This is a genomic window from Paenibacillus sp. ov031, from assembly GCF_900143165.1.
GTDB lineage: Bacteria > Bacillota > Bacilli > Paenibacillales > Paenibacillaceae > Paenibacillus > Paenibacillus marchantiae.
In genome coordinates this window covers 79,569-310,254 of the sequence record NZ_FRDO01000007.1, presented here as the reverse complement: position 1 = coordinate 310,254, position 230,686 = coordinate 79,569, and the positions used below count along the sequence as shown (strand labels likewise).

The window sequence follows — 230,686 nt, the reverse complement described above, 5'->3', positions numbered from 1 at the left end:
AGCAGCAGAAGTAGCCGTCAAAGAGGCCATTGATCATTTTGTCACCATGTTTGATCTGCTCGAAGACGAGTATATGAAGGAGCGAGCCATCGACATCAAGGACGTGGGGAACCGTCTGTTAAAGCATCTGCTGGGCGCACCGGAAATTACGCTTCCATCGGATACCCAGCCTTATATACTCGTGGCCAAAGAGCTGTCTCCCTCTCAATTGGCGCATTTGAATCCAAGCCACGTGCTGGGTATTGTGACACTTATTGGAGGCAAAACGTCACATTCGGCAATTATGGCTCGTGCCCTTGGCATTCCTCTCGTTTCCGGTCTGGAAGCGAGTCTTGGCATGCCGGTGGAGACCGGAGATATGTTGGTTGTCGATGGAGATAATGGCCTCGTATTTACGGAGCCGGATCGCAAGACGATTGAACGTTACACGATGATTCGCAGCAAACAATTGAAGAAAAAAGAGCAGCTGCAGGTACTTGCAACAGTGGATGCCGTAACCAAAGACGGTTCCGTTCTGCATCTGGCTTCTAACATCAGTTCCGTCAAGGAACTGGATATGGCACTGAAACATGGGGCGAAGGGCGTGGGGTTGTTCCGGACAGAGTTCCTATACATGGACCGTGCTACGTTCCCGGGTGAGCAGGAACAGTATGAGGTTTATCGTCTTGTCGCTGAGAAAACTGCAGGACAGTCTGTCGTTATTCGTACGCTCGACATTGGTGGTGACAAGCAGCTAGACTACTTTGAACTGCCAGAAGAAGATAATCCATTTCTCGGATATCGTGCGATTCGGATCAGTCTGGACCGCAAAGATCTGTTCAAAACACAGCTCACAGCCATTCTGCGGGCCAGTGCTGCGGGCAATGTCAAAATTATGTACCCGATGATCTCTTCGGTAGAAGAACTTCAGGAGGCCAATGAAATCCTGCGTGAAGCGATGTCTGATCTGGACGAGCGCGAATTGCCGTACGATCCACATATACAGGTGGGCATCATGATTGAGGTTCCGGCAGCGGTGATGATAGCCGATTTGCTTGCCGAAGAAGCTGATTTCTTCAGTATCGGTACGAATGATCTCGTGCAATATGTACTGGCTGTAGACCGAATGAATGAGCAGATTGCACATATGTATCATCCGTATCACCCGGCTGTATTACGCATGCTTCGCGCAACAGTCGATGCGGCTCATACGGCAGGCATTGATGTCAGTGTATGCGGGGAGATGGCAGGAGACGAACGTTCGATTCCCCTATGGCTGGAGCTCGGGATCAGCAATCTGAGCATGTCTCCACAATCCTTGCTGCGTGTGAAGCACAGAGTATTGAATACGACGGCTGCTGCTGCCAAAGAGGCTGCCCATGATTGCTTCAGCCTGCGGACAAGTGCAGACATCGAAGAGCGTCTACAGGTCTTCAATGATTCGATGGGCAGTCCGGATGAACAGAGTGGATCGAATGCATCCTGAATGGGTTATTTTCAAATAAATACCTTTAAGTGAAAATATTAACTTTTGTACAATTTTGGAAAATAGTCTTATTTTAACGATAAAGCCCCACGCCATATGGCGCGGGGCTTTGTTTTATTTTTCAGCAAGTGCATCGCAAAATGCTTTGCCATACGGCGGAAGATCAGGTGGACGGCGAGCTGAAATGATGTGTCCATCCACAACAACGGCTTCATCTTTCCAGATGGCTCCGGCATTTTCCATGTCATCCCGGATACCCGGTGTAGAAGTTACCGTAACCCCGTCCAGTATTTTGGCGGATATCAGTACCCAACCTGCGTGACAGATCTGTCCAATCGGCTTACGATCCGCATGCATTTCCTTAACGAGCTCAAGTACTTTGGGATAGCGACGAAGCTTGTCCGGTGCCCAGCCCCCGGGTACAAGGATACCATCATAGTTTGAACTATCCAATTCATCAAAACTGTATTCCGCCTGAGCGGGAACACCATATTTACCAATGTAGGTTTTGCCTTTTTTCTCTCCGGCGAGATGCACCTCAGCGCCTTCTTCACGAACACGATGTACCGGATACCACAGTTCCAGATCTTCGAATTCTTCATCGACCAGGGCGATGACTTTTTTGCCTGTTAATCTCATCATCATCTCTCCTTTTGCGGTAATTAGCACATAGCGTCTTTATTGTAACAGATTCTCATGTTGACTTCATCGTCATGCAATCTCGCCATTGGGGAAGCGATTACATCTCAATGAACGCCTACATTCGACAACCTTCATCTGGAGACAGTGGTAATTTGTGCAACCTCTGGTTTATAGCAGGATTTGAGCGGAAATAGGTCGAATGGTATCTGTATAAGAGTATAGAACGAATGAGGTGATGACTGTGCGTAAGACGTGCAGATGCGGACATGTAATGGAACTGGAATTAAGAACGGTGGTATATGCCAAAAAGGTGGAGATTCGTAACGTACCTGTATTTGCTTGTACAGACTGTGTTTCCTACGAAGTTCTTCAGCCGGTCAAGCCGGATTTGAAAGAGTGCATCAGTACACTCGGTGAACAGCCAACGAAACAGGATGTATCGTTTGGAGAGCGAAATGAACTTGCGGATCTCTTCCATGAACAACTGCTGGCTTGGCCGGATGCTTCGGATCGTGAGATGGAGCATCGGATGCAACGTGCTGTGGAGGAGAGAATTAACCTGCTGCTGGATATTATGGGTTACGCCCAAAAGTCTAATGATGAAGAATGGATCGAGACAACACAGCGCAGATTAGGTCAATTATCCGGTTTTGTATGGCAGGCGCACTTCTCGAATGCTGTCTAATTTTGACGTGCAAAATGCTTGTTTTCATGAAAATTGGCTTTTTCGCCCGCTTTTTGTTAAGATATCGTAGAGTGAAAACGCTCAACATAGCGGTAATCCTGGTAAAGGGGGATGTATATCAAATGGCTGACATGACTAAAATGACAAGTATTGAACAGCTAAACTCCGCAGTGGAGGCTACCGAGGATCAACCCTTGCTTCTGTTTAAGCACAGTACACGCTGCCCGATCAGCGCGAACGCCTATCAGGAGATGAACGATTATTTGCAAAATAGTCCAAGTGAACAAGTGAAATACGGTATCATTTATGTAGTGGAAGATCGCCCTGTGTCCAATGAAGCAGCGGACAAGCTGGGTGTTAAGCACGAATCTCCGCAGGCGATTCTAGTCAAAAAGGGAATTCCTGTATGGCATACTTCCCACTCGAATATTACTTCAACCACAATCACGAAAGCACTGCGTGAGTCCTAAAGCCTATTTTAATTGATTAATGCATAAATTTGTCGTAATATAAATCTTAATGAAAATGGTATGAAAATTTACTGGTAATGGAGAGAAGTACTGTGACGGTAACCATTTATGATGTGGCACGTGAGGCCGGTGTCTCTATGGCAACGGTATCACGGGTTGTTAATAATAACCCTAATGTTAAGCCACAGACACGCAAAAAAGTATATGAAGCCATCGATCGGTTGGGATATCGTCCGAATGCGGTAGCCAGAGGCTTGGCGAGCAAGAAGACAACCACGGTCGGGGTCGTTATTCCGGACATTTCGAACTCAACCTTTGCAGAGATTGCCCGCGGGATTGAAGATATTGCGAATATGTATCACTACAACATTATTTTGTGTAACGCGGATAAGAAGAAAGAAAAAGAAATTCGTGTAATTAACACGTTGCTCGAGAAACAAGTGGACGGTCTGCTCTTCATGGGTGGAACTGTGACGGACGAGCATATTCAGGCGTTCCAATCAGCGGCTGTGCCGATTGTTCTCTGTGCAACAAGTGACGAGAAGGGCACGTACCCTTCTGTAGATATTGACCATGAAGCAGCGGCATTTGATGCTGTAAATACGTTAATCCGTCATGGACACAAGGAAATCGCAATGATCAGTGGTACACTGCAAGATCCTGCCAACGGTTATGCTCGTTTCCAAGGGTACAAGAAAGCGCTTGAAGCAGCAGGTATGGAATATCAGGAGGATCTCGTACGTATTGGTAACTATCGTTATGAGTCTGGTGTAGAAGCGATGAAGTATTTCCTCGGATTGAAGAAAAAACCATCGGCAATCTTCGCTGCAACAGATGAGATGGCAATTGGTGCTATTCATAGCATTCAGGATGAAGGCCTGAAAGTACCGGATGACTTCTCCATCATCAGTGTGGATAACATTCGTATGGCTTCCATGGTCCGTCCTCAGTTGACTACTGTAGCTCAACCGATGTATGACCTGGGCGCTGTAGCGATGCGTTTACTGACCAAGCTGATGAAGAAGGAAAATGTGGAGAACCCACGGGTTATTTTGCCGCATGAAACGATTCTTCGTCTGTCTGTAAGCCATGCAGACGTAGTTTAAATACAGGCTTTGATGGTTCATCGTCATTTCTGATTGAAATGGAAATGATTTAAGAAAGGGAGAAGGCATTCTCTCTACATAGTGGAATGACGGAAGCTCCGGAAACGGAGCTTTTGTGCTGAATGGAGTTCTGAACGTAACGAAAAAACACTTGGAGGGAAACGAGTCCAGGTTAACATGCAGAATGCTATATAGGAGGTCATAACATGCGTGAAACGATCGGTATCATTGGTGCAATGGATGAGGAAGTAGAACTTCTCTTGGCTGGTATGAAGCAACTAGAGACTGTAAAACAAACTGGTATTACCTATGTTGCAGGTGAATGGCTGGGTAAACAGATTGTGGTCTGCAAATCAGGCGTGGGTAAAGTGAATGCGGCTGTGACGACACAGATTTTGATTGATCGTTTTCAGGTTAATCGTATTATTTTCACAGGTGTTGCGGGTGCAGTTAATCCAGAGTTGAATATTGGAGATATGGTCATCTCTTCCGAATGTGTACAGCATGATATGGATGTGACCCCACTTGGATTTGAGCGCGGGGTTATTCCTTACCAGGAGACGTCCGCCTTCCCAGCGGAAGCATCCCTTATCGCATTAGCTGAAGAAGCCTGCAAAGCGCAGGGAGCGAACTATCTGATCGGTAAAGTGCTGTCAGGAGATCAATTCATTGCAAGCAAAGATACGGTGAAAATGCTGTATACCGAAATGAATGGGGCATGTGCGGAGATGGAGGGAGCTGCCGTAGCGCAAGTGAGCTTCATGAACCGCGTTCCGTTCGTTATACTTCGCGCAATGTCTGACAAAGCAGATGGATCAGCACATGTGAACTTTGCCGAGTTTACTGTGGAGTCTTCCCAGCGCTCTCACCGTATTGTGGAACATATGCTGGAACATATGTAACCCCATAAGCTATACGCATGTTGAGCATGATAAAGGCTTAAAAAGCAACAAAAAACCGCTTATTCGTAGCAGATCATCCATGATGAACCTGTTCGCGAAGAGGCGGTTTTTCTATGTATACGTATTATCCATGTGCATTCGTGATTAGTACATAAACCGATGGCGGAATCGCACCCGGTCGAATTGTTCTTCCGATTCCAGGGGTACTTGGCTGCCAATGCGGACCATGAGGCAGTTTGCCGGATGTGAACAAATCTCGGGATCATCGGTGGCGTACCAGGTCATGTCTACGGTTTGCATCAATTTTTCCATCATCTTGCGGTAATCCCATACGGAAAGGGCGCTGCCCTTCAAATCCCAATGCCAGTAATATTCCGTTGTGAATATGATATATTTCTCCATCTGTCCATTTTCAAACGCGGTGAGCAGCATTTCGCGTCCAATCCCGAGGGAGCGATAGGAATCCGCAACCTCAATGGCGCCCAGCTCAATTAGATCGGTCATATTGCCTTCCGACCAACGCTCGCAATCATCTGCATAATGGAAAGTCACATAACCGACAATGGTCTCATTTTCCCGCGCTATTATGATTCGACCTTCAGGCAATGCGGCAATTTCGGCCAATGCCTCCTGTTGTTCCGAAGGGCGCCGGAAAGCATCCAGATCGGAATGAAATTCAAGCTGCGTAATCGTCTCGGCCTGAACTGGTCCCTCAATGATGATTCGGTGGCCGGACTTGAAGATGGAACGCATATGATGCTCCTTAATATGCTCCATAGTTCATGCTCCTCTCTCCCCCTACTTATAGCAAAAAACCAAAAATTTGAAAAGCCATAGACGATGATTGAAAAGATTTGCTATAATTGCGTAGACAAAAAATGTTCACAAATCAACTGCAGTTTGGGTTCATCGGTTTGGCCTGGCAAGTACATGATGAGAAGTTCTCTCTACTAATGTAAGCGCTAACTGGAAGTTCAGTCAACACAAAGGCAATCAGAAGTGACCCATATTGGGAATCGAAATGTCGAGTTGAAGGAGGCTGGCAAGCATGAGTCAAGCACATGGTGAGATGCTGCAAACGGTTGTGTCTGAATCTAATCTGGGCGATTACACGGAGGCCCGAAGCCGGTTTGATTGGGAATCGGTCGAAAGGCACTTTACGTGGCACGCCAGCGGGAAAGTCAACATGGCGCATGAAGCGATTGATCGTCATGTGCTGGAAGGAAGAGGCGGGAGAACGGCGCTATTATACAGTGATGCTACGCGTGAAGAGGCATACACGTTTGCTGACTTGAGTGAGCAATCGAGTCGCTTCGGTAACGTTCTCCGCAAATATGGTATTGCTAAGAGTGATCGGGTATTTATTTTTATGCCTCGCAGTCCTGAGCTCTATTTCAGCCTGTTGGGCATATTGAAGGTTGGGGCTGTTGCAGGTCCTCTATTTGAGGCCTTTATGGAAACTGCGGTGAAGGACCGACTGGAGGATAGCGGAGCTGTCGCCCTGGTGACAACCCCTCAATTGCTGGGACGAATCAAACGTTCCGAATTGCCTGAACTGAAGCATATTTTTGTTGTGGGTGGCGGTCCGCAGACGGAAGAAGGACTCATCGACTTTGATGCAGAGATGTCCGCAGCTTCAGATGATATGGAAGTGGAGTGGCTGACACGCGAAGACGGACTGCTGATTCACTATACTTCCGGCTCTACAGGCAAACCGAAAGGTGTATATCATGTGCAGAATGCAATGATTCAGCATTATTACACCGGCAAGGTTGTACTCGATTTGCGCGAGGACGACGTATACTGGTGCACAGCCGATCCGGGGTGGGTAACAGGTACCTCCTATGGAATTTTTGCACCATGGTTGAATGGTGTGACCAACGTTATTCGTGGGGGACGTTTCAGTCCGAAAGACTGGTACAGCACCATTGAGAAAAACAAAGTCAGCGTATGGTACAGTGCACCGACGGCTTTCCGCATGTTGATGGGAGCGGGCGAAGAGACCATTGCCCAGCATGATTTGAGCAGTCTCCGTCACGTCATGTCTGTGGGTGAGCCACTTAATCCCGAAGTTGTCCGTTGGGGCTGGAAAGCCTATGGACAGCGAATTCATGATACCTGGTGGATGACGGAGACGGGTGGACAATTAATCTGTAACTACCCGGGCATGCCAATCAAACCAGGTTCCATGGGTCGTCCATTACCGGGAATTGAAGCAGCCATTATTGACGATCGAGGACAGGAACTGCCGCCATATAGTATGGGGAACCTGGCTATTCGTACTTCCTGGCCGTCCATGATGGCGAAGATCTGGAATAACCCGGCCAAATATGAGGAGTACTTCCGACTTTCTGGCTGGTATGTATCCGGTGATTCCGCTTATATGGACGAAGATGGCTACTTTTGGTTCCAGGGCCGGATTGATGATGTCATTAACTCTTCAGGAGAACGCATTGGCCCCTTTGAGGTGGAGAGCAAGCTCGTAGAGCACCCTGCGGTAGCAGAGGCAGGCGTTATCGGCAAACCGGATGTAACTCGCGGAGAGATCATTAAGGCCTTTGTGGCACTTCGTGAGGGGTATGAGCCGACACCGGAGCTGAAGGAAGAGATCTATCGATTTGTAAAAGAGGGCTTGTCGGCTCACGCCGCTCCGCGTGAGATTGAGTTCAAGGATAAACTGCCCAAGACCCGCTCCGGCAAGATTATGCGCCGTGTGTTGAAAGCTTGGGAGTTGGATCTGCCCACAGGCGATCTATCGACCATTGAAGACTAAAGCATAAACCAGCGGATACAACGTGTCTGCCTGTCCCATGATTCCAATACAAAGCCTGATCCGTGTCTCATTGCGGATCAGGCTTTTACTTTTGGATATCAATGAATAACAAAACCCCATCCTCATGATGCGAGAATGGGGTTGAGAGGGGAGTTATGATAACTCTGTATTACGGTTGGAAATGCACAGCTCCGGACGGCTCGGATTCGCCTATGCTGTTGCTGGCGGATACCTTGAACCATCCACTGGTGGATGCAGGTACTCCGTAGTCCATGGAGGTCCCTGAAGTTGTGCCAATTTTGGTGTAAGGGGCTGACCCTGTCTCACTAAAATATACAGCATAACTTTGAACACCATCTGATTCCGGATTGGAGGCCCACTGAATGCGCAGTCCTTGGGAGAGCGCCGACACGCTCACTTGGCCCGGTGTAGCCGGAGCCGTAGTTGCGGCGTTCTCATTCTGAGAGTCTTCCGGTGTAACGACTGTTCCCGGAACATTAATCGGTTCATTTATTTCTTCATCTGCAGGAGGCTCCACCGTTCCCGCACTGCTAACTGCTGCGCTAGGAGCAGACTCACGACCAGCTACATCCACTGCTGTCACGTAGAACGCAAAGTTTCCACCTTGTGCATATGCAGTAAATGATCTGGACTCACCTGTCAGGACAACCTGCCCCTGATTCTGGAATCCGGCGCCATTTACTGAGCGATACAGGCGATAGCCAACCACATCACTTTCCGGTGTTGCGTTAAATGTAATCACGGCGTTCCCGTTGGCAACGGAAATTCTCACATTGCCTGGTGCATCTGGTGCTTTGCCGTTATCCGTTCTTGGATCGATCTGTGTCGGCATGTCTGCATCGGCATCTTCCGGCAGGTAATATGCAAGTGATTCGTGACGACTCATGCGTGAGAATGCACTTTGCAGTTCCTTGATGAGATCAGAGATCGGTTTCTTGCGCTTGACGACGGTTTTCTCTTTCGTCATATCTCCAGGTGTTTCATCACGCGGAATGTAGTTGACACCATTGTAAGTGATATATTTGGCTTTGGCGACACCATCATCGCTGTCCTTCGGCACAAATTTGCTATTGAAAATATCAGTGACAAATCTGTCAGTCAGAGATGTTGGCAATTTGCCGCTATAAGCCGATACAGTTCGTGTCTCGATCCCGGATGGTTTCTTGAATGAATCGGTAACGAACATCTCTTTGTCTGTAGCGATGACTTGATTCATGATTTGCGTCCACAGCTGCTGTGCACGTTTCTTCTGTGATTTGGTCTCGAGCGTGTTTATCGGCTGTTTGTATCCAACCCATACACCCAATGTGACATCCGGCGTATAGCCTTCAAACCAGACATCCGCATAGTTTTGGGTTGAACCCGTTTTGCCTACGATAGGCACACTCTTGGAGTACTTGTAATTTTCACGAACTTTATCGGCTGTACCTTCTGTAATAACGGTACGTAGCATATCTGTCATCAGGTATGCCGTCTGTTCTGAGAAAGCTTGAACAGGCTCTGCATCGTGTTTATATACGATATTCCCTTTTGAGTCTACGATTTTGCTAATCATATAGGAATCATTGTACACACCATTGTTGGCAATGGCTCCATAGGCATTGGTAAGCTCTTCAACGGTAACACCGTACTGAAGTCCTCCAAGAACACCGGTCTGAGCTTGGTAATCTGCCGGCTGGATGGTGGTAATCCCCAGCTTCTTGGCAAAAGCCCATGATTTGTCGATACCAACTTCTTCGTTAAATAGCTTAAGCGCAGGCACATTTAGCGAGTAGTTGAGTGCTCTACGGGCAGTCACAAGTCCCTGGTAGCGATTGTTGGCATTTTTCGGAATATGGAATCCGGTCTGGCCGTCTTTCAGAATTATCGGTGAATCGTCAATAATGGAAGCCGGTTGAACAAGCCCTTCATCCAGTGCAGGCAGATAAGCGGCAATAGGTTTCATAGTTGAACCTGGCTGACGCACCATCTGAGTTGCATAGTTCATCTGCTCATCCTGGAAATTACGGCCTTCAATCATGCCGAGAATGGCTCCTGTTTTGTGATTGATCAACATGGCAGCAGTCTGTTCTTTTCCCTTCACGGGATCGTCAGCAGCGAAATTACTGTCATCTTCGGCAATGGTACGCATTGTTTTGTAGATACTTTTGTTGATCGTCGTGTAGATACGATATCCGCCTGTACGCAATTGCTGCTGAGCTTCTTCCAGCAGAGCACTGCTTTCTTTTTGCGGTGTATCGGTATCCGTATCCTTGGCTGTATCCGCATTGGCATCCGTGCCTTCAGCCTTATCCGAATTCAGTTGCTTCATTAAAATCTGTGCAGCTTGTCGCTCTGTTTCCATCATAAGGTATGGATAAGTATTGTAAGCTTTGATGGTTTTGGGTGCGAGTGAACTCTTGATGTCAAAAGCAAGAGCTTCGTCATACTCGGACTGATTAATTTTGCCCAGTTCCAGCATACGGCGCAAGACCAGATGCTGACGATTGATTGCACGCTCAAAATTGTCCTCAACAAAGTCGCCTTTTCCATTAAAGGCAGAGTAAGAGGAGGGGAGCTGAGGCAATCCGGCAAGATAAGCAGCCTGAGCTGTGTTTATTTTGCTCAAATCATTAATATTGAACAGTCCTTTGGCAGCTGCCTTGACTCCATATACATTATATCCACTGGAGCCGTTACCAAAAGGAACCTTGTTCAGATACGCTGTCATAATTTCGTCTTTGGTCAGGAAACGTTCGAGTCGGAGCGAAAGCAATATTTCTTTCACTTTCCGGTCTTCGGTTCGATCCAGATTGAGGAATACACGCCGGGCCAATTGTTGAGTCAGTGTGCTACCGCCTGTTTGAACAGATTCTTTCAGCACTTTCTGTTTCACGGCACGGAGCGTTCCGCTCATGTCTACACCTTTATGTTCGTAAAAATGATTGTCTTCAATCGAAATGACTGCATCAATAACGTTCTGTGGGATCTGGTCAAAGGTGACCGGACGCCTGTCTTCTTCTGTTCGTAATTGACCGATCGGGCTGCCGTCGGCAAAGTAAGCAAAGCCTGTGATGGAGTTTTCGCTGACTTTTTGTTCAATCAGCGCCCTTGAACGGACGGGTTCGTCTTTCACAATGGAACTGACGTATCCCATTAGAGCACCGCCTACAAATAGTACCCCCATGAATCCAAGGACAACCATCCATTTGACGAAACTACCAAGTCTGCGGGCAAAACTGCGCTTGCGGGCAGGCTGTTCCTCGGGCTTTTTCTTATTAACATCAACCATTCAGTGTCTTCCTCCTTTTAACAGCACTTATTATAGCATAAAAAGGCTGGTTTGCATGCCTGAGAAATACAAGCAATGGTCGAAAATTGCCATTCTTTCTTGGATTATGATATATATCATGCGGAATTGAATTACATATCATGAGAAGTCATGGAGAATTTCAATAAAACGTGGAAGTATTGAGCGTCCGAGTGTGGATGAAAATAGATGACTATGTATAGGAAAGAGGCCATATCCTTGTATTAGGTGCAGGTACGACCTCTTTTTTTTGCTTTTTGTTTCTCTCGAAATAAAAAAACAGCTGCCGAGAAAATCTCGGACAGCTGTTTGGTGTGAAGCTCAATGAAATTCCAATGATTAACGGTTGTAGAACTCGACGATTTGTTTTTCGTCGATGTCTTGGGACAATTCCGAACGCTCAGGCAAACGGATAAATTTACCTTCCAGAGCAGTATCGTTGAATTCTACGTATGCCGGAAGATGCGAACGGTTTTCCAAAGCTTCCTTAACGGAAGAAAGACCGCGGCTTCTTTCACGCAGGCTGATAACGTCGCCAGTGCTTACTTGGTAAGAAGCGATGTCAACTTTTTTGCCGTTTACAGTTACGTGACCGTGGGATACCAACTGACGCGAACCAGCGCGGGAGTTAGCGAATCCAAGGCGGTATACGAGGTTATCAAGGCGGCTCTCAAGCAAGAACATGAAGTTTTCACCTGCGATACCTTGCATTTTTTGCGCTTTAGCAAAGAGAGTGCGGAATTGCTTCTCGCCCAAACCGTACATGTGACGCAATTTTTGTTTTTCTTGCAATTGCATACCGTAGTTGCTGATTTTTCTCCGTTGGTTAGCTCCGTGCTGACCTGGAGGGAAAGGACGTTTCAATTCTTTGCCTGTTCCGCTCAGGGAAATGCCGAGGCGACGGCTCAATTTAAATTTAGGACCAGTGTAACGTGCCATGTTTAAAGTAGCTCCTTTTTAGTTAAAGTTCATATAGGGCTCTGTTTGCGCTCCAATTTGTTGATGCGGGCTAAGCCACGCATAGAACGATCAGGAAAGTTCAGCCGCTGTCCTGAAAGCAACAAAAAGAATGAGGGTGACACAACCGGTAATGCCCAAATTTAAAGACCCATTAGTAGTCTTCATCAACAATTTATTTTACAGTTTACTAGAACCAAAGTCAAGCCTGTGATAAAAGCAAAAAAACGTCTAAATTTGTCGATAGGTCCTTAGGCCCAAAATAATGGGACAATTTTCTGAAATATGGATGCAAAAATGCTTTAAAGAGAGTAAAATAGATTGTATCTTAACTTTAAATGATCTTGTACATTAAGGTTATCGCATAGAATTTGCAGGTTTGCGATAACGTCTGCAGATTAATGCATCCGAGTGGATGCAAAAACGGTGCAAAGGAGCGCCTGACATGTTAGAACATCTAAGAAGTAAACCAGCCAGCTTGAATTCGCGAAGTTCGGGCGATTCCGCATCTTCTGCCGCTCCTCACGAAGCGCATGTATTCTGGATGCAAAAAATGGACATCACACCTTTTGATTTTTCATATTTGGGAAGCCTGCTGCAACAAGCATACACCGACTGGCATATCCAACGGCGGCCGCACTCCGACAGATCATCGATAATATACAACGTATGGAATACAGAAGGGATCTGTATGGGGCAAGGAAATGAAGGGGCTCCATTGCTCGATTTACATTCGACTGTGATGCAATGCCTTGAAACGGGACAGGTACAGTCGTTACGTGGAACCACTGAAAGTGGAGAGTACCATCTAATGGCTGAACCTCTTTTCTCCAGAACAAATAAGGATATGTTTGCTGTCTTCACTGCTGTAACCTACGAGCAAAATCGAGATGACACGTCTGAAGCCGTTGTTCGATCGGAGGCATTGCATTATCGTACCTGCTTTTACCGAAGATTTGAATACATATTTATGACGGATCTATTACATGCTCATGAACAAACGGCTCGTGAAGAGCACCGAAGGTCAATTCTGTTCCAAATCGTTCAACGGATGCATGACAAAATGGATGTGGATGCCATATTGGATGAAGTCTTTGACAGCATTGACTACTTATATCCAACGACCCGTATGACATTGTATATGTCTCAGGATCAGAGCAGCCTCAACCCCCGCATTAAACCGTTGCTTGTTCATGAACGTGGAGAAGACATCTGTGTACAATCGTTTATGGAAGGCAAGCTCATTGTTGTTCGATCGGATGAAGGTGAACATCGCATACTGGAGGTTGGTCTTCCTCTAAAAGGTAAACAAGGGATCTATGGTGTATTTCATATTGAGATGAATGAGGAGTTAATGGAAGATTCCGATCTCCAACTCATTACGATGATGGCGGATACAGCAGGAACTGCCTTTGAAAATGCCAAACTGCACGAGCAATCGAATATGTTGATCCAGGAACTTCGTCTAATCAACGATCTGACACAACGTTTGAACAAAAGCCTGCAGCTCATGGAGATCTATCAATTCTCTGAACAGGAGTTAAAGGACATCTTTCAGGCTGAATCATGTTGTATTCTTCAACTGAATGACAGTACGGATCACTTCGAAGTGATGTCATCCAATGTGAATGAGTTAGGTCGCAAATCGTTTCCAATGGATTATGGAATCGCTGGTTTGCTGTATCAAACCGAAGAACCGCTCATCCTATCCAATTATGCGAAATACGATAGAGTGTCATCGGTCTTCATGGATCTTACCGGCTCAATGTCATTGATTGCTTCACCCGTTCGGGTGAATGGTGAAGTGAAGGGTGCCATTTTGCTGGGACATCCCAAAAAGCAGTATTTTTCGTACGACAATTACCGTCTGCTGCAGATGTTGTCCATTCATATCGGACTTGCTCTCTCCAATGCAACGCTTCACGCCGAGGTACGACGTTTGGCTAACCTGGATATGCTGACAGGACTGTATGTGAGGCATTACCTGGATAGTGTGATCCATGAACGTCAGGCTCATGAATTCTGTGGTTCACTGGTTGTTGTGGATATTGACCAGTTTAAGCAGGTGAATGACACGTTTGGGCACCAAACAGGTGATCAGGTATTGAAACAGGTAAGCGACATTGTAACAAGTTCCGTCCGGCCTGAGGACATCTGCGCCAGATGGGGCGGGGAAGAGCTGGCCATCTATATGCCTCAGATTGGTGCTCGTCAGGCACTGGAATATGCGGAAATCATTCGCACCAGGGTTGCTGAAGAAACAAGGCCTTCCGTGACCGTATCCAGCGGTATTGCCGAATGGAACTGGATGGATGAGAAGGTTAGTGTGGAATCGTTATTTTACCGGGCTGATATGGCATTGTACGATGCGAAGCATGGTGGTCGAAATCGGATCGTCATGGAAGAACAGGAAGTTACACGTTAAGAGAGGACTATTCCGATTGCGGAGTCGTCCTCTCTTTATTTTTTTGAAGAGGCGATGCCAAAGGAAGGAAGTATAAGCAAATAAGGGAGGGGCAGGCTATGGAGAAAGTTTGATGGAAAGGTGGAATAGAACATGTTGAACCGTCGGTATATACGTGGGCTATTGTTGATTCTGAGCATTGTTGTGTTGTGTGCTCCTGGTTGTGGATTGTTAGAGCGAGATCGAACTCCTGAGGAGTTATTTTCACTTGCTTTATCCGGAATAGCAGGTAAAGAAAAGCTGAGTTTTGATGGGGAAGCAGGATTACGACGCGAAAGCAACGGGCTGTTCGAAAATCAGTTTAAATTTGAGGGCAAGCTGGAGGATCATGACCGCTTGACCTTGCAAACGAGGCTGCCTGGAGCCGTGACTACTGCCGGAGCGGGAGTAAAAGGGGTAAATGCCGCCGCTGTTAACAATAATGGGCAACCGAGTGGATTCAGTGCATCTTTTGAACGCAAACAAGGACAGTGGATGGCTTTAACTGCCCAACATGAGCCCCTGCGCGGATCGCTGTCCCGTTTTAATCCCATCGCTCAAATGGAAAGTATCGATCGGTTGAACAAAACGATAAAGTCCGAGTACGGTTCAGGTCGTCGAACGAAAATACTGCGAATTGAACTCGCACCAAAAGACGCCAAAACGTGGGCACTCGCGCAGCTTAACGACGAGATGAATGCGATTCGGGCAGAGTATATGCACAAGGCAACTGCGGTTAAGGGAGGCAGTCAGGAGAAGCTTGAGAAGGATTTGAACAAAGTGTGGGAACAAGGGGAAACATCGATGCAAGAGATGATGAAGCAGGCCGAGGTACAGACGGTGTATCATCTAACCGTAGATCGGAAAACTAGCTTGCCCTTGCGACTTTCTTCGGAAAGCCAGGTGAGCTATAAGGACATGAACAGCAAAAGGAATAAAGAAGCTCTTGTCACAGATGTAAACTTCAGGGCTTATGAATAGATAAGTTGCGGGGCTGCCTGCTGACGAGATCGTTGTAGCGTGCTACAATAGTATCGTAATTTACCGTTGTTCAATTCAAGGAATGGCGGATGACAGGAGGAGTTTACACGATGAAGGATCCAAGAATTCAGAAGCTCGCAGCCAATCTGGTGGGCTACTCTGTAGATGTACAGCCCGGCGAGAATGTGCTGGTTGAGATGATCGGCACGGAACGTGATCTGATTAATGCAATTATTGAAGAAGTAGGCAAAAAAGGCGGTAACGTCTTTGTACAGCTGACTGACAAAACAGTACAGCGTGCCATGTTCAAAAATGCGACAGAAGAAATGATGAAAACCTGGGCAGAGATCGATCTGAACCGGATGAAACAAATGGATTGTTACATTGGTATCCGTGCAGGGGAGAATGTGAACGATTTGTCCGATGTGCCGGAAGAGAAAATGAAAATGTACAATTCACTTTATTCCCATCCGGTACATAGCGAGCAACGGGTAAAACATACAAAATGGGTTGTGCTTCGTTACCCGAATGCAAGTATGGCACAGCTGGCGAATACAAGCACAGAAGCGTTTGAAGATTTCTACTTCGACGTATGTAACCTGGATTACGCTAAAATGGACAAAGCACAGGATTCATTGGCTAATCTGATGAAACGCACGGACAAAGTGCGTATCACTGGACCGGGAACAGACCTGAGCTTCTCCATTAAAGATATCGGTGCAGAGAAATGTTCTGGCCAAAAAAATATTCCGGATGGCGAAGTGTACAGTGCCCCTGTACGTAATTCAGTGAACGGAACGATTAGTTATAACGCGCCAACGCTGTATAACGGCATTACTTTTGAAAATATTAAGTTCACCTTCAAAGACGGTAAAATCGTTGAAGCAACAAGCAACGATACAGACCGCATCAATGAAATTCTGAATTCAGATGACGGCGCTCGTCATATCGGAGAATTCGCAATTGGATTTAATCCACATATCCTGCACCCAATGAAGGACATTCTGTTTGATGAAAAAATTGCAGGCAGCTTGCACTTTACGCCAGGCCAGGCATATGAAGAAACAGATAACGGAAACCGTTCCTCCATTCACTGGGATCTGGTGTTGATCCAGCGTCCAGACTACGGTGGTGGCGAAATTTATTTTGATGATGTATTGATCCGTAAAGACGGGATTTTCGTTATTCCTGAGCTGGAATGCCTCAATCCGGATCGTCTGAAATAGGAACAGTATTTTGCTGTTGCTAGGAAAGCGGATTCACGGTATCATGTAGTGGTAATTAATAGATGATACCAAAAGTGAAAAGACGGAGGGATTCCTATGTCGAGTAATAACGCAGCGGTAGTGGAAATTGCTCAAACAGCGAGCAAGTTTACTTCTTCAATCGTGCTTCATTCAGAGAACAAGTATATCGATGTGAAAAGTATTCTCGGACTGTTTACAACGCTGATCAGCACGCACAGCTATGAACTGCACGTTCATGGCCCGGATGCAGCTGAAGCCAAAGCAGCTATGTCAGAAGTATTTGCCAAACATGGACTGAATGTAAGTATCGCATCCGAGTAATGGCACTAAGAAGCATCTCTGCCTATTATGGCAGAGGTGCTTTTTTTTGCATGAGATAATTCAGGTGTACGGCAAGACCTCCGTAAAATAGGGGGATTAGGCAGGAATAAAGCTCTCCATAATCTATGGTTATTTTGGTCAGGTTCTTGTATTAGCTCCTGATTTCGTCTAATATTAGAGGTAGAACGTCTTTACGCGATTTTTGGGACATAGGGGGGAAAAATGCATGACTTCATCTGATCTGCAGGACCAGTTGCACTTGAAAGCGATCAGTCTTCTTCAAGAAGATGCAGATAAAATACAGAAGCTTATTGAAGTACAGATGGAGAATCTGGCTACCCGCTACTGCCCTCTCTATGAGGAAGTATTGGATACACAGATGTATGGGTTCTCCAAGGAAGTCGATTTTGCTGTTCGTGCAGGGCTTCTTCCAGAAGGTGCTGGTAAGCAGCTGGTAAGCGCGCTTGAGCGGAATCTGGCGATTCTATATGAAGCTTTGAACAAGAAGAATGAGCAATAGCCTGCAATAGCGTGGGTCAGAATAGAAGGCATGCAGGTGTTTGCATGCTTTTTTTGTGCGCCTGAATTGAAACAGCTCGTCTGATGTGGTTTAGGCGAGGGAGAAAAGAAAAAACAGCCTGGAAATGCGATTTCCAGGCTGCCTTTTACGCGCTAATTTTTTGTCTATTATTTAGGATGATGGGAGTACTGTTATACCAGGAAGAACGATACACCCAAAATAACATACACAACCATTAGGAGTAGACCTTCGTACCAGTTCGTTGAACCGTCCTGGGTGATGGACTTGGCGATAAATACGGCTACGCCAATGGCGACCAGCTCAATCGTTGTAAACACAATGTCCATCGTTCTGCCTGTGAAGTAGCTGACAAAAACGAGCACAGGAGCTACAAAGAGTGCGATTTGTAAACTGCTGCCGACTGCGATCTCAACTGCGGCACCGATTTTGTTTTTCATGGCAAGCATAATGGCTGCACTATGTTCCGCGGCGTTACCGATAATGGCAACGAGGAACGCACCGACGAACAGTTCGCTGAGTCCAAATTGTTCAGTAAACACCTTAAGGGTGCCAACGAGCCATTCACTGACGAAGGCAACCATGACGGTTGCAAGAACAAGATAGAGAATTGATTTTTTCTTAGACCACTCGGGTGCATGTTCATGCGGCAACTCTTCATCTTCATCCACAGTGACATCTGCGAGATAGTTCTTGTGCGTAACCATGGAGAACACCAACCACGCTATGTAGGCAAGGATCAGCAAACCTGCGACAATGAGACTGAGTGTGTTCGTATCCTTCTGTGTGATGGAATGGGTATTCAGGAAGACGGCTGGAATAAACAGGGCAATGATGGCTACAATCATCAGGGAGCCGTTTAGACCGGCAAGGGATACGTTATAATTCTGAATTTTGAACTTGAGTCCTCCGGCAAAGATACTTAGACCAAGCACCAGCAGCAGGTTACCGATAATGGAGCCTGTCAAACTGGCCTTAACCATGTCGAACAATCCTTCTTTGACGAGGAAAATGGCGATAATCAATTCGGCGGCATTGCCGAATGTAGCATTCAAAAATCCGCCTAACCGCTGTCCGGCATAGTGGGCTACATTTTCGGTGGCTTTGCCTAAAAAACCGGCCACAAAAATAACCGAAATGGCTGAAATGACGAATTGCAGAATCGAATCCCATTTCAAGTAGTGGGCGACGGCGCTGAGTGCAAAGGTGGCAATCAGCAAAATGGATGAAATTCGGTTTCTCACAACAAACACCTCGGTAACATATTATTTTGTTTTAAACGATATGACTAAATACTTATGAGATTATTTTCATATTTCAATATAACCAAATCATGGTAGGTTGTAAACGCATCTTTTTGAGTTTAATTTGCTTTTTGGGGTCGAAAGGATTTAAAATACGAGTAACGAAGTGAAGGAGGATGTGGCATGGCAGAACAACTTCAACTAGAGGGCGGAAACATCCGGATTGCCGATGACGTAGTGGCGAAAATTGCCGGAATGGCTGCGATGGAGACACCCGGAATTGCCGCAATGTCTGGAGGATTGTCAGAGGGCTGGGCCAAGCGCCTGAGCGGTAAAAACGTACAGAAAGGCGTGGGCGTGGAGGTCGGCCAGCTGGAAGCAGCCATTGATCTGCGCATCATCGTCCTGTACGAGACACCGATTCATGAAGTTTCCCGCATGCTCCAGCAGAATGTAAGAGAAGCGGTAGAGACCATGACCGGGTTACGTGTTGTTGAAGTCAATGTAAAGGTAGAAGGCGTATCTTTCAGAGGCGACGATCTGTAAACTTGAGCAATCCGTGATGGAAGAACAACGGTATATTGACCTGGTTCTTCATCTAGATAAACAACACCAAAAAAACTTCGCATCGAATTCGATGCGAAGTCTTTTTCTGTTTTCAATACATTTTGTTCCAAAACCATTCGTATGACGTTTCCTTCCCATTACCGAATTCGGCGAATGGATTCACGTGAACGAAGTGCGGGAGAAGTACGTGATGTCTGAACCGTCACCGACTTCGTTTTCTCTTCCTTGATGACGTCCAAATTATTGGTACGTGAGATGCTGAGCAGGATACCCATAGCCACCATCATCACAAAGAGTGAGGTACCGCCATAACTGATGAACGGAAGGGTAACCCCTGTCACCGGAATGGTCTGGGTCACGCCCCCAATGTTGATAAAGGCCTGGATCGCAATTAATCCCATAATACCAATACCGACCAATGTCCCAAATGGATCGGGACAGCGAAGGGAGACGATAATGCCTCGCCAGATGAAGTAGAGGTAGACCAACAGAAATAGGGCAGTTCCAACAAAGCCGAGCTCTTCTCCAATTACAGAGAAAATAAAGTCGTTATAAGCATTGGGCAAATAATGCAGCTTCATCGTGCCTTGTCCGATCCCGGAGCCGGTGATGCCTCCATCCCCGATGGCAACAAGGGAGCGATAGAGGTTAAGGCTTCCGCCTGTTTTGTCGGATAAAGGATCAAGGAATGCCTGAATACGGCCGATTTTATAGTTCTGCGTAGCTTCCGTAGTTGTGGTGCTATCTGCAGTATCTGAAGAAGACATGGAAGAAAACAAGGCATTCGCTCCAAGCGCCAATGCTGCTCCCAACACTACCAGCAAAATAGAACCCATAATGTGTTTCATACTTGCTCCACCCGCATAAATGACCAGTCCGCACGTCGTAACCAGAATAAAGCAGGTACCAAAATCCGGTTGCAACATAATCAGTCCTGCAATGAATCCGACAATGACCAGCACGGGAATATATCCTGTCCTAAGATCCCTGAACCGTTCCCCTTTTTTGGTAATCAGTGCAGCGAGGTACAAAACAATGGCAATTTTGGCAAATTCCGCAGGTTGAATACTGAAGCCGATAATTTCAATCCAGCTTCGGGCACCGTTTACCTTTTTACCTGCAACCAATACAATTAGTAGCAATACCGTGGTGAGTAAGAAAAATGGTGCATAAAGTTTTTTGTATTTGTTAAATCGGATATTCATGGCGAAAAACATGCCCACTAAACCGATAACCGCCCACATAAGTTGTTTTTTCGTGAAGAACAGGGCATCATTGTTAAAATTTTTGTTTGCAATTGCAATGCTGGAACTGGAGCTGAACACCATCACCAGTCCGAAGCCCACCAACAATAAAGTGAGGATTAGCAGTTGAAAATCCGGCGTGCCTCTCTTCGTTTTCGTTTGGGCCGTTTGTTGTTTCATGGTTCGGCCCAGCCTATGCTTCCAGCAGTTCTTTAAGCTGCTGTAGTTTTTGGGCCGCCAGCTTCACGACTGGCTGCGGTATGGTAGAGTCATAATCCAGACCATGCGGAAAGGTTGCTTTTCCAAGATAAACAGCTTCAACTGCGAGAACCGTATCCGGTTTTTCGAGTTTGCCATCTATCGCACGGGTATTAATACGTACAAAGTATTCCGATTTGGTTTGTTCATCTTCAATTTTGTAGTCATATGTAGCACGATAATATTCCCATTGCCACCGGACAAATCCGACTTTCTCGGCGCTCTCATCCAGGTATGCCAAGTCGCTCTTCAAGCCATCCAAGCCTGTATTCTCAAAAATCATAAGCGTCTGATCCTCCTCATAAGCTTCCGAGAGTATAAATCTCGTTCTTTTCTCTAGTTTATGATAGTATGTTTCCCCTTCCCGTGCAAGCTTTCAAGCGGTCATTCGTATCGGTTTTCTTCCAATTCTGCTACAATATACAGCAATAGGTTTCAAGAGGAAGGTTCGGGCTTGATGAAAGTCCCGTATAGAGAGCGAAAGGATGGAGAGACATGACAAATAATATATGGTGGAATGACCTGCAAATCCACATGGTAGAATGGCGTCGTCATCTTCATCGGAATCCTGAGGTTTCCTTTCATGAGGAGAAGACATCCTCTTTTGTAGCGGGTATGCTGGAGAGCTTTGGTGTTGAAGTGAGACGACACGTTGGTGGACACGGGGTTATAGGTACCCTTCGTGGGGACAAGCCAGGGCCTGTCGTAATGCTTCGTGCAGATATGGATGCACTTCCGATTCAGGACGAGAAGGACGTTGAATATGCATCACAACAAGCAGGAGCTATGCATGCCTGTGGTCATGATGGTCACATATCCATTTTGCTAGGCACGGCACTGTATTTCAGTCGCCATAAACATGAGATCAAGGGTGAAATTCGCTTTTTGTTCCAACCTGCAGAAGAGTTGCTACCAGGTGGTGCGCTCAAAGTCATAGCAGACGGCGGACTGGAAGGGGTAGATGTCATCTATGGAATTCATCTGTGGACCCCGCTTCCTGTAGGCGTGGCAGCGAGTACTCCGGGGCCGATGATGGCAGCGGCAGATGACTTTTATATTGAGATCAAAGGAAAAGGTGGACATGGCGGCATGCCGCAATCCACGGTGGACAGCCTCGTGGCTGGTTCAGCCCTTGTGATGCAATTGCAGACGGTTGTCAGTCGCTCGGTGGATCCCTTGCGTCCCGCAGTATTGACAATTGGTACAATGCAGGCGGGCTCAGCGCAGAATATCATCGCCGAGTTATGTAAAATGACGGGTACAGTGAGAACCTTTGATGAAGAGACGCGCAGTATCATGAAGGAACGTGTGCATACGATCGTGGCTCAGACCGGAGAGATCTACGGTGCCGAGACGAAGTTGAACTATATTATGGGATATCCTCCTGTCGTGAATGATGAGCAGGAAACGGCACGTTTCTTCAAGGAAGCGGTAGATGTATTTGGTGCAGAACATGTACAGAAGTCACCGATGTTGATGCCAGCTGAAGATTTCGCTTATTACTTACAGCAGATTCCTGGCTGCTTTATGTTTGTTGGAGCAGGTAACCCGGAGAAGAATGCCATCTATCCGCATCATCATCCCAAGTTCGACTTTGATGAGGATGCCATGCAAAATGCTGTGAAACTATTTATAGCAATGGCTAAAGGATATACAGCCGAATGATTTGAGTATAGTTGGGCATCCTATTCATACCAAGGTATGAGCAGGGTGCTTTTTTTGTTAGGTCTTTATAAAGCTTAAATTAAGGTCGAACTGTTGTATTATACAGGTTCAATTTCGGAAGAAACCGGAACTGGACTTTTTGTGATGCCTGTTATTCGGAAAAATATATAACTCATTTTCTAATTAGGGAGGAAGCGGAATGGAGAAAACGGACGCCTGCATTGTCCAGCGTGATTTTACAGTATTGCTTGAAGTGGGTCATCCTGGATTTGATCAGGCCAGAGCTCAACTAGGGATGTATGCCGAACTGGTGAAGACACCTGCGGCTTTTCATACATATCGCATCACTGCATTATCACTGTGGAATGCCGCTGCACTCGGCTGGAGTGCTGATCAAGTGATAGAAAGTCTGGAATCAGTGTCTCGTTGGAATGTTCCTGCCGCCCTGATTCAAGATATCCAAAGAATTATCCATCAATATGGGAAGTTGCAATTGAAGCCACAGGCAAATCACGGGAGAATGCGTCTCGTGAGTGAAGATGAACGATTGCTGGATGAATTAAGCAGTATGAAGACCATCTCGGCTTTTCGGATGGAACGTGTCGATCCCCATGAGCTCATACTTGGCGGTGAGCAACGCGGATTGCTGAAGCGTGAACTAACTCGTTTGGGTTATCCGGTGCTGGATTATGCGGGATATCGAGAAGGAACAAGTCTGCCGTTTGAATGGCAAGCGAATACTCAAAGTGACAGTTCAGAAGGATTCAGGTTACGCCCTTACCAGCGAGATGCAGTGGATGCATTTGAAGGTAGCGAAGGCATGGGAGGCAGTGGTCTGCTTGTTCTTCCCTGCGGTGCAGGCAAAACGGTTATTGGGATGGCCGTGTTGGAACGTCTGCAATGTGAATGTCTTATCTTGACCTCGAACACCACATCCGTTCGGCAATGGATTCAGGAATTACAGGATAAAACAACGATAACGAATGAACAGATTGGTGAGTATTCCGGTCAGAAAAAACAGGTGAAACCTGTGACCGTGGCAACTTATCAGATTCTTACACATAGAAAATCGAAAGATGCTGATTTTACTCATATCAAATTGCTAAGTGAACGCCAGTGGGGACTCATCATTTATGATGAGGTCCATCTGCTTCCAGCACCTGTATTTCGAGCAACAGCAGATATTCAGGCTACAAGAAGACTGGGATTGACAGCAACATTGGTGCGTGAGGATGGCTGTGAACAGGATGTATTTTCGCTAATTGGTCCGAAACTATATGACATGCCGTGGAAAGAATTAGAGCAGCAAGGGTGGATTGCGAATGTACAGTGCCAGGAAATACGCATTCCGTTTACTCCTGAACTACGATCAAACTATTTGGAAGCAGAGGTGAAGCATCAATTTCGCCTTGCAGCCGAAAATCCGGCCAAATTAGCTGTGGTCAGACGGATATTGGACCATCATGAGGGGATGCCAGCGCTTGTCATCGGACAGTATTTGGATCAGCTTGAGAGCATTGCCCGGGAAATTGAAGCACCGCTCATATCGGGTACGATGTCCCAGCAAGAGCGAGTGAAATGGTTTGCAGCGTTCCGGCGTGGTGAGATCAAAACGATTGTCGTATCCAAGGTTGCCAATTTTGCCGTGGATCTTCCTGATGCTGCCGTTGCCCTTGAAATATCCGGCAGTTTCGGTTCAAGGCAGGAAGAAGCCCAGCGATTGGGTCGGATTCTAAGGCCGAAGTCCGGAGAAAATAAAGCTTATTTCTATGCCCTTGTATCGGAGGACAGTAAGGAACAGGAGTTTGCATTACGTCGTCAGATGTTTCTGGTCGAACAAGGTTATGAGTACAAAATCGTTCATGAATTGCAATGAAAATGCGGTTTACATCTCTACTTAAAAATAAGAGAAAGGCATGATTAGCAATGCGTACACAGGGTAATCTGGATGTGAATTCATTAAAAGAGCTTTCATACGTTGAAAGAACGGTACTTGGTGTGATTTTTTGCAAATATGCCGGACAACCCTTTTCCAACATGCTGACATCAGCAGAGTGGGCTGTGGATTGTCTTAGCAGAGCTGAAGCAGTGACGACGTTTACAGCTCTTCGGCATAAAGGCTGGATCAAAGCTGTGCGCAAGTCTTGGGGCGAACGCTTGTATTACATACCAGAATCACTACTTCCTTTGTTAACCATTGCCTACGCAGCACGAGTTGGACAGTTCGCTCAGCTGAAGACGAATGTAATACAGGATGAAATGACACAAGATAAGGCCATATCCAGTATTGAAGTCCAGAAAGTGACGATTGTTCGAGAGGGAAAACCGGATATTGCCGCAGAGCTTCTTCATGTACTGGCTTGGATGGTAAGAGAAGGTCAAGCCCAAGGAGGACTCCTATTAACAAGTAAGGGAACGATCCACAAGAAAATGGTGCAGCGATTAAGTCGGATGACGGTTCTGGGCCCTGAAGATTTTTCCGAACTAGGTATTCACTATGATCATGCGGATGTGTATCCAGTCCATGTGGCCCTTATTATTGATTTGCTGCTCAGTCTGGGTTTGATTGAAAAGGCGCATAACCGAATGCATGTGTCACCTGACCGTCTTTATCACTGGTTAACGTTGTCGTGGTCTTCAATGCACCGAGAAATCTATAGCGTATGTATGGACCGATATGGTGCAGCTGAGCCTAAACTTCAGCATTTTCGTTATCAATTAATGATGTTTGCTTCACGGGAAAATGAATGGTTGAGTATTTCAGCAGGGACTTTAGACAACGTTGAGCTGAAAGAAGCAATTGAAATTAGAGAGAGTGAAGGTTCTTCAGGATTATCCTTCTTAACACATATCTGGGGTTGGCTCGATGTTCTGACAGGTTTGGGATATGGTGAGGTTGGTGAGTCAGCTGCGGGAGAGCTTTTATATCGCTGGCAGATTGATCCGAGAATTTTATTGAACTTGGCGAATGACGAGTCAGAAAAACCGGAAAAGAATACGATTTTTGTTCAGCCTGACTTTGAAATTATGGTTCCTCCAGATGTAGCCCCACAGGTCCGCTGGAATCTGGACATTGGTGCAGAGCTTGTGAGTCGTGATCGAATGTCCATATATCGGATAACAAAGGAACGAATCATCGCAGCATCAGAGATCGGTCTTACAGCGGATGTAATGATAAACTTCCTTAGACTATATGCTGTCTCGGGAGTGCCTGAGCATGTGGAGCTAGCGATCCAGCAGTGGGGACAGGATGCAGACAGACTTTACATGGATGCTAGGCAGAACGTTGATCAGGATGAATCGGTGGATAAAGTTAAGAAAAAGGACACCTGGATATATGAATCGAGAAGTGAATTACTTGAAAAGTTGAACAGGCCAGAGGCGGAAGCCATTCTAGATGAGTCCATTGTCGGAGCAGATGAGTTCAAAGTCGGACTTGAGGTGCAGAAGGAACTCTTTTATATTCGTGGAAGAGTGGGGCTCATTCAATGTGACTCCAATCTGCACACGTATGAACACGATCATTCCATCACGGAGCAGTCAGGTCTGTTTCCCGGATACGGAGAGATCCCTGAGATGTGGCATAACGAGTGGCGAGGATATCATGTATCCACAGCTCGTCAGATTGCTGCGAAAGCCATTGAATGGCAGACAAAACTGGGTCTGAAGCTGGACAGCCATATCGTTTATGTTATCCCTGATCAGATTCAAGGTCATGAAGATTGGACACTAACGGGCTGGTCCATATCGGAGGATGGTACAGATCCCACAGAACGCCGTACTTTCTCACCTAACGAATGGAACCAGATACGCCTGATTATTCCGAACCATGCATAAACTTGATCGACTTTGCCAAAGCAGATCGCCTGTTCCCTTTATTTCTATTTGCAGGAAAAACTCTTCTTAACTTTTCGGGGATATGATATGATGAAGTAGTCTACGTTAAGTAGAACTTTATATATAGATAGGATGAATTTCATGAGCGTAGCGGAAATGAACACGGTCGATATGGCCCAAGTGTTAACGGGCGCATATGAACTGGGCGACATGATTAACCAATCAGCCGAAGTATCGGATTATTTATATTGGAAGCAGCAAGTGGAGACGAGCCCTGAAATTCAGGCGGGGATACGCAAGCTGGAAGCCAAAAAGGAACTATTCGAAGAAACCCAGCGTTTTGGGCATTTTCACCCGGACTATCACGCCGCAAAAGATCAGGTTCAGGCTCTAGAGCTTGAATTGGAACATTTCGAGGCGGTAGCCCGCTTCAAACAGGCGGAGAAAGCATTGGACGATATGTTGTTCCAGATGTCGGAGACGATTGCATTCGCCGTGTCAACGACGATCAAGGTACCGAGCAATGATCCGAATCCGAAGGGCGGCTGCGGTAGCGGAGGCAAGTGTGGTTGTAGCTAAGATTTGATAAGAACATAAATTTATGACAGACCGGACCTTTCCGAGGATCCGGTCTCCATTATAGAAAGGCGGGGAAAATGATGTTTGCGGAAAGGACAGGATTCATTATATGGGTCAGTGATTTGAAAGCGGCTCGTAATCTCGAAAAGTATGGTACCGTTCATTACATCTCCCGCCGTATGCATTATGTCGTCATGTATGTTAATGCAGAGCGGGCTGAAGATACGATGAAAAATGTGAACAGACTTTCCTATGTGCGCAAGGTTGAACGTTCCTACCGGAATGAGATTAAAACAGAGTATGCTAGCAAAACGATGGACAAAACGAGTTTTTACGGGATATAACAAAAATGGTTTGGAAATGTACAGTGAACTTATTGCCACTGTACATTTCGAAACGATTAACCAGAGGGGCCCTTCGGGGCCGCTCTTTTATTGAATTAGGCATAAACTGGATTTTGTGAAAAAATCTGAAGTTACGCCTTGAGGTTGCGGGACTTATGTTGTAATATATTGGGTAAATAAATAGATAGAAAGTCCTATCTGGTGGAGAGTGATTCCCATGCGTGATAAGGTGATGCAACGTTGGAGCACGTACGAGCCTTTTTTCGTGGCTCTTGGAGACAAAAAAGTGGCCGACATCGTCATTACCAATCATGCCAAGATGCGGTATGCAGACCGTATTGAGCCGGCACGTAATGATGATGACCATATTGCGGCATGGTTATGGGAGTGTCTGAAGCAGGACCGTATTACACCATACTACCGTAATGAGCAGGATGTTTACCTGATCGACGAAGATTTGGTCGTGGTTGCTGAATTTTCCGAACTTGAAGGGGAATATGACATTGCTGGCAATCCGCTTCATAAGATGATTGTTGTTACGTTTCTGGGGAAAATGTCCGAGACGATTGAACTGCGGGATTTAAAATCGTATTATTCTTGGCTAAGACATTCAAGACGAATGACTCTTGTCAAGAACAGTCGCAAGCATAAGTAAGTTTGGAATAATCCATATTTTCGAATTGATAGATTCAGGTTACATCGCATGCAGACAAGCTGCATGCTTTTTTTGTTGGAATTCACGAAATCGGCTACAATGGGGAAAGCGTACAGAAGAGGGGCGAAGATATGAATTTTCATCAATTGCATATTTTTTATACCGTAGCAGAGAAGGGAAGTTTTTCAGCGGCTGCGCAAGCACTACATATGACACAACCTGCGGTGACGATGCAGATTCAATCGCTTGAGGATTATTTTGGGACCAAGTTGTTGCATCGTTCTACCAAGAAAATAGAATTATCCGAGGCAGGTCGGACATTACTGCCTCACGCCAAACGCAGTGTAGAGTTGGTCAGACAGACAGATGAGGCGATGTCCGCGTTTACACAGATGCTGCAAGGCAGATTGCAGCTTGGGGCAAGTTTGACGATTGGTGAGTATGTGTTGCCACGAATGCTGGGCCCTTTTGCTCGCCAATACCCGGATATCTCGATCGTTATGAAAGTGATGAATACGACGCAAATTATGGACGATATCTTGAAACATCAGCTTAACTTTGGACTGATTGAAGCGCCAGTAAACCACCCGGATATGATTGTAGAGCCGGTCATGCAGGATGAATTGAAGCTGATTGTTCCGGCAGGGCATGCTCTGGCAGATCGTGGGGAAGTAGAGCTTGAAGATGTGCTGAACTACGCGTTTGTGTTGCGGGAAAAAGGCTCGGGTACCCGTCAGGTGATGGAAGATCAGTTGCAGAAGAGAAATATAGATCCACAGGACATGAATGTGGTGATGGAACTTGGCAGTACAGGTGCTGTGAAATCCGCCGTAGAAGCGGGTGTGGGTATCACCATGTTATCCCCGTCGTCCGTTCAGCATGAGCTGGCCCTTGGACTGGTTCATATCGTGGATATTCGTGGGCTTGAGTTCAAACGACAATTCTACGCTATACATCTGAAATCTTCATTGCTTCCCTTGTCAGCAGTAGCGTTCCTGAATTATTTGCGTCAGCATGAGCAGACAACATCAGAAGGACGAGCGGAATAAGAGGGCCATATTAATTTAAAATCCATTCTGTTACTCACTAGATATAAGAAGGAGCTGTTGTTCATGAATCAATTTAATGGACGTTGTGATCTTCATACGCATAGCCAAGCGTCGGACGGAATGCAGCCACCTGCCGAGAATGTGAAGCTCGCCAAACAAAGAGGACTGTCTGCGGTGGCGCTGACAGATCACGATACAGTAGCTGGTGTAGCCGAGGCACAGCGGGCTGGCCGTGAGTATGGAATTGACGTTGTGGCAGGGGTAGAGATCAGTACCCGCGCGGGCGGCAAGGATATTCATGTGCTGGGGTATTATGTGAATACAGAAGATGAGAAATTTCTGGAGCGACTGCGCGGGCTTCGGGAGGCGAGAGAAGAACGCAATCATCTGATCATTGCCAAACTGCAGGAGCTTGGACTCGAAATTAGCTGGCAGGAGGTCATTGATGGCCTTGGCCGACCGCTGGAGCCGGATGAAAGCATCGGTAGACCTCATATGGCCGATGTGTTGGTACGAAAAGGATATGCCGCTGATATGAGGGATGCATTCAATCGTTATCTGGCTGAAGGCCAACCGGGCTATGTATCGGTTCCCCGAGTTGCACCGGAAGATGCATGCCAGTGGATTAAAGATGCGGGTGGGGCTGCTGTTATTGCCCATCCTGGTTTATACAGAGACGACGAATTGGTTCGTCGCATTCTGGTGGACGCCCATCCTGACGGTATTGAAGTGGTTCATTCGGATCATGGACCAGAAGAGGAGCGCAGATATGCGGAGTTGGCACGGGAATTTGGGCTCATTCAAACAGGTGGTTCGGATTACCATGGTGTAAGACAAGGGGTAGTATTTCATGGGGATCTGGGAAGCAAAACCGTAACCATTGATGTGCTCGATAAACTCCGGGCTGCAGCCGGAAAGTCTTGATGGGGAAACTTTCTTCATATGTTGTATGAGACTGGGATATAAGGGATCGGTTGTCATCGTGCTAAAATTGAATATGAAAAAAAAGGACATAGAGATGGGGTGAGCGTTAATCGCTAGCCATGTCTCTATGTCCTTTTTGATTGCCTATAATTAAGCTAGGTGATGGAATAATTCACCCATGTGCCGCGAGCAGCTCCAAGGCGTTCAAATAACTGCTGTGCCCGCTCGTTGGTTGCTGCTGTGATCCAGGACATGTAAGCACATCCGTGTTCACGTGTATACTGCTGACAATGTTCAAACAGTTTGGCCTCGGCTTCGCCTTCTCTGCAAGCTTCCGTCACAAACAAGTCATTCATAATGGCAACGCGGTTTGCCTTCATCGTGCTGTAGGTAAAATAGAGTGTAGCGAATCCGATGAGTTCACCGTCCTGCTCTGCAACGAATTGAACACCTATCTGCTGATCAAGCAGGTTTTTGATTAAAAGCTCGATTGCCTGATCACCAGGCCAGGGGTTGTTATAAAAGCCGACGACATACTCGTGCATTAATGCACTCAGCGGTAGTACATCATTAGGGTGAGTTGGTCTGATATTTAGCGTCATGGGACACATCCTTAGAAGTTTATTTATAGATTTATTAATTGAATTATTATACATTAAACTGAATTTATACTCAAAATAAAACAATACACTGAATCACCAACTTAAGTCCATGGTAATTTGAGAAACAAAAAATCCCCCGAACAGTCTTTTGTTCCGGGGGATTTTACGTTGCCTAACCGGGTTGAAAAGCAAGCCTCTTATCCATTTTTGATCGTGGATGGCAAACTTTTAACCAGCTCTTCGTTTGGCGTCACAAATAAGGTCTTCTGGTGGTCATAAATGACAAAGCCTGGTTTGGAGCCACTCGGCTTGCGTACATGTCGGATAAAGGTGTAATCCACCGGCACGCTGCTGGATTCTTTGGCTTGACTGAAGTAAGCCGCGAGTTGTGCTGCTTCCTCCAAGGTTGCTTCGCCAAAGTCGGTGCTGCGAATGACGACATGTGAACCCGGGATGTCTTTGGTGTGCAACCAAGTGTCATTGGAAGAAGCCAAACGGTTGGTGACGTACTCATTTTGCAGGTTGTTTTTGCCTACGAGAAGTTCAATTCCCTCTGAAGAAGTAAACTGATGCACTGTAGGGCGGTCGTTTTTCTTTTTCTTTTTGCCTTTTTTGTTGCGGTCGCGAAGATAACCCTGTTGCACAAGCTCATCGCGAATTTCCTCGATGTCGTTCATGGATGCGATAGACAGTTGCTGGAGCAGATTGTCGAGATAGTCGATCTCGTCTTTCGTTTTTCCAAGCTGCTCATGAATAACAGCCAGACTGTTCTTATATTTGTTATATCGTTTGAAATAACGTTGTGCGTTGTCAGACGGTGTAAGCAATGGGTCAAGCTGAATGGTAATGTTCGCTTGATCTTCATCATAGAAGTTCACAAGCTCCACACTTTTGTCCCCTTTACTAACCTGATGCAGGGAGGCAAACAGCAGCTCACCCCATAATCTGAATTTATCCGCATCGTCGGCTTCCAGCAGATCCTTGTTCAGGTTGTCCAGCTTTTTGATGTTTTTGCTGCGCTCATTTTGCAGAAAACGTAGCAGATCGCTCACTCTTTGCTTGACCGTATCCCGCTCGGCCTTGTCTCCGTAATAATCTTCCATACACTTGCTCATCGTATCATAGGTTTTCTCTACGTCCTGAATGCTCTGAAGCTGAACGGCTGAGAAAATCATTTTGCCTTTGGCGTTCAGCCCGGTCACAGGCGTATAACTATTATCTCTTACTGGCCCCATGATGGACTCAAAAGCATTCCACAGCGCATCGGCTTCGATTCGAGCCTCACCTTCACTTGCAGCTTGATCGTCACCTTGATTAGCAGGTACCCGAGAGGTAATCTCTCCTGCGATCAGCGGACTAAGACCGCTGAATGAATTCACCAGCCAGCGAGAGGCCTCTTCTTCAGCAGCAGTATAGCTATTTTGGAATTCAGTGCTGCTCACTTCCAGCGGATTGCTTTTATGCTGCTCTGGTGGCTCGGTGTACGAAAATCCAGGCATAATGACCCGGTAACTACTGATGGACGGGGTTACGTGATGAATTCCATCCAGAATCGTTCCCGTGATCGGATCTACCAAAACAATATTACTGTGACGCCCCATCAGTTCAATAATGATCCGTTTGACCGAAACATCACCCAGTTCATCGCGCTGACGCACGTCGATATGAATAATCCGCTCCATACCAATCTGACGAATTTCCTCAATGATCGCACCCTCGCAGTGCTTACGCAGCAGCATGCAGAACATGGGAGCTTCAGTAGGGTTAAGAAACGTTTTTTCGGTAAAATGCACACGCGGATATGTCGGGCTTGCCGAAATAAGCAATTTGCTATTTCCACGCTGAGCACGGAGGGTCAGTACAACATCATGGCCGTTAGGTTGATGTATTTTGCTGATGCGTCCGCCCTTGCAGCCTTGCAGTTCATGTACGATAGCTCGTGTTACGATGCCGTCCAATGCCATTTTTTTCAACGTCCTCTCTATCTATAACTGAAATGAACACCGGGATATGTAAAAAAGAACCCGTTGCAGATTCGTATTCGTTTGTATAGCAATAAATCGGATTGCCACTGTGTATATAACCACAGACCTTTATTTTAGCTTATTCTGCCCATCAGGGAAAGGATTCGCCATCGGGTGCTAATTAGGGTCCTGTCCGAATACATATAGAGCAGGTAGTTTGTCCGGCATCGCGTACAACCTGTTGATTAGCATAGCCGGTGTAGTATGTGTGACGTTTTACAGAGGAAATACAGACTGGGAGGGAATTTTGAAGCATGGAACATACCAAGTGGCACCAACTTAGCGTTGAAGAGCTTCGTAACACTCTTGGCGTCAGTCTTGAGGAAGGATTAACCGAAGAGACTGCAACCGAAAAGAGGAAGGCCGCCGGTTCAAATGAGCTGAGCGAAGGAAAGCGCATATCTCCAATTACATTATTGCTTAATCAATTTAAGGATTTCATGGTTCTAGTGTTGATGGGTGCCACACTGGTGTCCGGATTGCTTGGAGAATACTTGGATGCTGTAACGATTGTTGCCATCATTGTGCTTAATGCCATTCTTGGTTTTGTACAGGAATTCCGGGCGGAGCGTTCCCTTCGTGCATTGAAACAATTGTCGGCCCCACTGGCCAAAGTGCTAAGGTCAGGTCAGGAATTACATCTTGAGGCCAAACTTTTGGTGCCAGGGGATATCGTGCTTGTGGAGAGCGGTGATCGCATACCTGCCGATGTACGCTGGCTGTCCACGAACAGCCTCGATGTGGAGGAATCTGCACTTACTGGGGAATCGGTTCCTGTAAGCAAACATTGCCATCCCATAGCTGCGGAGGATGTGCCGCTAGGAGATCAGAAGAACATTGGATTCATGGGAACGATGGTCACTCGCGGTACCGCCAAGGGCGTTGTGGTCCGGACGGGCATGGATACCGAGATGGGCAAAATCGCCGACCTGATCCAGAATACGGAGGAACAGGAAACACCGCTGCAACACAGGTTGGAACAGTTGGGTAAAATTTTGATTTTTGTGGCGCTCGGATTAACCGTCATGGTTGTTGTTGCAGGTATTTTGCATGGACAACCGGCAGTAGGCATGTTTCTGGCAGGCGTCAGCCTCGCAGTGGCCGCCATACCAGAAGGCTTGCCAGCGATTGTAACGATTGCGTTAGCCCTTGGCGTACAGCGTATGATCAAGCGAAAAGCGATTGTGCGCAAGCTTCCCTCCGTCGAAACCCTTGGTTGTGCCTCGGTCATCTGTTCGGATAAAACGGGTACGTTGACCCAGAACAAGATGACGGTTACGGACGTGTGGCTGGAGGGACGCAGCATCAAGGTCACCGGGGATGGTTATGCACCAGAAGGACAGATGCTGGAGAATGGTCGTACCTTGGAACTGAAGAGTGACCAGACATTGCGGAGAATGCTTCAGATCAGCGCACTATGTAATAATGCCAGTATTATCGAGAGTGTTGGAGATGAGATGCGGAATAAAAAGAAAGGCAAAGAGACAAATAAGGATAATAAGAAAGAAGCGAAGAAAGGTACAAAGAAAGATCATGTTAATGAAACGGTCAAGGAAAACAGCGTGGTATGGGAGCTGAAAGGCGACCCTACGGAAGGGGCGCTTGTAACACTGGCCTCCAAAATGGGACTTACCCCCGCTGGCCTCAAAGAGTTATATGCACGTGAGCAGGAGTTCCCGTTTGACTCTGACCGGAAGCGGATGTCTGTCTTGGTTCACCATCAGGGTGGGCGGATGGTCTACACCAAGGGTGCACCAGATGTACTGATTGGGCAATGCAGCTACATTTTGTGGGAAGGCAATGTTGTACCTTTCACAGGAACGCTGCGGCAGAAAGTCATGGCGGCGAACGAGAATATGGCGGGTTCTGCACTACGGGTTCTCGGGATGGCTTACCGCGATGTACGGCCGAATGAAAAAGTAGAGAATGAACATGCTGCCGAGAGCCAACTCGTCTTTGTCGGGCTTGCAGGCATGATTGATCCACCGCGGCGTGAGGCACGGGATGCAATTGCGACTTGTCGCAGAGCAGGCATACGTACCGTTATGATTACGGGCGATCATGGTACGACGGCAGAGGCTATCGCCCAACAGTTAGGTATTCTTCCACGGGGTGGGGCTTCACTTAGCGGACAGCAATTGGCGGGTATGACGGACGAGCAGCTGGATAAACAGGTAGAGGGCATTTACGTATTCTCACGAGTATCGCCTGAGCACAAACTACGGATTGTAAAATCATTGCAGCGCAAAGGACATGTCGTAGCGATGACTGGAGATGGCGTGAACGACGCACCAGCTATTAAAGCAGCAGATATCGGTATTGCGATGGGAATAACAGGCACGGATGTGACGAAGGAAGCATCGGCGTTAATCCTGAGTGATGATAATTTCTCTACTATAGTAGCTGCAATTGAAGAAGGGCGTAATATTTATGAGAACATCCGCAAGTTTATCCGGTATTTGCTAGCATCCAATGTTGGCGAGATTTTAACGATGTTTTTCGCGATGATGATGGGACTGCCTTTGCCACTCGTGCCGATCCAGATTCTGTGGGTCAACCTGGTGACGGATGGATTGCCAGCGATGGCACTTGGTGTGGATCAGCCGGAAAAAGATCTGATGGAACACAAGCCGCGTGGCGCCAAGGAAAATATTTTTGCCAGACGATTGGGTTGGAAAATTGTCAGTCGGGGTGTATTGATCGGGCTTTGTACACTCGGGGCGTTCTGGCTTACCCTACAGGCCGCGCCAGATGAACCGGGTCAGCTCATTAAAGCTCAATCTGTTGCCTTTGCTACTCTCGTTTTGGCACAGCTCATTCATGTATTTGACTGCCGTAGTTCACGCTCCATTTTCCACCGCAATCCATTGCAGAACAAGTACCTGGTATTTGCAGTTATTTCATCCATCGTGCTGATGCTGGCGGTCATGTATGTAGAGCCGTTGCAGCCTATCTTCAAAACAGTACCACTGGGTATGCGTGAATGGGCCATTTCCATCGTTGCCGCAGGTATTCCAACCTTCCTGATGGGAGTGGGCAGCGTGTGGGGAGGTCGTCGCAACCGTCGCCGCATGGGCCCAGGCCGCTTCGTACCGAAAAGTACAAAGTTTTCGGCATAAAATCAATAGCAATTGCTTATCGTTTTCGTTATGCTATCCTCAAAATGATTCGAGGCGAGATTCCTCGGCATTTTGCAGGATAGCTTTTTTTATTGGGAATGTTGGATATGAATATCCAGGGTATCCTGTAGAGAAGCAAGAATAACGCTTTGGCAGCAGACTGCCAAAAGGAGTGGGCAAGGTTATGGAATTTACAAAAATGCACGGACTCGGCAACGATTTTATTGTTGTGTTTGGAGAACAACAGCTTCCGGCTGATGCAGCAGAATTGGCTGTAAAATGGTGCAATCGTTTCTTCGGTATCGGTGCGGATGGCCTGGTTTATATACTGCCTTCAGAGAAGGCGGATTTTCAGATGCGCATCATGAACTCGGACGGCTCGGAAGCAGAGCAATGTGGCAATGCCATACGCTGTGTATCCAAATATGTATATGATCATGGTCATGTGACCCAAGAACAGATTACGATTGAAACCATTGGCGCGGGTGTACAACCAGTAAGCTTGAACATTCGTGATGGTAAAGTGCAAACCGTTCGTGTGGATATGGGAGAGCCTATCCTGAATGGACTTCAGGTTCCAACGACCGTGGATGCCAATCCGGTGGTGGATCATTCCATCGAAGTAAATGGACAGGATTTCAAATTTACGGCCGTCTCCATGGGTAATCCTCATGCAGTCATCTATGTGGATGATGCTGTGAATTTCGATCTATCGACATGGGGGCCACTACTTGAGGTTCATCCCATGTTCCCGAAAAAAATCAATGTAGAGTTCGCAACGGTTCGCGATCGCGGCTATGTGGACATGCGTGTGTGGGAACGCGGTGCTGGACCAACACTTGCCTGTGGAACCGGAGCTTGCGCAACACTGGTATCATCCGTTCTGAACGGACATACGGATCGCACAGCGGTGATCAGCCTCAAGGGTGGCGATCTTCATATTGAGTGGAACGAAGCCGACAACCACGTGTACATGACTGGACCTGCTGAAGTTGTTTTCAAGGGAGTCACTTCGTAAAGAATACGTTTAAATGAGGAGGCCTTAGGGCCTCTTTTTTTGCAGTTATATGAATTCCTACTAGTCCAGAGGGTTATAGAAACTGAATTTCACGAAAAACCTGTGTTTTTCTTCGTTTTCAGATGTTTTTTGTGTTACATTAGTATGAAATGATCAGTCAGGCGGGGGGAAAAGGGATGAAGGCGGATTTACGCAGTGTAATGCAGGAACGGGTCCTCATAGGGGATGGGGCGATGGGAACTTTCCTGTATCAGATGGGATTCCCGGTAGGGATTTCTTATGAAGAGTTGAACTTGATATCACCTGAAGTGGTGGCAGATGTGCATCGTCGTTACCGCGATGCAGGTACGGAAATTCATGAAACCAATACGTACTCTGCCAATTACGATAAGTTGTCCAAGTTTGGTCTGGAGTCCAAGGTCGAGGATGTCAACCGTGCCGGTGTACGTATCGCCAAAGAAGTAGCTGGCGCAAACGGTTATGTTCTGGGCGCGGTTGGCTCCATTCGTGGAGGAAAGCGGACCAACGTATCAACAAGTGAATTGAAGCGTTTCTATCAGCAACAGATTTTTGCACTGCTCGAAGAAGGAGTGGACGGCATTCTGCTCGAAACCTTCTATGATATCGAGGAAATGGATATCGCCCTTCTACAGGCGCGCAAGCTGAGTGATCTCCCGGTAATTGGACAGTTCGCTGTTGAGGATGTAGGGCATACACTGGATGGATATACGATGCCAGAAGCTTTCCGAATCATGCGTGAACAAGGGGCTGACGTCATTGGTTTCAACTGCCGTTCCGGTCCAAACGGAATTATGCGGGCGATGGAGACGGTGTCAGGCCGTATCGGTGTCCCAATGTCTGTTTACCCGAATGCGGGTGCAGCGGATTACGTCGATGGTCAGTTCCGTTATGGAGCGTCACCGGAATACTTCGGACAGACGGCAGTGCAATTCGCTGATCTGGGCGCACGTATCATCGGAGGCTGCTGTGGTACAACACCTGATCATATCGCCGCAATCGCCCAGGCTCTTGTTGAATACACACCTGTTCCAATACTGGAACCTGATCCATCCGAGTCGAAACCGCGTATTATCCTGCATGAAAATGTAGATGAACGGTCTGGACGGGGTGGGCAGCCTACGATTGTGGATCTAGTCAAACAACGTCATACGGTCATCGTCGAACTTGACCCACCACGTGATCTCGACATTGCGAAGTTTATGAAAGGTGCCGAGACATTGAAAGCAGCAGGTGCAGATGCGTTAACATTGGCTGATAATTCCCTAGCGGTTACCCGGATGAGTAATATGGCTCTCGGCCATCTTGTTCAGGACCGTACAGGATTGCGCCCACTGGTGCATATTGCATGTCGTGACCGGAATCTGATCGGGACACAATCGCACATGATGGGATTTGATGCTCTAGGCATTAATCATGTACTCGCTGTAACAGGTGACCCTGCACGATTTGGAGACTTGCCCGGATCAAGCTCGGTATACGATCTGACTTCTTTTGAAATTATACGTATGATCAAGCAGTTGAACGATGGAGTATCCTTCTCCGGTAAACCGCTCAAGCAGAAGGCAGGCTTTGTTATCGGTGCCGCATTCAACCCGAATGTGAAACATCTGGATAAGGCTGTACAGCGGCTTGAGAAAAAGATTGCTTCCGGAGCCGATTATATTATGACGCAGCCGATATACGATCCTGAACTAATCGTAGCCATGCATGAAGCGACCAAGCATCTGGATGTGCCGATCTTTGTAGGGGTAATGCCGTTAGCCAGCGGCCGAAATGCAGAATATCTGCATAATGAGGTTCCGGGTATTCAGCTGTCGGATGAAGTGCGTTCCCGGATGGCTGGTCTCGAAGGTGAAGAAGGTCGAGCAATGGGTGTGAAGATCGCCAAGGAGCTTCTGGATGTAGCAACAAAACATTTCAAAGGAATCTATTTAATGACTCCATTTATGTTCTATAGTATGACGGCCGAACTGACCCAATATGTGTGGGAGAAGTCGGAGCATCAATGTCCTACTTGTTTCAACCCTAATAATCAATTACAATAGTGTAACGGATGTGATGCCGATGTCATTCAGTATGACCGGATACGGTCAATCCGCCTTTCATTTTGGAGGCTATAAGGTACAATTGGAAATCAAGTCTGTCAACCATCGTTATTGCGAAGTGATGATGCGTCTCCCGAGAGAGTGGACGTGTTATGAAGACGGATTGAGGAAAAAGGTACAGAGCCGCTTAAAACGTGGGCGGATTGATGTTTATGTAATGAAAGAAAAAGATGAAGACCAGGCTCTTCCCGCTGTTCTGAATGAGCAGGCGGTCAGGGCCTATCTTCAGGCCGCAGAGCAATTGGAAAGCCGCTATGGTATGCAGGGCAAACCGAGTATTATGGATATGCTGGCACTTCCAGATGTCATGGTTCATTCGGATGGGACGAGTTCGCTTCCGGAAGAGCAGAAGGACGAATGGGAGCGTGTCCTGCAGCAGGGGTTGGAAGAGGCTTTATCCGGTCTGGAGCAGATGCGCGCCCGCGAGGGTCTTCATCTGGCCAGTGATCTGGAACGACGTGTCAGTCGTCTGGAATCACTGCATACCGAGATGCTTGCTCTTGCGCCGACTGTGGTGAGTGATCATCGCAACAAGTTAAGACAAAGGCTTACGGAAATGCAGGAAGAAGGCTCTTTCCCTTTTGACGAGCATAAATTAGGTATGGAAATTGCTATGTTTGCCGATCGTTCTAACATAGAGGAAGAGCTTACGCGTCTACAGAGTCACTTTGGACAGAGCAGGGAACTGCTGAAAAGTGATGAGCCAGTAGGCCGCAAGTTGGACTTTCTTATTCAGGAGATGAATAGGGAAGTCAATACGATTGGATCAAAAGCCAACCATTTGGCTCTGGTGAACCGTGTTGTCGAGATGAAGGCGGAACTGGAGAAAATTCGTGAGCAAGCGGCGAATATCGAATGAACGGTCATATTTCGGCAAAAGAGTCGCATGTATAGGGGGAAGAACCTGATTATGGCAATCAAACTCATTAACATTGGATTCGGTAACATCGTATCGGCGAACCGGATTATATCCATCGTGAGTCCGGAATCGGCGCCGATCAAGAGAATTATACAAGAGGCAAGAGACCGTCATATGCTGATAGACGCAACATACGGAAGACGTACTCGTGCCGTAATTATTACGGATAGCGATCATGTCATTCTGTCTGCGGTTCAGCCAGAAACGGTCGCCCATCGTCTTTCTTCGAAAGATGATGACAACGACGAATAAAATGGAGTGTAATATGTCTAAGGGATTACTGGTAGTGTTGTCCGGCCCATCTGGGGTCGGGAAGGGTACAGTATGCAGCGCTTTGCGCAAACGGGTGCCGGAATTGATTTATTCTGTATCGGCAACGACTCGTCAGCCACGTCTGGGTGAGGAACACGGCGTCAATTATTTCTTCAGAAGCCATGAAGAATTCCTGAACATGATTGCTGAAGATCAATTGTTGGAACACGCAGAATATGTAGGAAACTATTACGGAACACCGCGTGATTTTGTGGAGAAAACGATTAACGAAGGCCGGGACATCATTCTTGAGATTGAAGTTCAAGGCGCGTTGAAAGTGAAAGAAAAGTTCCCGGAAGGGATCTTTGTATTTCTGTTGCCTCCTTCATTGGACGAGCTTAAAGATCGCATTCAGGGCCGTGGTACGGAAAGTCAGGCGACGATTGATCACCGGATGTCCGTCGCGGTAGATGAGATCAGTCTGCTGGAGCAGTACGATTACGCTGTCGTTAATGATGAAATTGATTTGGCGTGTAAACGAATAGAAAGCATCATTATCGCCGAACATTGTAAGATCAATAAATAATCCATTTGCCGCCGCAAAATGCGATAATCAGTGGAGCTGCTGTCATAGGATATATGAGAGTAGCACCAGTCTGGTTAGCGTATCCAGCGGTGCACCATGATTCCGTCAGGCGGCGAATTGTGATTATACTAATGCAAAGAGGTGTTTTGTAAATATGCTGTATCCTTCTATTGATGAAATGATGAACAAAGTCGACAGCAAGTATTCCCTTGTTGTTGCCGCTTCCCGCCGGGCAAGACAGCTTCGTGAAGGTGAGAAAACGGATTTGAGAAATGCCAGATCCCATAAACAGGTTGGCGTTGCACTTGAAGAAATTTATGGTGATCTGCTCGTTGTCATCAAAGGACAGGACGAAGAGGAAGAAGAGTAAGCCGCCTGCGGCTGCTCTTCAACTGCATACGGCGCAAGCCGGATTTATTTGACAACCGCGAGGTTGTTATTTTTTTCTCTATTCATCCTTATAAAGGTCGTATATATCGGGGGGATAACCATGTTGAACGGTAAAAAAATCGTGCTTGGTGTGACTGGCGGCATAGCCGCATACAAGGCGGCTACATTATGCAGCAGGCTGGTGCAAAAAGGAGCGGACGTTCATGTCATTATGACGAATTCCGCGAAACAGTTTATTACCGAATTAACGCTGCAAACCTTGACCCGAAATGTAGTATATAGTGATACATTTGATGAACGGGAGCCTTCGGTCGTCTCGCATATTCATCTGGCTGATATGGCCGATCTTGTGTTGGTTGCTCCGGCAACAGCCAATGTGATTGCCAAAATGGCACATGGGATGGCAGATGATATGCTCTCAACAACCTTGCTTGCAACCACTGCTCCGGTGATGATTGCGCCAGCGATGAATGTACATATGTATGATCATCCGGCGGTACAGCATAATATGTGCCTGTTAACCGAGCGCGGAACCATGATGATTGAACCGGGTGAAGGTCAACTGGCATGTGGGTATGTGGGTAAAGGACGGTTGGAAGAACCAGAGACGATTGTCGATGTGGTGGAACGTTTTTTTGAACAGCAGGAATCTGTTAAACGGGAACGTAATGAACAGCTTTCTTTGTTGAGCGGGAAGAAGGTTGTGGTCACTGCAGGAGGTACCATAGAACGCATTGATCCTGTAAGGTACATTACCAATGATTCCTCAGGAAAAATGGGTTTTGCCATTGCAGCGGCAGCGCGTGATCTGGGGGCAGATGTGACTTTGGTTATGGGGAATACCCAGGTTCAGCCACCGGCGAATGTACAGGTGATCCCGGTGCAGTCAGCGCAGGATATGTATGATGCGGTAGCAAGCCAATGGGATAATGCAGATATCGTGGTTAAGGCCGCAGCTGTTGCGGATTATCGCCCCAAGGAAGTGTACACAGAGAAAATCAAGAAGAAAGGCGATACATTATCGCTTGAACTTATTAAAAATATAGATATTCTTGAAACGCTGGGTAAGCAGAAGAGCCATCAATTTTTGATTGGTTTTGCTGCGGAAACAAATTCATTAGAAATGTATGCACGTGAGAAACTGGAACGGAAAAACTGTGATCTGATCGTAGCCAATGATGTCACCCAGGCGGGTGCCGGATTTGGAACAGATACCAACGCGGTGCACATCTATGACCGTGAAGGTTTGGTGGAAGAGCTTCAGGTGGTGGCCAAGGAAGAGGTGGCTCGCCGGTTGCTTTCGATTGCGGCGGAGCGCATTGCCGGGAGGAATTAATATGGAGATCGCCAAGGTTATTGTCGATGTTCCTGTGAAGGAAACGGACCGGCCGTTTGATTATTTGGTGCCGGAATCCATGCGTGAATGGATTGAGATTGGCAGCAGGGTAGGTGTACCTTTTGGTCATCGGACGGTGCAGGGTTTCGTGATTGATCTGGTACCTCGCACGGGTACGGAGAAATTCAAACTCAAACCGATTCAGGAATTGCTGGATATCGTTCCGCCGTTGTCAGAAGATTTGGTTGAATTGGCCGAATGGATGAGTGAACGTTATGCCAGCAACCGCATTTTGTCTTTACAGGTGATGGTACCGACTGCGCTGAAAGGGAAAGCAGAACGGTATATCTCCCTTGGAGATGCGCTGGATGGACAAATGGCAGGTTCGGCGTCAGGCGAAGAAGTTCTTTTTGTGTGGGGAGAAGAGTCGACTTCAGAAAAGGTGCAGCAAGACATTATTCGTTTTGTGAAGAGTCGTGGGCAGGTTCCCTTACAACAACTGAGTCGTAAATACCCCAATCATGCTGTGCTGATCAAGAAGTTATTACTCAGTGGTGTCCTGCTGGAAAGCCAGGCAATTAAGGACAAGCTGAATAAAAAAACGATGAAATCCATTGACCTTGCTGTGGATGTAGCGGCTGCGGAAGAGGCATTGAATTCATTCCCGGCAAAGGCACAACGACAGAAGGAAGTTTTGGCTTTCTTGCTGGAAATGAAAGAACTGTTGCCGATGGCGATGAAAGAATTGCTGTCCACACTTCAGGTATCAGCGGCTACAGTCAAAGGTCTGGAGGAGAAAGGGCTGGTTGTAACGGAGGACGTCGAAGTCTTTCGTGACCCCTATCAAGGCCGTAAGTTCCGTGCGACCGAGCCATTGAATCTGACCGAAGAGCAGCAGCATGTCTATAACAATATTAATGGTCGATTGCAGGAAAGGCGCCATGGCGTCTTTTTGCTTCATGGTGTAACAGGCAGTGGTAAGACGGAAGTATACCTCCAGACCATTCAGCGCTGTATTGAACAGGATCGACAGGCAATTGTGCTTGTACCTGAGATTGCATTGACACCGCAGATGGTTGAGCGTTTTAAAGGACGTTTTGGTGATCAGGTTGCTGTGATGCATAGTCGTCTGTCTGGTGGAGAGCGTTATGATGAGTGGCGCAAAATTCGGGAAGGTCAGGTGAAAGTTGCCATTGGCGCCCGTTCAGCAGTCTTTGCTCCGTTTAGTCGTCTTGGTCTGATCATTATGGACGAGGAGCACGAGACTTCATATAAACAGGAAGAAACCCCGAAATATCATGCCCGTGATGTAGCGGTAAAAAGAGCACAGCAGCATCAGGCGGTCGTTGTCCTGGGTTCAGCGACACCTTCGCTGGAAAGTTACTATGCTGCCCGTTCACAGAGCAATGATGATTTTGCACCACTTTTGTTGGAGATGCCTACCCGCGCACTTGGTAATAAGCTGCCGGAGGTACGGATTGTTGATATGCGCGAAGAGTTGAAGGACGGAAATCGCTCGATGTTCAGCCGCGCCTTGCACAAAGGATTGGAAGAGCGGTTGGAACGCGGGGAACAGACCGTGCTTCTGCTGAATCGACGTGGCTATTCCACCTTTGTGATGTGTCGCAGTTGTGGATACGTTGCAGGCTGTCCCGAGTGTGATATTTCATTAACCTATCATCAGCGCTCCAATAATCTTCGTTGTCACTATTGTGGATATGCGGAAGCAGCACCAGAAGTGTGCCCGGATTGCGGAAGTGAGCATATTCGATATTTCGGTACAGGTACGCAGCGGGTAGAGGAAGAATTGGCGAAGCTGTTCCCGGGTATTCGCGTCATTCGGATGGACGTGGATACAACGAGCGAAAAAGGTTCGCATGAGAAGTTGTTGAAGCAGTTTCGTGAGAAAAAGGCAGACGTATTGTTGGGTACCCAGATGGTTGCCAAAGGGCTTGATTTTCCTGATGTCACCTTGGTTGGAGTCATCACAGCAGACTCGGCACTTAATTTGCCAGATTTTCGGGCTGCCGAAAAAACATTTCAGCTGCTCACCCAGGTGGCGGGCCGTGCAGGTCGACATCAACTGCCGGGCGAGGTGTTCGTTCAGTCCTATACACCAGAGCACTATTCGATTGGGCATGCGAGCCAGCATGACTATGTTTCGTTTGTCCGGGAGGAATTATTGCATCGGCGCAATTTGCAGTACCCGCCTTACTGTCGCCTGATTTTGGTGACCTTCTCACATGAGCAGCTTCCGGTACTGATCCGGCTGGCTGAGAACTACACACGAATACTGAAAGAAAAGGCAAATGCTGCTGGCTGGTTAGGCAGTTTGGATCGTTTCAGCAACGATGCCTTTGACGTGCTTGGCCCGGTAGCCTCACCAATTCCTCGGATCAAGAATAGATACAGATTCCAATGTATGATAAAATGGCGGGGGGATGTCGACGCCATTGGACTGGCGCTCGCGACGGCCCGGCGCATGGACGACGATGTTCAGGCGCAAAAACTGCAAATTAGTCTGGATGTAGACCCGCAAATGTTAATGTGAGCATTTGTATTAAAATGCGGATGTAAACAAGCGGTATAAACATAGATTAAAAACAACATGAATGATGGCTCGATCTTAAAATCAGTTTTTGATACCTGCTACATAGCAGAAAATCAGTACTATTTTTGAAATGAGCCTGATGTCCTGAAATTATGATGAGGATTAGGAAGGTGCTTACAACATGTCGATTCGTATTATCGTGAAAGAACCGGATGAGGTACTACACAAAAGAGCTAAAGAAGTAACTAAAGTTACACCTAATGTACAGAAACTGCTGGATGATATGGCAGATACAATGTATGACGCTGAAGGCGTAGGTCTGGCTGCACCACAGGTTGGTATTTTGAAACGGCTTATTGTGATCGATTGCGGAGATGAGCAGGGGCTGATCAAGATGATCAATCCGGAGATTATTTCGAGTGAGGGAGAGCAATTTGGACCCGAAGGCTGCTTGAGTATCCCTGGCATTAACGGTGATGTGCGTCGTTTTGAGACGGTTACAGTCAAAGGGCTGGACCGCGAAGGCAAGGAACTGATTATTACGGGCAGCGGGCTGTTGTCACGCGCATTCCAACATGAGATTGACCATTTGGATGGCGTGCTCTTTACGGATATTGCTGAAAAAGTGTACGAAATTGCAGCCGATCAAACTGGGCCGCGTCGTAACTAAGGAGTGATCGATTTGAATATTGTTTTTATGGGAACGCCTGAATTTGCAGTTCCATCTCTCGATATGCTTATTGCCGAGGGATATAACGTGGTTGGGGTAGTGACACAGCCGGATAAACCACAGGGACGTAAAAAGGTGCTTACACCAACACCAGTCAAGGCTGCGGCAGAACGCCACGGCCTGCCTGTATTTCAACCAGTGAAACTGCGTGCTCCAGAAGCTGTAGCCCGATTGGCTGAATGGAAACCGGATCTGATTGTGACTGCGGCTTTTGGGCAGATTCTGCCCAAGGCTGTGCTGGATATGCCTGTTCGTGGTTGTGTGAACGTGCATGGCTCTCTTTTGCCAAAATATCGCGGTGGTGCCCCGATTCAACGTTCCATTATTAATGGAGAGCCAGTGACGGGAGTTACGCTGATGTTTATGGCGGAAGGCTTGGATACGGGAGATATGATCTCACGTGTGGAAGTGGCGATTACGGATGAAGATACATCAGGATCCATGTTTGTAAAGCTCAGCGAAGCGGGTTCCAAATTGCTTCAGGAAGAAATGCCGCGGCTGGTTGCTGGCGAAACAACGGCTGTCCCACAGGATGAAGCCGAGGCTTCGTATGCACGTAATCTGACTCGGGATGACGAGAAGATGGACTGGAATCGCACGTCGCGTGAATTGTTCAATCAGATTCGCGGTCTTGTGCCGTTCTCGGGTGCATTTACGATGTGGGATGATCAGGTCTTCAAGGTCTGGGCAGCAGCAAATCCGAAGCAGGCGGATGTACTCTCGTCTTCGGATGCTGGACAAGCTGAGCCGGGAACGGTGTTACAATTGGGCAAAAACGGGATTGAAGTTCGCACAGGTGACGGTTCTCTCTGGCTTACTGAGGTTCAGCCCGCGGGCAAAAAAGTAATGCAAGCTGCTGACTTTGCCCGTGGTGGTACCCTGAAACCAGGAACGGTGCTGCAATGAGCGGAAATACACCGGGCCGTCCATCAGGAAATAGTCATAAAGTCGCAGGAGATGCATCCGGGCGCGGAGGAAACCAACGTCGTCCAAGCACAGGAAAACCGGGTCGTGCAGGAAATTCATCTGCATCCCCATCTTCGGCAAATGGTGCCTCGCGTTCCGAACGGCCCAAAACATCTGCTCGTGCACTCGCCGTAAAGGTACTGAGCGCCGTTGAGCAAGAAGGAGCTTACAGCAACCTTGAGCTGAACCGGCGTCTGAAAGAGGCCGAGCTAAGTCCGGCAGATGCCGGACTGGCTACAGAATTAGTCTATGGTACGATCGCGAGACGGAATACCCTTGATTATTATCTGGAACGCTATGTAGCCAAAGGTGTATCCAAGCTGCAACCTTGGGTTCGCAGCCTGCTGCGCATCAGCGTGTACCAGATGTTATATCTGGACCGTATTCCAGAACACGCGGTAGTGAGTGAAGCCGTCAATTTGGCTAAGAAATTGGGTCATCAGGGCATCTCCGGTATGGTGAATGGCGTTCTGCGGAACATGATTCGCAATCGTGATGAGCTGCGCATCCCTGAACATCTGCCCGCTGCTGAACGTATCTCACTGGAACATTCTCACCCGCTGTGGATGGTCGAACGCTGGATCAGTCAATATGGCGAAGAGACAGCGGAAGCGATCTGTCGTGCAAATAATGAACCGCCTGCGGTTAGTGTTCGTGTGAACACGACAATGACTACACGTGAGAAACTGATGCAAGAGATGGTGAGCACGGGTGCGATCGTGGAACCTTCCCGACTTAGTCCAGACGGTATTCTCGTTCGCAGTGGTGGCAACATGGCTCTTACGTCCTGGTATCGGGATGGCTTGCTGTCCGTTCAAGATGAAAGTTCCATGCTTGTAGCCGAGGCAGTTGGGCCTGAAGAAGGTCAGACTGTATTGGACTGTTGTGCAGCTCCCGGCGGAAAGACAGCCCATATGGCTGAGAAAATGCAGGACCGTGGACGGATTGTGGCCAATGATGTACATGCTCACAAACGTCAGTTGATCATGGATCAGGCAGATCGTCTGGGACTCAGCTGCATTGATGCTGTGACAGGTGATGCGCTTGATCTGGATGCGCGTTATCCGGAGGCATCATTTGACCGTATTCTGCTGGATGCGCCATGTTCCGGTCTAGGTGTTATTCGCCGCAAGCCGGATGTCAAATGGACCAAAACTGTGGAAGATATCCACGATATCTCCAATCTGCAACGTGAACTGTTGGATCGGGTTGCACCGCTATTAAAGCCAGGTGGTATTCTGGTGTATAGTACGTGTACAATCGAGCCTGCGGAGAACGAGCATAGAGTTGCTGACTTTTTGGACCGGCATCCGGAATACAAGGCGGCTGAAGAGTCTGCCTGGTCTGGTCTGGAAACAGCCGAGTGGAAGGTTGTGAACGGTGGCGTGCAGATCCTGCCACAGTACGCTCACAGTGACGGATTTTTCATTGCCAGGTTGACAAGGATAGCGGATTAACAGTTTAATAGAGCACTGAAGGATAGCCGCCGAGGGGAACTTCGGCGGATTTCTTTGTGATTAGCCTCAAGGTTTAACATCAGTAAAAAGTGATGATAGGGTGCGATGCAGGCACTGAGGTGTTATAATGCATGAAGTACAGGCATCAAGGGTATACATGGATGTAAAGTGGTCTTTGTGATAGAATAGGAAGAATGAAAAGAAAAGAAGGAATAGGTGTTGACAACAAAATGAAACCTTTTATATATGATTATTCCCTGGAGGAGCTGCAACAGTGGGCTGTTGAGAACGGGGAGCCGGCTTTTCGCGGTGGTCAGATCTTCGACTGGATTTATGTGAAACGTGTGAATGATTTCAGTGAAATGACGAACCTGTCCAAAGCGCTGCGTGAAAAGCTGACTGAACAATTTGAATTCGTTACACTTACTGAAATTACGAAATTTGAATCCAAGGATGGAACGGTGAAATTCCTGTTCGGTCTGCATGATGATCATGCGATCGAAACAGTTATCATGAAGCACAACTATGGTAACAGCATCTGTGTAACAACACAGGTTGGCTGCCGGATTGGCTGCACGTTCTGTGCATCCACGCTGGGCGGACTGAAACGTAACCTTACGGCTGGGGAAATTGTCGCTCAGGTTGTGCAAGCCCAGAAAATTTTGGACGAACGCGGTGAGCGGGTCAGCAGCATCGTAATCATGGGTTCAGGTGAACCTTTTGAGAACTATGAAGCAACAATGACGTTCCTGCGTATCATGATTCACGAAAAAGGGCTGAATATCGGTCAGCGCCATATCACGGTGTCCACAAGTGGAATCGTACCGAACATTTACAAGTTTGCAGATGAAGATACACAGATTAACCTGGCGATCTCCATCCATGCGCCTAATGATGCATTGCGTTCCAAATTGATGCCGGTAAACCGCCGTTTTCCTTTTGAGGATGTAATGGAGTCGTTGCGTTATTACTTGGCGAAAACGGGTCGCAGAATTACGTTTGAGTACGCACTTATCGGTGGTGTGAATGATCAGCCGGAACATGCGGCAGAACTGGCAAGCGTGCTTAAGAACATGCTGTGCCACGTGAACCTGATTCCGGTCAACCATGTACCTGAGCGCAAGTACGTAAGAACATCCAGAAGCGATATTTTTAATTTTCAGAAGATTCTCTCGGAGCAGGGTGTTAATGTAACCATTCGTCGTGAACAGGGACATGATATTGCTGCCGCTTGCGGTCAGCTTCGTGCAAAGCATATGGAGTTGAGGTGAGAACGTTTTGATCAAAACAGTTCATGTGAGCCATATCGGACGGGTGCGTTCGGTGAATGAAGATTCAGCCTGGATTCGAAATCTCGATACAGGTTATATTCTGGGTATTGTTGCCGATGGTATGGGCGGACATCTTGCAGGAGATACTGCGAGCCGCCTGGCGGTAGAGACGTTGGTGCAGGATCTGGGAACGCTTGAGCCGGGTCTTTCACATGCGTCTTTGTCAGCCGCATTGAGCGATGCTATTTTGCATGCCAACGAAGTGATCTTCCGTACTGCCTCCTCGGATGATAATTACCACAACATGGGGACTACCGTGGTTGCGGCATTATTGAATGATACGGAAGGTGTTATTGGTCACATCGGTGACAGCAGAGCATACAAAATTGCAAACAAGAATGTCATCCAGTTGACCGAGGACCATACACTGGTCAATGAATTGTTCAAAAATGGTCAGATCAGCAAAGAAGATGTCTCTCATCATCCGCGTCGCAATGTGCTGACACGTGCACTTGGGACAGACGCGGAAGTGAAGGTGGATCTGGATACCGTCAAATTGGAAGAAGGCGAAGTTCTTCTCCTGTGCAGTGACGGGCTTAGTAATCTGGTCAGCAATGAGCAGATCATTCAGGTCGCAGGTAATCTGGAACTGGCATTGGAAGATCGTGCGGATCGCTTGCTTCAGCTGGCTTTGCTTGCTGGAGGAGATGACAATATCACGGTGGCATTATTCGAACTGCAAAAGGAAGGTTCCGTGATATCGGAAACGGGGTGTGAGTCATGATTGGGCACCAGCTAGGCGGACGCTATGAAGTGATCGAGCGTGTCGGCGGTGGCGGCATGGCTCTTGTGTATAAGGCCCAGGACCTGTTGCTCAACCGGAACGTTGCCATCAAAGTGTTACGGCAGCAATTTGTTCATGACGAAGAGTTTATCCGCCGTTTCCGCAGAGAAGCACAATCAGCAGCTTCGCTGTCACATCCTAACGTAGTTAGTGTTTATGATGTAGGGCAGGAAGATGACGTTCATTATATTGTCATGGAATATGTTGAAGGCAAAAACCTGAATGAAATTATTAAAGAACGGGCGCCTCTGCAGGTGGACGAGGCCGTTCGAATCGCCTCCCAGATTGCAGATGCTCTCGATCATGCACATCATAATCAGATCATTCATCGGGATATCAAACCCCATAATATATTGATTGGTCGTAATGGCCGTGTGAAAGTAACGGATTTCGGGATTGCCCGTGCGGTTACGTCCACAACGATTACTCAGACCGGCTCAGTGGTCGGTTCCGTACATTACTTCTCACCTGAGCATGCCAAAGGCATCGTGACTGGCGAGAAGTCGGACTTATATTCTCTTGGTATAGTACTCTATCAAATGCTGACTGGGCAGCTTCCGTTCCTGGGAGAGAGTCCAATTAGCGTTGCTTTGAAGCATTTGCAGGAAGAGTTTGATGAACCGCGCAAATTCAATCCGCTTATCCCGCAAAGCGTGGAGAACGTTATTCTGAAATCCATGCGCAAAAATCCGCAGGAGCGTTACCAATCCGCTAAAGAAATGCAGACGGATCTGGAAACCTGCCTGATGCCGGAAAGACGTAATGAAACGAAGATTAATTTTCCGGATGAGGATGATATCGATCAGACCCGTGTTATGCCGGCGATCAAGCCGGAGCCGCGTGGAGTTACATCCACAGGTGCTATACCCGTGATGGAGTCTGACCAAGATAACAACAATGGCAAACCCAAAACAAAGAACTGGAAGAAGCCAGCGCTGCTGATCTCGTTGACCGTGCTTATTCTTATCGCGATGGTTGGAGTTGTGTGGTACGTGAAAGGCATGCTTGTTGTGCCAGATGTGAAGGTGCCCAATGTTGTGAGTCAGACCGAAGAAAAGGCACGTCAAATGTTGCAAGACAACGGGCTTGTTGTCAGTGATAATGTCATACGGGAGTACAAGGAAGGCGTTGATCCGGGTATTGTGTTCGATCAGAGCAGGAATGAAGGCGATATCGTCAAAGAAGGCTCTGAGGTCCAGCTGAGTGTTGGGGCGGAAAAAGAACTGACCAAAATGATCAGCGTCGAAGGCAATACCTATGATGAGGCTGTCAAGAAGTTGATCGCTCTTGGCATCAACGGGGATCAGATCAAACGCAAGGATGATTTCTCGAATGACATTGCATCCGGGAATGTGATCTCCCAGACCCCTGGATTCAATGAAGAATTTGATCCTGAAGCGACAGAAATTGTTCTAACCGTTAGCAAAGGCTCCGAAACGATAAAAATGCCGGATTTGAAAAACCATACTCGAAGTGAGGCGGAGAGTATGCTCAAATCCGCCGGCTTAATCCTTGCTCAAGTTCAGGAAGAGTCGAGCTACACTGTAGATAAAGGCAAAGTGACACAGCAATGGCCTGTGGAAGCCGGTGCAGACGTGAATCCTGGTGACAAAATTACCATTTTCATTAGTACTGGATATCCGCCAGAGGCATTGAACTACGCCTATAACATTAACGTTTCGCCAAAAGAAATAGGAAAGAGCAGCAAAATTCGAATTACTTTCGAAGATGCTCGTGGCAAAAGTCAAGAATGGGGGACCCGGACAATCAAGTCTGCTCAAACGCTGACAATTCCGCTTATTCTGGCACCAAACGTCGACGGTGTTGTCTCTGTCTACCGAGATGGCCAATTCTTGGATACGTATCTGGTGTCCTATAGTGATGCCAAAAACGGAACGGTAGTTATGCCTACCATTGAGCCTGAGAAGGGTGCAGACCCCCCTCCAACAACGGAGGAGCCTGAACAAGGCGGTGGTGGTGATGATGAAGGCACCGTGGATACGAATCAGGAAGGTGAACCGGATACACCTGTTGAGGGTGAAGGGGAAAATGGCGAGGCAGATACTTCTGCGATGAAGAACGGAAATGGTCTCGCCAAGGGAAAAGATAAGAAAAAGGAAGTCGTTAACGCATCAAGCCGTCCATAAGGGCGGCTTATTGCCGACGTTCAGGGTAAATGTACTGTAAATTAAAGGAGGGCGACGGAGCTATGCCAGAAGGTATCATCGTTAAAGCGCTAAGCGGTTACTATTATGTCATGCCACTGGAAGACAGCGGGGTGCCTTCGGTTGAAGGCTCCGCCGTTCAATGCCGGGCCAGAGGTATCTTCAGAAAACGGGGTACTTCACCACTTGTGGGTGACCGAGTCAGCTATATGCTGACAGAGAACGGAGAAGGAACAGTAGATGAGATTCGCAAACGTGAAACGGAGTTAATTCGTCCACCTGTTGCCAATGTAAGTCTGGCTGTTCTGTTATTTTCCGTTAAGGAACCGGACATGAATCTCAATCTGTTGGACAAATTCCTGGTACATATCGAACAAGCTGGACTGGATGCACTGATTGTGCTCACGAAGCAGGACCTGGCTGATCCAGAAAACGATGCCCGTGATACAGTGGCTGAAGTAAAAGCTATGTATGAGCGAATTGGATATGAAGTTATCTCTACCAGTTCACGAACCGGTGAAGGCAATGAACTGCTCAAGGAGCGCCTTGCCGGCAAGATTAGCGTATTCTCCGGGCAATCCGGTGTAGGTAAATCTTCGATGCTGAATGCCTTGATGCCAGGTCTAACTCTGGAGACCAGTGCAATCAGCATGCGCCTTGGCCGAGGGAAACACACCACCAGGCACGTGGAGCTCATACCGCTGGATAATGGTGGCTTTGTCGCCGATACGCCGGGATTCAGCCAACTGGACTTCCTGGAGATTGGTGTGGAGGAGTTATCCACTTGCTTCCGGGAGTTCGCTCAATATGCCGATCAGTGTAAGTTCCGAGGCTGCACCCATACGCACGAACCAGGTTGCCGGGTGCTTGCAGCCAAGGCGGAGGGAATGATTTCCGAAAGCCGTTATAAGCATTACGAACAATTCCTTACAGAAATGAAAGACAAAAAGCGGAGGTATTAATATGATTAAAATTGCCCCATCTATTTTATCTGCGGATTTTGCCCGTCTCGGCGCGGAAGTGGCGGAAGCCCAAGCTGCTGGCGGAGACTGGATTCATGTTGATGTCATGGACGGTCATTTCGTCCCTAATATTACGCTTGGACCTGCGATTGTAAAAGCGATCGCTCCACATACAAGCTTGCCGCTTGATGTGCATTTGATGATTGAGAACCCAGAGCGTTATGTTGAGGAATTTGCAAAAGCTGGCGCGGCGGTCATTACGGTTCATGCTGAGGCTTGTGTGCATCTGCACCGGGTTATTCATCTGATTAAGGAACAGGGAGTTAAAGCAGGGGTTGCCCTTAATCCGGGAACTCCGGCGAGTGCTATTCAGGAAGTGCTGGACGATGTGGATATGGTGCTTGTCATGACCGTAAATCCAGGTTTTGGTGGACAGGCTTTCATCTCTGGCACCATGAACAAAATCAAGCAAATTCGTAGCTGGTTGAACGAAAAAGGACGTCATGACGTGCATATTGAAGTGGATGGCGGTATTGCTGCCGACACGGCTCCGCTTGTAGTTGAAGCTGGAGCGGATGTGCTCGTTGCGGGAAGTGCTGTATTTGGACGTGAAGATCGCGCTGCCGCGATTGCCGAAATTCGCAGTAGTTACGGAGGCTGAGCATGAACCTCAAGGAGACGCTGTGGACAATGGCTGCGAGTCTCGTTACGGGACTGGTGCTTGCTATGTTTGCGGTTATTCAATCCCCATACAATGCGATTACGTCATTGATCGGGGTTGGTGTTGTCATTATGTACTTCCGCAAATTTGACCGTACAGGACTTCGGGTTACTTTTGTGATTTTCAGCATACTGTATTACTTATTGAGTGTATTCATGATCGCTGCTTATCAATATATCCCTACTCAAACCTAAATGACCTGATAACCAGGCTCGTCATTGTGGAATAGGGACAAAGGGTTCCGCATAAATATGGTTACATGAGCAGGTTTCTCATGTAGCCTTTTTTGTCGTGTTTAAGGCAAAGAAGGCCTGGAGCATAGGATACGGCGGATGCATGAGCATGATGGGGAGGGTGAAGTATGAAATTTTACACATTCAAACTGCCGAAGTTTTTGGGAGGGTTTGTAAAAGCGATTCTTAATACGTTTCAAAAGAACTGACATGATTAAAAGGTTCCATTGGCGAATACCGCCGCTTTGGCTTCAGGATCATCTGGAATTCGGACCTGCGAAGCGCCATGCGGCGGACATTCACATGCTGATGTGTGTATTCATGATTTTATTTCTGAATACCAAAAAAGCACCTGCAAGGAACAAGGTGCTTTTTGCTTACCCGATTTATAGTAGCTTTGCGTGATTATACGCGAGTCACTTTACCGGCTTTCAGTGCACGGGTGCTTACGTATACACGTTTTGGTTTACCGTTCACGAGAATGCGGACCTTCTGAACGTTTACGCCCCAAGAACGACGGTTACGGTTGTTAGCGTGGGATACGTGGTTACCGGTGCCCGGTTTCTTACCTGTCACATAACATTTGCGAGACATAGATTACACCTCCTATCCTAAAATAACCAGTTGCCCTAAGGAGACACGAATGCCATTCCAGACGGGCTAAATTGTTCTTCCTGACCACAATGGTCAGGTTCCAGTAGCTAATGGCGTTGTTCAAGCCGGCATAGCCGGATCATTTCCATTACTAAACCTGCATAAAACAATACTTGAATATAATATCATATTGAAAAAAGCTTCGTCAACTGATCCAAAAACTTTATTTATTTCTCCTGTCTAATATAGTACAATGTTGAATAGTCCATAATACAGCGTTGAACAGGCTGTTGCCGCGGGAAGCCGGAGAAAAAACCGGCCTTAAAGGGTCGGTGGTCTGCTTTTTTGGCAACGCTGTGAGCTGCGGCATTCCATCATTGGCACCAGTCTCCATGCGGCATTCATGCCGGCTCTTGATACCGGTGCATATCCGTATGCCCCGAATTAGGGGTAACAGAGCAATTGCAGGATATCGGTTGCCCGGCCGCCCAGACCGTTAATCCGGCTGACATTATGTATTATTATGCCTGTGCCGGACAAGGTATGGACGAAGAATAACGCGATAAGCGTTTGCGCATGAACAGACCAGATAACATCTTGGTGCAAGATGTTCGTGTATCAAGCTAGGAAGGGGAATTCTCACTTGAGTATACGTTCTTTAAATGGAACAGATTTCACCGCAATGGTACTTGCCGGAGCGGAACAACTTGGACAGCATGCAGAGCACGTCAATTCCCTGAATGTTTTCCCTGTGCCGGATGGTGACACGGGAACGAACATGAATTTGACAATGAGTGCAGGAGTCGCAGAGATTAAACGCAAGAGTTCTGCCTCCATCGGAGAAGCTGCCGGTATTTTATCAAAAGGCCTGCTTATGGGCGCACGGGGGAATTCCGGAGTAATATTATCGCAATTGTTCCGCGGATTCAGTCGTTCAGCTGCTCCTTATGAGGAACTGAATACACTCCAGTTCGCCGCAGCCCTGCAGAACGGTGTGGACGCAGCTTATAAAGCCGTAGTGAAACCCGTTGAAGGGACCATTCTTACCGTAGCCAAGGAAGCGGCGAAACATGCCAGCTACTACGCAAGACGGACGAATGATATAACTGAATTAATGAATGAAGTATTGTTAAAAGCAAAAGAAGCACTGGCAATGACTCCGGAATTGCTGCCTGTATTGAAACAGGTCGGTGTTGTGGATTCAGGAGGTCAGGGGCTTGTATATATTTACGAAGGCTTTATGGACGTTCTGTTGCAAACGGACGGAGCAAGTCGTACATCCTTCCAGAGAGACGTACAACCAACCGTAGCGGCATCTGCATTGAAACCGGCTGCACCGTCAGAATTGGTTTCTGCGAAGCCTGCACAGCAGGTAATCGTACCGGAGATGCCAATGTCTGCCCAAGCGCGACTGGAAACGGAAGATATTGAGTTCCTGTATGACATGGAGTTCTTTATTAACCGCGAGCTTGGAGAGAACGCAGGTGTTGCATTTGATGACGAAGCATTCCGGAAAGCGTTGTCAGTTAACGGGGATTCCATCATTATTATTGCTGACGATGAAGTGATTAAGGTTCACGTGCATTCCAAGACACCTGGGGATGTATTAAACCTGGCTCTCCGTTATGGCGAAATCACACAAATTCATATTCTCAATATGCGTGAGCAGCATCGTGATCTGCTGACAGCAGGCATGGACATTGCGCCTTCGCCTGAGCTGTTCGCAGAGATTCCGCCTGAAGCGGCGCGTAGCGTGGAAAAAGCCGTGCTCCCAGCAGATGAGATGGCACCATATGGTTTCATCGCGGTATCTTCCGGTGACGGCATTGCAGAGATTTTCCAGAGTCTTGGCGTGGATGTTGTTCTGTCTGGTGGACAGACGATGAATCCGAGCACTGAAGATTTTGTGAAAGCGGTGCGTTCGATCGCGGCAGAACAGGTATTTATTTTGCCGAACAACTCCAATATTGTACTTGCTGCCGAGCAGGCTAGGGAGTTGCTTGAAGATGAGCGTCGAATTATTGTGATTCCGAGCAAGACGATCCCTCAGGGTATGGCAGCGGCTTTTGCTTTCCAGGAGGATGAGTCTGCAGATACCAACCGTGACCATATGCTTGAGGCGATTAGCCGGGTACAGTCCGGTCAAGTGACTCATGCGGTCAGAGATACACAATATGATGAGCTTGATATCAAAGCGGGACACTACATCGGTATCCATAATTCCAAGATCGTTGCAACGGACGAAAGCATGCTGCACGCATGTGAAGGTCTGCTGCAACAGATGATGGAGAGCGGAGATGAAGTGGTGACCATCCTTGAAGGGGACGAGGCTACCCCTGAGATTACCGCTGCGCTTGTCACATGGCTTGAAGAACAATATCCTGATGCTGAGGTAGAGGTGCATCTTGGAGGACAGCCGGTTTATTATTATTTGTTCTCTGTAGAGTCCTGAAGCACTTAAGCAAAGAGGAGGGGATCTGATGAGCCACAAGGTTGCGATCGTAACCGATAGCACGGCAGATATACCGGAAGAACTGATCCGTAAATACGGGATTCATGTTGTTCCGCTGCGTGTTTTGTTCGGGGAAGAAGCTTATGCAGACGGCGTTGATCTGACTTCGGAACAGTTCTATGCAAAATTGGAGAAGGTATCTGTGCTGCCTACAACCTCACAGCCTTCTCCCACCGATTTTATGAATATCTATAACTCGCTGTTGGATGAGAACCCGGAACGGCCCATTGTATCGATTCATTTGTCTTCCGGCATGAGTGGTACCTATCAATCGGCACTGCTCGGCAAATCGTTGCTGGAACGTGAGGGCGATATAACGGTACTGGATTCGAAGTCTGCATCCTATGGATATGGTTTATTGGTCGTACAGGCTGCCGAGCTTGCCGAACAAGGCAAATCCGCTGCGGAGATCACTGCGGCTGTAGCAGCCATGCAGAAGAGCCGCAAGCTGTTCTTTCTCGTAGATACATTGGAGTATTTGCAGAAAGGCGGCCGGATTGGCAAAGCTGCGGCCATCTTGGGAACATTGCTGAATATTAAACCGATCTTGTCCATTGATGAGGAAGGCGTTATTTACGCAGTGGAGAAAGTCAGAGGTCACAAAAAAGCCATGGCACGCATTATTGAGCTGTTTCAGCAGGATCTGGCGGGTCAACGTGTTAATCTGGCGGTAGGTCATACCGCAGACCCCGGATCAGCGATCGCTTGTGCAGAGCAATTACGTGGACATTTTACACTGAATGAAGTGGTGTATACCAATATTGGAGCTGTCGTTGGCAGCCATGTTGGGCCTGGCGTAATTGCCATCTTTATGTGGCCTGTTCCGGAATGAGGGATTAGACATGAAATGGGAAGAAATATCGGTAAAACAAATTAGCGGCGTGAGTGCTCTCAAAGAGGGAGAGCTTCACGCCTTTGGCATCTCTACTGTAAAAGACTTGCTTGAATATTATCCGTTCCGTTATGAGGATTATCGGCTGCGTTCGCTCAGTGAGGTGAAGGACGGGGACAAAATTACGGTACAGGGTAAAGTGATGGGCATCCCGGTGTTGCAGCGTTATGGCAAAAAGTCACGCCTTACCTGTAAGGTGATGACGGAAGAATGGATGATTTCAGCCACCTGGTTCAATCGGCATTTTCTGAAAGAACAGCTTACGCCCAATCGCGAGATTGTTATTACGGGGAAATGGGAACAGAAGCGTATGCAGATGACCGTAACGGACTCGGAATTCCCGGATAAAGGGGAAGGACGATCGGGCACGCTGCAGCCTGTGTATTCGGTAACCGGCAAGCTAACGCAGTCATGGATGCGCAAAACGATTAATCAGGGGTTAGTCCAATTCGGGGAAATGATCCCCGAAATTCTGCCTCAATCACTCATGAACAAATATGGATTCATGCCTCGCAAACAGGCGATTGCCGGGATTCACCGTCCGCAGGATAACCGGGAAGGCCAGCAGGCCAGACAGCGGATGGTGTATGAGGAGCTATTTTTGTTTCAACTCAAGATGCAGGCGTATCGTGCATTGAACCGGGATCGTATGGATGGTGTAGTGCACACAACGGATAATACGACGATTCGGGAGTTTGTTCGCAGTTTGCCATTTGAACTGACGGATGCACAGAAGAAGGTAGAGCTTGAAATTCTGCATGATATGCGTTCACCGTATTCGATGAATCGATTGCTGCAGGGAGATGTAGGCTCAGGTAAAACGGTTATTGCGGCGATCGCGCTGTATACGACCGTTCGTTCCGGTTTTCAGGGGGCTCTGATGGTCCCTACGGAGATTCTGGCAGAACAGCATATGCGCTCACTGCAAAAGCTGTTTGAACCTTTTGGCGTAACTGTGGGGCTGTTAACGGGCAGCGTGAATGGACGGAAGCGCAAAGATCTGATTGCATCCTTGCAGATGGGTATGATCGATATCGTTGTGGGTACACACGCTTTGATTCAGGAGGATGTATTTTTCCGTGACTTGGGTCTTGTTGTTACAGATGAACAACATCGCTTCGGTGTGAACCAGCGCAGCATTTTGCGGCGTAAAGGCTATAACCCGGATGTGTTAACGATGACGGCGACGCCGATACCGCGAACGCTTGCCATTACAGCTTTTGGTGATATTGAAGTATCGACCATCTCGGAACGTCCAAAGGGGCGGATTCCTATCTCGACGTACTGGGTCAAGCATGACATGATGGACCGGGTTCTTGGTTTTATTTCGCGAGAAGTGGACCAGGGACGTCAGGCCTATCTGATCTGCCCGCTCATTGAAGAGTCGGAGAAGCTGGATGTACAGAATGCCATTGACCTGCATATCCAGATGCAACAGAACTTTCCGAAGTACCGTGTAGGTCTGCTGCATGGACGGATGACGGCTGGCGAGAAGGAAGAGATGATGCGTGACTTTTACAGCAACGAAATTCAGCTTCTGGTCTCCACAACAGTTGTGGAGGTCGGGGTCGATGTGCCTAACGCAACGCTGATGGTCATTATGGATGCGGACCGCTTCGGTCTGTCGCAGCTGCATCAGCTTCGTGGTCGGGTCGGTCGGGGCGCTCATGCATCCTATTGTGTACTCATTGCAGACCCCAAGACAGAGGTGGGGCAGGAGCGCATGAAGGTCATGACGGAAACCGAAGATGGATTCGAGGTATCCCGTCGAGATCTGGATATGCGGGGACCGGGCGATTTCTTTGGCACCAAGCAAAGTGGATTACCGGAGTTCCGTCTTGCCGACATGGTTGCAGATTTTGAGGTATTGGAGCAGGCGCGAGATGACGTCTCCAGCCTGATTGCGGATGCGAGCTTCTGGACGTCTGTTGACTACGCTCCTTTACGTGACTTTTTACAGCAGCAGCAAGTATTCCAGGGTGATCTGATCGATTGATCGGGCTATGAATGTGTGGTTTTCCACATTTTCCGTGGGAAAATGTCAAGTGTACAGGCCCTCCTGTCATATGAATAAGAAGTGAGTTCATTATTCAGGAGGTGCTGTTCGTTTTGGGTTACCAACAATATGGAATTAGTCCGCAGCTGGTGGAGCGGATCAAAACAAAGATGAAAAATCCCGCTGTCAAAGAGCGTATCAAAAAGTTGATAGATGGGGTCACCAAGTCCGATTTGCAGGATAAGGCCAAGGTAAGAAGGCTGGTCAAGTCGTCAGCGGTCATTTTGAACGAGAATTTTTCTGCGACTCAGGAGGAACAATTTGTTGCTTTTGTTCTTGCGCAGAAGATCGATCCGAACAATACGTTTCATTTGATTAAGTTGTGGGGCATGTTTAGGTAGGGATTCGATAGAATGTTGGGTGGTATAAAATGAAACAGTTTCATTTACACGGGGCCACTCCGAGTGCAGTACCATCTTCCGATCGCTGTTATCCCCGGATTTTTTTGAATTACCCTTTGAAAGGGTAAAATCCGGTGATAAAGGCGCAGCGTATGCTTCCGATGCAGCTTTCTTTCAGAAAGCTTTTAGCTTCGCTTCTCCAGATTGGTTCTGCACTCTCCGTTACAGTGTAACTGGAAGTTCATTTTATAAAAACCAAATTACATCGAATGTGTATGAAGTAATTTTAATGGATGGGGCGGTTCATAAGTCAGCAAGATGACTTATGAACCGCCCTTTTGATTTTTAAGCGAGTGCCAGTCCTATGAATAAAGAAGAATATATATGTAAATGAATCGAGCTGGATTTATGCAGAAATGGAGTGCTTGAACTCGTCCGTCAATCGTATATGAATATGGAGTACTGAGGCGTGTCGAAGTACTTAGAGGATAATTGACGATATAGAAATATATTCCAACATATGGTACCATGAGCATTGCTCCTTTAAAAATGGAATGTATTAAACAGGTGCTTACATAGCGAAGCGATGAATTGTTTTACAGGAGGTTTAATATGATAGATCCGCTTTTCCAAACTCAAACAGAATCACAATTAAATTTATTAAGTGAAATTAGTGCAATATCTGCAACAATGGAAATTGATTTTTGGTTACGTGGCGGATGGGCAATTGATTTTTTACTTGGAAAGGTTACCCGTCTACATGACGATATAGACTTGATAACATGGATACAATACCGAGATCAGTTAGAATCTGCTCTTATCGAAGCTCGATATGAACAGGTTCCCGTCAAAGAAGAATTTCGAGGTAGGCAATCTGATTTTCAGAAGGATGGCGTAGACATCACTTTTTGCTATATAACCAGAGCGGAGGATAGAAGCATTATTATGAACGGCTTACCTGAGTGGGTCTGGCGGTTTGATTCCTTGTTACCACAACGTTTTATGTTGAACGGAATATCAGCTTATGTCTTGAACCCTAGGCAGCTCTTGGAAGAGAAAGAGGTTTACGAACAGATTGGCAGGATCCCACGGCCAAAAGACGTAGAAAGCAAAAAGGTTTTACATCGTATCATAGCAGAGTTAAATTGACTGTTCGAACCAAAGGTTTAGTTCTAACTTTCAGAAAACCACTCCATTTTGTGAGGAGTGGTTTCTTCTTTATATTTGCCGGGGAAAAGTTGCTTATGAAACACCTATTTGCAGATTCTAAACGGATTTTATTTGAATTATCATCTAAATTGTTCTATGAGCTGTCGATAGGAGCTGCTTGATAAATAGTTCTCCATGAATTGTAGATCCAGATTTTTCAACTTAATGACCTCGCTGATTGCTTTGACGCGATCTGGATTCTTTTGTTTATAACTGGAATGCAGCTGCAATCCTAAGGGGACCACGGGAATCAGCATTCCAAAAAGCTCCTCATATCTTTTCAACTCCCACACTACAGGGCTTAATTCAAGGTATTCGTCCGACACGGTGTTGGCCATTTCAATAATGATTCCATGAATGTTCAGTCGGGCAAAAGCCCATAAGTTGACGATTTTATCAACATCACCGTTTTATTTGACCAAGATATCAATATCATTTGGCCGTATATCGTTACAACCTTGAATCAAGGAAGCTGTTGAACCAGCTATAGTCCAATCCAGATCTGTATAAACTGAAACCCGGTCAGAGAAGACTTTCAAAACCTGCTGGATTGTTGTCATCATTTTATCCTCCGTTGATTGCTAAACTAGCTATAAATTACTCTGTAACAAAATCTTATGCAGATCCGCTAGTGTCATCCCATCACTCTTTATTCTTAACAAAATAAGGGCTAGTGGCTATTAAAGATGCAATAAATACTAAAATTAAAATGGCATTAGAAGGTACTGTTTCGTATATGTAGTTTTCAACTATTAGTACGAGGATCGAAATACTTAAAATCACTCTCAGCACATGAGCAGACGAGCGATTAGGGTTTTGGGTACGTTTCGAGATAAAGTAAATGATGTACCACAAACCACTAAAAAGCAGGAGTGAGCCTATCAGTAGCATTACAAACATTTAAATACACCTTTCTTAAATAAATTACATTGAATCAATTAGCATAATGTTCCAATTAATTATAACACAGTGGATTTCTGGAAGTGGAGTTTTATGTGTAGGTAAGTGAAGCTTTGTTGGTAGGGAAGAGAATGGTTTGGAGCAAAATGAATTCCGTATCGTCTGTTCAATAGGTTAGCGACTTTCGACTACTTCCATTTTCACAGGATCGACTTTGCTTTCCTCCTATTGGAGCGGTAAACTGGTGCATACGAGCATACATGGATTTCAAAGTGAGGAAAACGCTGCTGCGATTAAGGGCGTTTATTTTTGACGGATGTGGAGGAAGTCAGATTGACGGAGATGTTTACGATGCTGCTGGGGCTGTTTGAACGGGCGGCACTGCTGATTATATTTTTATTCTTTCTGTCGAGGATACCGCGATTTAGACAGATTTTGCAAAAGGGAAAATTGAGATGGCAGGAGTACATTGCGGTTACGTTGTTATTCTGTGCATTTGCTATCTTCGGTACCTATACCGGTATTAATGTGGAAGGTTCGCTGGTGAATGTGCGCATTATTGCTGTTATGTCTGGCGGTATTCTGTTCGGGGGGCCTGTGGGCATCATTACCGGGATTGTGTCCGGGGTGCATCGATATTTAATCGATATGGATGGAGTTACGGCGATCCCGTGCCTGATCACGAGTATCCTTGCAGGTCTGGTCTCCGGGTATATACATAAGTATACGCCTAAGTCGAAGCGCTGGATGATCGGTATTGCGGCCGGAATGATCTGTGAGGCGCTTACGATGCTGCTCATCCTGCTGTATTCCTATCCCGATCCACTGGGGGCCGACATTGTCTCGAAGATTGCGCTGCCGATGATATTAGGTGAGGTGAATATTGGGCTAATCGTACTGCTGGTGCAGAGTGTGGAAGGGGAAAAGGAAATGATTGCAGCTCGTCAGGCCAAGCTGGCGCTGGAGATTGCGAACAAAACCTTGCCGTACTTCCGTTCCATTGATGAAGACTCCCTGCGTACGATCTGCCGGATTATTCAGGAGGATATTCAGGCTGATGCGGTTGCGATTACGGATACCCGAAATGTACTGGCTTATGTGGGATTTGGTGAGGAACGATATCACATCGGTAATGAAATTATTAGTGAGATGACGAAGAAGACGATCTCCAGCGGAGAGATTACGATCAGCAATGATGTCATTGACGAAAAAACGCCGGATATCCACTCCCTCCTCATCATTCCACTCAAAGAGCGGGGCGAAGTAACGGGTGCCTTGAAAATCTATTACCGCAAAGCTTACAAGATTACGTATCCGTTGCAAACGATGGCTGTGGGCCTGTCCCAGATTATTTCCACCCAGATGGAAGTATCACGTGTGGAGGAGATCAAGGCTGCGGCCAATAAAGCGGAGCTGCGTGCATTGCAGACCACAATTCATCCTCATTTTCTATTCAATGCGCTGAACGCCATTGCCTCATCCATTCGCACCAAGCCGGATCGGGCACGCGAATTGATTGTGAATCTGTCTGGATATATGCGCTATAACCTGGAGCTATCGGATGAGCTTATCGATATTCACAAGGAGTTGGAGCAGGTCCGCAATTATGTGGAGATCGAGAAGGCGCGCTTCGGCAGCAGGCTTAACGTCATCTATGATATTGATGAGGTGGCTGTGCATATTCCAAGTCTGGTCATCCAGCCACTTGTGGAAAATGCCATTATCCACGGTATTCTCAAGGTAAAAGGACCCGGGACCGTACGGATTCGGGTACAGGATTATCCTGACTTTGTGCGAATTGGGGTCAGTGACACAGGAGCAGGCATTGGAGCCGACATTATTGAGCGTGTTTACCATGACCGGATGCCAGCCAACCAGATCGGGTTGTACAACGTGCATCGTCGGGTGAAGCTCATTTATGGACAAGGGTTAACAATTACACGGCTGGAGCATGGAACCGATATTTTATTTGATGTACCCAAAGGAGATGTAGTAACAAGGTGATGAACTGTCGATGAGAGCCCTTATTGTTGAAGATGAAATTCCGGCAAGTGAGGAACTGAATTACTTGATACAGGAACATAGCCAAATTGAAGTGGTAGATTGTCTGGAAGATGGACTGGATGTGCTGAAGTTTCTGCAGGAGCAGGAAGTCGACGTTATTTTTCTTGATATAAATATCCCTTCGCTGGACGGCATGATGCTGGCACATCATATTGGAAAGTTTGCGAGCAAGCCATATATCGTATTCACAACGGCTTATAAGGAGCATGCGGCTGAAGCGTTTGAGCTGGAGGCGTTTGACTATATTCTGAAGCCCTATGATGAGAAACGAATTGCCGCGATGCTGCATAAACTCGAAACGGCGTTCAAACGGGATCATGAGCAGGAGAAACGTGAACATGGCAGTGTCGATGGGCAGGCTCACAATGCGGCTCAAGCCAACGATGAATGGTCTGCATCAAATATGCAGGCGCGTGAATCCAATACCCAGACGGAACGACGCATTAACCTGCTGCGCAATGACAATATTATTGTGACAGACACCGCCGATATTTATTATGCGGAAGCTCAAGAGAAAGTTACGAAGGTGTATACCAAAAACGGTGAGTTTACGATGCCGGTCAGTATTTCGGATTTTCACGGTCGATTACCGCTGGAAACCTTTTTCCGCTGCCATCGTTCTTACGTCGTGAATTTGTCTCAAATTCGTGAAATTGTGCCTTGGTTTAACAATACGTACCTGCTTCGTTTGCGTGATCTGGAGGCTGAAGTACCGGTTAGCCGGGGCAAAGTCAAAGAATTCAGGCAGCTCATGCGCATCTAGAGGCATTTCATTCCGCATCTGATGCAACTCATGCTCAAATCGGTGTAATGAATCCCCTTTCATGTATGATTAGCTTGTGAACGCATTCATATATATGACATCGGCAAAGGGGAGATCACGATGAAAGCAGCTATTTCATCCGCACCTAATTCAGCATCTACAACTATGAAAATGAACCGCTGGCTTATTGTACTGGGAACCATCATTGTACAAATGGGTCTCGGAACCATCTACACCTGGAGTTTATTTAATCAACCGTTGTCTGATCGTTTCGGATGGGACGTCAGCTCGGTCGCGATAACATTTTCGATTACCAGCTTTGCTTTGGCATTTGCCACACTATTTGCCGGCCGACTGCAAGAACGATGGGGGCTTCGTCGCCTGATTCGGGTAGCCGGAGTTGTGCTTGGTCTGGGACTCGTGCTCAGTTCTCAAGTGAGTTCGTTGACACTGCTCTACATCCTGGCCGGATTTGTGGTTGGATTCGCGGATGGTACGGCGTACATTACTTCCCTGTCCAACCTGATCAAGTGGTTTCCTGAGCGAAAAGGTCTGATCTCAGGTATTTCGGTCGGGGCCTTTGGTACAGGCAGTCTGTTGTTCAAATACGTGAACTCGGCATTAATTGGTGCTGTTGGTCCTGCTCAAGCTTTTATGTACTGGGGCATTATTGTATTGGTATTGATCGTGGGCGGCTCGTTCCTGATCCGTGAAGCGGTTGTTCGTGAACAAGCTCCAGCAAGTAGCACGGACGGTGCGAAGCAACCAGAAACACGTCATGATTATACGGTCAAAGAAATGCTGCGCACGAAAGAAGCGTATATGCTGTTCGTTATTTTCTTCACGGCCTGTATGAGTGGACTGTATCTGATCGGTATTGTGAAAGACATCGGTGTGCAGTTGGCAGGTCTTAATGTGGCTACGGCGGCCAATGCGGTGGCGATGGTTGCGATCTTTAACACTGCTGGACGTATCATTCTGGGGGCGTTGTCGGATAAAGTAGGACGGATGAAAGTTATTGCCGGAGCACTGCTGGTTACGGCTGTTGCCGTAATGACGCTGAGCCTGGTACCGCTGAGCTTTGGCATCTTCTTCGCCTGTGTAGCCGCTATCGCATTCTGTTTCGGTGGCAATATCACGGTCTTCCCGGCGATTGTGGCAGATTACTTTGGACTGAAAAATCAGAGCAAAAACTACGGCGTCATCTATCAGGGATTTGGATTTGGTGCCTTGGCTGGATCGTTTATCAGCGCCATGCTGGGCGGATTCCATCTTACCTTTATTGTGATCGCTGTACTGTGTGCCGTCTCGCTCTTGCTGGCGTTGATTATTACGCCTCCGGGTCAAGGACGTCGTACACGTCAACGTGAACAGCAGATGAATCTTAACCCTTCATCCCGGGCAAGCTGATCGTAGTGGGGACGAAGTTCTTATAAAAAGCAAGCTGGGCGGTCTCCTACGGAGGCCGCTTTTTTGGTACCTGCTGGACCTGATAGGAATGAGAATTCTGTACATGAAGTGGTTGTGTGCAATGCATACTTGGCTTCTGGTATACTCTAGGTGAAATAAAAAGAGCAAGTCCTTGTTAGCCATTTGGAGGAGGTATGTTCGTCATGAATTTCTTGAAATATGCACCATCTGATTTTGCTGATTATTATGCTCTTGTGTCCAATATTGAAGTCATGCAACAGATTACCGAACGTGCTCTGCCTGAGCATGAAGCTACGGCGGAATTTGAATCCATGCTGAATTATAATCTCGGCAACAATTGTGGCTATTATCGGATATCTGGTGAAGACGGGGTAGGAATGGCCTACGCCAAACTGATCCCGGATGAATCCGATCCGTCCCGGGCGGAAATGGGTTACATGATTCTGCCGGAGCATTGGGGGAGAGGACACGGGACTTCCATCGCAGCTCGGCTGATTATTCAGGCACAGGCGGCGGGAATTGGTGTACTTTATGCGGTTATCGATCCGTCCAATGCGGCATCGCGTCGAATATTGCTCAGACAGAACTTTGTATCCACATGGGTTGGAGATTATCATGGGTTACCCGGTGAGATTCTGGAGCTGAATCTTCAGGTGAAGCGGTAAGGGATCAGGCTTGCGGGTAATACATACTATATCGGGCATTTTGCATCACTTCGATGGGAACTCGTCATCCGGAGGCATGCGAAATGCTCATACAGAGATTTGGAGGAGATGGAGATGAGCAATGCTGCAATGGAACGTCTGAACCAGTTGTTGCCGGAATGGCTGGAGACCAGCCGTCTGCACACCGGACAGGGGAAAGTAGCCTCTTATATTCCCGAGTTATTCAAGGCCTCACAGGACGAACTGGGTATACATATCATGAACGCCGAAGGCAATCATGTGTCAGCCGGCGATTGTGGTGTCCCGTTTACGATGCAAAGTATCTCCAAGGTATTTACACTCATTCTGGCCCTGATGGATCATGGGGAGGAAGCGGTCTTTTTTAATGTAGGAAAAGAACCTACCGGCGATGATTATGATTCCATGATCAAGCTTGAACTGGTCGAACCGGGCATTCCGTTTAATCCATTGATCAATGCGGGCGCGATCACGGTATCGTCCCTCATTGCCGGGGATTGTAAAGAGGAGAAGTCACGGCGCATTTTGGAATTTTTCCGCAAGCTCGCGAATAATGATCGGCTGGACTATAACGAGGCGGTATATCGGTCCGAATCGGAGACAGGCCATCTGAACCGCTCGCTTGGTTATTTTCTGAAGCACAATGGTGTGCTCAAGGATGACGTCGAAGATGTGCTTGCCGTCTATTTCCGCCATTGCTCCATCGAGGTGACTTGTGCAGACCTGGCCCGTATGTCACTGGTGCTTGCTTATGACGGGACAGATCCGATCACCGGGATTGAGCTTATTCCTCGTCGTTATGTGCAGATCGCCAAAACGTTCATGACTACCTGCGGTATGTATAATGCATCAGGCGAATTCGCGATTCAGGTCGGGTTGCCTGCCAAGAGTGGAGTGTCGGGTGGAATTCTGACTCTGGTTCCAGGCCAGTTTGGCATCGGTCTTGTAGGTCCGGCTCTGAATCGGAAAGGAAACAGCATTGCAGGCGTGCATCTGCTTGAGCGTCTTTCCAGAGAATTTGACTGGAGTTTGTTCTAACGAAGTCATCCCCTTACCCTCCTGAGTAGCCGATGAATCACCAATTCGTCCTTTTGCTTCTTTGGAACGAAATAGTCCGATAGGAATGTGGCTTGTTGGTTGCTTCAGTCTTGGTTCAGATCCCGTAGGAAAAGGGTCCTGCACAGCAATGGCCATGCTGCATCTATTCCGGTACACCCGCAACGCTGGGGTGAATTCGGGATGCTCCCTATATATCAAGTTCATTCGCCTCGGGAGCGAAATATGGTGAACCCAAAAAAAGCTTCACTCCTTAAGATATGGTTCATATTGACGAGTCAAACACCCAGAAAAGTAAGGCTGTCTGACGTCTGGGTCTTTGGCGCGCATCATTCATTCGCGAGTACCACATCCGTAATAAGATTCATCTGAATGTCCCGAGTCCCACTCTCCATCAGCAGCTTAAGGGTACGGGCAGGGGAGTCCAATCGGAGCACCTGTCCGGTAAAGCGGATATCATCATGTTCATGGAACAGGGTGATGGTGACTGTATCCCCGAGCAGCATGGAGTTACTAAGCAAACGTGACATTTCTTCCGCTGCCTGGGCATCCAGAGATGGACGGGTACGGGGAGCAAGTTGTTCCTGATGAATGATGTAGGCTTCCCGGTGTTCGGGAAGCATCATGCGCGACGACTCAAAAATCCCGTTTTGCTGTAATTTTTTACTCATTTATAGTGACCTCCAATTTTATGAGAACGGTCCTGTGCCTGCGCAGACGAGCAGAGCGAGGAGGCCCGCATGATCGCGGTTTCTCCGAACTTGCGCTTGATGTCATCCGTGGCACGTTCCAGTTCTCTTTTGCGTTCACGGTCATCGAACCAGGACAGCTGTACTTCGGAATCGGGCACGAGTCCGGTCAATGACACGCTGATGCGGCGAATGGGTAATCCGTCCCAATGGCGCAGAAACAGAGCTGCCGCCGCATCGTATACTTCATCGGTGATGTTGGTAGGTTCATTCACCTTCATCTGGCGGGAGAAGCCGGTTGGACGATCGTAATCCTGCCCCCGACATCCTACAGAGACGACATTGCCCATGAGCGATTTGTCCCGGGAACGCCGGCTGACCAGCTCCGCCAGTTCGAGCAGCACCACTTTGATGTCTTCCCACGATTCATAGTCCCGAGGCAATGTCATCTGATGTCCAATGCCCTGCTGCTGGTGAGCATATGTCCCGGGTTTTACCGGAGAATCATCGATCCCGCGGGCAATACGCCACAGTACCTCACCATTTACACCCCAACGCTCTCTCAGCCGGGACAATGGAGTCTGCGCTAGATCCCCAATCGTATGAATCCCCATCTTATAGAGATGCTGTCCCATCCGGGAACCGACCATAAACATGTCTCGAACAGGCTTTTTCCACAATGTTGTCTGCACGTCCTTGCGGGGCAATGTATAGATGCCTCCGGGGACTTTTTTGGCATACAGGTCACAGGCCATCTTGCTGACAACCTTAGTGTCGCTGATGCCGACGCGGATATAGACGCCAGTCTCTTCCATTACCCTGTCCTGAATGCTGCGGGCAATCGTTTCAGGACTGCCGAACAGGTCTAAACTTCCGGTGACATCGAGGAACTGTTCGTCAATGCTATACGGTTCAACCAGATCGGTATAGGACTGAAGGATACGGGTAATGTGTAGGGAAACACGAATATATTCGGCCATCCGGGGACGAATAACGACAACATCGGGGCATTTGGCAAGAGCCTCACCCAGCCGTTCTGCTGTAGTAATCCCATAGGACTTAGCGAGTGGGCAGGCTGCCAGAATAATGCCTGAACGGCGTGCAGGATCTCCCGCAACAACAAGCGGACGGTCTCTGTATTCAGGATGTGCAGACTTCTCCACACTGGCATAAAATGACTGGCAATCGGCCAGCATAATGACACGTCCGTCTTTGCGGGGCATAGTATTTCTCTCCTTTTATTCATGATTCGGCTGCTTCTGTGCAGTGATGGGATTCATTCAGTCAACGTTATTTTACAGTTTATTTACAGTATGGAACAAGTGTTCCTGTTTTATAAGCATATCCGACAATGCCAGATGCGGCAACCGGAATTATTTTGCAAATTGGACACAATTATTGGATGGACCTATTAGAGTCAAAATTTAGGAAAAAAGATGTATTTTTTTACATTTCGTGTAAGAGATCCGTGACTTCCGGGTGATGACCGGGTGTTCATTGGGCTTTATGTAAAAGTAATATAAATGGGCACAGTCCTATAGGGGGGGACTGATGTCCTTTTTTCATTTTCTGCACTTTTCAGAAAACCTTGATAGGACGCGGGTTTTCAAGGATACGTTATCGGACTATAGTATCAATTTTGTAATCTTTATGGTTAATACTGTAAAAATGTCCGCAACTTTAAAATATCATTAGCGTTTAATGGGGTAAGCGTTCAAGCGGAAACAGATCTCGCAATCCGCGTTGCATATAACAATAACGGGTAGAGATGTGCAAGCCTGGAAGAACCTCAAACGGACGGTTAAAGTGGCATATATTCGTGTCCATGGGACATAAGAGCAAGAAGGGCTCATGGATGCTAGTTGATGGCGCATTTTACGAATTATGGGCAGAATGTTGCAGTTCACGTTTGCTTCCAACAGCCTAGTTACAAATGCAGAGTCTTAGAGCTATAGTGAGAACTACACCGCTGACATCTCTACCCAAAGCGGACATCCGATGCGGGATTTCCCGCAGACCTTCATGTCATTTAAGATCCGCAGATGAAGCAGGATGCATACTAGAGAGGTGAGCAATCAAGAGCCATGAGCAGACGAAGACGAAGACGCTGGTTGCTAACGATGCTGACAGGAGCGGCCGTAGTGACAGGCGGAATATTTGCCGGCTGGCACTATATGCAACCCCAGCTCGTTACGTACACAGCTGATAATGGCACGGAGATGAAATTCAAGACCGATGGAGACCGGTTCATGGAATATGGACCCGATGGCGCATGGCGGGAGATGTTCGTGAAAGGTGTGAACCTGGGTGCTACATCACCAGGACATTACCCGGGCGAATTTCCGTTGACCAAAGAGGATTACTTGAAGTGGTTCCAGCAGATTGAGGATCTGGGGGCCAATGTAATCCGGGTGTACACGGTACATGAGCCGATTTTTTACACCGCATTGGTTGAGTATAACCGTGGCCGGGAGCAACCGTTATATTTTATACAGGGCATATGGTCGCCGGAAGAAGAGTTGATCGAGAAGCAGGATGCCTATGCTGACCATATTGAGCAGACGTTCAAGCAGGAGATTGAAAAGGCGGTATCGGCTGTATATGGGGATGCGAACATTCCCGATAAACCGGGAGAGTCAAGCGGCAAATACAAGACGAATGCCGGGAAATATCTGATGGCTTGGCATGTGGGGACCGAGTGGGACCCTTCGATGGTGAACAACACGAATGAGAGCCATCCTGACGTGCCGCAGTACAAAGGCGTTCATTTTTCCGGGACGCAGGATGCATCACCGTTCGAGAATTGGCTCGCAGAGCTACTGGATTATACCGCCGTGTTGGAGAAGAAATACGGGTGGGAGCATCCAATGACCTTCACCAACTGGGTAACAACCGATGTGTTGGATCATCCGGGCGAGCCGCTGTTCGAAGAGGATTTGGTGAGTGTGGATGCGCGACATATTCAACCGGAAGAGTGGCAGGGCGGATATTTTGCAGCATACCATGTGTACCCTTATTACCCGGACTTGTTCCATACGGACCAGACACTCCAGACGATCAAGGATGAGAACGGCGAGTACAACACGTACAAAAGTTATCTGCGCGAGCTCAAAGCCGAGTTTTCCGATATGCCTGTAATGATTACAGAGTACGGTGTACCTTCTTCGCTTGGAATCTCCCATCTCGGTATGGGAGGTCGGGATCAGGGCGGACATAACGAGGTCGAGCAGGGCGAGATCGACGCATCGCTGACTCAGGATATTTATGATGAAGGCTATGCGGGAGCGATTTTGTTCATGTGGCAGGATGAGTGGTTCAAAAAAACTTGGAACACGATGCCGCTGGAAATTCCGGCTGATCGTCGGGCCTACTGGCTGAACGTGCTGACGAATGAGAAGATGTTCGGTCTGCTCGCCATGGACCCCGGTAAGCAGGAACAGCTGACCATCGACGGGAAACTGGATGACTGGAATACGCTGAAGAAGGAAGAGGTCACCGTCTGGCAAGGCAAGGTAGATGGCATCAAGGAAATGAAAATGACCCATGATGAAGCCTACCTGTACATTGGCATGACGCTGGATCAACCTTTTGACCCAGACCAGACCTTGCTGCGCATCGGAACGGATACGCTGGATGGCGGCAATCAGCCGGGTACGAGACTTCCGGATCGAACGCTGAGTGACGGACTCGAAACAGTGATTACATTGGGACAGAATGATGAATCACAAGTGGAGATCGCCAAGGACTATGACTTTAACCAGCGCCTCTATGGCAAGGACGGTTACGGGATGCTGCCCGAGGAGCAAGAGAATGCGGCAGATCCATTCCATCCATGGAACCTGGCGGTCAGCCTGCGGATGACCCCACCGGATACCCGTTCCGCCCAACCGTTCATGAATGAGAAGGTGGGTACATTGAAACGGGGAACGACAGCTCCAGATCAATCCGATACCGATTCGTTAACCGCCTGGCAATATAACGGTAATCAGGTCGAGATGCGTATTCCATGGATGCTGCTTGGATTCGGTGACCCAAGTTCACTGCAAGCGATCAAGTATGGAGCGCTGAAAGGTGCACGGCAATTCGAAACTGTCGCAGTCAAGGGTGTGACCCTGGTTCCGTGGCTAATGGATCGTTCTACTGGAAATATCTCTTGGCCTGGTGGTGACCAGAAGACACTGGATGTGAAGACATTGCCTATATACAGCTGGCAGCCCTGGGAGCAGGTACAGTACAGTGAACGACTGAAACTGAGCTACGAGGAAATGAAGAAACGGTATGAACAAATTCCAAGTTTTCAGACCGAATAAATGAGTATAAAGGAGGACCTTTTCACATGTTTCCGAATTTGGCTTTGGCTTATCTATTTCTATACATCTGTACGGCGCTCGTCGCTGTGGGTGTGATCCTGCTGTTTGCCATGAAAATGTCCCACAACGGCAAACGGCGCAAGATTGAGTTTTATAAATTAAAGCAGCGTGACTACTTTACGTATCTGCAGACGGCGCTGACAGAGGACAGTCCCCTGAGATTGCCACCTGGGAAGTTGGCCCCACTCGAGCGTCGGGTCATCCAGAGCAAACTTATTGAATGGATTGATCAGTTCAAGGGCGAGTATCGCAACAAATTAATTGTACTCTGCCGTGAAGCCGGATTTGTAGAGCATGATCTGAAGGAACTGAGTCGTATTCGTTACGGACGCCAGATTGATGCAGCTTATCGATTGGGCGGCATGCGTTGTCCAGAGGCCGTTCCAGGCTTGATGGAATTGCTTAAGGAAGAAAAACCTGGTCCGATGGCAATTATGATTGGTCGTTCGATCGCAAGATGTACCATCCGTCAGGGTGAACTGAAAGATATGCTCGCGTTGCTGTTAACCAAAGGAAAATCGATTCATCATCTGGCAGCAGATATTTTGCTCGAAACCAGTCTGGATACAAGCAGAATTCTGATTGAGTTGCTGGAAGATCGCAATCCTGACTTTGTCAAAGTGGGATTGGTTGCGATGTGGGGACAAGCTGTACCCGAAGTGATGCCTGCACTCGACAGACTTGTTGGCGCAGAACATCAGGATGTACGGGCAGAAGCGGTGAAGCTATATCTTAGCGCAAGTCCGGCACTTCAGGACGAGACCATTCTGAAGCTCATGCAGGATTCGGACCCAGAGGTGCGTGCCGAAGTGGTGCAGGCGCTCGGTTCGAAACATGCGGCAGGCAGCATTCCACTGCTGCGCAAAGCGCTGCGTGATGAAGATTGGGGAGTACGCTATAACAGTGCTGAGAGCCTTGGCAAGCTGGGTGAACCGGGATTTGAAGCCTTGTGTCAGGCCGCTGTGGAGGGCACAGGTGCTGAACGGGAAATTGCAATGCAGCAGATTGAGAGTACGATGCAGCACTCAGGAACAGACCACAAAGCCGTTGACCAGATGATTGCACATAACAAAAAAAGGCTGCTGTATGATCGGTACTTCGGTCCCGTACGTGGGAACCGGATAACAAGCAAGAAACGTACAGGTGTGGCTGCGGTAGGAGGGGATTACACTGCTTAGAGATCTACTATTAATCTACGGCATGGTCGCAATCTATTATGTCGTTGCCGTAAATACGCTTTACTTTTCCATTCTGGCCTTATCATTCCGTAATATTTGGACGATCTTCAGGCGATCGCATTATTCCAAATACAATACGTTGTCAGGCTCGGAGCTGGTACCCTCGGTTTCCTTGCTGGTGCCCGCATATAACGAGGAACTGACGATTATTGAAAATGTGAACTGTCTGATGACGCTGAATTATCCAACGTATGAAGTCATCGTGGTGAATGATGGTTCAAGCGATACGACCCTGAAGGTGTTGCTGGAAGAATATCGTCTGAAGCCGGTACCCAACACGATGATTAGGGGCAAGATTTCCTGTCAGAAAATTCGCGGGATCTACCACAATCCGGAATTTCCTGATCTGTATGTCATTGACAAGGAAAACGGCGGGAAGGCCGATTCCCTCAATGCCGGGATCAACCTGTCTCATTATCCGTTGATTTCTTCCATCGATGCCGACTCTTTGCTGGAGAAGGATGCCCTGATTCGTATGGCTCGCATGTATATGGAGAATCCGGAAGAGACGGTGGCTATTGGCGGGGATGTACGGATAGCCAACGGCTGCAAAATCGAGAATGGGGCAGTGCAGGACGTTTCACTGCCTCGCAAGATTTGGCCAATGTTTCAGTCCATCGAGTATCTCAAAGCTTTTCTCGGCGGACGGATCGGTTGGAGTCATATGAATGGTCTGATCATCGTCTCGGGTGCCTTCGGCATGTTCCGCAAGGATGCGGTTATTGCGGTTGGGGGATACCGGGACGGTTATCCGGGTGAAGACATGAACATTATCATCAAACTTCACCGTTATATGTTGGAGAATAAATTGAAATACCGCGTAGCCTTCTGCCCTGAAGCCGTGTGCTGGACACAGGCGCCGGATTCCTACCGGATCTTGTCCAGTCAGCGCAAACGCTGGGGACGTGGAAATCTGAAGAACATGATCGAGAATCGCGGCATGTTGTTCAACCCGAAATATAAAGTCATGGGCATGCTGACCATGCCGTACAACATTCTTTTTGAAGCGCTGAATCCGTATTTCCGAATTACCGGACTTCTCGCTCTCACGGGATATGTACTGATGGATATGACCCAGTGGCCGATACTTGTGCTCTTTGGATCGCTCAACATTGTGAGTGGTTATCTGCTCAGTGTGGGAGCCCTTGTGCTTGAGGAAATTGCATTCAAGCGGTATAACAAGCTATCCGATCTGGTCAAAATGCTGTTCTACTCCGCTCTGAAATTCGTCGGCTATCATCAGCTCGGCGTGCTGTGGAGATTGCAGGGGCATATCCAGTTCATGCAAAACAACAACTCATGGGGTACCATGACACGCCAGAGCTGGTCCGAGGAAGAGAAGACAAGCGAGGCGGCTTAAGCACAGCGTAATCAAAGTAATACAGCAGAAACAATATAGATAACCGAGGGAGAAGGGTGGAAAAGAACATGCCAAATACGGCGACATTGCAGCGTGAGGCTGCCGTTAATGTGTACCGCAGTGTAGAACAGGGATTGAAAGAAACGGGTGCCGAAACATGCGGCTTAATGTTCATCCATTGTGCAGGGCAGTCTCAGCCGGAGCAGCAGGTCAGGACACATCTGGAGCAGACCAGTGAGTCTGCCTACCAGGTCTGGCAGGATGGAGCCACACAGGCACTTGCTGTCCTGCTGCCAGGGTTGACACTGGATGAGGTTCATTATGAGGGGCTTCGCATCAAGCATGAATTGCAGGAGACGGTACCTGGTGCCGATCCGCAAATCACGCTGGCAAGTTTCCCGGCAGGTGAGCGTCCTTCAAAGGCAACCATTCAACATATGGCTGAGTCCGCCAAGCTGGTAGACCCGTCGGAGATTCATATCTACACGCTGGACAAGACGGCAGACGAGCCGGAACGAATTTTGATTGTGGATAACGATCCGACGGTACGCGAGTTTCTGCAATTGCGTCTGAAGATGCAGGGGTATGAAACCTATGAAGCGGTGGATGGACTGGCTGCACTGGAACTGATTGAGAAAATCACGCCTGATCTGGTGCTGACCGAATTGAACCTGTATGGCATTGATGGCCTGCCGTTCATTCAACATATCCAGAACCTGGATGTGGCTCAGCCGCCCAAAATCGTCGTATTAACGGAACAGCGTGTGGAACAAACGATCAGTCAATGCTTCCGCAGCGGAGTCGATGATTATATGACCAAACCGTTCTCACCTGTGGAGCTGGATGCCCGAATCAGGCGTTGCCTGCATTAAAAGCACCACAAGTAAAGCCAAGAGAAACAAATAGCCTTCATTAATTTTTATCAGACAAATAAGTACATCTACAGACAAACATCTATCAAATGGATTCGTCAATCAACCAAACAAATACACTGCCCGGAGGGAATATCATGGAGAATCAACAATTCCACACATTACTGAATGCGATCGAAAATAAAGAAGCGGTGCTCGGCGTGGTCGGGCTCGGTTACGTAGGATTACCACTTGCGGTGGAAATGGTCAATCAGGGTTTCACGGTAATCGGGATTGATCTGGATGCATCCAAAGTGGAGAGCATCTATCAGGGAGATTCCTATATTCACGATATTTCGTCCGAGGAATTGAAAAAAGTGATGCAAAGCGGCCGCTTCCAGCCTACAACGGATTACAGCATGCTGCGCGTGATCGATGCGTTGAGCATCTGCGTACCTACACCGCTCAGTGAAAATCAGGACCCAGATACGTCTTATATCGAGACGGTTGTGGATCAGATTAAACTGCATATGAAACCAGGCATGCTGATTACGCTGGAAAGCACGACTTATCCGGGTACTACCGAAGAACTGATCCAGGATGAGCTGGACAAGATCGGACATGAAGCAGGCAAAGACTACTTCCTGTGCTTCTCGCCTGAACGTGTGGACCCGTCCAACGGACGATTCACTACTTTTAATACACCAAAAGTAATCGGGGGAACAACTGAAGCTTGCCTCAAACTGGGAACAGCGTTGTACAGCAAATACGTTGAAACAGTTGTACCTGTATCTTCGCCAAAAGTGGCTGAAATGTCCAAACTGCTGGAAAATACATTCCGTAGCGTAAACATTGCCTTTGTTAATGAAATGGCAATGATGTGTGACCGTATGGGCATCGATATCTGGGAAGTTATCGACGCAGCTGCGACGAAGCCGTTTGGATTCATGCCTTTCTATCCGGGCCCTGGCATCGGCGGTCACTGCATCCCGCTTGATCCGATGTACCTGTCCTGGAAGGCTAAAGGATTCCGTTTCTACAGCAAGTTCATTGAGCTGGCGCAATCCACCAATGACAATATGCCATATTATGTACTGAACAAAACATCAACCATTCTGAATGAGTACGCGAAATCGGTACGTAAATCCAACATTCTGTTGCTTGGTATGTCGTACAAACCGAATATTGCCGATTTGCGTGAATCTCCAGGACTGGAGATCTATGAACAGTTCAAGGAAGGTGGAGCCAATGTCAGCTATTATGATCCACATGCTGAATCGTTCCTGGACAAGCATGGCGAGACGGTATATAGCGAAGTGTTCAACTTGGAACAGTTCAAGAAGTACGACTGCATCGTGCTGATCACCAACCACAGCGATTTGCCTTACTTTGATATTGCCGAGATGGGCGTGCCGATTCTGGATACACGTAATGCGTTCAAAACGTATCCACATCCGCACATTTACAAGATTGGTCATTCGGTACAGCACCCTGTGCTTGAGCCAAGTGAAGCGTTGCTCGTCTGAGGAATATAACGAACAAGTGGGGCAAACTGTCGGTGAAGGCAAAATGGGCCATCTTGGCCCTGCTGTTCTGCCTGCTTCTTCTGCCCTGGCTACTCAAATGGTTTTCACATGAGGAACACAAAGCGACCTGGCTGTGGGACGCTTCCATTATTGCAGAGCAGACGCCTGAAATTATCTCCTTCTCCAAGGCGCAGGGCGTGAATACCATTTTCCTGCAAATTCAGGATGAGGTACCCGATGCGACATACCGCAAATTCATCGCGGCTGCGAGGCAGGCTGAGATCGAAGTACATGCCCTTAACGGTCATGCAGACTGGGCCTATACGGAGAAGCGGGAAGAGGGACTTGCGTTTATTGAAAAAGTACGGGCATATAATGCAGCTTCGGCCAAAAATGAACGCTTTGAGGGAATTCAGCTGGATGTTGAGCCTTATCAGCTAAAACGCTGGGAGAACGAGCAGAATAGCGTTATTGCGGAGTGGAGCGACAACATGAAGGCGTGGACCAAAGCTGGTAATGATGCTGGACTCTACATGAGTGCCGCAATCCCTTTCTGGCTGGATGCTCGCGAGTCGGCAGAAGGCGGAGGTACATTCAGCCGCTGGGTGATTGATCACTTTGATGCGGTAGCCATCATGGCCTATCGGGATCGTGGTCAGCAGATGTATGATCTGTCCAAGGAAGAGCTGGATGAAGCGGATGAGCTTGGCAAGAAGGTATGGGTTGGAGCCGAACTGGCTGATACGCATGAGGGCGATCATCTAACCTTTTTCAGCAAATCTATCACCAATATGGACGAAGAAATGAAGAAAGTGTTTGATCTCGGCGCTTCTCATCCATCTTTTGCAGGTGTTGCGGTGCATCATTATGAAGCATGGTATGCAAAGGAAAACGGAATTCCGCTGGCTCGAAAGAGCGAGGAGAAGAAGTAGCGGGTGTATATAATAGGTATATGCAGTTTAAGAAAGAGCACTGTAATATGTAATGAGGAAAAGGCAAGTCTCCGATCAAGGAGGCTTGCCTTTTTTTGCTATTCGTTAGCATGCGGATGGCGACAAATCAGCTTTTATTGTTCTCGGCCGTTCGATATCGGTTGGGTGGCAGACCCACCTGCTTTTTGAACGCTTTGGAGAAAGAAAACAGATCAGGGTAACCCACCGAATGCGCTACTTCAGTTAACGTTAACGGGGTCTGAACAAGCAACCGTTTGGCCTGATTCATTTTGAGACGTTGAATATACTGGACAGGAGACAGGCCGTAGGCTTTACGGAATTGTTTGGCAAAATGGGTCCGATCCACGCCAGCGTGAGAAGATACACCTTCCACGGTAATGCCGCCGGCAAAGTGAATATCCATGTACTCCTTGCCCTTTTGCAGCCAGGGTGTGGCAGAGTCTGGTTGAAGCACTCGGGTAGCAGGGGATTTGGCAATCCGGTCAAACAATCCGAGAAAACGGGTAAGTCGTCCCAGGTCGCTTGCGCCTCCCTGAGGTTTGCGAACCTCTTCCATAAAAGCACGCATGCCACTTGCCGTCTCCGGCGTGAGTACGCCTGAACGATGCGGCGCGTCTGGAGTAAGCCCGATTCGTGCCAAAAGTTCAGCTGCATGTTTTCCATCAAAGGCAATGAAAATTTTGTGCAAAGATTCCTTTGGGTCGGACCAGTACTCATGGGTAACCTGTGGATACAGGCAGAATGCATCGCGGGCACGCAGGGAATAACGATGTCCGTTCTGTATGAAAGTTCCCTCGCCCTCCAGAACAAAAATTAAATAATGAAAAGGCGTCGTTCGAGGGCCGATATGATAGTTGCTCTTGGCTATATTACGACCGATTCGAATCGGCCATGCTCCACCGGCTTTCTCGAATTCAGACGGAGTAAAAAAAATAATATCCAAAAACTCGTGGTGGTCCTCCTTCATGCTCTCGATCATCAGGAACACCTCTTTAATATAAGTATAGTTTGTAATCTCTGAAAGTTTCTCTTATAACCTATTATACAGGTGGGTTTTGTGAATATTCAAGATCGAGAAGACCTATTCCTGTGAATTCACCACAAAATGACAAAATAAAATGGCCGCGAAATGACATTGATCACAGACAAATCAATTGTTATGATGTCCATACCTATTAAACCAAGTTAATTAATCGGCATTTGGAAGTGTACGTACTTATAAATTCAACTTTAAGAATTACACGGCAACGTAGGGGACAGAAAAGACCTGAAGAAGCGAAGCGTGCGCCTTTGTCACCGGATTTTCCCTTGAAAAGGGAAATAAAAGAAATCTGGGGACAAGAGTGATCGAAAGGTTTTCTGTAACCGAAGTGCTGAGTGAAACTATTCATTAGATCAATTTATGACCAGAAGGGATTGACTTGCGTGAGCGAACAGGAAGAGATGAAGTTTGGTTGGTTTTTGCCTACAGCAGGAGACGGAAAATATGTAGGAGTTGCCCCGGAGCGGGAACCGAGCCTGGATTATTTGGTTCAAGTAGCGCAGACAGCGGAGACGGCAGGTTTTGAATTTGTATTGATTCCGACAGGGGGAGCCTGTCTGGATGCGTGGGTTGTGGGTTCGGCTGTCATGAGTCACACGAAAACACTGCGTCCGCTTGTGGCCATTCGACCGGGTCTGGTCACCCCTGTATTGGCGGCGCGTATGGGAGCGGCACTGGATCAACTGTCTGGCGGTCGTGCCATGATCAATGTGGTGACAGGCAGTTCGGTTCGGGATTTGGAGGAACTGGGAGATCCACTGGCTCATGCCCATGATGAACGTTATGAACGGGCGAGCGAGTACATGGAAGTGATGAAGCGTTCATGGACACAATCGGCCGGGCTCAATCTGACCGAGTTTGCTGGAAGTGGTGCTCAGTCGAATCAGGAAGCATCCGAAGACAATTCGGAGTTTAACGGTAAGTATTATAATTTCAAAGGTCCGGTAGGCATGCCTGAAACGGTGCAAAATCCGTATCCGCCGTTCTACTTGGGTGGAAGTTCACCGATTGCAAAGCGGGTCGCTGTTGAGCACGCAGATACATTCCTCATGTGGGGAGAGCCGCATGACTGGATTCAGGAGCAGATCGAAGAAATTGAAGTCATTCGCGAACAGATCAAAGAGGAAATCGGACAAGATCGTCAGTTGCGTTACGGCATGCGGGCACAAGTACTCATCCGGGATACGGAAGAAGAAGCATGGGCGGCGGCTTGGGAGATTATTAGCAAAGTCCCACCAGAGGCCATCGAAAAAGCCAAAGCAGCCTTCGCAGAGACGGATGCAACAAACCAACGCAGACAGAATGAGCTGCGGGAGCTGTCCGAGAAACAGCAGTTCGTTGTAGGGCCAAACCTGTGGACAGGGTTATCCGTTGTTCGTTCAGGCGGAGCGATCCTCATTGTCGGTACAGCAGAACAGGTCGCAGAACGATTGATGGAATATGGAGATCTGGGCGTGACAACATTTATATTATCCGGGTACCCACATTTGGAAGAAGCCGAAATTTTCGGCCGGACTGTGATGCCCATTATTCGTGAGAAGTGGAAAACAAGACAGAAGAAGCATTCAGTTACTACCAACTAAATAAGTGAAACCTTTTTTACACGGTAACGAAGAGGACAGAAAAAATCTGGAGAAGCGTAGCGTTCGCCTGAAAGCTTTCTGGAAGAAAGCTGCATCGGAAGCATACGCTATCACCGGATTTTCCCATTGAAAGGAATAATTCAAAAAATTGGGGATAACAGCGATTGGAAGATGGTTCTGACCGCGTAGTGGTTCAGTGTAAAATCATTGTTTAACTTATATAACATCCTTCAGGAGGTCTTCTTTCATGAGAAAAAAACAAAAATATATCCTGACCCTTGTCAGTATGCTGGTGATGTCCATCCTGCTGTCTGCCTGCGGCGGCGGGGATAACGCGGCATCAGGAGGGAACGATTCCTCCGGTTCGGGCAAAGTAACGATCAGCTTCATGCACTGGCGTGGAGAGGATGTGGAAGCGCTGAACAAAACGATTGATGCGTTTGAAAAGGAAAATCCGAACATCCATGTGGAAATGCAGACTCTTCCTTCGGACCAATATCAATCCACTGTACAATCCAAAATCAGTGATGGTTCAGTTGGGGATGTATTTGCTTCCTTCCCTGGTGCACAGTTCGAAGCCTTCACTAAAGCCGGATTGTTCACTGATCTGACTGGATCGTCGTTTCTGTCTGCATACAATCCTAAGCTAATTGAAGCAGGCCAGCACGATGGCAAGCAATATGCAATTCCTTATCAACTCGTATATAACGATCCAATCTACAATGTGAAGTTGTTCGAAAAATATGGATTGACCCCGCCAACGGATTGGGAAGGCTTCCTGGCACTATGCCAGACGCTGAAAGACAACGGCATCATTCCGATTGCATTTGCTGGAGCGGATATTGGTCCAGGCCAATTCATGAATACGATGGTGATGAACAATGCACCGAGTGACGACATTTTTACCAAAGTGGAAGCCGGAGAGGCCAAACTGACGGATGAGTTTTGGGTGAAAACCTTAACTCAGATCAAAGAACTGAACGACAAAGGATACTTCCAGCAGGACGCACTGGGAACGAAAGACCCGGCAGCGGGAGCACTCTTTATCCAGGAGAAAGCAGCCATGCTGGCGAGCGGATCGTATCAGTTGGCACAGAACAAGCTTCAAAATCCGAATCTGGAGCAGAAGCTGCTTGCACCGATTACGGTGAGTGCCGATCAGGCGAAGTATGAAGGCGTTCATACGACGACATTTATGCTTGCGGTGAACAGCAAGTCCAAACACCCCGAAGAAGCGAAGAAGTTCATCGAATTCCTGAGCAATCCGGAAGTGGCTGGCGAATATGCCAACCAGACGGGACAGAATGTAACGGTGAATGATGTGAAGTACGATACACCTGAGCTCCAGGTTGCCGGAGATTGGGCGAGCAAAAAAACCGTGTTCCAGCCACGGTTCACTATCCTGAACGGAGATAATCAGAAAGCAGTAACCAACTCCATTCAGGCTGTACTGAGCGGAACTTCTCCTGAAGAAGCAGCGCAGCAGGCACAGGCGATCATTGATCAGCATATCGGGAAATAAACGATGAAGAACCGTATTCAGCTATCCCTGTTTTTGTTACCCGGGTTGCTGCTGTACGTTGCACTGTTCGTATTTCCTACATTGACGGGGCTGTTCTACTCCTTTACGGATTGGGACGGGGTATCCCCGTCGTATGCATTTGTAGGGCTGGATAATTACAAGGACAGTCTCAGCAGCATCGTATTTCGCAAAGCCTTTGGCAACAACGTCGAGTTCATGTTAACGGTTGTCATTGCGCAAACCTTTATTTCACTTGTTCTGGCGCTGCTTTTGGTACGTAACACAAAGACACGCATCGCGCTCCGGGCGCTCTATTTTCTGCCTGCGATTCTGTCCTCCGTATCGGTGGGTCTGATCTGGGCCTTTATGTACGATCCTTCGATCGGGCTCATTAACTATGGTTTGAACGAGGCTGGTATGGGGAGCTTTGCCCACAACTGGATTGGTGATCCGAAGATCGCAATTTACTCGATTGCCGCGGTACAGGTCTGGGCACATGCCGGGCAGATGATGATCGTGTTTATCGCAGGTCTGCAAGGCATTCCAGCGGAGCTGTATGAAGCAGCACGTATGGATGGCGGCAGCAAATGGCAGGTATTCCGTACCGTGACCTGGCCTTTGCTTGCACCTTCGGCAACAATTGTCGTGGCCTATACCACGATTCAGTCCTTCAAGGCTTTTGACCTCATTTTCACCATGACGGACGGAGGCCCTAACTACGCTACTGAAATTTTGACGACATACATCTATCATACTGCCTTTGGCAGCTACTCATTTGGCCTTGCTTCTGCGGGTTCGATGATTTTCCTGGTTCTGCTCGCTTTGCTGACGTTATTGCAGTTCAAGGCGCTGCGTGCCGACCGGGTAAGCTATTAACGATTGGACGGATTGATTTGTTCGTGAATAGGTGAGTCGTGAGTATTCTAATTGTTAAACGAATTATTGAACGAGTTCCGGATTTCATTACGTTGAAATGACTTTAGGGCAGAAAACTTGAATGAGAACGATGCCTGAGCAGACCTAAAAGACTTAAAGAAGAAGGGAGGGGGTTCCTATGCTTTTAAAATGGTTCAATCGACTGATCCTATTGGTGTACGCCCTGTTAATTCTTGTGCCGCTGTACTTTGTATTTGTGTCATCGTTCAAAACGAGCAGCAACTTCTTCATCAGTCCATTTAGCTGGCCGGACCCGTTTACATGGGACAATCTCACTGGCATGTTCCGCAACCAGCCGATGTGGCAGTATTTCGGGAACAGTCTGGTCGTAACGCTGGGTACCGTTGCGATTGAGTTGTTGCTCAGCAGCATGATTGCTTATGCCATTGTTCGCTGGGGTGGCAGTGTGGGCAAAATTGTGTTTGCTTTGTTCGTTGCAGGTCTGATCGTTCCTTCCCAAGTGAGCATGCTGCCGATCTATTCTCTGACACGTACGCTCGGATGGTCGGACAGTCTGACAGGACTCATAGTAGTATCAGCAGCGATGTTAATGCCGGTCTCCGTATTTATGCTTACGGGCTTCATGCGTATGCTGAATGCGGAAATACTGGAAGCGGGCAGTATGGATGGAGCAAGCGAGTGGAGGCTCTATACACGGATTGCCCTACCACTCGCCGCACCTTCTCTGGCAGCTACAGCCACGTTCCTGCTCGTTATGGTGTGGAATGATCTGCTCATTCCAATGCTGATGCTCAGCAGTAAGTCCAAGCTAACGTTACCACTCGCACTCATGCAGTTCCGCGGGGAATACGTGACGAACTATCCAATGATGCTCACCGGTGTACTGGTTACTGCCATTCCGATGATCGTGCTGTTCATTCTGCTCCAGCGTTATTTTGTAGCAGGTCTGACAGCGGGTTCACTCAAGGGGTAAGGTATAGGAAGAAGATCAACGGATATGCGTATTTTACATTGATTTCTGGATCATTCTGCATAATAATGGTTTAGTGTCAGAATGACTACATAGAGATCAAGGGAGCTATAAGACATGAGCAAACTGGAAGTATTGCGGAATCCCAAGCAGCGCAAGCTGCTGTTCAGTGCCGGCATGAGCTGGCTGTTTGATGCCATGGAAGTCGGCATGATTTCCTTCATCGTGGCTGCACTCGCCAAGGAATGGAGTCTCAGCCCTGGACAAGTCGGGGTGCTTACGAGTATCAACTCCATCGGTATGGCGCTCGGTGCATTGCTTGCGGGGGCACTTGCGGACCGTTTCGGCCGAAAGGCCATTTTGATGTGGACCCTACTGATCTTTACGATCGCGAGCGGTCTGTCAGCCTTGGCCACCGGATTCGCTGTATTGTGTGTACTGCGTCTGATTGCAGGTATCGGCCTCGGCGGAGAGCTGCCCGTGGCATCTACATTGGTATCGGAGTCGATGCCTACGGCAGAACGTGGACGTGCAGTTGTACTGCTGGAGAGTTTCTGGGCAGGTGGCTGGATTGTATCGGCACTCATTGCCAACTTTGTTATCCCGGAATATGGCTGGAGAATTGCTTTTGCCATTGGTGCCGTTCCAGCGTTCTATGCGCTGTATCTGCGCCGTGCCATTCAGGACCCGCCTCGTTACAAGAACAATACCAAGATTAAGAAAATCACGTTCCGCGAAAAGGTAGCGACGGTTTGGTCGGCACCGCATCGCCGCACAACGTTGATGCTCTGGATCTTGTGGTTTACCGTCATTTTCTCTTATTATGGCATGTTCTTATGGTTGCCATCGGTTGTTATGGCAAAAGGCTTTACGTTGGTCAAAAGCTTCCAGTACGTGCTGATTATGACGATCGCACAGCTGCCAGGTTACTTCACGGCGGCGTACTTCATTGAGCGGTTTGGCCGCAAATTTGTACTTGTCGTTTATCTTACATTGACAGCAGTAAGTGCGATTGCTTTTGGACTGGCAACAACGGAAGCGACGATCCTGACCGCAGGTATCTGTCTTTCCTTCTTCAATCTGGGAGCTTGGGGCGGTCTGTACGCATACAGTCCGGAATTGTACCCCACTTCCGTTCGTTCAACAGGTGTGGGTCTTGCTACATCGGTAGGCCGGATTGGGGGCGTGCTTGCTCCATTAATGGTTGGTATGTTGGTTCAGCGTGAAGTCGCAATCAGCCTAATTTTCACGATTTTCTTCGTGACCATCCTCATTGGCGCTGCGGCTGTGCTGTTCCTGGGCCGGGAAACCAAGGGTCTGGAGCTGGCCGAATAAATGTCAATAAATACAACGCAACTTTTGTGCGGGTCTGCCTGCCTACGACTATAACGGGGTGGATAAGCGGCAGAAGGTTGATACAAGAAGAGGCATGACTATGGCGTGACCATGGGCTCATGTCTCTTTTTGCTGTGTTTAGAGTGGATTTTCGCCTGCGCCATCGGTCCGATAGACGTCACTTTTTCTATATCCTATAATGACACTCGGGATGTAGGGCCGTGAGGATTCAGGGGGAAGAAGTGGGATCTGGATTCAGAAAAGTGGAGGTTAATGGAATGATGAAGAACAAAATTGAAATGGATCAAACGTGTGAAATGATTGAAAAGAATATGATGAATGAGAAGAATAAAATGAATGAAAAGCATATGATGAGTGGACAGAATGGCGTGTGTGAAGTAGTACGTGTGACTGATAATGTCGGTATGAATGTAATGTACAGCTATAATGGCAACGATAAGATAAGTGAGATAAACGGGAGATATGATGTGATTGATCTTACTCCTGTTAAAGAGATGAAAGAAATGAAACAGATGAAGATGACGAGCTATATCTACAGCCTAGATGAAGAGTTTAGATTAGATAACGGGGATGAGAGGCTTGATCTGCATGATTTGCACACAAGCACTGGCCACATGGAACCTATTACCATCAGCCGGAAAATCACCCATCGCAGAGGGAGAAAGGCTGGCAAAAGAGCAGGACGAGTCAGTGTGCTTCTCGGTGCCTTCGCAATGGCTCTCGGTCTCACGATGGCAGCTCCGCCTGCCGGAGCACAGAAGCTGGAACAGGGCGTTCGCGGTGAACATGTGCTGCAATTGCAGGAGCAATTAAACGAACTGGGGTATTTTAAAGCTGGATTGACGGGGTATTATGGGTCTCTCACCAAAGGCGCTGTCCGTAAGTTCCAACAGGCTCAGGGGCTGAGTGCGGATGGGATTGCAGGCCCGGCAACACTGAACAGACTGAACAAGAAGGCTGCAGCCCAAGGTAACACGCTGCGCCAGCTCGCGAAGCTGATTCATGGGGAAGCACGCGGAGAGTCCTTTGAAGGACAGGTTGCTGTAGGCGCGGTCGTCTTGAACCGAGTCCATTCGAATGCATTCCCTTCATCAATTCCAAAAGTGATTTTCCAAAAAGGGCAGTTCACGGCCATAGACGATGGACAGTTTAATACAAAGCCAACCCAGACTTCCTATCAGGCAGCTCGTAAAGCTTTGAATGGCACTGATCCAACACACGGAGCACTTTATTATTATAATCCGAAAATTGCGACTTCGTTGTGGAGTAAGAGCAGACCAACATTACTGACGATTGGGCAGCATGATTTTACTAGGTGAGTTTAAGTAGAGATAAATAATGTATTATTTGAAATGATAATGATGAACCTCGGCTGTACGCTGCTGAATGCAGACGTGCTACCGGGGTTTCTTTTATATTTTGATTGTGCAGGCGAGGGGATTGGGGAAATCTTCCGTATTATTATGTCCCTCTTTTCAATTGACAGCAAAGAAGGATATTGGAATGGTGTCTGAATATCCTTGAAACCGAATACGATTTTACAAAGTATATATAAAGGAGGATATAATTAGTTGCTATTTATAAATTTGTACTCGGTTACATCCATAGAGGGGAGGACGAATATGCCATTTATTGGGGGAATCATTTTAATCTTTATCCTAGCATTTATTCTATGGTCATTAATGTTCCCGCTATTCAATAAAATAGGTGGTAGACTGCTGAAGAAATACAATAAATTCAAACAAGAGGAGAATGGTGATGGAAAATTCAAAGACGTTTAAAGTAGGGGCTATTGCGGTTGCAGTAGTTATTATTGTGGGAGTGTTACTGGTGACCTTTTTTTTAACACGAATTCCTAATGGATATGTTGGGGTCGTTTATTCACCAAATGGAGGCGTAAAAGACAGTACATTGAGTCAAGGGTGGAAACTAGTTGGAGCGTTTGATAAAGTAACGAAATATCCGATCCGAATTCAAACGGTTGAATACAGAGATATTCAGATTGCTACTTCTGACGGGAAAAACATCACAATCGATTTTGCTTACAACTACCAAGTAGAACCAAGTAAAGTATCTTCTATATTCAATACATTTGGGCCAATTAGCATTCAAGAAATTGAGGATACATATCTCAAAACACGTTTCCGCGACGCAGCTCGTAAAGGTATTTCTAAGTTTACAGTCATTGATGTTTATGGTGAAAAGTCATCCGAAGCAGGAGTGGATGTTCAACAACGTTTTTCTGATGACGTTAAAGAGTTAGGCTTTATTGTATCCAACGTTACCGTAGGTGTTCCTCAACCTGATGCCAAGACTCAGGAGGCAATCGATAAGCGTGTCGAAGCTTCACAAGAACTGGAACGTAAAACAACTGAACTTGAGATCGCCAAGAAAGAAGCAGATCGTAAGCGCGTGGAAGCGCAAGGTAACGCAGACAAACTATTGATCGAAGCAGAAGGTCAAGCTAAAGCAAACAAAGAGCTTCAACAATCATTATCGAGTCAACTCGTTGAATATGAAACCATCAAGAAATGGGATGGAGCACTTCCCTATGTAAGTGGATCAAATACTCCAATGATTCAATTGCCGACTACAAAAACAGAGCAAAATAGCAGCGCGGGGAGCGTATCTCCCTAATTAGCGGTTTGAAATGCACGCCTTACTTTTTCAACAATTTAATGTGTTGAATTCTAATGAACAAGCCGGTCCAATCGTGGGCTGACTTGTTCATTTTTGAGTCATTTCAAAGGCACCATGAAGGATTTAGTTAAGCCTAGATATTGGATTCACCTAGCCAATCCTGTACAATGAATAACGACAAAAACAACGGTAGATTAAGGATGGATCAGCACGATGAGAATTATCATATCACCCGCCAAAAAGATGAAGATCGATACCGATCTTATGGCTATTGCGCAGATGCCGCAATTTATAAACGAGTCAGAACAGCTGTTGAGTCTGCTTCAAAAGTTATCCTATGACGAACTCAAAGCGATGTGGAAGTGTAACGATGCAATCGCCGAACAGAACGTGGAGCGGATTCGGAATATGAATATAAAAGCAAATCTTACGCCAGCCATCTATGCCTATGAGGGTATTCAGTATCAATATATGGCTACGGGTGTTTTCCAAAATGAGGAACTGGAGTATCTTCAGCAGCATGTACGCATATTATCCGGTTTTTATGGCATGTTACGGCCATTGGATGGGGTTACCCCTTATCGGTTGGAGATGCAGGGCAAGTTTCAAGGTCCGGGGTTCAAGTCCCTTTATCAGTTCTGGGGCAGCAAATTGGCAGATCAGCTTCAATCGGAAAGCGACTGTATCCTGAATTTGGCTTCAAAAGAGTATAGCAAAAACATCACGCCTTTTCTGAGCGAGGAAACCCGATTTATCACTTGTGTATTTGGACAAATGGTCGACGGGAAGATTGTTGAAAAGGCAACCCGGGCCAAGATGGCCAGAGGTGAGATGGTACGATATATGGCAGAGCGTAAAATTACAGATGTGAAGGATATTAGAAGTTTTGATCGGTTAGGTTTTGTTTTCTCAGAAGAGAAGTCGGATGAGAGTAATTATGTATTTATATATTCAGAGGAGAAATAGCTAGTTTTACAGCGATGGATTTGATGAACATCTTGCAGTTGTCAGATGAGTAACTCTACGTAACAAAAAATCTGGATAAATTGTTAATTTCGCCCCTGTAGTCACTAAAAGCGATTATATTTAATTTATGTTCAAGTCGATTACCTATCCTAATTTAATAGGATAATCATACGCAAAAAGGCATAGTGATGATTCCCCTATGCTATAAGGGTTATAGAGTTTTCGAATACACACTTATGTATAAGAGGAGGCGAATGATATAACGATAATGCCTGTTATGGTAATGATCTTTGTATTTGTACCTACCATTGTACTCATGGTAAGCCTGCCTTATTTAACAAGAGAGACGATTAGTTTTGGGGTCACCGTCAGCGCTGCACAATTCCACAGTGAGCCTCTGCGCCAGATGCGGAAGTCATATGCTAGGATTAGTGCTACCTTACATACCATTCTATTCATTGTTTGCATCATCTGCCTAATATACGTTGAACATTCCAAGCAACAAAGTTGGATCATTGTCACTTATTCACTCACCATGGTCGTAATCTCCCTAGTCATAAACATTAGCTATCATTTCAAAATGAAAAGTTTACTACCTATGCTGCCTATTGCTCCGGAACCATCGATCATTGCAGTGGACACTGAATTTCGGAAAAGAAACATTGGCTTGTCTAGTAATTGGTTCCTCATTCATTTTTTAATTATTGGTGTTAGTATTCTAACTGTGCTACGCAACTACGATCTTATTCCTGATCAGATTCCGATCCATTTCAACAGCAGTTGGAACGTAGACCGCTATGCAGCTAAATCTTATAGTTCTGTGTTTATGCCTACGATACTGCAAGTGTTCATAACACTTTTGTTCATATTTGAGAATTGGAGTATTCGCAGAGTGAAGCATCAGGTTCAACCCACTGATCCTAACCGTTCCATCAGACAAGACGTAACATTCCGCCGTACTTGGTCATATTTTATGATTACAGCAAGCTTCTTAATAGTTATCCTGTTTTCCGTCGTGCAACTAAACATGATATCTCTGCTTAACATCAATTTCGCTATCCCCATTATCCTAATTATAATAGCTTTTATCATCCTATACGCCTTCGCCTTATCGTTCTGGGCTGGTCAGGGCGGAAGCCGCTTGGAGCGATCTGACGATTCCTCCAATGTCAGACCTGTCCATGATGATGATAAATGGCTATTAGGTATGATTTATTTCAATCGCAAAGATCCAAGCCTAATGGTCGAGAAAAGGTTCGGAGTCGGCTGGGGATTAAATTTCGGTCACCCAGTAAGCTGGCTGATTTGTCTCGGAATTATTGTATTGTTAGTTGTGGTGCGGTAACAAGGCTTGGAGGTTAATACTCACCGGAGTACTAGGGGCTTCATAAACCCAGGAATAGGCCCAAGCATCATCTACGATACGATCACCGTCCAAATCAATAGCCTCAGTCCAGTTGTTTGTCATTGTATTGCCTGCGAGTGTACCGTAGTGAGAACTGTCATAACCGAAGGATCTCCATATATTTGGGATCGGAGAGATTTTATGGGACCATAGTTCGGATGAAAATCATTCTGAGCGTGGATTCATCAAGTGAAATCAGGAAGATAGCAGGATGTATTGTGATAATACTTCTGCTAACATAGGTTGATCATATCTTAGATGAGCGGTGAAAACGGATGAGTACAATCAAAGTTACACCTGAGCAACTACATCACGTATCCAATCAGGTGGATCGGGCGAGACAACAATTGGAGCATATCCGCATTGAACTGACACGACAGATCATGTCTATTCAGGTGATGTGGGCGGGGGCGACGCAGGAGCGATTCTATTATGAGTTTGAGCAGTCGCGCCCTGTACTGGATAAAGCACTGGAAAGTATGGTGAACACCTCTAAGGAACTGAAGGATATTGCCACGCGTTTTGAGGATGCTGATGCTCAGAAGGTGAGCCTGGGTAGTGCTGCTGGCGCTGTGGGTGTGGGAGCAATGATGAAGGCCTTGGGAAATGATTCGGGTTCGGAGGATAAAGGCTACCGGATGGCACAAGTCAATGTGTATGGGAAGCTGATGTGGATGCCTGTGAACGAGAATGGCGTTACGGATCAGGCAGCCCTGCAGGCATATCAGAAGGATAAGGGGCATTTGGATTTTAATCGGATGCAAGCTACGGATGCTGAAACGCCAGGGGAAGATATTTATGCGATGCAGATCAAAGCCTTTGAAAATGGAATTCATCCTTTCACAGGCGAGCCTGTATCCGATAGGTATGCTCAGATGATGCTGACTTCTCTGAAGTTCAGCCAGATCTTTATGGCTTTTCAGATGGTTCGCGGAAGTATGCCAGGTCGCAAAGGTCCGTTTCGCTTGCCTTCTTCTCATCCAGCTGTGGCAAAGATTAAAAAGAATTTGGAAGCGGCTGAAGCGAGGAAAGGTAGTAATATTAAGGGGACGGGTGATGTTAGACCTGCTCAAATAATTGAAAACAGATATCCAAATGAGATTCAGCAAGGAAAGGGTTTTGAATATGTTTTGGAGAATGGTCAAGTTAAGATTCGAGATGGAATTAAAGAGGTTGACTTCGTCATAGATGTAAATGGTAACTTAAAGGTTGGACGAGGACATTCTCATTTAGCTAATGGAGCTGATGTTCAAGCTGCTGGAAAACTAAAAGTCGATGCAAATGGAAATGTTAGAAGAATAACAAATGAATCAGGACACTATACTCCAACGACTGAGCAAGCCAAAAAATATGAGCAAATATTTAATAGTGCTGGAATAAAGACAGAAAACGCTTGGTTAGAGATATATCAATTAGAAGTAACGAGCAACGGTTATGTTGATTTAGGGAAATTAAAGAAAGTACAGTCAACTAAATTGAAATAGTGGGAGGAGATATTTTGATTACTCAAATGAATGAGGAGATTTTTTCAACAAATTTATCTAAAGCAGTTGATGAGATAAAACAGGCTAGAAACATTTCGAGAGATATAGTTAAATTTGTCATAGAGCCTGTCGAAGAACGTGGGAAAATGTTAGATGGTGGTGATGAAATGATGAAACGTCTTGTGTTATCTAAAGAGAATATTGGTGGTAAAAAACTATTGTTAGAAGATGTTGTTGGGGTTTTAGGAGGGCTTTTTCCAAAAGCCCCCATATGGATTAATGTATCTTTTGTGGAAATTGAAGGAGATGCCGCTATATTCAAATTGGAAACTAGTTTACGTTTTAGAAAACCAACCTTATTAAGGAATGCTGAAACAGGTCATGCACCTTTTAACGCGATTGTATAAGGTATGTAACGATTGTTGCGTAATCTCTTTACAGAAACTCATGGGGCTACCCAGTATGGAATGAGTCCATCATTCAATTAAAAAGCATCAATATCGGCACGCCAGAACAGCCAAATATTCTGGTGGGTGAAGAAGCTATAAAACGGTTGCAAGATAATAGTTTGTTTAAGGAATAGATTTTATGCTCGAACTTGCATAGAATGTGGTCTCACCAGATAAACTGCACTTCGGAATAGGGAGAAATGAAAATGGGAACTTCAGCGGTTATCCTAACAAAGAAAGATAAATATTCTCCAGAGCAGCTTCTAGCTGATACTATTGTTGCAGCTTTTCATTCGGACGCAGCTCTTTATTTCTATAACAATAAAACATATACAAATGAAGGAGAATTTTTGTATACAACGCTGAATATTAATCATAAGTCATTTACAGGGGACAATGAATCCTCATTGATTTTCCATATTCACAGCATTAGTAGCCTAAGTACTGAATTTTATTATCACGAAGATTTAGGTTTAGATCCTAACGTATCACTATGCCAAGTCGGGCACATTGAGGATATCTATGGTAATCAAGAGTTAATACTTCATTTTATTTATGAATATCTCAAGTTGAATCCTGATGATTATTTTTGGATTGCGGACAATGATTGGGTATACAGCCGGGAGGACATACAAAAACTGAAATCTTTACCGTACGACCCGGATTGGTGTTATAAAAATCCCAAAGACTAACTTCTAAATTACGACAAAGGGAACATAAAGCATTTTGATCCTGCATTCCGATTAATGTTTAGGAAGAGATAGATGATGTATAAATTATTGACAACAAAAACTGAAATAGATAGATTAGTCGAATCTTATTTCTGGATTATTGATTTTCCGAGAGCTTTAACATACTTCGGAGATCATGAGAGACATGGTTATGGTTCAGGTCCAGTGGAGGTACAATTTTCATCCTATCATATCCAGAAGAGGAAGAGTATATCGGTAATCAGAAAGTGTGTTTTATTGGAGAGCCGCCAGCATATGATGAAGATGTAATGGCAGTCATGGAATATGATGAATTTTATAACTATTTAGTCATTTACAGCGAAAATTACCTTCAGGAGCACCCAAAGGAAAAAGAGAGAATTGTCAATTTATTAGATGTCGTGAGAAATAGACTGAATTTAATGAAGAGAACGGACGATAACCTTGACTGTACAAAAGACAGTGAGTGAACTGCATCAGTTAATTAATCAAGATTGGTCGAAGTTAGATCAGGCAGAGTTAATAACGAAGCGGGAAGCAGTAGACTCTCTGTCCAATCAACTCATATTCGAGATAGATCATACGAACGACTCTGATCATTTACTAGAAGCGATCAATGTTGAGCTCACACATTTCTTTTTGCCGATCCCTGTGTGATGAAGATGTATCAAAGATTGATCCTGTTGCTTCCAATCACCCCGTCCTACTATGAATGGTTCACAGAGTACCTTTTACAGTATGGCCCCGAATGGCAGGAAGAGGCGAATGTTTTAACTGAACTTTACAAGAAAGAAGATTCAACGTGTTTGCGATTTTGTACAATAGATTGAGCGTATTAAAGATTTCGGGAATATAGGATAACGTTAGGGTGAAAAGAGATGAATTTTCTAAAGGATCATTGATTTAATCACATTAGTAGTCATAGTTTTTGTCACATGGTATGGCACGCATAAAAAGGATATGAAAAACCTTGAAGAGGGATTAAAAACATATTTAACCGTTGAAAAGGGGATGAATGAAACCGATATTATTAGCATTACTGCTCGTCGAAGGGAAACTCCAGGAATATACACCTTCAGAGGAGAGCAATGAGTGTAACTAACGCTTGATCTTAATAATTGATTGATAATGTATTCTTGAGTTGTAATGAACAAGCTTTTCCATTAGTGTCGCAGGCTTGTTTATTTTTGTAGTTCTTTCGAAAACGATAACGAAGGTTTCTTTGATATATGAAAGGAGTTAACTTATGACGAATTCAACATTGTCTCGATAATCTGTCTGTTTCAGTCGGGTTTTGCTTTCTCTAATATTATCATCCATTTGATGATTGCATTCATCGGAATTTTATTACAAATTGGTAAGAAAAGGTATTTTTATATTAGCTACTCATCCTTCAACCGCCGTTGATACAAAACAAGAGATAAAATCATTAATACAACCGTCCATGACAAAATAATGAGGAGGATAATGTAGATTTCTTTTGCTTGATCTTACTTATTTTATATAGTTTGTTATTTTCCAGTGTTTTTCTTTAGAAAAAAGGAAAATGACGGAATAAGTCGAATTGATTAATCACTGAAGAAGTGTTTAGTGAGAGGTGGTTTTCAATGTTTCTTTCAGAAGTCAGAATTACAAACTTTCGAAAATTTGGTGAAGGAACCAACGGTGAGCCGGGATTGGTTCTCGTATTAAACAATGGTCTTAATGTTCTTATTGGTGAAAATGATGCTGGAAAATCGACAGTGGTCGATGCAATTAAGTTTGTATTGTTAACCCAAAGTCGAGAGTACTCCAGACTCGAAAAAGAAGATTTTCACAATGACTCTAGTGAATTGAAAATTGAATGCATTTTTAAAGGTTTTTCTGTGAACCAAGCAAAGGATTTCTTAGAGTGGATCACTATTGATTCAAGTAAACAATATAACCTTCGTGTTTTCCTAACTGCCAAAAAGGATGTAAAGGGAAAGATATTAATTGATGATGTGCATGCAGGAAGTGATAGTGAAGGACAAATTATACATAGTAGAGCACGAGATTTACTTAGAACGGTTTATCTTAAACCTTTGAGAGATGCAGAAAATGAACTGGCAGCAAAAAGGAATTCACGATTGTCTCAAATTTTATATGCACATCCCGAGTTTTCTACGGGTGAGGACCATAGATTGGTTGAAATTATTAGAGATGCTAATAAGAAAATCAAGGATTACTTTAACGAGGATGAACTGTCCAATGATGAAAAAAAGATTCTAAAATCTATTAATGTGTATTTGTCTAGATTCTCTGATAATAAAAATTTTTTACGTTCAAATATAGAGATAGCGGCAGTTAACTTGAAAATGATATTAGAAAAGATTGATCTTTTGCTCGTTACTATGAAGTCAGGCCTAGGTTCCCTTAATCAACTTTATATTGCGGCTGAGTTGCTACTTTTACAAATTGAAAAAACTGAGGGAATAAATCTTGCATTAATAGAGGAAATTGAGGCTCACTTACATCCTCAGGCTCAGATAAGGGTAATAGACTATCTTCAAGAATTAAGTGAAAGCAATACTTCTCCGATGCAGATACTTCTGACAACTCATAGTGTCACATTAGTATCAGTTATCAAATTAAATAATTTAATTTTCTTTACTGAAGGGAAAGCTTTTTCTTTAGCTGAAGGTAATACTAAGTTACATAAAGGAGACTATAAATTTTTAGAAAGATTCCTTGACTCCACAAAAGCCAATTTTTTCTTTGCTAAAGGAGTTATAATCGTTGAGGGGGATGCAGAGAACTTATTGCTACCTACATTAGCTGATAAGCTCGGAAAATCTTTTGCAAAGAATGGAGTTTCCGTTGTTAACGTTGGGAGTACTGCATTGCTGAGATATTCAAAAATATTCGCTAGACAAATAGAGCCGATGATGCAATTACCAGTTGCAGTTGTTACCGATTGCGACGAAGCAGTATCAAGAGTTGATAAGGATTCTGGTAATATCATCACTATTCCTGATAGGAAATCCCAAGCTATTAAAGTTGATAAGCAACTTAAGTATAGTGACGGTAATATAAAAGCTTATATTAGTCATGAGTGGACTTTAGAATTCGATATAGCCTGTAGTTGCTTAAAAAAGGAACTATTTGCTTCAATTCTCATGGCAAAGGATTACATTAATCAAGATAAAGCATTAACAGAGGGAAAAGAAGCGAAAGAATACAAAAAGATTAGCGACTATTTAACTGCAGCTGAGACACGGATTAGTGAATGGAGCACTTACGACTCCTTCATGCTAGCTTCAAACATAGTTAGAGATGTAGTGCTAAAGAAAAATATTTCCAAAGCTGTAGTAGCCCAATGCTTTTCCGAAATTTTGAAAGAGCGTAGGTCCACTATGGAGGAATTAGAAACTATCAGGAGAGACATTTATCTAAAGTACTTAGTTGATGCTATAGATTATGTGACAGGAGCTTAGGGTAATGAACATGTTAGCCATAACAGATGAAGACATTGAATACGCTGCTGGAATTCTAAATATATCTAATAGTTTTGATGTTCCGAGATTGAATGTAATAAGATGTATGGAAAGTAGAGATATAGTCGCGTGCCCAGGAAGTGGAAAAACCACGATACTACTTGCTAAGTTATTAATTCTAACACGACATTTACCCCTAAAAAATAATAAAGGAATATGTATTTTAACTCATACCAACATTGCGATTGACGAGATTAAAGAGCGGCTAGGAGACAAAGCTAATGCTTTACTCTCTTATCCAAATTTTGTAGGGACAATTCATTCATTTATTAGCAAATTCTTAGCAAATCCAGCATTTGTTCAGTACCACTCTTCAAGGATTTCAAGGGTCTTTGAACCTGAAGATTATAAATCACGATTAGTGAGGAAATATAAGTCATTGTATCCTCCATTTTCAGGAAGCAAACTGGGTGGTTTTCTTTATGGAAGACTCGAAAAAAAAGTCAAAGATTCAACAGACAAAAATAAAATAGCGAAGGCGAAAGATGATCTATTACGATCTTTAGAGTTGGATTACATCGATAACACCATCAAAAAAAATGCCTTTAACAAAAAGACTACTGTTTTAAAGAATCCAGACTCGGATGCCTATAAAGAATATATTAATCTTATTGATCAACTTCAAAAAGAAGGTATATGTTCTTACAATGAAATTCAAGGACTTGCTTTTAGGTATGTGGAAAATTTTGAAAAAGAACTACAAAGTATTTTCTCCGAACGTTTTTCATTTGTTTTTGTAGACGAAATGCAGGATACTAGCCTACTTCAGCTACAAGTTTTAGAGAAAGTATTCGACACTAAAAAAGTAGTTTTTCAGTGTTTCGGAGATCCACAGCAAACAATTTATGAATCAGATGACAAAGGGTGTGCATGGAAACCTAGAGATCCATTGTTTATAAAAAATAGTAACAGACTGAGTGAGAGTATAGCGAAAGTTGCTGATGTTATAGCGTTAAATCCTTATGGAATGCAGGGTAGGAAACATCAAAATGGAGCTCTAATTTCGCCAGTCATAATTACTTACAAAGGTGATGATGTATCACATGTACTTAAAACTTTTTCTAAGTTAATTAATAGACATAAGCTCAATGAACGAGAGAATGCATTATTTAAAGCCGTAGGTATGGTGAAGGCAAAAAATGAAGGGCTATCTATAACGAGTTATTTTCCCGAATTTCAAAAATTCGAGGTTAGAAGTAAGGTGAATAAAGAGTTTTCGGAACTTCAGAGTTACTTAGTTAAACTTGACAGAGAAGTAATAAAAAAAGAAGGTGTTAAAGCGTATTATAATAGGTTCATTTTAGCAATTTTGAAGTGGTTACGTATAAAAGATATAAGGACTAACGAAGGCGAATTTTTTTCAGGCATATCTTTGTTAAAGTATTTACGTGAAAATGATGAGAGGTTATATAAGACAGTCCATAGATACTTTGCAAGAATAGTGTTATCTATAGAAAATGAGAAATCTGTACTGTTTAGTTTCAAGTACATTATTGCAATCGTTACAAATCGAGTATTCCGCATTGAAGTTGATATTTATAAAGATGAATTTCTGAATGGAACTCCTATCATTAAAACAACAGCCGCTGATGAGGAAAAAGAGAACTCGTTCGAATATGACAACTTAAGAATTGAGATAGAGAGTGTTCATGGAGTTAAAGGGCAAACACATACAGCTACTTTATATATGGAAACTTTTTATTTTTCTAAAACAAACGAAAGCATTATTAAATATTTAATTGGAGAACAACAAAGTTCAGGCATTGAAGAACATGTAGAAAAACATATACGGGTTGCATATGTCGCAATGACCAGACCAACTGATTTACTTTGTATTGTTCTTAATGAATCAGTTTATTTAGAAAATGAGATAGAATTGAAACAAATGGGTTGGGTTCATCATTTAGAGGTCTTAAACTAGGAGTGGGGGAACATTAAATTGAGAATTTCCGTTAGAAATTTTAAAGCTATTGAAAAACTTGATGACTATAATTTAAAACCGTTGACAATTATATCGGGAGCAAATAGTGGAGGTAAAAGTTCGCTAATTCAGCTATTACTAGTGATAAAGCAAACATTAGAAAATAGTTTAACATCGCAAAAGCTTATACTTAATAAGCCATATGTTTCTCTTGGGAAATATAAAGATATTATTTTTGAAGGGAAATCTAAAAATAATTTATATTGGGGATTAAAACTGTTTAATGAAGATATACCTCAGCCAGTGAAAAGCTCGCTTTTTTTTAAACGATTAAACAAAGGCGCAATAAAAAAGCTGGAGATTCAAGTGAAATATGAAAATAATTATTCCAACTTATATATACAAGAATTTTTTGTGGATTGGCAGTTTGAATCAAAGAGCTTTAACTTGTTTTTACATCTAAAACGAGAACGAGGAAACAAATATAGTGTAGTAACTAATAGTCCGCTCTTTTTCAAAGATGAATATATCCAATACTTGAAAGATCCGACACGATCAAATTCTCCGCTTTTCTTTGATAAATTGGGTGGATGGAAAGCTAATATATTATTCAATAAATTTTTTCCATTTGAAAGTATCCCTACCTCTTCAGATGAAGATTCGGACTATACCGATGAGTACTTCTCAAATTTGGCTAATAGCTTTTTGGAAAAAGTAATGTCTAATTATTTTTCGAAAATATCGTATTTAGGCCCTTTGAGGGACGAGCCACGTTCATTTTATACAAATGATGATGATGCAACTTTAAAAATTGGAAATAAAGGCGAATATGCTGCACATATACTAGAACAAAAAGCTTCTAATTTTGTATCATTTCACAAGATAAAATATTATGAAAACGGTACAATAGAGTACTACGATGACAGAGATACTCTTGAAAATGCGGTCAATTATTGGATTTGTACTGTGTTTAAAATGGCAATGAGAATAAAAGTAAATCCTATTCAAAGTGGGATGATGTATCGTATAGAAGTACTTAATGATTTAGGTCAGAAGATTCCGATTAATCATGTTGGCTTTGGTATGAGTCAGATTCTTCCAATTGTTGTTGAGGGACTTGTATCACCATCCAGAAGTACCTTGATTTTAGAGCAACCTGAGATACACTTACACCCTAACGTCCAAAGTTTATTATTAGATTTTATTTACAGTCTGGTTCTATCGGGAAAGAAAGTTATTGTGGAGACACACAGTGATCATCTTATTACAAGACTTAGAAGAAGAATTGCGGAAGGTTCTTCAGATGTAAAAAAAGTGAATTTGACCTTTGTAGAAAACAAAGAATATAAAGTTCTAAAACTTACTGATTCCGGTTCTTTGGAATACTGGCCACAAGACTTCTTTGATCAACTAGACAAAGATATTCGCGCAATTGTTAAAGCACAAAGTAAGAATAAGAATCTAACAATGTTTAGTAACTTTAAGGGTGATAATTAGAAATGAATCATATTACAGTTCTTGATCCTAATATGTTTCTCTGGGAAGAAAATGATGTTGAAATGTACCCTGAGAAATATAATGTTATTTTATTTGAATTAATGGATATTATTGATATATTGGAGTTAAATAATAACAAAATTATTTTTAGAAAAAAATTCCAAGATGAGTTGGAAAATCATTATCCTGCTATAGATGAAAATTCTGATGTAACGAGAGTCATTTATAGGTTTTTGGCGAAAATCCAAGATAGAATTTTAGACTATCCAAATTTTAGTAATACAAATATATACTCTGAACCACTAATTAATAATTATTTACGAAGTGAAGATTTACAGAAAGAAATCAAAGTATTATTAAATGCAATGTACAATTATAGTAAAAATGAAGAAGACGATGAAGAGTTATCATTCGTAACGGTAGGCACTCTTAGAAATGAACCAAACGGGTTACTTAAGATTATTGTTTTAGATGCAGAAAAAGAATTTATTTCAATTGAAAATAGTGAATCCTTAAGAGATTTTTTATCTCGTTCTAAGAGAAAATATGAAATGAATCCAAAACATGAGCCCGAATCTGGTTGGGGTTCTCCTTTTAGAGTTAATAAAGATATAGCAAAAGCTATGTTATTTAATTCCGTAAATAGTGCTAAAGGGAGTTCTCATGCTTTATACTTTTATGACAATGATAGAGAGATTTTTATTGTTTTTCGGCCACATGTGGACAATGTATACCATGCCTATGAAAATGATAATCCTGACGAGATACCTTCAGATATCAGACAATATTTTTTGAAGAAGCATCCAACAAAAAATCTAAGAAAACAAAACAGGGGAAGAAAAATTTGAATGTGGTCACATTTTTGGTCACACTATTTCTTTCTGAGCGATCCAGAAAACTTGAACAAATAAATATAAAATCGAAACATCCTTGTCCTACAAAGTTGTGCACCGTTCACAATTTCTTGTTTTATAATCTAATTTAAAGATTCTATTGTTTTAATAATTTTCGAACATTTATGCTCATGATGACACTTTTGATTTTATAATTACAGGAACAGGAATTTAACTTAGCGCATTTCCCGCTAAATTCCCATCTCACCTCATCCCTTGAGTTACAATCTTTCTGAGGTGACCTTACCATGAAAGATAACATGTCAAACCTGATCGAGGATTTGTTTCACGGAAACCTGCGGTTGGACGAGTCGATTCATCCTGAGCACGCCGAGTATCAGGAGATCAATCGCCGGATATCGGACCTGATGCAGAACTATAAGACACAGCATACGGAGAACGAATATGATGCATTGGAAGAATTGGTAGACTTAATTGGGCAATCAACGTCCATGTACGTGGAAGCAGTGTTTGAGCAAGGTTTCCGCACAGGCGGTAGGCTGATGATCGAGGTTTTGTGCAGAGCATGAGCGCAAACGATTAACCCAACTTATACGCGAGCAGGGCAGATGTAACCTTTTAAAACCAGCTCTAAAATATTCGAAAACATAAGCAACCAGCATTAACTGTTGGTTGCCCGGTCATTCAAAAAACCACAAATCCCCTTATCCATCACCAGCAATCAGGCTGGCATGGAAAGGGGATTTTGTGCCTAATCCTGCACTTATTTACCTACATCTGTCTAACTATAACCTACCTTGCCCCAATATTCGTACCCGATGGTGTACCCGAGCCGATCAGATCACTACCGTTCGCTAGCTTCAGGAAATTACCCAGGACAGGTGTTCCATCCGCACTGCGTGTCACCGAAGGCACGAGGGACACAAAGTCGGCTGCGCTGGCGAGCAGGCCTTTGTCGTTGACGCTTTTTTTGTTTTTCCACCAGACGTTGGTACTGCTGACGTCGGTTCCGCTGGTTTTGTCGCTGGCGCCGCCTTCGAAGGACAGGTTGTTGGTGAAGATATGTGTGCCTACATCAAAGGCAAAGTTGCTTTGCCCGTTGTTCCAGGATGTATTGTTTTTCATCTGAATGGAACCGGGATTGCTGTTATAGGTGAAGCCGTGCTTTTTATTTTGAAAAGCAATGCTGTTCTCCACGATGTGATTCACCGCGATTTTCTCGCCGCCCAGCTTGAAGCCGTTACCGTCGCTATTGGAAGTGGATGTACCATCCGAAGTCTGCCCGTTGTGATGGGAGATGCTGTTGCGGATCGTCACGACGCCAATGGCGCCTGTATCTGTTTTGCTGTACAGATCCCAGCCATCGTCCACATTATAGGCAGCGATACAACCGTCGAACAGGTTGCCCGGGCCAACCGTCAATTTGGCAGCAAAACCGTCGGCATCCTCGCCGTCATCCGGGTCATAGTTATCATGGGAATAGGAGCGAATAATCTCGTTATAGGCAGGCCATTCGCTGTTTGCCGCAGTCGAAGCGTAACGTCCGAGCTGGATGCCAGTATCCCGGTTGTGATGAGCTTCGATCTGTTCCAGACGGTTGTAACTGCCCCCGATAAAGATACCGTTGTCGCCAGCACCCTTTACTTCAAGTCCTTTGACGAGCCAGTAGTCTCCGAACATTTGCAGACCGCGATTGGTGGAGGCGAAGGTTTGGGCCGAGAAATCAAAGACAGGCTTTTCCGACCCGTACGCCACCAGATTTTTGCGCTGTCCCGATGTACCACTATTGCCTCGCTCAATCGTAATCGTTTCCGAGAAGCTGTAGGTGCCGCCGCGCAGATATATTGTTTTACCCGGTGCGATTTGTGTCAGCGCGTTAGCCAGTGACGTAGGACTCGCGAGGGTTCCGGGATTGCTAGCCGATCCGCCAGGAGCGACATATAGATCACCTGTGGCGAGTGCAGTGCTGGAGGCAGCTACAGAATCAGAGGAATTTTGCAGTCCGCTATCGATCAATTCCGCCGCACCAGCGGATCCACCGCCGAGCAATAATAGAGGGAACGCGGCACTTAGGCAGATGTGAGTCATTTTCGATTTCAGCGAACGTTGGGATGATGCATGAACAGAAGTAATAGGGAATAATCTCATTAGGCAAACCTCCTTAGTAATTGGGAAATGAAGTCCTAGAGGACACAGGTTCATGGTAAATGCTGTAAACGTTATCATCAATAATCATTTGATCAGATGGACTCAACCTGCTGACAAGCCTCGTATAACTGGTTGAAAATGGAAGTTCATGTGAGCAGCGCATAATCCTGCGCTCAGTTCATGTCCCTCATTTAACAAGGGATCATCTGAAATGAACGTAGGAAGAGCCCCTTTTCCCGGCAAACGGCATGATCCATACCTCTAATCATCCGAAATCAACTTTAAAAATATTTAAAATAGAAGAGCCTCACGTGATCAGCTCACAGGCTGCTCAGGTTGAAACGCCAAATACCCCCGATAGCAAGCTGCGCAAGCAGTCTTTGCTACCGAGGGTTAATGAACGAGCCCATATGTTTCCTATATAACATGTCCGTTGCCTTTAAAAATGTCTTAACTAAACCAGCCAGTCCTTAATATGGATCTGCTTCATGACTGCGTTTGGCAGCCTGTTCCACTGTGGGCTCATGCTTGGGCTGAACCGTAGCACTGTCATCCGTTGAGACGGACGCCAGTCCTTCCGCTACCCGGCGCCCATAATCAGCATCCGCTTGTGTGAAATGGGAGATCATGCGCTCGCGGATATCCGGTTTGCATGTGGCTAAAGCATCTACCAGATTGCTGATCAGCTCATCCCGCTCCCAATCCTCGAATGCCCGGTACGTATCCCCGGCTTGACCAAAATCATTCGTACGTTCGATCTTCTCACGCACTAGCCTGCCTTCCACCAACGGTTCATGTTCCGGGCCGCGAGGTGTAGCTTCTTTTAACCCACCAAGGGAGGAAGGTTCGTAGTTCACATGCGGATTCTGCCCCGGTGCACGATCCACCTGATATTGCATCTGCCCGCCGCTCTGATTGGTGGCTACCCGCTTTTTCGGTGCATTGACGGGCAGTTGCAGATAGTTGGCCCCCACTCGGTGACGCTGGGTATCCGAGTAGGAGAAGGTGCGGCCTTGCAGCAGTTTGTCATCTGAGAAATCCAGTCCATCCACCAGCACTCCTGTGCCAAACGCTGCTTGTTCCACTTCATTGAAGTAGTCTTCGGGATTGCGGTTTAGCGTCATTTTCCCAACAGGCAAAAATGGAAACTGCTCTGGCGGCCACAGTTTGGTCGGGTCCAGCGGATCAAAATCCAGTTCGGGATGCTCGCCGTCCTCCATAACCTGAACGCACAATTCCCATTCCGGATAATCTCCTTGTTCAATGGCGTGATAGAGGTCGAGCGTGGCATGGTTAAAGTTCTGCCCCTGAATATCGCTGGCGTCCTTCTGGAGAAGGTTGCGTATCCCTTGATTGAGCGGTTCCCAGTGATATTTAATGAGCACGCCTGTGCCTTCCTGATTCACCCATTTGTATGTATTGACGCCCGACCCCTGCATCTGTCGATAGTTGGCCGGAATTCCCCAAGGGGAGAAGAGAAACGTAATCATATGGGTGGCTTCGGGACTAAGGGAAACGAAATCGAAAAACCGTTCCATATCCTGTGCATTGGTCAACGGGTCCGGCTTGAAGGCATGTACCATGTCCGGGAACTTGAGTGGGTCACGAATGAAAAAGATTTTCAGATTGTTGCCCACCAGATCCCAGTTGCCGTCCTCGGTATAGAATTTCACAGCAAATCCGCGCGGGTCCCGAAGCGTCTCCGGTGAATGCCCACCATGAATAACCGTAGAGAAGCGAACGAATACGGGCGTTTCTTTGCCTTTTTCCTGAAACAGACGTGCACGTGTGTATTTCGATACCGGTTCGTCCCCGGCCGTTCCATAAGCCTGGAATACGCCATGAGCGCCAGCGCCGCGGGCATGGACAACCCTTTCCGGTGTACGTTCACGGTCAAAATGAGTGATCTTTTCGAGAAAATGATAATTCTCCAGCGTAGTCGGTCCCCGACTGCCGACGGTTCGAACATTCTGATTGTCCGTGATGGGATGGCCTTGCCGATCCGTTAATGTCTCGGGTGCCTTGTCTGAGGAATGCTCAGGTTGTGAAGACTGATGATTCATGGAGCACCGCCTTTCCTTATGATGGATTCAAATATATATTTTCCCTGCAAAGCGGTTCTATACATCGTTTCCATTAAAAAAAGCTTGTCACCCACCTCATGGCGTGGGATAATTAACTTTTGCCCTATGGACGGTTTTTAGATAAAAATGCACCACTTATAGAAGAATGGAGGCTGACTTAGGATTGTCTACACAACGTTATCCTTTTGCATATGATCCGGCTGAACCTTTTGTATCCCGTCTCGGGGAATGGGTTGCCGATGTTTTTTACGATATTTTGCCTGAGTCTGGCTTCGAGGTACGGGATGAACAGATTTTTATGGCGTACCAGCTCGAACGGGCCTATGGAGATAAAAAGACCATTATGGCTGAGGCTGGTGTGGGGACAGGCAAGACACTAGTCTATCTGCTCTACGCGGTCTGTTATGCACGTTATACGGGTAAACCGGCGGTGATTGCCTGTGCTGATGAGTCCTTGATTGAACAGCTTGTGAAGCCCGGCGGAGATATTGCGAAGCTGGCTGCACATCTGGACTTGGAAGTGGATGCACGTCTGGGAAAATCACCTGACCAATACGTCTGTCTGAATAAATTAAGTGCGATGAGATTTGCGGACGAGGATGCGCAGGTGATCGAAGAGGTGCATGAGAGCCTTCCGGATTTTGTGAATACGCCGGGTACGCTTCAGGCCTTCCATCCGTATGGTGACCGTAAACAGTATCCACATCTGAATGATCGCCAGTGGAATAAAATTAACTGGGACCCGTTCCAGGATTGCTTCGTTTGTCCCAAACGTCAACGCTGTGGTCTGACGTTATCACGTGACCACTACCGCCGTTCCAAGGACATCATCATCTGTTCCCATGATTACTATATGGAGCATGTGTGGACCTATGAAGCGCGCAAACGCGAGGGACAATTGCCATTGCTGCCTGATCACAGCTCGGTTGTATTTGATGAAGGACATTTGCTGGAAGAAGCGGCCCTGAACGCACTGAGCTACAAATTGAAACACCGCATCTTCGAGGAACTCGTCACTCGCCTGCTTGAAGGTGAGATTCGTGAATCCCTCGCCGAGCGTGTGGATGAAGCGATAGAGAGCAGTGAGCGACTGTTCGCGTTGCTGGATACGTATACGGTAGCCATTCCCGGATCGGAACGGAAAGAAGTGCGGGTAGAACCGCCGTTGCTGCGGGAGATTGAACGACTGACCAGCGTATTGGATGCGATCGGCGAAGAATTGGTATTTGAGAGCGGATTGTTCTCGCTGGACGGCTATCAGATGCGTGTAGTGGAAGAACATCTGGACATGATTCAGTCTGCCCTTGCGTTGTTCCGTAAGGAAGATGGGTACATCTGCTGGGCTGAACAGAGCGATGACGAGACAACCTTATCGATCATGCCGCGTACCGTGAAGGAAATTCTGAACGAGCGTGTGTTCAACACAGGCATTCCGATTGTCTTCTCATCCGCAACGTTATCTGTGGATAATTCATTCCGTTATGTGGCAGACAGTCTGGGGATTGATGATTTTGTATCGTTCTCCGTGGCTTCTCCATATGACTATGCGGACAAAATGCAGATGAAGATTACAGATGAAACCGTACCTGGTCACCCGGAAAATGAAAATCGGTTGCGTGACGCCGTAACGTTGCTTCAGGAGAGTGGGGGTCGTGCCCTGATTCTGTTCCGTACGATGGAAGAGCTGCGTGCATTCAAGCAGGACATTGTTCATGTCCCTGAGGCTCAAGGGTTACGCTTTATGTATGAGGGAGATCGGGAGATTAGTGACCTGATTGCCGCTTTCCAGGAGGATGAGGAGAGTGTACTGTGCTCCGTCAATCTGTGGGAAGGTCTGGACGTTCCAGGACCGTCATTATCCAATGTCATGATCTGGTCGCTCCCGTATCCACCACAGGACCCTGTATTTAATGCAAAACGCACAGCGTCTGCTGCACCTTATGAAGAGATCGATCTTCCATACATGTTGCTGCGCGTGAAGCAAGGTCTGGGACGTTTGATTCGGACCAGCAGTGATTCAGGTACCGCCGCGATTCTCGATGAATCGTTGTACAGCAAAAAGGAAGCCAAAGACCGCATTGCGGCTCTGCTTCCCGAAGGTGTAGAATGGACAACCCTGACTCACTAGTTCACATTTATATTTAGAATATTTAACTTAACTGGCTCCTTTCCAGAATAAGTACTTGTACGCTACGGATTCAACGTCCGGCTGTGATCAAGCGCTCATTTTGGAGGGGAGTCTTTAACTTGTGTAAGAGTTTTTCTTTGTTAAAAAATACCCATGCTCAAATACCGTTCCCCGGTATCGGGCGCAATGCAGAGCACTCGGTGACCCGGCCCCAGTTCCCGCGCGATGCGCAGGGAGGCCCACACCGAAGCGCCAGAGGAAGGGCCGAGCAGCAGCCCTTCCCGGGCAGCAAGCTGCCGCATCGTATCCAGTGCATCTTCATCGGACACCTGGATAATGGCATCCCACACGTCGGTATTCAGAATGTCCGGAATAAACCCCGGACTTGTACCGACGAGCTTGTGGGGTCCGGGCTCGCCCCCGGACAGCACAGGTGAACCTTTCGGCTCTACCGCATAGATGCGAATGTCCGGCAGCTGCTTGCGCAGTTCTTCTCCCGTTCCGGTAATTGTACCGCCAGTTCCCGCTGTGGCAATGAAGGCGTCCAGCTTGCCTTCCATCTGCTGCAAAATTTCGGGAGCCGTGGTGATCCGGTGGATGTTCGGGTTCGCCTGGTTCTCGAATTGCTGGGGAATGAAACTTCCTGGAATGTCGGCCTGCAGTTCTTTGGCCTTACGAATCGCACCAGGCATTCGTTCCGCAGCAGGGGTAAGTACGACATCTGCACCATAGGCTTTCAGGATATTGATGCGTTCCTTGGACATGTTGTCCGGCATGATCAGAATGGCCTTATATCCCTTGGCAGCAGCATTCATCGCCAGACCGATGCCGGTATTGCCGCTGGTTGGTTCGATAATGGTTGCGCCGGGAAGCAGCAGCCCTGCCCGTTCAGCCTGAACGATCAGGTTATAAGCGGCACGGTCTTTGACGCTGCCGCTGGGGTTGAAATATTCCAGCTTGACGTATACGTCAGCGGAATCGCTACCTATAAGTCTGTTCAGTTTAACGGCAGGTGTCTGGCCGATCAGTTCGGTAACATCTGCGGCAATGCCTGTATGTGCGGGTTTTTGATTTTTAATTAAATGCGAATTCAAGTCCATGAAGTACAACTCCTTGATTGATAAGACGTTGAAAGCAATTCCAATGAACAAGTCTGTCCGCCGTTAATGGCAGGCAGGCTTGTTGCTTATAGGAATCCATTTTCATTACAAGTCTGAACGGAATGTACAGACAAGTCTATTCCATCTTAATGAACGCAGCCTTCCGGGGTCAACCTGTTTCGATTAGGCAGAAGGGTGAGGATTCTGAGGAGTAAGCGAACTAAGTGGACTAAGAATTGTGAATTCAAACGATGACGGGTACATTAAGCAGATGAATCAGCTATAACGGCTGGGTCAAGTCCATATCCAAATGCCGACTAAGCTCTTTTTTGACTTCATTCCGTGCGAACGTCCATAGCATATAGAATCGCTGCAAATATCCTCTGCACAGATACTGGGTTTCGATTCCATCAACTTGCCGTTTCTCCTCCAGAACCTTAACGCCACGAGTTCTCATCTGTTTGCGAAGCGTCAGCATTTCCTTAAGTACATCATTTTGAATGCGGGTTAGAGACAGAATGTACACCTCTGGCATTTTGAGCTGCAACGTATCCAGTGTGCGAATATCCCGTTCAAGCACATCCAGCAGCAGGGTGCGTACAACCATGCTTTTAATCAATCGGTGGTCTTCATCCGCAGGGGATGGGGCGGAAGGGGATGATGACATACTTTCACTTCCTTAACCTTGAATTCGGATATGTTCTTATTTACAGAACGTATGTTCTTATATTATAATCAATATATGCAATGATGATACATAATACAACCGAGAAATATTGGAAGTAGTCCGTATACGATTGATGTTGAGGTTGTAGGCGGTGAAATAGGGACAGGCCATCTCCAAAATAAGGTATAATATTTGGGTTTTGCAGGAAACCTAAGGGCATAAGAAAACGACTTAATGCATCAGAGGAAGAGATGAAGAGCTTTTGGTTCGTTGATTGGGGAAGGTTATGAAGAATTGCCAAAGTGTTGCAACAAAAAAGCCCCTGCCTTGGGCGGCGGGGCCAGAGATGATCTGCCGAACCAGACGGCAGAGTTGTATATGAGCATAAAGCGGTTAAGCCAGATACTGAGGCTTCTCATAAAGAGCCTCTTTTTCCAGAATCACTTTGTAAGGTCTTTCTTTACCCTTCAGCGAAGGGCCAATGGTAGTCAGCGGTACGGCCGGTTTGTGGAAACGATCTTCTTCCTTGGGTTCCGGAACCGGTCGTGATGATTCGGGCGCAGAACTGAGGCGTACCTTTTTGTCGCTGCCCCAGCGCTTGCTTATTTTTTTCGTTTCCGGTTTCATTCCGGTTCGCCTCCTAACAAATCGTTGATGGCGTTGAACAGATGACGGTTCTCCAAATCCATCTGCTGAAATATCGCCTCATCCGCTTCAATATGTCCAATAATATGGACTGTGATTACATACCTCTTGGCTACAGGATAGCATAGCAGATACTCTTTCTCAAGATAATCGTCATAGAGGTTGATCTTGATCTTGTTCTCCCGGTAAGAATCAATAACCAGAATTCGCTTCGGATCATCAGGTTGTTTGTCGTCGTTGGCGGACAAGTTATATTTTCTCCCCGGTTCCCCAACGTTACCACATAATTGTTCAATATGACCACTGTCATCTGTACGGTATATGGCAGTCCCACGCACGGCAAATGGAGGAAGGGATACAAATGCACTTCGAAGTGCATCGCTCATTCGCTCCAACATAACCGAATCTGCTTTGCGGGTACGCAGTAACTCCCTGAAGAATCGCAGCAGCTTGAGCAACTGTAATCGGGCTTCACCCTCAGACCTTTTGTGCTTCTCGATAATTTTTTCCACTTCGGGATCACTCCATCGCCCCTGTTCTTCGATGCTGTCGGCGATTTTGGAACAGGCCACCGAGACGGCTGGCGCCCATTTCCCGTCTGAACGAATTTCATAAACCAGTGGATTTAACCCCAGCAGATCTGTGGGCATACGTAAACCTTCGATCTTGCTGGCGTCTTTGATGTCAGTAATATCCTCTGGAAGAATGAAAAAAATACGCTTTCGCCCCAGACGACCCATAAACAAACCCATTTCCAGCATTGTATTATCACGGACAGATGCATAGTACTTCCCACGAATTTTCGATATATCATCCGGATGAAAAATAAAAATGGCAAAGTCTGTTGTACGCACTTCTGCTTCCAAATCGTCCATGGTATAGCTGCTTGGATTAAAAACTCCGGAGTACCAAGGGGTAACTTCGGCCGAGAAACGCAAGTTTTCGTGTACTGCGGCTGCAATCGGCTTCGCTTCCAGCGAGCAGCCAATAAAGACTCTTGGCTTTAACGTTTTCATAATCCGCCTCGCTTAAACGGTAGTGGGGATTCAATTGTTATATTATACCATAAACAGCAGAGTAAGTCTGGAAACGTTTAACTGGACCCAAGATAAGCCGATTACATTTGCTATAGTGTATGTGCAAGAGGGAAATGATTCCTTTAAAATCCGCGGAAAAATAAAAAATGGACCCAAATTGTCACAGTTGGGTGACTGGACAGTTATATTTGGAAGCTTCAGTCATAGAATGAAGGAGCAGGTAGCACCATTAGGTAGAGAAGCTTGTCCTGGTGTGGCTGTTTGGCGGCTCAAGCAGGCAAGAGTGTGCTTTTTGCTCATATTTGAAGGGTCTGCTGTTTCGACCCAATCACATCGGTGTTATATAATAGAAGAACAAGCAAGTTAGCTTAGATTTTTAAACTGAATTGAACGTTACATGTGTCTATAGAAGGCGAACTAAATTTTTACACGAGAACGTAGAGTGCAGAACCCGTCTGAAGAAACGAAGTGTTCGCCTTTATCACAGGATTTTTCCCTTAGGAAAAGGGAATCAAAAAATCCGGGGATAACAGCGATCGAAAGAGGGTACTGCAATCGAAGTGGTTAAGTGTAAAGTTTATATGGTCTTATGCATGGTGTAATATTCATCAGTTTAATTAGCACAGCTAACCACCAACAGATAGAAAGGATCAGGATACCATGAGTTCCCGAAGGATAATTTCCCCAAGGACGATCTGGAAACGTTACGATCTCTCTTATACTTAGCGCCCCTTGTAGAGTACACCACCGTAAAGAAAAAAACGGCTGACTCTGCGAAAGAGGGGATTGGAATGAATAATATTCGAAGGACAAATACGATGATTTCTTCCAGGCTTGCCTTTTGCAGGGTACGGTCGGTGCAAACCAACCTTTACAAACTGCGAGGGAACCTGAATGAAGAGAACATCGTTAACCTTACAACAAGTTAAGACAGAGGCGGTAAAGTTCGCCATTATGCTGCTCGGAACATTTATTTTGGCATTTGCCTACTATCACATTAATTTTCAGAATCATTTATCGGAGGGCGGATTTGTCGGTCTGGCCCTGCTTGGAAAGTACGCGACAGGCTTATCACCTGCTATTGGCATGCTGCTGCTGGATATTCCAGTCATGATTCTGGCCTGGTTCCTCAAGGGCTGGAAGTTCATGATTCAGGCGCTGCTGGGTGTGGCCGCATTCTCATTGTTCTATGACGGGTTTGAGCGGTACTCCACCCTGGTTATTCCGTTTCACGGTAATTTGTGGATTCCGGCAGTCTTGTCCGGTGTTATCACCGGCGTGGGTGCTGGTATGGTGCTTCGATTCGGAGGAGCAACAGGTGGAGACGACATTCTGGCGGTGCTCATTAGCCGTTGGAAGGGCTGGAAGCTGGGAACGGTTTTCTTTGTCAGCGATGCGTTTGTACTCGGATTGTCGCTTTTCTTTCTACCGGTAAAAGAAACTTTATATACCATTCTGGCCGTATGGATTGCCAGTAAAGTGATTACGTATATGGTCAGTTTCCCGGCTCGCCGGACGGTTACGACCTCAGCTGTGAAGCTGCCCGTGTCGACTGCTGCCAAAGTAGTCAGCGGTGCTTCACAACGAGCTCCTGTGGCTAGAGGGGTTTCGCATTAAACGTAACGGCCACCCTATTCGAAATGAATGTTGTTCAAGTAAGGTGGGCTTGCCTCATACCAAACACAAAGCCCTTTTGCATGCTTGATGGGAATCATTCCATTAGCGGCGAAAGGGCTTTTTTGCTTGCCTTCAGTAAAAAAATTAAAAGTAATACATTCACGATATTTCTATTTTAGAACAGATTCACTCAAGGCTTGATGGAAGAGGCAATTTGCCCATCTTCATTATGGATAATAGCCCGAATGTTTTGTTTTTCACTCTTTTCTTTGGCAGCATCCACAGCTTCGGCTTTGGTTCGGAACGTAGCCAGAGATTTGGATTGACCTTCTTCCTTGATGGCCCAGCCAGAGTCGGTAGGAACGACATGAATATTATCATGGCTTTTGGAAGAAGAGACAGGTTCGGAATGACGGCGTGGAGATGAAGATTTTCCATGCTCCGATTTGCTGTCTGATGAAGTATGTTTTGTAGCCTGCTTCGAATGCTTCGATGTGGGATGATTCTCATCCCATTCTTCCGCTTTGGCAGTCGCGATTGCAATGGAGCGTCCTTCCTCATAACCGTCATCCAGCAATGCATTGGCAATCTCAATGGCCTTATGTCTGACACGAGGCTCCAGATTTTTCATGGAAACGGGATAATCCTGTTTGTTCCACGGCATATTGATTCCCTCCTGTACAATATAAGTTATTTGTATATTACCCTGCACCCGGATGAATAAACGATTATTGTGGAGAACTTCGAAGCGTTTGCTGTATTTTTGTGCATTCTACTGTTCAACTTCTTAGTGCTTTTCTATACTTTTATGTGGATGAGGAGTATAATGCTTCCATACTTGAAATTACAATAGAAGCACATTAGGAAAAAGATAAGGAGATTTACATATGTTTAGTTTGAGCCTGGCCATTCCTATGTTATTTACCATGCTTATTCATGCGGCTGACAGCCTGTCCTATGCACTGCGCCTTGGGGGATTACGCACTCGGCGAATAGCGCTGGCCTTGTCCCTGTCCGGAATTTTGTTGCTGGTGTCGCGTACCTCCAATATGGCCCAAGGGCCGATGGTAGGCAATCTGGTGGATACTGCGGCGAGTGGAGGGAACCCACACTTTGCAGCGCAACTGCACTGGCTGATGGGTGCGGCTACGATAGGAACGGCCTTGGCTATTCTAAGTTTTCCAACGATGGTCAAGCTCGCTTCCCGAATGGTCGTTCATTTTGAGGCGGCAGGATCGATTCCTTCCATGGTTCGAGGACTGATGAAACGCAGCAAGCTCAAAAACGCGATGTATTATATTACCCCGCCATCATGGAAAATGGCAAAACTATTGGTACAAAACGGAATGCCCAGACGTCTAATGACGTTGAACATAGCGGTGACAGCAATCTATACGACTGGGGTCCTGTCCAGTCTGTACGCTGCGTATCTTTATCCGGGTCAGGCTGTAGCTGCTTCGCAATCCACCGGACTCATTAATGGAGTAGCGACCATTTTGTTAACCATCCTGATTGATCCTCGTATTTCGTTGCTCAGCGACAAATCTCTGCGTGGTGAAATTCGGCTGGATCGAATGAATCAGATCTATGGCTGTATGCTTGTATCCCGTTTATTTGGTACATTGTTGGCGCAGTTGTTATTGATTCCATTTGCTTACTGGATCGGCTGGATTGTGAGTATGATGTAAGCCAATTTCAATCTATATACAAAAAAAGCAAACTAAAAAGGGGGCTTCCCATATGTCATAAAGATGACGGGAAGCCCCTTTTAGTCTTAATTAATGTCTAACGAACTGAGCACAAGTTAATACTCCAATTCCCTCAAGTCTGTGGTTTAACGAATCGTAGAGGCATTATTTGATCGCTTTACATGTGCTGCCTCAGGCTTTTTCGTAGATTTCAACCGAATAACGTGACTGAAGCTCGTTAAAATTAGTATTGCACGTTAATTGTCATCTTAAGGTGCGTTCGATTCGCTAGCGCTTCATTATTTCCGTACTTCAATGAATCATAACTTAATTAAACAGTACGGCGTATTCGGCATATCCTTCTTTTTCTAGGTCTTCTTTGGGTACAAAACGAAGGGCTGCGGAATTGATGCAATAACGCATTCCACCAGCTTCGGCAGGGCCGTCATTGAACAGGTGACCCAAATGGGAATCCCCTTCACGACTTCTCACTTCGGTACGAATCATGAAATGGCTGAGATCCGTTTTTTCCTTCACATTGTAGTCCCGCAGTGGACGGGTGAAACTTGGCCAGCCGCAGCCGGAATCGTATTTGTCGGTGGAACTGAACAGTGGCTCACCGGATACGATGTCCACGTAAATTCCGTCACCATGGTGGTCCCAGAACTCGTTATGAAATGCTGGTTCGGTTGCGTTGTTCTGGGTAACTTCGAACTGCAGCGGCGTCAGACGCTCTTTCAGGCCGTCTTTATCCACTTTGCCGGACCAGTTGCTTTCGATAAAGTCTTCACGTCCAGAACCTTTACGGTACCGTTTGTAGTGCGCAGGATTTTTGTGATGGTACCCTTGGTGATGCTCCTCTGCTTCATAGAACGTTTTCGCTGGCAAAATCGGTGTGAAAATTGGTTTGTCAAAACGTCCGCTTTGTGCCAAAGCTGCTTTGGAAGCTTCTGCGATCTGGCGTTGTTCTTCACTGTGATAGAAGATGGCCGTCTGATAAGATGATCCACGGTCATGGAATTGTCCACCCGTATCCGTTGGGTCGATCTGTTGCCAGAACAATTCAACGAGCTTCTCATATGGGAAGATGGCCGGGTCGAATGTAATTTGAACGGCCTCTACGTGACCAGTCGTTTCCGAGCAGACCTCCTCATATGTGGGGTTCTCCGTATGTCCTCCTGTATAACCCGATACAATCTTATGAATGCCGGGTAGTTCCTCGAAGGGGGATACCATACACCAGAAGCACCCGCCTGCAAAAGTTGCTTTTTCACTAGTATGTTGTTCCATGCTATAGTCACTCCATTTCTGATGAAGAATGATATTTTGGCTTACTCTTCTATTATATCCCGAATTGGCAAGCCAACCAAGCAGGATCGTAAAGAGGATGAGTCTGAAATGTTTCTGACTGTTCCCACTTAGGCTTTTTTACGAGAGCGTAAGCGAAACAAGAGCAATATTATCGTCATGAACACCAGATAACCGGCAAGGATTAGCAGGCTCACCCAGATTGATGTTTCTGCTTGTGCACCTGCATAGGCAAAAACAAAAATCGCAGGCAGTTTGCCAATTGCCGTCGCAACCATGAAGACCCAGAATGGGGTATAGGTAATGCCCGCGTAGATATTAACCGCCATTTGGGGCACGATGGGCAGCAGTCGCATAGACACGATACCCATGAAGGGATGAGCCTCCATCCATGTTGTAAATCGATTCAAACCCCGAATGCGTTCGAGATAGGATCTGGCCTGATTTCGGAATATCGTCCTCGCTCCGGTGTATACCAGCAGTGCAGCAAATGTGGTCCCAAGCCAGCATATCCAGGCTGCTGTTGCAGTACCGTAACTATAGCCAAAGGCAATAATGACGATCTTGTACGGAATTACGGGTACAAGAGCAAACAATGTCGCCATGGCTAGTAAAAGTGGAATGGACTGATGCAGATCGGTCCAGGCCAGCAGTTCATATCTGTAAATAAACGTGACTCCGGCAAGTAAAACATATAAGAGGAGCCATAACCATTTTCGCAAAATCCCAAACGCTCCTTTCAGACCAGGAAGGTCTTACTGTATCCCAATCCGTATTGCTTTCTCTCTAAAGTTTACCACGTTCAACCAAAGGATGGACAATTCATGGCGGTTCTAGCTGCAATCACTGGCATGTTGCTGCCTGAAGGGTTACACTATAGGACGTAGAAATATAGAACTCATCTGAAGGTGGAATGATCATAATGGAAACAACCAAGCGAACCCGTGCTGCGATCATCGGACTCGGGGACATTGCACGTAAAGTATATTTGCCGCTGTTGACTGCCCACTCGGACGTGGAAATTGCGGGGATTATGAACCGTTCTCCCGAGCCGGTGAAGGAAATACAGCATACCTATAGATTGAACAATGGAACAACGGATATGAAAGAATTGTTGTCCTGGGATCTGGATGCGGTGTTTGTACATACAGCGACAGAAACTCATTTTGACATTGTCATGCAATGTTTGGAGCGGGGGCTGGCAGTATACGTGGACAAACCGCTGTCCTATACGTTACGGGAGTCGGAAGAAATGACCGCATTTGCGGAAGCACAGGGTCTTCTTTTGGCGGTAGGTTTTAACCGGAGATTTGCACCTTTGTATCAAAACGCGAAGGAATGGATGCAGGCTGGACAAGGCTTTGAATCGCTGACAGTTACTAAACATCGTACAGGCATTCAGGATCGTCCCGCTGCGGAAACTATCTATGATGATCTGATTCATATTCTTGACCTGATGTTATGGTATTCAGATCACAATGTGCAGCTGCTCCATCAGTGGATACGTAAAAATGACTTGGACCGCCTGCTGCACGCCGCAGGATCAGCCAAGTTGGGTAGAACGGCATATGGCAGATTCGATATGATACGCCAAGCAGGAGCGGATCTGGAGAAGCTTGAGCTGTATGGCGGGGGAAGATCGGTAGAAGTGCTGAACATGGAAATAGCGAAGTATGAGGAACGCGGTGCACAGGAACGCAAGGAAACCTTTGGCAGCTGGGAAAGTATTTTGACCCGAAGAGGATTTACGGGAGCGATTGATCAATTTTTGGCAAATCTTGAAACCCCGGATGACTGTGCCATCAGTGCAAGTCACGTTATGGACAGTCATGACCTGGCTGAACAGCTTATCCGTGGTTAATCTTGCAGAAGGTCGTGCGGGAGTATAAATGAAGCCTTCCGCACCAATGATTCATTAAACGATAATGGAGGAAGAATAACACCATGGATGAATATGAAAAAGAACGCAACAAACAGATTGAGGAAGCTGTAATTGAGACGTATAAACAGGAAGAGGAAATGATGATTCTTGTATTTGCCCAGTGGTGTGTCAATCAGGGACTGGATCCGGAAGAGATGTACCGGCAAGCCTACCCAGAACAACTGAGCAACGAGCGTTTGCAGCAGGTGCTGAAGCTAGTTGTATCCAAGGAGGAAGCCGGTGACATTCCGGACGACACCGTATTGAGCGTGCTATCCATGTTTGGCAATGAAGATCTGGCTATGGTTGTATCCGAGGCGATTGCCGCGCGCAAATAAGTTTCGGTTACGGATAATACGTATACGTATTAATGAAGCGATTACATCTGTTCCCGGTGAATGACGCGGAATTCTTTGGGCGACATGCCAAACCGGGAGCGGAATACCCGGTGGAAATACGTATAATTGTTAAAGCCGGAAGATTCGGCTACATGTTCGAGTGTCATTGGACTAAAAATGATCCGTTCCCTGGCCATGTTCAGTCGTACATCCAGTGTATATTGCATAATACTTTTACCAAACGCTTCTTTGAAGAGATGAACTCCCCTTGAAACACTGATTCCAATATGGGTAGCTATATCTTCAAGCTTGAATAGAGAAGAAGCGTTCTCCTCGATGTAACTTTTAATCTCATATGCCACATAGTTGGTGTTGGTAATCGTCGGATGCTCCGAGAGCATACGATCCACTTCAAGACAAAGAATTCGCATATAATAACTGGCGATTTCAGGGTACGGATTGGAAATACGGCGCTGCTCCAATACGAGCTGTCGAAACAGGGTAAGCAGACTTTCGGTCAGCTGCACCTTGATCCGGTTCGGCCGCTTGTGATGTTTCCACCACTCATCCACCCAGTCCCCATTGAAGAAAATATGGTAATCACCACTCTCCACAAGTCGTTCACCCATCGGATTTTGTTCTTTGTCTATTCTCAGTTCATACGGCTCATCTGGACTAAACAGAAGCAGATCACCCGCATCAACAAGCGACATGGTGCCGTCTACACGTGCTCGGCAACGTCCGTCCGTCTGGAGTCTCAACAAGTAATTCTTTACTCCCTCAGGATGCAAGCCTATATAAGGTTTGCGATGAAACGAGAAGCCTGCTGTAAGAACCTGGCAGGAATAATCAGTCGGCATTGGCATACTCCTTGCAATTTGAAAATTATGACCAGATAGTTCATGTTTCGATCATATTATTCATTTTAATTGAAGCCGAAACGGAATACCATAGTATTAAATTCAAGTGCAACACTTAAGCGTAAAACCTTCAATTCCAAATATGCAAATTTACAGGTTCTCACCATTCATAAGGAGATGAACATCACTGTGGAGAAAATGAAAGCGGGTATTATTGGTTGCGGTAACATTAGCGCCATTTATCTTGAAAATTTTAAAGATAATCCTCTCATTGAAGTGGTGGCTGTTGCGGATTTGATCCGTGAACGGGCACAAGAACGAGCTGATGAATTCAATATCGCAAACGTTTACAATGTAGATGAGTTGCTGCAAGATAATGAAATTGAGCTTGTACTAAACCTCACGGTTCCTGGCAGTCATGCCATGACTGATCTGGCTGTGCTTGAAGCAGGCAAACATGTGTATGCCGAGAAACCACTGGCAATCTCTCTTGAGGATGGTCGCAAGGTAATCGAACTGGCTGAGGAAAAAGGATTGTATGTTGGTTCAGCACCGGATACGTTCCTTGGCTCAGGTATTCAGACTGCCCGCAAGGCTATTGAAGAAGGACTGATCGGTAAACCGATTGCGGCAACATCATTCTTCATGGGTGGAGGGCCGGAGGCTTGGCATCCGAATCCGGAGTTCTTTTATGTCGCTGGTGGCGGACCGATGTTCGATATGGGACCTTACTATTTGACCGCTCTGATTACTCTCCTTGGACCGATTCGCAGAATCAGTTCATCGGCAGGTGTACAGATCACGGACCGCGTTATTGGTTCCGGTCCGAAGGAAGGTACATCTCTTGAGGTACAGACGCCAACACACTTGGCAGGAACGATTGATTTTGAGGAAGGTGCCATTGCAACAATGATCACCAGCTTCGATATCCGGGGTGCTTCGGATTTGCCACGGATTGAAATCTACGGTACCGAAGGTACGATGAGCATACCGGATCCTAACTTTTTTAACGGGGAAGTGAAGCTCCGCAGATTCGGTCAGGACACATGGGAGACTGTGACGCCTGCTTTTGAGAGCAGACAGAACGAGCGTGGAATCGGCGTTACCGAAATGGTTGAATCCATTCGAGCCGGACGCGAACACAAGGCCAGTGGTAAGCTTGCCTATCATGTTCTTGAAGCTATGCATGCGTTCCAACGCTCCTCGTTTGAGGGCAAACACATCCAGCTGGAGAGCACTTATCAAGCAGGAGCAGAAAACAATACAGATGAAAATCAGTCAGAGGCTGTACAGTCACACTAATTGATCTCGGATGAGGTGAACCGGTAAATGTTGAAGGTTGGATTACAGCTATATACGGTACGGGATGAACTGGAGCAAGATTTCAAAGGTACACTCGCCAAGGTTGCAGAGCTTGGATATCAAGGCGTAGAGTTTCACAACTTTTACGGGCATAGCCCGGAAGAAGTAAAGGCCATTTTGGATGAATTCGGTCTGGAGATCGTGGGTACCCATGTTCAGTACAATAGTCTGATTGAGGATCTTGATGGCGTGATCGCTTATCACAAAGCCATCGGAAACAAAAACCTGATTGTCCCTTATCTGTCGGAAGAACAACGGCAATGGGATAACGTATTTGCTTCCCTGAATGAGATTGGTGAGAAATGTGCAGCGCAGGACATGGTGTTAATGTATCACAATCATGATTTTGAATTTACAGAGCAGGTTGAGGGTCAGCCGGCGTTATACGCGATGTATGATACCGTAACCGCTTCCCACCTGCAAGTGGAGCTGGATTCGTGTTGGGCTCACGCCGCAGGATACCCTCCAACGGAAGTCATCGCGAAGTATGCGGGACGTCTGCCACTTGTCCACTGGAAAGACATGCGCCGTTCAGAAGGCCAAGTCCTGACAGTGGAATTCGGCCAAGGTGAGGTAGATCTGGGAGCTGTAGCTACAGCGTCAGATCAGGCGGGAGCCGAGTGGCTTGTTGTGGAACAGGATGTATGTCAGAATCCTCCACTGCAAAGCATCGAGAGCAGTATGAACTGGATTAGAAAATATGCCGCTAATGGAGGACTTGTTCATGTCTAAAGTACTTAATATCGCCATCGTAGGTTGTGGCGGAATCGCCAAAGGTAAACATATGCCCAGCCTGTCCAAACAATCTCAGGGCCGTATGGTCGCTTTCTGTGACATTGTGAAAGAACGTGCGGAGGAGGCAGCAGCCGAATTCGGTGCTGAGGGAGCTAAAGTATATACGGATTATCACGAGATGCTGAAGGATGAGAGTATTGATGTGGTACATGTGTGTACACCAAACGACTCCCACTCCGTTATCACGGTCGCTTCCCTTGAGGCGGGCAAACATGTAATGTGTGAAAAGCCAATGGCGAAAACGTCTGCACAAGCGCAGGCTATGCTGGAAGCCGCACAACGTACAGGCAAAAAGTTGTCCATTGCGTATCAGAACCGATTCCGCAATGACAGCCAATATCTGAAACAAATGTGTGAAGAAGGCGAGCTGGGCGATATTTATTTCGGTAAGGCGATTGCACTTCGCCGCCGTGCTGTACCTACCTGGGGTGTGTTCCTTGATGAGGAAAAGCAGGGTGGAGGACCGCTAATTGATATCGGTACGCATGCATTGGACCTGACTCTTTGGCTGATGGATAATTACAAGCCGAAGAGTGTTATGGGCTCAACTTTCCACAAGCTGAGTCAACGTGAGAATGCGGCCAATGCTTTTGGTCCGTGGGACCCGGAACAATTTAAGGTAGAGGATTCTGCATTCGGCTTTGTGACGATGGAGAATGGGGCTACAATTATCGTCGAGTCCAGCTGGGCGCTGAACGTAGCTGAGTTCGGCGAAGCGAAATCACTGCTTTGCGGAACAGAAGGTGGCGCGGATATGAAAGATGGTCTGCGTATCAATGGCGAGAAACGCAGCCGTCTGTTTGAAACTAAGGTAGATCTGGATGCAGGCGGGGTTGCTTTTTATTCCGGTAGTGCAGAAAATGAAGCGGATCGTGAAGCTAGAATGTGGCTTGAAGCGATCATAGAAGACAAAGATCCAGTTGTAAAACCTGAACAAGCCATCGTGGTTACTCAGATTCTTGAAGCGATCTACGAGTCTGCTCAGACAGGCAGAGCGGTTTATTTCGACTAAACCGACCGGATGTCATTTCCAATGAAATAACCAGTATTCTTACGTTTATTTTCAGGATAGAAAAGCTCTTGATTTTCCACAATAACGATACAATCATGTGATCTGAACGGTATATTTATGCAGTTCATGGTTCATAAAACCAGCAATTAATATGATATTTAATCTAGGGAGGAATCGCACTTGAAACTCGGCGTATTTTTGGTACTATTCGGAGGACGTAAATTGGAGGATGCACTTGACTATGTTGCATCCAAAGGCTTGAAAGCAGTAGAAATCGGAACTGGTGGACATCCAGGGAATGCTCATTGTAAACCGGATGAGCTTCTGAGCAACCCGACAGCATTGAAAAACTTCAAAAATGCAGTAGAATCTCGCGGTCTGACCATCAGCGCACTGAGCTGTCACGGTAACCCACTTCATCCACAAAAGGATATTGCGAAAGGATTCCACGATGATTTCGTTAAGACGGTAGAACTGGCTGAGAAACTGGAAGTGCCTGTTGTAAACACATTCTCCGGTTGTCCGGGAGACCATGAGGATGCCAAATATCCGAACTGGCCTGTTGCACCATGGCCGAATGACTTCCAGGAAGTTCTTAAATGGCAATGGGACAACAAAGTTATCCCTTACTGGACAGAGTGGGGCAAATTCGCTGCAGATCACAATGTGAAAGTGGGACTGGAACTGCACGGTGGATTCTCTGTGCATACACCAGCTACCTTGCTGAGATTGCGTGAAGCAGCAGGCGAAGTGATTGGCGCTAACTTGGACCCGAGCCACATGTGGTGGCAAGGTATTGATCCGGTGCAAGCGATCCACATTCTGGGACGTGAAGGCGCGATTCATCACTTCCATGCGAAAGATACAACTATTGATCCAATTAACGTGAACAAATATGGTGTAACGGATATGCAGGATTATACAAACATGCTTGATCGTGCTTGGCAATTCCGCTCGGTCGGTTATGGTCACGATAACAAGACTTGGGCTGATATTATTAGTGCTCTGCGTCTGGTTGGATATGATTATGTCGTAAGTATTGAACACGAAGATGGTCTGATGTCGGTAGAAGAAGGATTCTCTAAAGCTGTGCAAAATCTCCAACAAGTATTGATTGAAGAGCCGCTGGGAGATATGTGGTGGGTTTAGAGTTACACTAGGGGGAAATTGAATATGATTAACGTCACCATTTGGAATGAATTTGTCCATGAGAAAATTCACGATGAAGTAAAAGAAGTCTACCCTGACGGTTTGCACATGGCGTTGGCAAACGGGCTGGGAGGCGAAGGCTTTGCCATTCGCACTGCAACACTGGATCAGCCTGAGCATGGATTAACTGATGAGGTGCTGAATTCTACAGATGTGCTTATATGGTGGGGACATATGGCGCATGAGCGTGTGAGCGACGAGATTACACAGAAGGTTGCACAGCGAGTCCTGGATGGTATGGGGTTGATTGTGCTGCACTCTGGTCACTTCTCCAAGCCATTCAAAGCGCTGATGGGCACAAGTTGTGATCTGAAATGGCGTGAAGCTAATGAGCAGGAGATTATCTGGTGTGTGAATCCATCCCATCCGATTGCCGAGGGAATCAATAGCAAGATTATTCTGGAAAAAGAAGAAATGTACGGGGAATTCTTCGATATTCCAGTGCCGGATGAGCTGGTGTTTGTAAGTAATTTCCAAGGCGGAGAGGTATTCCGAAGCGGATGCACGTTCCTCCGCGGTTCAGGAAAAATCTTCTATTTCCGTCCAGGTCATGAAACATACCCGACCTTCTACAATCCGGAAATTTTAAAAGTGATCAGCAATGGAGTGAAGTGGGCATATCCTACGCGCAACGTTAAGCCGGAATTTGGCTTCAGCGAGCCTGTAAGATCACTTGGTAACGTGCTGGTTTAAGCTGCAAATTGGCTGTATGAACGGATAAAATAAACGATATACCAAAGAACCCTTCTCCAAGTCAAGTATGACTGTGGCAGCTGGGTTCTTTTTGGGTAAGATAGCTACATGGGAGTTAGACGATATTTTCCCATGGTTCCGTTGTCCCATGTGATGTATACTGAGTTGTATCATCGAAGTTGAGTTATGCCCCTAAAATTTTAACTTTTTAGCGGCAGACGTTTTCTTTGAGACTTAAATATGTTATTATGAAATATACTAACTAAACGTAAGTTGAGTGATCTCTAAAGAGGTGATTAATGTGGAAGGCCAAGATCTGCGGATGTGTCCGCGCTTTGAGACGGCGTTTTCTTTCTTGGGTAAGCGCTGGAACGGTTTGATTATTCAAACGTTGATGAGTGGTTCGAAGCGGTTCAAGGATATCTCCAACCTGATTCCATCGATGAGTGATAAGATGTTGTCAGAACGGATGAAAGATCTGGAAGGCGAAGGAATTCTGATCCGTCATGTCTATCCGGAGACGCCAGTTCGTATTGAATATGAACTGACAGAGAAAGGCAAGGCGCTACAGCCCGTTATGAATCAAATTCAAGACTGGGCAGAGCAGTGGGTTGAGTAGTAACAGCTTCCCCGGCTCAAACTAAGTGAACTGATGGGATAAAGGCTCTTGATTTCCAGTGGAAATCAGGAGTTTTTGTCTTAAGGGTCCTGCACATGTTGTCGCGAGTTGTAGTATAATTGTAAATAAAATGGCCGCAGGCGGCCGGAGCGAGGAGGCCACTTGTCATGAGAGAAGAAAGCTTATCCCGTGAAGTACGCTACGGCAAGCAAGATATTGCAGAACTTGAGAGCGCATCCATCCAGGTACATTTAATCTACAAAAAAGCTGCGGAGCTATTTAAACGAACCTCATATTCCCCGTCGGTTAAGGATGATGTTGCAGGAGAGAAGACTCATTCCACGAATAGCAATGGTCAGGTAATGGCTCCGGCGGTACTGCAAAAATGGATTCAGACAGCAAGAGGCTGGAAATGTATTGGATGTGAACTGAGACAACCCGATTCCATCGGGGTTCAGGCCGAAGCCAACGTTCATGAAGAACGTGTGTATCTGGATGTGGGCGAAGGGCGTTTTGTTCAAGCGGAGATGCTGATTCAGGCGATTGTATGGTCACAATATGAGAAGATCCGCATGCTTGCGCCTTGGCTGGGTGATGACACCTTCTACACTGTACAAGAGCTGGATGTGATTTCCCGTTATATTGTACCTACCTATTTCTCTGAACGGCCGCTGCACGAGCAAGGCAAGGTATCCAAGGTACACCAATCATCGGGTCAGATTCCGCTCTACCAGGAATATGTGGATGCACCTTCGTTCTGTGTACAGGTGGATGGTGGATTACTTGAAGGGCGTTTGCTGACAGGCGTCTATGTGTCGGAGGAACAGTTCTTTGGGCTCAACCCGTATCTGAAGGATGGAGACGGAGGCCGTACCTACATGCAGGCTTGTGTTCAGTAAACATGCTACTTAATAGACCTTAATAATAATTAGGAGCCAAAGGGCCTGCTTGCAGGCTCTTTGTGTTGTACAAACCAGTTATGGACGCTGCTGGATGAAAAGTAACGGCATTGACACTTTTTTTGCATGAATTTTGTGCCATAATAGAGGTTATGGACAACAGGGTGAATGATTTTACGCAGGGTGGTGTTACCTACATGAAGAAGAGAATCCCCGGTTACATAGGTATATGTCTGCTTATTCTGGTTATATTAGCCGGGTGTAGCGAGACACAGCCTTCCGAACAGCCAATCGTCAAAGAGACCGAATCGCAGAATACTATTACTGTGGCAGTGGATGGCAGTACTTTTTTGCCTGACGCAACGAAGTCCATTAAGAGAGATTTTAGTGAAGGTCTGACGCTCAAGAAAGCACTATTGAACAGTGGACTTGTCGATTTTACAGCAGATGGCAAGCGGATCCAATCCGTGGGGGAAGTTTCTCTGGACTCCTCACTTAGCTGGGCGGTCAAACTGAATGGCAAGGATATTGACCCGGAAAATTGGGACATGGAGCTTCATGTCAAAGATGAAGTGATCATATATGTAAAAGCCGCTGACAGTGGGGGAGACGATGTTGTTTACCAAACAACATTACTCAAGGTGAGCGGTGGAAATATTATGCCAAATCTCAATCGTCAATATGCCGGGGTGTATGTTCAGGAATGTACTGTGCGTGATGTATTGAAGTCCAGTGGGATTGTAAGAATGTCGGAGAACAACAAATTCGTTGTTTCCGTTGAAAATGTAATTCCCCGGATGAACCAACGCTGGATGATCATGGTGAATGATAAGGAACTGATGGAAAACGGTTTGGACATGAAATTGAATCCACGTGATGCAGTAAAGCTCGAGTTGACTACTGTATCTTAAGCATAACAAAAGCCCAATCTTCGTTATAGAAGATGGGCTTTTTTCATTTGCGTATCAAATGTTTTACAAGATGGGAAAAGCGTCAGATTCGGCAAATCTCGTTAGGACATAATTCACAGTGACAGATGCCCTGGAGCATGTGCAGATCCTTGATGACAATCATGCCGTTATCGTATTCAATGGCGTCTTTTTTACGCAAATCGCTTAACATGCGGTTGACACTTTCACGGGTCGCTCCAATCATATTGGACAGATCCGTGTGTGTTATTTTTTTATGAATCATGACATGCTCTCCATGGGGCTCGCCGTAGGAATTGGACAATCGAATCAGCGTAGAGCAGAGTGCGCCCGGTTTGCCATATAACATCAGATCACGGAATTTGGTTTGGGTTAACCGATGATGGATACCCATCCATTTCATAAAGTCGATCGCAAAGTCACAATGTTGGCAGATCAGCATTTCCAGGTCTTTATGCTCCAGTACACCGATCTCACTATCCTCCAGCACTTCCGCCGAAAAGCTGTGTTTCGATCCGAAGAACGGATCAGCCTGCCCAATCATATCACCGGCTTGATACATGTACATAATCAATTCCTTGCCTTCATCCGTGGATTTGGTGATCTGAGCACGGCCTCGTTTCATATAATAAAGTTTGTCAGAGACATCTCCCTCCCAATACAGATGGGTTCCTTCCGGATAGGTTCTGTCCTTCATCGTTACGAGCAGATGGTTGAAATTCGCTTCCGAGAAACAGTTGGTATTTCCTCGTTTTTCCAGTACACTCAGTTGTTCTCTCATAAGTCTATCTCCCCTTTGTGTCCATCGGACGGCCTTCTGCAGCTTGGACTGGCCCCCGTGGTTCGCCGCAAACCGTTGCCGTCCTGATCAGGGTCATCTCTCGGCCGGGAAGGACGGTACAAATTGCGGTGGTTCAATTTTTAAGTTCAGTATATACCTTATCTTGCCGTTTGAGGGGCGTGGAAAGGGGGCAAAAATGGCGAAATTTCAAACATTGTGATTAAATTCACTTTCGAAAGGAGAGGATGAATCTGACAGCCCTATAGTTTAAATAGGAAGTGTAAATGGCTAAGTGAGAGACACTAAAAAACTTAAATTAAATTTGTTATACTTTGTGAAAAAAATCACATAATTAACTCTTTCCCCATGGTACGATGTGAATGTAAAGAAGAGAGACAAACCAATACGAACCTTTAGGAGGATGAGGGAGATGGCTGTAAAGAACGAAGTCGCCCCAGTAAAAGAACCGACAGCAGGTCAGTATATTCAAACGTTAATTGACAAAGCGAATAAAGCACATGCAGCATTCATGTCCATGGATCAGAAACAGATTGACCGAATCGTGCAAGCGATGGCGCTGGCAGGTCTGGACAAACATATGATGCTCGCCAAAATGGCCGTGGAAGAAACAGGCCGGGGTGTGTATGAGGATAAAATCACCAAAAATATATTTGCAACAGAATATGTGTATCATAGCATAAAATATGACAAAACAGTAGGGGTTATCGAAGATAACGAGTACGAAAGCTTCCAGAAAATTGCGGAGCCTGTCGGCATCATCATGGGGATTACCCCGGTAACGAATCCGACATCCACCACGATGTTCAAAGCACTGATTTCCATCAAAACGCGTAACCCAATCATCTTCGGTTTCCACCCATCTGCACAGAACTGTAGCCGGGAAGCCGCCAAAATCCTGCTTGATGCTGCAGTGAAGCATGGTGCTCCAGCGGATTGTATCCAGTGGATTGATGATCCTTCCATGGATCGCACAAACGCACTGATGAATCATAACGATGTGGCGCTCATTCTGGCAACAGGCGGATCAGGTATGGTACGGGCTGCATACAGCTGTGGTAAACCAGCACTGGGCGTAGGGCCAGGGAACGTACCTTGCTTTATTGAGAAAAGCGCAGATATCAATCAAGCAGTAACGGATCTGATTTTGTCCAAATCGTTCGATAACGGTATGATTTGTGCTTCCGAGCAAGCAGTCATCATCGAAGAACCGATCTTCGATCAGGTGAAAAAGAAAATGATCGCGAACGGCTGTTACTTCGTCAACAAGGATGAGGCAGCGAAACTGACCGCAGGTGCGATTAATGCTGAGAAATGTGCGGTGAACCCGGCGATTGTTGGTCAATCTGCAGTCAGCATTGCGCAAATGTGCGGTATCGAGGTCCCTGCTAACACCAAAATTCTCGTAGCCGAGATTGAAGGGGTAGGTACAAAATTCCCGTTGTCGGCTGAAAAACTAAGCCCGGTACTGGCTTGTTACAAAGTGAAAACGGCAGCTGAAGGGATTGAGCGTGCAGCAGAAGTGGTTGCTTTTGGCGGCATGGGTCACTCCTCTGTTATTCATTCGACAAACGAAGAAGTCATTAGCAAATTCGCAGATCGCCTGCAAACCGGACGGATTATCGTGAATTCGCCATCCACACACGGCGCCATCGGTGACATCTATAACACCAACATGCCGTCACTGACATTGGGCTGCGGATCGTATGGACGTAACTCGACTTCTTCCAACGTAACCGCTGTAAACTTAATCAACGTGAAAAGGGTGGCTCGCCGTACCGTGAATATGCAGTGGTTCAAAGTGCCGAACAAAGTCTACTTCGAAAAAGGTGCAACACAGTATCTTGCCAAAATGCCGGACATCACACGCGTAGCCATTATTACGGATGCCATGATGGTCAAACTCGGTTATGTGGAAAAAGTAGAGCACTATCTGCGTCAGCGTCAAATGCCAGTAGCCATTGAAGTGTTCTCTGATGTCGAACCTGATCCATCCACAACAACGGTAGACCGCGGTACGGAAATGATGCGCCGCTTCCAGCCAGACTGCATTATCGCTCTCGGCGGGGGATCACCGATGGATGCTGCCAAAGCGATGTGGCTGTTCTATGAATATCCTGACACGGATTTCAATGATTTGAAGCAAAAATTCATGGATATCCGCAAACGGATCTACAAATATCCACGTCTTGGCGTGAAAGCGAAATTCGTAGCGATCCCGACAACTTCGGGCACAGGTTCGGAAGTAACATCGTTCGCAGTTATTACAGATAAAAATCAAGGCAATACGAAATATCCACTGGCAGACTACGAGTTAACACCAGATGTAGCCATTGTAGACCCGGAATTCGTATACTCTCTGCCTAAAACCGCTGTTGCGGATACAGGTATGGACGTATTGACTCACGCCATTGAAGCATATGTATCCGTCATGGCGAATGATTACACGGATGGACTCGCGATCAAAGCGATTCAACTGGTATTCCAATACCTCGAGCAATCTGCGCTGCAAGGTGACAAATTGGCTCGTGAGAAAATGCATAACGCTTCGACGATTGCCGGTATGGCTTTTGCCAACGCATTCCTGGGCATTAACCACAGCTTGGCACACAAATGGGGCGGTCAGTACCACACCGCACATGGACGTACCAATGCGATCCTGATGCCGCACGTCATTCGCTACAATGCGAAAAAACCGACGAAGTTTGCATCGTTCCCGAAATATTCGCACTTTGTTGCAGATGAGCGTTATGCCGAAATTGCCCGTATTCTGGGATTGCCTGCACGTACAACAGAAGAAGGGGTTACAAGCCTCATCAATGCGATTCGCAAACTCAACAAAACATTGGGTATTGAAGAATCGTTCCAGGAAATTGGATTCGACGCCAAAGACTTTGAAGCACATGTGGATTATCTGGCAGACCGCGCATTCGAGGACCAATGTACAACAGCCAATCCAAAACTGCCGCTAGTGACTGAACTGGCAGATGTGTACCGAAACGCTTTCTATGGCAAGTTTGAATAACAACTAAAGCAACAGCAGGATTAAGGCAGATATAGTCAGGGTTCCCCGTGAGGGGAGCCCCGATTGCCGTCTTTCCAGTAAAAAAAGGTAAAACGTAATCTTTGCAGTTGTCTTTTTTAAAAGAGGTTACACGGAATCCGTGATGTTACTTTTTGAACCAGGTATTCACACCATAACGAAGAGGGAAGAAAAAAACTGAAGAAGCGAAGCGTTCGCTTTTAAGCACGATTTCAACCTTCTATGCTATATAGTTTGAATCATAAATGTACACGATAACGGAGAGGAGAGAAAAATTGGAGTAACGCAGCATCCACGTTGTAAGTGTTATCTTTTTAGCATTACAAGTGTTACTTCACTTAGGGTTGATAGGCTCAGGGTTCATCCAAATGGGAAGGCACGGTTACCTTTTTTAAAAGAGGTTACACGGAATTCGTGATTTTAATTTTTGAAACGGTGTTCACACAATAACGGAGAGGGCAGAAAAAACTGAAGAAGCGAAGCGCTCGCCTTTATCCCCGTATTTTACCCTTAAAAAATAGAATCAATAAAATTCGGGGGTAACAGCGATCGGAAGTTGTTCTGTCCGCGCAGTGGCTAAGTGTGAATTTGCAGGGTTCACCATGACACAGCACAGGTGGAGTGAGGATGGTCACAAACTTTGTGATAAAAATCACAGATGGTGAAAGAACAAAGACGTATACTGAAAATGTAAGAAAAACATTCATCCGCGGTTCCGGTTCCCAAGTAGAGAGAACATGTTCCGGCTTACATGTGAAATTTATCACATTAATCGCGGCTCTGGGCACAGATGAGACGAGTGAAGCATCCTGTCATGTGTCCGGAAATCCAAATTTGTGGAGGGATTACTATGTCGGTGATCGAAAAAGATGTCAAACAACAAACAGGCTGGAGAAACTTTACCAAAGGAACATGGACGAAATCCGTAGATGTGAATGATTTTCTGGCACGCAACTTATCACCTTACTATGGCGACGAAGCATTTCTTGCAGGTGCAACTCAGAATACGAAAGAGTTATGGGATATCGTATCCGATTTGACCAAAAAAGAGCGCGATAACGGCGGGGTACTTGATGTTGACGTAAACACGCCAGCAACGATTGTTTCTCACCAACCAGGTTATCTGGATAAATCCAAAGAACAGATTGTTGGTGTTCAAACAGATGCTCCATTCAAACGTTCCATTCAGCCATTCGGTGGAATTCGCATGATGATTGATGCTTGTGAAGCTTATGGTTTTGAAATGCCTCAAGGCGTCATAGATATATTTACGAACATCCGTAAAACACATAACCAGGGCGTATTTGATGCTTATACATCTGAAATGCGTGCAGCACGTAAAGCAGGGATTATTACCGGTCTGCCTGATGCTTACGGCCGTGGCCGGATCATCGGTGACTATCGCAGGGTAGCTCTGTACGGCGTGGACTTCCTGATTCGAAATAAAAAAAGTGAGCTGAATGCACTTGAAGTCGATGTGATTGATGAAGATATCATTCGCCTCCGCGAAGAACTGTCCGAACAGATTCGTGCATTGCAAGAGTTAAAACAACTGGGTGAAATGCATGGTTTCGATATTTCTTTGCCAGCCACAACCGCAAAAGAAGCGTTCCAATGGCTCTACTTCGGTTACCTGGCTGCGATTAAAGAGCAAAATGGTGCGGCGATGTCGCTCGGACGTGTTTCTTCGTTCCTTGATATTTACATTGAACGTGATTTGCAAGAAGGCTTGCTAACTGAAGAACAGGCTCAAGAACTGGTTGACCATTTTGTTATGAAACTGCGGATTGTCAAATTCCTGCGTACGCCGGATTATAATGAATTGTTCAGTGGAGACCCAACATGGGTAACTGAATCCATCGGTGGCATGTCCGTAAATGGAGAAACCCGTGTTACGAAAAGCAGCTTCCGTTTCCTGCACACTTTGAACAACCTTGGTCCTGCACCTGAGCCGAATCTTACTGTACTTTGGTCCACCAAGCTTCCGGAAGCGTTCAAACAATACTGTACGAAAGTATCCATCGAAACGAGCTCCATCCAGTATGAAAATGATGATCTGATGCGTCCGATCTATGGAGACGATTATGGTATTGCTTGCTGTGTATCTGCGATGAAGATCGGGAAACAAATGCAGTTCTTCGGCGCTCGTGCCAACCTGGCAAAAGCATTGCTGTATGCAATCAACGGCGGTCGTGATGAGAAATCGGGAGCACAAGTTGGACCTGAATATCCGGCGATCACAAGCGAAGTGCTGGAGTACAATGAAGTTATGAAACGTTTCAAACCGATGATGGAATGGCTTGCCAAACTGTATATGAACTCACTCAACGTCATTCACTACATGCATGACAAATACAGCTATGAGCGTATTGAAATGGCCCTGCATGACCGCGACATCGTACGTACGATGGCTTGTGGTATTGCTGGCCTCTCGGTTGCAGCAGACTCTCTGAGTGCCATCAAGTATGCGAAAGTCAAACCGATCCGCAACGAACAAGGCATCGCAATTGATTTTGAAATTGAAGGCGACTTCCCTTGTTACGGTAACAATGAAGACAGTGTGGATAGCATCGCAGTTGAACTGGTGGAAAGCTTCATGGGCATGATTCGCAAACACAAAGCGTATCGTAATGCGATCCCAACACAGTCTGTACTGACGATCACATCGAACGTAGTGTACGGCAAGAAAACAGGTACAACACCGGATGGCCGTAAAGCAGGCGAACCGTTTGCTCCAGGGGCGAACCCAATGCATGGTCGGGACAAAAAAGGTGCACTGGCATCCCTTGGCTCAGTAGCCAAATTGCCGTACGAACACAGCCTTGACGGGATCTCTAACACATTCTCCATCGTGCCTAAAGCACTCGGAAAAGAGTCAGATACACGTAAATCCAATCTGGTTGCCATGATGGACGGTTATTTTGGTCAAGGGGCACACCATCTGAACGTGAACGTATTTGATCGCCAGCAGTTGATTGACGCGATGGATCACCCGGAAAACTATCCGCAGCTGACAGTACGGGTATCCGGTTACGCGGTTAACTTCATCAAACTGACACGTGAGCAACAACTCGATGTCATTAACCGGACCTTCCACGGTTCGATGTAACTTGGGCTTAACTCAACGGTTCAAAGGAGTAGAGCCTCTATATTAAACGCACAGCGGATGCGATAAAGAAAGGAAGAGGCAGCATGGTTAATGGACATATTCATTCACTCGAAACTTTCGGGACGGTTGACGGCCCAGGCATCCGCTTCGTGCTTTTTATGCAGGGATGTCTGCTCAAATGCCAGTATTGTCACAATCCGGATACATGGGCACTGGATGGTGGCAGGGAAATGAGCGTGGAGGAGGTATTGGCTGAAATCGAGCCATACCTGTCCTACTATCGCAGTTCCGGCGGAGGACTTACGGTATCCGGCGGAGAGCCAACATTACAGGCTCATTTTGTAGCCGAAGTTTTCAAAGAAGCAAAACGCCGCTGGGGATTGCATACTACGCTGGACAGCAACGGTTTCAATGAACCGGATCGAATTCATGATTTGTTAGATAACACGGACCTGGTTCTGTTGGATCTGAAGCACATCAATGATGAGAAACATATCAAGCTGACAGGCAAATCCAACGAGAGAACATTGCGCACCGCACAATGGTTATCGGACAATGGACGAAAAATGTGGATTCGCCACGTGTATGTGCCAGGGATTCACAATGAGGAAGAAGACTTGCTCAATCTGGGGCGGTTTATTGGAACGCTAAATGGAGTCGAGAAGTTCGAAATTCTGCCTTATCATCAGATGGGTATTTACAAATGGCAGGCGCTGGGGAAAGTCTATCCGCTCGATGGAGTTCCTTCTCCAAGTGATGAGGAAGTAGAGCGGGCGTATCGTTTGATTGAACAAGGTCGTACGGAAACAGCGGGCATGACTTGCTCCAATAAGTAAACATTTATATACAGATCTTCCAACCAAGCAGTCTTTGCGAACATGTTTCGCAGGGGCTGTTTTTTTGCTGTTATCAATTGTAAATGCAAGATTATTTGTCCAGTGAAGGATTTTATCCCTCCATTGATGAATTGTCATCCTTACGATGTAAGCTACAACTTTTTATAATCAGAGTGTAAAGCCAAATGCTCAATATCTTGAGGGGGGTCATACGAATGAAAAAAGGAATGACATTACTGCTTTCATTATTGCTTATCACATCATGGACATTGGCAGGTTGTTCGAGCTCAACTAACGAACCACAACAGGGAGCAGGCAATACGCCTGCGGAGCCAAGCAAGGAACCGGTTGAGATGCTTCTCCGTCACACTCAGGTGGGTGCCGACAAACAAAAAAGGCTGGCCATTCTGCAGGACGTTGTGGCCAAAGTGGAGAGCGAAGTACCCAACCTGACCTTTACACTGGACGGAGTTGAATCCGATGTAAACCGTAAGGAGAAACTTCGTGGTGAGATGGCAGCAGGCAATCCGCCGGATATCTTCGAATTGTTCGGTAGTCCAGACTCCAAAGTATATGCTAAAGAAGGCATGTTGTTGGATCTCACGCCGATCTTGCAAGAGCTGGGCATTCAGGACCAATTTTCATCGCTTGAACCATTCACCTATGAAGGCAAAGTGTACGGACTGCCTATTGGGGGATCGGGTGAAGGATTCTTCTACAATAAAGAGTATTTTACGCAAAAAGGTTGGAAAGCGCCTTCAACAATGGCTGAGCTGGATAATATGCTCGCTGAGATCAAGGCTGATGGCAAGGTGCCACTTGCTTCTGCTTCCAAAGCAGGCTGGGTTCCACTCATGTTAACGAACCATCTGTGGTCCCGTTACGCTGGACCTGATATTACGGCGAAGTTTGCTACAGGCGAAGCCAAGTGGACTGATCCAGGCGTTGTCGCAGGATTCGCGAAGCATAAGGAATGGGTGGATAAAGGTTACTTCAAAAAAGGCGAGCTTGGTTATGAATATGCTGAATATACAACTCAATTTACGAGCGGTGAAGCGATTCTGATGTATGACGGAACGTGGAAATCGTCTGTATTCAAGGAAGGACAGAGCGGGGAGTCGCTCATTGGCAAAGTTGGTTTCTTCAATATGCCTCCGGTAGAGAACGGTGTAGGAGATCAGACAGCCCTGATGCGTGACGTCAATAATGGATACGGTTTCTCTGCAGCGGCTGCGGATGACCCGCAGAAGTTGGCGGCTGTTAAAGCCTTTATCAAAAACTTCTACAACGAAGATATGCAAGTACGTGGGCTCGTAGAAGACGGTGTGTTACCAGCGATGAAACTGGATGAAAAAGTGCTGACTGACAGCATCACCGACGATTTAATGAAAGAAATCGTAGCTGTTCTGAATGCATCGCAGACTTCTTTCCCGGCGTTTGATGCACTCGTTCAAGCTGATGTTACGACAGAGATCGGCAACCTGCAAATTCAGAAGCTGGTTGGTGGACAGACTACGCCAGAGAAAATGGCCGAAGAATTGCAAAAGGTTCAGGAAGAGGCTAATGCTTCAGTAGAATAAGCGATCTATCAAGCAAAGAAACGTACCTGCTAACACCATGCTGGTTTACCCCGGTTGGAACACTGCCGGGGTAAAACCCTTGGTCCTATCTAAAGAATTACACTGCTGAGGAATCTGCTCTATATATGAGCATAAGAAGTTGAAGTCACTGAAGGAGGTAGATCATGAATACTTCACTCCGCAGCCCGCTGATCTATACGTTGTTTGTGTTGCCGGCACTGATCTTGTTTATCATGTTTTTCCTGTATCCTATCGGCAGTTCACTCTATTACAGTCTGACCAGTTGGAACGGTGTATCCGCAGAGCCGCGTTTTGTGGGACTGTCCAACTATGCAAAAGCATTGACAGATGAACGTTTTTGGATTTCAACTCGCAATAACGGTTTCTTTATCGCATTTTCTGTTTTGATCCAGGTGCCTCTCATTGTGCTGTTTTCCTTGCTCATTGCGAATGTAAAGAAATTGAAGGGATTGTACAAAACAGCCGTCTTTTTGCCGTCCATTATGTCAACGGCCGTCATCGGTATTCTGTGGGGATTCATCTATGAGCCTAACATCGGCCTGTTGAATCAGTTACTTGAAACCGTAGGTATTTCCCCGGTTTATTGGCTTTCCGATAATCGGTTCGCAATGATATCCATTCTCGTAACCAATGCTTGGCAGTGGACGGGATTCTATATTGTCATGGTTTTGGCGGCCATTCTGGCTATTCCCAAGGATCTGGATGAAGCGGCAGCCATCGATGGAGCAACTGCCGTACAAAGAGCATTCAAAATTACATTGCCACTTATCAGACCTATCATTTCCGTCGTCATCATGTTATCCATTGCCGGGGCCATGAAAGCAGCTGACATTGTTCTGGTTATGACCAAAGGTGGACCCGCAGGCTCTACCGAAGTGCTTGCCACGTATATGATCAAATACGCGATTACCAATTTTAAATACGGTTATGGCAATACGATTGCGGTTCTGATCTTTGCTCTGACGCTTGTGCTCACCGCGGTATATCAGTTGCTGGTGGCGAGACGCAACGAAAGGGTGGAATATTGATGGTAAAGAACATAAAAGGCAGTATACCTCATGTTTTGTTGATGTTGTATCTACTTGCGATTCTGTTTCCCTTTTTATTCGTAATCTTTTCTTCATTCAAGCAGGATAACAACGAAATTGCACTGAATCCGTTCGGTCTGCCCTCCACTTGGGTGTTTAATAACTACGTAGAGGCTTGGGTAAATGCCAAGATTGGTACGTATTTCTGGAACAGTATGTACATTTCGGTCTTGTCCTCAGTCGGAACGATTGTGCTTGGTGCCATGTTTGCTTTTGCTATAACGCGGATGAGACACCGCAAATGGAGCATGTTACTGTACAGTCTCATTCTGGCGGGCATGCTGATTCCAAACAATGCGCTCATGCTGCCGATTTATTTGCTTGTCCGCAAGCTCGGCATTTTGGATACTCATTTGGCGCTGATCATTCCTTATGTTGCGAATGCAATTCCGTTCACGATTATTATTTTGGCTGCTTTTATGCGGTCGCTCCCTGGAGAAATTGAGGAAGCCGCGGTTATGGATGGGTTGAGGGCTCCGGGTATCTTTGCTAGAATAGTGATACCCCTTACAGTTCCAGCCATTGTTACGGTGTTTATCGTGAATTTCCTCGGCAACTGGAACGAATTTTTACTCGCCAACTATTTTTTATCCACCGATAAACTGCGTACACTGCCTGTCGGCATGGTCCAGTTTCGTGATCAGTATCAAATGAACTATGCCCAGATGTCAGCAGGCATTGTATACAGTGTTGTACCGGTTGTTGTAATCTACGCCATATTGCAGGAGAAAATCATTGAAGGCGTAACGGCAGGTAGTGTTAAAGGTTAATTAACGATGCGTTATATAGGGAGAACGGGAAATGAACTTGCGGATGAAGCTGGCCATGGCCTTTCTGTTGCTCATCATTGTACCGATGTGCACGCTTGGAATCGGCATGTTCTTGGTCACATCACATACGATTGAGAAAAAATACAATCAGCAGTCTGAATATGCACTCCAGGCGATTAGCTATAATATCGAGAATGTTTTTCAGCAGATCAACAATGTCACGGACAATGGCATTGCCACTTCGGTATTCCAGATGGCTTTGAACGCCAAAGATCCGAGCAAACAGGATCTTGGAATCGGTAATCAATTGTCGCTGAATGCCAGCCAGCGTAATTTCCGTTCCCTTTTATACAACTACCCGTTCATTAGTTATGCCTTTTTGTATGATTTGCGTCCGCGTTCGTCTCAGGATAACCAGATAGTTTCTATATTTACGAAAGAAAATTTTCAAGCGCTTCCTTTTCAACAATTTAAAGTTCATCCAATATTCAAAGAAATCCAGGAACTCAACGGAGTGCCCAAATGGCTGGCCCCTTTGGAATATCCTGAACTAACGGGCGTAGAGCCTGTCTTTACTCAGATTCGGTTAGTCAAGGAACTCAGTTATTTTCAGAATATCGGGGTCCTTGTGGTTCAGATTAAAAAAGGGGAGATGGACCGCATCTTCCGCCATTTGCAAGTAAGTGATCCTGCACAGGAAACTTCGTTCCTACTGATCAATGAAGAGGGGCTGATCGTATACGATCCTTCCGGACGTTACAGCGGAGAGAAGATGGAAAATCTGGGTGTGCGATCTGGAATTTACGGACCGGGGTTCAGCAGCACCAGAGCAGTGTTCGATGGCAGTGAAAGCATCATTTCACAATATCATCTGAAAAACTATAACTGGAGCCTGGTCAGTGTCGCTTCATGGGAAGCATTATCGGCAGAGACGAATGTGTTCGCAGGCTGGTCGATTATTATCATTCTGCTGTGTCTGCTTGCTGCGATGGTTTTCAATGTGTTCTTCATGAACCGGATTACCGGCAATATTGCGGTACTCGTGCGATTCATGAGGCGTGTAGATGACGGGGATTTTAATGCCCGAGTCGAAGGAAGTGGCTTTGACGAGATGCAATTACTCGCCCAAGGGTTCAATGAATTGCTGGATCGGATCGGAGGTCTGTTCCGACGTGTGCGTGCTGAGCAGGAACAGAAGGCCAAGGCAGAACTGCGCGTGCTTCAAGCCCAGATCAAACCTCATTTTCTATTTAATACGCTGGAATCCATTAACGGACTAGCCATGAGGGGAGAAGGGCGTAAAGTAAGTGAAATGGTGACACGTCTTGGCAATATGCTGCGCATCAGTATTCAGGATCAGGAGGAGATTTCGCTCAGTGAGGAGTTAAGGCACTTGCAGAGTTATCTTGAGATCCAGCATTACAGGTTCAGTGATTTGTTTCGGTATGAGATCGATATTCCATCTCATCTGTACACCTCATCTATGCTCAAACTTACCCTCCAACCTCTTGTGGAAAATAGTATTCAGCACGGGTTCGAGGGAATTGAATATCAGGGTGTACTTCGGATCAGTGCATTTGTGGAACGGAATAACCTGGTGCTGCGAGTTGAGGATAATGGGATCGGTATTCCCCAGGAAATGTTGGCCCGATTCGAATATATGGCAGAAGACCCACCTGAATACATTATGGCTGAGGGAACGAAGCCACTGTCTTCAATGGCAGAGCGTCGAGGGCTGGGTTTAAGAAGTGTTGCAGATCGGATAAGGATTCAATATGGGGCCGGATACGGGGTGTTTATATGTTCATCAACGGGACATGGCACCATCATTCAATGTATTATTCCACAATATGAGCAGGGGGAAGATGAATGAATCTAACCGCGTTGCTGGTTGACGATGAGCTGCCGATTTTGGAGAATTTGAGTTTTATTTTGCCATGGGAAGACATGGGCATTGAAATTGTGGGTACGGCTAGAAGTGGGTCAGAAGCACTGGACAAAGTTGCAGAATGCCACCCTGACATCATGTTATGTGATATTCGTATGCCCTCCATGGATGGTCTGGAACTGATTCGAATATTACGGGAACAAGGTGAAACTTGTGAGATTATTTTGCTGACAGGATATCAGCAGTTCGAGTATGCCCGTACGGCCATCCGTTACAATGTCCATGAATACATATGCAAGCCAATCGATTACCTGGATCTGGAACATAAATTGCGTGAGCTTGCTAGTCAGATTCAGAAGAAACGGTTGGAAGTGGAGGCTGAACGTCACCGCAAATCTGAGATGGAAGTATGGGTAAAGCACAAACATATCATTGACCTGATGCGAAAAGAGGAAGATTCGTTATTTTCTTTTCCTCCTTCTTCCCCTGAACAACATGCATCCTCGTTACGGTATATCCTGCTACTTATCGATGTTTCGGGGTATTTTAAGCATTCGATCGGATGGTCTGGGACCCGGCACCAAAGCTGGCATGGAATGATCCGTTCTAGGCTTAGGGAAATTACAGACCGGATCTGTGAAGGAACTCTGCTGATTTCTGCCCGTAAGGGAGAATGGTGTATGTTGGTGGAGGCATCAGATGAATGGAGACTGCGGGTAGATGCATTGGCTCAACAGGTTCAGATGGAATTAGATGCGACATTTGAGCCCGGTTCAGGTATGAAGACAAGGGTCATTCAGGATGTTATGCCTGTGAAACTGGATGATCAGATGGCTGAGCGATACCGGCACTGTCAGCGTTTGCTGATCATGAATGATTCTAATCAGCGCAGCGATGAGTTGGGAAAAGATTCTGCTGATTACTTAATAGAGTCATCTAAAGAACCTTCCAGAAGAGCAACGATGTGGATTACAAAAGAGGATTTGGACTTGATCACTCGCTGGATCAGACAGGGAAATAAACAGGGATTGATTGACCTGCTCGTTATGCTGAAACATCGGATGAGCGAGCATAAGAGTGCGCTGGATGGCGTAGCCGAAAACAGCCTGCGTTTTCTGCTTGTACATATGCTTCGTGAATTGCGCGAAGTACATGTCATGGCTGAACAAGACGAAATGCATTTCTGGAGTGCATTGCATTCAGCAACCTCCATCAAGGAATTAATCGAATTGGCTGAGGCACTTGCTTATGTTTGTCATGATAAGAAAAGCGTACCTCGCCCTTCTGTTTCTGAGCTGATCAGTTCTGCGTGCGAGTATATGAACGCCAGACTGGAATGTGATCTGGGTATTGATGAGGTAGCTGATTGGCTGGGCATCAGTCCGGGTTACTTTTGTCAGCTTTTCAAAAACCAGATGGGCGTAACCTTTGTTGAATATATGACCCATAAGCGGATGGAGAGCGCAGCCTTATTATTAAGTACAACGGAATGGAGTATTACAGCCATTGGAGAAGCAACGGGGTATAAGGAGCGGCGATATTTCTCCAAAGTGTTCCATAAACATTTTCACATGAAACCATCAGAATTCAGGTCAAACCAAAGAGCAGGTTCATAATGGGGAGGAAAGCATGCGTATGAATTCGATCGATCAGCTTTCGTTGGAACAGCGGGTAGGACAGATGTTTATGTGTGGATTCCATGGACAGCATGCGGATGAACAGGTCCATCGACTGATCCGTGATTATCATGTCGGAGGCGTCATTTATTTCAGACGGAATGTTGAAAGTGTAGACCAAATCAATCGACTGTCTACCGACTTGCAAGCAATTGCCGCTGAAGCCGGGGATTTACCTCTGATGATCTCCGTGGATCAGGAGGGCGGGATGGTGGCCCGGATTGACAAAGAGGGTGTGACCCAGGTACCTGGAAACATGGCGCTTGGAGCAACGGGGAATCCGGACTATACCCTTGAATGCGCGCAGATTCTAGGTCAAGAGTTAAAAAGCATCGGTATCGATATGAACCTCGCTCCAGTGTTGGATGTGAATAATAACGTTCTTAACCCGGTCATCGGCGTGCGCTCCTATGGCGAGAATGCGGAGAGCGTAGCTTCTCACGGTGCAGCAGCCATCAAAGGATATCAATCCCGAGGCGTTGCTGCAACAGCCAAACATTTTCCCGGACATGGAGATACAGCGGTGGATTCACATCTCGGTATGGTCACTGTACCTCATGAACGTAACAGGCTGGATGAGGTGGAACTTCTGCCGTTCCATCGCGCTATTGAGGCCGGAGTGGATGCCATCATGACTGCTCACGTCATCTTCCCGGCGATTGAACCGGAGCCGATTCCAGCTACATTGTCCCGTAAAGTGTTGACGGGGCTGTTACGCGAGGAAATGGGCTTTGACGGCATTATTATTACAGACTGTCTGGAAATGCATGCGATATCCAAGCCATATGGTGTGGCCGAAGCAGCTATTCGTGCCGTGGAGGCAGGTGCTGATCTAATTCTGGTCAGTCACACACTGCAAGATCAAATCTCTGCTGTGGAAGCTGTTGTGGAAGCCGTTCGTACTGGACGAGTGGATGAAGCCACCATTAACCAGGCATTGGAACGTATTATTTCATGGAAGGCAGCGCGTTGTGGTCAGTGGGAGCATACGTTTGTCTCCATGGAAAAGGATGATGCTGTATCGGATGGATCTGATGAGGATGGGATCATGTTCTCAACAAAAGAGAAAGATGAATCATCAAGATCGTTGGCCTCCATCGAATCCACGTTGGATGAGATTGCCTCCAATAGCATTACTGTGGTTCAGAATGATGGGTTGCTTCCCTTAGACCCTGAGAAGAATGTCTATGTCATCTGGCCTGAAGTTGTGCAACGGACAGAAGTGGATGAACCATGGTCTCACACAGATTCACTTGGCGTGGCGTTATCGCAGCTTAGAGCCGGAGTTCGGGAGCACAAAATAACGACACAGCCGTCTTATGATGAAGCGGACGAGATACTGAAGAATGTGACGGAGGAAGATCAAATCATCGTATGTACTTACACTTCCGCAGGCCATCTTCCGAAAGGGCAACATCATTTGGTTCAAAAACTTAGTGAAAAGTACTCCCTGATTGTAGTTGCTCTGCGTAATCCATATGATCTATTGGAGATTCCGACGCCGGGAAGTTATATATGTACGTACGAGAACACTCCTGCAGTGGTTCGTGCTTTGTCTCTCGTCTTAACAGGTGAATTGCAGCCAACAGGACGCTTGCCTGTCAGTTTGCGTTAGCAAATTCTAAATCTCTAAATCTCTCTGTGGCATGGTGCTTATTCAACCATGTCTTGGAGGGATTTTTTTATTGTGATTTGCGGCAGATTTTAATACAGATTGCACTCCAAGTCGAACGTGTAATAGATAACTATTTTCATAGTATTTTCGCTCTATTAAATGTTTACAATTCTTATCAAATATTTTTAGCAACTTTTCCCGGTAGTAAGCGTCTAATAGTATGACTTTTTGAGGGGGATATTTATAAAATGGGAGCAGAAGGAGCCAAAGACAAAGAATGAATTTGAAGAAGAAATTATCCATACTTACCGCTTTAGCTGTATTCCAAGCGTTTGCAGCGATTCCAGCGAATGCACTAGCAGCCGATCAAAGTGATACAACAACAACAAATACAGCCAATGTTAAATCCGTGGAGGTTGTGAAGAAAGAACAAACGATCGCGGAATCGGATGTAAAGTCCGGGTCAGATTCAAAACAGTCTGATAATAATGCAGTCGAAGGAACAAACCCGGTAACAGATGAACCTACAGGTACAGATGTTACTCCGGTTGACCCTAATACAGACCCTGCTGATGAAGAGGATGCAGGCGAGGAAACAACAGTTCCAACGGCTCCAGTTGAAGTTGAGCAACCATCTACAAGCGGTCAATCTATAGCCGGAAGTAAGGGCGGAGATCTGACACTTTATATGAACAGCAACAAAATGGTGCAAGACGGCAAAACATATCTTGCCGGACAGCCGATGGCTGTTAAAAATGGAGTATCTTATGTAGCGATCCGCGCACTGGTTGATCGGGTTGGTTATGAAGTGAAATATGACAATACAACCAAAGAAACCATTATTATTAGCGGCGAAGATGAACTTCGCTTCAAAACGAATAGTAGCGTTTACACCGTTAACGGTGAATCGAGAACGATGAAAGGCCCTGCCTATCAACAAAAAAATACGTTCATGGTGCCACTGACGTCGATTACTCAGGCACTTAACATTACTTATAAAGTTAATCAGTCTGCCAAGACTGTTATACTGAACCTGAATTCCAAACCGGTAGCCAGCTTCACGGTACAAAAAGAGATTTTTGCAGGAGACACGGTAACATACAACACTAAATCGAGCTCTCCCAAGGGACTGGACATCGTGGATGAGCGTTGGACTGGCCGTCAGGATTCGTTTGACCAACCAGGTACATATACGGTAACGTATGCTGTCCAGGATTCGAGCGGACAATGGAGTGCCCCGTACGCTGTAACGATTCAGGTACAAAAACTAAATCTTCCTCCTGTAGCGATGTTTACGACAGACAAGGAAGAGTACAAAATGGGTGAAAACATCACGTACATTGATCAAAGCACCGATGATGAAAATGCCATTGTGAAAACTGAATGGGAAAACAATGCTCTGGCATTCTTTGTTCCGGGACCTAAGAGTGTAACAATTACCGTTACGGACAAACATGGTGCTAGTAACAGCTATACCAAGACGGTTAACATCACAGGTGAAACGCTGTACACCATGTCTGATTTTAATCAGTTGTTTACACCAGTAGGTGAGAAGTTCAGCTTCGATGGTAGTGGGGTACCATCGATGGAGAAAATACCTTTCACTTATTACGACGAGCCAAGTTTGCTGATTCGTAGTAACAGCCCGGAAACCGTTAATACAGAAGGTATTGTTTATAAGGAATCTTCCTTTGGACAAACACGTTTCATGATTCACCATGTAAACAACACAGGTAAAAGCGTGAAAATGTATGTTGTTGCGACAAACAACAATGCGTATACAGCATCCATTGAACAGCAAAACATGGGTTTTGCAGGTCCATCACCAATAGCAACTGCGGCAGGTAAACTGTCCATTGATCGCTGGTTCAAGTCCATACAGAACGGTACTGGACAAAAGAAAGTGTACATCCAGCCTGGAGAGAGCAAGCTAATTCTGACCGATTTGAGTGTTCTTCCTATGAAACAGGGTCAAGTCATCTCCTTGTACTCGGATGTCTTCAGCGATTATGAACTGGATTACAACGTTATCATGATTGAAGAAAGCAAAGATCCGATGGCTGTATGGTCCACACTGCCTGTTCTGGATCGTGACGGTGTGCATAACCGGGGAACATACCCGAATGCAACCCGTATCATTACGTATGACCAAGAAGTAGGTTCGAAGCCTGCTCGTTTGCCGCTGGGGGATAATGCAAGTGACCCGAATTTGGTCGGGACAGATCCAATGGCGTACACAGATGCTTCCAACGCGGGTAACTTTGGCGTGCTGTACAAAATCACACTGAACAATGTGGCTCCACGCACATTGATCTCGTTCAACCCACGTGGTGGTAAATACTCGGGTGTAGCGCTCGTTAATGGAGAACTTGTTCAGATTTCGAACGGCAAATCTGTAAGCGCACCAAATGAACAAAGTGTACTCTATCGTACAGGTTCCTATGGTCAAAGTGTAACGATTCTGTTCTCCGCAGCACCGGGAAGTAATTTGCCGGTTAACCTGCTGTTCACACCTCTTCCGACAGAGAAGTAATTGTTTCACCTTTCACCAGGAACGGACGGTTTGGAGTGAAAGCTTATATGCTATAAATCCTGTCACCCCAAAAGTCGCCCGAAGGATTAAACATCTGAACCGTCAGAAAAGGACTCCATGTTCATGGGGTCCTTTTTAATTGTGACTGAAGCAGCGGCGGGCTCAGGTTCGTTCGTTGACTATGAACTTCATTTAAGGCATTATTAGTAGTATATAAATCAAGCATAAGTATCAGCATTTGCATAATTTGATTCCACAGGCTCACGGGTACAATACCTAGACGAATCAAACCATTTCGAACTAAGTATTGCTGAAAGGAATTCGCTCTTTGGATTTATGCAGAATGCTCGAATGACAGGAGGTGCATTAGATCATGCTGTCGACAGAACAGATTATTACTACCATGTCCTCGCAGGGGCTCCGCATTACGGATCAGCGGAAGACACTGGCCCGGTTATTTGCTGAATCCCCTGGGTATTTGACACCCAAGGACGTCTATGAATATATGGGTAAGACTTACAGCGGACTGAGTTTTGACACGGTGTACCGGAATTTGCGTGTCATGCAAGAATTGGGTGTGCTGGAGCAGGTCATCTTTGAAGATGGGGTGAAGTTCAGAGCACATTGTAGCGAGGATCACCATCACCATCATATGATTTGTCTGAAATGCCAGAAGACATATCCAATCGTTTTTTGCCCAATGCAGCTTGCAGATGCGCCTGAGCAATTCCAAGTTGTCGATCATAAATTTGAAGTTTTCGGGTACTGTAAGGACTGTGCCGAACATATGCCAGCCAAAGTGTCATCAGGACATCAGCACACTCACGGGAAGCACTGACGATGAAGTTATCTCGCAGACTGGTTCAGGCTCCCATTCGGGTGTATCGCAGCTATATCTCTCCATTGAAGCCGCCAACGTGTCGTTTCTATCCTACATGCTCGGCTTACGCGATGGAGGCGATTGAGGTGCATGGTGCGTTCAAAGGATCGCTGCTTGCGGCAAAACGTATTGCGAAATGCCATCCGTTTCATCCAGGCGGAGTGGATCTGGTACCACCGAAGGCTGAAAAGTCTGTCATGGTATCCGATTAACGATCTAATGGTCGTTTTTTGCCGGTTTGAGTTGATTTAAGATTGCTGTCCACTTGACAAAGGAGGCAGTATTTCAGTATATTTTTGGTATAATGATTTCCAGTGAAGGGATAAGTACAGACACACCGCCAGTGCAGAGAGCCGGATGAGCTGAGAACCGGTCTGGGAGGAGGATGGAATATGGTCCCGGAGGAACCTCTTTCGAGCGTGCAGACGTTGATTAGAACGGCTGTCGTAAGGCTGAGGCGTGATCCAGCGTTAATGGGCGGTCGAAGGACCGGCAGAGCCTGTGGTTTGTGAAAAGCACGGGGAATTTGGGTGGTAACACGTGAGAGCAACTCTCGTCCCATACAGGGACGGGAGTTTTTTGTGTTCTTTTTTAGACAAATGCAATGAAAAAGCACGACTATATGAAGGAGGAGAAGTCATCTATGGCTGATCAAAAAACATTTTATCTGACAACACCGATTTATTATCCGAGTGACAAACTGCATATCGGGCACGCGTACACGACTGTGGCGGGTGATGCCATGGTTCGATACAAACGTCTGCGTGGTTATGCTGCTCACTATCTGACAGGAACCGATGAACATGGGCAGAAGATTGAGCGCAAGGCACAAGAGAAAGGGCAGTCACCGCAGGCTTTTATAGACGACATCGTTGTTGGCATCAAGGATCTGTGGAACAAACTGGACATTTCCAATGACGACTTCATTCGTACGACGGAAGAGCGCCACAAAACAGTGGTTCAGGATATCTTTGACCGTTTGTTGAAACAAGGGGATATCTACAAGGGTGAGTACGAAGGCTGGTACAGTATCCCGGATGAGACCTATTACACGGAAACCCAGCTGGTTGATGTGGAGAAGAATGACAAAGGCGAGATTATCTCGGCTAAAAGTCCGGATAGCGGGCATCCGGTGGAGCTGGTAAAAGAAGAATCCTACTTCTTCCGGATGAGTAAGTATGCTGATCGTTTGCTGAAATATTACGAAGAGAATCCGGGTTTTATTCAACCGGAGTCCCGCAAAAATGAAATGATCAACAACTTCATCAAGCCAGGTCTGGAAGATTTGGCCGTATCTCGGACTACTTTCGAATGGGGCGTCAAAGTTAAAGGCGATCCGAAACACGTTGTATACGTATGGATTGATGCGTTGTCTAACTATATTACAGCTCTGGGCTATGGATCATCCGACGAATCGCTTTACAACAAATTCTGGCCTGCGGACGTGCATCTGGTAGGGAAAGAAATTGTTCGATTCCATACGATTTACTGGCCGATTATGCTGATGGCGTTGGACCTACCTTTACCGAAGAAAGTATTCGCTCACGGTTGGCTGTTGATGAAAGACGGCAAAATGTCCAAATCAAAGGGTAATGTCGTTGACCCGGTAACCTTGATTGACCGTTATGGTCTGGATGCACTGCGTTATTACCTGCTCCGTGAAGTTCCATTTGGTTCAGATGGTACATTTACTCCAGAAAGCTTTGTAGAACGTGTGAACTCCGACCTGGCAAATGACCTTGGAAACCTTTTGAACCGTACGGTAGCCATGGTGGACAAATATTTCGAAGGCAAAGCGCCTGAGTTTACTTCTGGTGTGACCGAATTTGATGCATCTCTTGAAGAAGCGGGTCTTGCTGCTGTGGAGAAAGTGGAGCAGGCAATGGAAAATCTGCAATTTTCCGTAGCGTTGACAGCGATCAGTCAGTTTGTTAGCCGCAGTAACAAATATATTGACGAGACTCAGCCTTGGGCTCTGGCTCGTGATGAAGCGAAACGCAACGAACTGGCATCGGTAATGTCGCATCTGATTGAAAGCTTGCGGATTGCTTCCATCCTCTTGCAACCGTTCCTAACACGTGCTCCGCGCAAAATCTGGGAACAACTCGGCATTCAGGAAGGTGAACTGACGGCTTGGGATTCAGCGAAGCAATGGGGCGTTATTCCGGCTGGTAACGCTTTGCAAAAGGGTGATCCGATCTTCCCACGTCTGGACTCTGAACAGGAGATTGCTTATATTGCTGAAGCGATGAATGGAGGCAAAAAAGCTGAAGCGCAGCCTGAGGCAGCTCAAGCTGATGCTGGAGGCTCTTCTGAAGCCGCTCAACCCGTCTCAGCACCAGAAGGCAAAGAAGAGATCGGTATTGATGATTTCGCCAAAGTGGAATTGCGTGTCGCTCAAGTTATTGCCTGTGAACCGGTCAAGAAAGCCGATAAATTGCTGAAGTTGCAGCTGGATCTGGGCTATGAGCAACGTCAGGTTGTATCGGGAATCGCGAAGTTTTATTCACCTGAAGATATGGTTGGACGCAAAGTCATCTGTGTTACGAACCTCAAGCCTGTGAAATTGCGCGGTGAACTGTCCCAGGGCATGATCCTGGCAGCATCCCATGGCGACCAGCTTACACTAGCAACGGTACCGGATAATATGCCTAATGGCGCACAAGTGAAATAGGACTTTGACCGTGTAACCAAGGATTTGATTTATATAGTTGTAATAGAAGGTGGCTCGATGAGAATCGGGTCACTTTTTATTTTGGGATGAAATCGGATCTGATGCGAAGAAAACAAGCATATACTGTTATGAACTCCGTGCTCAAGGAAAGAATGAATAGGACAGAGCGGCTTGACAAGTTCGAGCAGGTTACCTATAATTCTTTCAGTAATGTTTACGATTAAGAGATGCGGAGTGAATACTAGTGAAACTTTATAATGGAAGAAATCTAGACCAGGTAAACCAGACTCTAGCGACAGGTAGAAGAAGGCATATAAAATTGTTGCTAAGCGGTCTGCTTGTTCTTAGTTTACTCATATTGTCGGCATGCGGTCAGAATAATTCGGAGAGTGCCAAGCTGGTGGAAGGCAAAGTGAATGTGATTACGAGCTTCTATCCTGTCTATGCGTTTACTTCGACAATTGGTGGGGAAGATGCAAATGTCATTAATTTGCTGCCAACAGGTGTTGAACCACATGACTGGACGCCGAAGAGTCAAGATATTGTGAATACATCCAAAGCGCAGTTGTTTCTATACAATGGTGCAGGTCTGGAAGGATGGGTACCCAACTTCCTGAAGTCACTGAATAGCGATACCAAGGTGAAGTCAGTTGCAGTAAGTGAAGGGGTTACTCTATTGACTGCTGAAGGTGATGATGGACACAGTCATGGTGAAGAACAGGTGGATGAACATAGCGACGAACATGCAGATGAAGCTAACGCAGAGGACATTGCGAACCATCATGTGGACCCTCATACGTGGGTAAGTCCAAAATCGGCAATGGTAATGGCTGAGAATATTAAAAACAGCCTGGTTGAAGTAGACCCTGCACATAAAGAAGGATATGAACAACGCTACGAAGAGCTGCGGACCAAGCTGGAAACGTTGGATCAGCACTTTACGGATGAATTGTCCAACGTACCCAATAAGGAAATTGTCGTATCACACCAAGCCTTTGGGTATCTTGCACGTGATTATGGGTTGACCCAGCATGCTATTATGGGACTTTCTCCAGATGCGGAACCCACAGGTCAAGATATTGTGAAGTTGGCCAAGTTGGTGAAGGATGAAGGGATTAAATACATTTTCTTCGAAGAGCTGGTATCTGATAAACTGGCGAAAACCCTCGCCAATGAAGCGGGTGTAGAGACAATGGTCCTGAATCCGGTAGAAGGTTTAACCAAAGAACAGGCTACCAACGGGGATGATTATTTCACCCTGATGGAGAAAAATTTGCAAAATCTGCTGATCGCATTAAAATAAGATAGACTGAAGGATTCGTTTGCAATCCTTATATATAATGAAGGGCGGCTTTGCCATGCAGCAAATCATGCCATTGTGTCATGATCCAATTATAGAGATCGATAAATTATCATTTTCCTACGGCGACCAGCGAGTGATCGAAGATCTCGATTTTATGGTCCAGGAAAGGGATTTTGTCGGTATTATCGGTTCAAACGGGGCGGGCAAAACGACATTGCTGCGAATGCTGGTTGGACTCTTGCCTCCAGCTGAGGGAGATATCAAGCTATTCGGACAGTCGATCCGCCGATTCAAGGATTGGGAACGGATTGGTTATGTTCCGCAGAAGAATGCATTTAACCCATTGTTCCCTGCAACGGTACGGGAAGTCGTAATGTCTGGATTATACAACAACAAGAATATGTTCCGGCGTATGTCTCGTAAATGTCAGCAGCAGTGCACAGATGCTATGCAAGTGATGCGGATTGAGGATTTGGCGAACAAACGGATCGGACAACTGTCCGGTGGACAGCAACAGCGTGTGTTTTTGGCACGGGCGCTTATTAATCACCCTGATCTGCTGATTCTGGATGAACCGACGGTAGGTATCGATGCCGAATCCCAGGCCAGCTTTTTTGAACTCATTACCCATATGCATGAACATCACCGGATGACATTCCTGATGGTTTCACATGATATGGACCGGATGGAGAGTTATCTCGGTTCCAAAGCTGCGGTGACGAACGGAAAAATTCATTTCCATGTCCGTCATTCCCATGAGGTGGAAGATTGTGCCGAGACTAATTTGCAGCATACCACCACCCAGGTACGTTAGACGCGAGTGCAACCAGATTAGAGCAAGGCCGAAGGAGTCGTGTGTGTTTTGGAAATTTTAATGAGTGATTTTTTTCAGCGGGCGCTGGCGGGGGGATTGCTGATCGGCATCACCGCTCCGTTGATCGGATTGTTTTTGGTGCTGCGCCGTTTATCCATGATCGGGGATACCCTGTCTCATGTGACTATTGCCGGGGTTGCACTCGGATTCCTGATTGAAGTGTATCCGATTGCTGTGGGGCTTATTTTCGCCGTGCTCGCATCATTTGCAATAGAGAAACTGCGTAAGGCGTACAAGAGTTACGCCGAGTTATCGATCGCGATCATCATGTCCGGTGGAGTAGCGCTGGCTTCGTTGTTCTTCACGCTGGGCAAAGGTTATAATACAGATGTTATGAGTTACCTGTTCGGCAGTATTTATACACTGGACTCCACGGATTTGAAGCTGGTTGGTGTGGTAACGTTGATCGTGGTCGTCGTTGTAGCACTGTTACATAAGGAGTTTTTCCTACTCAGCTTTGAAGAGGATGCCGCAGCGGTTACCGGATTGCCTGTGAAATTGCTTAACATGCTGATTACGGTGATGACAGCCCTAGTCATTAGTACGGCGATCAAAATCGTGGGCGCATTGCTGGTATCGGCATTGCTTACCATTCCGGTAGCTGTAAGCTTGCTGATGGCACGAAGTTTCAAATCGGCGATTATATTATCCGTGGTCATTGGCGAAATTGCCGTGGTCATTGGACTGGTTGTGGCCGGGATCTGGAACCTTGCACCAGGAGCAACAATTGTACTTTTGCTTATCATGATGCTGATTCTTACGATGATTGGAAAAAAAGGGTTCCGAGCCTGAGTCTGAACGTGAGCAAGTGAGCCCCCAGGGAAGGGAGATATCCGCTTCATGCCTGATGTTAATGTGTGGCTGGCTTTTGTAGCAGGATTAGCTTCGTTTATATCGCCATGCTGTCTTCCGCTGTATCCATCGTATCTTTCCTATATTACGGGGATGACGGTACAACGGTTGAAGGATGAGCGTAATCAGCGTGAAGTTCGCTTCAAGACATTGACTCATACGCTGGCGTTTATTTTGGGCTTCTCGGCTGTGTTTTATTCGCTCGGACTGGGAGCCGGATTGTTTGGCCAATTTTTCAATGATAACCGTGATCTCATTCGTCAATTATCCGCGATCTTAATTATGTTAATGGGTTTATTTTTGCTTGGTTTGTTCAAACCTCAGTTTCTGATGAAAGAGCGTAAGATGGACATGAAATGGAAACCAGCGGGTTACTTGGGCTCCTTTATTTTTGGTATTGGTTTTTCGGCAGGTTGGTCGCCTTGTATTGGACCAATTTTGACTGCCATCATCGCGATGGCTGCGAGCGAACCAACAACCTGGTTGGCTTTGATTACGGGATACACAGCTGGATTTGCGTTACCGTTCTTCATTCTGGCTTTTTTCATCGGTTCTACACGATGGATCTTGCGTTATTCCAATATCATGATGAAAGCCGGGGGCGCATTAATGTTGTTCCTCGGGGTGCTGTTATTTACGGATCAGATGACGAAAATTACGATCTGGCTACAACAAATTACACCAGACTGGATGATTATCTAGCGCAGCAACGAGGGTGTTTGTTTTACTCGAAGGTTATTTTAAATAAGAACAGCAGGCTACATGGAAACCAGAACGATTCTGGACTCATGTAACCTGCTTTTTTAATCAATAGCTCTTAATAAAAGTGTCTGGTCAACGCTTAGGTGAAGTAATCAATATTGGCCAGTGGGAAATGCTCAAAAATGCGCTCGGTAATAAACTCGCGCAGGGCATCCTGCTGATCATCCTTATACACATATTTGTACTGGCCCCAGCGGCCCCATTTCATTTTCCGCTTTTCGATATCCATCTCCAGCTTGGTTTTGGGGTATCGCTTCTCAATGGTGGCTTTTGCCGTTTTGGTAAAACGGTGCTGGATCATCTCAAAGGTTAGATCCTTGGTCGCTTCTTCGGGAAGTGTATCGGCAAGCTTTTGTAAAAGCTCGCTATATCCTTCTTCCCATCCGTCGTACCACATAATTGGGGCAATAATGAATCCGAGCGGGTATCCCGCATGAGCTATTTTACCTGCGGCTTCAATTCGCTCTTCAAACCGTGAGGTGGCTGGTTCAAAATTTTTGATTACATAATCGGAATTTACGCTAAATCGGATACGAGTGTGTCCGTTATGCTTGATGTTTAATAAAGGATCAACATGATGGTATTTGGTTACAAAGCGAAGTCGCCCGTGCTCCTCATCCGCCATAAAACGAATTAGGTCACCGAGATTTCCCGTAATATGCTCCAGACCTACGGGATCAGATGTACAGGCTGCTTCAAAACGGGTAAGTTCAGGTGCGCGCTCCTCAATGTATCCCTTGGCGGCCTGAATGATTTCTTCGGTGTTTACATAGACACGGACATAGGGCTTGGCCCCAAGAGTCGTTTGAAGATAACAATAGTGGCAGTGGCCCATACAACCTGTGGAGATGGGAATGGCATATTCCGCCGAAGGCTTCGATTGGTCAAACTTGAGTGTTTTACGCACGCCGACGACAAGGGTACGCTTCGCCATTCGGTACTTTTCCTGTTCCGTTTCACCAGGGAGATTGGTAATTCGATTATGGGATGTCGTCATCTGATATGGGATATCCCTGGAAGTAACCCATTCCATAATTCGTTTACCTTTCTCATATTCCAGCGCACCGGGTTCAAAATACACCAAATCGGGAATAAAGGGTTTAGTGCCTTTTGCTTTGCGAACGGGTGGATGCGCTACACTTGTACTCACGAAATCACTCCTTTCTATACGGAACCTTGCTTAGTTTGCCTCGTTTCGGGATAAGTCACCCTTACCAATACTTGCGTAATGGTGAAGGAAATCGAGCCCTGAGGAGTGTTTTATGGACTGTAAATAGTGAATGAATTGTGCAGGACTTGCCAATGCGTATTGATAACATGTATCATTATAAGATAGTGACCAGGCAAGAATATTGCCGGTCAGAGAGAAGAGAGGGAAGCAGATGCCAACGCCCAGTATGGAAGATTATTTGGAGCGTATATACAAATTAATTGATGAAAAGGGCTATGCTCGTGTGTCTGATATAGCTGAAGGTTTGGAAGTACATCCTTCATCGGTGACGAAGATGATCCAAAAGCTGGACAAAGACGAGTACCTGATCTATGAGAAGTACCGCGGGCTGGTGCTTACGCCAAAAGGCAAAAAGATGGGCAAACGGTTGATGGAGCGCCATCATCTGCTTGAACAATTTTTGACGACGATTGGTGTTCAGGAAGAAAATATTTACCAGGATGTTGAAGGAATTGAACACCATTTGAGTTGGGATTCCATTACCTGCATCGAATCTTTGGTTGAATATTTCCGCCAGGATGAGAATCGACTGCGTGATCTTAAAAGTATTCAGGATGTCATGAGCAATACAGAATCTTAAGGTTTTAAAGCCAGACTCACCTGAAAAATTACATGAATATCTATTCAAAATCAGAGGATGCACCTGCCGCTAAAACGGTAGGAAGCGTCCTTTTGCTTTTTTTTGACCAAAATTTGGCGTTTATTCGCAACTTAACAATCATTAGGAGCGTCTATTAAACTAGCAGAATTTGCCGCGAATTTATAATTATTTTGGAGGATTGTACTGATGAAGCTTCGTAAAGGATTGATCCTGCTGCTCATTTTTGTTCTGGGTTTACAAACATCAGGACTGACGGCGCAGGCAGCTAGTCAAAAGGAAATTGTTATTTATTTGGATGGTCAGCGTTTGGAGTCGGATGTATCACCTTACATTTTGCCCAAAGTAAATGTAACGATGGTCCCTCTGCGTGTTATTAGCGAAGGACTGGGTGCATCTGTACTTTGGTCACAGGCTACCCGCACAGTTACAATCAAGAAGTCCGATTCAGTCATTACGATGACAAGTGGACGCCAGCAGGCAACGGTGGATAGTACCGTGGTTGATCTTGATGCATCAGTAGAACTGAAACAAGGCCGCGTCATGGTACCGATTCGATTTGTCAGTGAGAACTTGGGAATCCAGGTCACCTGGAACCAGTCTGAGCAGACGATTAATCTGGCCACAGGCAATGCTCCCAATCCTACTCCAGTGACACCAGCAGAGCCTGGAGGCACGGGAACTACGCCAAATACGGATGAGATGCGAGGAGCCTGGATTTCGACTGTAAATGGAGACTGGCCTTCATCTAGTGCCAAAGGGAATGTAGAAAAACAAAAGTTGGAGTTCATTCAGCAGCTTGATACGTTGAAGGATATGGGGATCAATGCCGTATTTGTTCAAGTGCGAGCCAATGGGGATGCGATCTATCCATCAGGTCTTGTACCGTGGAATAGCGTGTTGACAGGTACACAGGGGAAAGATCCCGGGTATGATCCACTTGCATTTATGATCGAGGAAGCTCACAAGCGTGGTCTTGAGTTCCATGCTTGGTTCAACCCGTTCCGGGCTACTAACTCCGCAACGACAACCGGTCTTGCTGCCAATCATGTATCCAAGCTTCACCCGGACTGGATTGTTAACGCATCAGGCAAACTGTATATTAATCCAGGCATTCCGGAAGCGAGACAGCATATTATTGATTCCATCATGGAAGTGGTTAATCAGTATGATGTTGATGGCGTACATTTGGATGATTACTTCTATCCTTCCAATGTAACGTTTAATGATGATGCGGCTTTCAAAGCTTACAACACATTGAATACGAGTGACCGTGCAGAATGGCGCCGGGACAACATCAATGAATTCGTCAAGCAGCTCGGAGAGAGCATCCACAAGATGAAAGCTGGCGTTCAATATGGCATTAGCCCATTTGGCGTATGGCGTAACAAATCGGTTGATATGACAGGTTCTGACACAAAAGCCGGAGTAACCGCTTATGACAGCATGAATGCAGATGTGCGGACTTGGATCAAGCAGGAGTGGATTGACTATGTTGCACCCCAAGTGTACTGGAGCATGACACTAAGTGCAGCACGATATGACAAGGTGGTTGACTGGTGGGCCAATGAAGTGGCAAATACCGATGTGAAATTGTATATTGGTCACTCTCCTTATAAGCTGGGCACACCGGAAATCGGGTGGCAGACATCCCAGGAGATTATTGATCAGCTTATATATAATGAGAAATATGATACGGTGAAAGGGGATATTTTCTTCAGCTCACAGTACCTGACGAAAAATCCGCTCGGACTGATCGCCAAATTAAAAGCCTATTATGGACTGTAAAACATTTTAACGTAATATGACCAACCCCTGTTCTCATACAGTGGCAGTAGTAGCATGGACTGCCTGGAGAACGGGGGTTTTATTGTGTTGATTAATGGAGTATTTGAAGGTGGCGGCGTAAAGGGAATTTCGCTTGCCGGCGCCGTAAAGGGTGCAGAAGATCACGGTGTTGAATTCAATCGCGTAGCGGGCACGTCCTCGGGTTCCATCGTAGCTGCTTTGCTGGCGGCTGGCTATTCGGCGGAAGAGATGAAAGGCATTATCGAGAATACGCCGTTTGCTTCGTTACTGCGACGTTCCCCCATATTTGATACCAAGTGGATCGGACCCGCAGCGAGGCTATTTTTGAAGAAAGGGCTATATTCTGGGGAAGCGCTGGAATGCTGGATAGGGGATATGCTGAAAAAAAAGGGAGTTCGGACGTTTGCTGATCTGCCTCCAGGTAAGTTGCTAATCATTGCATCCGACATTTCCAACGGCACTATTTTGGTGCTTCCAGACGATATCAAACGATTCGGAATTGATCCTTCCAAACTGGAAGTAGCCAAGGCTGTACGTATGAGCTGCAGTATCCCCTATTTCTTCGACCCGGTTGCCATTCGCAGATCCCCGATCCTGTCCAAAGGATTACGTTTTGCGGACCAGTTTGTTTACATCGTCGATGGAGCATTGCTGAGCAATTTTCCGCTCTGGCTGTTTGATGGAGAGCGTACAGAACGTGGAGGAGATCTCATCCCTGTAGTCGGTTTTAAAATGGTTGGCAAAACCGAAGGAGAGCCAGCTAGAATCAGAGGACCTCTAAGTATGCTTCAGGCATTGGTTGAAACGATGCTAACTGCTCATGATGAGCGATATATCGAACAGGTTAATCGATTCCGTACTGTGAAAATTCCTACCCTTGGAATTAAACCGACAGAATTTCACCTTTCCGTACAGGACAGTACAGCATTATATCAATCTGGGGTCACCGCCGGGACTGAATTTTTCAGTGGATGGAATACCAAGATATATGGTGAGCAGCTGGACAAACAGAGACGAGAACTGAGAAAAAAACACGCGGAAACACCACCGCTGACTCCTGTATAAAAATGAAAAAGCAATTCTCCGCATGTTTGGAGAATTGCTTTTCTGTGTGTTTCGCCGATATCAGCGCTTTAGTGATACTTAGGTACGTCTTCATCACTTTTACCCTTTTGACCCTGAATCACTTGGAAAGGATAATCCTTGCGTTTTTTGGAAGAACCGCTACTTTTTCGGGCACCAGACTGTGCATTAACTTTAGCCATGGTTTTAGCAGATGGTTTAATCTTCGGTGATGATGTCTTGCGTGCCCAACGGCGGGGCGGATATTTATAGAGCAGGAACACAACTCCGAACACGACGAGGGGGATGATAATTTGGGATAAACCTCCACTTCCCAGCCTAGTCAAGATTCCAATAGCAGCGAGTGCGATGAACGTCCAAAATATGATTGCCTGCTTCTTCATATCATTCACCCTTTCACAGGATCAAGTGTTGCAACAGGAACTTCCGACGTGGCCGAAACGTTTGCGAGTTTGGCATCCAATTCACGCATACGGTTAAACGAAGCAATGGATACTTCTACCTGTTCATTCGTTGGCTCTTTGGTTGTCAACAATTGCAGCCACAGCCCCGGGTATCCGAGATAACGAAGTACAGGGATGTCACGTACCGAGTTGGTCATCTTCAACAATTCGAATGAAATACCGAGTACTACTGGCAACAACAGTAACCGCTGTCCCATACGTTCCCAGAGGTTGTCGTATGTGAAGAGCGAGTACAGAAATATGCCGATAATGACAGTCAGCATAATAAAACTGCTTCCGCAACGGTAATGCAGTCGGCTATACTTCTGCACATTCTCTGGTGTAAGCTCTTCTCCGGCTTCATGAGCACTAATGACTTTATGTTCTGCACCATGGTATTGGAACAGACGTTTAATCATCGGTGTCTGGGAGATCAGCCACAGATAGGCAAGCAACAGAATCAGCTTAATTCCGCCTTCCAGTAAATTATGCAAAAACTGATTGTCGAATGCATTTTTGAACAGAAAATTCTCAATAACAACCGGCAACAATGTAAGCACAATTTTACCAAAGAGGAAAGAGAGGATAGCTACTGCGGTGACGCCGATAATCATGCTAAGGCTCCAACCTGAGCCTTCTTTTTCTTTTTGCTTTGCTTTTTCTTCTGGTTCCAGTTCATCATCAGCATATGCGTCAGCAGAATAATTGAGATGTTTGCTTCCTTTGACGCTCGAATCTATAATGCTGACAATCCCGCGCAGTAGTGGAATCCGCCGCAATTTCATGACCCAGGACTTGTCTTGCTTGGGAACTTCCAGATACGTAATTTCGCCGTCTTTTCTTCGCACAGCTGTAACGTTGACATGTTTACCGCCGAACATTACGCCCTCAATGACAGCTTGCCCCCCGTAGCTGACAGGCTTGGATTGTTGAGGCAAATTATTCACCTTCCTATTCTGTTCTATACCTTCATGGTCGAAGGCAGTTTAATAACCCTATTGTATCGAATTTTGAGAGCAATTTCTAGTTTACGAGTCGATCTAAGGGCGATGTTGTTAACTTTGTCCTGATTTGTACATACTACCCGGTAGAGTTAGGACGAAAATGGAGATTTATTCGCAGTTTTGCAAACTGAACGTGAAGGAGAATATCGATGACAGAGCATACGAGTGAACGCACATCCCATAAGGAAAATCAGCGTGCTGACAAAGGAGAGCAGAAGGACCGGGGTAGACGTCCTACCCAGCGACAAGACCAGGCACATTATTTTACCAAGCCGTTCCCTTTTGCAGTGGAGCTAGGTTTTTTCGCAGGTTTTATCTGGGGAGGTTTGCATTGGCTGTTCTATCTGCTTCATTTTACGATTGTGCCATTGGGATTTTTGGCTGAACCGTTTTTTAAACATAATTTTATCTATACTGCAGCAGGGCATTTGACCGGCTGGCTGTTTTTTATTGTTTTTTCGGTTCTCGCTTCCCTGATTTACACGTTCACTTTGAAAAAATGGGAAGGCCCGCTTCCAGGCATGGGTTACGGGATTTTTTGGTGGCTCATTATCTTTGTCCTAGTAGGTCCAAAACTGGATATGGTGAAGCCCTTAAACCGTTTAACATGGGATTCAATCATTACAGAAATTTGTTTCTTTTTGCTGTGGGGGCTGTTTATTGGCTACACAGTAGCCATGGAGTTCACCGATGAACGGAAACGTGAGCCAGAGCAAGCGGGAGCATAGCCGCAAAAAAGCTTCTCAATCCGGCAATGGCTGTGTTAAAATAGCAGATGGTTATTTGCAGAAAGGGTGGAGCAGCTATGAAACGGATTGTTGTAATCAATGGCCCGAACCTGAACATGCTCGGAGTACGTGAACCCGGCATCTATGGAACGCTTAGTCTGAAGGATATTGAGGATAAAATTCGCAGACAGGCGGAGGAGCTGGGCGTCTCCATCGCTTTTTATCAATCCAATCACGAAGGGGACATCATTGATCGAATTCATGCAGCGATGGGCGATGCAGACGGAATCATGCTGAATGCCGGAGCGCTGACCCATTACAGCTATGCTGTGCGTGATGCCATCAATGCCGTAAAAGTTCCTACAGTAGAAGTACATCTATCCAACATCCATGCACGCGAAGCGTTCAGACATCATTCAGTAATTGCTGCCGAAACAATCGGACAGATTGCCGGATTTGGCGAAGTAAGCTACGAACTGGGGCTGCTGGCTCTTGTGCGTCATCTGAACAAACAAACCTGAGCCGGGGACCCGGGAATGTGAGAGAAAGAAGGGTTACCGATGGAAAACAAACGAGTAAATAAGTTGCGTGAGGCCATGCATGAACATGAACTCACGGCTATGCTGATTACAAATCCGATTAACCGTCGTTACATGACGGGCTTTACAGGTTCAGCAGGATATGTGCTGATTACGGAACAGGAAGCTTATTTGCTTACCGATTTCCGTTACATGACACAGGCGCCGCAACAAGCCAAAGGATTCACCGTTGTGGAACATGGACCCAAACCGTTGGAATCCGTACGTGAATTGCTTGCATCGGCGAATATCAAACAGGTTGGCTTTGAGCAGGATCATGTCACTTACGGCACACATACTGCTTATGCTGAAGCACTTCAGTCTATTGAATTGAAAGCTGTATCCGGTATAGTGGAGCAACTTCGCATGTTCAAGGACGAAGATGAGATCGCTGTAATGCAAAGAGCTGCGGATCTGGCAGATGCAACATTCAGTCACGTTTTGCAATTTGCAAAACCGGGTATGACTGAACGTGAAGTGGATTTGGAGATGGAGTTTTTCATGCGCAAACATGGAGCAACTTCCTCTTCGTTCGATACCATTGTGGCATCGGGTGAACGTTCTGCTATGCCTCACGGTGTAGCAAGTGGCAAAGTCATCGGACAAAATGAGTTAATTACATTTGACTTTGGTGCGCTTTTGGATGGATACTGTTCAGATCTGACACGTACCATCGCAACGGGCACACCTGTACCTGAACTGCGTAAAATTTACGATATCGTACTGGAAGCCCAGTTACATACGCTGGCGAACCTGAAACCGGGCATGACCGGACGGGAAGCAGATGCATTGGCACGTGATATCATTGCAGGGCACGGATACGGAGAGCGATTCGGACACAGCACGGGTCACGGTCTGGGTATGGAAGTCCATGAGGCTCCTCGTTTGTCCAAGCTTAGCGACGATGTATTGAAACCGGGCATGGTGGTAACCGTTGAACCGGGTATCTACATTGACGGCCTTGGCGGCGTGCGTATCGAGGATGACGTGGTGATTACCGAGACAGGTATTCACATTTTGACGAATTCGGACAAGAAGTTCACCGTAATTGGCTAAATTACAGCCAACGGTGATATAAGGGATTTTTAATTTATGCTTTTGAATGAAGTAAACATGGAATTACACAATAACGGAGAGGGCAGAAAAAACCTGAAGAAGCGAAGCGCTCGCCTTTATCCCCGGATTTCTCCCTATTAGGATAGGGATTAAAAGAAATCTGGGGATAACAGCGATCGGAAGGTTGTTTGCCATCGTAGTGGTCTGTGTAATATGACAGTTTGACTTGTTCAAACTTAAATTAACCCATCGTCTTATATCACCTACTTTTCAACCATATCAGGAGGGATTTTTTGTGATTTCAGTAAACGATTTTAAAACAGGCTTAACCGTACAAGTGGACAACGACATTTTCACTGTAATTGATTTCCAACATGTTAAACCAGGTAAAGGCGCTGCCTTCGTACGTTCCAAACTGAAAAACCTGCGCAACGGTAACACCGTTGAGAAAACATTCCGTGCAGGTGAAACCATTGGCCGTGCCATCATCGAAAACCGTGGCGTATCCTACCTGTATGCTAGTGGTACAGAGCACACGTTCATGGACAACGAAACATATGATCAGTTCACACTGACAAGTGACCAGTTGGAGTGGGAATTGAACTTCCTCAAAGAAAACATGAACGTAAAAATCGTTAGCTACCAAGGTGAAATCCTCGGAATCGACTTGCCTACAAGCGTTGAGTTGAAAGTTATCGAGACAGAGCCAAGCGTAAAAGGTAACACAGCACAAGGTGCTACTAAAAACGCAAAAGTTGAAACAGGCTTGAATGTACAAGTGCCATTGTTCATCAACGAAGGCGATGTTCTGTTGATCGATACTCGTGAAGGTAAATACTCTTCCCGCGCGTAACGTTCACATGGTGTAAGCTAAATAATGCGTTAATTCAACCCTTTGCCATTTCTATGGCAAAGGGTTTTTTCGAAAAAAGATTAGCCTATCAGACGCTTTCGTAATATACTGGGTTAAAGTCATTTTTCGGAGAGAATAATGACGGTGGACATCAATTATGCATACTGCACAAGGTAGGGAGTGGATTTGCGTTGTCATTGTACGTCATGAAATTTGGGGGCAGCTCGGTCGGAGATACAGAGCGCATGAAGCGTGTAGCCGGACGTGTTGTAGAAAAAGCGGATGAAGGACATCAGTGTGTAGTCGTGGTTTCGGCCATGGGGGATACCACGGATGATCTGATTGATCAGGCGAAACAGCTGAACAGTGAACTGCCTGCACGTGAGATGGATATGCTTTTGACTACGGGAGAACAGATCTCGATTTCATTGTTATCCATGGCGATTCAGGCGCTGGGACGCAAAGCCATCTCATTTACAGGCTGGCAAGCGGGATTCCGGACAGAGGCGGTACACGGCAAAGCGCGGATTAACGATATTCATCCGGAACGGGTGAATCAGGCGTTGGCAGAAGGCAACATTGTAATCGTTGCTGGTTTCCAGGGAATGACGGAAGAAGGCGAGATTACGACGCTTGGCCGCGGCGGATCTGATACAACGGCAGTAGCCTTGGCAGCAGCCATCAAGGCTGACGCTTGCGAGATTTACACGGATGTAGACGGGATCTATTCCACCGATCCGCGTATCGTGAAGGTTGCACGCAAGCTTAAGGAAATTTCGTATGACGAGATGCTGGAACTGGCCAATCTGGGAGCAGCGGTATTGCATCCGCGTGCAGTTGAATACGCGAAGCATTCCGGTGTGCCTTTGATTGTAAGATCCAGCTTTAACCATAATGAAGGAACGGTTGTGAAGGAGGAAGCAACAATGGAACAAGGCGTGGTAGTTAGTGGAATTGCCTATGACAAAAATGTGGCTCGCATCAGTATTCTGGGTGTACCAGACGTACCGGGGGTTCTCGCTGAAGTATTTGGTGCCCTTGCATCAGAACAGCTGGATGTTGACATTATCGTTCAGAGCGGTGTGATGGACGGTAAAGCAGACTTCTCGTTCTCTGTTGCGCTGACTGATCGGGAGAACGCACTGCGTGTCATTGAAGCACTTCATAGCCGCCTGCCTTACCGTGAAGTTACTTCGGAAGAAAACCTTGTTAAAGTCTCGATCGTTGGTGCAGGCATGGTTAGCCATCCGGGTGTTGCTGCGAAGATGTTCAAAGTCATCTCGGGCGAAGGCGTTAGCATTAAGATGGTCAGCACTTCCGAAATCAAGGTATCTTGTGTAATTGATGGAGAGAAGCTTCATGACGTAATTAAGGCGTTGCATACAGCATATGATTTGGATACGGCTGAGCAGGCCGTAATTGGCGGACCGCAAGTTCGCAGATAAAAAGCGGAAATTGTTAAGACACACCAAAGGTGTACTGTGTATTCCCATTCGGGATCGCAGTACACCTTTTTAGATTGTTCACAGCAATTTAAACAGCGGTTCCTTACGCGTTCCTCTGAATGGTTGCATCCGGTTCCCTTCACCCATCTCCGGAACGCAGTCCAGCAAGTTCAATTGGGTACAATACGTTACGTCATGCATCCTCCCTAACCTCTCCAGCCTTCGGCCACCAGCGGATACTCTGACCAGATCGGGTAATTTGTCCTCGGCATGAGTGGCAGCCTGATGGAGCGCCAGGCCCAGATCGTTCAGCATGATTGGGAAAGGGGATTGTCGGTACAGCTCCTCGATAATGCTGCCTGCACATAAACCATCTTCCAGCGCGAACTCATCCTGATCCCCGGCGCATAACAATAAGATATCCCGGCGCAGCTCGCACAGAACAGCCGCCACAGCTTTCACATTAAGGAATGAGCCTGCAAACACATGTCTAGCCTTGGATGCCTTGATCAGGGCGCGTGTTCCATCTGTTGTAGTCAGAATAATGGTTTTCCCCGCAATATTCGGAGTCATATATTCATAGGGGGAATTGCCCACCTCGAATCCTGTGATTTTTTTATCAAAACGCTCCCCGCCACGAATGGCATCCTTCACGTTCAATTGTTTCGCTTGAGGAACAGTTTCTACAGCAATGACGTCTGCTGCATCGTATGCCAGTGCCGTAACAATCGTACTGGTTGTTCGCAACACATCGATTACAACCACGCATCGTCCTGCAATATCCATTCTTCGAACTTCATTCACATTGCCTACCACATCGACTCGCACTCTCTACAACTCCTTTCTATATTTGAGGATAGTTGTTTCTGTCCTTTTTTATCCCGGAATGAATATCACCTGTCTGCAAGCACTATATGCACTTGGATCTAGACGGGTGCCTAGAACTGGAACAGTTGACTGATCTATGATTTTTAACTCTCATCCCTATTTTGAAGAAAATGATAGATTTCAGCGTCATAAAATCAATGTACACACATAAACTTGAGATATGAACAAGCACCAGGAACGCAACAAAACCGAATTCAAGGTTGGAGGGGCCTATTCATGATGGTGAACTGGAAGGATATCTTTCCGGAACCGATTCGAACCATTCTGGGAAGAATGCCGCCCGCTTTATTAGATAAAGTGGAGGAAGTACGTATCCGTGAAGGAAGACCGCTGGAAATCAATGCAGGAGACACCTATCACTTCCTCACACCCCAGGGCAGTCCGACTTCGAAGCCTGATGAAGCCTATATTCCCTTAAAAGAGGTAACACACAGGCTGCTGGATCTGATCAGCAATCATTCGCTTTATACATTGGAAGAGGAACTGCGTAAAGGGTTCATCACCATTCCTGGCGGGCATCGAATCGGACTGGCTGGCCGGACGGTGTTAAGTGGAGGCCGCGTCGAATACTTGCGCGACATTAATGGATTTAATGTCAGGGTAGCCAGAGAGATTCACGGAGTCGCTGATCGCATCCTGCCTTATCTGCTGGACATAAAAAGCGGACAGGTCATGCACACCTTAATTCTTTCACCTCCGCAGCAAGGCAAGACCACATTACTGAGGGATCTGGCAAGACAGATTAGTAGTGGAACCAAACTTACGGGTGTCAATGAACTTGTTCAGGGCATACGTCCACGTCTAAAGGTTGGCATCGTTGATGAGCGGTCCGAAATCGCTGGAAGTTACAAGGGCGTACCTGGATTTGATGTGGGACCTCGCACCGATGTCATGGACGGTTGTCCAAAGGCTGAGGGAATGATGATGATGCTTCGCTCCATGTCTCCCGATGTCCTGATCGTGGACGAGATAGGCCGACCGGAAGATGCGGAGGCGGTGATGGAAGCACTTCACGCAGGCGTATCTGTCATCGCTACTGCGCATGGTCGTGATCTGGCTGAGCTTTCTTCCAGACCTGCGCTGAGAACCCTGATTGTCGAGCAGATGTTCCAACGCTATGTACAGCTGCAACGGACGAGCCGGGGCATGACCTTTCGATTGGCCGATGGCAAAATGCGTGGTCTCCAGCAGACAGAAGTGGGAGGTGAGGCCTTTGGTTAACATGCTCGGTGCAGTCATCATTCTGCTGGCCAGTACCCTCGCCGGATTCTACAAGGCAAGGCAGTATGCCTTGAGGCCAAGACAACTGCGAGAGTTAATCGCGGCTCTCCAGCGGTTGATGACAGAGATTAACTACGGGCTGACCCCGTTACCTGATGCCATGGGAAAAATGGGAGCCCAGACAAAAGAGCCTGTTCGGACGCTGTTTCTCCACGCAGCCAGGCAAATGGAACCACCTCATGGACATACTGCTCGTGAGAGTCTTCAGTCTGGTATAGAAGAGGCGTGGGGAAGATCAGCCATGAAGGCGGACGAGCGGGAAGTCATGCTGCAATTGAGCTTCAGCCTTGGCACAAGCGATCGTCAGGATCAGACCAAGCACATCTCGTTAGCCATTCAGCAACTTATGCATGAGGAATCCCGTGCCCAAGCCGATCAAATGAAATATGAACGAATGTGCCGCAGTCTCGGGATGCTTGTCGGAGCGTTAATCGTCATTCTGATCTTCTGAAATAGCCGGGATAGTGAGGTGCCAAGGTCATGAATTTAGAAGTGAACGCAATCTTTCAAATTGCGGGCATCGGAATCATCATTGCAATGATTCATACGGTGCTGAAACAAATGGGAAAGGAAGATATGGCTCACTGGGTGACCGTGATCGGATTTGTCGTTGTATTGTTCATGGTGGTCCGAATGCTGGACAGCCTGCTGCAAGAGATCAAATCGATATTTCTTTTTCAATGAAAACGGTCATGAAGCCGGGATGGTGGTGACCTGTGGAAATTATCCAAGTTGTAGGTCTGGCGCTCATCGCAACGGTTCTCATTCTAGTTATCAAAGAACAGAAGCCCATGTTCGCTTTTCTGATTGCTGCTGCCACAGGCATCGTGATCTTCATGCTACTGATTGGCAAGATTGGCGCGGTGATCGAAGTGTTGAAACGGCTTGCCGAGAATTCAGGCATGGAGAGCATTTATCTGAAAACTGTACTGAAAATTATAGGCATAGCGTACATTGCTGAATTCGGAGCACAGATTGTCAGGGATGCAGGCCAGGAGAGCATTGCTTCCAAGATTGAACTTGCTGGCAAGGTGCTGATCCTTGTACTCGCGATACCGATCATCAGCATTATTATCGAAACCGTCATGAAGCTGATGCCGGTGTAGAGGGAGGCGTGCGGACTTCATATGAAAATGATGCATCACAAGCCGCAGTGGCGCCTTACCTTCGTGCTGACGCTGTGTTTTCTGTTTGGAATCATGGGACAGGTATTCGCCGGTTCTCCCTCGGGAGAGTGGATGCAGCAGCAGGCTGACCAGCTTCCCAAGGATCAGGTGGAAAAATATTGGGACCAACTCATGCAACAATACGGTGGTTTTTTCCCGGAAGGAAAAACGCCTTCCTTTATGGATATGTTAATGCCTGGCAATGAAGGGTTCAGCCTGAAATCGGTGTTTATAGCGATTGGGACCTTCATGCTGCATGAGATTTTATATAACGGCAAACTTCTGGTCACGATTGTGATGCTGAGTGTGCTGAGTATGATTTTGGAGACGTTACAGACCGCTTTTGAGAAAAACAATATTAGCAAAATCGCGTACTCCATCTGTTACATGGTCATTATTATCATCGCCATAAACAGCTTCAGTGTTGCGATTGGATACGCCAAGGATGCCATAGCGAGCATGATCAACTTTATGATGGCCATGGTGCCCCTGTTGTTTACACTGCTGGCTTCAATGGGAAATGTCATTACCGTTTCTGTGACCCATCCGCTTATCATTTTCATGATTCATCTGGTTGGTACATTGATTCATATGCTGGTGTTCCCATTACTCTTTTTCTCAGCCGTATTACATCTCGTCAGTTCCTTGTCCGACAAGTACAAGCTTACACAGCTGGCAGACCTGTTACGGAACATTAGTGTGGCTCTACTCGGAATACTGCTCACGATGTTCCTGGGCGTAATTTCGGTGCAGGGGGCATCGGGCTCCGTGGCAGATGGTGTCAGTCTGAAAGCAGCGAAGTACATCGCAGGCAACTTTGTCCCCATTGTCGGCAGAACGTTTGCGGATGCAACGGACACAGTTATCACAGCGTCACTGCTGGTGAAAAATGCAATCGGACTAACGGGTGTCATCATCATCTTGTTTTTATGCGCGTTTCCTGCACTTAAAATTCTGACGCTAGCCCTGATCTACAACATAACTGGCGCGATCATGCAACCGCTAGGGGATACGCCGATTGTAGGATGTCTGCAGGCGATAGGTAAAAGCATGATTTACGTATTTGCGGCACTAGCAGCCGTCGGACTGATGTTTTTTCTGGCAATCACAATCTTGCTAACCGCAGGCAATCTGACCGTCATGATGAGATGAGGGGATGCTCGAGAGAAAGGGGCTGGAAGGATGGGGTGGCTGAGCAGCTGGCTCCGGGAATTGATCATGATCGTTCTGCTGGCGACTTTCGTGGATATGCTGTTGCCCAATCGATCCATGGAACGCTATGTCAAGCTTGTGCTGAGCCTTCTTATCCTGCTGACCCTGTTATCGCCCATAACGAAGCTCTTGAAAAGTGATCCGGTTGGCGAGCTTAAGCGAGCGATGACCGCCATGGATTCGCCATCGGATGGAAATGTAACACTTGAACAGATTTTGGCTCAGGGCAAGCGGCTGCAATCCAATGAACAGGAACAATCCCTGCAATGGACAGCCAAAGAACTGGCTAACGTAATGAAAGGGCAAATTGAAGAAACAACCGGGGAGAGAGTGCAGTCTGTCGAGGTAAAGCTCGCCATGGATACAAGCCAGCCGGAGACGGATTTGGCCTCTTCGGTGGAACTTCCAGTGATCCAGTATGTTTTGGTGGAGATGTCGGGTGAGACAGCAGCCGGGAAAGTCAACTCCAATACATCTCAACAGGAAGCGGGGGGAGCTACAAAACCGATATTCGGCTCTGACCCGGAATCCGAAGCCACTGAATCACCTCCAGTAAAGGAGCCAATCGAGATTGGTCAGATTGAGGTCCCGGAAGTACAGATCGAAGTGGAAAGTGGCAGCAATCGTGAAAGTAGCGTGGGCAATGGTAACTCTGACGAGCCGCAAAATGGACAGGAAGCTGACTCCACACCTGTGTCGGGTGAGCTAGCAGAGACAAACTCTCAGCAAGGACAGACGTCCTCCCGATCTGAACGAGCGGTACAAATTATTACGCTGTTGACAGAGAAGTGGGATATTGATGCAAACAAAGTACAGGTGAAAGAAAAGAAAAGTGCTTCGGCGCTGTAAGAAGGAGGGTATCCGATGAGGCAATGGCTCAAAAAGATGGAAAGCTGGTTCGGCGGAGGAGAAGGTGGGCAACGGCGTAGTCAAACCTTTCGCTGGCTGATTATTCTTGGTTTGATCGGAGTCGGAATTATGCTGTTCAACTCTTTCGTCAATGTCAAAAAGATTGATTCCGAAAATATCGGTCGCGAGCCTCCTGATCCGGCTACATCCATGGCATCCATACAGACGGATCCGACGGATCAGAATCCATTTCAGGCGATAGAGATCGCATTTGAGGACAAGATCAAGGGTGTGCTGGAAAATATCGTTGGAGTGGGAACTGTTGATGTGATGGTTACCGTGGATTCTACAGAGGAGCTTGTTGTACAGCGTAATGTGAAGGATTCGCAGCAGCTCACGGAAGAAACGGATGCAAGCGGGGGCAAGCGACATATGACGCAATATACCCGGGATGGTGAGATTATTACGTATGAAATATCAGGGGATCAGACACCGATTGTCACGAAAAAGCTCAAACCGCAGATCCGGGGCGTGCTTGTCGTTGCCAGAGGTGCAGAGAACAAGGTTGTGAAGGACCTGATTACAGATGCTGTGGAAAAAGGACTGAATGTTGCGGCCTACCGAATTTCGGTTGTTCCGCGCAAGCAGGATTAGTCCGGAACCATGAATCAAAAGATTTGATTGTCATAAGAATGAAGCCAATTCGAGGAGGAAGTTCTAATGAATAACAAACGTCAAACGGTATGGCTCGTATCCATGCTGAGTCTGATGGTCATTTTGTCCGCCTACTACCTGTTCACTGAAGATTCCGGTCCGGTTAATACGCCTGTAGCTGACAGCACGCAGGTGGATAGTATGAAGCAGGGAGAAGCGAAGGAAACGGCTGGAATCCTTGATCCAACAGAAGGTTTGGTTGTGAATGAAGTGGTGAATGGCGGCGAAGTTACAGGAACTGAAGGAGAGCAAACGGCAACTGAATCTGTTGATAATCCTGCGGTTGTAGACGGTAAAGAAGCTGGAGACACCGAGAAATCACCAGCTGCGGAATCGGGAGAGAAACAAGGTGAAGCGGGTAAAGGCAACGAGAAAGGGACAGACAAAGGCGCAGCAACCACTCCTGAGACAAATACCGGAACAGAAGGCAGTGCGACGAAAACAGATGAGGACGTCCTCAAGGAGATGGAGGAGCAGAATACGGCGGCGTCCGCGAGCAGCCAGTTCCAGAACTACCAGTGGCAGCGTGAGGAAAGTAACAATCGCAAGTATGAAGAACTCATGACCGTTGCAGGCGATCTGAGCAAAACGCCAGAAGAAAATGCCAAAGCAACAGAGCAGCTTCGTACGCTGGAAGAAAAAGAAGCCAAAATCAATGGTATTGAAGAAACCCTGTCGCAGCAGTTTGCCAATGCCATCGTTCAAGAGGAATCCGACAAGTATAAAGTCGTTGTTCTCAGTGACAAATTGGATGTAAAACAGGCGGTTTCCATTGTGGATCTGGTTATGAAAGAACTGGCTGTATCCCAAAATAAAATCAGCGTGCAATATGTGACAGAACAGTAATCTAAAATATGGAAAAGTAGCCCCGAGAGCTGGATTAGATCTCGGGCTCTTTCCATTTTTAATGATTATGATATAATACATAAAGCCATATGACCGTCCTAGTGAGACTGGCATGATGCCGAAGGAGTGAATAATGGAAATGTTTAAATTGAGTGAGATCAAAGAGCTGATCAAACTGGTAGATGAAAGTTCCGTTCAAGAGTTGGAAATTGAAAACGAAGGATCACGGTTGTCGATTCGCAAACCGGGTAAAACCGAATATGTTCAGGCAGCTGCTATTCAACCGCAAATGATTGCTGCACCACAGGTGCAACCGGCTGCAGTTGTAGCTGAGGCTGCTCCGCAAGTCGATACTACAAGTCATTTACATAAAATTGTATCTCCGATGGTGGGTACTTTTTACAGAGCTTCCTCGCCGGAAGCAGGTCCTTTTGTAAGCGCTGGTGATAAAGTTGTTGAGAAAACAACGGTATGTATCATTGAGGCGATGAAGCTGATGAACGAGCTTGATGCTGACATCAAGGGAGAAATCGTTGAAGTGCTGGTTGAGAACGGACAGCTGGTTGAGTATGGACAACCCCTGTTCCTGGTGAAACCGGAATAACGGTTATAGCCGCATAACGGCAACTGCATGAGCTTCGAAGGAGGACAATAACGAAATGAAATTTCAAAAAATACTGATTGCGAACCGTGGCGAAATTGCGGTACGTATTATTCGTGCCTGTCGTGAAATCGGCATTTCGACGGTAGCAGTCTATTCGGAAGCGGATAAAGACTCCCTGCATGTTCGTCTTGCAGATGAAGCGTATTGTATCGGGCCTACACTTTCGAAAGACAGTTATCTAAACTTCACAAATCTGATGAGTGTAGCTACACTGACGGAATGTGATGCGATCCACCCAGGCTATGGATTCCTGGCAGAGAATGCTGATTTTGCAGAAATCTGTGGTTCCTGCAATATTACGTTCATCGGCCCTTCTCCGGAAGCCATTACCAAAATGGGTGATAAGGCTGTTGCCAAACAAACGATGAAGGATGCAGGTGTACCTGTAATTCCGGGATCCGACGGTTTGGTTGAAAATATGAATGAAGCCATTATGATTGCTAGAGATATTGGATATCCTGTCATTATCAAAGCTACTGCTGGTGGTGGAGGTAAAGGGATTCGTATTGCTGAAGATGAAGAGACGTTGATCAAACAAATTACAGCTGCCCAGCAGGAAGCACAGAAAGCTTTCGGCAATGCCGGAGTATATCTGGAGAAATTCCTGACAGGCATGAAGCACGTGGAGATTCAGATCATTGCAGACAAACATGGAAATGCAGTGCATCTGGGCGAGCGTGATTGTTCCGTTCAGCGTCGACGTCAAAAGCTCGTGGAAGAAGCACCTTGTCCTATCATCTCTGAAGAAGTGCGTACATTGATGGGAGATGCCGCAGTACGGGCAGCGCTTGCCGTGAATTACTCGGGAGCAGGTACACTTGAGTTCTTGCTCAGCCCTAACGGTGAATTCTATTTCATGGAAATGAATACACGTATTCAGGTAGAACACCCTGTAACGGAAATGGTTACAGGAGTGGATCTGATCCGCGAAATGATCTCGGTAGCTGAAGGCAATCCGCTTTCTTTCCGTCAGGAAGATGTTGTGATCAATGGCTGGTCCATTGAGTGCCGTATCAACGCAGAAGATCCAGACCGTAACTTTATGCCGTCACCAGGCAAAATTGGTTTCTACCTTGCACCAGGAGGACCGGGTGTACGTGTAGATAGTGCAGCTTATCCGGGCTACACGATCTCTCCTTATTACGACTCCATGATCGCTAAATTGATCGTATGGGGAGCAAACCGGGAAGAGGCCATCGCGAAGATGAAGCGTGCATTGGCTGAGTTTGCGATTGAAGGCATCTCCACAACGATTCCTTTTCATCAGAAATTGCTGGAGCATCCAACGTTCGTTCGGGGTGACTTTGATATCAAATTTCTTGAGGAAAATGAGATTTAAAAGGTATATTGGGCTTGTTTGTCATAATGTAGCCCAAATGATATAGTATGTAATAATAAGAGCGCATGTCTCCTGCAGAGGATAAGCCGCCGCACATACGCGGATGAAGGGTTGCAGGAGTTCCGGTAAAGCCGGACCGGAAGGGTTCTGAAGGCCAGATTGGCCTGAGTACCAGCGCCCTGACGGATGGCCGCAAACTTATTTCGCGAAAGGTGTGTTGAACAGTTATGAGTACACTGCCGACAGAATTTGAACGAACGGATATCGGTGAAATCCAGATCGCACCTGAAGTTATTGAAGTGATTGCTGGACTGGCTACAGTTGAAGTCAAAGGTGTTGCAGGCATGAGCGGCGGATTCGCTGGTGGATTTGCTGAATTGCTTGGTCGCAAAAACCTTTCCAAAGGCGTTAAGGTTGAAGTAGGTCAGCGTGAAGCTGCTGTGGATGTTTCCGTTATTATTGAATATGGTTACCGTCTGCCACAGGTGGCTACTGAAATTCAACAGAACGTGAAGCGCTCCATCGAGAACATGACAGGATTGAATGTGAATGAAGTTAATGTGCACATTCATGACGTTCAGTTCAAGAGCACCGAGAAAGTTGAAGAAATTGACCTGAACAGTCAGCGCGTAAAATAAAAGAAGACAGATTCCCCCGGCATCACTGCCGGGGGTTATCCCGTCTTGGACAGGTCTTCATAAAAAGCGGAAGCTTGCACCGGAGGATCATCCTTTTGCCAAAGGGCAGGTTAAGCCATGTTAGTGAGCAAGGGAGGCTGTGCAGTTCGTGGCTAAAATACTGGATCGGCTTCTGTTGTTTATATACAGCATAAGCGTTGGAGCAATATCGGCAGCAGTCATACTTCTTATCAGTGGTGTGCTGCCTTACGAATTGAATTACCAGCAGGAACAAAACGTCATTATTGCGGCGGTTGTTGCCGCAGCGATTTTGTTTATCCTGAGTTTGCGATTTTTCTACATCTCGGTTCGGCGTGATCGTGCTTCATTGCCGTCTGTAGATCAACGTACCGAGTATGGTGATGTGCAGATTTCGATGGAAACGATTGAAAATCTCTGTCTCAAAGCGACTTCCCGTTTCCGGGGAGTACGTGATGTCAAAGCTCGTATTCGTGTGGTTGAATCTGGACTGGAAATTATGATTCGCGCTGTAGTGGATGGCGAGACGCCAATCCCGACGCTGACAGCCGATCTGCAGAAGGCAATACATGATCATGTACATGAGATTACGGGTATCCCGGTTTCTTTTGTCACCGTGTATATTGCCAACGTTACCCAGTCGCCTAACTACAAGAGTCGAGTGGAATGAGGTGAGTTTCACTGATGCTGTGGAGAGAGATTTGGGATAGTCACAGAGGCCGAATTACCGGAATTGTCGGCGGCATCTTTTTTGGATTTCTTTATGTATGGATCGGTTTTTGGGATATGTTGTTCTTTGCACTCTTGGTGTTCATAGGTTATACGTTAGGCAGACGAAGCGACTCGAAGCTGGGCTCGTTCATTCCCTGGAGGGAATGGGGGCAATGGCTCGGCGATCGCTGGCGTCCCTTTAAGTGAGCCACCTGAACCCTGCAATATGTTTCTTCCGAAAATAGAGCTGTAGTTTAGGTTGCCCGTTTTTTGGAGGAAACGATTGCAGGTTTTTTTGTGAAAAGGGATAACAATATAATAAGATCTCTGATTCCATCAAAGATTTTATATTTTAAAATAAGCATGATGACGCTCCACAGGGAGCGCTGCAGGAGGCAGGACATGAAAAGACGTTTGGCAAGGGAAATTGCAGTACAAAGTCTGTATCAGATGGAAATGAATGAAGTGGGCGCAGCTGAAGCCGTGAATATGTTGATTAATGAAGCCGCTGAAGACAATGAAACCGAAGTGGTTATTCATGATGCAGATGTAATGCGTACCTACGTGACCGAAATGGTACAGGGCGCATGGAACAATAAAGAAGCGATTGACGGATTACTGGTCGATTATTTGAAAGGCTGGCAGATTAGCCGTCTGTCACGTGTAGACCGCCAGATCCTACGGCTTTCAACGTATGAAATGGTGTTCCGTGATGATATTCCGGCAAAAGTATCCGTCAATGAAGCGATTGAATTGTCCAAGTATTTTGGTACAGATGAATCCGGTAAGTTCGTTAACGGCGTACTTGGGCGTATGATTCAGGAAGTCAGCACGATTAAAGCAAAACTGTCTTAATTTTGTGAGTCACTTAATTATATGTTCACATAAGGGAGAGAGAGAGTACAATGACAGCATCTATTATTAACGGTAAAGAAGTATCCCAAGAGATCCGCGCAAGCATGACGACAGAAGTAAAACAGCTTAGCGAACAGGGGGTAGTACCTGGTCTGGCTGTTGTGCTCGTCGGGGAAGATCCGGCATCCCAAGTATATGTGCGTAATAAAGAAAAAGCATGTCACGACCTCGGTTTCTATTCCGAAGTTCATCGTCTGGATGCAAGCACCTCCCAAGAGGATCTGCTCGCGCTGGTGGACAAGCTGAACAAACAGGAATCCATTAACGGAATTTTGGTTCAGCTCCCATTACCGAAGCATATCGAAGAGAAAGCGGTAATCGATGCGATCGCCGTGGACAAAGATGTGGATGGATTCCATCCGGTTAATGTGGGGAACCTCGTCATTGGTGACGATAGTCTGTTGCCATGCACCCCTGCGGGCGTGATCGAGCTGATCAAGCGTACCGGTCTTGAAATGTCAGGCAAACATGCCGTAGTCATCGGACGCAGCAACATTGTCGGCAAACCGGTATCCTTGCTGCTTCAACGTGAGAACGCAACGGTAACGATGTGTCATTCCCGTACAGCGAACATGAAAGAGATTACGCGTCAGGCAGATATTCTTGTGGTTGCTATCGGACGTGCAAACTTTGTGGATGCCGATTTCGTCAAACCGGGTGCCGTTGTAATCGATGTGGGGATGAACCGTCTGGATAACGGAAAACTGGCAGGAGATGTAGATTTCGAGAGCGTGAAGATGGTATCTGGCCCAATTACTCCGGTTCCTGGAGGCGTTGGCCCAATGACAATCACTATGTTAATGCAAAATACACTGATCGCGGCCAAACGCGCTCACGGATTGGCCTAGGTCGAATCTGTGGCAGATCAAAAGATCTATTCCATCAAAGACCTGAACCGATACATCCGGATGAAGCTAGAATCGGATCAGGTACTGTCGGATGTATGGCTGCGCGGAGAGATCTCCAATTTTACACATCACTCCAGCGGTCATATGTATTTTACATTGAAGGACAAGGACAGCCGAATTAAGTCCATTATGTTTGCTTCCCATAATCAACGATTGCCCTTTGTACCGAAGGAGGGTGCAAGGGTTATTGCTCGTGGTAATGTCTCGGTGTATGAGCGGGATGGACAATATCAATTCTACGCTACACACATGCAACCGGACGGTATTGGAAGTCTGTACTTGGCCTATGAGCAGTTGAAAAAAAAGCTGGAGGACGAGGGACTGTTCTCTACATCACGGAAAAGGCAGATTCCCCGTTTTCCACAGACGATTGGTGTGGTAACCTCACCTACAGGTGCAGCGGTAAGGGATATCATGATTACATTGCAACGCAGATATCCTTCTGCCCAAGTGATTCTGTATCCTGTACTCGTTCAAGGTAAAGGTGCAGCTCCTTCCATTGTGAAGGCCATCAATAACCTGAACCGAATGGGTGAAGCCGATGTGCTGATTGTCGGACGAGGCGGCGGATCACTGGAAGAGCTGTGGGCTTTCAATGAGGAGATCGTGGCAAGAGCGATTGTGGGTTCGGCCATTCCAGTGATATCAGCCGTTGGGCATGAAACGGATTTTACGATTGCCGATTTTGCTGCTGATCTACGTGCGGCAACACCTACGGCTGCTGCCGAACTGGCAGTACCCAATCGAGCTGAGCTGCTTGATCAGATCGCTCAGCGCCAGCGTCAGCTGCAGCACAGTTTACGTCAGCGTGCTGTTCATAATCGCGAGCGACTGGCCAGATTGCAACGCTCACCTGTGCTTGTGCATCCCAGACGTACCTTAATGCAGCATACGGAGCGACTGGATATGCTGCAACAACGTCTTCTGCGAACTGTAGATACACGTATGAAATGGACAACCGAGAAACAGGAACGTTTGCGTGCAGCGCTGCAGCGGTTCAATCCTCGTGAACAGGTGAATGCAGCAAGACGGGAGAATGCATCAGCCCGGCGTCAACTGGAGGTTGCAATCCGATCCATTGCGAGAGCGAAGCAGCAGCAGTGGAAATCATCTGTACGTCATTTGGATGCGCTTAGCCCGCTCAAAGTTATGTCACGCGGATACAGCCTTGTCTATGACGAACAGGAGCAACGATTGATCAAATCGATGAAGGATGTACAGCCTGGAGATTCGATAAAGATTAAATTAACAGACGGACAGTTGGACTGTCAGGTTTGGGGAATGAAGGAGGACGACAATACCCATGGCGAATGAACCGGAATTGAATTTTGAAGAGGCAATGGCGGCATTGGAAGACATCGTAGGTCAGCTTGAGCATGGTGATGTTCCACTGGAACAGGCCATCGATTTGTTTCAGCGCGGAATGAAACTTTCCCAACTTTGTGGTTTGAAGTTAGAACAAGTGGAACGTAAGATCGAGATGATCGTAGAAGAGGATGGGGAACTTCGCAAGAAACCGTTCGGCGCTGCCGTCGACGAAAGTGGTGAAGTCAATGAGTAATCGTCCTTCGTTTGAAACGTATCTTGAGGAAGTCACAGCTGAGGTGACGGGAGAGTTGCAGCAGACTCTTCCTGTTCACTGGGATGTGCCTCAGTCACTGGCTGACGCGATGCAGTATTCACTTATGGCCGGGGGCAAACGCCTTCGTCCACTTCTGGTCGTTGCTGCGGCGGAAGCCTTCGGTGCACAGCGTACAGCTGCATTGCCGGTAGCCTGCGCCGTGGAGATGGTTCATACGTATTCGTTGATCCACGATGACCTGCCTGCCATGGATAATGACGACTATCGCAGGGGAAAATTAACGAATCACAAAGTATTTGGTGAAGCGACAGCTATATTGGCTGGCGATGCACTTTTAACGCACGCTTTTTATAGTATTGTTCAGGCAGGTCGTCGCAGTGGTGTGTCAGCAGACGCATTGTTATCCATTGTGGAGGAATTGTCGGAATTGGCTGGCGCAAGAGGCATGGTTGGCGGACAAGTGGCTGATATGGAAGGCGAACAGGGCATGACAGATCTTGCCCAATTGCAATATATTCATCTGCACAAGACCGGAGATTTAATTGTGTTTTCTCTCATTGCGGGCGCACGTATTGGTGGTGCGACAGACGGACAGTTGGAGGCGCTGCGCGTATTTGGCAGAGATCTGGGGTTAGCTTTCCAGATTCAGGACGATATTCTCGACCTGACGGGTGACGAGCAGAAAATGGGCAAGAAGACGCAAAGTGATGTGAATCAGCAAAAGGTTACATACCCTTATTTTATTGGTATGGATGCCTCTCTTCAAGAGGTGAAGTCCCTTACGCAATCTGCGAAAGATGCACTTGGCAGAGCGGAGTTACCTGACCCTTCGAGACTGATGGAGATTGCAGATTATCTGATGAGTCGAGATCATTAGTTTTGGTTGAGCGTCTCTGTTTCAAATCACCCAGAATCGTGTAATCAATTTAATGTGCTTTTTCTGGGCTTCATGAAGAGAGTCTGTTCCAAGTGGGTTTGGGAATACATATTGAGGAAGATCATACGAACCTTGCTGGCGAAAATGCTCGTTATCAGGAGTATAGTGCCGTAAATTATGATTCTTGTTCTTTTATGTTATAATGTTTTAATGTCATTTAATAAACTGTGTATATATGGATTACACCAAATCAAACAATCTAGGAAAGCGGGGAGATTCTCGTGCTGCTTCCACAAATTAAACAACCCAGTGATCTAAAGTCGATGTCTCAGGATGATCTCGTTCTTTTGTCGGCAGAGATCCGGCAGTTTCTGATTGAGAAGCTGTCCGTTACAGGGGGCCATCTCGCACCCAACTTAGGAGTGGTTGAGCTCACGGTAGCCCTGCATTACTGCTATAACAGTCCAGTGGACAAAATGATTTTCGATGTAGGGCATCAGGCTTATGTGCACAAAGTTCTAACAGGACGGATGGATCGCTTCGATACACTTCGTCAGCATAATGGCTTGTGTGGATTTGTTAAACGTAACGAGAGTGAACATGATGTATGGGAAGCGGGCCACAGTAGCACATCGTTATCTGCTGCGATGGGCATGGCGCTTGCCCGTGATCTTAAAGGTGAAGACAATCAGGTTATCGCGATGATCGGGGATGGAGCGCTTACAGGTGGTATGGCCTTTGAAGCTCTCAATCACATCGGTCATGAACAGAAAAAGCTGATGGTTATCCTCAATGATAATGAAATGTCCATTGCTCCGAATGTCGGGGCTATGCATAAATATTTGAGCAAAATTCGTTCGGATCGCCATTATCTGAAAGCCAAGGATGATGTGGAGGGAATGCTTAAAAAAATTCCTGCCATAGGGGATCGTTTGGCCAAATCGGCGAGCTGGATTAAAGATAGTGTCAAATACATGATGGTTCCAGGAGTTCTGTTCGAAGAGCTGGGCTTCACCTATTTGGGACCCATTGATGGACACGACATTCCGAAATTGATTGAAACGTTCAAACAGGCGGATAACGTCGATGGTCCTGTAATGGTTCATGTACTGACAACCAAAGGTAAAGGCTATCAGCCAGCTGAGGCCGATTCACACAAATGGCACGGAATTTCTCCGTACAAAATTGAATCAGGTCAAGTGCTTAAGGCTGTAGGCAAACCGATGTATACGGAAGTGTTCGGTAAAACGTTGATTGATCTTGCCAAGCAGGATAAACGAATTGTTGCGGTAACACCAGCCATGCCAACAGGTTCAGGTCTCATTCCTTTCAGTAAAGAATTCCCTGATCGCATGATTGACGTGGGTATTGCCGAACAGCATGCAGCAACCATGTGTGCAGCACTGGCAATGGAAGGGTTGAAGCCGGTATTTGCCGTCTATTCGACGTTTATGCAACGTGCTTATGATCAGATTGTACATGATATTTGTCGTCATAATGCCAATGTCATGTTCGCCATTGACCGTGCCGGATTTGTCGGTCCAGATGGTGAAACGCATCAAGGTGTGTACGATGTGGCGTTTATGCGTCATATTCCGAATATCGTTCTGATGATGCCTAAGGATGAGAATGAACTGCGCCATATGATGAAGACGGCGCTTGAATATAATGAAGGCCCGATTGCTTATCGTTATCCACGAAACAATGTTGTAGGCGTGCCCCTTGATGATGAACTCATTCCGATTCCAATCGGTACATGGGAACAGCTTCGTCCATCTGAAGGTTATGCTATCATCGCTTCGGGGTCAATGGTACAGCTTGCTGAAGAAGCTGCAGAGACGGTTAAAAGAGAAGGTATTACGGTTGGCGTAATAAACGCCCGCTTCCTTAAGCCGCTTGATGAGCAGATGCTGCGTGATCTAGCAGTTCGAGGCACGAAGTTAATTGTGCTTGAAGAAGCATCACAAGCAGGCAGTATGGGCAGTGCAGTTCTGGAGTTTTACGCAGAACAAGGACTGCATGATGTTCATGTACAGCTGATGGGCATTCCGGATCGATTCATTGAACATGGCAGTATTGAGGATCAAAGAGCTGAAGTGGGACTCACGGTCGAGAATGTGAGTTCGGAGCTGCGCAGTTTGGCAGCCCAATCTTCATATGGTATGTCCAGAACTCGGTTTCCTTCATAACTGGAACAATCAGAGAAACTGGAACACATTATTGATTAATTAGGATTACTACATGATAGGAGAAAGACATGTCACTCCCGAAAGAACGAATTGATGTTCTGCTGGTTGAGCAGGGATACTACGAAAGTCGTGAGAAGGCAAAAGCTGCAATCATGGCTGGACTGGTATATGCCAACAATGAGCGGATTGAAAAAGCGGGCATGAAGATTCCACGGGAAGCCGAACTTAAAGTAAAGGGTTCAGTACATCCCTATGTCGGTAGAGGCGGATTAAAGCTTGAAAAAGCGATCCGTCACTTCGATCTCGATATGAATGGACTTGTGATGCTTGATATCGGTTCATCCACTGGTGGATTTACTGATTGTGCCCTACAACATGGTGCATCTCATGTATATGCCATAGATGTAGGATATAACCAGCTGGATTGGTCACTCCGTAATGATGAACGGGTTACTGTAATGGAAAGAACCAATTTCCGTTATGTGACTCCCGCAGATCTTCATGGACCTGTGCCGAATTTTGCTAGTATTGATGTATCCTTTATTTCGCTGAGAATTATCTTGCCGCCGTTGCTGGCACTTCTAAAGCAACCGGCAGATATTGTGGCGTTAATTAAACCTCAGTTTGAAGCAGGCCGTGAGAAAGTCGGCAAGTCTGGCGTCGTTCGTGATACTAAGGTTCACAAGGACGTTTTGCAGACGATGCTTCGTTTCGCAAATGAGCTTGGATTAAAGCTAAAAGGTTTAACATTCTCGCCGATTACAGGCGGAGAAGGAAATATTGAATTTCTCGCTCACTGGCGTCTGGAAGAACCAGAGGCAACACAACAAGAGAACGTTCAGGCTTCACTTGATGCACTTGCAGATCAAGTTGCAAGGGAAGCTGCCCATACTTTTACAGGAAACTCATCATAGGATGGGTTTCTTTTCGCTGGAAAGGTGACATTCTAAAAGGAAATCGGTTGTCGAATCTCGAATATGTTTTCGAGGTGAGCGATGATGGATGGGCAATATGACACAATTGTTATTGGTGTACTTGCTGTCTGCTTAATTTTATGGCTGTTCTCTGGCTTTCGGAATTGGGTTAATCGTCCGATTCCAGTAAACTTGTCGGGTATGCAACTGAATTTAGAAATTCAGGATTCACCCGCAGTGGATCTGCTTGAAGCGGAAGGATATGAAGTCATCGGAGGTAAAATGAAAATTCCTTTAGCCTTTGAAGCGGATGAATCCGTTTATTACAGCAGGCTGTTCATTGATTATGTAGCAGAGCGTGATGATGAGAGATATCTGGTGAAGACGTCCCGTCGCAGGCAACCTCTTGAACTTACTGGGCCATCCCTGCGAGACCGCTTCCTGTATTATTTATTGTTATATCCCGGCTGTGAAGGGTTGTTGTATGTGGACTTGGAGGAATCGGATATCAAGGTAATCAGGCTCATGGACTATCAGGAAGACGTATATGATGGAGATGATCTGGACTAAGGGTAGTTATGAAACCTGAAAGTTGTTTATATAACGAATGAACGAATTGCAGGATGGCAAACGTTATGGAAATTAGAATTTTCCGTTTTATTGCAATACATTGAACTTTTAACTGGAGGCATGTATGAAAGGACAACGACACATTAAGATACGTGAAATCATTAGTCAAAACGAAATTGAAACCCAGGATGATCTGGTTGAAGCTTTGCGTAAATCCGGATTCCAGGTGACTCAAGCCACTGTATCACGGGATATTAAGGAGCTTCTTTTAATCAAGATTCCAATGGACGATGGACGATATAAGTATTCGCTACCTACAGACCAACGATATAATCCGATTCAGAAACTGAAACGTGCCCTTGTGGACAACTTCTTACACATCGATCATACAAACAATCTGGTCGTAATGAAGTGTTTGCCTGGCACAGCTAACTCCATTGCTGCCTTGCTCGATAATATTGAATGGACGGAAGTGATGGGCACCATCTGTGGAGATGATACCATACTCATTATCTGCCGGACGGAAAGTAACAGCGTGACCGTAATCGAGCGGATTATGGGTTATATATCCTAGAATATAATGGTTCAAAAACATAATTTCTGAGTGAGTCATCCGGAGGTGTTTTTGCAGATGTTAGTTACATTATCGATTCGTAATCTGGCTGTTGTAGAAGAAGTTGATGTTGTTTTCCACCCGGGATTTCATGTCTTGTCTGGTGAAACAGGAGCGGGTAAATCGATCATTATTGATGCCTTGGGTCTGATTGCAGGTGGACGAAGCTCTGCCGATCTGATCCGTTATGGATGTGGGAAGGCCGAGATGGAGGCTCTGTTTGAAATGGAGCCTAGCCATCCGGTATGGGTAACGTTAGAGAAGCTTGGCATCCATTGTGAGCCTGAGGAGCATCTGGTGATCCGCCGGGAACTGAATACCCAAGGCAAAAGTACATCTCGTATTAACGGCCAATTGGTCAATTTAACGATGCTCCGTGAAGTCGGAGAAAAATTAATCAATATTCACGGACAGCATGAACATCAAAGTTTGTTGCGCGCAGAAAGTCATCTGGGGCTTCTGGATACATACGGGGCAGCAATCATCGGTCCAGTCAAGACGGAATATCAAGAACGATACAGTAAATTTATTACGGCGGAAAAAGAACTGCGTGCACTTCAGGAATCCAGTCAACGTGCGTATCAATTGCTGGACATGTACCGTTTTCAACTTGAAGAGATTGCAGCTGCTTCTTTAACGCAGGGTGAGGATGAATTACTCGGAGAAGAACGGGTCAAACTATCCCATAGTGAGAAAATGATGGACAGTGTTGCTGGTGCGTATGATCTGCTTAGCGGTCAACGTGGGTTAGAAGCTGTAAGTATCGCGCTGTCACGAATTGAAGATATATCAGGATATGATAGCAAAGGCTTGCAGCCTATTGTTGAACAGCTCCAGTCAGCATTTTATCAGTTGGAAGACGCGACGTTTCAGTTGCGTGATTATCGGGAGAAGATCGAATTTAACCCGGGTAGATTGGAAGAAGTGGAACAGCGACTGAATCTGATTTCTGGCCTCAGACGGAAATACGGTGACAGTGTGGAACTTATTTTGAATTATTATGAACAAATTAGCCATGAAACCGACCAGTTGGAGAACAAGGATGAACGTTTGGAGAAGCTGCGTAATGAACGTGACAAATTGCTCAAATTAGTCATGGAGTCTGCGGAGGAACTCAGCCGGGTTCGTAAACAATGTGCAGAGGAACTTGCAGCGCAGGTGGAAAGTGAACTGAAGGATTTGCAGATGGAGAGAACGACGTTACGAGTTCAAATTACTCCTTTTGAAGATGCAAAAGGGATCGAATGGAATGGGCGTCGCATTCGCCTTACGCGTCAGGGTGCAGATAATGCGGAATTCCTGATCTCTCCGAATCCAGGTGAGCCTTTACGTCCGCTTGGTAAGATTGCTTCCGGTGGTGAGTTGTCCCGAATGATGCTGGCGATGAAGAGTATTTTCGCACGTCATGACCGGATTCCGGTGTTGATCTTTGACGAGGTGGATACAGGTGTGAGCGGAAGAGCAGCACAATCCATTGCGGAGAAATTATACCGTCTGTCCTCCACTTGCCAAGTTTTCTCTATTACTCACTTGCCACAGGTCGCTTGTATGGCGGATCATCAGTATCTCATCGAAAAGCATGTGTATGACGGGCGCACGATGACACAAGTGGAATCGCTGTCAGACGAAGGCAGAGTGAAGGAATTGGCACGTATGCTCGGCGGTGTGGAAATTACAGAAAAAACGCTGCATCATGCACAGGAAATGCTGAATTTGGCGGAAGCCAAAAAAGGGTGAAACGAGCGGCTGGCGTAATGATTGACAGTAATAAAAGCCTGGGGGCGAGGTTATCTTATAGGTACGCAATTGGCGACCACCTTTCGTCAAGCGAAAGAAGCAAAGGGAGTGTGACAGCCATTGAATTCCCCCCTCAGGAAGAAATTGCTAGGTCTTTTATTTGCCTTCTTTCTATGTGTGATCAGCCAGGCCATTCAGCCTGTGCAAAGTTATGCTTCATTGCCTGATGAACTTCAGGTATTTGCAGGCAGGCAGGCTGACGTTCATCTCGCTGTACCGGCTGCTTCAAGTGCTGTTGTGGATCGTCCTGATATCGTCGGTTTTGATGGGAAAGAAACTGCGGTCCATGTAACGAAGCAACAACCTTTGCATCTTCATCCCCAACAAACGGGACATGCCAAATTAACGTTGAAGTTGTGGGGCAAAATTCCGGTAAAAACAGTTAACGTAAATGTGATTCCGGATTTGCGTGTAGTACCCGGGGGACAAACCATTGGCGTCAAAGTAAAATCTGCAGGTATTCTGGTTGTAGGGCACCATCTGGTCCGTTCTGGACAAGATGAACGTGTATCCCCTGGAGAATCAGCAGGCATCAAGCTTGGAGATCTGATTACCCATATGGACGGTAAACGCCTTGATGGTGTATCGGGTGTAGCTGAAGCTGTTGAGCTTGCAGGCAAGAGCAAAAAAGGAATTGATGTCGTTTTAAAACGAGGTAAAGAAACGGTTAAAACCCGTTTGACACCGGCTTATGACGCGGAAGACAAAGCCTGGAGGCTTGGCTTGTACATTCGTGACTCCGCCGCGGGTGTAGGAACATTAACCTTCTATGCTCCAGATCAAGGCGTATATGGCGCTCTAGGACATGTCATCACGGATATGAACACGCAGACCTCCATCGTTGTCGGTAGTGGTCAGATTGTTCAGTCCAATGTAACGTCAATCTCTAAGAGTGAATCCGGTGATCCGGGTGAAAAACGAGCTCATTTCCTGAAAGAAAGCAAAATTTTGGGCAATATTGAACGTAATACGGCTTTTGGTATCTTTGGTAAAATGTCCGGAAATCCTGAACATAGTTTGTATTCAAAAGGAATTCCTGTTGCTTTCTCCCATGAAGTAAAAGAAGGTCCTGCAGAAATTCTCACAGTTGTTGAGGGTCAGCAGGTGGAGCGTTTCTCGATTGATATTGTTCACGTAGCAGACCAATCCGAACCGGCGACCAAAGGTCTGGTGCTTCGAATCACAGATCCGAAGCTGCTGGATAAGACCGGAGGCATTGTACAAGGCATGAGTGGTAGCCCCATTGTGCAAAATGGTAAACTTATCGGTGCCGTGACCCATGTGTTTGTCAATGATCCGAAATCAGGTTATGGCTGCTTCATTGAGTGGATGTTACAAGATGCAGGAGTCATGATGAAAAAGGATAATGCAAAAAACCTTAAGGCGGGATAACCTCCTTAAGGTTTTTTTGTCGAATGGAAACATATAATATCGGATAATGAAATAAATTATTTATTATATAGCAATGAGAAAAAAAAATAAAGAAAAATAATTTTCGACAGAAGGAATTTCCTCCCCTGTGTCGAAAATTTAACCTGTAAGGAAATGTACGAAACGATGTTTAAATTAAAGGAGGATACCGTTTTGCAAAAAATTGAGGTATTGCTGGCCGATGATAATCGTGAATTTACGAATTTGCTTGCCGAATATATATCCGAACAGGAAGATATGGAAGTAACCGGAATTGCTTACAATGGAGAAGAAGTGCTGCAGTTGCTGGAGCAGACTCGCGATGTACCGGATGTACTTATTCTGGATATTATTATGCCTCACCTGGATGGACTGGGTGTACTGGAGCGTCTGCGCAACCTGAATCTGTCTCCACAGCCCAAAGTCATTATGCTTACGGCTTTCGGACAAGAGAATATCACGCAGCGTGCCGTGCAACTCGGAGCTTCTTATTACATCCTGAAACCATTTGACATGGAAGTACTCGCGAATCGTGTACGTCAACTGGTTGGCACGCAAACCACGATCTCCACAGGCGGTGGTGGCGGTTCATCGATGTTTATGAACAAGTCCAACGTGGTGCCGATGGGTAAACACAAAAATTTGGATGCAAGCATTACGTCCATCATACATGAAATCGGCGTTCCTGCGCATATTAAAGGATATCAGTATTTACGCGAAGCCATCACTATGGTGTATAACAATATCGAAATTTTGGGTGCTATCACGAAAACATTGTACCCAGCGATTGCCGAAAAGTTCAAAACAACGCCGTCTCGCGTCGAACGAGCCATTCGTCATGCTATCGAAGTGGCTTGGACACGTGGTAACATCGACAGCATCAGCCACCTGTTTGGTTATACCATCAATATCAGCAAGTCGAAACCGACGAACTCCGAGTTCATCGCGATGGTCGCTGACAAGCTTAGAATTGAGAATAAGGTGTCCTGAAAGGATCAGGAATGATATATAATAATTCTTGATTACTTATGTATGAGCAGATTGAAATTTATGATTTAACATAAATAATGAAACCTAAAAAACCGTTACAATCGGGCTTAAATAGCCTTTTTGTAACGGTTTTTTATACATGTAGGAGGCGTTTACCTCTCTACTCTTGTTATAATGAAATAAATTTTAATGCTTTAAAAGAAGTGCAAAGGAGATGAATCTACTGAATAAAACTGAAATTTCACAACTAATCTTTTCTAAGTATCTCGAAGCAGGTAATTTGATGAGTTATTTTGGTCAAGAAATAGTTCATATTGATAATTTAAAAAAATATTCAGATGAGCAATGGTTAAGTAAGAGTGAAGAAGTACTAACTTTTGATTTTGATGGCTGGTCAGCCAATGTCACTTTTACTAAAAACGGTTCTTATCATAGTGACAGCTTAGATTTCTTCTTTTCTACAAATGATGCTAATAAGTATACTATTGGACTTTATGAAGATCTGCAGCGCTTCATTCTTAGCAGTGGAATAAATGTGAACCTGTTTGTTTCCGACAATGAGCTCGTATTTTTGTTCAAGAACGCAGCCAGTGCTCATTATTTGTTGCAGAATGATCGTTATGTGCTTCGAAAGCTGTCGGGAGCTTTTTTAGATTATGCTCAGACATATGCCTACTATAAAAAAATATATGGTGAATCAACATCCATTTTTTAATATGGTCTGAAACTACATATCACCTCTGTCACCTGTTCAAACCCGAATGTCGAGCGATGTAAAGGAAGGGGCAGGGGATTTATTTGATTGAGTCTCTTGAGTTTTTCCTGGGTCTTTATCATTCTGCGTACCATTGGAATTCTTCGATTTGCTTTCAGCCTTATTTCCCTCAACGACTTCCTGATTTTCCTTTTCCACAGAGGATGAAGGTGTAGGAGACGAAACGGATTCTTTTGGCTCAGGCTGATGTATCTCTTTCATCAAATCTCCAATCTTCTGACCTACTTTGCTCATTTGGGAGCTGATGTCCTGCACGATTTCTCTTTTTTTCTGGAATACCGTACGTTCAGCATTTTCAAGCATCATCGATTTGCCAGCATCATTGCCAGCATTAATCTCCAGAACCAGTCGGTCAAACTTGGTTTCACCTTCAATGGTTTGTATGGAGCTGTTCATGCGATCTCGCAAACCGACCAGTTTACCTAACTGATCGTAAGTCTGACTGTGCTTAATTAGATGGTCCATGGATGGGGGTTGAGCTTCGTCATTGCGCTGGGGCTGTTGTTCTTTGGTCTTCTCAGGCTGTTTTAATTTGTTCTTTTCCTCCATTTCCTCTGCTTTGATCTGGGCGATCTGCGTGTCGATTTGCGTAATGGAGCTCGTTAATGATTTGATTCGTGCTGCTTTGGTTTTAGTGTCCAGTTCATCATTGGATTTTACAGCTTGTACTTCTTCATTAAGCCTAACCTTCTGCTGCATAAGTCCCTGAATTTCCTTATCTCTACTGGAGACTTGGCTCCCGGGGGTGAAGCTGCTTTTGGAGGCAGGTGAAATTGAATTCATGGTCTTTTCCCCTTCTTCGTTATATCGTGGATCTACTTACATATATCGGATGTTACGAGAAGCAAATGAAGATACGCTGGTAATAAGTTCACTTTCACTTGTGTGTTGCTTACTTGCTAATAATGATTGATAATGGTTATCAATGAGTGAAGGGCTGTTTAGTCAATCTATTTAGACGGAGTTGGGTTAATGAAATGTGGAATAATTATTACATACTCTGGAGCTATGCTGCTGTGAGTATTGCGGATATACGTTATATGGAGTTAGGGCCAACCGAGGAGCTAACATATAAATTTCCTGCGAGCACGTTTGTATTCACCATCCAGGGTAAAGCCTATGTGACCATAAACGACCAGAAGCATGAAGTGAGTCGTTTTTATGTTCTTCATGGTGGAAAAGGAAGCGTGCTGCATATTGAAGCTGGACAATCTGGATTAAACCTGTTTTACCTTATGTACAAATCAAGCTTGCCAAGTGGAGGAAGAACCGATTTGGGCAACATGATGGAGCACATGAATCCATTTCAGCTAACCTATGGTTTTGCCCCTGAGTCACCTGTTGTGCTGTATGAGCAAGTAAAACAGATACACGCTTTATGGAATCAAAAGAACCCCATACATCATTTTCAGGCAAAAAGTCTTTTTTATCCTTTTGTAGAGCAAGTATCAGCACAAATTCCTCATGCTGCAACTCGTTATTCCATTACGAATCAGGTCAGCAAAGTCATCAAAATTGTGGAATCCTCTTATGCTGAGCCCCTAACGTTGCATGTTTTGGCGGAGAAGGTCGGCAGCAGTCCCAGAAGTCTGTCCCGCAAGTTCAAACAGGCCACGGGTTATAGTCCAATCGACTATTTGATTCAGTTCCGTTTGTTCAAGGCCAAGGAGATGCTGCTGCATACCGACGCTACATTAGATGAGATTGCAGCAGGCATCGGTTATCCGGACGGATATTATCTGGGACGTATGTTCAAAAAACATACAGGTGTTTCTCCGCTTCAGTTCAAGGAGAAAACATCTGTACCCCTAAAATGGCCTGATCTGACATCGACCTTGGCGCGAAATGACATTTCCAGTGGAAGAGCTGGAAGGTATGTTTATAACGATGATGATAATCATTATCAATATAAACACGGAGGGTCATTGTACATGAATAGACAGACAAGAACAGGAATGCTGCTTAGTATTTTATTAAGTCTCACTTTACTGCTGAGTGCCTGCTCGACAGGGGCAACTAGTAATTCTGGGGGAGAAACATCGGGAAGCAAAGGGACTTCGAGTGCTACCAGCACAGTAACCGCCGATAGCCAATCGAACAATTCCGAGCCTCGGATCATCTCGACGGTCAAGGGAGATATTACGGTCCCGGCTGAACCCAAGCGAATTGTGGTGGATTTATATTTAGGAAGCCTGATTGCTTTGGGAATCAAGCCAGTCGGTACACCGGAAATGAACTTGAAAAACCCCTATTTTATCAAATCACTTGAGGGCGTAGAGAATATTGGTGAATACGAAACCATTTCTCTTGAAAAGGTGTTGGAACTTCAACCAGATCTGATTGTCACAGGTGATCCTGATTTGTTTGATTCTTTTAGCAAAATTGCGCCTACGCTTGTTGTTCCTTATGGAGAGTTGAAAAATACCCATGAAGAGATCGCTTATTTTGGTAAAGCGTTGAACAAAGAAAAAGAGGCTGAGTCATGGTTGGCCGATTACGACGGACGAATTGCGGATGCCAAGAAGCGTGTAAGTGAAGCAATCGATGCAGATGCAGAAGTATCCGTTATGCAATTTTACGATAAAGGACCGTTAGCCTTTGGTGATAATTTTGGGCGTGGAGGTCAAGCTGTGTACAGTGCTCTCGGATTGAATCCTCCGGCAGACAAAAAAGAGATATTAATGAAAGATCAGCTTGTTGAAGTCTCGTCCGAATCCATACCCGAATTTGCCGGTGATTACATTATTCTTACGGGAGACAACCTAACTTTGGAGGAATTGAAATCCAAGCCAGTATGGAGTTCGCTTGATGCCGTTAAGAATGATCGTGTGTTTATCTGGAGTCCGGATCGTTCATGGTACTTTGACCCTATTGCAACGTTGGATCAGACCGAGGAATTGGCAGCTTGGTTCACGAAGACAGCGGATCAAAAGTAAATCTTTCGGATCATTGGTTGATGAAATTGAATCCTGGTCAAAATACAGTTGATAATGAAAATTATTATCATCTATAATGAAGGAATGATAGTGAACCACTATAAAGCTTCGGTTAGAGGATGGTTTGCAGAATAATGACCTGCACAAGGTCTTGTTCCTGGTGAGACTGGGATTGGAGAGTAATCGATGCAATTAAACGAACAGATGCAAAGCTGGAATCACGCGGCTGTTAAAATTCTGGATATACGCCGGATCGCCATGGAGGCAGGGGAGATACAGGAGTCCTATTTGCTTCCGGCAAACGCTTTTATATACAGCATTCGGGGTGCAGCTCAACTTAAATTGGATGGGAAAACACACGAAGCACAGCGATTCTGTATTCTGCATGGTGGTAAAGGATCATCACTGGATATTCGGGTGAGCGAAAAGTTTGAATATTACTTGCTGTTCTACAGGGCATTCCTTGCGTTCCCAACTCATCGTAAAACATGGCGGTTGTCACAACCTCCTCAGATTGCTCCGTTCTCTTTGCAATATGGATTTACGCCGAGCAATCCTCTTGCTATATTGCGCTATTTTGGAGAACTGGAGAAAGCGTGGGATCAGGCGAGCAGACTGGACTTGCTGCAAGTAAAAAGTTTGTTCTACCAATTTATTCATGAGCTGTTGTTTCAATTGGCAGAGCAGGAAGTCAGAACAGTGCCTCCAGACCCTATTGAGCAAACACTTCGCTACATCCAGGAGCATTATAGGGAACAGGTGACTCTGGATTTTCTGGCTGAACAATTCAACTACAGCTCCCGTCATTTATCTATGCAATTTAAAAGGAAGACAGGACACAGTCCGATTGATTATCTCATTCAAACGAGACTGACCAAGGCCCGGAATCTGCTTGTGCGATCCGATGCAACCCTGCGCGAAATCGCGGCAGAAGTGGGATACACGGATGTGTATTATTTCAGCCGTATTTTCAAAAAACATGTGGGCCTGTCCCCCACACTCTATCAGCGGAAAATAAGAGACCAGACCCTTGCAGAGGATCGTCCATTACAATTCTCCGAATCGTCCATTGGCTGGAGATGGAAGCGAGGATATATTGATTATGAGAATCATTATCAATATATAGACGGAGGGTCTACATCAATGAAAAGAAGAAAAACAAGCTCCAGCATGATTTTGGTTGCACTTTTAAGCATCACAATGCTTTTATCGGCATGCTCCGCTGGCTCTACAACAACAACAGTTACGGGGGAAGGCACGAATACGAACTCATCTACGAGCACAGCCGCATCTTCATCATCAGATTCAGGTAGTCAAACGAACAATGAAAATGGAACACGCACGGTCTCCACGGTTAAAGGTGATGTTGTTGTCCCGGCAAATCCTAAACGGGTGGTTGTACTTTATCTTCAAGGAGATGTTGTAGCGCTTGGAATTAAGCCTATTGCGACGTCTGACGTATTTGATGGGGCTGCATATAAGAATGAGCTTGAAGGGGTAAATTCACTAGGCACCTGGTTCGAACCAAACCCTGAGGCTGTCATTGATCTGGACCCGGATTTGATCATTGTTCCTTCAGAAGAGACTTACACGCTATTAAAAGATATTGCACCAACTGTGTATGTCCCATATGAGAAATTGACAACGGAAGAAAGACTTCATAGTATCGCTAGCATTTTCGGAAAAGAACAGGAAGCAGACGTTTTAATCGACAATCTTAACAGTAAAGTTGAAGAGAGCAAGAAAAAGCTTGCTGATGCAGGCATACTGGACAAAACGGCCTCCATCGTCGAGGGTGGGCTGAAAGAGATGGTCATTGTAGAAAGTAAGCAATACGGCCGAGGATCTCAGGCTATATATGAGTACTTGGAAATGAAAGCACCTGAAGCGGTCCAGAAAAAAATTGACGTCGTTTCCGACGCGGCAGGTTCGACCTTGTCCATGGAAGTTCTTCCTGAGTATATGGGAGACTACGTGTTTCGTTCGGTATATGAAGGGGCAGATAACCTTAACGATAATCCAATTTGGAATAGCATACCCGCTATCAAAGAAGGCCGTTTAATCGAGATTGATTTTGATTTCTTCTATTACTCGGATATCTATTCCATCAACAAGCAAATCGATTTCGTTGTCGAGCATCTACTGGCAGCTCCCAAAGTTAAGTAATCAACAAATAAATAACCGATGGTAGTTTTGTATAAGAAATGTTTGAATTTTAGCCATTGTAATTTGATAAGTTTCACATTAGACTAGGAAAAGAGTGATAATGAGAATCGATATCAAATAGTCGAGCGCTTTGGATCGAACTGATGGAGGTAACTACATGGATCAGCATTTGGAATTATATGATGTAACAATTATCGGCGGGGGACCTGCCGGCATGTATTCTGCATTTTACAGCGGGATGCGTGATATGAAGACCAAGTTGATTGAGGCGCGGGATAAATTGGGTGGTCGCATGCTCTTTTATCCAGAAAAAATGATCTGGGACGTTGGCGGCGTCACCCCGATTCTGTGTGAAAATTTGATTAAACAGCTGGAAGAACAGGCTAGAACATTTGAGCCAACGATTGTGTTTGAACAGCAAATTGAAGGATTTGAGCGTCAGCCTGATGGCACGATTCTGCTGACATCGAATACAGGAGAACAACACTGGACACGTACCGTCATATTGGCGATCGGGTATGGTATATATAAAATGGCCAAGCTGGAGCTTGAAGGTGCTGACCGTTATGAGGTTACCAATCTTCACTATACAGTACAGGAGCTGGAGCCTTTCCGTGGTAAACGGGTACTGATCTCTGGTGGAGGTGACTCCGCGGTGGATTGGGCCAATGAGCTTGAAGCACTGGCAGAGCAAGTGACGGTTGTGCATCGTCGTGACCGCTTTGGCGGTTTGGAGCGCAATGTACTGCGGATGAGAGAATCCTCAGTGGATATTCGTACACCATACGCCGTTGATACCCTACATAGTCAAAGTGGGGAGATCATCGAACAAGTGACGATATCCCATGTTGAGACAGGTGAGAGTGAAGTCCTTGATGTGGATGCCATTATCGTCAACCACGGCATGAAGAGTGATTTTGGCCCGCTCCGGGATTGGGGACTTGATCTTGGTGAATGGCATGTCAAAACAACAGAGAAGCTGCAAACGAATATTCCAGGCGTCTTCGCTGCAGGAGACTTTGTAGATTATGGAAGTAAACTGTATCTGATTGCCGGTACATTTACGGATGCGGCCCTCGCAATAAACAGTGCAAAACTGTATATGGACCCTGAGGCGGAGAAAGTTGCCTATGTGTCTTCCCATAACAGCCGGTTCAAGGAAAAAAATAAAGAACTTGGTGTTGTGGAAGAATAGAATCAAACGAAGTAGTTCTGGCTAATGCCAGAACTACTTTTTTTTGTTTCCATTTTCGGTATGAACCTCCACGAACTGCACAACATAGAACAGGCACCGGAATTGAACATACATCATCAACTGTCTATAATGAGCCTTAGAAGTGAGGAAAAACAGCAAGAAACGTCAAACAGATTAGAGTGGAGTGCACAATATGGAAAAAAAATTTCAACGTATATCCACATTCATTCATCGGTGGTTCAAAGGCCGTGAGAAAAAACGCATCAAATGGTCGGAAGTCTATCTCGCTGTTGCTGGAAAAATGCATCGACTACTGGTGGAAGGCCGGCGCGCACGTTCAGCGTCCAGAAGGCTGCATCAGGATTTGCCTATTACCGCTTTGGGCCAAATGAAGCTGGAGCCAGGAGATATTTTATATACGCCAAGTTCGGAATCGACTTATTACGCCGGGCACATGGGGATTATTGGACTCGACGGTAAAGTGTATCACGTACACCCTTATGGGCCCGTGTTTGCCGATTCCTTGGATTGGTACATCACTCGCTTTTATGAGGGGGATCGTTTCATTGTATTTCGTTCCCGTCTGAATCAGGCTGGTGTGAAGGCAGCGCAGTGGGTACAGGATCATTACAAGCAGGTAAAATTCTATCGATTGCAGACGAATCTGCGCAGCATTGAACGGAACTATTGTTCCAAATTTATATATCAGGCGTACCAATTTACAACTGGACTTGATCTGTGGAGTCGCAAGTTTGTGAAGCTGAATCAGGGATACATCTATCCGTTTCGAATTGAGCGCTCACCCGCGCTTGAGGTTCTTGGAACGTTTTATAAATAAGGCAAGTTAACCGACGGAAGTTCCTTTCTCATACAAGAGGATGGGGCAGGTTCTGTCGGTTTTTTTTGTATGCGTGGAGATCAAAAACAGGAAAAAGGCTCAAAACGTCGAATAGATTATGAGATAGGCATGCACAACTTGGAATCGTATACATAACCAATGCAGGATCAATTTTTGCCCAAGCATAAGCAATTCACCCCTTAGAAGGCAAACAAGGAAGAGAGAGAAAGAGATGAAATGGCTGAACTTTGTGCGCAGGTTCAAATCAAACTCAAACGTAGTAAACCTATCCGATTACACTCCCAGGAAGGAAAGGAGGCAATATTGTTCCATCTGTAGTAAAAAAGTGAAGTCCATCGTGTATTATGCGACTTCCCAGGGAAATGTTGCAGGTGTATGCAGTTCTTGTAAATCAGTGGCGGAACATCGAGGAATGTTACCCATTTAATAAGGAAGAGATACGCTCAGGAAATAACATTGCTTTGATTTATGAGCGTTTTTGTAGTACATTAGCAAATGTATTCGAAGGAGGATTCTAATGTACTCAGGTAGACAAGACGATACTTTATACATCATGACCTACACCTTAAACAGCGGTATCAAGGGTACGGTTCCACTGTCAAATAAGCAGATTATTGAGTGGCTGGATTGCTACAGAAATGAGAAGCGCTTCGTGACCGAAATCGGCAAGGAGTTTTTTGGATTGAATGCAGGATTGGTAGCAGATTTTAAAGTTCAGAATCATTTATCGGATTATCAGCAGACAATTATGCCTACACAGCAGCAGGATAACATGGAACGTTTGTCCAGCGCATATAAATCAACCGAGTTATTAATGAAGATTGATTGTAAATGTGGCACGGCATATGTTACGGAGTCTCCATATAAGCGCACCAAATGGTATTGCACCAAGTGCAAAGAGATTGTATTTTTGGATGCCAAAAAAGGAATGGTAGAAACGTCGCGTGGCGACGCTTACTACATGACCAACAAATATTTTGTTTCCCGGGACTAGCGGGAGATGACGAATGGGAAGCATCGCTGTGAGGCGGTGCTTTTTTGTGTGCAAAGAAAGAGCAAATGACCGAGATAAGCAGAGGTATATTAAGGGCATGCTGGTAAAAAGGAGCTATAATAAAAAAAGCCCTCAGGGGCTTTTATTGAAATCTCAGGAAACCTGTATCAGCAGATACCGCCGATCAGAACCTATAGATTGATCATGGAAAAGCTGAGTCAGCTCAGCATTCAACTTTGTGAGGAGGAATGAAGCAGCAGCGACATCGCGGCTCATAAGCTTCAGAATCGCCAATCATGACGACAGGTCCAAGCGTTACAGGCTCTCCATTAACGATACGCTGGGTGAAAGCCGCATCCGGGCTTCCGCATACGGCACAGAATGCTGACAGTTTCTCAATGTCATCCGCCATAGCGAGCAAACCGCCTACATATCCAAATTCCTTGCCACGGTAATCCATATTCAGTCCATCCACAATGACATGTTTGCCACAGTAGGCAAGCTCGGAGACCAGTTCCATGATGGCACTGCTGAAGAATTGTACTTCATCAAATGCAACAACATCAGCATCTTTGGTCTGCGTAAGGATCATCTCTACGGATTCCGGGGTCAATTGCCGGGGAATGGAATGGGCAGGCAGACGATAGCCGATACGGCTAACGATCTCGTCTTGAGCAAACCGATCATCTTCGGCAGGTTTGTAAGCAACGACCTTTTTACGGCCAAATTGAATTAATTTCTGACAACGGCGAATGAGTTCACCGGATTTTTCACTAAACATAGGTCCTGTAATTACGGTAATTCGTCCTGTTTGCACAGTTCTGCTACTCCTCTCACATACGGGATTCAACAAAAAAAAGCGACCATTACAGAGTACCACAAAATCTTTAGTAAGAGCCAGAACTAATCTGAGCAGCTTTGTGTTACTATATGGATTGTTAAGCTGTTGGTTACGGCAGTGTAATGCATAAGCCAGGAGCGATTGAAAAGAGGTGTTAACGATGAGTGAAGCATTATCCGAATTACAAGAGCGATATGAACATTTGAAAGGACAGTCAGTCCTTGACGAAGCTGCGCAGGCGTTGTTTGCAGACTTGTTCGCTGAAGCGGAGCGGCTGCAAGCCAGTAATCTGACGTTGCGAAGAACGATTCTGAAGTCCTCTTCCAAAGAGTCGCGTATGTCTACCAAGCTGCGGGATGCATTATACGAATAACCCGGAGACTACTCCGGGTTCTCTTCTGTCTGCAATTTGCGGGGAAATAGAATACCTGCTGTAATTCTGGCAATCATGGCGAAGGTGAGGCCGATACCTGCGAACATATAGATGACTGTAAAAGCCTTGCCGAATCCGGTCGATGGTACAAAATCCGGATGCCCCACCGTCGTTAGAGTTACTGCGCAGAAATAGAGGGCATCAATCCAGTGCAGACCTTCAACGCGAGTATAGAATAACGTGCCCGAGAGAAGTGTCGCCGCAGTTAATACAAACAGAGCCAGGAACTTCTGGTCCTTGAAGGCATGGAAAATGCCTTTAAGCAATCTTTTTAGCGTAATGATAAACGAGACCATCTTGAACCATCCTGTCTATAGAAGAGTGGGCATTGTGCATATTCAAGATGCTAACATTGAATTTATGCAAAATACCTGTTTGAATAAATAAGCATTATACCTGAACAAGTAACGCATATAAAGGCAGATGTAAAGTTCGGATGTTGAAATGTTGCGGAGCCAGAAAAAATGACAAAAAGCCCGGACTCAGGAAGTCGTACCGGGCGTCTCTGCTTTGTCGGCTGAGGGTGCGTTTTTTGAACGAAAACGGGGTCCTACATAATTACGCTTGCGGTCACGGAACAGAATCCAACCTCCCAGAAAACTCATGCCTGCGGCGAACAGGACAAGTCCTCCACCAAAGGAGAGCCATTGAAATCCTGGTGAGATCTGCTCGTTCCCATGCTCGGCATAATACAGGAAAAGGGCGTCCTTCATCATTAGAAAACCTTTCATTGCCATTAACCCGGGAATGACCAGAACAATAATCGCCACAAATCGTGCAAAGACCAGTCTAGTATTCATCACCATTAAACTCCTTCTGCCTGAGGTTGACGTAAAATAAAGGTTGCGCTTACAGGTCATACCTGATTCCATCATAGCTTGGTTTTCAGAAGCTGTCCATGCGTTTCAGGGTCAAATTTTGAGTTGACTGCTCAAGGGGAGTACAATGGAATATAGATAACGTCTATGAAAAAGAGAATCATTCGAATCATCATCTTACAAATATATTGAAATTGTATTGAAATTATATGGATAGAGGAGAACATTTAAGATGCCAATTACATGTGATGTTGCCATTCTTGGAGGAGGAACGGGAGGGTACGTTGCTGCCATCCGTGCCGCACAGTTAGGAAAACAGGTTGTTATTATCGAGAAGGATAAGCTGGGGGGCACTTGTCTGCATCGTGGCTGTATTCCGAGCAAGGCATTGCTGCGAAGTGCGGAAGTGTACGCAGAGATCCAAGAGAGCGAAATGTATGGGATTGAAACAGCTGGAGCAACACTTGTATTTCCGAAGGTTCAGGCGCGCAAGGATGCAATTGTGGAGCAGCTTCATCAAGGTGTGCAGTATTTAATGAAAAAAAATAAAATTCAGGTCGTACACGCCAAAGGGCGCGTGATCGGACCTTCCATTTTCTCCCCTCAGAGCGGTGCAGTGGCTGTCGAGTTTGAAGATGGCGAGATGGATACAGTTGTGCCAACCAACCTCATTATTGCTACCGGATCTCGCCCACGGGTGCTGTCGGGTCTTGAGCCAGATGGCCGGTACATCATGAGCAGTGATGAGGCTTTGCGAATGGACGAATTACCAGCATCCCTGATCATTGTTGGTGGTGGGGTGATTGGCCTCGAATGGGCCTCGATGCTGAATGATTTTGGCGTTGAAATTACAGTTGTTGAAGCCGCTGCTCATGTATTGCCAGCAGAGGATGAAGATGTAGCCAAGGAAATGCAGAGATTGCTTGGGAAACGTGGTGTTCGCTTTCTAACAGGCGCTAGCGTTCTGACAGAGACATATAGCATACAGGAAGACGGTATTCAGATTGATGTCAAGCTGGGGGATGAGAAGCAAGAGACTCTGAAAGCGGACAAGATGCTGGTGTCGGTTGGTCGTCAGGCCAATGTCGAAAATATCGGACTCGAAAATACGGATATCAAACTCGAACGCGGATTTATTGCTGTGAATCAACATCTGCAAACGGGTGAGGGACATATTTATGCAATCGGCGATGTCATCGGCGGTTTGCAGCTGGCGCATGCAGCGAGTCATGAAGGCATTTTGGCAGTGAATCATCTGGCGGGTGAAACGGTACATGCCGTCGAATCACATCGAATCCCGCGCTGTGTCTATACTCGTCCGGAAGCAGCGAGTATCGGATTTACGGAGCGCGAGGCCAAAGAGCGTGGTTATGAAGTGAAGACAGGCAAGTTTCCGTTCCAGGCGATTGGAAAATCTTTGGTTCATGGAAGTCGGGATGGATTCGTGAAGGTAATCGCGGATGCCAAGACGAATGATATATTGGGAGTACATATGATCGGTACCCATGTGACGGAACTGATCGCAGAGGCCTCTTTGGCTCAGATGCTGGATGCCACACCTTGGGAAGTGGGACAGACGATCCATCCTCACCCAACATTATCAGAAATCATGGGTGAAGCCATGTTGGCAGTTGACGGAAAATCGATTGGAATGTAAGCCGGACAGGCTTATGAGAAAGGTCCTTTCCTTTTTTGGGCAAATGGGATTATAATAAGGTTAAGCCAAGTCTTAGTACCAGGTTATAAGATCGGGTAGTAAGACGGGCAAAGGCTCTGATTAAAAGGAGGTACCTCATATGAGTTCAAAAGGTACTGCAGACGCGGTCCATCGGCATGAACAGCTGGGACTTAGCGATGGTGAAGTATTGGATATGTACAAATACATGCTGCTCGCACGCAAGTTTGACGAGCGTTGCTTGCTCTTACAGCGGGCCGGCAAAATTAACTTTCACGTATCCGGTGTAGGACAGGAAGCTGCGCAAGTAGGCGCTGCATTCGGTCTGGACCGGGATCACGATTATTATTTACCGTATTACCGCGATTATGGCTTTGTACTGGCAGTTGGCATGACTCCACGTGAGCTGATGCTGTCTGCTTTTGCGAAGGCGGAAGATCCGAATAGTGGCGGACGGCAAATGCCGGGTCACTTCGGTCACAAAAAGCTGCGCATTGTAACGGGCTCCAGTCCGGTTACCACACAGGTTCCGCACGCTGTAGGGTTTGCACTGGCTGCCAAAATGAAGAAGCAAGAATTCGTTTCTTTTGTAACTTTTGGTGAAGGGTCAAGCAACCAGGGAGATTTCCACGAAGGTGCCAATTTCGCAGGTGTTCATAAACTTCCTGTGATCATTATGTGTGAGAACAATCAGTATGCCATCTCGGTGCCAATTCATAAGCAGCTGAGTGGTAAAATATCGGATCGTGCACTTGGGTACGGGTTCCCTGGACTACGTGTAGATGGAAACGATGCGCTGGAAGTATACGGTGCAGTCAAAGAAGCTCGTCGCCGCGCAATCGCTGGTGAAGGACCAACACTTATTGAAGCAATGATGTATCGTTTATCTCCACACTCCACTTCGGACAATGATCTGGCATACCGGACCAAGGAAGAGGTTGAAGAGAACTGGAAGAAGGACGGCGTGCTTCGCATGAAGAACTATCTGATCGATTGCGGCATCTGGGATGAAGCCCGGGATGCGGATCTGGCTTCCCAGCTTGCGCTGGAAATGAAAGAAGCGACTGAATACGCAGACAACGCGCCATATCCTAAACCTGAGGACACTCTGACGCACGTTTATGCGGACAGCGAAGAAGGGGGACGGTAAGTATGGCGGTTATGGAATATATTGATGCAATCCGTCTCGCGATGAAAGAAGAGATGGAGCGGGATGAAAATGTCTTTATCCTTGGTGAAGATGTCGGGGTTAAAGGCGGTGTGTTCACTACAACCAAAGGATTGCAGGATCAGTTCGGCGAAATGCGTGTCATGGACACACCATTGTCCGAATCAGCCATTGCAGGTGTAGCCATTGGTGCAGCGATGTATGGCATGAAACCTATTGCCGAGATGCAATATTCGGATTTTATGTTGCCTGCAACAAATCAGATTATTAGTGAAGCGGCCAAAATTCGCTATCGCTCCAACAATGACTGGAGTTGCCCGATTGTTATTCGTGCGCCTATTGGCGGCGGTATTTTTGGTGGGCTGTATCACTCCCAATGTCCTGAATCGATCTTTTTTGGTACACCAGGTCTGAAAATTATAGCTCCGTACTCGGCATACGATGCAAAGGGACTGCTCAAAGCAGCTATTCGCGACCCGGACCCTGTTCTCTTTTTTGAAAACAAAAAATGCTACAAGCTGATTAAGGAAGATGTGCCAGAGGATGATTACATCGTTCCAATCGGTAAAGCCAACGTGCTTCGTGAAGGAGCAGATATTACCGTTATCGGCTATAGCCAACCACTTCATTTTGTCATGCAGGCTGCCGAAGAGCTGGAGCGTGAGGAAGGCATTACTGCCCACGTACTGGATCTGCGCACATTGCAGCCACTTGATCGCGAAGCCATCATTGCATCCGCTCGTCTGACAGGCAAAGTGCTGATTGTGCATGAAGATAATAAAACCGGTGGTGTAGGAGCCGAAGTGGCGGCTATCATCAGTGAAGAATGCCTGTTCGAACTGGATGCGCCGATTCAGCGTCTCTGCGGACCGGATGTACCGGCAATGCCGATTAGCCCAACATTGGAGAAATTCTATATGCTGAGCAAGGATAAAGCCAAGGAAGCGATGCGTACGCTCGCCGAGTATTAATTCGTGTAGTGAGATAGTTTAAAAGCAAAGTTTGGAGTGATATAACCAATGAGTATGAAATGGATCGAGGTCATTATGCCGCAGCTGGCGGAATCGCTGGTCTCGGCTACCATTGCCAAATGGTTGAAAAAACCGGGTGACCGGATTGAACAATACGAACCGATCTGTGAAGTGATTACGGATAAAGTCAACGCAGAGATTCCATCAACCGTTGATGGAATTATGGGTGATCTGTTGGTCGAAGAAGGTACGACCATTGCGGTTGGCGAAGCCATCTGCCGCATGCAGGTAGCTGCTTCTGATGAAGAAGCAGCAGAGCAAGTAACGCATGCTTCGCAGCAACAGAATGGTGATCATGTTCATGCACAACAAAGTGCGAACTACGTACCTGCTGCTGGTGCAGCGAGTACAACAGGGCACGATCCCAATCAGCCGATGCGTAACCGCTATTCTCCTGCGGTTCAATCCCTTGCAGCTGAACATGGTCTCAACTTGCAGAGCATTCAGGGCACAGGAGCAGGTGGTCGGATTACACGTAAGGATGTACTGGCAGTGATTGCACAGGGTGGAAACGCGGGCGCAGCGTCTGTACAGTCTTCTACTGTAGCAGGACAGCAGGTCTCTTCGGGAGTACCTTCAGGTTCTCCTTTCAGCGGATTGAATCGGGGGAATGCAGACTTGGGCGCATCTGCGGGAGAAACCGTTCCAGCAGCCGACGCAGGCGTTCCTGTAAGACATTCCGGCATACATCTGACCGAAAGTCCGAAAATTCCGCAAATCGAAGTAGAGGGTGGCGGACAGGGAAGATCCGAATACTTTATCGACGTTACTCCAGTTCGTAATGCCATTGCTCGTAATATGCGTCAAAGCGTATCGGAAATCCCTCACGCGTGGACGATGATTGAAGTGGACGTGACGAATCTGGTGATGCTGCGCAACAAACTCAAGGATGAGTTCAAGCGCAAAGAAGGCATCAACCTGACGTACTTGTCCTTCATGATGAAGGGGGTCGTTAATGCGATTAAAGACTACCCGATCATGAACTCCGTCTGGGCTGTTGACAAAATTATTGTCAAACGGGATATCAACCTGTCGATGGCAGTGGGTACAGAAGACTCTGTACTGACACCGGTAATTAAACATGCGGATCAGCGCAACATCGCTGGTCTGGCTCGTGAAATTGATGAGCTGGCACGTAAAACTCGTGAAGGCACGTTGAAGCTAGACCATATGCAGGGCGGAACGTTCACGGTTAACAATACGGGGTCATTTGGTTCGATTCTGTCGCAACCTATTATTAACTACCCACAGGCGGCGATTCTTACATTTGAGTCGATCGTCAAGAAACCTGTGGTCATCAATGACATGATTGCTGTCCGTTCCATGGCGAACCTCTGTCTTTCCCTGGATCATCGTATTCTGGATGGGGTCATCAGCGGACGTTTCCTGCAACGTGTAAAAGAGAATCTTGAAGGATACACGATGGAATCGAAAGTGTATTAAGAGAGAGCAAGTGCATCATTTCAATGAGTTACTAATGATGCCAAGCGCTGAATAGATGGATAATGGGAAAGTGTATGTGCCAATGGCCGTGCACTTTTCCCGTTTTCTTCAATAGAATGCTCATCATTATACAATGAACATTGAAACAGAAGGGTGTGGGGGAATCATGAGCAAGCCGCTGGATGCTATGTACATACCGATGCTTGATTATGAAGAGGCTTGGAACCGCCAGAAAGCGATTGTGCAGCAACTGGATGAGGGAGAAGGAGCGGAGCAGATGCTGTTGCTCCAGCATCCGCCGACGTATACGATCGGTTCACAGAATCACCCGGAGCACCTGCTTCTCAGTGAAGACGAACTGCGGGAGCAAGGTATCTCCTTGTTTCAAATTGACCGCGGCGGTGATATTACTTATCATGGCCCTGGCCAGTTGGTAGGTTACCCGTTACTTGTTCTTGGACGGGATGAAGCCTTGGATTTACATGGCTATTTACGTCGCCTAGAGCAGATGATTATTGATTACCTGGCTGATCAGGGTATTGAAGCGGGACGCAAAGAGGCTTACACAGGTGTATGGATCGGAGATTTGAAAATTGCCGCCATCGGCGTAAAGTTCAATCGTTGTAAACACCGGCGCGGCTTCGTGACGAGTCACGGATTTGCTTTTAATATCACCTCCGGCATTCAGCACGCAGGCTTTCAGGGGATTGTTCCTTGCGGGATTGAGCAGTATGGTGTGACCTCGTTGGAGGATATTACAGGCAAGACCTACACTGTGGAGCAGGTTGCCCAGGATATCGTTCCATACTTTAACCGGATTTTCCCGTATGAGATTACCTGGATTACAGAAAAAGAAGCCCTTCCCCGTCTGTAAATCAGACAGTCAAAAGGCTTCAGGTTTCTATCCGAACAATAAAGGTTCGAGCGCAATGAAAAGGGTGGACCCAATCATGGCGAGCAGCATGAGATAGATAATGATGCGGAACCATTTCTTTTTTTGCATGATGAGAGAACTCCTTTCAACAAAAGAATAAACAGACCATAGTAATTGTATTGTACCGTATCGACGAAAGGTAGGAAAGTCCTATGATAAAACAGCAGCGTGTTATTGATCAATTTATGGAATTGGTGCAGATTGATAGTGAAACAACTCATGAACAGAATATATCAAAAGTGTTAAAAGAACAGTTTACTCAGCTGGGCCTCAGCGTGTATGAGGACGACACCACGGAGAAAACCGGACATGGCGCTGGTAATCTCGTGATTACCTGGGAAGCAGATGGTGCGGAAGAAGCAGCGCCAATCTTTTTCACATGTCATATGGATACCGTAACGCCTGGACAAGGAATTAAACCTGAGCTGGGTGAAGACGGTTGGATTCGCAGTGATGGCACGACAATTCTAGGTGCAGATGACAAGGCGGGGATCGCCGCTTTGTTTGAAGCGATTCGAGCTATTCAAGAGAACAATATACCTCATGGGAAAATTCAATTCGTGATTACCGTAGGTGAAGAGTCGGGTCTGGTTGGTGCACGTGCAATGAATCCGAAGGATATTGAAGCCGAGTTCGGTTATGCCCTGGATTCCAACGGAGCCGTGGGTACAATCTGTGTGGCTGCTCCGGCCAGAGCGGAAATTCAGATGAAGATCTATGGAAAATCCGCACACGCGGGCGTGAATCCGGAAGACGGCATCAGTGCCATTCAAGTGGCGGCCAAAGCGATTGCGGCGATGAAGCTGGGACGGATTGATGATGAGACTACCGCGAACATCGGCAAATTCCAAGGTGGATCTGCACTAAACGTCGTTTGCGATTTTGTGCAGATTGAGGCTGAGGCCCGCAGTATTGTGCAGGAGAAGGTAGAACTGCAAGTGGCCCAGATGCGTGAAGCACTGGAAACGACATGCCGCAAATATGGTGCAACCGCTGAGTTCCGCAGTGAGACCCTGTATCCTGCATTTGGCTTCCATGATGAACACGAGGTTGTTCAGCTTGCTCAGCGTGCCATTCGGAGCCTGGGGCTGGAAACTAGCACGTTTGCATCCGGTGGTGGCAGTGATGCCAACATCTTCAATGGGTTCAACATACCCACGGTCAACCTGGCTGTAGGCTATGAGGACATCCATACGACGAAAGAACGCATCCGTGCCGAGGATATTGTGAAACTATCTGAAGTGGTTGTGGCTATTATTCAGGAAACGGCTGCAAATAAAAAGTAATCCAAAGAGACTGAGGGTGAAACTCCCCGTGCTTCAACTAAGAAGTCCGAATCCGGTACAAACCGAGTTCGGACTTTTTGGCAAAACCATGTTATATTTCATGGGTATTGCAGACCAAGAACAGTATCATTTACGTCCAGCGAGCATATCGATTAATTTGGCATCTGGACCCCACTCACGCACCCATTGTTTGAGTATGAGCTGGACTTGTCTGGCTTGTCCGACCACGTGTACGGATTGCGGTGTTAAATAACTGTTCATTGGTTGTCCCCCTGATTTGCTATATTTGTTTGAAATCGCTATAAGCTCACCATATGCCAAAAAACAGAGGTTTATACGTATAAAGAGAATCAAAATTCGAAGATGTGGAGTTGAAGAACAGATGAACCCAACCAATCATAAGCATTCTGCCAATCCAAAACTTGACGAAGAGACGATATCGACAAAGCCCATCTTCGAGGGCAAAGTCATTTCTCTTCAGGTCGACACGGTCAAGCTGCCTAACGGTCAGACTGCTACACGTGAGATCATCCGTCACCCTGGAGCAGTAGCTGTCCTCGCTCTGAATGGCGATCGTATGCTGGTCGTTGATCAGTATCGTCAGGCCATGGGACGTACGGAAGTCGAGATTCCAGCAGGCAAACTGGACCCGGGAGAAGAACCTGAAGTGGCAGCAGCGCGTGAATTGCGCGAAGAGACTGGTTATGTAGCTAAATCATTGCGGCATCTGCGTTCGTTTTATACTTCGCCAGGATTCGCGGATGAGATCATCCATCTGTACATCGCCGAGGAACTCGAAGCAGGAGACATGGCTTTGGACGAAGATGAATTTCTTGAAGTGTCCGAGATTACAATTGAAGAGGCTTATCAGTTGATGGATCAGAATCGCATCAGTGATGCCAAAACGATGATGGCTGTGTATGCATGGGATCTTTACAGAACAACAGGACGGTTTTAATGATGAATGAGCAACAGGCAGTGTCTGCAGGGTGGGAACCTTGTTATGCAGACCTCCATATTCACATTGGACGAACTTCGCGCGGTGAAGCTGTTAAAATCAGTGGCAGCCGTGATCTGACATTCGAGAACCTTGCTAGAGAAGCCTCGGATCGCAAAGGAATCCATCTACTCGGCGTCATTGATTGCCACTCTCCGGTTGTACAGATGGACATCGAACAGCTGCTTGAGAACGGCACGATGTCCGAGCTTGAGGGAGGGGGTATTGCGTATCAGGACACAACTATCCTGCTGGGTACGGAATTGGAGCTGCGCGAGCCAGGGATGCGGGAGTTCCATATGCTGGCCTACTTCCGTGATCTGAAAACCATGAAGTCCTTCACGGACTGGATGAAACGTTATATGAAAAATGTAAACCTGAGTTCACAGCGGGTATATGTACCCGCGCTTGAGATGCAGGCCGAGATAAAGGCGCGTGGAGGGCTTATTGTGCCAGCGCATGCGTTTACCCCGCATAAAGGTATATATGGCAGCACGGCCTCTCGTATGGCTGATGTGCTGGATACTAGCCTGATCGATGCCGTTGAGCTCGGGCTAAGCTCTGATTCATCCATGGCCAGTTATATTCGGGAACTGGATCAGGTCCCCTTTCTGACCAACTCGGATGCTCATTCTCTGGGCAAGATTGGACGAGAGTACAATGAGTTGCAACTCGCAAAGCCTTCCTTTGACGAATACAGCATGGCACTTAAAGGACAGGCAGGCAGAAGCATTACAGCCAACTACGGTTTGGATCCGAGACTTGGCAAATACCACCGTACCTACTGTGCCTCCTGTGGGAGCATTATGGACGAGCATGCGATGTCGGCAGAACGTTGTCCACACTGTGGCAGTGTGAAGCTTGTGCAGGGTGTACTGGATCGTATACTGGCAATCGCTGACCGAGAAAGTCCGCATGTTCCAGCAAACCGACCTGCTTATCACTATCAGGTACCGTTGGAATTCATCCCGGGTTTGGGGAAAGCCAAACTGCGCCAGCTGCTGGACCGCTTTGGTACGGAAATGAACGTATTACATCGTACAAGCGAGGATGAACTTGTAGAGGCCGTTGGACCGGTTCTCGCAGGTCTTATCGTTGCAGCGCGGGATGGTCAACTAGAATTGTCATCTGGTGGTGGGGGCACTTACGGAAAGGTGTCTAGCAAGGAAAGATCAGAGTAGATCAGTTTGCGGTATGCTCGTAAGGTGAGTTAGCATCATTTGGTGCGGGAATGGCATTTTGTCATGGAGAAGAAATCTGATTCTGGACAAGAAGTCATACGTGTGCATTCCGGTTCATAAGAATGACTATGAGGATTTCACTCGACATCCTTGCAGCATGATAACCGGAAAGGGGACTCGTACCTGTATGCGTTCTGCCTACTTCACATTCAAAGGCCAAACCTCTTTATATGTATTCGTGGCTGTCTTGTTTCTGGTGGGTGTCATTTTTGGCGCCCTGATGGTTAATGCCCTATCCCTTGAACAACGCCAGGATCTGGAGGGCTACCTCGGTAACTTCTTCATGACGGTACAGCACAGCGGACAGGTGACTGAGACCGGAACCTATTGGGACATTGCTATGCTTCATCTAAAGTGGGTTGGCCTGATCTTCATTCTGGGTTTATCGGTCATCGGTCTGCCGGGCATATTGGTTCTGGATTTTCTGAAAGGGGTGCTCATTGGTTTTACAGTGGGTTACCTTGTCGGACAGTATTCATGGAAAGGGCTGTTATTTGCCCTGGTTTCCGTTGCGCCTCATAATTTATTCGTGATTCCGGTACTGCTCATTTGCAGTGTGTCAGCCATGACCTTTTCCTTATATATTATTCGGAACCGTGTTCTGATGCAGCGGACACCAGGCCGTCAGAGGCCTTTTGCTTCATATATGGTGTTAACTCTCGTTATGGCAGCACTGCTGTTAGGGGTTGCGTCATTTGAAACATGGGTTACACCTGCGATGATGCGCTGGGTCACACCGATGCTACTACCCGCTTAGCTTTGCGCGTGATAGTGTAAAATGTTGACTTTAATTATGTACTCCCCCTATAATGAAAGAAGTGGGTTAAGTTGCAGTGTGCAGTGATTTCCTAGGGGGAGGGAGAAAATGGAAGCACGGATCGATAAAATTAAGCAGCAACTACAGTCCCAAGGATATAAATTAACGCCCCAGCGGGAAGCCACCTTAAGAGTACTTCTTGAGAATGAAGAAGATCATCTGAGCGCAGAAGACGTATTCATGCTCGTGAAAGAAAAGGCTCCCGAAATCGGTCTCGCAACCGTGTACCGTACCCTCGAACTGCTGAGTGAGCTGCATGTTGTAGAGAAAATCAACTTCGGCGACGGTGTAGCGCGTTATGATCTACGCGGAGATACATCCAAGCATCACCATCATCACTTAATCTGTGTTCAATGCGGAAGTATGGATGAAATACGTGAAGACTGGCTTGGACCGCTTGAAGAGCGACTGGAGCGGGAATTTAACTTTTCGGTAGTAGATCACCGACTGGATTTCCATGGGATTTGTTACCGTTGCAAAGCTAAAAATGACCAGAAGCCCAAAGATGAAGAATAACATAGCATATCTTCAAGCTCTCACCGGCGGTTTTGACGGGAGAGCTTTTTTGGTCCAGCGTGTGATGTGAGGTTTACCCTGAATGTCATATTCCTGTGTTCGTTAACATACCCTGATTCTAGACGAGTCGGATTCGAACCAGAAAGGGGTACAACCCATGATTATATCGCTGCGGAGAGGGCTCCGTTTTATTCGATTTATCGTATTTTTTGCTGCATTAGTTTATCTGTTCTATCATGTCCTGGATTTGTTCAACGGATGGATCTCACCTGTGGACCAATATCAGATGCCAACAGGAAATGCGGTTAAAGTATTTCAGGAAACGGTTTGGCCAAGTAACGGGGAAGGACGTCCTACAATGGCAGAGCGTCTCCGTTTATTCTATTGGTACGGAGAGTAGCTGGACAGCCAGGGATGCAAATACGGAAGCAGGTTGCCCGTGTGGCAGTCCTGTCAGATGAGGAGCGTTGTGCATGAAGCAGACGATACACGCCTATGCCTTATACTTGGAAGAGGATAAAGGGATGTCGAGCAGCACGCTGGAATCGTATCTTCGGGACGTGGACAAGTTCATCGAATTTGCGGATAAAGAATACGGTATCCGGGAAGCGGAGCAGGTGCGCCGGACGCATGTTATCCTGTTTGTAGGTCAGCAGAAACAGGCAGGACGTGCGAATGCAACCATTGCCCGCAGCGTTGTATCCCTGCGCTCCTATTTTCATTTTTTGATGCGGCGTGGTGACATATTACAGGACCCTACGTTTGATGTGGAGGCTCCAAAAGCAGACAAGACACCACCACAGGTGTTAACCATCCAAGAGATCGAATTGCTGCTCGCGTCCCCCGATACCCGTTCACCGCAAGGGGTGCGAGACCGGGCCATGCTGGAGTTATTATATGCGACAGGCATTCGTGTATCCGAACTGATTGCACTGGATGTGCGGGACGTACAGCCAGGCATGCGCTTTATCCGCTGTGGAGGTGCCGGTAAAGAACGAATTTTGCCAATCGGTGCGCCTGCAGCAGAGTGGGCAAGTGTTTATGTGAACGAGTACCGTAACCTGCTAATCAAAAATGAGACGGACGAGCAGGCTCTCTTTGTCAACGTATCCGGTAGACGATTAACCCGGCAAGGCTTCTGGAAGCTGCTCAAAAAAGCAGCGATGGATGCAGGAATCTCGGGTGAAATCACACCACATACGCTGCGTCATTCCTTTGCTGCTCACCTGATTGCCAGTGGGGCAGATACCCGTGCGGTACAGGACATGCTCGGTCATGTGGAGCAGCCTGGGCAACAGTATGGGCATCATGGTCGCAAAACGATGAAAGAGATATATGAATCTCATCATCCGCGGGCAAAATAGTTTGTACTTGGATACAAATTTGCAAAAAAATGCGGAACAATAGTCCGATTTAGGATAAAATAAATTGAATACATTTAAACGCCGTTATACATAAGCGAATGCATCATTTCAGCGTGTAGTTTCCATTGATGTCATTTGCGGATACAGACGGATCGTTTCAACTCAAGGGGGAACATCTTATGACAGCATTAAACCAACAGATGATTTTGGAAGCGGCATCTTACATCCAAAGCAAAAGTTCCATTAAACCGGAAGTCGGTTTGATTTTAGGTTCAGGACTTGGCATTTTGGCAGAATTAATTGAAGATGGCGTAAGCATCGCCTATCAGGATATTCCGCATTTTCCGGTGTCCACAGTAGAGGGACATGAGGGCGAATTGCTGGTGGGAACCATCAAAGGCCGTCCGGTCGTCATGATGAAAGGGCGTTTCCACATGTACGAAGGATATGGTCCGGAACTGACTGCCTTCCCGGTACGTGTTATGAAAGAACTGGGCGTAACTTCGCTGCTCGTAACGAACGCTGCAGGTGGCGTGAATACCTCTTATGAGGCGGGTGACCTGATGCTGATCTCGGATCATCTGAATCTCACAGGCAAGAATCCATTAATCGGACCGAATGACTCCGCACTGGGTGTGCGCTTCCCGGATCTGTCCGAAGCGTACAGCCGCCGTCTGCGTGCGCTGGCGAAGGATACAGCCGCGTCACAAGGTTTTGATGTACGTGAAGGTGTATACGCAGGTATGCTTGGTCCAAACTACGAGACACCAGCTGAGATCGTGATGCTGCGTACGCTGGGTGCGGATGCTGTCGGCATGTCTACCGTTTCTGAAGTCATCGTGGCACGCCACGCCGGCATAGAAGTACTCGGTATCTCCTGTATCAGCAACATGGCTGCCGGCATTCTGGACCAGCCGTTGTCGCATGATGAGGTTATGGAGACGACAGAACGTGTTCGTGAATCGTTCCTGGCCCTTGTGCTGGCTGTTATTCCACAAATGTAACTGATCAATAAGAAGAGGCGATCTACCCTAATGTGATTCATTGGGGCAGATTGTCTTTTTTTTATTTCCTTAACGGGCAAGCTTTCTCATCCATTGAGTGTCAGGCTCGTTTTTTGTGTTTCAAACGAATTACATAAAAAGTTCGGGAAATCATTCTTTACATGGAATAATTTACTTCAATCGGGCCGACAATGATTAGCAGTACATGCATGGAACATGCAGTAAGCAAGTCATTTGAGGAGGTAACCCTAGTGAAGAAACGAATAATGGCATCGTTCATGACCCTTTGTATCCTGCTGCCCCTGATGGCATCAACCGCGCTGGCTGAAGAAACTCCCAAAGCAGCGGGGGGAACCGATTTGGCCCCGTCGGCACGCTCCGCCATTTTGATGGATGCTGATACGGGCACGGTCATTTTTGAAAAAAACAGTCATGATCAGCTGCCTCCGGCGAGCATTACGAAGATTATGACCATGCTGCTCACCATTGAAGCGGTCGACTCTGGCAAGCTGAAGCTGACGGATAAAGTGAGAACGAGTGAATATGCCGCATCCATGGGTGGATCACAGATTTTTCTGGAACCTGGGGAAGAGATGACGGTCGACGATATGTTAAAAGGTATTGCTATGGCTTCCGGTAATGATGCCTCTGTAGCGATGGCTGAGAAAATTGCCGGTTCGGAGGAAGCCTTTGTACAACTGATGAATGAGCGGGCGAAGGAACTCGGAATGAAGGATACTCATTTTTCCAACTGTAACGGTCTGCCGGTGGATAACCATTATTCTTCGGCCCATGACATTGCGGTTATGAGCCGTGAACTGCTGAAGCATCCGGGGATTACGAAATATACCGGTGCATACCAGGACTACCTTCGTAAAGATAGCGAGAAGCCATTCTGGCTGGTGAATACGAACAAGTTGGTTCGTTTCTACTCCGGTGCCGATGGGTTGAAAACAGGATACACTTCCGAAGCCAAGTTTTGTCTCTCGGCTACAGCGATGAAGGATGGGCTGCGTACGGTCGCGGTTGTTCTCGGAGAACCCAATACCAAAACACGGAACAGTGAAGTTTCCTCGATGTTTGACTATGCTTTTGGGCAATACACGATGAAAGCCCTGTACAAGTCAGGAGATCTGCTGGGAAGTCTGAAAATTGAAAAAGGTGAAGTAGCCGAATTGGCGCTGAATGCAACACAAAATTATAGTGTTCTGATGCGCAAAGGTGCGAAATCGGATGAGATCCGTCATGAATTGCTGATGGCAAAAGAAGTGAAAGCTCCGGTCAAAGCAGGTCAGAGTGTAGGTAAACTAGTCGTCTACCAGGGCAATGAAGTCATCAAGGAGTTCGACATTCAGGCTCCGCAGGGTGTGGACAAGGCTGGCTGGTGGAAGCTGTTCAAACGCACAACCTCCAAACTGTTCGATTAAACGGCGATTTATGCAGGATGCGTGCATCCTTTGAACGTATTTTGTAGTTAATTAGGGGTTTTCTTCTAGTTTTGTCGGGGGGCAGGAAAAGCCTTCGGGAACGTAGAAATCCTTGTTCAAGACAGGGAGGAGAGTGAGCAAACGTGAACTTGCATGTGGAAATGGAACATCACCGCGGGATTCTGATTGTGCGATTATCCGGGGAGCTGGATCACCATACAGCTGACATGGTACGGATGCAGATGGATGAAGCTATCCAGCGCAGACAATGCGAGCATTTGGTACTTAGCCTGAAAGATCTGCAATTCATGGATAGTTCGGGTCTGGGTGTCATTTTGGGTAGATACAAGCTCATTAAGAATAAAGGCGGCAAGATGGTTGTCTGTGATGTCAATCCGCCAGTGTATCGTTTGCTGGAAATGTCAGGTTTGTTCAAGATTATGCCGATTTACGAAAATGAGGGAACTGCTCTCTCGGGTCTGGAGGTCGTCTCATGAATGAAGGAACGGGGACAAATTTCATGAATCTGCAATTCGCGGCCAAGTCGGAGAACGAATCGTTCGCACGGGTGACGGTTGCTGCCTTCATCTCCCAGCTTGATCCTACGATGGACGAGCTTAGCGATCTGAAGACGGTCATTTCGGAAGCCGTAACGAACAGCATCATCCACGGATACAACAACAATGCGGAAGGTGTCGTGTCCATTCAAGCCGAGATTCGGGATGACATGATTACCATCATTGTGGAAGACCGTGGTGAAGGCATCGAAGATCTTGAACTTGCCAAACAGCCGCTGTATACGTCCAAACCCGAACTTGAGCGCTCGGGCATGGGCTTCACCATTATGGAAAACTTCATGGATGAATTCGAAGTCAGCAGTGAGCCCGGCAGAGGCACCTCCATCAAGATGAAGAAAAGGATTGAATCCAAGAAAGCATTGTATAATTAGGGGTTGGTAGTCTTATGGATGCTGAAGTGAAACAGTCTTCACAGACCTATTTGGACGATGCCGAGGTCAAACGGCTGATTGCGCTCAGTCAGTCGGGTGACCATGTCGCACGGGATACGCTGGTGAACTGCAACATCAGACTCGTCTGGTCCGTCGTACAACGTTTTATGAACAGGGGATATGAGCCGGAAGATCTGTTCCAGATTGGTTGTATCGGGCTGCTCAAATCGGTGGATAAATTCGATCTCAGTTATGATGTGAAATTCTCCACCTATGCTGTCCCGATGATTATCGGAGAAATTCAGCGCTTCCTGCGGGATGACGGCACGCTTAAGGTCAGTCGTTCGCTCAAGGAAATGGCGAATAAAGTCCGCAAAAAAAGGGATGAACTCTCCAAACACCTCGACCGTCTTCCAACGATTAAGGAAGTAGCCGCGGAGTTGGGGGTAACCCCAGAGGAAGTTGTATTTGCTCAGGAAGCCAACAAACCGCCGACCTCCATACATGAGACGGTGTTTGAGAATGACGGCGATCCGATTACACTAATGGACCAGATTGCCGATGAGTCTCAGGAACGGTGGTTTGACAAACTTGCGCTAAACGAAGCGATTGGCGGTCTCAGCGAAAGGGAACGGCTGATTGTATACCTCCGGTATTACCGGGATCAGACCCAGTCCGAGGTCGCTAGCAGGCTGGGTATATCCCAGGTGCAGGTGTCACGACTGGAGAAAAAAATACTTCAATCCATCCGCGACCAGATCGCACAGTGATTTTGGATTGCTGACAACAATATGGGTGTTAAACCACCAATATACGACAACTAACAACCTTCTATCGCGCATTAATATGCGAAGAAGGTTATTTGTCGTTGACCTGAATGGGTTTGGGGCGATTCGACTGCAACAATAATATCAATCCAATGATACATGCGGTTCCCAGCCATTGAAATATCCCGAAGGGTTCATGCAACCAGATAACAGTGGTGCCAACGGCAGCAAGCGGCTCCGCGCTTCCCATTAAACTCGTTTCTTTGGCTGACAGGCTTTTTAAACTTTCGATATAGAACCAGAATGCAATCATTGTCCCTAAAATAATGGTAAAGGCCAAATATCCGTAGGTTTCCAAACGCAAGCTAGCAAAGTCCATTTTCCACGGTGGGTGGATGAGACTCAGCGCAGCGCCTCCGATAATCATTGCCCAGCCTACCACAACAAGTGAATCAAACTTTTCAATCCGTTTCACGGCGTAGAGGGTATAGAAGGCAGCGGCAACTCCGGATAACAACCCCCACAATACTGCGGGTAAAGGCACAGACAATTGGGAGAGAGAACCATTGGTCAGCAGGAGAAAACACCCGCTCAGAGCCAGAATCGCTGATGCAACATCCTTTCTGGTTAGAGCAGCCTGTTTTCGCCAGATCATATAGACCATGATCATGACTGGTGACAGATATTGAAGTAGTGTCGCCACAGCGGAGTTGCCATGTTGAATAGACGCCATGTACGTATATTGAACAGCGAGCATCCCGAATAATCCGAAAATGATTAGCTGCAAGGCTGTTTTTTTCTGCTTCCACATATCGAAAATTTGCGAGCGCCTTGTTGTAAAGGATTGAACCGTCAGAAGCAGTATACCCGCAATCAGCAGTCGAACCGTTACAAACCAGTTGACTTCAATTCCGTATTGTTGAAACAGTTTTTGTGAAACTGTTCCGCCAATGCCCCAGCATATCGCACCTGTAAGAACGAAGAATAGGCCTGATTTTCTAGATCTTTGAATAGATATTTTCATGAATAGCGCCCTCACCTTAAATATAAGAATAGTGCTATATTAAAACGAAATAGGTTATAATAATATCAATATCGCACAGATAAATATCATTATATTGAGATGAGAGAATATGCTTAAGATAGAATTTGAAATTGATAAAAACGGGAGGGAACTGACGGAGCATCGTACAGTTATATTGCCTGTGGCGTGTTATGAAACCACAATTGTACGCAATGTTCACGGGCATATTCCTTTGCATTGGCATGATGAATTGCAGTTTGTCTTGGTTGTCCAGGGCGAAGCTCTTTTTTATGTGAATGATCAAAAGGTCATTGTGCCGCAAGGCGACGGGCTGTTTATCAACAGTGGTTGCATGCACATGGCAGAGGAACGGTGTAAGAAGGATAATTGTATTTATCTTTGTCTAAATGTCTCTCCGCATTTTGTTGTGCCATCCGAGTTATATTTGAAGTATGTTCATCCTTATATCTCAGCAACCAATTTACCTTATCTTTATATCAAAAGGGAAATTTCATGGGGAGCTCAAGTCCTCGACGCCATCCGGCATGTTAAAAAGGATTTGGATGAGCAGCCTCCATTTTACGAAATGAATGTGGCTTCAAGCCTTTTGATGATATGGAAACATCTGATTACAAGTGGATACGCGCTGGAATATGATCCATCCGAAATCGTCAGAAGCAGGCGAATGAAGGATATGGTCGAATGGATTCACCTGCACTTCGCCGAACCAATCCAATTGGAGGACATTGCGAGGGCCGGTCAGTTAAGCCGCTCGGAAACATGTCGTTATTTCAAACAAATGTTGAAGACAACACCCATGCAGTATGTTATTGATTATCGAATTCAAAAAAGTGTGGAGTTGTTGCAACTCCAAGAACGTAGTATTACCGAGATTGCTTATGAAGTTGGTTTTAATAGCACGAGCTATTTTATCCATCAGTTTCGTAAAACCATGCAAATCACCCCGTTAAAGTTCAGAAGAGAAGTGGAGTTGAGAATTAAGGAGGGGATTGAACATTGAACAAAAAAATGAAAGTATTGTTATCCGTGCTGCTGATAATCACGGCTTTTGTTTTTGTTTATATGCGCTATTTCCATCCGTTCCCCAAAGATACCTGATCCCCAAGTTTCTTACCATTCAATACATAAGATTTTCTCATCTCAATAAGTCGCTATATTAGCGGCTTTTTTTGTTTTTGTGCATTAGTCATAAAAGAAATGTAATAGAGAAAAGGCTGTAATTAAGTCAGCTATTAAATCTCCTACTACCGCCTCCATGCACATTTATTGCAACCCTTTGGAAAAAAGGGACCCGTGCAGCGGAGGGATGGAATCGGACAAAGGAGCGAAGCGTGAGGGCTCGTCTAAGGATACACACAAGCAACGTAGGCGGCAGATTAGACCTGAAGAAGCGAAGCGTTCGCCTAAAAGCTTTCTGAAAGAAAGCTACTTCGAAAGTATACACTGTCTCCAAATTTCTAACATTTAGAAATAAATCAAAAAAATTTGGAGACAACAGCGATCGGAAGGTTGGTCTGCAGCTGGAGTGCCTGCGTGTAGTTCCCTTACTAACCTGAGAGCAACAGCGACCGATGGCCGATCCATCCCGAAGCGCCCGCAGGGTCCACACAACCTTTTTCCAACCAAAATGTAATAAATTTGCACATTCTTCAAATACTAACCTAAATTACGCAGTAAAGGAGTGTTCCGGATGTCCCTGACACCCACTCCAACGGTCTATGTTCGTTTGCGCAGCCGTATTCGCATCCAAAGAGGCCGAAGTGTCAAGCTTGGAGATGTAGCTCACTTGCTCACCTCTCCCGAAGAACAGGAAGGAAGGCTGCTTGAGCTTGAATTGCTGCGCCCCGAACCGGAGGACGGCAATCTGATCCTCATTGATATATTGCAGATCATCCCCGAGATCCGTCGAACCTTGCCAGATGTCACCGTTGAATTAATCGGATCGGGTCATACGCTTGTTGAGGTGGTTGTAGGAAGTGGCAAGCCTTCCAAATCTCTGTTCATCCTGGTGTGGCTGCTGCTTTTCTTTGGATCAGCATTGACCATTATGAATTTTCATGCGGACGTAAACATGCAGGAAGTCCAGATTCGAATTGTAGAGATGATTACGGGCCGCCGGGATGAGCATCCGTATCTGTTTCAGGTGGCGTATTCTCTCGGGATCGGGTTTGGTATGGCTGTGTTCTTCAATCATTTATTCAAGAAAAAGTGGAATGAAGAACCTACCCCTTTGGAAGTGGAAATGTTCCTATATCAGCAAAATGTAGACAAGTATGTAGTGATTGAAGAAACCGAACGTATGCATGAAGAGGAACGCAGGGAGATGAATGCGGATGAGCGTTCTTAACGGAGCAATCAGCATTGTGCTGGGCATTGCGGGGGGAATCGCTGTAGGAAGCGGTGTGATTGCGCTTATTCTCGTGCTTGATATGATCCCAAGATTAGCTCAACTTACGCGAACTTATGACAAAACCCATTGGTATGAAGGGGCCTTGATCGGGGGTTCGCTGCTCGGTACTGTTGCGGATTTTTGGCACTGGAAGGTACACGGAGCGCTGTTGCTGAGCCCGATCATCGGACTGTTTTGCGGTGTGTTCATCGGTCTGCTTGCTGCGGCACTGACTGAAGTGCTGAATGTACTGCCAGTGCTGGCAAAACGACTGGGCATGAAATCGTATTTGTTTGGATTGTTGCTTGCTATGATTTTGGGGAAGATGACGGGCTCCCTGTTTGACTTTTTTGTATACCAGCGTTAAAACGTTAGGCCTAAGGAGGATGGGAAATGGACGTAAGATCGGACAACGACGGGCATGAATCCAGCGAAGCAACATCCGAAGAGAAGATGCATAAATCTCCTTATGAGATTCAGGAGGAAGAAGAAAAGAAGGCTTACGAAAAGAAGAAGCAAAATGAAATGTCTGACAGTATCGAGGAATCGGTAGAATATTGGCAGGAAAACGACGATATATCCCCTCGCATGAGTGATAACAAATATACGCTTCAGCAAGTGTTGGGACTTGGAGAGTCCTTTGATGTGAATATGAGGGAAATGGTCTTGGGTGGCAAACATGTTGGATTGTTGCTACTGACTGGGTTTGCAAAGGATGAGATTCTGCTTGAAGTGCTAAAAAGGCTAACCTATCTTACACCGGAGCAAGTGTCCGGACATGCGCTGAAGTCGTATTTCGAATGTTACATTCCTCATATTCAAGTTGAGCGAGTGGAGAAAATGAGCGCCGTCATCAACAAGGTCCTCACTGGCATGAGTGCCATGTTTGTCGAAGGGGATCGTTCCGTTATTATTATGGATACTCGCAGCTATCCGGTACGTTCCCCAGAGGAACCTTCGCTGGAGAGAGTGGTGCGGGGTTCAAGAGACGGATTCACGGAGACACTTCTGACCAACGTGGCGTTAGTGCGCCGAAGAATACGGGACCCAGGATTAAAATTTGAAATTATGCAGGTTGGACGCAGATCGCAAACGGATGTCTGTGTTGTATATATTGACGATATCGTGGACAAGGTTCAGGTGGATTCCGTTCGTGAAAAAATCAAACGAGTAAATATCGACGGCATCCCTGCTGCCGATAAACAGCTTGAAGAAGCGATTATTAACAAGGGTTGGCACCCGTATCCGTTGGTTCGTTATTCGGAACGACCGGATGTGACAGCTTCTCATTTGATGGACGGAAGGGTGGTTGTTTTTGTAGATACTTCACCCAGTGTGATGATTCTGCCCACGACCTTTTTTGACCTGTGTGAGCATGCGGAAGAGAACAGACAGACCGCCTTTATGGGAACCTATCTGCGCTGGGTACGATTTGGGGGTATTCTGATTTCGCTTTTCCTGTTGCCGCTATGGCTGTTGATGGTTATTGACCCTGCCATTAAGCCAGCAGGAATGGAGTTCATCGGTCCTCATGAAAATGCCCAGCTCCCGCTGATTCTGCAGTTCCTGCTTATTGAATTCGGGGTGGATTTATTACGGATGGCAGCAGTCCATACTCCGACGCCACTCGCTTCGGCCATGGGTTTGATTGCGGCCATTTTAGTCGGGGATATCGCCGTAAAAACAGGATATTTTGTCAATGAAGTGGTACTTTACATGGCGATTGCCGCGATTGGTATGTTTGCAACACCCAGTTATGAGCTTGGTTTGGCTAATCGATTGGTCAGATTGTTTTTGCTCGTTGCTGTGGCGATATTCAAGGTTCCTGGATTCGTTGTCGGGACGACGTTCATTATCGTGGCGCTCACTTTGCATCGCTCCTACAACTCTTCTTATCTCTGGCCGTTCATACCGTTTAATGCAAAGGCTTTGGGTAACTTTTTGTTCCGTTTGCCGCTGTTGGAAAATAAAAAACGTCCTTCGATCAACAAAACGCGTGACAATACCAAAATGGACAGTGATCCAGATGGGGAACTGCAAAAAAGTAAAAAACACAAATGATCTGCCGAAAAATCCATTCTTCTCATTTTCTAATTTGATATACTGGTGTAAAATCATTGGAATAACAGCTGTTCCAGTATATAAAAAAGTGAGGAATGCAGATTATGTATTTACATGGTACAAGTAAAATAAATGCACAGGGACATCTGGAAATTGGTGGAGTCGATACAACCGACTTGAAAGAACAATTTGGAACTCCCCTGTATGTTGTGGACGAGCAATTGGTTCGTGAGCGCTGCAGAGAGTATATGGAAGCGTTCCGTGCTTCAGGCCTGGGTTTCCAGGTTGCTTATGCAAGTAAAGCATTCTGCGTAATGGCGATGTGTGCCCTTGCTGCGGAAGAAGGACTTTCCTTGGATGTTGTATCCGACGGTGAATTGTTCACGGCACTTCAAGCCGGTTTCCCGGCAGAACGCATTCATTTCCACGGTAACAACAAAACGCTGGAAGAGATCGAAATGGCGCTTGATGCAGAGATTGGCTGCTTCGTTGTGGATAACTTCAATGAACTGCACTTGCTGCAAGCTGTAGCCGCAGACAAAAATCGCAAAGTTAACATTTTGCTTCGTGTGACGCCTGGTGTTGAAGCGCATACGCATGAATATATCTCGACAGGACAAACGGATTCCAAATTTGGATTCGATATCGGGAACGGAACGGCATTTGAAGCCATTGAATTGGCTTCCAAGCAGTCAAATCTGGTATTGCTCGGTGTGCATTCACACATCGGATCCCAAATTTTCGAAGTTGAAGGCTTCCAAATGGCAGTTCAACGCGTTGCTGAGTTTGCAGCAGATGTGTATGAGCGTCTTAACGTGGCATTCAAAGTGGTTAATCTGGGCGGTGGCTTCGGTATCCGCTATATCGATGGAGATACACCGCTTGAAGTTTCACAATACGTGAAAGCCATCACGGATGCGGTGAAAAATCATTTTGCTCAAATCGGCTATGCCGTGCCTGAGATCTGGGTTGAACCAGGCCGCAGCATCGTAGGGGAAGCGGGAACTACGCTCTACACTGTTGGAACAAGCAAAGATATTCCAGGAGTTCGTAAATACGTAGCTGTTGATGGTGGAATGACAGACAATCCACGTCCAGCGCTGTATGAGTCCAAATATGAGGCTGTATTGGCAAACCGTGCAAATGAGGCTGCTCAGGAAACGGTATCTGTTGCTGGTAAATGCTGTGAGAGCGGCGATATGCTGATCTGGGATCTGGACCTGCCTAAAGTGCAAAGCGGCGATCTACTCGCAGTAGCTTGCACAGGCGCATACAACTACTCGATGGCAAGCAATTACAACCGGATTCGTCGTCCGGCAGTTGTGTTTGTCAAAGACGGTCAAGGGGATGTAGTGGTACGCCGTGAGACGTATCAGGACATCATCCAGAATGATCTCGTACCTGAGCGTATTGCAAAACAGCCAGTTACCCGTTAATTAAAGAACAAATAGTGGAGCACTATATGAAGAAGACAAAAAAGGACACTCCTTTTTTGTCTTCTTTTGCATCTTTAGGGCTGGATTTTGAAAAAAACTTGCTTATTATTTTGCGATCAATCCATTTTCAGTGTACACTAAGAAAAGTGCTATAAAGCTTGGCCCAGGGTCATGCGTTCTGGCACCATTAACGATGGTCAATACGAAAGGAGTCATTTACATATGGCGAAACAAGCGAAAATCAAAATGGCAAACGGCGGAGAAGTTATAATCGATTTGTTCGATCAAGAAGCTCCAAACACAGTAGCAAACTTTGAGAAACTGGCTAACTCCGGTTTCTACAACGGTCTTGTATTCCACCGTGTTATTCCGGGCTTTGTAGCTCAAGGTGGATGCCCTAACGGTTCCGGTGCAGGCGGCCCAGGTTACACAATTAACTGTGAAATCAACCCGAACAAACATGAGCGTGGAACTTTGGCTATGGCTCATGCAGGCCGTAACACAGGCGGAAGCCAGTTCTACATCTGCTACCAACCGCAACCACATTTGGATGGACAACATACTGTATTTGGTAAAGTAACCAAAGGTATGGAATTCGTGGACGCTTTTGAAGGTCGCGACAAAATGGAAACAGTTGAAGTAGTAGAAGCTTAATCAATAAACGTATGTAAACCGTTTCGCAATTAGCGAAGCGGTTTTTGTTTACACTTAAGCTTATTAAAAGTTAGTATGTGACAAAAAGGAACAAAAAACAATTGATTTTTTGACGTTAAAGTGCTAACATCCAATTAATAACGCAACGAATCCTTCAGGGCAGGGTGTAATTCCCTACCGGCGGTGATGCAGTATGTGAGGATATCTATCCAGCATTGATGCAAAGTCCGTGACCCGTCTGCCTGTGGCAGATGGCTGATCTGGTGTAATTCCAGAACCGACAGTATAGTCTGGATGGGAGAAGGAGAGGGTGCAGTCCTTAGGGGCCGCATTCCGCAGGAGTGTTGCTGTACAGTTTTTGACGAATTCATTTCCTGTGCAGGGAGAAATCCGGTTACTTCCGGAAATCTTCATACATATGCCACATCATAGAAGCTCTTTACCTGTAATTGAAGTTCATTAAGGTATGTGTCTGCTTTCACTTGCCTGAAATGAAGTTTTGGGCGATGTGTTGTTGGCAATGTATCAATAGTACTGCTGGTGACACATGTCTCTCATCATCCCCATCGAACGGTTTGTTCGACGGGGATTTTTTATTGGATATGGAACATGCCTCTCTGTTGGAAGGGAGGTCTATAACTTAAGATTTTAACCGTGGGGTGAACGGACTTGGAAATGATTAATGATGAATTTTATATGGCGCTAGCACTGGATATGGCAGAACGGGCACAAGGACAGACCGGAATCAATCCGGTAGTCGGTTGTGTCGTTGTAAAAGAAGGACGTATCGTGGGCCTCGGAAGTCATCTCAAACGGGGAACGGGTCATGCAGAGGTTCATGCGCTGAACATGGCGGGTAGTGATGCTGAAGGCAGTACAGTGTACGTTACGCTCGAACCCTGTAGCCATTATGGCAAGACTCCACCATGCAGCGAACGTCTCATTCATGAGAAAGTGAAACGTGTCGTTGTATGCTGCGAAGATCCGAATCCGCAAGTATCCGGCAGAGGAATCAGCATGCTGCGTCAACAAGGGATCGAAGTTGAAGTTGGAGTGCTGCGTGAGCGCGGAAGACGGATGAACGAGAAATTTATCAAATACATTACAACAGGTCTCCCCTTTGTAACTTTGAAGACGGCCTCTACACTGGATGGCAAAATTGCTACGCGTAGCGGTGACAGCAAATGGATCTCTAACGAGTCTGCTCGCGAGATTGTACACGCGCTTCGCCATCGCCATCAAGGAATTATGGTTGGTGTGGAAACGGTCATTGCAGACAATCCCGAACTGACGACTCGCTTGCAAGTGGAAGGGATCAGCCCAGTACGAATCGTGGTCGATTCCAAGCTACGTCTGCCTGTAGGCGCCAAAATGGTCAAGGATGGCCTTGCACCTACCTGGGTACTTACAACAGATGAGGCGAGCCCTGAAGCGGCTGAGCGGCTGGAAGCCTATGGGGTGGAGATTATACGTTGTGGTCCAGGACCACGTGTTGATCTACTGAGTGCACTCAGCAAGCTCGGTGAGCGTGAGATTGGTTCAATTCTGCTTGAAGGCGGTGGAACATTGAATGGGTCCATGCTGGAAGCGCGGTTGGTAGATCGACTGCTCATGTTCATTGCTCCGAAAATTGTCGGAGGATACGAAACACCAGGCAGTTTCCGCTTTGAGGGTGTAGAGCGCATGAGTCAGGCGATTCAATTACATCAGCTGGAAATTGAGCAAGTTGGAGATAATATCAGCATTGGCGGAATTCCGGTTTGGCCTGAATAAATGAATTAACGATAATGAAATAAATAAAGGAGGCGGTAGCATGTTTACCGGTTTGGTGGAAGAAGTCGGTCAGATCCGGCGGATAGGTCGGAAAGGCGAAGCGATGGTCCTGAATATCGGAGCTTCCGCCATCATGAACGACTTAAAGATTGGCGATAGTGTAGCTGTAAACGGGGTATGCTTAACTGCAACAACTCTGGAGGGTGGCGGATTTACTGCCGATGTGATGCCCGAGACATATCGACATACCAATCTTAGTCAATTGCAATCCGGCAGCAAAGTTAATCTGGAGCGAGCCATGCTGTCAGGTGGACGTTTTGGCGGGCATATCGTTCAGGGCCATGTCGATGGCACTGGGGTCATTGGCAGCATTACACGTGACCAGAATGCAATTGTTTTCGAGATCAAACCTGACGATATGCAGCTGTTCAAATATCTGATACCCAAAGGGTCTGTAACCCTGGACGGAATTAGTCTGACCGTTGTGCATACTTCACAGACCGCATTCACTGTATCCATTATTCCACATACCATTGGTGAGACCGTATTAAATGTGAAAAAGACGGGAGATACCATCAATATTGAGTGTGATATTTTGGGCAAATATGTGGATCATCTGCTGCACTATGGTAAGGGACATCAGGAGACCGGTGCGGGCAAGCCGCGAAGTATCAGTGAGGATTTCCTGGCTAATCACGGCTTTGCTTAACAAATCGTAATTGATAAACTACAAATATAAATTGAAATGGAAACTGGAGGGGGACCTATGTTAGAGAAATCCATTCTGAATTCTATTGAGGAAGCCATCTACGATCTCATGCAGGGTAAACCGGTTATTGTGGTGGATGATGAGGATCGGGAGAATGAAGGCGACTTTATCGCTTTGGCGGAAAAGGCTACACCTGAAGTGATCAATTTCATGATTACCGAAGGCAGAGGTTTGGTGTGTGTTCCCATTACGCAGCAACGTGCCGATGAACTCAACCTAAAGCCTATGGTTCAGCAAAATACAGACTTTCATGGGACGGCTTTCACCGTCTCTGTAGATCATAAAGATACCACAACGGGCATCTCGGCTCATGAACGCTCCATTACAGTCAAGGGTCTAATTGATCCCGAAGCGAAAAGCGGAGATTTCCGCAAGCCGGGCCATATGTTCCCACTCATCGCCAAAGATGGCGGTGTGCTAAGACGCGCGGGACATACGGAAGCAGCTGTAGACCTCGCCATTATGTGCGGTTCTTATCCGGCAGGTGTAATCTGTGAAGTGATCAAGGAAGATGGCACGATGGCCAGACTTCCAGATCTGCAGGAGATTGCCCGCAAGCATGATCTGAAGCTGATCAGTATTCAGGACATGATTCGGTACCGGAATGAGAAGGAACAGTTGGTTAAACGCGAAGTAGCTGTACGTATGCCAACAGACTTTGGTGAATTCCAGGCGGTGGCATACACAAATGCAGTGGACAACAAGGAGCATGTCGCTTTGGTTAAAGGCGAAATTGACGGATCGAAGCCTGTATTGGTCCGCGTACACTCCGAATGTCTCACAGGGGATGTATTCCATTCTCATCGATGCGACTGTGGTCCACAATTTGATGCAGCATTGAAACAGATCCATGACGAAGGCAACGGCGTCCTGCTCTATATGAGACAGGAAGGACGAGGCATTGGACTGATCAACAAGCTGAAAGCCTACAAACTGCAAGAGGAAGGTCTGGACACCGTGGATGCCAATCTGAAGCTTGGGTTTGCTGCCGATCTTCGAGATTACGGCATTGGTGCCCAAATTCTCAAAGATCTAGGGGTTCGTCAAATTCGGTTGTTAACCAACAATCCACGCAAAATTAAAGGACTTGAAGGGTACGGACTTGAAGTGGTGGAACGTGTTGCCATTCAGATGGAAGAGAACGAGGACAATACGGTCTATTTGCACACGAAGCAGGCGAAGCTCGGCCATATGCTAAAGTTCGACGATATCGAGCAGAATGAAGAAAAAAACTGAGTAGCTTTTCTGAGGTTAAACAGGGTGAACTAGTTTCCAAAGATCAGCTGCGTACATCATATAATACAATTAGGGAGATGACTTGAATGCCACACTTTTTTGAAGGAAATTTGGTATCAGAAGGATTAAAATATGGAGTGGTCGTAGGACGTTTTAACGAGTTCATTACAAGCAAATTGCTCAGCGGAGCGCTGGATGCGTTCAAACGTCATGGTGTACAAGATGATGAAGTGGATGTAGCGTGGGTTCCAGGAGCGTTTGAAATTCCGTTGATTGCCCAAAAAATGGCTGAAAGTGGAAAATATGATGCTGTCATTACGCTGGGGACGGTTATCCGTGGTTCAACAACACATTATGATTATGTGTGCAATGAGATGGCTAAGGGTGTAGCCGCAATTAACCTGAAAACAGGCGTACCTACAATCTTCGGCTTGGTTACAACAGAGAATATTGAACAGGCCATTGAGCGTGCTGGAACAAAGGCAGGAAACAAAGGCTGGGATTCAGCTACTGCCGCTATTGAAATGGCGAACTTGACGAAACAGCTAAAATAGTGCTTATTTAATATAGTGCCCTGCTCTGCGCAGACGAAAACGGGAGACCGGATTCGGCGGCTTAGCGGGGGTTTTTATTTTTCTGGCGGGAGGATTCGTCTAGTGACGGTAGTTACATACAAACTGGAGACTTTTGAAGGGCCTTTGGATCTGCTGCTTCATCTGATCGATAAGGCAGAGATTCATATCCAGGATATTCCCATCAGCGATATTACCGATCAATATATGGCGTATCTGCATTCGATGCAGGAGCTGGAGCTGGATATTACGAGTGAATTTCTGGTAATGGCGGCAACACTTCTGTCGATCAAGAGCAAACTATTACTGCCCAAACCACCGGTAATCGAGGACTTTGAGGATTATGCATATATGGAAGATGAAGATTATGATCCACGTGCAGAACTGATTGCGCGTCTGATTGAATATCGCAAATACAAGGGAATTGCGCGTCACTTGCACGAACGGGAGTGGGAACGCAGCCTTATTTTCTCCAAAGAGCCCGAGGATTTGCGGCCGTATATGCCTGTAGAAGCACAATCGAATCCGGTCGAGGGTTTGCATACCTCGGATCTGATTGCGGCTTTCCAGAAGGCGCTGCGCAAGGCGGAGAAGCGGACAACCGTAACTCGGATCCATCGGGATGAAATCTCGGTTAAGGATCGTATTCGCGATGTCATCGGTGCGTTGGAAAGTATGGGACCGGGAGGCAGGCTGTTATTCTCCAAGTTGCTGGATAACCAAATTTATCGGCACGAGATTGTCGTAACTTTTCTGGCGGTGCTGGAACTGATGAAGATGAAGCAGATCGTCTGTTATCAGGAGCGGATGTTTGAGGATATCGTTATGGAGTGGAGAGGGGAAACAAAGAATCATGGATTTTCCGAAATTGAAATCGATTATTGAAGGCCTGCTGTTTTTGTCCGGAGAAGAAGGTCTGAGCATCAAACAAATCGCCGAAATCGTGGATCAGCGAACCGAACTGGTGTCGGATGCGATTGAGGAAATGATCGCTGAATTTGCCAAGCAGGGACGAGGCGTACAAATTCTTAAAATTGCAGGGGTAGTCCAACTGGGTACCTTGCCGGAACATGCGGCTTATTTTGAGAAATTGGCTTATTCACCTGCACGTACCTCTTTATCCCAGGCGGCGTTGGAGACGCTCGCTATTGTGGCGTACCGTCAGCCTATCACACGGGTAGAGATTGAGGAGATCCGTGGGGTGAAATCCGAACGTGCCATTCATACACTTGTGAACAAGGATCTCATTCAGGAAGTGGGACGGGCTGAGGCCATTGGACGCCCAATTCTATATGGCACTACCAAGTCTTTCCTGGATTACTTTGGTTTGGCTTCGCTCAAAGATCTGCCGGAGCCAGGGTTGTTTGAAGATTCCGAGAACCTGGAGGAAGAAACACAGCTGCTTTTTGAAAAATTGGATGTGCAGCATGTGGACCTGGACCTGGATAGTGCAAATCTCGAGAATGATGCAAATGCAAACGATATTAATAACGAAGATGATCCTTCGAACTCATAACTTTGCAGTCTGGATCGATCCAAAACCGGTTGCCCTTTCGGGGTGCCGGTTTTTTTGGCGTGGTATGTGGAATGGAGTGCAAGGTAGTCGTTCAAAGATTAAATGGAATTTTCAGGTCAGACGTGAATTTTTTCCTATATAGAGTGTCATACTAGACGAGAAAAGAATTGAGGGCTTGGAGGTAAGGCCTGTGTGGATTTGGCTTGGAGGAATCGGCTTGTTGATCGCACTGCTTCTTGTCGCAGTCCTCATCTCGTATGTTCATGTGCATTTTACATTCAGGAAACACAATCATGATGATTATGCCAAGATTACGGTTCGTCTGTTATATGGCATTGTGCGTATTAACTATGAAATTCCTAGTATTGTCTTTCGTAATATGAAGGAAGGTTTTCTGGTGAAGACGGAGCAGCGAATGAATCATTCGAGGGGAGAAGCCCAGAGCAGCGAGCGTGTTAACAAACGTAAAGTCAAAAAATGGGCTAAGGATGTAAAAATCATGCTCAGGGCAACGGAAGCATTAAAGCTCTGGATCAAGCAAACACTCACTCGTGTACATATGACTCATTTGTCCTGGTCCACTCGCGTTGGCGTCGGCGACGCAGCATATACGGCTGTTCTCATCGGTTGGGTGTGGAGTATCAAGTCGATCATCATTGGATACCTCTCTTATCAAATCCGTTTTGAACAAACGCCAAAGTTACAAGTTGTGCCGGTGTGGGAAGACGAGATGGAGTTCCAAACCGAGCTGGATTGGAAACTAAAGATCCGGATTTCAGCAGTCATGATTGCAGGACTTACGCTCTTAACCCGAGTGCTTCAAGTAGAGGGAGGATGGCGGATGTGGTTCAAACTCTTACAAGAACAACGGCGCAGACGCAAGCTGAAGCTGAAGAAACAACACAGTAAATCGCAAATTTAAGTGTATGTACTGTCCCTGTGTTATACGCCTTTCATTTAAAATGATTGCGGGGTGGCGGGGGTGGAACTATGCGTCTTGGCTGGGTCTACTCGGTAGTTAAGAAGAAACCGAGTATGAGAAAATTTCCTATAGTTTGCTTGCAACTACCGGATTTTATTTTGCCCAGTCAGCGGTTTGTAGTATTGAGGTTTAGTTAAATGGCTGGCTTACATAAGTCCCTTCAAGTTTGGGGATGATATGGTTAGATCAAACCTAGCTTAAATTGAAACTGGAGGGAATTTAAATGTCAGATCATCCAATTCAAGGCTTAATGGAAACCGCAATGGAAAATATCAAGGCCATGGTGGATGTCAATACAATCGTGGGCGATGCGGTCGAAACACCTGATGGTACCGTAATTTTGCCGATCAGTAAAGTGGGGTTTGGATTCGCTGCGGGTGGCAGTGATTTTCATGTAAATGATGGAAACAGCAAAGGTGGAAGCGGCGGGAGCAGCGGAAGTAGTACCACTGAACATGCCAGCTCCGCATCGGTTGCCTCACCATTTGGAGGCGGAAGCGGGGGGGGCGTATCCATTCGTCCTATCGCGTTCCTGGTAGTTGGCAAACAGGGCGTACAC

At 46.3% G+C, this 230,686-nt stretch carries 208 protein-coding genes, 2 pseudogenes and 1 riboswitch (2 of these 211 only partly in view); of the genes and pseudogenes, 175 read left to right on the top strand and 35 right to left on the bottom strand.

The genetic code is table 11. From position 1 onward, the window contains the following. Positions 1–1,465, top strand: the 3' portion of a protein-coding gene (gene ptsP, locus BUA17_RS25170) for a phosphoenolpyruvate--protein phosphotransferase (RefSeq protein WP_063565572.1). It extends 296 nt beyond the left edge of the window; the window shows 1,465 of its 1,761 coding nt (coding positions 297–1,761); its start codon lies beyond the left edge, outside the window; its stop codon occupies positions 1,463–1,465. Positions 1,466–1,579: 114 nt separating this feature from the next. Here the strand turns inward: ptsP and BUA17_RS25165 are convergent, their stop codons facing one another. Next, a complete protein-coding gene (locus BUA17_RS25165; RefSeq protein ID WP_063565573.1) occupies positions 1,580–2,107 on the bottom strand; it encodes a type 1 glutamine amidotransferase domain-containing protein in 528 nt (175 codons plus the stop codon). A gap of 271 nt (positions 2,108–2,378) precedes the next feature. Between BUA17_RS25165 and BUA17_RS25160 the strand changes: the two genes are divergently transcribed. The 4 genes from BUA17_RS25160 to BUA17_RS25145 all read left to right on the top strand — a co-directional run bounded on the left by BUA17_RS25160 (position 2,379) and on the right by BUA17_RS25145 (position 5,270). After that, entirely contained in the window at positions 2,379–2,792 is a 414-nt protein-coding gene (locus BUA17_RS25160; RefSeq protein ID WP_082935004.1) for a hypothetical protein, read from the top strand. A gap of 122 nt (positions 2,793–2,914) precedes the next feature. Further along, positions 2,915–3,262, top strand: a complete 348-nt coding sequence (ytxJ, locus tag BUA17_RS25155) for a bacillithiol system redox-active protein YtxJ (RefSeq protein WP_064636572.1) — start codon at positions 2,915–2,917, stop codon at positions 3,260–3,262. A 92-nt stretch (positions 3,263–3,354) separates the two neighbouring features. Beyond that, on the top strand, positions 3,355–4,368 hold the full coding sequence (ccpA, locus tag BUA17_RS25150; protein ID WP_024631149.1) for a catabolite control protein A: 1,014 nt from the start codon (positions 3,355–3,357) through the stop codon (positions 4,366–4,368). Positions 4,369–4,574: 206 nt separating this feature from the next. Further along, positions 4,575–5,270, top strand: coding sequence for a 5'-methylthioadenosine/adenosylhomocysteine nucleosidase (locus tag BUA17_RS25145; RefSeq protein ID WP_063565576.1), 696 nt, complete (start codon positions 4,575–4,577; stop codon positions 5,268–5,270). Between the two features lie 144 nt (positions 5,271–5,414). Here the strand turns inward: BUA17_RS25145 and BUA17_RS25140 are convergent, their stop codons facing one another. Further along, the gene (locus tag BUA17_RS25140) at positions 5,415–6,047 is read right to left on the bottom strand and encodes a GNAT family N-acetyltransferase (protein ID WP_072735364.1); all 633 of its coding nucleotides are present in this window, start codon (positions 6,045–6,047) and stop codon (positions 5,415–5,417) included. Between the two features lie 271 nt (positions 6,048–6,318). Here BUA17_RS25140 and acsA point away from each other — a divergent pair, with 271 nt between their 5' ends. Further along, on the top strand, positions 6,319–8,043 hold the full coding sequence (gene acsA, locus BUA17_RS25135) for an acetate--CoA ligase (RefSeq protein ID WP_063565578.1): 1,725 nt from the start codon (positions 6,319–6,321) through the stop codon (positions 8,041–8,043). 169 nt (positions 8,044–8,212) lie between these two features. On the opposite strand, the gene BUA17_RS25130 is transcribed toward acsA, so the two are convergent. Together BUA17_RS25130 and rpsD are read right to left on the bottom strand one after the other, a co-directional pair. Then, positions 8,213–11,335, bottom strand: a complete 3,123-nt coding sequence (locus BUA17_RS25130) for a transglycosylase domain-containing protein (protein ID WP_072735363.1) — start codon at positions 11,333–11,335, stop codon at positions 8,213–8,215. 357 nt (positions 11,336–11,692) lie between these two features. Continuing rightward, the gene (rpsD, locus tag BUA17_RS25125; protein ID WP_063565580.1) at positions 11,693–12,292 is read right to left on the bottom strand and encodes a 30S ribosomal protein S4; all 600 of its coding nucleotides are present in this window, start codon (positions 12,290–12,292) and stop codon (positions 11,693–11,695) included. A 463-nt stretch (positions 12,293–12,755) separates the two neighbouring features. On the opposite strand from rpsD, the gene BUA17_RS25120 reads away from it, so the two are divergent. From BUA17_RS25120 to BUA17_RS25100, 5 genes are all read left to right on the top strand, one after another. Continuing rightward, positions 12,756–14,735 (top strand): sensor domain-containing diguanylate cyclase, encoded by a 1,980-nt coding sequence (locus tag BUA17_RS25120; protein ID WP_072735362.1) that lies wholly within the window; start codon positions 12,756–12,758, stop codon positions 14,733–14,735. Between the two features lie 132 nt (positions 14,736–14,867). Further along, positions 14,868–15,734: a hypothetical protein gene (locus tag BUA17_RS25115; protein WP_072735361.1), complete on the top strand. Its 867-nt coding sequence runs from the start codon at positions 14,868–14,870 to the stop codon at positions 15,732–15,734. Between the two features lie 110 nt (positions 15,735–15,844). Then, positions 15,845–16,960: an aminopeptidase gene (locus BUA17_RS25110; RefSeq protein WP_072735360.1), complete on the top strand. Its 1,116-nt coding sequence runs from the start codon at positions 15,845–15,847 to the stop codon at positions 16,958–16,960. 96 nt (positions 16,961–17,056) lie between these two features. Beyond that, complete coding sequence (locus tag BUA17_RS25105; RefSeq protein ID WP_024631140.1) at positions 17,057–17,302, top strand: HPr family phosphocarrier protein; 246 nt, start codon at positions 17,057–17,059, stop codon at positions 17,300–17,302. A 226-nt stretch (positions 17,303–17,528) separates the two neighbouring features. After that, the gene (locus BUA17_RS25100) at positions 17,529–17,822 is read left to right on the top strand and encodes an Fpa/YlaN family protein (protein ID WP_024631139.1); all 294 of its coding nucleotides are present in this window, start codon (positions 17,529–17,531) and stop codon (positions 17,820–17,822) included. Between the two features lie 191 nt (positions 17,823–18,013). Here the strand turns inward: BUA17_RS25100 and cax are convergent, their stop codons facing one another. Beyond that, complete coding sequence (gene cax, locus BUA17_RS25095; RefSeq protein ID WP_072735359.1) at positions 18,014–19,084, bottom strand: calcium/proton exchanger; 1,071 nt, start codon at positions 19,082–19,084, stop codon at positions 18,014–18,016. Between the two features lie 183 nt (positions 19,085–19,267). Between cax and BUA17_RS25090 the strand changes: the two genes are divergently transcribed. Continuing rightward, positions 19,268–19,630: an Asp23/Gls24 family envelope stress response protein gene (locus tag BUA17_RS25090; RefSeq protein ID WP_024631137.1), complete on the top strand. Its 363-nt coding sequence runs from the start codon at positions 19,268–19,270 to the stop codon at positions 19,628–19,630. Positions 19,631–19,788: 158 nt separating this feature from the next. On the opposite strand, the gene ftsW is transcribed toward BUA17_RS25090, so the two are convergent. Both ftsW and BUA17_RS25080 read right to left on the bottom strand, forming a co-directional pair. After that, entirely contained in the window at positions 19,789–21,075 is a 1,287-nt protein-coding gene (ftsW, locus tag BUA17_RS25085; protein ID WP_063565585.1) for a putative lipid II flippase FtsW, read from the bottom strand. 13 nt (positions 21,076–21,088) lie between these two features. Continuing rightward, a complete protein-coding gene (locus tag BUA17_RS25080; protein WP_063565586.1) occupies positions 21,089–21,436 on the bottom strand; it encodes a YugN family protein in 348 nt (115 codons plus the stop codon). 212 nt (positions 21,437–21,648) lie between these two features. Here BUA17_RS25080 and BUA17_RS25075 point away from each other — a divergent pair, with 212 nt between their 5' ends. The 8 genes from BUA17_RS25075 (at position 21,649) to BUA17_RS25040 (ending at position 30,206) form a co-directional block, all read left to right on the top strand. Next, on the top strand, positions 21,649–22,818 hold the full coding sequence (locus tag BUA17_RS25075; RefSeq protein WP_063565587.1) for a M20 family metallopeptidase: 1,170 nt from the start codon (positions 21,649–21,651) through the stop codon (positions 22,816–22,818). A gap of 199 nt (positions 22,819–23,017) precedes the next feature. Then, entirely contained in the window at positions 23,018–24,694 is a 1,677-nt protein-coding gene (locus tag BUA17_RS25070; protein WP_072735358.1) for a DNA repair helicase XPB, read from the top strand. Positions 24,695–24,744: 50 nt separating this feature from the next. Beyond that, positions 24,745–26,655, top strand: coding sequence for a helicase-associated domain-containing protein (locus BUA17_RS25065; RefSeq protein WP_072735357.1), 1,911 nt, complete (start codon positions 24,745–24,747; stop codon positions 26,653–26,655). Between the two features lie 141 nt (positions 26,656–26,796). Then, a complete protein-coding gene (locus tag BUA17_RS25060; protein WP_063565590.1) occupies positions 26,797–27,234 on the top strand; it encodes a YlbF/YmcA family competence regulator in 438 nt (145 codons plus the stop codon). Positions 27,235–27,314: 80 nt separating this feature from the next. Then, positions 27,315–27,578, top strand: a complete 264-nt coding sequence (locus tag BUA17_RS25055) for a YlbG family protein (protein WP_063565591.1) — start codon at positions 27,315–27,317, stop codon at positions 27,576–27,578. A gap of 217 nt (positions 27,579–27,795) precedes the next feature. Further along, positions 27,796–28,233 carry a hypothetical protein gene (locus BUA17_RS25050; protein WP_063565592.1) on the top strand — a complete coding sequence of 146 codons (438 nt, stop codon included), beginning with the start codon at positions 27,796–27,798 and terminating at the stop codon, positions 28,231–28,233. Between the two features lie 131 nt (positions 28,234–28,364). After that, a complete protein-coding gene (locus BUA17_RS25045; protein WP_063565593.1) occupies positions 28,365–29,282 on the top strand; it encodes a selenium metabolism-associated LysR family transcriptional regulator in 918 nt (305 codons plus the stop codon). Between the two features lie 63 nt (positions 29,283–29,345). Beyond that, positions 29,346–30,206, top strand: a complete 861-nt coding sequence (locus BUA17_RS25040) for a PHP domain-containing protein (RefSeq protein WP_072735356.1) — start codon at positions 29,346–29,348, stop codon at positions 30,204–30,206. Between the two features lie 155 nt (positions 30,207–30,361). Here BUA17_RS25040 and BUA17_RS25035 read toward each other — a convergent pair whose 3' ends face one another. After that, positions 30,362–30,808, bottom strand: coding sequence for a GNAT family N-acetyltransferase (locus BUA17_RS25035; protein ID WP_063565595.1), 447 nt, complete (start codon positions 30,806–30,808; stop codon positions 30,362–30,364). 197 nt (positions 30,809–31,005) lie between these two features. Further along, entirely contained in the window at positions 31,006–32,772 is a 1,767-nt protein-coding gene (locus BUA17_RS25030) for an Rqc2 family fibronectin-binding protein (protein WP_072735355.1), read from the bottom strand. A gap of 314 nt (positions 32,773–33,086) precedes the next feature. Between BUA17_RS25030 and BUA17_RS25025 the strand changes: the two genes are divergently transcribed. From BUA17_RS25025 to spoVM, 19 genes are all read left to right on the top strand, one after another. Then, a complete protein-coding gene (locus BUA17_RS25025; RefSeq protein ID WP_072735354.1) occupies positions 33,087–35,951 on the top strand; it encodes a cation-translocating P-type ATPase in 2,865 nt (954 codons plus the stop codon). A gap of 184 nt (positions 35,952–36,135) precedes the next feature. Further along, on the top strand, positions 36,136–36,969 hold the full coding sequence (dapF, locus tag BUA17_RS25020) for a diaminopimelate epimerase (RefSeq protein ID WP_072735353.1): 834 nt from the start codon (positions 36,136–36,138) through the stop codon (positions 36,967–36,969). Positions 36,970–37,145: 176 nt separating this feature from the next. Next, complete coding sequence (locus BUA17_RS25015; protein ID WP_064636607.1) at positions 37,146–39,035, top strand: bifunctional homocysteine S-methyltransferase/methylenetetrahydrofolate reductase; 1,890 nt, start codon at positions 37,146–37,148, stop codon at positions 39,033–39,035. A 19-nt stretch (positions 39,036–39,054) separates the two neighbouring features. After that, complete coding sequence (locus BUA17_RS25010; RefSeq protein WP_064636609.1) at positions 39,055–39,954, top strand: YicC/YloC family endoribonuclease; 900 nt, start codon at positions 39,055–39,057, stop codon at positions 39,952–39,954. A gap of 51 nt (positions 39,955–40,005) precedes the next feature. Further along, entirely contained in the window at positions 40,006–40,266 is a 261-nt protein-coding gene (locus BUA17_RS25005) for an extracellular matrix/biofilm regulator RemA (protein ID WP_006209218.1), read from the top strand. A gap of 13 nt (positions 40,267–40,279) precedes the next feature. Further along, a complete protein-coding gene (gmk, locus tag BUA17_RS25000; protein ID WP_024631121.1) occupies positions 40,280–40,852 on the top strand; it encodes a guanylate kinase in 573 nt (190 codons plus the stop codon). Between the two features lie 154 nt (positions 40,853–41,006). Then, complete coding sequence (rpoZ, locus tag BUA17_RS24995; RefSeq protein ID WP_024631120.1) at positions 41,007–41,222, top strand: DNA-directed RNA polymerase subunit omega; 216 nt, start codon at positions 41,007–41,009, stop codon at positions 41,220–41,222. 120 nt (positions 41,223–41,342) lie between these two features. After that, positions 41,343–42,578 carry a bifunctional phosphopantothenoylcysteine decarboxylase/phosphopantothenate--cysteine ligase CoaBC gene (gene coaBC / locus BUA17_RS24990; protein WP_072735352.1) on the top strand — a complete coding sequence of 412 codons (1,236 nt, stop codon included), beginning with the start codon at positions 41,343–41,345 and terminating at the stop codon, positions 42,576–42,578. Position 42,579: 1 nt separating this feature from the next. Next, on the top strand, positions 42,580–45,129 hold the full coding sequence (gene priA, locus BUA17_RS24985; protein WP_072735351.1) for a primosomal protein N': 2,550 nt from the start codon (positions 42,580–42,582) through the stop codon (positions 45,127–45,129). Positions 45,130–45,310: 181 nt separating this feature from the next. Next, complete coding sequence (gene def, locus BUA17_RS24980) at positions 45,311–45,799, top strand: peptide deformylase (RefSeq protein WP_024631117.1); 489 nt, start codon at positions 45,311–45,313, stop codon at positions 45,797–45,799. A gap of 12 nt (positions 45,800–45,811) precedes the next feature. Then, positions 45,812–46,765 carry a methionyl-tRNA formyltransferase gene (gene fmt / locus BUA17_RS24975; RefSeq protein WP_063565603.1) on the top strand — a complete coding sequence of 318 codons (954 nt, stop codon included), beginning with the start codon at positions 45,812–45,814 and terminating at the stop codon, positions 46,763–46,765. Then, on the top strand, positions 46,762–48,282 hold the full coding sequence (gene rsmB, locus BUA17_RS24970; protein ID WP_072735350.1) for a 16S rRNA (cytosine(967)-C(5))-methyltransferase RsmB: 1,521 nt from the start codon (positions 46,762–46,764) through the stop codon (positions 48,280–48,282). Before fmt ends, rsmB begins: the two co-directional genes overlap by 4 nt. Before the next feature lie 230 nt (positions 48,283–48,512). Beyond that, positions 48,513–49,553 (top strand): dual-specificity RNA methyltransferase RlmN, encoded by a 1,041-nt coding sequence (gene rlmN / locus BUA17_RS24965; RefSeq protein ID WP_063565754.1) that lies wholly within the window; start codon positions 48,513–48,515, stop codon positions 49,551–49,553. A gap of 7 nt (positions 49,554–49,560) precedes the next feature. Continuing rightward, the gene (locus BUA17_RS24960; protein WP_064636613.1) at positions 49,561–50,337 is read left to right on the top strand and encodes a Stp1/IreP family PP2C-type Ser/Thr phosphatase; all 777 of its coding nucleotides are present in this window, start codon (positions 49,561–49,563) and stop codon (positions 50,335–50,337) included. Continuing rightward, positions 50,334–52,544 carry a Stk1 family PASTA domain-containing Ser/Thr kinase gene (gene pknB, locus BUA17_RS24955; protein WP_072735349.1) on the top strand — a complete coding sequence of 737 codons (2,211 nt, stop codon included), beginning with the start codon at positions 50,334–50,336 and terminating at the stop codon, positions 52,542–52,544. The genes BUA17_RS24960 and pknB overlap by 4 nt, the downstream gene beginning before the upstream one ends. A 62-nt stretch (positions 52,545–52,606) precedes the next feature. Continuing rightward, a complete protein-coding gene (gene rsgA, locus BUA17_RS24950; RefSeq protein WP_072735348.1) occupies positions 52,607–53,524 on the top strand; it encodes a ribosome small subunit-dependent GTPase A in 918 nt (305 codons plus the stop codon). Position 53,525: 1 nt separating this feature from the next. Further along, positions 53,526–54,185, top strand: a complete 660-nt coding sequence (gene rpe / locus BUA17_RS24945; protein ID WP_053784310.1) for a ribulose-phosphate 3-epimerase — start codon at positions 53,526–53,528, stop codon at positions 54,183–54,185. A 2-nt stretch (positions 54,186–54,187) separates the two neighbouring features. Then, a complete protein-coding gene (locus BUA17_RS24940; RefSeq protein ID WP_063565607.1) occupies positions 54,188–54,439 on the top strand; it encodes a hypothetical protein in 252 nt (83 codons plus the stop codon). 167 nt (positions 54,440–54,606) lie between these two features. Next, positions 54,607–54,687, top strand: coding sequence for a stage V sporulation protein SpoVM (gene spoVM, locus BUA17_RS24935; RefSeq protein WP_019424875.1), 81 nt, complete (start codon positions 54,607–54,609; stop codon positions 54,685–54,687). A 196-nt stretch (positions 54,688–54,883) separates the two neighbouring features. Here spoVM and rpmB read toward each other — a convergent pair whose 3' ends face one another. Beyond that, positions 54,884–55,072, bottom strand: a complete 189-nt coding sequence (gene rpmB / locus BUA17_RS24925) for a 50S ribosomal protein L28 (RefSeq protein ID WP_024631107.1) — start codon at positions 55,070–55,072, stop codon at positions 54,884–54,886. Between the two features lie 643 nt (positions 55,073–55,715). Between rpmB and BUA17_RS24920 the strand changes: the two genes are divergently transcribed. From BUA17_RS24920 to glsA, 10 genes are all read left to right on the top strand, one after another. After that, on the top strand, positions 55,716–57,524 hold the full coding sequence (locus tag BUA17_RS24920) for a DAK2 domain-containing protein (protein ID WP_072735347.1): 1,809 nt from the start codon (positions 55,716–55,718) through the stop codon (positions 57,522–57,524). Positions 57,525–57,552: 28 nt separating this feature from the next. Further along, a complete protein-coding gene (locus BUA17_RS24915; protein ID WP_072735346.1) occupies positions 57,553–58,416 on the top strand; it encodes a DegV family protein in 864 nt (287 codons plus the stop codon). Between the two features lie 10 nt (positions 58,417–58,426). Continuing rightward, entirely contained in the window at positions 58,427–60,472 is a 2,046-nt protein-coding gene (recG, locus tag BUA17_RS24910; protein ID WP_072735345.1) for an ATP-dependent DNA helicase RecG, read from the top strand. Between the two features lie 113 nt (positions 60,473–60,585). After that, positions 60,586–60,873 carry a stage VI sporulation protein F gene (locus tag BUA17_RS24905; RefSeq protein WP_063565612.1) on the top strand — a complete coding sequence of 96 codons (288 nt, stop codon included), beginning with the start codon at positions 60,586–60,588 and terminating at the stop codon, positions 60,871–60,873. Positions 60,874–61,485: 612 nt separating this feature from the next. After that, entirely contained in the window at positions 61,486–62,022 is a 537-nt protein-coding gene (locus BUA17_RS24900) for a nucleotidyltransferase domain-containing protein (protein ID WP_072735344.1), read from the top strand. Positions 62,023–63,333: 1,311 nt separating this feature from the next. Next, entirely contained in the window at positions 63,334–64,986 is a 1,653-nt protein-coding gene (locus BUA17_RS24890) for a sensor histidine kinase (protein WP_063565755.1), read from the top strand. A gap of 10 nt (positions 64,987–64,996) precedes the next feature. Beyond that, a complete protein-coding gene (locus tag BUA17_RS24885) occupies positions 64,997–65,809 on the top strand; it encodes a LytR/AlgR family response regulator transcription factor (protein WP_072735342.1) in 813 nt (270 codons plus the stop codon). A gap of 120 nt (positions 65,810–65,929) precedes the next feature. Next, complete coding sequence (locus BUA17_RS24880; RefSeq protein ID WP_170867935.1) at positions 65,930–67,219, top strand: L-lactate MFS transporter; 1,290 nt, start codon at positions 65,930–65,932, stop codon at positions 67,217–67,219. 203 nt (positions 67,220–67,422) lie between these two features. After that, positions 67,423–67,905, top strand: a complete 483-nt coding sequence (locus BUA17_RS24875; RefSeq protein WP_063565615.1) for a GNAT family N-acetyltransferase — start codon at positions 67,423–67,425, stop codon at positions 67,903–67,905. A 114-nt stretch (positions 67,906–68,019) separates the two neighbouring features. After that, positions 68,020–68,961 (top strand): glutaminase A, encoded by a 942-nt coding sequence (gene glsA / locus BUA17_RS24870; protein ID WP_063565616.1) that lies wholly within the window; start codon positions 68,020–68,022, stop codon positions 68,959–68,961. 347 nt (positions 68,962–69,308) lie between these two features. On the opposite strand, the gene BUA17_RS24865 is transcribed toward glsA, so the two are convergent. Continuing rightward, positions 69,309–69,650: a YolD-like family protein gene (locus tag BUA17_RS24865; protein WP_064636634.1), complete on the bottom strand. Its 342-nt coding sequence runs from the start codon at positions 69,648–69,650 to the stop codon at positions 69,309–69,311. Further along, positions 69,647–70,891, bottom strand: a complete 1,245-nt coding sequence (locus tag BUA17_RS24860; protein ID WP_063565618.1) for a DNA polymerase IV — start codon at positions 70,889–70,891, stop codon at positions 69,647–69,649. The genes BUA17_RS24865 and BUA17_RS24860 overlap by 4 nt, the downstream gene beginning before the upstream one ends. An 861-nt stretch (positions 70,892–71,752) precedes the next feature. Here BUA17_RS24860 and BUA17_RS24855 point away from each other — a divergent pair. The 6 genes from BUA17_RS24855 (at position 71,753) to BUA17_RS24830 (ending at position 79,945) form a co-directional block, all read left to right on the top strand. After that, positions 71,753–73,978, top strand: a complete 2,226-nt coding sequence (locus BUA17_RS24855; protein WP_072735340.1) for a hypothetical protein — start codon at positions 71,753–71,755, stop codon at positions 73,976–73,978. Between the two features lie 26 nt (positions 73,979–74,004). Continuing rightward, the gene (locus BUA17_RS24850) at positions 74,005–75,216 is read left to right on the top strand and encodes a HEAT repeat domain-containing protein (RefSeq protein ID WP_063565620.1); all 1,212 of its coding nucleotides are present in this window, start codon (positions 74,005–74,007) and stop codon (positions 75,214–75,216) included. Positions 75,217–75,238: 22 nt separating this feature from the next. Next, entirely contained in the window at positions 75,239–76,636 is a 1,398-nt protein-coding gene (locus BUA17_RS24845; protein ID WP_170867934.1) for a glycosyltransferase family 2 protein, read from the top strand. A 68-nt stretch (positions 76,637–76,704) separates the two neighbouring features. Further along, positions 76,705–77,508, top strand: a complete 804-nt coding sequence (locus BUA17_RS24840) for a response regulator (protein WP_063565621.1) — start codon at positions 76,705–76,707, stop codon at positions 77,506–77,508. A 137-nt stretch (positions 77,509–77,645) separates the two neighbouring features. Next, positions 77,646–79,013, top strand: a complete 1,368-nt coding sequence (locus tag BUA17_RS24835; RefSeq protein ID WP_063565622.1) for a nucleotide sugar dehydrogenase — start codon at positions 77,646–77,648, stop codon at positions 79,011–79,013. A 32-nt stretch (positions 79,014–79,045) separates the two neighbouring features. Continuing rightward, complete coding sequence (locus BUA17_RS24830) at positions 79,046–79,945, top strand: hypothetical protein (RefSeq protein WP_244552223.1); 900 nt, start codon at positions 79,046–79,048, stop codon at positions 79,943–79,945. A gap of 127 nt (positions 79,946–80,072) precedes the next feature. Here BUA17_RS24830 and BUA17_RS24825 read toward each other — a convergent pair whose 3' ends face one another. Continuing rightward, positions 80,073–80,945, bottom strand: coding sequence for a helix-turn-helix transcriptional regulator (locus BUA17_RS24825; protein WP_063565624.1), 873 nt, complete (start codon positions 80,943–80,945; stop codon positions 80,073–80,075). Between the two features lie 464 nt (positions 80,946–81,409). Here BUA17_RS24825 and BUA17_RS24820 point away from each other — a divergent pair, with 464 nt between their 5' ends. The 19 genes and pseudogenes from BUA17_RS24820 to BUA17_RS24710 all read left to right on the top strand — a co-directional run bounded on the left by BUA17_RS24820 (position 81,410) and on the right by BUA17_RS24710 (position 103,346). After that, positions 81,410–82,591, top strand: coding sequence for an LLM class flavin-dependent oxidoreductase (locus tag BUA17_RS24820; protein ID WP_072735400.1), 1,182 nt, complete (start codon positions 81,410–81,412; stop codon positions 82,589–82,591). 247 nt (positions 82,592–82,838) lie between these two features. Next, complete coding sequence (locus tag BUA17_RS24815) at positions 82,839–84,113, top strand: ABC transporter substrate-binding protein (RefSeq protein WP_072735338.1); 1,275 nt, start codon at positions 82,839–82,841, stop codon at positions 84,111–84,113. A 3-nt stretch (positions 84,114–84,116) separates the two neighbouring features. Continuing rightward, positions 84,117–84,989 (top strand): carbohydrate ABC transporter permease, encoded by an 873-nt coding sequence (locus BUA17_RS24810; protein WP_170867933.1) that lies wholly within the window; start codon positions 84,117–84,119, stop codon positions 84,987–84,989. A 178-nt stretch (positions 84,990–85,167) separates the two neighbouring features. After that, positions 85,168–85,983: a carbohydrate ABC transporter permease gene (locus tag BUA17_RS24805; RefSeq protein ID WP_072735337.1), complete on the top strand. Its 816-nt coding sequence runs from the start codon at positions 85,168–85,170 to the stop codon at positions 85,981–85,983. A gap of 114 nt (positions 85,984–86,097) precedes the next feature. After that, the gene (locus tag BUA17_RS24800) at positions 86,098–87,315 is read left to right on the top strand and encodes an MFS transporter (RefSeq protein ID WP_063565627.1); all 1,218 of its coding nucleotides are present in this window, start codon (positions 86,098–86,100) and stop codon (positions 87,313–87,315) included. Between the two features lie 278 nt (positions 87,316–87,593). Continuing rightward, entirely contained in the window at positions 87,594–88,655 is a 1,062-nt protein-coding gene (locus tag BUA17_RS24795; protein WP_244552222.1) for a cell wall hydrolase, read from the top strand. A 439-nt stretch (positions 88,656–89,094) separates the two neighbouring features. Then, positions 89,095–89,973, top strand: a complete 879-nt coding sequence (locus BUA17_RS24785) for a prohibitin family protein (RefSeq protein ID WP_083584859.1) — start codon at positions 89,095–89,097, stop codon at positions 89,971–89,973. Positions 89,974–90,189: 216 nt separating this feature from the next. After that, the gene (yaaA, locus tag BUA17_RS24780) at positions 90,190–90,942 is read left to right on the top strand and encodes a peroxide stress protein YaaA (RefSeq protein WP_072735334.1); all 753 of its coding nucleotides are present in this window, start codon (positions 90,190–90,192) and stop codon (positions 90,940–90,942) included. A gap of 667 nt (positions 90,943–91,609) precedes the next feature. Continuing rightward, positions 91,610–92,287, top strand: coding sequence for a DUF1648 domain-containing protein (locus tag BUA17_RS31480; RefSeq protein ID WP_211754061.1), 678 nt, complete (start codon positions 91,610–91,612; stop codon positions 92,285–92,287). Between the two features lie 335 nt (positions 92,288–92,622). Continuing rightward, a pseudogene (locus BUA17_RS31785) lies at positions 92,623–92,883 on the top strand (WXG100 family type VII secretion target); the annotation flags it as partial. Between the two features lie 540 nt (positions 92,884–93,423). Beyond that, positions 93,424–93,831: pseudogene (locus BUA17_RS31780) on the top strand (hypothetical protein); the annotation flags it as partial. A 26-nt stretch (positions 93,832–93,857) separates the two neighbouring features. Next, positions 93,858–94,238: a hypothetical protein gene (locus BUA17_RS24755; protein ID WP_072735397.1), complete on the top strand. Its 381-nt coding sequence runs from the start codon at positions 93,858–93,860 to the stop codon at positions 94,236–94,238. 248 nt (positions 94,239–94,486) lie between these two features. After that, on the top strand, positions 94,487–94,972 hold the full coding sequence (locus BUA17_RS24750) for a hypothetical protein (protein WP_072735332.1): 486 nt from the start codon (positions 94,487–94,489) through the stop codon (positions 94,970–94,972). Positions 94,973–95,434: 462 nt separating this feature from the next. Then, positions 95,435–95,647: a hypothetical protein gene (locus BUA17_RS24735; protein ID WP_139295729.1), complete on the top strand. Its 213-nt coding sequence runs from the start codon at positions 95,435–95,437 to the stop codon at positions 95,645–95,647. A gap of 950 nt (positions 95,648–96,597) precedes the next feature. Continuing rightward, positions 96,598–98,445 (top strand): ATP-dependent nuclease, encoded by a 1,848-nt coding sequence (locus tag BUA17_RS24730; RefSeq protein WP_072735328.1) that lies wholly within the window; start codon positions 96,598–96,600, stop codon positions 98,443–98,445. Positions 98,446–98,449: 4 nt separating this feature from the next. Continuing rightward, positions 98,450–100,426, top strand: a complete 1,977-nt coding sequence (locus BUA17_RS24725; protein ID WP_072735327.1) for a UvrD-helicase domain-containing protein — start codon at positions 98,450–98,452, stop codon at positions 100,424–100,426. Between the two features lie 18 nt (positions 100,427–100,444). Then, positions 100,445–101,923, top strand: a complete 1,479-nt coding sequence (locus BUA17_RS24720) for a DUF3696 domain-containing protein (RefSeq protein ID WP_072735326.1) — start codon at positions 100,445–100,447, stop codon at positions 101,921–101,923. Positions 101,924–101,925: 2 nt separating this feature from the next. Continuing rightward, positions 101,926–102,771: a hypothetical protein gene (locus tag BUA17_RS24715; protein WP_072735325.1), complete on the top strand. Its 846-nt coding sequence runs from the start codon at positions 101,926–101,928 to the stop codon at positions 102,769–102,771. A gap of 293 nt (positions 102,772–103,064) precedes the next feature. Continuing rightward, entirely contained in the window at positions 103,065–103,346 is a 282-nt protein-coding gene (locus BUA17_RS24710; protein WP_083584854.1) for a DUF6809 family protein, read from the top strand. A gap of 223 nt (positions 103,347–103,569) precedes the next feature. Here BUA17_RS24710 and BUA17_RS24705 read toward each other — a convergent pair whose 3' ends face one another. Continuing rightward, the gene (locus BUA17_RS24705; RefSeq protein WP_139295728.1) at positions 103,570–104,925 is read right to left on the bottom strand and encodes a right-handed parallel beta-helix repeat-containing protein; all 1,356 of its coding nucleotides are present in this window, start codon (positions 104,923–104,925) and stop codon (positions 103,570–103,572) included. A 470-nt stretch (positions 104,926–105,395) separates the two neighbouring features. Further along, on the bottom strand, positions 105,396–106,988 hold the full coding sequence (locus tag BUA17_RS24700) for a catalase (RefSeq protein ID WP_072735324.1): 1,593 nt from the start codon (positions 106,986–106,988) through the stop codon (positions 105,396–105,398). Between the two features lie 184 nt (positions 106,989–107,172). On the opposite strand from BUA17_RS24700, the gene BUA17_RS24695 reads away from it, so the two are divergent. Beyond that, a complete protein-coding gene (locus BUA17_RS24695) occupies positions 107,173–109,137 on the top strand; it encodes an ATP-dependent DNA helicase (protein WP_244552221.1) in 1,965 nt (654 codons plus the stop codon). Between the two features lie 140 nt (positions 109,138–109,277). Here BUA17_RS24695 and cysK read toward each other — a convergent pair whose 3' ends face one another. From cysK to BUA17_RS24675, 4 genes are all read right to left on the bottom strand, one after another. Next, positions 109,278–110,237 carry a cysteine synthase A gene (cysK, locus tag BUA17_RS24690; protein ID WP_211754060.1) on the bottom strand — a complete coding sequence of 320 codons (960 nt, stop codon included), beginning with the start codon at positions 110,235–110,237 and terminating at the stop codon, positions 109,278–109,280. 280 nt (positions 110,238–110,517) lie between these two features. After that, complete coding sequence (locus tag BUA17_RS24685) at positions 110,518–110,904, bottom strand: YhjD family protein (protein WP_064636668.1); 387 nt, start codon at positions 110,902–110,904, stop codon at positions 110,518–110,520. Positions 110,905–111,297: 393 nt separating this feature from the next. Beyond that, complete coding sequence (locus BUA17_RS24680) at positions 111,298–111,531, bottom strand: hypothetical protein (RefSeq protein ID WP_063565650.1); 234 nt, start codon at positions 111,529–111,531, stop codon at positions 111,298–111,300. Beyond that, on the bottom strand, positions 111,528–112,565 hold the full coding sequence (locus tag BUA17_RS24675; RefSeq protein WP_083584853.1) for a nucleotide-binding protein: 1,038 nt from the start codon (positions 112,563–112,565) through the stop codon (positions 111,528–111,530). The genes BUA17_RS24680 and BUA17_RS24675 overlap by 4 nt, the downstream gene beginning before the upstream one ends. Before the next feature lie 915 nt (positions 112,566–113,480). On the opposite strand from BUA17_RS24675, the gene BUA17_RS24665 reads away from it, so the two are divergent. Further along, positions 113,481–114,203 (top strand): YitT family protein, encoded by a 723-nt coding sequence (locus tag BUA17_RS24665; RefSeq protein ID WP_063565653.1) that lies wholly within the window; start codon positions 113,481–113,483, stop codon positions 114,201–114,203. Between the two features lie 190 nt (positions 114,204–114,393). On the opposite strand, the gene BUA17_RS24660 is transcribed toward BUA17_RS24665, so the two are convergent. Next, complete coding sequence (locus tag BUA17_RS24660) at positions 114,394–114,867, bottom strand: DUF2188 domain-containing protein (RefSeq protein WP_063565654.1); 474 nt, start codon at positions 114,865–114,867, stop codon at positions 114,394–114,396. 223 nt (positions 114,868–115,090) lie between these two features. Between BUA17_RS24660 and BUA17_RS24655 the strand changes: the two genes are divergently transcribed. Further along, entirely contained in the window at positions 115,091–115,891 is an 801-nt protein-coding gene (locus tag BUA17_RS24655) for a lipid II flippase Amj family protein (protein ID WP_063565655.1), read from the top strand. Positions 115,892–116,218: 327 nt separating this feature from the next. Here the strand turns inward: BUA17_RS24655 and msrA are convergent, their stop codons facing one another. Next, positions 116,219–117,181 (bottom strand): peptide-methionine (S)-S-oxide reductase MsrA, encoded by a 963-nt coding sequence (msrA, locus tag BUA17_RS24650; protein ID WP_063565656.1) that lies wholly within the window; start codon positions 117,179–117,181, stop codon positions 116,219–116,221. Positions 117,182–117,309: 128 nt separating this feature from the next. Continuing rightward, positions 117,310–117,921: a TVP38/TMEM64 family protein gene (locus BUA17_RS24645; RefSeq protein WP_063565657.1), complete on the bottom strand. Its 612-nt coding sequence runs from the start codon at positions 117,919–117,921 to the stop codon at positions 117,310–117,312. Between the two features lie 200 nt (positions 117,922–118,121). Here BUA17_RS24645 and BUA17_RS24640 point away from each other — a divergent pair, with 200 nt between their 5' ends. Further along, the gene (locus BUA17_RS24640; protein WP_063565658.1) at positions 118,122–119,060 is read left to right on the top strand and encodes a Gfo/Idh/MocA family protein; all 939 of its coding nucleotides are present in this window, start codon (positions 118,122–118,124) and stop codon (positions 119,058–119,060) included. Between the two features lie 83 nt (positions 119,061–119,143). Continuing rightward, complete coding sequence (locus BUA17_RS24635) at positions 119,144–119,458, top strand: hypothetical protein (protein ID WP_072735320.1); 315 nt, start codon at positions 119,144–119,146, stop codon at positions 119,456–119,458. A gap of 41 nt (positions 119,459–119,499) precedes the next feature. Here the strand turns inward: BUA17_RS24635 and BUA17_RS24630 are convergent, their stop codons facing one another. After that, on the bottom strand, positions 119,500–120,318 hold the full coding sequence (locus BUA17_RS24630; protein ID WP_063565659.1) for an AraC family transcriptional regulator: 819 nt from the start codon (positions 120,316–120,318) through the stop codon (positions 119,500–119,502). A gap of 189 nt (positions 120,319–120,507) precedes the next feature. Between BUA17_RS24630 and BUA17_RS24625 the strand changes: the two genes are divergently transcribed. The 8 genes from BUA17_RS24625 to BUA17_RS24590 all read left to right on the top strand — a co-directional run bounded on the left by BUA17_RS24625 (position 120,508) and on the right by BUA17_RS24590 (position 127,818). After that, positions 120,508–121,620, top strand: a complete 1,113-nt coding sequence (locus BUA17_RS24625; protein ID WP_063565660.1) for a Gfo/Idh/MocA family protein — start codon at positions 120,508–120,510, stop codon at positions 121,618–121,620. A 27-nt stretch (positions 121,621–121,647) separates the two neighbouring features. Further along, positions 121,648–122,412 (top strand): sugar phosphate isomerase/epimerase family protein, encoded by a 765-nt coding sequence (locus tag BUA17_RS24620; RefSeq protein WP_063565661.1) that lies wholly within the window; start codon positions 121,648–121,650, stop codon positions 122,410–122,412. After that, positions 122,405–123,487, top strand: coding sequence for a Gfo/Idh/MocA family protein (locus BUA17_RS24615; RefSeq protein WP_072735319.1), 1,083 nt, complete (start codon positions 122,405–122,407; stop codon positions 123,485–123,487). Before BUA17_RS24620 ends, BUA17_RS24615 begins: the two co-directional genes overlap by 8 nt. 180 nt (positions 123,488–123,667) lie before the next feature. Next, a complete protein-coding gene (locus BUA17_RS24610) occupies positions 123,668–124,636 on the top strand; it encodes a sugar phosphate isomerase/epimerase family protein (protein WP_024631039.1) in 969 nt (322 codons plus the stop codon). A 24-nt stretch (positions 124,637–124,660) separates the two neighbouring features. Next, a complete protein-coding gene (locus tag BUA17_RS24605; RefSeq protein WP_072735318.1) occupies positions 124,661–125,389 on the top strand; it encodes a ThuA domain-containing protein in 729 nt (242 codons plus the stop codon). 301 nt (positions 125,390–125,690) lie between these two features. Then, complete coding sequence (locus BUA17_RS24600) at positions 125,691–126,008, top strand: winged helix-turn-helix transcriptional regulator (RefSeq protein WP_280174372.1); 318 nt, start codon at positions 125,691–125,693, stop codon at positions 126,006–126,008. Positions 126,009–126,175: 167 nt separating this feature from the next. Further along, on the top strand, positions 126,176–126,907 hold the full coding sequence (locus tag BUA17_RS24595; RefSeq protein WP_072735317.1) for a hypothetical protein: 732 nt from the start codon (positions 126,176–126,178) through the stop codon (positions 126,905–126,907). 197 nt (positions 126,908–127,104) lie between these two features. Continuing rightward, on the top strand, positions 127,105–127,818 hold the full coding sequence (locus tag BUA17_RS24590) for a hypothetical protein (protein WP_063565665.1): 714 nt from the start codon (positions 127,105–127,107) through the stop codon (positions 127,816–127,818). Between the two features lie 82 nt (positions 127,819–127,900). Here the strand turns inward: BUA17_RS24590 and BUA17_RS24585 are convergent, their stop codons facing one another. After that, positions 127,901–128,617: a Crp/Fnr family transcriptional regulator gene (locus tag BUA17_RS24585; protein ID WP_063565666.1), complete on the bottom strand. Its 717-nt coding sequence runs from the start codon at positions 128,615–128,617 to the stop codon at positions 127,901–127,903. A gap of 430 nt (positions 128,618–129,047) precedes the next feature. Between BUA17_RS24585 and adhE the strand changes: the two genes are divergently transcribed. The 17 genes from adhE to BUA17_RS24500 all read left to right on the top strand — a co-directional run bounded on the left by adhE (position 129,048) and on the right by BUA17_RS24500 (position 154,079). Beyond that, the gene (gene adhE / locus BUA17_RS24580) at positions 129,048–131,660 is read left to right on the top strand and encodes a bifunctional acetaldehyde-CoA/alcohol dehydrogenase (RefSeq protein ID WP_063565667.1); all 2,613 of its coding nucleotides are present in this window, start codon (positions 129,048–129,050) and stop codon (positions 131,658–131,660) included. A gap of 868 nt (positions 131,661–132,528) precedes the next feature. Next, the gene (gene pflB, locus BUA17_RS24575) at positions 132,529–134,787 is read left to right on the top strand and encodes a formate C-acetyltransferase (protein ID WP_072735316.1); all 2,259 of its coding nucleotides are present in this window, start codon (positions 132,529–132,531) and stop codon (positions 134,785–134,787) included. An 83-nt stretch (positions 134,788–134,870) separates the two neighbouring features. Further along, positions 134,871–135,623, top strand: a complete 753-nt coding sequence (gene pflA / locus BUA17_RS24570) for a pyruvate formate-lyase-activating protein (protein ID WP_072735315.1) — start codon at positions 134,871–134,873, stop codon at positions 135,621–135,623. 215 nt (positions 135,624–135,838) lie between these two features. Further along, complete coding sequence (locus tag BUA17_RS24565) at positions 135,839–137,203, top strand: extracellular solute-binding protein (protein WP_063565670.1); 1,365 nt, start codon at positions 135,839–135,841, stop codon at positions 137,201–137,203. A gap of 164 nt (positions 137,204–137,367) precedes the next feature. Beyond that, entirely contained in the window at positions 137,368–138,252 is an 885-nt protein-coding gene (locus BUA17_RS24560; protein ID WP_063565671.1) for a carbohydrate ABC transporter permease, read from the top strand. Beyond that, positions 138,252–139,082: a carbohydrate ABC transporter permease gene (locus BUA17_RS24555; RefSeq protein ID WP_063565672.1), complete on the top strand. Its 831-nt coding sequence runs from the start codon at positions 138,252–138,254 to the stop codon at positions 139,080–139,082. The genes BUA17_RS24560 and BUA17_RS24555 overlap by 1 nt, the downstream gene beginning before the upstream one ends. Before the next feature lie 31 nt (positions 139,083–139,113). Next, the gene (locus tag BUA17_RS24550) at positions 139,114–140,955 is read left to right on the top strand and encodes a cache domain-containing sensor histidine kinase (RefSeq protein WP_063565673.1); all 1,842 of its coding nucleotides are present in this window, start codon (positions 139,114–139,116) and stop codon (positions 140,953–140,955) included. Continuing rightward, positions 140,952–142,586: a response regulator gene (locus BUA17_RS24545; protein ID WP_072735314.1), complete on the top strand. Its 1,635-nt coding sequence runs from the start codon at positions 140,952–140,954 to the stop codon at positions 142,584–142,586. Before BUA17_RS24550 ends, BUA17_RS24545 begins: the two co-directional genes overlap by 4 nt. Before the next feature lie 13 nt (positions 142,587–142,599). Then, positions 142,600–144,261, top strand: a complete 1,662-nt coding sequence (nagZ, locus tag BUA17_RS24540) for a beta-N-acetylhexosaminidase (protein ID WP_072735313.1) — start codon at positions 142,600–142,602, stop codon at positions 144,259–144,261. A gap of 277 nt (positions 144,262–144,538) precedes the next feature. Next, on the top strand, positions 144,539–146,794 hold the full coding sequence (locus tag BUA17_RS24535; protein ID WP_072735312.1) for a stalk domain-containing protein: 2,256 nt from the start codon (positions 144,539–144,541) through the stop codon (positions 146,792–146,794). Positions 146,795–147,167: 373 nt separating this feature from the next. Next, complete coding sequence (locus BUA17_RS24530) at positions 147,168–147,632, top strand: Fur family transcriptional regulator (protein ID WP_064636708.1); 465 nt, start codon at positions 147,168–147,170, stop codon at positions 147,630–147,632. Between the two features lie 2 nt (positions 147,633–147,634). Further along, positions 147,635–147,886: a membrane protein insertion efficiency factor YidD gene (gene yidD, locus BUA17_RS24525; protein WP_024631022.1), complete on the top strand. Its 252-nt coding sequence runs from the start codon at positions 147,635–147,637 to the stop codon at positions 147,884–147,886. A gap of 392 nt (positions 147,887–148,278) precedes the next feature. Further along, a complete protein-coding gene (metG, locus tag BUA17_RS24520; protein ID WP_280174371.1) occupies positions 148,279–150,348 on the top strand; it encodes a methionine--tRNA ligase in 2,070 nt (689 codons plus the stop codon). Positions 150,349–150,661: 313 nt separating this feature from the next. Continuing rightward, on the top strand, positions 150,662–151,651 hold the full coding sequence (locus tag BUA17_RS24515; protein ID WP_072735391.1) for a metal ABC transporter solute-binding protein, Zn/Mn family: 990 nt from the start codon (positions 150,662–150,664) through the stop codon (positions 151,649–151,651). A 55-nt stretch (positions 151,652–151,706) separates the two neighbouring features. Further along, positions 151,707–152,465, top strand: coding sequence for a metal ABC transporter ATP-binding protein (locus tag BUA17_RS24510; RefSeq protein WP_072735310.1), 759 nt, complete (start codon positions 151,707–151,709; stop codon positions 152,463–152,465). A gap of 48 nt (positions 152,466–152,513) precedes the next feature. Beyond that, the gene (locus BUA17_RS24505) at positions 152,514–153,317 is read left to right on the top strand and encodes a metal ABC transporter permease (protein WP_063565681.1); all 804 of its coding nucleotides are present in this window, start codon (positions 152,514–152,516) and stop codon (positions 153,315–153,317) included. 48 nt (positions 153,318–153,365) lie between these two features. Then, complete coding sequence (locus BUA17_RS24500; RefSeq protein ID WP_024631017.1) at positions 153,366–154,079, top strand: cytochrome c biogenesis CcdA family protein; 714 nt, start codon at positions 153,366–153,368, stop codon at positions 154,077–154,079. Positions 154,080–154,218: 139 nt separating this feature from the next. On the opposite strand, the gene splB is transcribed toward BUA17_RS24500, so the two are convergent. Next, positions 154,219–155,289, bottom strand: a complete 1,071-nt coding sequence (gene splB / locus BUA17_RS24495; protein ID WP_063565682.1) for a spore photoproduct lyase — start codon at positions 155,287–155,289, stop codon at positions 154,219–154,221. Between the two features lie 232 nt (positions 155,290–155,521). Here splB and mntR point away from each other — a divergent pair, with 232 nt between their 5' ends. From mntR to BUA17_RS24480, 3 genes are all read left to right on the top strand, one after another. Further along, positions 155,522–155,950, top strand: coding sequence for a transcriptional regulator MntR (gene mntR / locus BUA17_RS24490; protein WP_063565683.1), 429 nt, complete (start codon positions 155,522–155,524; stop codon positions 155,948–155,950). 207 nt (positions 155,951–156,157) lie between these two features. Then, positions 156,158–157,756 carry a family 10 glycosylhydrolase gene (locus tag BUA17_RS24485; protein WP_063565684.1) on the top strand — a complete coding sequence of 533 codons (1,599 nt, stop codon included), beginning with the start codon at positions 156,158–156,160 and terminating at the stop codon, positions 157,754–157,756. A gap of 84 nt (positions 157,757–157,840) precedes the next feature. Further along, positions 157,841–158,842: a patatin-like phospholipase family protein gene (locus BUA17_RS24480; RefSeq protein ID WP_072735309.1), complete on the top strand. Its 1,002-nt coding sequence runs from the start codon at positions 157,841–157,843 to the stop codon at positions 158,840–158,842. A gap of 68 nt (positions 158,843–158,910) precedes the next feature. Here BUA17_RS24480 and BUA17_RS24475 read toward each other — a convergent pair whose 3' ends face one another. Together BUA17_RS24475 and BUA17_RS24470 are read right to left on the bottom strand one after the other, a co-directional pair. Then, a complete protein-coding gene (locus BUA17_RS24475; protein WP_063565686.1) occupies positions 158,911–159,243 on the bottom strand; it encodes a hypothetical protein in 333 nt (110 codons plus the stop codon). A 5-nt stretch (positions 159,244–159,248) separates the two neighbouring features. Beyond that, positions 159,249–160,241: a DUF1385 domain-containing protein gene (locus BUA17_RS24470; protein WP_063565687.1), complete on the bottom strand. Its 993-nt coding sequence runs from the start codon at positions 160,239–160,241 to the stop codon at positions 159,249–159,251. Between the two features lie 215 nt (positions 160,242–160,456). Between BUA17_RS24470 and BUA17_RS24465 the strand changes: the two genes are divergently transcribed. The 5 genes from BUA17_RS24465 (at position 160,457) to BUA17_RS24445 (ending at position 164,967) form a co-directional block, all read left to right on the top strand. Further along, entirely contained in the window at positions 160,457–161,035 is a 579-nt protein-coding gene (locus BUA17_RS24465; RefSeq protein ID WP_063565688.1) for a YqhR family membrane protein, read from the top strand. A 77-nt stretch (positions 161,036–161,112) separates the two neighbouring features. Continuing rightward, the gene (gene aroQ, locus BUA17_RS24460; RefSeq protein WP_063565689.1) at positions 161,113–161,556 is read left to right on the top strand and encodes a type II 3-dehydroquinate dehydratase; all 444 of its coding nucleotides are present in this window, start codon (positions 161,113–161,115) and stop codon (positions 161,554–161,556) included. Positions 161,557–161,595: 39 nt separating this feature from the next. Beyond that, entirely contained in the window at positions 161,596–162,669 is a 1,074-nt protein-coding gene (locus BUA17_RS24455) for a M24 family metallopeptidase (protein ID WP_072735308.1), read from the top strand. Between the two features lie 295 nt (positions 162,670–162,964). Next, positions 162,965–163,522: an elongation factor P gene (efp, locus tag BUA17_RS24450; protein WP_053784402.1), complete on the top strand. Its 558-nt coding sequence runs from the start codon at positions 162,965–162,967 to the stop codon at positions 163,520–163,522. Positions 163,523–163,713: 191 nt separating this feature from the next. After that, positions 163,714–164,967, top strand: coding sequence for an aspartate kinase (locus BUA17_RS24445; RefSeq protein ID WP_063565691.1), 1,254 nt, complete (start codon positions 163,714–163,716; stop codon positions 164,965–164,967). 78 nt (positions 164,968–165,045) lie between these two features. On the opposite strand, the gene BUA17_RS24440 is transcribed toward BUA17_RS24445, so the two are convergent. Beyond that, a complete protein-coding gene (locus BUA17_RS24440; protein WP_063565692.1) occupies positions 165,046–165,795 on the bottom strand; it encodes a 2-phosphosulfolactate phosphatase in 750 nt (249 codons plus the stop codon). Between the two features lie 276 nt (positions 165,796–166,071). Between BUA17_RS24440 and spoIIIAA the strand changes: the two genes are divergently transcribed. From spoIIIAA to BUA17_RS24310, 26 genes are all read left to right on the top strand, one after another. Beyond that, on the top strand, positions 166,072–167,076 hold the full coding sequence (gene spoIIIAA, locus BUA17_RS24435; protein ID WP_072735307.1) for a stage III sporulation protein AA: 1,005 nt from the start codon (positions 166,072–166,074) through the stop codon (positions 167,074–167,076). After that, the gene (gene spoIIIAB, locus BUA17_RS24430) at positions 167,069–167,587 is read left to right on the top strand and encodes a stage III sporulation protein SpoIIIAB (protein WP_063565694.1); all 519 of its coding nucleotides are present in this window, start codon (positions 167,069–167,071) and stop codon (positions 167,585–167,587) included. The genes spoIIIAA and spoIIIAB overlap by 8 nt, the downstream gene beginning before the upstream one ends. A 29-nt stretch (positions 167,588–167,616) precedes the next feature. Then, on the top strand, positions 167,617–167,820 hold the full coding sequence (spoIIIAC, locus tag BUA17_RS24425; protein ID WP_017687585.1) for a stage III sporulation protein AC: 204 nt from the start codon (positions 167,617–167,619) through the stop codon (positions 167,818–167,820). Between the two features lie 32 nt (positions 167,821–167,852). Next, positions 167,853–168,242 (top strand): stage III sporulation protein AD, encoded by a 390-nt coding sequence (spoIIIAD, locus tag BUA17_RS24420; RefSeq protein WP_017687586.1) that lies wholly within the window; start codon positions 167,853–167,855, stop codon positions 168,240–168,242. A 21-nt stretch (positions 168,243–168,263) separates the two neighbouring features. Continuing rightward, entirely contained in the window at positions 168,264–169,454 is a 1,191-nt protein-coding gene (gene spoIIIAE, locus BUA17_RS24415) for a stage III sporulation protein AE (protein ID WP_063565695.1), read from the top strand. A 30-nt stretch (positions 169,455–169,484) separates the two neighbouring features. Then, on the top strand, positions 169,485–170,363 hold the full coding sequence (gene spoIIIAF, locus BUA17_RS24410; RefSeq protein WP_072735306.1) for a stage III sporulation protein AF: 879 nt from the start codon (positions 169,485–169,487) through the stop codon (positions 170,361–170,363). A gap of 15 nt (positions 170,364–170,378) precedes the next feature. Beyond that, on the top strand, positions 170,379–171,017 hold the full coding sequence (gene spoIIIAG / locus BUA17_RS24405) for a stage III sporulation protein AG (protein ID WP_063565697.1): 639 nt from the start codon (positions 170,379–170,381) through the stop codon (positions 171,015–171,017). 66 nt (positions 171,018–171,083) lie between these two features. Beyond that, positions 171,084–171,923, top strand: coding sequence for a SpoIIIAH-like family protein (locus BUA17_RS24400; RefSeq protein ID WP_072735305.1), 840 nt, complete (start codon positions 171,084–171,086; stop codon positions 171,921–171,923). Positions 171,924–172,062: 139 nt separating this feature from the next. After that, complete coding sequence (gene accB / locus BUA17_RS24395) at positions 172,063–172,527, top strand: acetyl-CoA carboxylase biotin carboxyl carrier protein (RefSeq protein WP_063565765.1); 465 nt, start codon at positions 172,063–172,065, stop codon at positions 172,525–172,527. 55 nt (positions 172,528–172,582) lie between these two features. Continuing rightward, complete coding sequence (accC, locus tag BUA17_RS24390; protein ID WP_063565699.1) at positions 172,583–173,926, top strand: acetyl-CoA carboxylase biotin carboxylase subunit; 1,344 nt, start codon at positions 172,583–172,585, stop codon at positions 173,924–173,926. 227 nt (positions 173,927–174,153) lie between these two features. Beyond that, complete coding sequence (locus BUA17_RS24385; RefSeq protein ID WP_024630996.1) at positions 174,154–174,564, top strand: Asp23/Gls24 family envelope stress response protein; 411 nt, start codon at positions 174,154–174,156, stop codon at positions 174,562–174,564. A 148-nt stretch (positions 174,565–174,712) separates the two neighbouring features. Beyond that, positions 174,713–175,252, top strand: a complete 540-nt coding sequence (gene amaP / locus BUA17_RS24380; protein ID WP_064636741.1) for an alkaline shock response membrane anchor protein AmaP — start codon at positions 174,713–174,715, stop codon at positions 175,250–175,252. A 14-nt stretch (positions 175,253–175,266) separates the two neighbouring features. Then, the gene (locus BUA17_RS24375; RefSeq protein WP_053784412.1) at positions 175,267–175,500 is read left to right on the top strand and encodes a DUF2273 domain-containing protein; all 234 of its coding nucleotides are present in this window, start codon (positions 175,267–175,269) and stop codon (positions 175,498–175,500) included. Between the two features lie 195 nt (positions 175,501–175,695). Next, positions 175,696–176,148, top strand: coding sequence for a transcription antitermination factor NusB (nusB, locus tag BUA17_RS24370; protein WP_063565701.1), 453 nt, complete (start codon positions 175,696–175,698; stop codon positions 176,146–176,148). A gap of 50 nt (positions 176,149–176,198) precedes the next feature. Then, the gene (gene folD, locus BUA17_RS24365) at positions 176,199–177,056 is read left to right on the top strand and encodes a bifunctional methylenetetrahydrofolate dehydrogenase/methenyltetrahydrofolate cyclohydrolase FolD (protein ID WP_063565702.1); all 858 of its coding nucleotides are present in this window, start codon (positions 176,199–176,201) and stop codon (positions 177,054–177,056) included. Positions 177,057–177,065: 9 nt separating this feature from the next. Next, positions 177,066–178,430, top strand: a complete 1,365-nt coding sequence (xseA, locus tag BUA17_RS24360) for an exodeoxyribonuclease VII large subunit (RefSeq protein ID WP_072735304.1) — start codon at positions 177,066–177,068, stop codon at positions 178,428–178,430. Beyond that, entirely contained in the window at positions 178,420–178,677 is a 258-nt protein-coding gene (xseB, locus tag BUA17_RS24355; RefSeq protein WP_063565703.1) for an exodeoxyribonuclease VII small subunit, read from the top strand. Before xseA ends, xseB begins: the two co-directional genes overlap by 11 nt. Beyond that, positions 178,670–179,575, top strand: coding sequence for a polyprenyl synthetase family protein (locus BUA17_RS24350; RefSeq protein ID WP_063565704.1), 906 nt, complete (start codon positions 178,670–178,672; stop codon positions 179,573–179,575). The genes xseB and BUA17_RS24350 overlap by 8 nt, the downstream gene beginning before the upstream one ends. A 281-nt stretch (positions 179,576–179,856) precedes the next feature. Beyond that, the gene (gene dxs / locus BUA17_RS24345) at positions 179,857–181,764 is read left to right on the top strand and encodes a 1-deoxy-D-xylulose-5-phosphate synthase (protein ID WP_072735303.1); all 1,908 of its coding nucleotides are present in this window, start codon (positions 179,857–179,859) and stop codon (positions 181,762–181,764) included. 68 nt (positions 181,765–181,832) lie between these two features. Further along, positions 181,833–182,678, top strand: a complete 846-nt coding sequence (locus BUA17_RS24340) for a TlyA family RNA methyltransferase (RefSeq protein ID WP_072735302.1) — start codon at positions 181,833–181,835, stop codon at positions 182,676–182,678. Between the two features lie 81 nt (positions 182,679–182,759). Further along, positions 182,760–183,248 carry a hypothetical protein gene (locus BUA17_RS24335; protein WP_240321473.1) on the top strand — a complete coding sequence of 163 codons (489 nt, stop codon included), beginning with the start codon at positions 182,760–182,762 and terminating at the stop codon, positions 183,246–183,248. 124 nt (positions 183,249–183,372) lie between these two features. Next, positions 183,373–183,822, top strand: a complete 450-nt coding sequence (argR, locus tag BUA17_RS24330; RefSeq protein ID WP_063565708.1) for a transcriptional regulator AhrC/ArgR — start codon at positions 183,373–183,375, stop codon at positions 183,820–183,822. Positions 183,823–183,879: 57 nt separating this feature from the next. Further along, positions 183,880–185,598 carry a DNA repair protein RecN gene (gene recN / locus BUA17_RS24325; RefSeq protein WP_072735301.1) on the top strand — a complete coding sequence of 573 codons (1,719 nt, stop codon included), beginning with the start codon at positions 183,880–183,882 and terminating at the stop codon, positions 185,596–185,598. Between the two features lie 120 nt (positions 185,599–185,718). Next, positions 185,719–187,050, top strand: a complete 1,332-nt coding sequence (spoIVB, locus tag BUA17_RS24320; RefSeq protein WP_063565710.1) for a SpoIVB peptidase — start codon at positions 185,719–185,721, stop codon at positions 187,048–187,050. A 192-nt stretch (positions 187,051–187,242) separates the two neighbouring features. After that, a complete protein-coding gene (gene spo0A, locus BUA17_RS24315) occupies positions 187,243–188,058 on the top strand; it encodes a sporulation transcription factor Spo0A (RefSeq protein WP_063565711.1) in 816 nt (271 codons plus the stop codon). Between the two features lie 214 nt (positions 188,059–188,272). Then, entirely contained in the window at positions 188,273–188,773 is a 501-nt protein-coding gene (locus tag BUA17_RS24310; RefSeq protein ID WP_139295727.1) for a hypothetical protein, read from the top strand. A gap of 36 nt (positions 188,774–188,809) precedes the next feature. On the opposite strand, the gene BUA17_RS24305 is transcribed toward BUA17_RS24310, so the two are convergent. Continuing rightward, positions 188,810–189,616 carry a FlxA-like family protein gene (locus BUA17_RS24305; RefSeq protein WP_072735299.1) on the bottom strand — a complete coding sequence of 269 codons (807 nt, stop codon included), beginning with the start codon at positions 189,614–189,616 and terminating at the stop codon, positions 188,810–188,812. Positions 189,617–189,849: 233 nt separating this feature from the next. Between BUA17_RS24305 and BUA17_RS24300 the strand changes: the two genes are divergently transcribed. The 5 genes from BUA17_RS24300 to BUA17_RS24280 all read left to right on the top strand — a co-directional run bounded on the left by BUA17_RS24300 (position 189,850) and on the right by BUA17_RS24280 (position 196,983). Beyond that, positions 189,850–191,769 carry an AraC family transcriptional regulator gene (locus tag BUA17_RS24300; RefSeq protein WP_170867929.1) on the top strand — a complete coding sequence of 640 codons (1,920 nt, stop codon included), beginning with the start codon at positions 189,850–189,852 and terminating at the stop codon, positions 191,767–191,769. A gap of 186 nt (positions 191,770–191,955) precedes the next feature. Next, entirely contained in the window at positions 191,956–193,935 is a 1,980-nt protein-coding gene (locus tag BUA17_RS24295) for an AraC family transcriptional regulator (protein WP_072735297.1), read from the top strand. Positions 193,936–194,092: 157 nt separating this feature from the next. Continuing rightward, positions 194,093–195,130, top strand: a complete 1,038-nt coding sequence (locus BUA17_RS24290; protein ID WP_072735296.1) for an NAD(P)/FAD-dependent oxidoreductase — start codon at positions 194,093–194,095, stop codon at positions 195,128–195,130. A 193-nt stretch (positions 195,131–195,323) separates the two neighbouring features. Further along, on the top strand, positions 195,324–195,968 hold the full coding sequence (locus tag BUA17_RS24285; RefSeq protein WP_072735295.1) for a hypothetical protein: 645 nt from the start codon (positions 195,324–195,326) through the stop codon (positions 195,966–195,968). 538 nt (positions 195,969–196,506) lie between these two features. Beyond that, positions 196,507–196,983 (top strand): hypothetical protein, encoded by a 477-nt coding sequence (locus BUA17_RS24280; protein WP_024630975.1) that lies wholly within the window; start codon positions 196,507–196,509, stop codon positions 196,981–196,983. Positions 196,984–197,206: 223 nt separating this feature from the next. Here BUA17_RS24280 and BUA17_RS24275 read toward each other — a convergent pair whose 3' ends face one another. Then, positions 197,207–197,800, bottom strand: coding sequence for a thymidine kinase (locus BUA17_RS24275; RefSeq protein ID WP_024630974.1), 594 nt, complete (start codon positions 197,798–197,800; stop codon positions 197,207–197,209). A 184-nt stretch (positions 197,801–197,984) separates the two neighbouring features. On the opposite strand from BUA17_RS24275, the gene BUA17_RS24270 reads away from it, so the two are divergent. Beyond that, positions 197,985–198,197 (top strand): hypothetical protein, encoded by a 213-nt coding sequence (locus BUA17_RS24270; RefSeq protein ID WP_063565718.1) that lies wholly within the window; start codon positions 197,985–197,987, stop codon positions 198,195–198,197. A gap of 8 nt (positions 198,198–198,205) precedes the next feature. On the opposite strand, the gene BUA17_RS24265 is transcribed toward BUA17_RS24270, so the two are convergent. Beyond that, positions 198,206–198,553, bottom strand: coding sequence for a potassium channel family protein (locus tag BUA17_RS24265; RefSeq protein ID WP_024630972.1), 348 nt, complete (start codon positions 198,551–198,553; stop codon positions 198,206–198,208). 186 nt (positions 198,554–198,739) lie between these two features. Further along, complete coding sequence (locus BUA17_RS24260; RefSeq protein WP_072735294.1) at positions 198,740–199,063, bottom strand: DUF2627 domain-containing protein; 324 nt, start codon at positions 199,061–199,063, stop codon at positions 198,740–198,742. Positions 199,064–199,307: 244 nt separating this feature from the next. Between BUA17_RS24260 and lpdA the strand changes: the two genes are divergently transcribed. The 5 genes from lpdA to lipB all read left to right on the top strand — a co-directional run bounded on the left by lpdA (position 199,308) and on the right by lipB (position 205,266). After that, a complete protein-coding gene (lpdA, locus tag BUA17_RS24255) occupies positions 199,308–200,732 on the top strand; it encodes a dihydrolipoyl dehydrogenase (protein WP_072735293.1) in 1,425 nt (474 codons plus the stop codon). A gap of 139 nt (positions 200,733–200,871) precedes the next feature. Further along, positions 200,872–201,900: a thiamine pyrophosphate-dependent dehydrogenase E1 component subunit alpha gene (locus BUA17_RS24250; RefSeq protein WP_063565722.1), complete on the top strand. Its 1,029-nt coding sequence runs from the start codon at positions 200,872–200,874 to the stop codon at positions 201,898–201,900. Positions 201,901–201,902: 2 nt separating this feature from the next. After that, positions 201,903–202,889 (top strand): alpha-ketoacid dehydrogenase subunit beta, encoded by a 987-nt coding sequence (locus tag BUA17_RS24245; protein ID WP_024630968.1) that lies wholly within the window; start codon positions 201,903–201,905, stop codon positions 202,887–202,889. Between the two features lie 48 nt (positions 202,890–202,937). After that, positions 202,938–204,392, top strand: a complete 1,455-nt coding sequence (locus BUA17_RS24240) for a dihydrolipoamide acetyltransferase family protein (protein WP_072735292.1) — start codon at positions 202,938–202,940, stop codon at positions 204,390–204,392. 166 nt (positions 204,393–204,558) lie between these two features. Next, positions 204,559–205,266 (top strand): lipoyl(octanoyl) transferase LipB, encoded by a 708-nt coding sequence (gene lipB / locus BUA17_RS24235; RefSeq protein ID WP_072735291.1) that lies wholly within the window; start codon positions 204,559–204,561, stop codon positions 205,264–205,266. Positions 205,267–205,293: 27 nt separating this feature from the next. Here lipB and prli42 read toward each other — a convergent pair whose 3' ends face one another. Next, the gene (gene prli42, locus BUA17_RS30980) at positions 205,294–205,395 is read right to left on the bottom strand and encodes a stressosome-associated protein Prli42 (RefSeq protein ID WP_090810668.1); all 102 of its coding nucleotides are present in this window, start codon (positions 205,393–205,395) and stop codon (positions 205,294–205,296) included. A gap of 83 nt (positions 205,396–205,478) precedes the next feature. Here prli42 and BUA17_RS24230 point away from each other — a divergent pair, with 83 nt between their 5' ends. Beyond that, a complete protein-coding gene (locus tag BUA17_RS24230) occupies positions 205,479–206,612 on the top strand; it encodes a tripeptidase T (protein ID WP_072735290.1) in 1,134 nt (377 codons plus the stop codon). A gap of 126 nt (positions 206,613–206,738) precedes the next feature. On the opposite strand, the gene mciZ is transcribed toward BUA17_RS24230, so the two are convergent. Beyond that, positions 206,739–206,873, bottom strand: a complete 135-nt coding sequence (gene mciZ, locus BUA17_RS30975; RefSeq protein ID WP_090810664.1) for a Z-ring formation inhibitor MciZ — start codon at positions 206,871–206,873, stop codon at positions 206,739–206,741. 121 nt (positions 206,874–206,994) lie between these two features. Here mciZ and BUA17_RS24225 point away from each other — a divergent pair, with 121 nt between their 5' ends. From BUA17_RS24225 to sigF, 11 genes are all read left to right on the top strand, one after another. Further along, positions 206,995–207,570, top strand: a complete 576-nt coding sequence (locus BUA17_RS24225) for an NUDIX domain-containing protein (protein ID WP_063565726.1) — start codon at positions 206,995–206,997, stop codon at positions 207,568–207,570. Then, positions 207,570–208,790 carry an endonuclease Q family protein gene (locus BUA17_RS24220; RefSeq protein WP_072735289.1) on the top strand — a complete coding sequence of 407 codons (1,221 nt, stop codon included), beginning with the start codon at positions 207,570–207,572 and terminating at the stop codon, positions 208,788–208,790. Before BUA17_RS24225 ends, BUA17_RS24220 begins: the two co-directional genes overlap by 1 nt. A 187-nt stretch (positions 208,791–208,977) precedes the next feature. Continuing rightward, positions 208,978–209,607 (top strand): stage II sporulation protein M, encoded by a 630-nt coding sequence (spoIIM, locus tag BUA17_RS24215; protein ID WP_063565728.1) that lies wholly within the window; start codon positions 208,978–208,980, stop codon positions 209,605–209,607. Between the two features lie 108 nt (positions 209,608–209,715). After that, the gene (locus tag BUA17_RS24210) at positions 209,716–210,183 is read left to right on the top strand and encodes a ferric iron uptake transcriptional regulator (protein WP_063565729.1); all 468 of its coding nucleotides are present in this window, start codon (positions 209,716–209,718) and stop codon (positions 210,181–210,183) included. A gap of 157 nt (positions 210,184–210,340) precedes the next feature. Next, entirely contained in the window at positions 210,341–210,583 is a 243-nt protein-coding gene (locus BUA17_RS24205; protein ID WP_024630960.1) for a DUF4227 family protein, read from the top strand. 73 nt (positions 210,584–210,656) lie between these two features. After that, positions 210,657–211,547 (top strand): tyrosine recombinase, encoded by an 891-nt coding sequence (locus tag BUA17_RS24200; protein ID WP_064636791.1) that lies wholly within the window; start codon positions 210,657–210,659, stop codon positions 211,545–211,547. Between the two features lie 179 nt (positions 211,548–211,726). After that, entirely contained in the window at positions 211,727–212,551 is an 825-nt protein-coding gene (locus tag BUA17_RS24195; RefSeq protein ID WP_063565732.1) for a purine-nucleoside phosphorylase, read from the top strand. Positions 212,552–212,856: 305 nt separating this feature from the next. Next, positions 212,857–213,978: a D-alanyl-D-alanine carboxypeptidase family protein gene (locus BUA17_RS24190; RefSeq protein ID WP_244552225.1), complete on the top strand. Its 1,122-nt coding sequence runs from the start codon at positions 212,857–212,859 to the stop codon at positions 213,976–213,978. Between the two features lie 143 nt (positions 213,979–214,121). Then, positions 214,122–214,475, top strand: a complete 354-nt coding sequence (spoIIAA, locus tag BUA17_RS24185) for an anti-sigma F factor antagonist (RefSeq protein ID WP_036663380.1) — start codon at positions 214,122–214,124, stop codon at positions 214,473–214,475. Next, complete coding sequence (gene spoIIAB, locus BUA17_RS24180) at positions 214,472–214,927, top strand: anti-sigma F factor (RefSeq protein ID WP_053784445.1); 456 nt, start codon at positions 214,472–214,474, stop codon at positions 214,925–214,927. Before spoIIAA ends, spoIIAB begins: the two co-directional genes overlap by 4 nt. 14 nt (positions 214,928–214,941) lie before the next feature. After that, positions 214,942–215,697: an RNA polymerase sporulation sigma factor SigF gene (gene sigF / locus BUA17_RS24175; protein WP_024630954.1), complete on the top strand. Its 756-nt coding sequence runs from the start codon at positions 214,942–214,944 to the stop codon at positions 215,695–215,697. Positions 215,698–215,785: 88 nt separating this feature from the next. Here the strand turns inward: sigF and BUA17_RS24170 are convergent, their stop codons facing one another. Further along, complete coding sequence (locus BUA17_RS24170) at positions 215,786–216,718, bottom strand: DMT family transporter (protein WP_072735287.1); 933 nt, start codon at positions 216,716–216,718, stop codon at positions 215,786–215,788. Positions 216,719–216,827: 109 nt separating this feature from the next. Here BUA17_RS24170 and BUA17_RS24165 point away from each other — a divergent pair, with 109 nt between their 5' ends. The 14 genes from BUA17_RS24165 to ytfJ form a co-directional block, all read left to right on the top strand. Continuing rightward, on the top strand, positions 216,828–217,739 hold the full coding sequence (locus BUA17_RS24165; protein ID WP_072735286.1) for an AraC family transcriptional regulator: 912 nt from the start codon (positions 216,828–216,830) through the stop codon (positions 217,737–217,739). Between the two features lie 690 nt (positions 217,740–218,429). Next, positions 218,430–219,086 (top strand): stage V sporulation protein AA, encoded by a 657-nt coding sequence (locus BUA17_RS24160; RefSeq protein WP_072735285.1) that lies wholly within the window; start codon positions 218,430–218,432, stop codon positions 219,084–219,086. Continuing rightward, positions 219,073–219,495 carry a stage V sporulation protein AB gene (locus tag BUA17_RS24155; protein ID WP_063565738.1) on the top strand — a complete coding sequence of 141 codons (423 nt, stop codon included), beginning with the start codon at positions 219,073–219,075 and terminating at the stop codon, positions 219,493–219,495. The genes BUA17_RS24160 and BUA17_RS24155 overlap by 14 nt, the downstream gene beginning before the upstream one ends. A gap of 86 nt (positions 219,496–219,581) precedes the next feature. Further along, entirely contained in the window at positions 219,582–221,189 is a 1,608-nt protein-coding gene (locus tag BUA17_RS24150) for a spore germination protein (RefSeq protein WP_063565767.1), read from the top strand. A gap of 104 nt (positions 221,190–221,293) precedes the next feature. After that, on the top strand, positions 221,294–222,625 hold the full coding sequence (gene lysA / locus BUA17_RS24145; protein WP_063565739.1) for a diaminopimelate decarboxylase: 1,332 nt from the start codon (positions 221,294–221,296) through the stop codon (positions 222,623–222,625). A 222-nt stretch (positions 222,626–222,847) separates the two neighbouring features. Then, complete coding sequence (locus BUA17_RS24140; protein ID WP_072735284.1) at positions 222,848–223,279, top strand: peptidylprolyl isomerase; 432 nt, start codon at positions 222,848–222,850, stop codon at positions 223,277–223,279. A gap of 146 nt (positions 223,280–223,425) precedes the next feature. Next, positions 223,426–223,589, top strand: a riboswitch (FMN riboswitch). Positions 223,590–223,948: 359 nt separating this feature from the next. Continuing rightward, entirely contained in the window at positions 223,949–225,052 is a 1,104-nt protein-coding gene (gene ribD / locus BUA17_RS24135) for a bifunctional diaminohydroxyphosphoribosylaminopyrimidine deaminase/5-amino-6-(5-phosphoribosylamino)uracil reductase RibD (protein ID WP_063565740.1), read from the top strand. Positions 225,053–225,092: 40 nt separating this feature from the next. Beyond that, the gene (gene ribE / locus BUA17_RS24130) at positions 225,093–225,761 is read left to right on the top strand and encodes a riboflavin synthase (RefSeq protein WP_063565741.1); all 669 of its coding nucleotides are present in this window, start codon (positions 225,093–225,095) and stop codon (positions 225,759–225,761) included. 57 nt (positions 225,762–225,818) lie between these two features. After that, positions 225,819–227,057, top strand: coding sequence for a bifunctional 3,4-dihydroxy-2-butanone-4-phosphate synthase/GTP cyclohydrolase II (locus BUA17_RS24125; protein WP_072735283.1), 1,239 nt, complete (start codon positions 225,819–225,821; stop codon positions 227,055–227,057). A gap of 86 nt (positions 227,058–227,143) precedes the next feature. Continuing rightward, a complete protein-coding gene (gene ribE, locus BUA17_RS24120; RefSeq protein WP_072735282.1) occupies positions 227,144–227,611 on the top strand; it encodes a 6,7-dimethyl-8-ribityllumazine synthase in 468 nt (155 codons plus the stop codon). A 102-nt stretch (positions 227,612–227,713) separates the two neighbouring features. Next, positions 227,714–228,514, top strand: coding sequence for a segregation and condensation protein A (locus BUA17_RS24115; RefSeq protein ID WP_063565744.1), 801 nt, complete (start codon positions 227,714–227,716; stop codon positions 228,512–228,514). Next, on the top strand, positions 228,483–229,145 hold the full coding sequence (gene scpB / locus BUA17_RS24110; RefSeq protein WP_063565745.1) for an SMC-Scp complex subunit ScpB: 663 nt from the start codon (positions 228,483–228,485) through the stop codon (positions 229,143–229,145). The genes BUA17_RS24115 and scpB overlap by 32 nt, the downstream gene beginning before the upstream one ends. Positions 229,146–229,335: 190 nt before the next feature. Then, positions 229,336–230,067, top strand: a complete 732-nt coding sequence (locus tag BUA17_RS24105) for a DUF2953 domain-containing protein (protein ID WP_072735281.1) — start codon at positions 229,336–229,338, stop codon at positions 230,065–230,067. Between the two features lie 283 nt (positions 230,068–230,350). Beyond that, on the top strand, positions 230,351–230,686 hold the 5' portion of the coding sequence (gene ytfJ, locus BUA17_RS24100; RefSeq protein ID WP_072735280.1) for a GerW family sporulation protein. It continues 159 nt past the right edge of the window; 336 of the gene's 495 nt are visible here — the first part of the coding sequence; the start codon lies at positions 230,351–230,353; its stop codon lies off the right edge, out of view.

Bases quoted from the DNA above. Each gene is read 5' to 3' on its own strand.
- BUA17_RS25165 (WP_063565573.1), bottom strand. From the start codon at position 2,107: ATGATGAGATTAACAGGCAAAAAAGTCATCGCCCTGGTCGATGAAGAA.
- BUA17_RS25160 (WP_082935004.1), top strand. From the start codon at position 2,379: ATGGAACTGGAATTAAGAACGGTGGTATATGCCAAAAAGGTGGAGATT.
- ytxJ (WP_064636572.1), top strand. From the start codon at position 2,915: ATGGCTGACATGACTAAAATGACAAGTATTGAACAGCTAAACTCCGCA.
- BUA17_RS25145 (WP_063565576.1), top strand. From the start codon at position 4,575: ATGCGTGAAACGATCGGTATCATTGGTGCAATGGATGAGGAAGTAGAA.
- BUA17_RS25140 (WP_072735364.1), bottom strand. From the start codon at position 6,047: ATGGAGCATATTAAGGAGCATCATATGCGTTCCATCTTCAAGTCCGGC.
- acsA (WP_063565578.1), top strand. From the start codon at position 6,319: ATGAGTCAAGCACATGGTGAGATGCTGCAAACGGTTGTGTCTGAATCT.
- BUA17_RS25130 (WP_072735363.1), bottom strand. From the start codon at position 11,335: ATGGTTGATGTTAATAAGAAAAAGCCCGAGGAACAGCCTGCCCGCAAG.
- rpsD (WP_063565580.1), bottom strand. From the start codon at position 12,292: ATGGCACGTTACACTGGTCCTAAATTTAAATTGAGCCGTCGCCTCGGC.
- BUA17_RS25120 (WP_072735362.1), top strand. From the start codon at position 12,756: ATGTTAGAACATCTAAGAAGTAAACCAGCCAGCTTGAATTCGCGAAGT.
- BUA17_RS25115 (WP_072735361.1), top strand. From the start codon at position 14,868: ATGTTGAACCGTCGGTATATACGTGGGCTATTGTTGATTCTGAGCATT.
- BUA17_RS25110 (WP_072735360.1), top strand. From the start codon at position 15,845: ATGAAGGATCCAAGAATTCAGAAGCTCGCAGCCAATCTGGTGGGCTAC.
- BUA17_RS25105 (WP_024631140.1), top strand. From the start codon at position 17,057: ATGTCGAGTAATAACGCAGCGGTAGTGGAAATTGCTCAAACAGCGAGC.
- BUA17_RS25100 (WP_024631139.1), top strand. From the start codon at position 17,529: ATGACTTCATCTGATCTGCAGGACCAGTTGCACTTGAAAGCGATCAGT.
- BUA17_RS25090 (WP_024631137.1), top strand. From the start codon at position 19,268: ATGGCAGAACAACTTCAACTAGAGGGCGGAAACATCCGGATTGCCGAT.
- ftsW (WP_063565585.1), bottom strand. From the start codon at position 21,075: ATGAAACAACAAACGGCCCAAACGAAAACGAAGAGAGGCACGCCGGAT.
- BUA17_RS25080 (WP_063565586.1), bottom strand. From the start codon at position 21,436: ATGATTTTTGAGAATACAGGCTTGGATGGCTTGAAGAGCGACTTGGCA.
- BUA17_RS25075 (WP_063565587.1), top strand. From the start codon at position 21,649: ATGACAAATAATATATGGTGGAATGACCTGCAAATCCACATGGTAGAA.
- BUA17_RS25070 (WP_072735358.1), top strand. From the start codon at position 23,018: ATGGAGAAAACGGACGCCTGCATTGTCCAGCGTGATTTTACAGTATTG.
- BUA17_RS25065 (WP_072735357.1), top strand. From the start codon at position 24,745: ATGCGTACACAGGGTAATCTGGATGTGAATTCATTAAAAGAGCTTTCA.
- BUA17_RS25060 (WP_063565590.1), top strand. From the start codon at position 26,797: ATGAGCGTAGCGGAAATGAACACGGTCGATATGGCCCAAGTGTTAACG.
- BUA17_RS25055 (WP_063565591.1), top strand. From the start codon at position 27,315: ATGTTTGCGGAAAGGACAGGATTCATTATATGGGTCAGTGATTTGAAA.
- BUA17_RS25050 (WP_063565592.1), top strand. From the start codon at position 27,796: ATGCGTGATAAGGTGATGCAACGTTGGAGCACGTACGAGCCTTTTTTC.
- BUA17_RS25045 (WP_063565593.1), top strand. From the start codon at position 28,365: ATGAATTTTCATCAATTGCATATTTTTTATACCGTAGCAGAGAAGGGA.
- BUA17_RS25040 (WP_072735356.1), top strand. From the start codon at position 29,346: ATGAATCAATTTAATGGACGTTGTGATCTTCATACGCATAGCCAAGCG.
- BUA17_RS25035 (WP_063565595.1), bottom strand. From the start codon at position 30,808: ATGACGCTAAATATCAGACCAACTCACCCTAATGATGTACTACCGCTG.
- BUA17_RS25030 (WP_072735355.1), bottom strand. From the start codon at position 32,772: ATGGCATTGGACGGCATCGTAACACGAGCTATCGTACATGAACTGCAA.
- BUA17_RS25025 (WP_072735354.1), top strand. From the start codon at position 33,087: ATGGAACATACCAAGTGGCACCAACTTAGCGTTGAAGAGCTTCGTAAC.
- dapF (WP_072735353.1), top strand. From the start codon at position 36,136: ATGGAATTTACAAAAATGCACGGACTCGGCAACGATTTTATTGTTGTG.
- BUA17_RS25015 (WP_064636607.1), top strand. From the start codon at position 37,146: ATGAAGGCGGATTTACGCAGTGTAATGCAGGAACGGGTCCTCATAGGG.
- BUA17_RS25010 (WP_064636609.1), top strand. From the start codon at position 39,055: ATGTCATTCAGTATGACCGGATACGGTCAATCCGCCTTTCATTTTGGA.
- BUA17_RS25005 (WP_006209218.1), top strand. From the start codon at position 40,006: ATGGCAATCAAACTCATTAACATTGGATTCGGTAACATCGTATCGGCG.
- gmk (WP_024631121.1), top strand. From the start codon at position 40,280: ATGTCTAAGGGATTACTGGTAGTGTTGTCCGGCCCATCTGGGGTCGGG.
- rpoZ (WP_024631120.1), top strand. From the start codon at position 41,007: ATGCTGTATCCTTCTATTGATGAAATGATGAACAAAGTCGACAGCAAG.
- coaBC (WP_072735352.1), top strand. From the start codon at position 41,343: ATGTTGAACGGTAAAAAAATCGTGCTTGGTGTGACTGGCGGCATAGCC.
- priA (WP_072735351.1), top strand. From the start codon at position 42,580: ATGGAGATCGCCAAGGTTATTGTCGATGTTCCTGTGAAGGAAACGGAC.
- def (WP_024631117.1), top strand. From the start codon at position 45,311: ATGTCGATTCGTATTATCGTGAAAGAACCGGATGAGGTACTACACAAA.
- rsmB (WP_072735350.1), top strand. From the start codon at position 46,762: ATGAGCGGAAATACACCGGGCCGTCCATCAGGAAATAGTCATAAAGTC.
- rlmN (WP_063565754.1), top strand. From the start codon at position 48,513: ATGAAACCTTTTATATATGATTATTCCCTGGAGGAGCTGCAACAGTGG.
- pknB (WP_072735349.1), top strand. From the start codon at position 50,334: ATGATTGGGCACCAGCTAGGCGGACGCTATGAAGTGATCGAGCGTGTC.
- rsgA (WP_072735348.1), top strand. From the start codon at position 52,607: ATGCCAGAAGGTATCATCGTTAAAGCGCTAAGCGGTTACTATTATGTC.
- rpe (WP_053784310.1), top strand. From the start codon at position 53,526: ATGATTAAAATTGCCCCATCTATTTTATCTGCGGATTTTGCCCGTCTC.
- BUA17_RS24940 (WP_063565607.1), top strand. From the start codon at position 54,188: ATGAACCTCAAGGAGACGCTGTGGACAATGGCTGCGAGTCTCGTTACG.
- spoVM (WP_019424875.1), top strand. From the start codon at position 54,607: ATGAAATTTTACACATTCAAACTGCCGAAGTTTTTGGGAGGGTTTGTA.
- rpmB (WP_024631107.1), bottom strand. From the start codon at position 55,072: ATGTCTCGCAAATGTTATGTGACAGGTAAGAAACCGGGCACCGGTAAC.
- BUA17_RS24915 (WP_072735346.1), top strand. From the start codon at position 57,553: ATGAGCCACAAGGTTGCGATCGTAACCGATAGCACGGCAGATATACCG.
- recG (WP_072735345.1), top strand. From the start codon at position 58,427: ATGAAATGGGAAGAAATATCGGTAAAACAAATTAGCGGCGTGAGTGCT.
- BUA17_RS24900 (WP_072735344.1), top strand. From the start codon at position 61,486: ATGATAGATCCGCTTTTCCAAACTCAAACAGAATCACAATTAAATTTA.
- BUA17_RS24890 (WP_063565755.1), top strand. From the start codon at position 63,334: ATGCTGCTGGGGCTGTTTGAACGGGCGGCACTGCTGATTATATTTTTA.
- BUA17_RS24885 (WP_072735342.1), top strand. From the start codon at position 64,997: ATGAGAGCCCTTATTGTTGAAGATGAAATTCCGGCAAGTGAGGAACTG.
- BUA17_RS24880 (WP_170867935.1), top strand. From the start codon at position 65,930: ATGAAAGCAGCTATTTCATCCGCACCTAATTCAGCATCTACAACTATG.
- BUA17_RS24875 (WP_063565615.1), top strand. From the start codon at position 67,423: ATGAATTTCTTGAAATATGCACCATCTGATTTTGCTGATTATTATGCT.
- glsA (WP_063565616.1), top strand. From the start codon at position 68,020: ATGAGCAATGCTGCAATGGAACGTCTGAACCAGTTGTTGCCGGAATGG.
- BUA17_RS24865 (WP_064636634.1), bottom strand. From the start codon at position 69,650: ATGAGTAAAAAATTACAGCAAAACGGGATTTTTGAGTCGTCGCGCATG.
- BUA17_RS24860 (WP_063565618.1), bottom strand. From the start codon at position 70,891: ATGCCCCGCAAAGACGGACGTGTCATTATGCTGGCCGATTGCCAGTCA.
- BUA17_RS24855 (WP_072735340.1), top strand. From the start codon at position 71,753: ATGAGCAGACGAAGACGAAGACGCTGGTTGCTAACGATGCTGACAGGA.
- BUA17_RS24850 (WP_063565620.1), top strand. From the start codon at position 74,005: ATGTTTCCGAATTTGGCTTTGGCTTATCTATTTCTATACATCTGTACG.
- BUA17_RS24845 (WP_170867934.1), top strand. From the start codon at position 75,239: ATGGTCGCAATCTATTATGTCGTTGCCGTAAATACGCTTTACTTTTCC.
- BUA17_RS24840 (WP_063565621.1), top strand. From the start codon at position 76,705: ATGCCAAATACGGCGACATTGCAGCGTGAGGCTGCCGTTAATGTGTAC.
- BUA17_RS24835 (WP_063565622.1), top strand. From the start codon at position 77,646: ATGGAGAATCAACAATTCCACACATTACTGAATGCGATCGAAAATAAA.
- BUA17_RS24825 (WP_063565624.1), bottom strand. From the start codon at position 80,945: ATGATCGAGAGCATGAAGGAGGACCACCACGAGTTTTTGGATATTATT.
- BUA17_RS24820 (WP_072735400.1), top strand. From the start codon at position 81,410: ATGAAGTTTGGTTGGTTTTTGCCTACAGCAGGAGACGGAAAATATGTA.
- BUA17_RS24815 (WP_072735338.1), top strand. From the start codon at position 82,839: ATGAGAAAAAAACAAAAATATATCCTGACCCTTGTCAGTATGCTGGTG.
- BUA17_RS24810 (WP_170867933.1), top strand. From the start codon at position 84,117: ATGAAGAACCGTATTCAGCTATCCCTGTTTTTGTTACCCGGGTTGCTG.
- BUA17_RS24805 (WP_072735337.1), top strand. From the start codon at position 85,168: ATGCTTTTAAAATGGTTCAATCGACTGATCCTATTGGTGTACGCCCTG.
- BUA17_RS24800 (WP_063565627.1), top strand. From the start codon at position 86,098: ATGAGCAAACTGGAAGTATTGCGGAATCCCAAGCAGCGCAAGCTGCTG.
- BUA17_RS24795 (WP_244552222.1), top strand. From the start codon at position 87,594: ATGATGAAGAACAAAATTGAAATGGATCAAACGTGTGAAATGATTGAA.
- BUA17_RS24785 (WP_083584859.1), top strand. From the start codon at position 89,095: ATGGAAAATTCAAAGACGTTTAAAGTAGGGGCTATTGCGGTTGCAGTA.
- yaaA (WP_072735334.1), top strand. From the start codon at position 90,190: ATGAGAATTATCATATCACCCGCCAAAAAGATGAAGATCGATACCGAT.
- BUA17_RS24755 (WP_072735397.1), top strand. From the start codon at position 93,858: ATGAATGAGGAGATTTTTTCAACAAATTTATCTAAAGCAGTTGATGAG.
- BUA17_RS24750 (WP_072735332.1), top strand. From the start codon at position 94,487: ATGGGAACTTCAGCGGTTATCCTAACAAAGAAAGATAAATATTCTCCA.
- BUA17_RS24730 (WP_072735328.1), top strand. From the start codon at position 96,598: ATGTTTCTTTCAGAAGTCAGAATTACAAACTTTCGAAAATTTGGTGAA.
- BUA17_RS24725 (WP_072735327.1), top strand. From the start codon at position 98,450: ATGAACATGTTAGCCATAACAGATGAAGACATTGAATACGCTGCTGGA.
- BUA17_RS24715 (WP_072735325.1), top strand. From the start codon at position 101,926: ATGAATCATATTACAGTTCTTGATCCTAATATGTTTCTCTGGGAAGAA.
- BUA17_RS24710 (WP_083584854.1), top strand. From the start codon at position 103,065: ATGAAAGATAACATGTCAAACCTGATCGAGGATTTGTTTCACGGAAAC.
- BUA17_RS24705 (WP_139295728.1), bottom strand. From the start codon at position 104,925: ATGAGATTATTCCCTATTACTTCTGTTCATGCATCATCCCAACGTTCG.
- BUA17_RS24700 (WP_072735324.1), bottom strand. From the start codon at position 106,988: ATGAATCATCAGTCTTCACAACCTGAGCATTCCTCAGACAAGGCACCC.
- cysK (WP_211754060.1), bottom strand. From the start codon at position 110,237: ATGGACTTGAATTCGCATTTAATTAAAAATCAAAAACCCGCACATACA.
- BUA17_RS24685 (WP_064636668.1), bottom strand. From the start codon at position 110,904: ATGTCATCATCCCCTTCCGCCCCATCCCCTGCGGATGAAGACCACCGA.
- BUA17_RS24680 (WP_063565650.1), bottom strand. From the start codon at position 111,531: ATGAAACCGGAAACGAAAAAAATAAGCAAGCGCTGGGGCAGCGACAAA.
- BUA17_RS24675 (WP_083584853.1), bottom strand. From the start codon at position 112,565: ATGAAAACGTTAAAGCCAAGAGTCTTTATTGGCTGCTCGCTGGAAGCG.
- BUA17_RS24665 (WP_063565653.1), top strand. From the start codon at position 113,481: ATGAAGAGAACATCGTTAACCTTACAACAAGTTAAGACAGAGGCGGTA.
- BUA17_RS24660 (WP_063565654.1), bottom strand. From the start codon at position 114,867: ATGCCGTGGAACAAACAGGATTATCCCGTTTCCATGAAAAATCTGGAG.
- BUA17_RS24655 (WP_063565655.1), top strand. From the start codon at position 115,091: ATGTTTAGTTTGAGCCTGGCCATTCCTATGTTATTTACCATGCTTATT.
- msrA (WP_063565656.1), bottom strand. From the start codon at position 117,181: ATGGAACAACATACTAGTGAAAAAGCAACTTTTGCAGGCGGGTGCTTC.
- BUA17_RS24640 (WP_063565658.1), top strand. From the start codon at position 118,122: ATGGAAACAACCAAGCGAACCCGTGCTGCGATCATCGGACTCGGGGAC.
- BUA17_RS24635 (WP_072735320.1), top strand. From the start codon at position 119,144: ATGGATGAATATGAAAAAGAACGCAACAAACAGATTGAGGAAGCTGTA.
- BUA17_RS24630 (WP_063565659.1), bottom strand. From the start codon at position 120,318: ATGCCGACTGATTATTCCTGCCAGGTTCTTACAGCAGGCTTCTCGTTT.
- BUA17_RS24620 (WP_063565661.1), top strand. From the start codon at position 121,648: ATGTTGAAGGTTGGATTACAGCTATATACGGTACGGGATGAACTGGAG.
- BUA17_RS24615 (WP_072735319.1), top strand. From the start codon at position 122,405: ATGTCTAAAGTACTTAATATCGCCATCGTAGGTTGTGGCGGAATCGCC.
- BUA17_RS24605 (WP_072735318.1), top strand. From the start codon at position 124,661: ATGATTAACGTCACCATTTGGAATGAATTTGTCCATGAGAAAATTCAC.
- BUA17_RS24595 (WP_072735317.1), top strand. From the start codon at position 126,176: ATGAGAGAAGAAAGCTTATCCCGTGAAGTACGCTACGGCAAGCAAGAT.
- BUA17_RS24590 (WP_063565665.1), top strand. From the start codon at position 127,105: ATGAAGAAGAGAATCCCCGGTTACATAGGTATATGTCTGCTTATTCTG.
- BUA17_RS24585 (WP_063565666.1), bottom strand. From the start codon at position 128,617: ATGAGAGAACAACTGAGTGTACTGGAAAAACGAGGAAATACCAACTGT.
- adhE (WP_063565667.1), top strand. From the start codon at position 129,048: ATGGCTGTAAAGAACGAAGTCGCCCCAGTAAAAGAACCGACAGCAGGT.
- pflB (WP_072735316.1), top strand. From the start codon at position 132,529: ATGTCGGTGATCGAAAAAGATGTCAAACAACAAACAGGCTGGAGAAAC.
- pflA (WP_072735315.1), top strand. From the start codon at position 134,871: ATGGTTAATGGACATATTCATTCACTCGAAACTTTCGGGACGGTTGAC.
- BUA17_RS24565 (WP_063565670.1), top strand. From the start codon at position 135,839: ATGAAAAAAGGAATGACATTACTGCTTTCATTATTGCTTATCACATCA.
- BUA17_RS24560 (WP_063565671.1), top strand. From the start codon at position 137,368: ATGAATACTTCACTCCGCAGCCCGCTGATCTATACGTTGTTTGTGTTG.
- BUA17_RS24555 (WP_063565672.1), top strand. From the start codon at position 138,252: ATGGTAAAGAACATAAAAGGCAGTATACCTCATGTTTTGTTGATGTTG.
- BUA17_RS24550 (WP_063565673.1), top strand. From the start codon at position 139,114: ATGAACTTGCGGATGAAGCTGGCCATGGCCTTTCTGTTGCTCATCATT.
- BUA17_RS24545 (WP_072735314.1), top strand. From the start codon at position 140,952: ATGAATCTAACCGCGTTGCTGGTTGACGATGAGCTGCCGATTTTGGAG.
- nagZ (WP_072735313.1), top strand. From the start codon at position 142,600: ATGCGTATGAATTCGATCGATCAGCTTTCGTTGGAACAGCGGGTAGGA.
- BUA17_RS24535 (WP_072735312.1), top strand. From the start codon at position 144,539: ATGAATTTGAAGAAGAAATTATCCATACTTACCGCTTTAGCTGTATTC.
- BUA17_RS24530 (WP_064636708.1), top strand. From the start codon at position 147,168: ATGCTGTCGACAGAACAGATTATTACTACCATGTCCTCGCAGGGGCTC.
- yidD (WP_024631022.1), top strand. From the start codon at position 147,635: ATGAAGTTATCTCGCAGACTGGTTCAGGCTCCCATTCGGGTGTATCGC.
- metG (WP_280174371.1), top strand. From the start codon at position 148,279: ATGAAAAAGCACGACTATATGAAGGAGGAGAAGTCATCTATGGCTGAT.
- BUA17_RS24510 (WP_072735310.1), top strand. From the start codon at position 151,707: ATGCAGCAAATCATGCCATTGTGTCATGATCCAATTATAGAGATCGAT.
- BUA17_RS24500 (WP_024631017.1), top strand. From the start codon at position 153,366: ATGCCTGATGTTAATGTGTGGCTGGCTTTTGTAGCAGGATTAGCTTCG.
- mntR (WP_063565683.1), top strand. From the start codon at position 155,522: ATGCCAACGCCCAGTATGGAAGATTATTTGGAGCGTATATACAAATTA.
- BUA17_RS24485 (WP_063565684.1), top strand. From the start codon at position 156,158: ATGAAGCTTCGTAAAGGATTGATCCTGCTGCTCATTTTTGTTCTGGGT.
- BUA17_RS24475 (WP_063565686.1), bottom strand. From the start codon at position 159,243: ATGAAGAAGCAGGCAATCATATTTTGGACGTTCATCGCACTCGCTGCT.
- BUA17_RS24465 (WP_063565688.1), top strand. From the start codon at position 160,457: ATGACAGAGCATACGAGTGAACGCACATCCCATAAGGAAAATCAGCGT.
- aroQ (WP_063565689.1), top strand. From the start codon at position 161,113: ATGAAACGGATTGTTGTAATCAATGGCCCGAACCTGAACATGCTCGGA.
- BUA17_RS24455 (WP_072735308.1), top strand. From the start codon at position 161,596: ATGGAAAACAAACGAGTAAATAAGTTGCGTGAGGCCATGCATGAACAT.
- spoIIIAA (WP_072735307.1), top strand. From the start codon at position 166,072: ATGATGGTGAACTGGAAGGATATCTTTCCGGAACCGATTCGAACCATT.
- spoIIIAC (WP_017687585.1), top strand. From the start codon at position 167,617: ATGAATTTAGAAGTGAACGCAATCTTTCAAATTGCGGGCATCGGAATC.
- spoIIIAE (WP_063565695.1), top strand. From the start codon at position 168,264: ATGAAAATGATGCATCACAAGCCGCAGTGGCGCCTTACCTTCGTGCTG.
- spoIIIAF (WP_072735306.1), top strand. From the start codon at position 169,485: ATGGGGTGGCTGAGCAGCTGGCTCCGGGAATTGATCATGATCGTTCTG.
- spoIIIAG (WP_063565697.1), top strand. From the start codon at position 170,379: ATGAGGCAATGGCTCAAAAAGATGGAAAGCTGGTTCGGCGGAGGAGAA.
- BUA17_RS24400 (WP_072735305.1), top strand. From the start codon at position 171,084: ATGAATAACAAACGTCAAACGGTATGGCTCGTATCCATGCTGAGTCTG.
- accB (WP_063565765.1), top strand. From the start codon at position 172,063: ATGTTTAAATTGAGTGAGATCAAAGAGCTGATCAAACTGGTAGATGAA.
- accC (WP_063565699.1), top strand. From the start codon at position 172,583: ATGAAATTTCAAAAAATACTGATTGCGAACCGTGGCGAAATTGCGGTA.
- BUA17_RS24385 (WP_024630996.1), top strand. From the start codon at position 174,154: ATGAGTACACTGCCGACAGAATTTGAACGAACGGATATCGGTGAAATC.
- BUA17_RS24375 (WP_053784412.1), top strand. From the start codon at position 175,267: ATGCTGTGGAGAGAGATTTGGGATAGTCACAGAGGCCGAATTACCGGA.
- nusB (WP_063565701.1), top strand. From the start codon at position 175,696: ATGAAAAGACGTTTGGCAAGGGAAATTGCAGTACAAAGTCTGTATCAG.
- folD (WP_063565702.1), top strand. From the start codon at position 176,199: ATGACAGCATCTATTATTAACGGTAAAGAAGTATCCCAAGAGATCCGC.
- xseB (WP_063565703.1), top strand. From the start codon at position 178,420: ATGGCGAATGAACCGGAATTGAATTTTGAAGAGGCAATGGCGGCATTG.
- BUA17_RS24350 (WP_063565704.1), top strand. From the start codon at position 178,670: ATGAGTAATCGTCCTTCGTTTGAAACGTATCTTGAGGAAGTCACAGCT.
- BUA17_RS24340 (WP_072735302.1), top strand. From the start codon at position 181,833: ATGTCACTCCCGAAAGAACGAATTGATGTTCTGCTGGTTGAGCAGGGA.
- BUA17_RS24335 (WP_240321473.1), top strand. From the start codon at position 182,760: ATGATGGATGGGCAATATGACACAATTGTTATTGGTGTACTTGCTGTC.
- argR (WP_063565708.1), top strand. From the start codon at position 183,373: ATGAAAGGACAACGACACATTAAGATACGTGAAATCATTAGTCAAAAC.
- recN (WP_072735301.1), top strand. From the start codon at position 183,880: ATGTTAGTTACATTATCGATTCGTAATCTGGCTGTTGTAGAAGAAGTT.
- BUA17_RS24310 (WP_139295727.1), top strand. From the start codon at position 188,273: ATGAATCTACTGAATAAAACTGAAATTTCACAACTAATCTTTTCTAAG.
- BUA17_RS24305 (WP_072735299.1), bottom strand. From the start codon at position 189,616: ATGAATTCAATTTCACCTGCCTCCAAAAGCAGCTTCACCCCCGGGAGC.
- BUA17_RS24295 (WP_072735297.1), top strand. From the start codon at position 191,956: ATGCAATTAAACGAACAGATGCAAAGCTGGAATCACGCGGCTGTTAAA.
- BUA17_RS24290 (WP_072735296.1), top strand. From the start codon at position 194,093: ATGGATCAGCATTTGGAATTATATGATGTAACAATTATCGGCGGGGGA.
- BUA17_RS24285 (WP_072735295.1), top strand. From the start codon at position 195,324: ATGGAAAAAAAATTTCAACGTATATCCACATTCATTCATCGGTGGTTC.
- BUA17_RS24280 (WP_024630975.1), top strand. From the start codon at position 196,507: ATGTACTCAGGTAGACAAGACGATACTTTATACATCATGACCTACACC.
- BUA17_RS24270 (WP_063565718.1), top strand. From the start codon at position 197,985: ATGAGTGAAGCATTATCCGAATTACAAGAGCGATATGAACATTTGAAA.
- BUA17_RS24265 (WP_024630972.1), bottom strand. From the start codon at position 198,553: ATGGTCTCGTTTATCATTACGCTAAAAAGATTGCTTAAAGGCATTTTC.
- BUA17_RS24260 (WP_072735294.1), bottom strand. From the start codon at position 199,063: ATGGTGATGAATACTAGACTGGTCTTTGCACGATTTGTGGCGATTATT.
- lpdA (WP_072735293.1), top strand. From the start codon at position 199,308: ATGCCAATTACATGTGATGTTGCCATTCTTGGAGGAGGAACGGGAGGG.
- BUA17_RS24250 (WP_063565722.1), top strand. From the start codon at position 200,872: ATGAGTTCAAAAGGTACTGCAGACGCGGTCCATCGGCATGAACAGCTG.
- BUA17_RS24245 (WP_024630968.1), top strand. From the start codon at position 201,903: ATGGCGGTTATGGAATATATTGATGCAATCCGTCTCGCGATGAAAGAA.
- BUA17_RS24240 (WP_072735292.1), top strand. From the start codon at position 202,938: ATGAGTATGAAATGGATCGAGGTCATTATGCCGCAGCTGGCGGAATCG.
- lipB (WP_072735291.1), top strand. From the start codon at position 204,559: ATGAGCAAGCCGCTGGATGCTATGTACATACCGATGCTTGATTATGAA.
- prli42 (WP_090810668.1), bottom strand. From the start codon at position 205,395: ATGCAAAAAAAGAAATGGTTCCGCATCATTATCTATCTCATGCTGCTC.
- BUA17_RS24230 (WP_072735290.1), top strand. From the start codon at position 205,479: ATGATAAAACAGCAGCGTGTTATTGATCAATTTATGGAATTGGTGCAG.
- mciZ (WP_090810664.1), bottom strand. From the start codon at position 206,873: ATGAACAGTTATTTAACACCGCAATCCGTACACGTGGTCGGACAAGCC.
- BUA17_RS24225 (WP_063565726.1), top strand. From the start codon at position 206,995: ATGAACCCAACCAATCATAAGCATTCTGCCAATCCAAAACTTGACGAA.
- BUA17_RS24220 (WP_072735289.1), top strand. From the start codon at position 207,570: ATGATGAATGAGCAACAGGCAGTGTCTGCAGGGTGGGAACCTTGTTAT.
- spoIIM (WP_063565728.1), top strand. From the start codon at position 208,978: ATGCGTTCTGCCTACTTCACATTCAAAGGCCAAACCTCTTTATATGTA.
- BUA17_RS24210 (WP_063565729.1), top strand. From the start codon at position 209,716: ATGGAAGCACGGATCGATAAAATTAAGCAGCAACTACAGTCCCAAGGA.
- BUA17_RS24205 (WP_024630960.1), top strand. From the start codon at position 210,341: ATGATTATATCGCTGCGGAGAGGGCTCCGTTTTATTCGATTTATCGTA.
- BUA17_RS24200 (WP_064636791.1), top strand. From the start codon at position 210,657: ATGAAGCAGACGATACACGCCTATGCCTTATACTTGGAAGAGGATAAA.
- BUA17_RS24195 (WP_063565732.1), top strand. From the start codon at position 211,727: ATGACAGCATTAAACCAACAGATGATTTTGGAAGCGGCATCTTACATC.
- BUA17_RS24190 (WP_244552225.1), top strand. From the start codon at position 212,857: ATGGCATCAACCGCGCTGGCTGAAGAAACTCCCAAAGCAGCGGGGGGA.
- spoIIAB (WP_053784445.1), top strand. From the start codon at position 214,472: ATGAATGAAGGAACGGGGACAAATTTCATGAATCTGCAATTCGCGGCC.
- sigF (WP_024630954.1), top strand. From the start codon at position 214,942: ATGGATGCTGAAGTGAAACAGTCTTCACAGACCTATTTGGACGATGCC.
- BUA17_RS24170 (WP_072735287.1), bottom strand. From the start codon at position 216,718: ATGAAAATATCTATTCAAAGATCTAGAAAATCAGGCCTATTCTTCGTT.
- BUA17_RS24165 (WP_072735286.1), top strand. From the start codon at position 216,828: ATGCTTAAGATAGAATTTGAAATTGATAAAAACGGGAGGGAACTGACG.
- BUA17_RS24160 (WP_072735285.1), top strand. From the start codon at position 218,430: ATGTCCCTGACACCCACTCCAACGGTCTATGTTCGTTTGCGCAGCCGT.
- BUA17_RS24155 (WP_063565738.1), top strand. From the start codon at position 219,073: ATGAGCGTTCTTAACGGAGCAATCAGCATTGTGCTGGGCATTGCGGGG.
- BUA17_RS24150 (WP_063565767.1), top strand. From the start codon at position 219,582: ATGCATAAATCTCCTTATGAGATTCAGGAGGAAGAAGAAAAGAAGGCT.
- lysA (WP_063565739.1), top strand. From the start codon at position 221,294: ATGTATTTACATGGTACAAGTAAAATAAATGCACAGGGACATCTGGAA.
- BUA17_RS24140 (WP_072735284.1), top strand. From the start codon at position 222,848: ATGGCGAAACAAGCGAAAATCAAAATGGCAAACGGCGGAGAAGTTATA.
- ribE (WP_063565741.1), top strand. From the start codon at position 225,093: ATGTTTACCGGTTTGGTGGAAGAAGTCGGTCAGATCCGGCGGATAGGT.
- BUA17_RS24125 (WP_072735283.1), top strand. From the start codon at position 225,819: ATGTTAGAGAAATCCATTCTGAATTCTATTGAGGAAGCCATCTACGAT.
- ribE (WP_072735282.1), top strand. From the start codon at position 227,144: ATGCCACACTTTTTTGAAGGAAATTTGGTATCAGAAGGATTAAAATAT.
- scpB (WP_063565745.1), top strand. From the start codon at position 228,483: ATGGATTTTCCGAAATTGAAATCGATTATTGAAGGCCTGCTGTTTTTG.